This window comes from Dialister histaminiformans, assembly GCF_900103425.1.
GTDB lineage: Bacteria > Bacillota > Negativicutes > Veillonellales > Dialisteraceae > Allisonella > Allisonella histaminiformans.
On sequence record NZ_FMXA01000003.1, the window covers coordinates 1 to 230686 of the forward strand.

Annotated in this window: 206 protein-coding genes, 12 tRNA genes, 2 riboswitches and 2 other annotated features (1 of these 222 cut by a window edge); of the genes, 41 read left to right on the forward strand and 177 right to left on the reverse strand. The window is 47.3% G+C overall.

Going from position 1 to position 230686, the window contains the following annotated elements; translation table 11 throughout:
• The 14 genes from BLQ79_RS08115 to recG form a co-directional block, all read right to left on the reverse strand.
• The coding region (locus tag BLQ79_RS08115) for a transposase-like zinc-binding domain-containing protein (RefSeq protein ID WP_456151357.1) at positions 1-95 on the reverse strand (95 nt) is incomplete at its 3' end.
• A 252-nt stretch (positions 96-347) separates the two neighbouring features.
• On the reverse strand, positions 348-956 hold the full coding sequence (locus BLQ79_RS00015) for an ECF transporter S component (protein WP_091362539.1): 609 nt from the start codon (positions 954-956) through the stop codon (positions 348-350).
• The gene (locus BLQ79_RS08420) at positions 944-1075 is read right to left on the reverse strand and encodes a hypothetical protein (RefSeq protein ID WP_268761810.1); all 132 of its coding nucleotides are present in this window, start codon (positions 1073-1075) and stop codon (positions 944-946) included. Before BLQ79_RS08420 ends, BLQ79_RS00015 begins: the two co-directional genes overlap by 13 nt.
• A gap of 3 nt (positions 1076-1078) precedes the next feature.
• Positions 1079-1981, reverse strand: a complete 903-nt coding sequence (locus BLQ79_RS00020; RefSeq protein ID WP_091362540.1) for a hypothetical protein — start codon at positions 1979-1981, stop codon at positions 1079-1081.
• A gap of 21 nt (positions 1982-2002) precedes the next feature.
• Complete coding sequence (locus BLQ79_RS00025; protein WP_091362542.1) at positions 2003-3286, reverse strand: DEAD/DEAH box helicase; 1284 nt, start codon at positions 3284-3286, stop codon at positions 2003-2005.
• 164 nt (positions 3287-3450) lie between these two features.
• Entirely contained in the window at positions 3451-4698 is a 1248-nt protein-coding gene (locus BLQ79_RS00030) for a M20 metallopeptidase family protein (protein ID WP_091362545.1), read from the reverse strand.
• A 99-nt stretch (positions 4699-4797) separates the two neighbouring features.
• Positions 4798-4995, reverse strand: a complete 198-nt coding sequence (locus BLQ79_RS00035) for a helix-turn-helix domain-containing protein (RefSeq protein WP_091362547.1) — start codon at positions 4993-4995, stop codon at positions 4798-4800.
• Between the two features lie 266 nt (positions 4996-5261).
• A tRNA-Leu gene (locus BLQ79_RS00040) sits at positions 5262-5348 on the reverse strand.
• 38 nt (positions 5349-5386) lie between these two features.
• A complete protein-coding gene (gene surE, locus BLQ79_RS00045; RefSeq protein WP_234944868.1) occupies positions 5387-6166 on the reverse strand; it encodes a 5'/3'-nucleotidase SurE in 780 nt (259 codons plus the stop codon).
• Complete coding sequence (locus BLQ79_RS00050) at positions 6163-7422, reverse strand: glycosyltransferase family 2 protein (RefSeq protein WP_091362549.1); 1260 nt, start codon at positions 7420-7422, stop codon at positions 6163-6165. Before BLQ79_RS00050 ends, surE begins: the two co-directional genes overlap by 4 nt.
• 2 nt (positions 7423-7424) lie before the next feature.
• Positions 7425-8150 (reverse strand): CDP-alcohol phosphatidyltransferase family protein, encoded by a 726-nt coding sequence (locus BLQ79_RS00055; RefSeq protein ID WP_091362551.1) that lies wholly within the window; start codon positions 8148-8150, stop codon positions 7425-7427.
• Positions 8151-8798: a phosphatidylserine decarboxylase gene (locus BLQ79_RS00060; RefSeq protein ID WP_091362554.1), complete on the reverse strand. Its 648-nt coding sequence runs from the start codon at positions 8796-8798 to the stop codon at positions 8151-8153.
• Positions 8799-9551 carry a WecB/TagA/CpsF family glycosyltransferase gene (locus BLQ79_RS00065; RefSeq protein WP_234944869.1) on the reverse strand — a complete coding sequence of 251 codons (753 nt, stop codon included), beginning with the start codon at positions 9549-9551 and terminating at the stop codon, positions 8799-8801.
• A 318-nt stretch (positions 9552-9869) separates the two neighbouring features.
• Positions 9870-11906 carry an ATP-dependent DNA helicase RecG gene (recG, locus tag BLQ79_RS00070; protein WP_091362556.1) on the reverse strand — a complete coding sequence of 679 codons (2037 nt, stop codon included), beginning with the start codon at positions 11904-11906 and terminating at the stop codon, positions 9870-9872.
• A 201-nt stretch (positions 11907-12107) separates the two neighbouring features.
• Here recG and rpmB point away from each other — a divergent pair, with 201 nt between their 5' ends.
• Positions 12108-12299, forward strand: a complete 192-nt coding sequence (gene rpmB / locus BLQ79_RS00075; protein WP_091362558.1) for a 50S ribosomal protein L28 — start codon at positions 12108-12110, stop codon at positions 12297-12299.
• A gap of 97 nt (positions 12300-12396) precedes the next feature.
• Here the strand turns inward: rpmB and BLQ79_RS00080 are convergent, their stop codons facing one another.
• The 36 genes from BLQ79_RS00080 to BLQ79_RS00255 form a co-directional block, all read right to left on the reverse strand.
• Positions 12397-13035, reverse strand: coding sequence for a hypothetical protein (locus BLQ79_RS00080; protein WP_091362561.1), 639 nt, complete (start codon positions 13033-13035; stop codon positions 12397-12399).
• The gene (locus BLQ79_RS00085) at positions 13035-13589 is read right to left on the reverse strand and encodes a hypothetical protein (RefSeq protein ID WP_091362563.1); all 555 of its coding nucleotides are present in this window, start codon (positions 13587-13589) and stop codon (positions 13035-13037) included. The genes BLQ79_RS00080 and BLQ79_RS00085 overlap by 1 nt, the downstream gene beginning before the upstream one ends.
• 3 nt (positions 13590-13592) lie before the next feature.
• Positions 13593-14366 (reverse strand): glutamate racemase, encoded by a 774-nt coding sequence (locus tag BLQ79_RS00090; RefSeq protein WP_091362565.1) that lies wholly within the window; start codon positions 14364-14366, stop codon positions 13593-13595.
• Positions 14366-14782 (reverse strand): acyl-CoA thioesterase, encoded by a 417-nt coding sequence (locus BLQ79_RS00095; RefSeq protein WP_091362567.1) that lies wholly within the window; start codon positions 14780-14782, stop codon positions 14366-14368. Before BLQ79_RS00095 ends, BLQ79_RS00090 begins: the two co-directional genes overlap by 1 nt.
• 148 nt (positions 14783-14930) lie before the next feature.
• Entirely contained in the window at positions 14931-16352 is a 1422-nt protein-coding gene (locus tag BLQ79_RS00100) for a hypothetical protein (protein ID WP_091362570.1), read from the reverse strand.
• Positions 16353-16464: 112 nt separating this feature from the next.
• On the reverse strand, positions 16465-17205 hold the full coding sequence (locus BLQ79_RS00105) for an SDR family NAD(P)-dependent oxidoreductase (RefSeq protein ID WP_234944870.1): 741 nt from the start codon (positions 17203-17205) through the stop codon (positions 16465-16467).
• Between the two features lie 3 nt (positions 17206-17208).
• Positions 17209-18321 carry a divergent polysaccharide deacetylase family protein gene (locus BLQ79_RS00110; protein WP_091362572.1) on the reverse strand — a complete coding sequence of 371 codons (1113 nt, stop codon included), beginning with the start codon at positions 18319-18321 and terminating at the stop codon, positions 17209-17211.
• Positions 18322-18433: 112 nt separating this feature from the next.
• Entirely contained in the window at positions 18434-19639 is a 1206-nt protein-coding gene (locus BLQ79_RS00115; protein ID WP_091362574.1) for an aminotransferase-like domain-containing protein, read from the reverse strand.
• A gap of 438 nt (positions 19640-20077) precedes the next feature.
• The gene (locus BLQ79_RS00120) at positions 20078-20980 is read right to left on the reverse strand and encodes a bifunctional riboflavin kinase/FAD synthetase (protein ID WP_159427803.1); all 903 of its coding nucleotides are present in this window, start codon (positions 20978-20980) and stop codon (positions 20078-20080) included.
• Between the two features lie 29 nt (positions 20981-21009).
• Positions 21010-21867: a tRNA pseudouridine(55) synthase TruB gene (truB, locus tag BLQ79_RS00125; protein WP_091362578.1), complete on the reverse strand. Its 858-nt coding sequence runs from the start codon at positions 21865-21867 to the stop codon at positions 21010-21012.
• The gene (locus BLQ79_RS00130) at positions 21867-22817 is read right to left on the reverse strand and encodes a DHH family phosphoesterase (RefSeq protein ID WP_234944871.1); all 951 of its coding nucleotides are present in this window, start codon (positions 22815-22817) and stop codon (positions 21867-21869) included. Before BLQ79_RS00130 ends, truB begins: the two co-directional genes overlap by 1 nt.
• Positions 22798-23175, reverse strand: coding sequence for a 30S ribosome-binding factor RbfA (rbfA, locus tag BLQ79_RS00135; protein ID WP_091362583.1), 378 nt, complete (start codon positions 23173-23175; stop codon positions 22798-22800). Before rbfA ends, BLQ79_RS00130 begins: the two co-directional genes overlap by 20 nt.
• A gap of 9 nt (positions 23176-23184) precedes the next feature.
• Positions 23185-25725 carry a translation initiation factor IF-2 gene (gene infB, locus BLQ79_RS00140; protein WP_091362585.1) on the reverse strand — a complete coding sequence of 847 codons (2541 nt, stop codon included), beginning with the start codon at positions 25723-25725 and terminating at the stop codon, positions 23185-23187.
• Positions 25726-25747: 22 nt separating this feature from the next.
• Complete coding sequence (locus tag BLQ79_RS00145) at positions 25748-26047, reverse strand: L7Ae/L30e/S12e/Gadd45 family ribosomal protein (RefSeq protein WP_091362587.1); 300 nt, start codon at positions 26045-26047, stop codon at positions 25748-25750.
• The gene (rnpM, locus tag BLQ79_RS00150; protein ID WP_091362589.1) at positions 26040-26306 is read right to left on the reverse strand and encodes an RNase P modulator RnpM; all 267 of its coding nucleotides are present in this window, start codon (positions 26304-26306) and stop codon (positions 26040-26042) included. The genes BLQ79_RS00145 and rnpM overlap by 8 nt, the downstream gene beginning before the upstream one ends.
• A complete protein-coding gene (gene nusA / locus BLQ79_RS00155) occupies positions 26306-27457 on the reverse strand; it encodes a transcription termination factor NusA (RefSeq protein ID WP_091362978.1) in 1152 nt (383 codons plus the stop codon). Before nusA ends, rnpM begins: the two co-directional genes overlap by 1 nt.
• A gap of 33 nt (positions 27458-27490) precedes the next feature.
• Entirely contained in the window at positions 27491-27964 is a 474-nt protein-coding gene (locus tag BLQ79_RS00160; RefSeq protein WP_091362591.1) for a ribosome maturation factor RimP, read from the reverse strand.
• 181 nt (positions 27965-28145) lie between these two features.
• On the reverse strand, positions 28146-28829 hold the full coding sequence (locus BLQ79_RS00165; protein WP_407639612.1) for a hypothetical protein: 684 nt from the start codon (positions 28827-28829) through the stop codon (positions 28146-28148).
• A 5-nt stretch (positions 28830-28834) separates the two neighbouring features.
• Positions 28835-29458, reverse strand: a complete 624-nt coding sequence (locus tag BLQ79_RS00170) for a lytic transglycosylase domain-containing protein (protein ID WP_159427804.1) — start codon at positions 29456-29458, stop codon at positions 28835-28837.
• Positions 29459-29499: 41 nt separating this feature from the next.
• Positions 29500-30108, reverse strand: coding sequence for a dephospho-CoA kinase (coaE, locus tag BLQ79_RS00175; protein ID WP_091362596.1), 609 nt, complete (start codon positions 30106-30108; stop codon positions 29500-29502).
• Positions 30109-30119: 11 nt separating this feature from the next.
• Positions 30120-32696 (reverse strand): DNA polymerase I, encoded by a 2577-nt coding sequence (polA, locus tag BLQ79_RS00180; protein ID WP_091362598.1) that lies wholly within the window; start codon positions 32694-32696, stop codon positions 30120-30122.
• A 29-nt stretch (positions 32697-32725) separates the two neighbouring features.
• Positions 32726-33415: a potassium channel family protein gene (locus tag BLQ79_RS00185; RefSeq protein ID WP_091362600.1), complete on the reverse strand. Its 690-nt coding sequence runs from the start codon at positions 33413-33415 to the stop codon at positions 32726-32728.
• 30 nt (positions 33416-33445) lie between these two features.
• Positions 33446-34744 (reverse strand): TrkH family potassium uptake protein, encoded by a 1299-nt coding sequence (locus BLQ79_RS00190; protein WP_091362602.1) that lies wholly within the window; start codon positions 34742-34744, stop codon positions 33446-33448.
• A gap of 151 nt (positions 34745-34895) precedes the next feature.
• Positions 34896-34981, reverse strand: a tRNA-Leu gene (locus tag BLQ79_RS00195).
• A 37-nt stretch (positions 34982-35018) separates the two neighbouring features.
• A tRNA-Leu gene (locus tag BLQ79_RS00200) sits at positions 35019-35104 on the reverse strand.
• A gap of 7 nt (positions 35105-35111) precedes the next feature.
• Positions 35112-35187 (reverse strand) — tRNA-Phe (locus BLQ79_RS00205).
• A gap of 5 nt (positions 35188-35192) precedes the next feature.
• Positions 35193-35269: transfer RNA gene (locus BLQ79_RS00210), tRNA-Asp, on the reverse strand.
• Between the two features lie 5 nt (positions 35270-35274).
• Positions 35275-35350: transfer RNA gene (locus BLQ79_RS00215), tRNA-Val, on the reverse strand.
• A 4-nt stretch (positions 35351-35354) separates the two neighbouring features.
• A tRNA-Glu gene (locus tag BLQ79_RS00220) sits at positions 35355-35429 on the reverse strand.
• Between the two features lie 4 nt (positions 35430-35433).
• Positions 35434-35509: transfer RNA gene (locus BLQ79_RS00225), tRNA-Lys, on the reverse strand.
• A 5-nt stretch (positions 35510-35514) separates the two neighbouring features.
• Positions 35515-35589: transfer RNA gene (locus BLQ79_RS00230), tRNA-Gln, on the reverse strand.
• A gap of 1 nt (position 35590) precedes the next feature.
• Positions 35591-35665: transfer RNA gene (locus BLQ79_RS00235), tRNA-Asn, on the reverse strand.
• Positions 35666-35669: 4 nt separating this feature from the next.
• A tRNA-Gly gene (locus tag BLQ79_RS00240) sits at positions 35670-35744 on the reverse strand.
• A 393-nt stretch (positions 35745-36137) separates the two neighbouring features.
• Positions 36138-36875 (reverse strand): hypothetical protein, encoded by a 738-nt coding sequence (locus BLQ79_RS00245; RefSeq protein ID WP_091362604.1) that lies wholly within the window; start codon positions 36873-36875, stop codon positions 36138-36140.
• A 2-nt stretch (positions 36876-36877) separates the two neighbouring features.
• On the reverse strand, positions 36878-37771 hold the full coding sequence (locus BLQ79_RS00250) for a nicotinate-nucleotide--dimethylbenzimidazole phosphoribosyltransferase (protein ID WP_091362605.1): 894 nt from the start codon (positions 37769-37771) through the stop codon (positions 36878-36880).
• Positions 37768-38805, reverse strand: a complete 1038-nt coding sequence (locus BLQ79_RS00255; protein ID WP_091362607.1) for a nicotinate-nucleotide--dimethylbenzimidazole phosphoribosyltransferase — start codon at positions 38803-38805, stop codon at positions 37768-37770. The genes BLQ79_RS00250 and BLQ79_RS00255 overlap by 4 nt, the downstream gene beginning before the upstream one ends.
• Positions 38806-38990: 185 nt before the next feature.
• Here BLQ79_RS00255 and BLQ79_RS00260 point away from each other — a divergent pair, with 185 nt between their 5' ends.
• Positions 38991-39572 carry a hypothetical protein gene (locus BLQ79_RS00260; RefSeq protein WP_091362609.1) on the forward strand — a complete coding sequence of 194 codons (582 nt, stop codon included), beginning with the start codon at positions 38991-38993 and terminating at the stop codon, positions 39570-39572.
• A 77-nt stretch (positions 39573-39649) separates the two neighbouring features.
• Here BLQ79_RS00260 and BLQ79_RS00265 read toward each other — a convergent pair whose 3' ends face one another.
• The 7 genes from BLQ79_RS00265 to groES form a co-directional block, all read right to left on the reverse strand.
• Positions 39650-40870 carry a class I SAM-dependent rRNA methyltransferase gene (locus BLQ79_RS00265; protein ID WP_091362610.1) on the reverse strand — a complete coding sequence of 407 codons (1221 nt, stop codon included), beginning with the start codon at positions 40868-40870 and terminating at the stop codon, positions 39650-39652.
• 216 nt (positions 40871-41086) lie between these two features.
• Positions 41087-42220 (reverse strand): alpha/beta hydrolase, encoded by a 1134-nt coding sequence (locus BLQ79_RS00270; protein ID WP_200779792.1) that lies wholly within the window; start codon positions 42218-42220, stop codon positions 41087-41089.
• An 18-nt stretch (positions 42221-42238) separates the two neighbouring features.
• Positions 42239-42778, reverse strand: coding sequence for a flavodoxin family protein (locus BLQ79_RS00275; protein ID WP_091362612.1), 540 nt, complete (start codon positions 42776-42778; stop codon positions 42239-42241).
• A 109-nt stretch (positions 42779-42887) separates the two neighbouring features.
• Positions 42888-43760 (reverse strand): LysR family transcriptional regulator, encoded by an 873-nt coding sequence (locus tag BLQ79_RS00280; RefSeq protein WP_234944872.1) that lies wholly within the window; start codon positions 43758-43760, stop codon positions 42888-42890.
• Positions 43761-43801: 41 nt separating this feature from the next.
• The gene (locus BLQ79_RS00285; protein ID WP_091362616.1) at positions 43802-44161 is read right to left on the reverse strand and encodes a DUF488 domain-containing protein; all 360 of its coding nucleotides are present in this window, start codon (positions 44159-44161) and stop codon (positions 43802-43804) included.
• A 134-nt stretch (positions 44162-44295) separates the two neighbouring features.
• Positions 44296-45918 carry a chaperonin GroEL gene (gene groL / locus BLQ79_RS00290; RefSeq protein ID WP_091362618.1) on the reverse strand — a complete coding sequence of 541 codons (1623 nt, stop codon included), beginning with the start codon at positions 45916-45918 and terminating at the stop codon, positions 44296-44298.
• 53 nt (positions 45919-45971) lie between these two features.
• Positions 45972-46253 (reverse strand): co-chaperone GroES, encoded by a 282-nt coding sequence (gene groES, locus BLQ79_RS00295; protein WP_091362619.1) that lies wholly within the window; start codon positions 46251-46253, stop codon positions 45972-45974.
• Positions 46254-46521: 268 nt separating this feature from the next.
• Between groES and BLQ79_RS00300 the strand changes: the two genes are divergently transcribed.
• Positions 46522-47898 carry an AsmA family protein gene (locus tag BLQ79_RS00300; RefSeq protein WP_091362621.1) on the forward strand — a complete coding sequence of 459 codons (1377 nt, stop codon included), beginning with the start codon at positions 46522-46524 and terminating at the stop codon, positions 47896-47898.
• An 85-nt stretch (positions 47899-47983) separates the two neighbouring features.
• Here the strand turns inward: BLQ79_RS00300 and murB are convergent, their stop codons facing one another.
• The 8 genes from murB to BLQ79_RS00340 all read right to left on the reverse strand — a co-directional run bounded on the left by murB (position 47984) and on the right by BLQ79_RS00340 (position 56784).
• The gene (murB, locus tag BLQ79_RS00305; protein ID WP_091362623.1) at positions 47984-48907 is read right to left on the reverse strand and encodes a UDP-N-acetylmuramate dehydrogenase; all 924 of its coding nucleotides are present in this window, start codon (positions 48905-48907) and stop codon (positions 47984-47986) included.
• A complete protein-coding gene (locus BLQ79_RS00310) occupies positions 48904-49281 on the reverse strand; it encodes a YlbF family regulator (RefSeq protein WP_091362625.1) in 378 nt (125 codons plus the stop codon). The genes murB and BLQ79_RS00310 overlap by 4 nt, the downstream gene beginning before the upstream one ends.
• A gap of 13 nt (positions 49282-49294) precedes the next feature.
• A complete protein-coding gene (locus BLQ79_RS00315) occupies positions 49295-49774 on the reverse strand; it encodes a tRNA (cytidine(34)-2'-O)-methyltransferase (RefSeq protein WP_091362627.1) in 480 nt (159 codons plus the stop codon).
• 12 nt (positions 49775-49786) lie between these two features.
• The gene (locus BLQ79_RS00320) at positions 49787-50188 is read right to left on the reverse strand and encodes a hypothetical protein (protein ID WP_091362628.1); all 402 of its coding nucleotides are present in this window, start codon (positions 50186-50188) and stop codon (positions 49787-49789) included.
• Positions 50189-50389: 201 nt separating this feature from the next.
• Positions 50390-50731 (reverse strand): 50S ribosomal protein L19, encoded by a 342-nt coding sequence (gene rplS, locus BLQ79_RS00325; RefSeq protein ID WP_091362630.1) that lies wholly within the window; start codon positions 50729-50731, stop codon positions 50390-50392.
• Positions 50732-50908: 177 nt separating this feature from the next.
• Positions 50909-52957, reverse strand: coding sequence for a glycine--tRNA ligase subunit beta (glyS, locus tag BLQ79_RS00330; protein WP_234944873.1), 2049 nt, complete (start codon positions 52955-52957; stop codon positions 50909-50911).
• The gene (gene glyQ / locus BLQ79_RS00335; protein ID WP_091362633.1) at positions 52957-53838 is read right to left on the reverse strand and encodes a glycine--tRNA ligase subunit alpha; all 882 of its coding nucleotides are present in this window, start codon (positions 53836-53838) and stop codon (positions 52957-52959) included. Before glyQ ends, glyS begins: the two co-directional genes overlap by 1 nt.
• Positions 53839-54162: 324 nt before the next feature.
• On the reverse strand, positions 54163-56784 hold the full coding sequence (locus tag BLQ79_RS00340) for an ATP-dependent helicase (RefSeq protein WP_091362635.1): 2622 nt from the start codon (positions 56782-56784) through the stop codon (positions 54163-54165).
• A gap of 102 nt (positions 56785-56886) precedes the next feature.
• On the opposite strand from BLQ79_RS00340, the gene BLQ79_RS00345 reads away from it, so the two are divergent.
• Positions 56887-58701, forward strand: a complete 1815-nt coding sequence (locus BLQ79_RS00345; RefSeq protein WP_091362637.1) for a WG repeat-containing protein — start codon at positions 56887-56889, stop codon at positions 58699-58701.
• A gap of 101 nt (positions 58702-58802) precedes the next feature.
• Here BLQ79_RS00345 and BLQ79_RS00350 read toward each other — a convergent pair whose 3' ends face one another.
• Positions 58803-59951, reverse strand: a complete 1149-nt coding sequence (locus BLQ79_RS00350; protein WP_091362638.1) for an HAD family hydrolase — start codon at positions 59949-59951, stop codon at positions 58803-58805.
• Positions 59952-60082: 131 nt separating this feature from the next.
• Between BLQ79_RS00350 and BLQ79_RS00355 the strand changes: the two genes are divergently transcribed.
• From BLQ79_RS00355 to BLQ79_RS00365, 3 genes are all read left to right on the forward strand, one after another.
• On the forward strand, positions 60083-60655 hold the full coding sequence (locus BLQ79_RS00355; protein ID WP_091362640.1) for an LOG family protein: 573 nt from the start codon (positions 60083-60085) through the stop codon (positions 60653-60655).
• A 281-nt stretch (positions 60656-60936) separates the two neighbouring features.
• Positions 60937-65229, forward strand: a complete 4293-nt coding sequence (locus BLQ79_RS00360; protein ID WP_091362641.1) for an acyl-CoA dehydratase activase-related protein — start codon at positions 60937-60939, stop codon at positions 65227-65229.
• Complete coding sequence (locus BLQ79_RS00365; RefSeq protein WP_234944874.1) at positions 65226-65819, forward strand: TetR/AcrR family transcriptional regulator; 594 nt, start codon at positions 65226-65228, stop codon at positions 65817-65819. The genes BLQ79_RS00360 and BLQ79_RS00365 overlap by 4 nt, the downstream gene beginning before the upstream one ends.
• Positions 65820-65880: 61 nt before the next feature.
• Here the strand turns inward: BLQ79_RS00365 and BLQ79_RS00370 are convergent, their stop codons facing one another.
• The 12 genes from BLQ79_RS00370 to BLQ79_RS00425 all read right to left on the reverse strand — a co-directional run bounded on the left by BLQ79_RS00370 (position 65881) and on the right by BLQ79_RS00425 (position 75863).
• Entirely contained in the window at positions 65881-66639 is a 759-nt protein-coding gene (locus BLQ79_RS00370) for an epoxyqueuosine reductase QueH (RefSeq protein WP_091362645.1), read from the reverse strand.
• On the reverse strand, positions 66636-67106 hold the full coding sequence (locus tag BLQ79_RS00375) for a methylated-DNA--[protein]-cysteine S-methyltransferase (RefSeq protein WP_091362648.1): 471 nt from the start codon (positions 67104-67106) through the stop codon (positions 66636-66638). The genes BLQ79_RS00370 and BLQ79_RS00375 overlap by 4 nt, the downstream gene beginning before the upstream one ends.
• 8 nt (positions 67107-67114) lie before the next feature.
• The gene (locus BLQ79_RS00380; RefSeq protein ID WP_091362650.1) at positions 67115-67702 is read right to left on the reverse strand and encodes a 3'-5' exonuclease; all 588 of its coding nucleotides are present in this window, start codon (positions 67700-67702) and stop codon (positions 67115-67117) included.
• 85 nt (positions 67703-67787) lie between these two features.
• Entirely contained in the window at positions 67788-68558 is a 771-nt protein-coding gene (locus tag BLQ79_RS00385) for a DNA/RNA non-specific endonuclease (RefSeq protein ID WP_091362653.1), read from the reverse strand.
• Positions 68555-68959: a hypothetical protein gene (locus BLQ79_RS00390; RefSeq protein WP_091362656.1), complete on the reverse strand. Its 405-nt coding sequence runs from the start codon at positions 68957-68959 to the stop codon at positions 68555-68557. The genes BLQ79_RS00385 and BLQ79_RS00390 overlap by 4 nt, the downstream gene beginning before the upstream one ends.
• A gap of 14 nt (positions 68960-68973) precedes the next feature.
• Positions 68974-69885, reverse strand: a complete 912-nt coding sequence (locus BLQ79_RS00395) for an RluA family pseudouridine synthase (RefSeq protein WP_091362658.1) — start codon at positions 69883-69885, stop codon at positions 68974-68976.
• Positions 69886-69951: 66 nt separating this feature from the next.
• Positions 69952-70398, reverse strand: coding sequence for a Fe-S cluster assembly sulfur transfer protein SufU (gene sufU, locus BLQ79_RS00400; protein ID WP_091362660.1), 447 nt, complete (start codon positions 70396-70398; stop codon positions 69952-69954).
• A complete protein-coding gene (locus BLQ79_RS00405; protein ID WP_091362662.1) occupies positions 70398-71630 on the reverse strand; it encodes a SufS family cysteine desulfurase in 1233 nt (410 codons plus the stop codon). The genes sufU and BLQ79_RS00405 overlap by 1 nt, the downstream gene beginning before the upstream one ends.
• Positions 71627-72673 carry a SufD family Fe-S cluster assembly protein gene (locus BLQ79_RS00410; protein WP_091362665.1) on the reverse strand — a complete coding sequence of 349 codons (1047 nt, stop codon included), beginning with the start codon at positions 72671-72673 and terminating at the stop codon, positions 71627-71629. The genes BLQ79_RS00405 and BLQ79_RS00410 overlap by 4 nt, the downstream gene beginning before the upstream one ends.
• Before the next feature lie 10 nt (positions 72674-72683).
• A complete protein-coding gene (gene sufB, locus BLQ79_RS00415) occupies positions 72684-74096 on the reverse strand; it encodes a Fe-S cluster assembly protein SufB (protein WP_091362667.1) in 1413 nt (470 codons plus the stop codon).
• Positions 74097-74101: 5 nt separating this feature from the next.
• The gene (sufC, locus tag BLQ79_RS00420; protein ID WP_091362669.1) at positions 74102-74845 is read right to left on the reverse strand and encodes a Fe-S cluster assembly ATPase SufC; all 744 of its coding nucleotides are present in this window, start codon (positions 74843-74845) and stop codon (positions 74102-74104) included.
• 226 nt (positions 74846-75071) lie between these two features.
• Positions 75072-75863, reverse strand: a complete 792-nt coding sequence (locus BLQ79_RS00425) for a basic amino acid ABC transporter substrate-binding protein (protein ID WP_407388233.1) — start codon at positions 75861-75863, stop codon at positions 75072-75074.
• Positions 75864-76436: 573 nt separating this feature from the next.
• Between BLQ79_RS00425 and BLQ79_RS00430 the strand changes: the two genes are divergently transcribed.
• The 5 genes from BLQ79_RS00430 (at position 76437) to BLQ79_RS00450 (ending at position 81582) form a co-directional block, all read left to right on the forward strand.
• Complete coding sequence (locus BLQ79_RS00430) at positions 76437-77018, forward strand: DedA family protein (protein ID WP_091362671.1); 582 nt, start codon at positions 76437-76439, stop codon at positions 77016-77018.
• 57 nt (positions 77019-77075) lie between these two features.
• Entirely contained in the window at positions 77076-78638 is a 1563-nt protein-coding gene (locus tag BLQ79_RS00435) for an ArnT family glycosyltransferase (protein ID WP_234944875.1), read from the forward strand.
• On the forward strand, positions 78619-80214 hold the full coding sequence (locus BLQ79_RS00440) for an ArnT family glycosyltransferase (protein ID WP_091362676.1): 1596 nt from the start codon (positions 78619-78621) through the stop codon (positions 80212-80214). Before BLQ79_RS00435 ends, BLQ79_RS00440 begins: the two co-directional genes overlap by 20 nt.
• Positions 80215-80224: 10 nt before the next feature.
• Positions 80225-80950, forward strand: a complete 726-nt coding sequence (locus BLQ79_RS00445; RefSeq protein ID WP_091362678.1) for a uracil-DNA glycosylase — start codon at positions 80225-80227, stop codon at positions 80948-80950.
• A gap of 140 nt (positions 80951-81090) precedes the next feature.
• The gene (locus tag BLQ79_RS00450; protein WP_091362680.1) at positions 81091-81582 is read left to right on the forward strand and encodes a hypothetical protein; all 492 of its coding nucleotides are present in this window, start codon (positions 81091-81093) and stop codon (positions 81580-81582) included.
• Between the two features lie 114 nt (positions 81583-81696).
• Here BLQ79_RS00450 and BLQ79_RS00455 read toward each other — a convergent pair whose 3' ends face one another.
• From BLQ79_RS00455 to BLQ79_RS00515, 13 genes are all read right to left on the reverse strand, one after another.
• Positions 81697-83091, reverse strand: a complete 1395-nt coding sequence (locus tag BLQ79_RS00455; RefSeq protein ID WP_091362683.1) for an NAD-dependent succinate-semialdehyde dehydrogenase — start codon at positions 83089-83091, stop codon at positions 81697-81699.
• Positions 83092-83281: 190 nt separating this feature from the next.
• Positions 83282-84430: a metallophosphoesterase gene (locus BLQ79_RS00460; RefSeq protein WP_091362685.1), complete on the reverse strand. Its 1149-nt coding sequence runs from the start codon at positions 84428-84430 to the stop codon at positions 83282-83284.
• 15 nt (positions 84431-84445) lie between these two features.
• Positions 84446-85495 (reverse strand): A/G-specific adenine glycosylase, encoded by a 1050-nt coding sequence (gene mutY, locus BLQ79_RS00465; protein ID WP_091362687.1) that lies wholly within the window; start codon positions 85493-85495, stop codon positions 84446-84448.
• A gap of 9 nt (positions 85496-85504) precedes the next feature.
• Entirely contained in the window at positions 85505-85975 is a 471-nt protein-coding gene (locus BLQ79_RS00470) for an 8-oxo-dGTP diphosphatase (protein ID WP_091362985.1), read from the reverse strand.
• 119 nt (positions 85976-86094) lie between these two features.
• Positions 86095-86511: an OmpH family outer membrane protein gene (locus BLQ79_RS00475; RefSeq protein WP_091362689.1), complete on the reverse strand. Its 417-nt coding sequence runs from the start codon at positions 86509-86511 to the stop codon at positions 86095-86097.
• 133 nt (positions 86512-86644) lie between these two features.
• Entirely contained in the window at positions 86645-87082 is a 438-nt protein-coding gene (locus BLQ79_RS00480) for a GerW family sporulation protein (RefSeq protein ID WP_091362691.1), read from the reverse strand.
• Positions 87075-87779 carry a hypothetical protein gene (locus tag BLQ79_RS00485; RefSeq protein WP_091362693.1) on the reverse strand — a complete coding sequence of 235 codons (705 nt, stop codon included), beginning with the start codon at positions 87777-87779 and terminating at the stop codon, positions 87075-87077. Before BLQ79_RS00485 ends, BLQ79_RS00480 begins: the two co-directional genes overlap by 8 nt.
• The gene (locus BLQ79_RS00490) at positions 87776-88822 is read right to left on the reverse strand and encodes a helix-turn-helix transcriptional regulator (protein ID WP_143270034.1); all 1047 of its coding nucleotides are present in this window, start codon (positions 88820-88822) and stop codon (positions 87776-87778) included. The genes BLQ79_RS00485 and BLQ79_RS00490 overlap by 4 nt, the downstream gene beginning before the upstream one ends.
• Positions 88823-88827: 5 nt before the next feature.
• The gene (locus tag BLQ79_RS00495) at positions 88828-89424 is read right to left on the reverse strand and encodes a phosphatase PAP2 family protein (protein ID WP_091362698.1); all 597 of its coding nucleotides are present in this window, start codon (positions 89422-89424) and stop codon (positions 88828-88830) included.
• Between the two features lie 212 nt (positions 89425-89636).
• Complete coding sequence (locus tag BLQ79_RS00500) at positions 89637-89855, reverse strand: hypothetical protein (RefSeq protein WP_091362701.1); 219 nt, start codon at positions 89853-89855, stop codon at positions 89637-89639.
• Positions 89856-89899: 44 nt separating this feature from the next.
• Positions 89900-93646: a phosphoribosylformylglycinamidine synthase gene (locus BLQ79_RS00505; protein WP_091362703.1), complete on the reverse strand. Its 3747-nt coding sequence runs from the start codon at positions 93644-93646 to the stop codon at positions 89900-89902.
• A 192-nt stretch (positions 93647-93838) separates the two neighbouring features.
• Positions 93839-94531, reverse strand: a complete 693-nt coding sequence (locus BLQ79_RS00510) for a hypothetical protein (protein WP_091362705.1) — start codon at positions 94529-94531, stop codon at positions 93839-93841.
• The gene (locus tag BLQ79_RS00515; RefSeq protein ID WP_143270035.1) at positions 94528-95319 is read right to left on the reverse strand and encodes a hypothetical protein; all 792 of its coding nucleotides are present in this window, start codon (positions 95317-95319) and stop codon (positions 94528-94530) included. Before BLQ79_RS00515 ends, BLQ79_RS00510 begins: the two co-directional genes overlap by 4 nt.
• 175 nt (positions 95320-95494) lie before the next feature.
• Between BLQ79_RS00515 and BLQ79_RS00520 the strand changes: the two genes are divergently transcribed.
• Entirely contained in the window at positions 95495-96469 is a 975-nt protein-coding gene (locus tag BLQ79_RS00520; RefSeq protein ID WP_091362711.1) for a phosphatase domain-containing putative toxin, read from the forward strand.
• Between the two features lie 44 nt (positions 96470-96513).
• Here the strand turns inward: BLQ79_RS00520 and BLQ79_RS00525 are convergent, their stop codons facing one another.
• The 11 genes from BLQ79_RS00525 to BLQ79_RS00575 all read right to left on the reverse strand — a co-directional run bounded on the left by BLQ79_RS00525 (position 96514) and on the right by BLQ79_RS00575 (position 107215).
• Positions 96514-97278 (reverse strand): hypothetical protein, encoded by a 765-nt coding sequence (locus BLQ79_RS00525; RefSeq protein ID WP_091362712.1) that lies wholly within the window; start codon positions 97276-97278, stop codon positions 96514-96516.
• Positions 97275-98021 carry a hypothetical protein gene (locus BLQ79_RS00530; RefSeq protein WP_091362714.1) on the reverse strand — a complete coding sequence of 249 codons (747 nt, stop codon included), beginning with the start codon at positions 98019-98021 and terminating at the stop codon, positions 97275-97277. The genes BLQ79_RS00525 and BLQ79_RS00530 overlap by 4 nt, the downstream gene beginning before the upstream one ends.
• Positions 98022-98069: 48 nt before the next feature.
• Positions 98070-99527 (reverse strand): nicotinate phosphoribosyltransferase, encoded by a 1458-nt coding sequence (locus BLQ79_RS00535; RefSeq protein ID WP_091362716.1) that lies wholly within the window; start codon positions 99525-99527, stop codon positions 98070-98072.
• Between the two features lie 300 nt (positions 99528-99827).
• Complete coding sequence (locus BLQ79_RS00540; protein WP_091362718.1) at positions 99828-100055, reverse strand: DUF4911 domain-containing protein; 228 nt, start codon at positions 100053-100055, stop codon at positions 99828-99830.
• The gene (locus BLQ79_RS00545) at positions 100048-101280 is read right to left on the reverse strand and encodes a peptidase U32 family protein (protein ID WP_091362721.1); all 1233 of its coding nucleotides are present in this window, start codon (positions 101278-101280) and stop codon (positions 100048-100050) included. Before BLQ79_RS00545 ends, BLQ79_RS00540 begins: the two co-directional genes overlap by 8 nt.
• Before the next feature lie 117 nt (positions 101281-101397).
• Positions 101398-101988, reverse strand: coding sequence for an O-methyltransferase (locus BLQ79_RS00550; RefSeq protein WP_091362723.1), 591 nt, complete (start codon positions 101986-101988; stop codon positions 101398-101400).
• A 6-nt stretch (positions 101989-101994) separates the two neighbouring features.
• Entirely contained in the window at positions 101995-103347 is a 1353-nt protein-coding gene (gene mltG, locus BLQ79_RS00555; protein ID WP_234944876.1) for an endolytic transglycosylase MltG, read from the reverse strand.
• A 114-nt stretch (positions 103348-103461) separates the two neighbouring features.
• The gene (locus BLQ79_RS00560; protein WP_091362725.1) at positions 103462-104379 is read right to left on the reverse strand and encodes a 4Fe-4S cluster-binding domain-containing protein; all 918 of its coding nucleotides are present in this window, start codon (positions 104377-104379) and stop codon (positions 103462-103464) included.
• 156 nt (positions 104380-104535) lie between these two features.
• Entirely contained in the window at positions 104536-105540 is a 1005-nt protein-coding gene (gene bioB / locus BLQ79_RS00565) for a biotin synthase BioB (RefSeq protein ID WP_091362727.1), read from the reverse strand.
• 204 nt (positions 105541-105744) lie between these two features.
• On the reverse strand, positions 105745-106170 hold the full coding sequence (locus tag BLQ79_RS00570) for an Hsp20/alpha crystallin family protein (protein WP_091362729.1): 426 nt from the start codon (positions 106168-106170) through the stop codon (positions 105745-105747).
• A gap of 133 nt (positions 106171-106303) precedes the next feature.
• Complete coding sequence (locus BLQ79_RS00575) at positions 106304-107215, reverse strand: metal ABC transporter solute-binding protein, Zn/Mn family (RefSeq protein ID WP_091362731.1); 912 nt, start codon at positions 107213-107215, stop codon at positions 106304-106306.
• A gap of 151 nt (positions 107216-107366) precedes the next feature.
• Here BLQ79_RS00575 and BLQ79_RS00580 point away from each other — a divergent pair, with 151 nt between their 5' ends.
• Together BLQ79_RS00580 and BLQ79_RS00585 are read left to right on the forward strand one after the other, a co-directional pair.
• Positions 107367-108032 carry a metal ABC transporter ATP-binding protein gene (locus BLQ79_RS00580; RefSeq protein WP_091362733.1) on the forward strand — a complete coding sequence of 222 codons (666 nt, stop codon included), beginning with the start codon at positions 107367-107369 and terminating at the stop codon, positions 108030-108032.
• The gene (locus BLQ79_RS00585; protein WP_091362736.1) at positions 108025-108819 is read left to right on the forward strand and encodes a metal ABC transporter permease; all 795 of its coding nucleotides are present in this window, start codon (positions 108025-108027) and stop codon (positions 108817-108819) included. Before BLQ79_RS00580 ends, BLQ79_RS00585 begins: the two co-directional genes overlap by 8 nt.
• Positions 108820-108946: 127 nt before the next feature.
• On the opposite strand, the gene BLQ79_RS00590 is transcribed toward BLQ79_RS00585, so the two are convergent.
• Complete coding sequence (locus BLQ79_RS00590) at positions 108947-109192, reverse strand: hypothetical protein (RefSeq protein ID WP_091362738.1); 246 nt, start codon at positions 109190-109192, stop codon at positions 108947-108949.
• Positions 109193-109385: 193 nt separating this feature from the next.
• Here BLQ79_RS00590 and lpxC point away from each other — a divergent pair, with 193 nt between their 5' ends.
• The 3 genes from lpxC (at position 109386) to lpxA (ending at position 111688) form a co-directional block, all read left to right on the forward strand.
• Positions 109386-110225 carry a UDP-3-O-acyl-N-acetylglucosamine deacetylase gene (lpxC, locus tag BLQ79_RS00595; protein ID WP_200779793.1) on the forward strand — a complete coding sequence of 280 codons (840 nt, stop codon included), beginning with the start codon at positions 109386-109388 and terminating at the stop codon, positions 110223-110225.
• Positions 110226-110242: 17 nt separating this feature from the next.
• The gene (gene fabZ / locus BLQ79_RS00600; RefSeq protein WP_091362742.1) at positions 110243-110707 is read left to right on the forward strand and encodes a 3-hydroxyacyl-ACP dehydratase FabZ; all 465 of its coding nucleotides are present in this window, start codon (positions 110243-110245) and stop codon (positions 110705-110707) included.
• Positions 110708-110875: 168 nt separating this feature from the next.
• Positions 110876-111688, forward strand: coding sequence for an acyl-ACP--UDP-N-acetylglucosamine O-acyltransferase (gene lpxA, locus BLQ79_RS00605; protein ID WP_091362744.1), 813 nt, complete (start codon positions 110876-110878; stop codon positions 111686-111688).
• A 195-nt stretch (positions 111689-111883) separates the two neighbouring features.
• Here the strand turns inward: lpxA and BLQ79_RS00610 are convergent, their stop codons facing one another.
• The 9 genes from BLQ79_RS00610 to pepD all read right to left on the reverse strand — a co-directional run bounded on the left by BLQ79_RS00610 (position 111884) and on the right by pepD (position 120701).
• A complete protein-coding gene (locus BLQ79_RS00610) occupies positions 111884-112066 on the reverse strand; it encodes a hypothetical protein (RefSeq protein ID WP_091362746.1) in 183 nt (60 codons plus the stop codon).
• Entirely contained in the window at positions 112063-114201 is a 2139-nt protein-coding gene (feoB, locus tag BLQ79_RS00615) for a ferrous iron transport protein B (protein ID WP_091362748.1), read from the reverse strand. The genes BLQ79_RS00610 and feoB overlap by 4 nt, the downstream gene beginning before the upstream one ends.
• A gap of 86 nt (positions 114202-114287) precedes the next feature.
• Positions 114288-114509, reverse strand: coding sequence for a FeoA family protein (locus tag BLQ79_RS00620; protein WP_091362750.1), 222 nt, complete (start codon positions 114507-114509; stop codon positions 114288-114290).
• Positions 114510-114526: 17 nt separating this feature from the next.
• Positions 114527-114739, reverse strand: coding sequence for a FeoA family protein (locus tag BLQ79_RS00625; protein WP_091362751.1), 213 nt, complete (start codon positions 114737-114739; stop codon positions 114527-114529).
• Between the two features lie 221 nt (positions 114740-114960).
• Positions 114961-115434 (reverse strand): dihydrofolate reductase, encoded by a 474-nt coding sequence (locus tag BLQ79_RS00630; RefSeq protein ID WP_091362752.1) that lies wholly within the window; start codon positions 115432-115434, stop codon positions 114961-114963.
• Positions 115431-116225, reverse strand: coding sequence for a thymidylate synthase (locus BLQ79_RS00635; RefSeq protein WP_091362754.1), 795 nt, complete (start codon positions 116223-116225; stop codon positions 115431-115433). The genes BLQ79_RS00630 and BLQ79_RS00635 overlap by 4 nt, the downstream gene beginning before the upstream one ends.
• Positions 116222-118570: a DNA helicase RecQ gene (gene recQ / locus BLQ79_RS00640; RefSeq protein ID WP_091362757.1), complete on the reverse strand. Its 2349-nt coding sequence runs from the start codon at positions 118568-118570 to the stop codon at positions 116222-116224. The genes BLQ79_RS00635 and recQ overlap by 4 nt, the downstream gene beginning before the upstream one ends.
• 122 nt (positions 118571-118692) lie before the next feature.
• Positions 118693-119169 carry a YbaK/EbsC family protein gene (locus tag BLQ79_RS00645; protein ID WP_091362759.1) on the reverse strand — a complete coding sequence of 159 codons (477 nt, stop codon included), beginning with the start codon at positions 119167-119169 and terminating at the stop codon, positions 118693-118695.
• 80 nt (positions 119170-119249) lie between these two features.
• Entirely contained in the window at positions 119250-120701 is a 1452-nt protein-coding gene (gene pepD / locus BLQ79_RS00650) for a beta-Ala-His dipeptidase (protein ID WP_091362760.1), read from the reverse strand.
• Between the two features lie 382 nt (positions 120702-121083).
• Between pepD and BLQ79_RS00655 the strand changes: the two genes are divergently transcribed.
• The 3 genes from BLQ79_RS00655 (at position 121084) to BLQ79_RS00665 (ending at position 124318) form a co-directional block, all read left to right on the forward strand.
• Positions 121084-123186 carry an OPT family oligopeptide transporter gene (locus BLQ79_RS00655; protein ID WP_091362762.1) on the forward strand — a complete coding sequence of 701 codons (2103 nt, stop codon included), beginning with the start codon at positions 121084-121086 and terminating at the stop codon, positions 123184-123186.
• Positions 123187-123331: 145 nt separating this feature from the next.
• Positions 123332-123700 (forward strand): Rid family detoxifying hydrolase, encoded by a 369-nt coding sequence (locus tag BLQ79_RS00660; protein WP_091362764.1) that lies wholly within the window; start codon positions 123332-123334, stop codon positions 123698-123700.
• A gap of 33 nt (positions 123701-123733) precedes the next feature.
• Entirely contained in the window at positions 123734-124318 is a 585-nt protein-coding gene (locus BLQ79_RS00665; RefSeq protein ID WP_091362766.1) for a nitroreductase family protein, read from the forward strand.
• Positions 124319-124398: 80 nt separating this feature from the next.
• Here BLQ79_RS00665 and BLQ79_RS00670 read toward each other — a convergent pair whose 3' ends face one another.
• The 3 genes from BLQ79_RS00670 to BLQ79_RS00680 all read right to left on the reverse strand — a co-directional run bounded on the left by BLQ79_RS00670 (position 124399) and on the right by BLQ79_RS00680 (position 127908).
• On the reverse strand, positions 124399-125784 hold the full coding sequence (locus BLQ79_RS00670) for an aminotransferase class III-fold pyridoxal phosphate-dependent enzyme (RefSeq protein ID WP_234944877.1): 1386 nt from the start codon (positions 125782-125784) through the stop codon (positions 124399-124401).
• Positions 125785-125898: 114 nt separating this feature from the next.
• Positions 125899-126612: an SIMPL domain-containing protein gene (locus BLQ79_RS00675; RefSeq protein WP_159427805.1), complete on the reverse strand. Its 714-nt coding sequence runs from the start codon at positions 126610-126612 to the stop codon at positions 125899-125901.
• Between the two features lie 153 nt (positions 126613-126765).
• Positions 126766-127908, reverse strand: a complete 1143-nt coding sequence (locus BLQ79_RS00680; RefSeq protein WP_091362770.1) for an ABC transporter substrate-binding protein — start codon at positions 127906-127908, stop codon at positions 126766-126768.
• 192 nt (positions 127909-128100) lie between these two features.
• Positions 128101-128299 (reverse strand) — a binding site (T-box leader).
• Positions 128300-128936: 637 nt separating this feature from the next.
• Between BLQ79_RS00680 and BLQ79_RS00685 the strand changes: the two genes are divergently transcribed.
• The 3 genes from BLQ79_RS00685 to BLQ79_RS00695 all read left to right on the forward strand — a co-directional run bounded on the left by BLQ79_RS00685 (position 128937) and on the right by BLQ79_RS00695 (position 132559).
• Positions 128937-130085, forward strand: coding sequence for an ABC transporter substrate-binding protein (locus BLQ79_RS00685; RefSeq protein WP_234944878.1), 1149 nt, complete (start codon positions 128937-128939; stop codon positions 130083-130085).
• Between the two features lie 270 nt (positions 130086-130355).
• A complete protein-coding gene (locus BLQ79_RS00690) occupies positions 130356-131318 on the forward strand; it encodes a glycosyltransferase family 2 protein (protein WP_200779794.1) in 963 nt (320 codons plus the stop codon).
• Between the two features lie 74 nt (positions 131319-131392).
• Positions 131393-132559 (forward strand): RuBisCO large subunit C-terminal-like domain-containing protein, encoded by a 1167-nt coding sequence (locus BLQ79_RS00695; protein WP_091362772.1) that lies wholly within the window; start codon positions 131393-131395, stop codon positions 132557-132559.
• A 62-nt stretch (positions 132560-132621) separates the two neighbouring features.
• On the opposite strand, the gene BLQ79_RS00700 is transcribed toward BLQ79_RS00695, so the two are convergent.
• The gene (locus tag BLQ79_RS00700) at positions 132622-133890 is read right to left on the reverse strand and encodes an L-lactate MFS transporter (protein WP_091362774.1); all 1269 of its coding nucleotides are present in this window, start codon (positions 133888-133890) and stop codon (positions 132622-132624) included.
• A gap of 56 nt (positions 133891-133946) precedes the next feature.
• Positions 133947-134030, reverse strand: a riboswitch (ZMP/ZTP riboswitch).
• A 143-nt stretch (positions 134031-134173) separates the two neighbouring features.
• A complete protein-coding gene (locus tag BLQ79_RS00705) occupies positions 134174-134545 on the reverse strand; it encodes a type II toxin-antitoxin system HicB family antitoxin (RefSeq protein ID WP_091362776.1) in 372 nt (123 codons plus the stop codon).
• Positions 134546-134835: 290 nt separating this feature from the next.
• Between BLQ79_RS00705 and BLQ79_RS00710 the strand changes: the two genes are divergently transcribed.
• The 3 genes from BLQ79_RS00710 to BLQ79_RS00720 all read left to right on the forward strand — a co-directional run bounded on the left by BLQ79_RS00710 (position 134836) and on the right by BLQ79_RS00720 (position 143402).
• Positions 134836-138270, forward strand: a complete 3435-nt coding sequence (locus tag BLQ79_RS00710; RefSeq protein WP_091362779.1) for a PD-(D/E)XK nuclease family protein — start codon at positions 134836-134838, stop codon at positions 138268-138270.
• Positions 138263-142108 (forward strand): helicase-exonuclease AddAB subunit AddA, encoded by a 3846-nt coding sequence (gene addA / locus BLQ79_RS00715; RefSeq protein ID WP_159427806.1) that lies wholly within the window; start codon positions 138263-138265, stop codon positions 142106-142108. The genes BLQ79_RS00710 and addA overlap by 8 nt, the downstream gene beginning before the upstream one ends.
• A 169-nt stretch (positions 142109-142277) precedes the next feature.
• Entirely contained in the window at positions 142278-143402 is a 1125-nt protein-coding gene (locus BLQ79_RS00720) for a 5-methyltetrahydropteroyltriglutamate--homocysteine S-methyltransferase (protein WP_091362783.1), read from the forward strand.
• 217 nt (positions 143403-143619) lie between these two features.
• Here BLQ79_RS00720 and cysK read toward each other — a convergent pair whose 3' ends face one another.
• The 5 genes from cysK to BLQ79_RS00745 form a co-directional block, all read right to left on the reverse strand.
• A complete protein-coding gene (gene cysK, locus BLQ79_RS00725) occupies positions 143620-144558 on the reverse strand; it encodes a cysteine synthase A (protein ID WP_091362785.1) in 939 nt (312 codons plus the stop codon).
• A gap of 194 nt (positions 144559-144752) precedes the next feature.
• The gene (gene cysE / locus BLQ79_RS00730; RefSeq protein WP_091362787.1) at positions 144753-145433 is read right to left on the reverse strand and encodes a serine O-acetyltransferase; all 681 of its coding nucleotides are present in this window, start codon (positions 145431-145433) and stop codon (positions 144753-144755) included.
• Positions 145434-145472: 39 nt separating this feature from the next.
• Positions 145473-145692 (reverse strand) — a binding site (T-box leader).
• A gap of 274 nt (positions 145693-145966) precedes the next feature.
• A complete protein-coding gene (gene speC / locus BLQ79_RS00735; RefSeq protein ID WP_091362789.1) occupies positions 145967-148153 on the reverse strand; it encodes an ornithine decarboxylase in 2187 nt (728 codons plus the stop codon).
• A gap of 675 nt (positions 148154-148828) precedes the next feature.
• Positions 148829-149749: a LysR family transcriptional regulator gene (locus BLQ79_RS00740; protein ID WP_091362791.1), complete on the reverse strand. Its 921-nt coding sequence runs from the start codon at positions 149747-149749 to the stop codon at positions 148829-148831.
• A 181-nt stretch (positions 149750-149930) separates the two neighbouring features.
• Entirely contained in the window at positions 149931-150860 is a 930-nt protein-coding gene (locus BLQ79_RS00745) for a LysR family transcriptional regulator (RefSeq protein WP_091362793.1), read from the reverse strand.
• Between the two features lie 584 nt (positions 150861-151444).
• Between BLQ79_RS00745 and BLQ79_RS00750 the strand changes: the two genes are divergently transcribed.
• Positions 151445-152950: an MATE family efflux transporter gene (locus BLQ79_RS00750; protein ID WP_234944879.1), complete on the forward strand. Its 1506-nt coding sequence runs from the start codon at positions 151445-151447 to the stop codon at positions 152948-152950.
• Between the two features lie 284 nt (positions 152951-153234).
• Here the strand turns inward: BLQ79_RS00750 and BLQ79_RS00755 are convergent, their stop codons facing one another.
• The 3 genes from BLQ79_RS00755 to potE (BLQ79_RS00765) form a co-directional block, all read right to left on the reverse strand.
• Positions 153235-153438 carry a hypothetical protein gene (locus tag BLQ79_RS00755; protein ID WP_091362795.1) on the reverse strand — a complete coding sequence of 68 codons (204 nt, stop codon included), beginning with the start codon at positions 153436-153438 and terminating at the stop codon, positions 153235-153237.
• A gap of 284 nt (positions 153439-153722) precedes the next feature.
• Positions 153723-155048, reverse strand: coding sequence for a putrescine-ornithine antiporter (potE, locus tag BLQ79_RS00760; protein ID WP_091362797.1), 1326 nt, complete (start codon positions 155046-155048; stop codon positions 153723-153725).
• A 400-nt stretch (positions 155049-155448) separates the two neighbouring features.
• Entirely contained in the window at positions 155449-156774 is a 1326-nt protein-coding gene (gene potE / locus BLQ79_RS00765; protein ID WP_091362800.1) for a putrescine-ornithine antiporter, read from the reverse strand.
• A 1497-nt stretch (positions 156775-158271) separates the two neighbouring features.
• On the opposite strand from potE (BLQ79_RS00765), the gene BLQ79_RS08470 reads away from it, so the two are divergent.
• The gene (locus BLQ79_RS08470) at positions 158272-158355 is read left to right on the forward strand and encodes a hypothetical protein (protein ID WP_407639613.1); all 84 of its coding nucleotides are present in this window, start codon (positions 158272-158274) and stop codon (positions 158353-158355) included.
• A complete protein-coding gene (locus tag BLQ79_RS08220; RefSeq protein ID WP_159427807.1) occupies positions 158318-158458 on the forward strand; it encodes a hypothetical protein in 141 nt (46 codons plus the stop codon). The genes BLQ79_RS08470 and BLQ79_RS08220 overlap by 38 nt, the downstream gene beginning before the upstream one ends.
• Before the next feature lie 1061 nt (positions 158459-159519).
• Here the strand turns inward: BLQ79_RS08220 and speC (BLQ79_RS00770) are convergent.
• Positions 159520-161760 carry an ornithine decarboxylase gene (gene speC / locus BLQ79_RS00770; RefSeq protein WP_091362802.1) on the reverse strand — a complete coding sequence of 747 codons (2241 nt, stop codon included), beginning with the start codon at positions 161758-161760 and terminating at the stop codon, positions 159520-159522.
• 669 nt (positions 161761-162429) lie between these two features.
• On the opposite strand from speC (BLQ79_RS00770), the gene BLQ79_RS00775 reads away from it, so the two are divergent.
• The gene (locus BLQ79_RS00775) at positions 162430-163602 is read left to right on the forward strand and encodes an aminotransferase class I/II-fold pyridoxal phosphate-dependent enzyme (protein WP_159427808.1); all 1173 of its coding nucleotides are present in this window, start codon (positions 162430-162432) and stop codon (positions 163600-163602) included.
• 591 nt (positions 163603-164193) lie between these two features.
• Here BLQ79_RS00775 and lysS read toward each other — a convergent pair.
• From lysS to BLQ79_RS00790, 3 genes are all read right to left on the reverse strand, one after another.
• Positions 164194-165690 (reverse strand): lysine--tRNA ligase, encoded by a 1497-nt coding sequence (gene lysS / locus BLQ79_RS00780; RefSeq protein ID WP_091362807.1) that lies wholly within the window; start codon positions 165688-165690, stop codon positions 164194-164196.
• A gap of 144 nt (positions 165691-165834) precedes the next feature.
• Positions 165835-166320, reverse strand: coding sequence for a transcription elongation factor GreA (greA, locus tag BLQ79_RS00785; RefSeq protein WP_091362808.1), 486 nt, complete (start codon positions 166318-166320; stop codon positions 165835-165837).
• A 161-nt stretch (positions 166321-166481) separates the two neighbouring features.
• Positions 166482-166796, reverse strand: coding sequence for a hypothetical protein (locus BLQ79_RS00790; protein ID WP_091362810.1), 315 nt, complete (start codon positions 166794-166796; stop codon positions 166482-166484).
• Between the two features lie 414 nt (positions 166797-167210).
• Here BLQ79_RS00790 and BLQ79_RS08330 point away from each other — a divergent pair, with 414 nt between their 5' ends.
• From BLQ79_RS08330 to BLQ79_RS00800, 3 genes are all read left to right on the forward strand, one after another.
• Positions 167211-167696, forward strand: a complete 486-nt coding sequence (locus BLQ79_RS08330; protein ID WP_234944880.1) for a hypothetical protein — start codon at positions 167211-167213, stop codon at positions 167694-167696.
• Positions 167697-167734: 38 nt separating this feature from the next.
• Positions 167735-168523, forward strand: coding sequence for an amino acid permease (locus BLQ79_RS08335; RefSeq protein WP_234944881.1), 789 nt, complete (start codon positions 167735-167737; stop codon positions 168521-168523).
• 173 nt (positions 168524-168696) lie between these two features.
• Positions 168697-169467: a uroporphyrinogen decarboxylase family protein gene (locus tag BLQ79_RS00800; protein ID WP_091362812.1), complete on the forward strand. Its 771-nt coding sequence runs from the start codon at positions 168697-168699 to the stop codon at positions 169465-169467.
• 241 nt (positions 169468-169708) lie between these two features.
• On the opposite strand, the gene BLQ79_RS00805 is transcribed toward BLQ79_RS00800, so the two are convergent.
• From BLQ79_RS00805 to BLQ79_RS00910, 22 genes are all read right to left on the reverse strand, one after another.
• Complete coding sequence (locus tag BLQ79_RS00805; protein ID WP_091362815.1) at positions 169709-171025, reverse strand: SH3 domain-containing protein; 1317 nt, start codon at positions 171023-171025, stop codon at positions 169709-169711.
• Positions 171026-171370: 345 nt separating this feature from the next.
• Positions 171371-172708: an MATE family efflux transporter gene (locus BLQ79_RS00810; RefSeq protein ID WP_091362817.1), complete on the reverse strand. Its 1338-nt coding sequence runs from the start codon at positions 172706-172708 to the stop codon at positions 171371-171373.
• Between the two features lie 133 nt (positions 172709-172841).
• Complete coding sequence (fsa, locus tag BLQ79_RS00815; protein ID WP_091362819.1) at positions 172842-173492, reverse strand: fructose-6-phosphate aldolase; 651 nt, start codon at positions 173490-173492, stop codon at positions 172842-172844.
• Positions 173493-173598: 106 nt separating this feature from the next.
• Entirely contained in the window at positions 173599-174489 is an 891-nt protein-coding gene (locus BLQ79_RS00820; RefSeq protein WP_091362821.1) for a LysR family transcriptional regulator, read from the reverse strand.
• A 172-nt stretch (positions 174490-174661) separates the two neighbouring features.
• Positions 174662-175348 (reverse strand): class I SAM-dependent methyltransferase, encoded by a 687-nt coding sequence (locus BLQ79_RS00825; RefSeq protein WP_091362824.1) that lies wholly within the window; start codon positions 175346-175348, stop codon positions 174662-174664.
• Between the two features lie 172 nt (positions 175349-175520).
• Positions 175521-176375: a polyamine aminopropyltransferase gene (gene speE, locus BLQ79_RS00830; RefSeq protein ID WP_091362826.1), complete on the reverse strand. Its 855-nt coding sequence runs from the start codon at positions 176373-176375 to the stop codon at positions 175521-175523.
• A complete protein-coding gene (locus BLQ79_RS00835) occupies positions 176368-177015 on the reverse strand; it encodes a DivIVA domain-containing protein (RefSeq protein ID WP_091362828.1) in 648 nt (215 codons plus the stop codon). The genes speE and BLQ79_RS00835 overlap by 8 nt, the downstream gene beginning before the upstream one ends.
• Before the next feature lie 75 nt (positions 177016-177090).
• The gene (locus BLQ79_RS00840) at positions 177091-177882 is read right to left on the reverse strand and encodes a YlmH family RNA-binding protein (protein ID WP_091362830.1); all 792 of its coding nucleotides are present in this window, start codon (positions 177880-177882) and stop codon (positions 177091-177093) included.
• Entirely contained in the window at positions 177879-178676 is a 798-nt protein-coding gene (gene proC, locus BLQ79_RS00845; protein ID WP_091362832.1) for a pyrroline-5-carboxylate reductase, read from the reverse strand. Before proC ends, BLQ79_RS00840 begins: the two co-directional genes overlap by 4 nt.
• Positions 178673-179104: a cell division protein SepF gene (locus BLQ79_RS00850; protein ID WP_091362834.1), complete on the reverse strand. Its 432-nt coding sequence runs from the start codon at positions 179102-179104 to the stop codon at positions 178673-178675. The genes proC and BLQ79_RS00850 overlap by 4 nt, the downstream gene beginning before the upstream one ends.
• Positions 179105-179107: 3 nt before the next feature.
• Positions 179108-179611, reverse strand: a complete 504-nt coding sequence (locus tag BLQ79_RS00855) for a cell division protein SepF (RefSeq protein ID WP_091362837.1) — start codon at positions 179609-179611, stop codon at positions 179108-179110.
• 21 nt (positions 179612-179632) lie between these two features.
• Complete coding sequence (locus BLQ79_RS00860; RefSeq protein WP_091362840.1) at positions 179633-180325, reverse strand: YggS family pyridoxal phosphate-dependent enzyme; 693 nt, start codon at positions 180323-180325, stop codon at positions 179633-179635.
• Between the two features lie 267 nt (positions 180326-180592).
• On the reverse strand, positions 180593-181033 hold the full coding sequence (locus BLQ79_RS00865; protein ID WP_091362842.1) for a cupin domain-containing protein: 441 nt from the start codon (positions 181031-181033) through the stop codon (positions 180593-180595).
• 5 nt (positions 181034-181038) lie between these two features.
• Positions 181039-182412 (reverse strand): aminopeptidase, encoded by a 1374-nt coding sequence (locus BLQ79_RS00870; protein WP_091362845.1) that lies wholly within the window; start codon positions 182410-182412, stop codon positions 181039-181041.
• A 102-nt stretch (positions 182413-182514) separates the two neighbouring features.
• Entirely contained in the window at positions 182515-183222 is a 708-nt protein-coding gene (locus tag BLQ79_RS00875; RefSeq protein ID WP_091362848.1) for a thiamine phosphate synthase, read from the reverse strand.
• Positions 183219-183536 (reverse strand): MTH1187 family thiamine-binding protein, encoded by a 318-nt coding sequence (locus BLQ79_RS00880; protein ID WP_091362850.1) that lies wholly within the window; start codon positions 183534-183536, stop codon positions 183219-183221. Before BLQ79_RS00880 ends, BLQ79_RS00875 begins: the two co-directional genes overlap by 4 nt.
• 10 nt (positions 183537-183546) lie before the next feature.
• A complete protein-coding gene (thiM, locus tag BLQ79_RS00885) occupies positions 183547-184380 on the reverse strand; it encodes a hydroxyethylthiazole kinase (RefSeq protein ID WP_091362852.1) in 834 nt (277 codons plus the stop codon).
• A gap of 73 nt (positions 184381-184453) precedes the next feature.
• Positions 184454-184552: riboswitch (TPP riboswitch) on the reverse strand.
• 96 nt (positions 184553-184648) lie between these two features.
• A tRNA-Gly gene (locus BLQ79_RS00890) sits at positions 184649-184722 on the reverse strand.
• A gap of 110 nt (positions 184723-184832) precedes the next feature.
• Positions 184833-186206 carry a sensor domain-containing diguanylate cyclase gene (locus tag BLQ79_RS00895; protein WP_091362854.1) on the reverse strand — a complete coding sequence of 458 codons (1374 nt, stop codon included), beginning with the start codon at positions 186204-186206 and terminating at the stop codon, positions 184833-184835.
• The gene (locus tag BLQ79_RS00900; RefSeq protein ID WP_143270037.1) at positions 186203-187657 is read right to left on the reverse strand and encodes a PAS domain-containing protein; all 1455 of its coding nucleotides are present in this window, start codon (positions 187655-187657) and stop codon (positions 186203-186205) included. The genes BLQ79_RS00895 and BLQ79_RS00900 overlap by 4 nt, the downstream gene beginning before the upstream one ends.
• Before the next feature lie 11 nt (positions 187658-187668).
• Complete coding sequence (locus tag BLQ79_RS00905) at positions 187669-189549, reverse strand: EAL domain-containing protein (protein WP_091362859.1); 1881 nt, start codon at positions 189547-189549, stop codon at positions 187669-187671.
• A 76-nt stretch (positions 189550-189625) separates the two neighbouring features.
• On the reverse strand, positions 189626-192943 hold the full coding sequence (locus BLQ79_RS00910; RefSeq protein WP_159427809.1) for an EAL domain-containing protein: 3318 nt from the start codon (positions 192941-192943) through the stop codon (positions 189626-189628).
• Between the two features lie 306 nt (positions 192944-193249).
• Between BLQ79_RS00910 and BLQ79_RS00915 the strand changes: the two genes are divergently transcribed.
• Positions 193250-194698, forward strand: coding sequence for a DUF438 domain-containing protein (locus tag BLQ79_RS00915; protein ID WP_091362864.1), 1449 nt, complete (start codon positions 193250-193252; stop codon positions 194696-194698).
• A 362-nt stretch (positions 194699-195060) separates the two neighbouring features.
• Here the strand turns inward: BLQ79_RS00915 and BLQ79_RS00920 are convergent, their stop codons facing one another.
• A complete protein-coding gene (locus tag BLQ79_RS00920; RefSeq protein WP_200779795.1) occupies positions 195061-196563 on the reverse strand; it encodes a C69 family dipeptidase in 1503 nt (500 codons plus the stop codon).
• A 392-nt stretch (positions 196564-196955) separates the two neighbouring features.
• Positions 196956-200156, reverse strand: a complete 3201-nt coding sequence (locus BLQ79_RS00925; RefSeq protein ID WP_091362866.1) for a DUF3427 domain-containing protein — start codon at positions 200154-200156, stop codon at positions 196956-196958.
• Between the two features lie 109 nt (positions 200157-200265).
• Between BLQ79_RS00925 and BLQ79_RS00930 the strand changes: the two genes are divergently transcribed.
• A complete protein-coding gene (locus BLQ79_RS00930; protein WP_159427810.1) occupies positions 200266-200787 on the forward strand; it encodes a nitroreductase family protein in 522 nt (173 codons plus the stop codon).
• Between the two features lie 11 nt (positions 200788-200798).
• The gene (locus tag BLQ79_RS00935; RefSeq protein ID WP_091362871.1) at positions 200799-201242 is read left to right on the forward strand and encodes a DUF523 domain-containing protein; all 444 of its coding nucleotides are present in this window, start codon (positions 200799-200801) and stop codon (positions 201240-201242) included.
• An 82-nt stretch (positions 201243-201324) separates the two neighbouring features.
• On the opposite strand, the gene BLQ79_RS00940 is transcribed toward BLQ79_RS00935, so the two are convergent.
• Both BLQ79_RS00940 and BLQ79_RS00945 read right to left on the reverse strand, forming a co-directional pair.
• Entirely contained in the window at positions 201325-204090 is a 2766-nt protein-coding gene (locus BLQ79_RS00940; protein ID WP_091362873.1) for a heavy metal translocating P-type ATPase, read from the reverse strand.
• Positions 204091-204127: 37 nt separating this feature from the next.
• Positions 204128-204454, reverse strand: a complete 327-nt coding sequence (locus BLQ79_RS00945; protein ID WP_091362874.1) for a metal-sensing transcriptional repressor — start codon at positions 204452-204454, stop codon at positions 204128-204130.
• A 262-nt stretch (positions 204455-204716) separates the two neighbouring features.
• Here BLQ79_RS00945 and BLQ79_RS00950 point away from each other — a divergent pair, with 262 nt between their 5' ends.
• A complete protein-coding gene (locus tag BLQ79_RS00950) occupies positions 204717-206114 on the forward strand; it encodes an aspartate ammonia-lyase (RefSeq protein WP_091362876.1) in 1398 nt (465 codons plus the stop codon).
• A 285-nt stretch (positions 206115-206399) separates the two neighbouring features.
• Here the strand turns inward: BLQ79_RS00950 and BLQ79_RS00955 are convergent, their stop codons facing one another.
• From BLQ79_RS00955 to nrdD, 3 genes are all read right to left on the reverse strand, one after another.
• The gene (locus tag BLQ79_RS00955) at positions 206400-207209 is read right to left on the reverse strand and encodes a DNA-3-methyladenine glycosylase family protein (protein ID WP_091362878.1); all 810 of its coding nucleotides are present in this window, start codon (positions 207207-207209) and stop codon (positions 206400-206402) included.
• A gap of 88 nt (positions 207210-207297) precedes the next feature.
• Positions 207298-207852: an anaerobic ribonucleoside-triphosphate reductase activating protein gene (nrdG, locus tag BLQ79_RS00960; RefSeq protein WP_091362879.1), complete on the reverse strand. Its 555-nt coding sequence runs from the start codon at positions 207850-207852 to the stop codon at positions 207298-207300.
• A 133-nt stretch (positions 207853-207985) separates the two neighbouring features.
• Positions 207986-210193: an anaerobic ribonucleoside-triphosphate reductase gene (gene nrdD, locus BLQ79_RS00965; protein ID WP_091362881.1), complete on the reverse strand. Its 2208-nt coding sequence runs from the start codon at positions 210191-210193 to the stop codon at positions 207986-207988.
• 562 nt (positions 210194-210755) lie between these two features.
• On the opposite strand from nrdD, the gene BLQ79_RS00970 reads away from it, so the two are divergent.
• Both BLQ79_RS00970 and upp read left to right on the forward strand, forming a co-directional pair.
• On the forward strand, positions 210756-211532 hold the full coding sequence (locus BLQ79_RS00970; RefSeq protein WP_091362883.1) for a TatD family hydrolase: 777 nt from the start codon (positions 210756-210758) through the stop codon (positions 211530-211532).
• Positions 211533-211642: 110 nt separating this feature from the next.
• On the forward strand, positions 211643-212266 hold the full coding sequence (gene upp, locus BLQ79_RS00975) for a uracil phosphoribosyltransferase (protein ID WP_091362884.1): 624 nt from the start codon (positions 211643-211645) through the stop codon (positions 212264-212266).
• A gap of 242 nt (positions 212267-212508) precedes the next feature.
• Here the strand turns inward: upp and BLQ79_RS00980 are convergent, their stop codons facing one another.
• From BLQ79_RS00980 to BLQ79_RS01065, 18 genes are all read right to left on the reverse strand, one after another.
• Complete coding sequence (locus BLQ79_RS00980; protein WP_091362886.1) at positions 212509-213240, reverse strand: uracil-DNA glycosylase; 732 nt, start codon at positions 213238-213240, stop codon at positions 212509-212511.
• A 24-nt stretch (positions 213241-213264) separates the two neighbouring features.
• Positions 213265-214626: a replicative DNA helicase gene (dnaB, locus tag BLQ79_RS00985; protein ID WP_091363001.1), complete on the reverse strand. Its 1362-nt coding sequence runs from the start codon at positions 214624-214626 to the stop codon at positions 213265-213267.
• A gap of 71 nt (positions 214627-214697) precedes the next feature.
• Positions 214698-216617: a Lon family ATP-dependent protease gene (gene lonC, locus BLQ79_RS00990; protein WP_234944882.1), complete on the reverse strand. Its 1920-nt coding sequence runs from the start codon at positions 216615-216617 to the stop codon at positions 214698-214700.
• A gap of 295 nt (positions 216618-216912) precedes the next feature.
• Positions 216913-217488 carry a 5'-deoxynucleotidase gene (gene yfbR, locus BLQ79_RS00995; RefSeq protein WP_091362888.1) on the reverse strand — a complete coding sequence of 192 codons (576 nt, stop codon included), beginning with the start codon at positions 217486-217488 and terminating at the stop codon, positions 216913-216915.
• Positions 217485-218297, reverse strand: coding sequence for a bifunctional hydroxymethylpyrimidine kinase/phosphomethylpyrimidine kinase (thiD, locus tag BLQ79_RS01000; protein WP_234944883.1), 813 nt, complete (start codon positions 218295-218297; stop codon positions 217485-217487). The genes yfbR and thiD overlap by 4 nt, the downstream gene beginning before the upstream one ends.
• Positions 218297-218794, reverse strand: coding sequence for a SixA phosphatase family protein (locus tag BLQ79_RS01005; protein ID WP_091362890.1), 498 nt, complete (start codon positions 218792-218794; stop codon positions 218297-218299). The genes thiD and BLQ79_RS01005 overlap by 1 nt, the downstream gene beginning before the upstream one ends.
• A gap of 35 nt (positions 218795-218829) precedes the next feature.
• Complete coding sequence (locus BLQ79_RS01010) at positions 218830-219555, reverse strand: hypothetical protein (protein ID WP_091362891.1); 726 nt, start codon at positions 219553-219555, stop codon at positions 218830-218832.
• Complete coding sequence (locus BLQ79_RS01015) at positions 219539-221071, reverse strand: DUF2157 domain-containing protein (RefSeq protein ID WP_091362893.1); 1533 nt, start codon at positions 221069-221071, stop codon at positions 219539-219541. The genes BLQ79_RS01010 and BLQ79_RS01015 overlap by 17 nt, the downstream gene beginning before the upstream one ends.
• A gap of 57 nt (positions 221072-221128) precedes the next feature.
• Positions 221129-221578 carry a universal stress protein gene (locus tag BLQ79_RS01020; protein WP_091362894.1) on the reverse strand — a complete coding sequence of 150 codons (450 nt, stop codon included), beginning with the start codon at positions 221576-221578 and terminating at the stop codon, positions 221129-221131.
• A 183-nt stretch (positions 221579-221761) separates the two neighbouring features.
• Positions 221762-222835, reverse strand: a complete 1074-nt coding sequence (locus tag BLQ79_RS01025; RefSeq protein WP_091362896.1) for an MBL fold metallo-hydrolase — start codon at positions 222833-222835, stop codon at positions 221762-221764.
• A 91-nt stretch (positions 222836-222926) separates the two neighbouring features.
• Entirely contained in the window at positions 222927-223358 is a 432-nt protein-coding gene (locus BLQ79_RS01030; protein WP_091362898.1) for a hypothetical protein, read from the reverse strand.
• Positions 223359-223367: 9 nt separating this feature from the next.
• The gene (locus BLQ79_RS01035; RefSeq protein ID WP_091362900.1) at positions 223368-223790 is read right to left on the reverse strand and encodes an EamA family transporter; all 423 of its coding nucleotides are present in this window, start codon (positions 223788-223790) and stop codon (positions 223368-223370) included.
• A gap of 283 nt (positions 223791-224073) precedes the next feature.
• Entirely contained in the window at positions 224074-224604 is a 531-nt protein-coding gene (locus BLQ79_RS01040) for a universal stress protein (protein WP_091362902.1), read from the reverse strand.
• Between the two features lie 20 nt (positions 224605-224624).
• Complete coding sequence (locus tag BLQ79_RS01045) at positions 224625-225068, reverse strand: universal stress protein (RefSeq protein WP_159427811.1); 444 nt, start codon at positions 225066-225068, stop codon at positions 224625-224627.
• Between the two features lie 21 nt (positions 225069-225089).
• Positions 225090-225551 (reverse strand): universal stress protein, encoded by a 462-nt coding sequence (locus tag BLQ79_RS01050; RefSeq protein ID WP_091362906.1) that lies wholly within the window; start codon positions 225549-225551, stop codon positions 225090-225092.
• A gap of 60 nt (positions 225552-225611) precedes the next feature.
• Positions 225612-226238: a hypothetical protein gene (locus BLQ79_RS01055; protein WP_091362908.1), complete on the reverse strand. Its 627-nt coding sequence runs from the start codon at positions 226236-226238 to the stop codon at positions 225612-225614.
• A complete protein-coding gene (locus BLQ79_RS01060) occupies positions 226235-226936 on the reverse strand; it encodes a tRNA threonylcarbamoyladenosine dehydratase (protein ID WP_091362910.1) in 702 nt (233 codons plus the stop codon). Before BLQ79_RS01060 ends, BLQ79_RS01055 begins: the two co-directional genes overlap by 4 nt.
• Positions 226936-227307 carry a VOC family protein gene (locus BLQ79_RS01065; protein WP_091362912.1) on the reverse strand — a complete coding sequence of 124 codons (372 nt, stop codon included), beginning with the start codon at positions 227305-227307 and terminating at the stop codon, positions 226936-226938. Before BLQ79_RS01065 ends, BLQ79_RS01060 begins: the two co-directional genes overlap by 1 nt.
• Positions 227308-227550: 243 nt before the next feature.
• Here BLQ79_RS01065 and tyrS point away from each other — a divergent pair, with 243 nt between their 5' ends.
• The gene (gene tyrS, locus BLQ79_RS01070) at positions 227551-228813 is read left to right on the forward strand and encodes a tyrosine--tRNA ligase (protein WP_091362914.1); all 1263 of its coding nucleotides are present in this window, start codon (positions 227551-227553) and stop codon (positions 228811-228813) included.
• Between the two features lie 221 nt (positions 228814-229034).
• Here tyrS and BLQ79_RS01075 read toward each other — a convergent pair whose 3' ends face one another.
• Positions 229035-230686 carry the 3' portion of an AAA family ATPase gene (locus BLQ79_RS01075; protein ID WP_091362916.1) on the reverse strand. 991 nt of this gene lie beyond the right edge of the window, so 1652 of the gene's 2643 nt are visible here — the last part of the coding sequence; its start codon lies beyond the right edge, outside the window — the gene reads right to left on this strand; it ends in the stop codon at positions 229035-229037.

Sequence of the window (230686 nt, forward strand, 5' to 3'; positions counted from 1 at the left end):
TGGCAGTTTTCACAATGCCAACGCTGACTTCCTGCCTTTGTCTTCCCATATTTATGACAGGGAAACCCACAATAGGGACATCTTATTTTTCTCATAAACTCCTCCTAAAACACATTTAAGTCCTGATAAAAAAATAAAAGCCTATTTCTCCAGTATTGGCAAGGGTTTTGAGACTTTTTACCAACACGTTTTGTCCACCCTTATAAATCTTTTCAAAAAAAATAAATGCCAATGAAGCCCGATAAACACTGGCTCCATCGGCATTAAAACCAACACGAAATGTCCTATATCCCAAAAAGGCCTGATGGCCTTTTTTTATTGCACTCTGTTTTTCATTTTATATAACGTTAACGATTTCCTATCCTGTACAGTGCGGAAAGGATAGGTGCTGTAATCACCCCGGCAACTATCGCTTCCGGTATACCATTAGCTCCGGCAATACCTGCCAGCATCTCGGCTACAGCCACAGGAGACACTCCCTGATGCTGCGCAAACGGCACCCCCACCAGGAGGTAAAACAATGACAGAAACATCACGGTATGAAGAAATGTGGTTATTACCGCAGCACCTCCTGCCCTCACAGCCAACTTACCGGGAAGTATCCGGAATAATTTCCAGGCAATCCAGCCTATAGCCACCCGGGGCACTACACATATAATCAATGCATACAATGGATTATATGAAGACGCGAACTGCATCATCACAGCCGGTGAGCGAAAAGCCTGAATAAAAGAGAACATGCCGAAGAAAAATCCGGTCATGGCTCCGACCTTAGGCCCTGCCGCCATAGCGCCAATAATCGTTGGAATATGAAGTATGGTTGCATTTATTGCAAAAAGCGGAATAAAACCATATCCGGATATGCCCAGAAATATAGTAATCCCTACAAGAAGACCTGCTGTAGAAAGCTGTCTTACGCTCATAAAACTTCTGTTTACACTATTTACTTTTCCCATAATGCCTCCGTTCCTGCTCCTTCCGGATGCAGGTCGAACCAGAACAAACGGCTATCCTCATTGTCCGGTTCACCAGGGATACCGGCAGATATGAGTCTTTCGTCTGTCCTAAATATCATATTTTATTTTTTATCCTGCCCGGATATTGACTTATCTCCGTCTTTGGCAGAAAAAATCCATTGTGTTATCTTCTGACCGCTCCAGAGTGCAATGGCCAGGACCCACATATCCGAAATAAATGGGAACATAGAGAAGTAAGCCGGATCCAGATAAGCTCTCCAGTTTCCTTCCCATGGCATGCGGATAGAGATAACAAACGGAATAAACATAAGGATGAGCCATATAGAGGCTGTAAAGATAACCTGTGTGGCCCTGTATGGTTTTGACCCGTTTAATGCAAAGAACAGGTATACGCCCATAACCAGCATGGCAATAAAAATCTTGATATAAAGCACATACCACATGAGTGACATAAGGATATAAGCACCGGATACGGGATCAATTCCGCCGCCTCCCAGGGCATACAGGCCAAAAAAGCTGAGAATGGCCATTCCCGGAATGCTACCTATCAGGAACGTACATGCCATCCAGATGCGCAGGAATTCCCTATGCGCTTCCATAAGACGGGCATATACAGAAACCGCATAATGATCCAGTGCGGTAATGATGGCCAAATAGACCGTCATCAGCAGGACAGCCGGAATCACCAGCCAGTAGCCGACATGCCGCCAAGCCAGTTCCATCTGCGGAAGATAGTACCACAGAACGGCAGTCAGCAGCGGAAGACATGCAATCCACAGGACAACATATACCACTGACCGATAGGCTCTGTATTCCTGTCCAAATCCTTTTTTCTGTGCCATATACCAGAAGAAAGGGAATACCAGGCCGATAATAACAAAGCTCAAATAGGATATGGTAATCGATGCCGGAGTATGAATAATATACCCGATAACCGGAACCGGCAATACGACTGCCAGAAATAATGCTACCAGCTTTGCGAATTCAACATATTTATTTTCCATGAATTCCCAACCCCTTTTCCATTATCCTCTTCTGCCACGACGACCCTGAGGCTGTGTCTTGTCCTTCTTTACACGTTTACGCATATCCCGGCCTCTGTGTCCCAGTGCCTTATGTTCCTTTTTCTTAGTAGGTTTGTACATTCCAGGTACCACTACTTTTTTCTTCGGGCGTGCCTGTCGTACACGTCTTATGCGGCCTTTTTCATCATAACGGGTTATGGTTTCATGAATCGATTTTTCCAGACGTCGGAGAAGGGCTCCGTCTTCCGGGGTAACATAGGTAATAGCGATACCATGTGTACCCGCTCTGCCGGTTCTTCCGATACGGTGAACATAATATTCGAGATTTCTTGGAATCCCAAAATTAAAGACATGGGTAATCCCCTCGACATCCAGACCTCTGGCTGCCACATCAGATGCCACCAGTACCTGGATTTCCATTTTTTCAAAGCGGCGTATTACCTGGTTTCTCTGTCCCTGGCTCATATCCCCATGGAGTTCTTCCACCACAATATCCGTTTCTTCAGCCAGACGTTCAGCCAGACGATGGGCTTCATCCTTTGTATTGCAGAAAACAACACTCATAAACGGATTCATTTCTTTCAGATGTCTGATCAGCAGAGGAAGCTTATGTTCCTTTGTCGTTTCATAAATCCGCTGTTCTACTGTGGACGCCGTTTCCTTTTCTGCCACGTCAATACGCTCCGGATTGGTCATGTATTTCCGCGCCAGCCGGACAGTATCCTCCGTCATGGTAGCGGACAGCAGGATGAACTGGCGCTTTTTAGGAGTCTGATCCACCAGGGCTTCGATATCTTCTCTGAATCCGGCAGCCAGCATCTGATCCGCTTCATCCAGTATAACCATTTTTACGGCGCTCAGATTCAATGTACGGCGACGGATATGATCCAGCAGTCTTCCCGGAGTACCAATGATAACATGTGGATTTCTCTTCAGCTTCTGAATCTGATTTTCGATTGTACGTCCGCCAATGACATCCGCCGCGTCCACCCCACGTACGGAAGCCAGCGATTTCAACACATCAAAGACCTGTTTGGACAATTCACGGGTCGGCGTCAGAATCAGCGCCTGTACTTCGTCCCGTTCCGTCTGAATACGCTGCACGAGAGGAAGAAGATAGGCCAGTGTCTTTCCTGTGCCGGTCTGAGATTTGGCTATTACATCTCTCCCTTTAAATATGGCAGGAATGGCTTTTTCCTGTACAGGAGTAGCAACTTTTATCCCCTGTTTGTTCAGTACTTCGGTAAGTGCAGGAATAACACCAAGAGCTGCAAATGAAGTCATTTATTTTAATCCTCCCAGTTAAATATAAAATCAGGTTTTATCATAATATTGTAACATATATTATCTACACCTTTCGAGTATTCGCCTGGCAAAGGTTCTTAATGTAAAATCCGGATATTCCCTTTTACAGGAATATCCGGATTCTGTTGTTATTTTTATTTTGTTTACATTAGCTGAAGTATGCTCTTCCTGTCTCCAGGGGTGAATCCTTTAAAATCAGGCTTTTCCCGAAGCAGAGCAAGGATATAGGCTAATGCGCATTTAACTCCGGCAGTCAGTCCTTTTTCATCTATATCAAACCGGTCTGTATGATGTGGAGCACCACATCCCTTTTCAAGGTTCTGAATCCCGGTGAAGAAAAATACTCCCGGGTATAAGGATTCTGTTGCAGAAAAGGTTTCGGAGGCCATCCATGGCAAAATCGCATTGTCCATACAGGAATTTCCAAAAGCAGAAGATATGGCTCGCCGCGCCAGTGTTACACAGGGCGTGTAATTAACCGTTACCGGATAATACTGATCGGTAAGAATTTCAGCCGAGCATCCATAAAGGGAACAGAAATCATTTAACCGTTCAAAAAATGCTTTTCTGAACTTCAGACCATCCTCATTATCCAGCACTCTGGCAGTCCCTGCAAAAGTCAGTTCTGACGGGATGACATTGGGTGTATCTCCTGCCTGTACCATCCCCAGAGAAAAAGTAAGATTATGTGCGGGATCCACATGAAGCATCCGATAATTTCTGATTTCCGCAGCAAACGAAATAAAGGCTTCAATAGGACTGCATGCCTGATCCGGTCGTGATCCATGTCCCCCCTGCCCATGAATCTTCACCTTAAAGAAAAAGGCACCTGCCATGGCCGCCCCGTCCAGAATAGCCACTTTCCCTGCAGGAAGGCCCCATAGGACATGTGTACCAAAACAGGTATCCACATGAATATGGTTATCCGCCAGATAGTTCATCAGTGGTACTATTCCGCGTTTCCCCATTTCTTCTGCCTGTTCAAACATAAAGATAATCTTCCCATCCCATTCTTCCTTATGGCTGGCCAATATATGGGCCTCCGTAAGAAGCATGGCCATGTGCCCATCATGACCGCAGGCATGCATGACCCCTTTATTCCGGGATATGCAGCACCTGGCGGTTGAGAGGTTTTCTTTGTTTTCCTCTACAGGCAGGGCATCTACATCAGCCCTCATCAGCACGGTAATCCCCGGCTTCCCGCTATCCAGTACGCCAAAAATTCCCCCCTGGGGAACCTGAGTACAGGAAATTCCCCAGGATTCCAGTTTCTGCTTTATAAAATCCAGTGTATTGAATTCCTGCTGTGATAATTCAGGATATTCATGAAAATGCCTTCTAAGGGCAATTAATTCCGGCTCTGCCTGATTGACTATCTGATCTATATTCATATAATCCCCACTTTCATATTGAAATTATTTTAATTATAGAAACAGATATACGGCAGTGTCAACTCCGATGACCTCCCTGGCGGCCTTTCATCTGCCATATTATTTTCCCCTTATCTCTTTCCCATATACTCGTTCCATCCCTGCCCGTGTAACCAGCCAGACTCTACCTGATTTTCTATACTCTCCTTTCCGGAATCCGTTTTTAACCCGCCCCAGGCAATTCTGCCTCAGGGCATCGGACGTCTTTTTCCATCGCTCAGCAGCTTCTTCCAGAGTCATCACATCATTAAATTCCATGATTACCATTCCTTTCCTGATACGCCTGCCTGTATATGATTCCCTTTTATTTTTATTGTATCAGGTGACATGTCCAGAAAAACTCCCATTGCTCATAGTCAGGTTTCAACAGGCCACTCTCCCCTTTCCCCCGGTAAGGCCTCCCATGGAAAAACAGAATCAAATATTCAGCCTGTAGTCAAAATGGAATGAATATCCCACTGAAATAATGGCAAAACAAAAAGCGCGATGATCTGATTTCTCAGATTCCATCGCGCTTTTAACATTGGTGCCGGAGGTGGGACTTGAACCCACACGATATTGCTATCGGCAGATTTTGAGTCTGCTACGTCTGCCAATTCCGTCACTCCGGCGTATACTGACAGGATTAATTTTACCATTATATCGGTATTCAGTCAACCGAATGGCTGATAATTTTTGATGTTTTATCGAGCAGATTTCTATCTGTCATGTCCCAGGTAATCGGAGTCAGTGTAATTTTCCCCTGACGAATCCAGTATGAATCAGTATCTGCCGGTTCTTCAGCAAAAACTGGTTCCCCGCCAATCCAGTAACCTGGATTCCCCTCATTATCTGTTATCTTCTTTATCACATTTTTATAAATCTGCAGCCCCAGTCGGGTTATCCGGACATTTTTCGCTGAAAATTCTGCATCGGCCGGAATATTCAGATTATAGATACCTCTGGCATGTCCCAGAACAAACAACTTGTAAATCAGTTGGGAAGAAAAAGCTGCTGCTTTGTGGAAAAATGAAAGGTCCTCAGTATGCTCAACTGAAACCGCTATTGATGGAATGGAATTCATGCAACCTTCCATAGCCCCCGCTACCGTACCACTGTATAGACAGTCACTGCCAATATTAAATCCATCGTTGGCTCCGGATACTATCAGATCCGGCATATCATGGGCCAGAATCCCATCCAGTGCCAGTTTACAGCAGTCTGCAGGCATTCCCCCCACAGAAAACACGCGGATATGCTCCCCATAGCCCATTTCTTCACGGCATGAAAGAAACTGCCGGAGTGTGAGCCCGCTGGAGCAGGAGCTGCGCTGACGGTCCGGCGCCACTACCGTCACACGGGCATAATCGGATACAGCAAGCGCCAGGGCCTTAATCCCTGGCGCATCATATCCGTCATCATTGGTCATAAAGATATGTATTCTTTTCACCTGTCTATTTCCTTCTTTCGGGTCAAAGATGCCTGTTCAAAATGCATACTTCTCGTATGAATGGTATGTACCCACCCTTTCTTATGTCTGTCCAGATATCCCAGGAAAGTTACCGGAATCCATGAATACATAAACAGTGGATATAAGAGCCAGTAAAACCAGATTTTGAGTGGTACTTCAATCTGAAGGAGCACAATAAGCGGAAGTATATACTGGATAGTACCAATAACCGTCCAGAACTGTCGGGGAACCAGTACATCGTTATATAAAATCATGGTAAAGCATGGATAGAATATGTTGATATAGGTCATAATCCCCACAGCGGTAGAGAACAGCAGAAAGTAATTCTGCAGAAGCTGCATAATCCCATCGAGAATCATGAAACTCTTTTTTTGAATCGCTGCCTTGAACAGACGGGGAATATATCGTTCCGCACAGTCAAACTGCCCCTGTGCCCAGCGTTTGCGCTGTCTCCATGAAGCCATAAAGGTTAATGGCTTTTCATCATAGACAATCGCGTCATGAGCCCAGCAGGTACGGATTCCATGGGTAAGGCATTTCATGGAAAATTCCATATCTTCTGTCAGACAATCGCATCCCCATCCATATTTCCGGATTACATCAGCGGCAATACACATCCCGGTACCGCCAAGCGCGGTAGAGAGTCCAAGATTGTATTTGCCCAGATGCCACAGATGGTTGATAGTCCAGAAAGCAATGGCAAATGTTCCGGATACCCAGGTATCCGTTGGATTCTTTGCCGACAGGTACCCCTGCATGATTTTCTGCCCCTTTTCCAGACGGTTATTCATAACGGAAAGAAAATCCAGGTGTACCAGATTATCCGCATCAAACACACAAAACGCGTCGTACCCTTTGTTTAATGCGAAAATCTGGGGAAATGCCCAGTCCATGGCATACCCCTTCCCTACTTCCTCTTTGTTAAAGCGAACAAGGACATTCGCCCCATGACTGGCAGCAATCTTAGCCGTATCATCCGTACAGTTATCCGCTATGACATATATGTCATACAGTTCTTTCGGATATTTGAGCAATTTTAAATTATCCAGTAAATCCCCGACAACCATACGTTCATTATGGGCGGGAATGACTATGGCGAATTTATTTTTTGGTGCAGCCAGATTCTTCTCTTTTCTATGCCACATGCCAGCTACAGCGATTATAAAATAATACACTGTAAAGAATGCAATGACCAGCTGAGCGGGAATCATGACTAAATCCAAATAATGAGACATCGTTACTCCTCTTCGTATTTTTCTCTGATCTGTCTTCTGCGCCTGTTTGCACGACGCTGCATCTTTCTCTTATTCATATAGGTATTTAACATACCGAACAGGATATAGCCTGCACAAATAGCTGCTGCCCATGTTGTCCATTCCAGGATAATGCATACGGCTGCCATGGCAAGGCATATGAAGAGTGCCTTCGCATGCAGCTGATCAGCACTGGCCCCTTTATTGTCCGGGTAGTGTACCTCACTGACCATAAGGAATGCCAGCAGTACAACGAATGCACAGGCCAGCCAGTCCCAGATGCGGACACCGCTCATGACGTAAGAAGCAATGATAACTCCCGTGGTCGGGCAGGGAAGTCCTTCAAAATACCCATGTACCACATCGCTCTTTACGTTGAATCTGGCCAGTCGAAATGCACAAAGCGTACCAAGAAGCGCACAGGCCATCATTCCCCAGATTCCCAGGTTGTGAAGCTGATATGCGTAAATAAGCACACCAGCCCCGATGCCAAAGGAGATATCATCGCAAAGGGAATCCAGTTCCACTCCCAGCGGACCTGCTGTCCCCAGGGCTCTGGCTGTCCTTCCATCCAGGGCATCAGCGACAACGGCTGCCACAATGCAGGCAGCGGCCGTATTAAAATCTCCGTTCAGAGAAAACATCATACTTAATCCGCCAAAAAAACCATTAAGAGCGGTTACACCGTTAGCAATCCATGATTTATTCAATTACTTGAGCCTCCCAATCACTGACAATCCACCGCGAAGGACATCGCCTTCTCTGACACAAATATCAACATCCCCAGGAATATATATTTCAGTACAGGATCCAAACTTAATCATCCCATACAGTTCCCCTTTTTTCACCGTGTCCCCCAGATTCTTCCAGGATACCACCCGGCGCGCCAGAATTCCGGCTATAAGAATAACAAGAATTGACCGGTGTTTTCCTTCAATACCAATGGCTCCTCTTTCGTTTTCAAATCCCACGGTATCTTTATACGCTGGAAGAAAACGCCCCTGTGTATAGGACTGATACTGAATCCGGCCTTCCATAGGCGCACGGTTTACATGTACATTGAACAATGACAGAAAGATCGTAATCTTATGACATTTCTGTCCAAGGAACGTATCTTCCTGTACATCCTTCTCTACTGCCATTACGGTACCATCGGAAGGAGAAACCAGAATATCCTCTCCTTCAGGAATACGGTTATTCCGGTCAGGACATCTGAAAAAGAATGTAAAGTAACATGACAGAACAAAAGGGATTACTGCCACATATATATGTCCTGCCCATGCCAGAATAACGGCAATCAACAGAGCTCCGGCAATAAAGGGATATCCCTCATGTAGGATTAACGGTTTTTTCAGCATTTAACCTCTCGTCTCCCTTTTCCATTTTCTGACAGCCACCATAAATTTAGGAATGGCAAGCATACGTCCAATACGACTGGGCTGTAAATACAGACGGTACGCCCATTCCAGCCGATGTTTCTGCATCCACAGAGGCGCACGTTTTAAATTTCCTGCCATGACATCGAAGACGCCGCCAATTCCTACAGCAACCAGATTTCCTAATTCCTGTTTATGGGCATAGATCCACTTTTCCTGCTTGGGAACACCCATGCCTACCAGCAGCAGTCTGGCTCCACTGTCCCGGATCTGTTTTATTATTCTTGCTTCTTCAATGTCATCAAAATATCCGTCATGAATACCTGCCACAGGAAAATCCCCATACTGCGCAGAAAAACGGCGGGCCGCCTTTTCCGCAACACCAGGAGCTCCTCCCAGGAAATATACAGGCCAGTCATGCGCTCCGGACTGCAGTAACAGTTCATGTGCCAGATCGGCTCCTGTTACTCTTTCAGGAAAACGGAATCCCAGTTTTTCCCCTGCCCAGAGTACACCGGCTCCATCAGGAACTACGAGCTCAGCATCCCTGAGCACATGAGCCAGTTCATGATCCTGCTGTGCAAGCATAATCATTTCCGCATTAGCCGTAGCCACGAGATGAACTCCCGGCTCCTGCATAAAGGCGACACATGCCTGAACGGCATCACTCATACGCAAAGCCGCTATGGGAATCCCCATAACTTCATGAATGGAATACAATTGTTTTTTGTTCATAAGTCCTTTTATATCAATATACAGTAATCAGTCTGTATTCAACACTACATATACTATTTTATCGTAAGGTCCGGTGCATCCTTCAAAGATATGAATCCTTCTCTTACTACGATAAAGTCAACCCTGATGTTCTGTGCTGATTTCTGTCTTCTACAGGCAACAAAAATCAGACATTCTGTGTTATTACGTCATAAAATGCCTGTTTATCATTTTAAAACAAAACAGGCAGCATTACAACAGAAATTCCGTTTCACAATTCACTTATTATATCATAACACAGAATCTGAATGCATATGTCGGCCGCCCTCCGGTTAATCATCAATGATAGATCCTTGAAAAGAATTCCCCATGAAAACGACGGGCCAGTTCTTCCTTTACGTCCAGCCCATGGCTGATTTCTTCCCTGGCGGCTTTCCGTGCCTCTTCCAGGATGGGCAGATCTCTGATTACATTCGCTACCTTAAGATCGTCCATACCATGCTGCCTGGTACCAAAGAATTCTCCGCTGCCGCGCAGAAGCAGGTCTTTTTCCGCCAGAGTAAATCCATCCTGTATCTTCGTCATGAGGGACAGACGGAATTCTGCGGCTTCGCTGGTATTGTCAGAATACAGGATACAGTAGGATTTAGCCTTGCCGCGCCCTACCCGTCCACGCAGCTGATGAAGCTGAGAAAGACCAAATCGGTCAGCACCATATATAAACATGATGGTGGCATTCGGTACATTAACCCCTACTTCAATTACACTGGTTGCCACCAGCATCTGAATTTTGCCCTGTACAAAGGCTTCCATTACCTCATCTTTTTCTCTGGCTTTCATCTGTCCATGCACAAGCCCCAGGCAGAATTCCGGAAACTGCTTCGTCCGGAGTTCCTCATACACAGAAACTGCCGCTGCCAGATCCGCCTTTTCACTTTCCTCCACAAGCGGGCAGACCACGTATACCTGGTGCCCCATATTCATTTCCTTTTTCATAAACCGGTAAATACGCGCCAGCATATTTCTCCCAACTGCATATGTCCCCACAGGTTGTCTTCCCGGCGGTAGATGCCGGATGGATGACACATCCAAATCTCCATACACGGATAAGGCCATAGTCCGGGGAATCGGTGTAGCGGTCATGACCAGTATATGTGGATTATCCCCTTTAGTCTCCAGCCGTTCTCTCTGTTTTACGCCAAACCGATGCTGTTCATCTGTCACTACCATCCCCAGATGTGCGAATTCCACCGGATCTTCTATCAGAGAATGCGTACCGACCAGGATATCGATTTTCCCGCTGGCCAGACGGGAAAGGATTTCCTTTTTCTCCGATGCCCGGGTCTGCCCGGTCAGCAGTTCTGTGCATATACCTGTCCCATCATACAGTTCCGACAGGGTCTTATAATGCTGTGCCGCCAGAATTTCTGTCGGCGCCATCAGTGCTCCCTGATATCCGTTTTCAACAATTTTGGCCAGTGCAAGTGCAGCAATGACTGTTTTTCCGCTGCCTACATCCCCCTGTATAAGCCGCTGCATGGGCACAAGCCCTTCCATATCGCTTTCTATATCCACAAGGACCTGTTTCTGATCATCCGTGAGCTCAAAAGGAATATTCTTCATCACTGACAGCATCAGCTTTCCATCCGGCGAGCATTTGATGCCTGTATGTCCCTGTTCCCTTTTCTTCCGGAGGAGCCATATGCCAGCCTGCATAAAGAACAGCTCCTCAAAGGCCAGACGGTACCGGGCCCGCTTCTGTTCTTCCCAGCTTCGCGGGAAATGCATGGCATAAACCGCTTCTTTCCTTTCCATAAGATGGTATTTCATCCTCACCCGGGAAGGAAGATTTTCCTCTATTGTATCCATATGCTGTAAAGCATAGGCTATCATTTTCTGCATCTGCTGCAGCCGTATACCTTCAGTCAGCGGATATACCGGAACCAGTTTTTTCAGGGACTGGATTTCTTCCGGCCTGGCCGATATGGTTTCCGCATTGGACATCTGATATTTTCCGTAGACATACTCCACTTTGCCATAGGCAAGTATTCCCTGTCCCCGGTCAAATGCCTGACGCTTCCATGGCTGATTGAAATAGGTCAGATTAACAGCCCCCCGCCCATCGGTAAGTACCACGGTTATAATGGAGAGCCGCGGTCTGGGTCTCACCTCCCGCACATCCACTATACGCCCGTATACCACGTGTTCATCTTCTGTATCCAGCGCATCCATGGGGGTGATATCCGTCCAGTCCTGATATTTCCTTGGAAAATAAGAAATCAGATCTTCCACTGTATGGATTCCCAGACGGCCCAGCTTTTCTTCCATCTTAGGCCCCACGCCCTTAACCGCTGTCACCTTGTCTTTTAATTCCATAGGATTCTCCTGTTAAGAATACACAGGGCATTATTATATAAAAAAGTCCCCATCCCTGTAGAAAATTAAATATCTTGACTTATCTTCTGATTCTTTATATTATAATTCTACCGATAAAGCAAACACAAACGCTTGCCAGTGCAAGTATTTTATGCTATATTATGAATGTTGCAATCGCGGAAGCGCAAGGAGGTGTAGAACATGGCTAATTATTGTGAAATCTGCGGGAAGAAGACCACAACCGGTATGAACGTATCCCACTCTCATCTGAAGACCAAGAGAACCTGGAAACCGAACATTCAGAGAGTTCGTGCTAAGGTTGATGGCAAGGTAACAAGACTGAATGTCTGCACCCGCTGCCTTCGTTCTGGAAAAGTTGACAGATCTTTATAATCTGCAGATAAAAGACCGGTATTTACCGGTTTTTTTATTGCCTGTCCATTCAAAAACAGGGAATGATGAATCTGATATTTCATCATTCCCTGTTTTTTTATCCCTGTACGTAATTTCTTATGATGGCCATGGGGATATACTGTTTTCCTGAAGAGAACGGGGCTTTCGCCAGGATATGTGCTGCCTTTCTGGCAGAAACCTTCCGGCTGGTCCCCAGAATAGTTACTTTTTTCCATTCTCTGGTTTCCACTATAACCGCGCCATAAGCTCCAACCCGCTCCACAATCTCCTCACATAGTTTCTTCACAGGAAAGGGCCTGTAGATAATACATTTATCGTAAGGCGGGAGAGCCTCAGTCACAGCGCAGGAAAAATCAGCCTTCGGGCAGTGAATAAAAAACACGTCCTCATATCCTGCAAGCGCACAGAGGCGACCTATGATGTGCCATAAAATGGTTTTCCATTTCCCTGCCACCGCCATAGCCGAGGCCATAACGTACAGATTGCTGAATGGATCATCTTCCGGCAGAAGACGGCAGAAAAACCGCTCCAGAAATCCAGGCTGCATTTCCTCTGGACGTATATACCGGTTCTGCATAATCGCTGCCGCTTCTCCGGTAAGGCAGATTACATCCTCTGGATGAACCGTCCCCACACAGGATGAAATGATGGTCTCCCATGTATCCACCGATGTAAGCACAGACGTACTTACCGGTACAACCATCAGTTCTGCCATTACCATCGGTCTCCTCTGTACTCATGCAGCGCATTCCGGATATCCGCGCCAGTCAGATAGACTCTGTCCTTGGCGTAATACCATTCTCCACGGCCCATGGCCTGATAAATGATATCTATCGGAACATCAGGGATTCTTTCACAGTTTCTTATTACATCTCCTGTGACGCTTTTCAGCGTCACTACTATGCGGAGCCCTACCATTCGCCCCTTATGCACCGTTACGGCCTTCCAGTAGCCATCCGTCCGCGGATGTCTCTGATCGGTAACCTGAGCATATACCTGCAGCGCATCATACTGCTCCGCCGGAAGGCAGGCACGGGCTATGACATCCATAAGGATGCCCTTCTGCTTCCCTTCATTGATGACAGGCACCGTAAAGGAAAGGACGGCCTGCGTGTGCGACAGACTCTCTGCCACAGCCCGTGACTGTCTTCGCGTAACGACGCGAAACTCACAGTCCCCCTGAACCCAGCGAAAAATCCAGTAGGCGATAAATCCCAGGCATATGAGGAACAACGACGCCGCTATGGTTTCAAGAATCGTATAGATCATAGGTTATTCTCCAGTGTCCACCGTTTCAGCATGTGCCGCACTGCCAAAAATACTTTTAACAAGGGTATCGGCCGTGCCGCCCGATGCGGTAAAACAGAACTGATCCGGCTGCGGTGTTCCCGCCAGCTGATGGCCCGATTTCAGCAGGTTCATGCCTTCTTCCACAGTGACTTCCGCTGGATCCCAGAACGCCGCATGCGGAAGATATCGGGAAATTAGTTCTTTTTCCAGCGGGTAATGTGTACATGCCAGAAAGGCATATTCCGTATTTTCCGCCCCGGTTTCCTGTACGCCCCTGCGGACAATGGATTCCATGGACTCCCGGCTTTCTCCCATCTCTATGGCATGGGCCAGTCCTGGAAATCCCAGTTCATGTACCTGAATCCATGGATATTTTTCATGAATCAGATGCTTATGGCGATGGGTGGCAATGGTAGCCGGTGTCGCCAGTACAGCCACTTCTTTCACTCCGTCTAATGCTGGCATGTTCAGACTCATGCGTACTACAGGCACTTCACAGTCAAAGAATGAGGGAGCCGCGTTAAAAGAAATCGTATTGCATCCCACAATAATCATCTTGACCTGTTTTTTCAGCAGGTAATCCCGAAGGGACGACGCCAGTGTCGTGATTTCTTCCTTTGTTTTATCTCCATACGGATTATGCGCCGTATCCCCGATAAAGACGATTCCTTCATCTGGGTATTTTTTCTTCAGATACCGGGCTACTGTCAGCCCGCCCACTCCGGAATCCATAATTCCGATTGGTCGATTATCCATTACTTTCTGTCTCCTTCAGATATTTCTGCCAGTCTGGCAATTGTTTCTGCCGGCAATCGGGTCAGATGCCCTGTATCGGCATGGGATACGCCCCCCAGTGTGCGGGCTCTGCATAACAGTTCATTTGTACCTTCCCGATATATTTCATATTCAAATACCATTTTAGCCCGGTTCAGTTCACGGAGCCATGTTTTTACCAGCACCACATCATCATTTCGTGCGGAACTTATATACTTGATATTAACTTCCAGAATCGGACACACAATGCCCGCAGCCGTCAGATCATTGAGCAGAATACCTCCTTCTCTGAGATACTCCACCCGGGCCTCCTCCAGCCAGTGTACATAATTGGCATGGTGTACTACCTGCATTCCATCGTTTTCATAATAATGAACACGTCTTCTATAGGTATACATTCTTATTATTCCTCCATATTTTTTCATTTTACTACACAACATATTCTTTGTGAATGAATCCGCTTTCCACCGGTTTTGTTCATAAATAAAAAAGATACAGTGGAATCCCATTGTATCTTTTTTCGCACCGTTTCACCAGTTCAAAGACTTATTCTTTGTCTTCTCCCTTTTGGTCTTCCGGAGCTGTTGTCTCTTCCGGTTCTGCTTTTCCGGCCCTGGTCTGTTCTGCCTTATCCTGTTCTCTGTAATAAGCAGCCTTCTCTTCTACACGGGAACGGAAATCACTGGCTGCCTGGCGGATGTTTTCTTCTGCTTCACTGGCAGAGTTTTTAATCTTTCCGGAAACTTCTTCCGCCTTAGCCTGTGCGGCATCTGTCCTTCGTTTCACTTCATCACGAAGCCCTTCTGCCTGCTTTCTTGCAGCTTCCATCTGTTCCAGGGCAGCAGCCTTAGCCTGTTTTGCACGAACTCTGGCTTCAATTTCCTTGACCATAGCCTGTGCCTTTAACGCATCAGCTCTGGCTTTCATGAGTTCCACCTTGAGCTCTGCCTGCTCTTTCAGCAGTCTGGCTTTAATAACTGCATCGCGGGAAAGTTCCTTCGCTTTGATTCTGGCTGCAATCTTAACATCCCGGGAGACCTGATTTACAGTTTCTTCCGTTACTTCTCTGGCCGCCATAGCGGTATATTTTGCCGAATCCATCTGTTCATCTGTTACACCGGCACGGCGCAGTGTTTCTTCTGCCTTGTCTGCCACATCACTGACAGCATCTTCCAGATTATCCGTCAATGTATTGAATAATCTATGAGCCTTTACCGGGTAAAATTTCTTGATATTTCTCTTGAGTTCCTGTGTAAAATCCGCTTTTTCATCGCCCAGCGGGATATCCTTATCAGGATTATTCTCCAACGCTTCAGCAGAAGCTTTTCCTTCTGCCTTTTCCATTTCAAAAATATCAATATACGGCTTAATATTATCCGGCTGACCATCCTTAATCCAGCGCTGAGCCGCCTTACCGATACCAAAGGTAACCGATACCGCAATCGGCATCTGCATAAACGGCAGAGGAATCAGCGTTGCTGCCAGGTTTCCAAGAACTGTGCCGCCCAGAGACCCCATAAATGCCAGCACGGACTTATGAGTTACGGTTTCTCCATAAATACTGCCAATGCGGCTGATCATATACACTTCATTGGCTATCAGCGCTGCCGTCCCCAGAACCGGAGTCAGTACAATCACCCCTGCTCTGGCTGCACCCCAGCGAATAAGCTCATCCGCCTGCTTATCCCGGTCATCAACCACTTCTACTTCCACTTCAGCCACCGGGCTTTCTACCGATACTACCGTGTGTTTTGGATTTGCTGTCTCTTCAGACGATGTTTTCGTCTGCGGCTCCGGAGGGCATTCCTGAGTATTCCCCGCATCAGCAGCTGACGCCTCAGAAGCAGTGTCTGCCGCAGGTTTCACTTCCAGTGGAAGGCCTGCCGGTTCCTTCACCACAGCCTCTGCTTTTGGTCTGACTACTGGAGATTTTTCTTCCGGCACCTGTACGTTTTTATTCTCTTCCATAGTGAACCCCTCCCTGGTAATTGTTACTGATATCTATTATTTTTTATATTATACCACACAGATAAATAAACTTATTCGATTCTGCGCGCCTTCTGCCATGGATTATCTGCCACTACCAGTCAGTTAATCCGCCATCAACCATGACTACACTGCCTGTCATAAAGGAAGCTCGGTCTGACAAAAGGAAAGAAATAACCTCTCCCACTTCTTCCGGCCGGCCTATACGCATCAAAGGATACAATTCTGCGGTTTCCTTTTCACTTCCCCCATAGGCAGCAAACTGCCGTTTCAACAAAGGCGTCTTTATATCCCCAGGACAAACCACATTGATCCGCACTTTCTCTACAGCGAGTTCCAACGCAGCGGATCTGGCAAATGCGGTAACCGCTCCTTTCGTTGCACTGTAAAGTCCTCCCTGTATGTTTCCCTGCACAGCTGCATCCGATGAAACAACCACTATACTTCCCCTGCCGTATTTTCTGAACACAGGGATAACGGCTCTCACAGAGGCAATAACGCCAAAGACATTTACCCGGAACAGATTCTCCATGTCCTCATCCCGAATATTTTCAACAAGACCTTCTGCGTATTGTCCAGCTGCAGCCACCAGACCTTCTATCCGCCCCATAGCTTCTGCTTCTTTTACCACCCGATTGATATCCTTCGTACTGGTGACATCGCAGGGAATATACCGGCTTCCCTGAACCTTTCGTTCTGCCTCCCGACCCCGCTCCGGATTCCTCCCAAGCAGAACCGGTGTGTACCCATCTCTGGATACACATGCGGCTGCTGCCAGCCCAATCCCGGAAGTTCCTCCGGTGATAAGTACCAGTCGTTTTATTTTCTCTTTCATTAGTTATTTTCCTGTAAGTGATGATAAATATACAAATTCAATACCTTCTGCCTTCAGCTTAGGCACCATCTTCTTAAATGCAGCGGCCGTATTAGGGCGGCAATGTCCGATAATAATAGCACTCCCGTTTTTCCTTGCCCTTTCGGCTCCCTTCTGTATCATTCGGCATATAGCATCTACATCAGCTGAGTTATCTACAAAAAGATTATTCCGGGCATAAGGAACATGATAAAGTGCTGCGGCCTTATCCGCCTCAGTATAGGTATTAGTGGCACTGTCGAAGAAAAACATGTTTCTGGACGCCAGCTCACTCATCACAATCTTCATAACCCGCTTATCTGTAGTGGCCTTTGACCCCTGATGATTATTCATTCCCGATGCCTGAGGGATCTGCTGTATGGACTGACGGATCAGGCTGCGAATCTGTTCATCTGACATGGAATCCTTAATTACAATCTTTTCCATTCCCTTACCGGAAACGCTTTCCATTGGCTGGTGGATAATCACCGGCATCCCCTTCGATTTCCATTCTGCAGCTGCTTCTGATGTATGCGGCTCGTTAGGCATAACCGCCAGTGTAAGCGGAATCCCCAGTCCTTCATATACTCGCTGGCTGTTGAGATCTCTGCCTGCATCATCAATGCATACCGCCAGGCGAACCTTTCCATCAGCTGGAAGATTCACTCTGTTCTGTGTCTTTTTTTCATCCGGCGTTACGGCTTTAGCCGATGACGAACCTGAACTCGGTGATTTCTTCTCAGAGAAGGCATTTCCTGTGGTTTTCCTGACCTGCTTTTCCGCTGCTTTTACCGTCTGGCTTGTGAATTCTCTGACCTTTTCTTCCAGACTGGTCTTATTCGTATCCGTATCCTTATGTTCTGAATCCACATCTGCCTGACTATCCTGTGCCTTTGACTCTCCATACTGCGGAATATCCTGGCCATTTGGAACACTCTGTATCTCTATCCCTTTTTCTTCTGAATCCGGTGCAGCTTCTCTGTCATCCGGTGAAGGGAAATAGCAGGCTGCCGTCAATGCAGCCCCCGCTAAAAGAATCCCCCAGAAGAATTTATGGGATCCTGTTTTTCTGCTGTTTCTTCGTTTTCTGGTTGGCATATCTGCACCTCCACTAAAGACATTATAACAAACCAGGTAAACTTCCAGCAGATTTTACCAATAAAAAAGGCTATGAAAAATCATAGCCTTTTCATTTTCTCTGTATGTCAGATTATCTGGATGCCAGGTATTCTTTAAGGGCTTCAGCCAGTCTTCTGATGCCTTCTTCTGTTACATCGTCTTCGGTGTAGGAGTAGTTCAGGCGGAAGAAATTTCTCTTTCCGCTTACTGGGAAGAATGCATCCCCTGGTACATAAGCAACCTTCTTTTCAATTGCATACTTGAACAGGTCACGGGAATCACAGCCTTCCGGAAGTTCTACCCACAGAAACAGCCCGCCATGTGGATAAGTGTGCTTAACTTCTGCCGGGAAATACTTATCTATGGCATTGCACATTACATCACGACGATGTGCGTAAAGTCTGCAGTTATCCTGTACATGGCCTTCAAAATCATAGTTGGTCATATACATTGCCACTTCGCGCTGTGTCACAGACGGTGTTGCCAGGTCAGTGGAGCCCTTTACACGGTCCAGCTGCTTCATGATATCGTCTCTGGCTACCAGCCATGCCAGACGCATGCCTGGGCAAAGTGTCTTGGAGAAAGTGCCGGAGTAAATAACCAGATGCTTCGGATCCATAGAGATAAGTGGCGCGATTTCTTCACCTTCAAAGCGAAGATCCCCGTACGGATTATCTTCAAATACCGGGATATCGTAACGGGTTACCACGTCCATAAACTTTTTACGTCTTTCAAGAGACATACAGATTCCGGTTGGATTCTGATAATTCGGAATCAGGTAAATGAACTTTACTTTTGGTTCTTTCTGAAGAATCTTTTCCAGTTCTTCCGGAATCATACCCTGGTCATCAGTTGGAACTTCAATAAATCTGGGTCTGTTCAATGAAAAAGCATCAATAGCTCCCATATAGGATGGACTTTCAATAAGAACTACATCATCCTTATCCAGGAAGATACGTCCTGTCATATCCAGCCCCTGCTGAGAACCGGTAACCACCATGATATTCTTTGGGTCTACAGCTTCCATACCCATAGGTACATACATTCTGTTCATACGGTCAGCAATGGCTTTACGCAGTCCCATATATCCCAGGGAAGGACCATACTGCATGGCACCTGCACCATCTTGTTCTCTTACCTTAACTGCTACTTCTGTCAGTTCCTTAAGTGGAAAGGTCTGTGGAGCCGGAAGTCCGCCTGCAAAGGAAATAATGTCTGGCTGCGCGATAATTGCGAGTAATGGACCGATATCAGACGGCTTTAAAGATAACATGGTGTTAGAAAAACGAACTGCCATAATACATCTCTCCTTTACAATAATATATACAGCAAATATGTGGAAAAAACATCACTGTCTGCCAGCGATCATATACCAACTTCTGCGCACTTCCTACCGGAGTCGCTTACAGATGCCCCAATTTTTACATATTGCAAACGGTTCAGGCTCTGCCTGCTATAACTCTGATTATTTAATGATACACATAAAAGTTGATTTCACATATTTTAATTCTTATTCTTAAATATGTCAATGTTTGAAAATATTATATTTCCATTTTTTATGATTCAAAAATGATAATGTCCTAATAGACCACAAATGAAAATGTCCCAGCATGTTATTATCCATCTTTCCGTTCTAAGGCGATATATATCCTGTTGGCCTCATCATTCTTCCGGAAGAAATTAAAAGACAGGAAGCCATATCCGCCCGTTCAGGCCCATATAGCTTCCTGTCCTCTTATTTATTCAGCAGTTTTTCTGCCATTTCTACATCCCGTTGAATCTGCGTTGTCAGTGCCTCCACAGAAGGAAATTTGATTTCTCCCCGTATACGTTCTACAAAGGAAAGCATAACCTCTTTTTCATAAATTTCCTGATGGAAATCCAGTATAAAGGTTTCAATAGTCCTCTCCTGGTTACCAAAAGTCGGATTAGTCCCTATATTGGTTATAGAGGCATGGGTCACGCCTTTTATAAGGATTCTGGACGCATATACCCCATCCGATGGAATCACGCAGTTCCCATCCGTCTCCAGATTGACCGTAGGCACACCGGTAACATCGTGACCGCGTCGAAATCCATGAGCTACTGTGCCTGTTATGGTGTATTCTTCCCCAAGAAGCTGATTAGCCACCCCGATACGTCCCTGTCCAATCAGTTTCCTTATCACTGTACTGGAAACTTCCCGGCCTCCAAGAAGCGGACTTGTCGTCAGCGGTACAATCTTCACTTTGATTCCCCTGCCGGAGAAAAAGGCAGAAAGCATGGAGGGACTTCCTGCTGCATGTCTTCCAAAAGTAAAATTGCTTCCGCAGACAATACCATACAACCCGGATATGCCTGCCAGTGATTGCATAAAATCCTCCGCCGTTTCGGAAAGCACCTCCACGGTAGGATGTATAAACACCACTGTATCAACCCCCATTTTTTCCAGCTTTCTGATCTTTTCCTGACGTGTTTCCAGAAGCTGTACAGGGTGTTCCGGCCGAAGAACAGCCCGGGGCGGTATATCAAAAGTTATGACACACATGCGGGCATTCCCCTCATGTGCCAGTTGCAGCGCCTGCTGAATAACTGTCTGATGGCCTATGTGCAGACCATCAAAAAAGCCAAGAGCCAGCACTACAGGCCCCATGCTCATTATGCTCTGCACTGAGGAATATACGGATATCATAAATCACCAAATACTTTCCGTGGATGTAAAATTCCGTGTTTAATCTCCCCTATTCCCAGAAATCTGTTTTTTCCATATACCGCGGCCACCGGTATATCTTCTCTGTGCACGCGGAGCCGTTTACCGGTAAGGAAACCATCACTCATGTCCTCATCCAGGGTAATATCCTTCATTTCCCGGAACAGTGGACGTATATCCGCCATTATGGCACTTTCAGGGGATGCTTCTATTTCTTCCAGTGTTCTGGCCTCTTCCACAGTAAATGGTCCCATTTCCGTCCTCAGCAGGAACGACATGGACAGCGGACACCCTGCCGCTTTTCCAATATCGCGCCCCAGCGCCCGTATATAGGTGCCGGACGAGCAGATTACCTTCATCCGCACATACGGAGGACAGACTTCCAGCAGTTCAATGGAGTAAATGTGAACCGGTCGTGCAGGGAGCTCCACCTTCTCCCCGTTTCTGGCCAGATCATATGCTCTTTTGCCTTTCACCTTGATGGCGGAGAAGGCTGACGGAACCTGTTGAATATCCCCCTCAAACCGGGCACATGCCTCTCTCCATACCTTTTCATCGGCAATGGGGCGGCCTTCTTCCACAATGCTTCCCATAACATCTTCCGTATCTGTGGCAAATCCCATAATGAATTCTGCCACATAGTTTTTTTTATGTATTGGTGCATATTCAATCAGCCGGGTAGCCTTCCCCATAAAAACAGGAAGCACTCCTGCCGCCATTGGGTCAAGAGTGCCTCCATGACCGATTTTCTTCTGATGATAAATCCGGCGAAGCAGGGAAATCACATCAAAGGATGTCATTCCCGCCGGCTTTAAAACATTAAGAATACCGTCCATTACAAAATCTTCTCCGCTTCTTTTACTAACTCAGCCTCAGCTTCCTCCATAGGGAGACTGATGGTACAGCCTGCGGCACGTACGTGACCGCCGCCGCCAAAATGGGCTGCCAGCTGGGAAACGTCTGCATATTCTCTGGAGCGGAGGGAAACACGGGTCACATTTTCTTCCTGATACTTCAGAAGAAAGGCGATTTCCACACCGGCTACTTTCCGCGGGATGCTGACATAGTAGTCGGAATTGATTCCATCCATCTCCATAGACTGCTTATCCATATAAGCGATACCTATTTTGCCGTCTGCGGCAAAGTGAAGCGTATCCAGTACTCTCTTATAGGTTTTCATGCTTTCTGCGGTGGTCACATCCAGATGATTGGATATAAATGCGGGATCCGCCCCCATTTCCACCAGTTTGCTGGCCATCAGCAGCGTATGGGAGCTGGTACAGCTGAATTTAAAGAATCCGCTGTCAGTCCCCAGCGCCAGGTACAACGCGTTACAGGTATCCCGGCTCAGCTTAAGTCCATGGTCAAAAAACATTTCTGCCAGCAGTTCTGCCGTAGCCGCGTAGTTTTCCCGAAGATACAGATAATCCGTATATCCCTCATTGGAAACATGATGATCTATGCAGAGACTTTCCACATTTTCCGGAATATGGATTTCCCCTGCCCTCTCCCGGTTTGCCAAATCGGTAAACACGACAGCATCATATGTCCTGCCTTCCGGGATATCCCGGTTAATGAGCCGGGTGGTCTCTATGAAATTAAAGCGGTCCGGAAGTTCATCGTTGATAACCATATCCGCTTCTTTTCCCATGGATTCCAGCGCATTATGCAAAGCACATATAGAGCCAATATCATCGCCATCCGGGCGGATATGTCCTACCAGCAGAAACCGGGTATGCTTTTCCAGAAACTGAAAAGCTTCCTCCTTACTGATTTTCTGTGCCATGTTTTTTCGCCTCGTCATCCTTATGGATTTTCTTTATCAGCCCTTCAATGTGCATACCATAGTCCAAAGACGTATCCACATCAAAATCAATGGTCGGTGTGTAATAGATTTTCAGCCGCTTCCCCAGTTCTCTGCGAATAAAGCCTCTGGCATTATTCAGTGCTTCCAGAGATTCAGCCTTTTCCCGGTCGCTGCCGAAAAGGCTGACATACACAGTAGCTTCCCGAAGATCACCGGTAAGATGAACGCCGGTCACTGTTACAAAACCAAGCCGCGGGTCTTTAATTTCCTTAAGCAGCATAGAACTTACTTCCTGCTTAATAAATTCCTGAATCTTGCGTACTCTCAGTTCTGACATAAAATCACCTTATTTCAGTTCATCGGCTGTCTTAGCCGTTTCTTCCAGTTTGAACGATTCTATCTGATCCCCTTCCTTGATATCGCGATAATCTTCGAGGGAAAGGCCGCATTCAAATCCTTCTGTAACTTCCTTCACATCATCCTTGAATCGACGGAGAGATCCAATCTTGCCTTCATGAACTACGATGCCATCACGGATAAGACGGATCTGGCAGTTATTGGTTACCTTGCCTTCCGTTACATATACTCCGGCTACAATAACCTTCGGTGTATGGATAACCTGTCTGATTTCGCCGCGGCCCAGAATAACTTCTCTGATCTTCGGCGCCAGCATACCGGCCATAGCATCCTTCACATCATCGATAGCGTCATAAATTACGCGATAGAGACGGATATCTACCTTGTTCTGTTCTGCCAGCTTACGCGCGTTAGCATCCGGACGGACATTAAAGCCGATAATCAATGCGTTGGAAGCTTCTGCCAGCATAACATCGGATTCGGTAATGGCACCAACTGCCGCATGAACAATGGAGATACGGACTTCTTCACTCTTAATACCCATAAGGGACTGAGACAGTGCTTCTACAGAACCCTGGACATCGGCCTTGATAATGACATCCAGTTCCTTCATTTCGCCTTCCTTAATCTTTTCAAAGATATTGTCCAGCGTTACCTTCTGTACCTGAGCCTGTGCTTCTTCCTTCGCACGGGTTGCACGGAGTTCAGCGATTTCTCTTGCCTTCTTTTCATCCATTACATAGAAATGATCCCCTGCTTCCGGCACAGAATCCATCCCCAGAATTTCTACCGGCATAGATGGTTCCGCATTCTTCATACGGCGTCCCTTTTCATTGGTCATGGCACGAACACGGCCCCAGCACTTCCCTGCCAGAATACCGTCACCTACGTGAAGTGTACCATTGTTTACCAGGACATTCATGACCGGACCTCTGCCCTTATCCAGCTGAGCTTCGATAACTACGCCGTAGGCTTCACGGTTCGGGTTGGCTTTCAGTTCTTCCATTTCTGCTACCAGCAGGATGTTTTCCAGCAGGTCATCGAGCCCGATTCTCTTCTTAGCGGAAATCGGAACCATAATGACATCGCCGCCCCAGTCTTCGGCAATAAGGCCTTCGCGGGACAGTTCTTCCTTAATGTGTTCCGGGTTGGCGCCTGGCTTATCAATCTTGTTAATAGCTACCATAATCGGAACCTTTGCCGCCTTCGCATGGTGGATAGCTTCCACAGTCTGCGGCATAACGCCATCATCAGCCGCTACAATGATGACCGCGATATCGGTAACCTGCGCACCGCGGGTTCGCATAGCGGTAAACGCTTCGTGGCCCGGGGTATCCAGGAAGGTAATCTTCTGGTTCTTATAGCGAATCTGATAAGCACCGATTCTCTGAGTAATGCCGCCTGCTTCATGAAGGGCTACATCGGTAGAACGCAGTGCATCCAGCAGTGTGGTCTTACCATGGTCTACATGGCCCATGATGGTAACTACCGGCGGACGCGGCTTAAGGAATCTCGGATCATCCGGTTCCGGAATGTATTCGGTAAGATCTTTTTCCTCTTCCGGTTCCAGAAGGGTAACACCAAATTCATCAGCCAGAATTTCCACAGTATCTCTGTCCAGGTTCTGGTTGATTGTGGCCATAACGCCATCCGCCATAAGGTGCTTGATGACTTCGCTTACTTCACGCTTCAGCAGATCCGCAAATTCCTTGACAGTAACTGTCATAGGAACGCTGACTTCGGTCGGATAAACTACCGGCTTCTTTTCCTGCGGATGTTTCTTCTTATGCTGCTTCAGGGAACGGGCCATGAGAGATCCGCCTTCACGTTCTCTGCGGCTCTTTTCATAATCTTTCTTTGTCTTCTTACGAGGCGTTCTGAAACGCTTCTGCTGTTCCGGCTGTTCTGGAATAGCCATTTCCACCGGGGCCGGAGAACGCTTTCTCATCGTGCCATTTCGATTGCCGCCGCGCTGGTCTCTGTCCTGACGGCCTTCGCCGCGGTAATTTCTGTCGCTGCTGCGGTTTCCATTTCTATGATCATGGGAATCGTTGCGGAAATCAGAATTTCTGCGTTCCCGGTTATCATGGTTTCTGTCTCCGGATCTGTGACTGAATCGGTTGTGGTCACGATCTTTATAGCTGCGATGTTCCGAACTGGTTCTGCGTTCTTCCCCTCTATGAGAAGAAACATGTCTGTCTTCTGTCTTCACTGTATCTCTGTTGCTCTCTTTCTTTACTTCTTGCGGCTGTTCTACCTTGTAGGAAGAGTAGGAACTGTGATGAGATTCATCTGCCTTTCTCCCTGCCGGTCTTCCCTGTCGGTCAAAACGAACGGTCCGGATGGTTCGATGGGTATTTTTTCTCGGTTCTTTCCCACTGAATGCCTTTTCCAGAAGGTCTTTTTCCTTCTCACCAACGCTGTTGAAGTTGGTTTTTACATTAACATTGTTTTTCTGAAGTGTCCTAATGACCTCTTCATTCGTTTTCCCAAACATTTTTGCCAACTCATATACTCTATATTTCTGCATAGATTTCCTCCATCCTATGAGACTACTCCAGTTTGGTCAGCATCGCTCTGGCAAATCCCCGGTCGGTGATCAGTACAGCTGTACGAACGCCTTTGCCCAATGCCTGTCCTAACATTTCTTTCGTTCCAAATATACGATATGGAAGATGATGTCTTTCTGCAGCCAGCACATAATCTTTTTTCGTCTGTTCTGAACTGTCAGCGGCCAGAATCAGAAGATACCCCTTTCCCTTTCTGATTCCCTTTTCCACCTGTTCATTACCTGACAGTACTTTTCCTGCTTTCATGCAGAGCCCAATCAATCCATATATCCTGTTATTCATTTTCTATAGAAACTCTTATCTGTTCATACACATCTCTGGATACCGGACGCTTCAGCGATCTTTCCAGTCCATGAGACTTATAGGCCTTTTCAAAACATTCCAGGTTATCACAGATATATACTCCGCGCCCTGATTTCTTTCCTGTTCTGTCCAGCTCAATCATACCGGAGGGAAGTGCTACGATACGGATCAGTTCCTTTTTCGTTTTAGATTCACCGCATCCCACACATCTTCTCATCGGAATCTTCTTTGTCTTCATTATTCGTTATCCTCTGTATTGCCTTCTGCTTCAATATCCCCCAGGATATCGTCTGTATCATCAAAAGCACCTTCCGATTCACCTTCCGGTGTCAGAACACCTTCCTGAACCGCCTGGGATTCACTCTTAATATCAATCTTCCATCCGGTCAGCTTGGCCGCCAGACGCGCATTCTGTCCGGACTTGCCAATAGCCAGAGACAGCTGATAATCCGGAACAATGACATAAGAGGACTTATCATCTTCCCATACGGAAACGGAGATGACCTTGGCCGGTGAAAGCGCATTGGCTATGTACACAGCCGGATCTTCATCCCATCTTACGATATCAATCTTTTCATCATGCAGTTCATTGACAATATCCTGTACACGCTGTCCCTTAGGTCCTACGCATGCGCCTACCGGATCAATGGTTGGGTCCATGGCATATACAGCAATCTTAGAACGGGAACCGGCTTCCCGGACAACGGACTTGATTTCCACAGTGCCGCTGTAAATTTCAGGTACTTCCAGTTCAAACAGACGCTTCAGCAGACCAGGATGGGTGCGGGAAAGGATGATTTCCGGTCCCTTGGTTGTCTTACGTACTTCCAGTACGTAGCACTTAATCTTCTGATTCGGTTCAAAGGTTTCACCGGCGATCTGTTCATTATAAGGAAGAATCCCTTCTACACGTCCAAGATCCACAAATATGGTTCTGGATTCGCTGGATTTTACAGTTCCTGTGATGATATCCCCTTCACGACCGGAAAATTCCGCATAGATGGAGCCTCGTTCCGCTTCACGCAGTTTCTGAATCATCACCTGCTTAGCTGTCTGTGCAGCTGTGCGGCCAAAATCCTTCGGTGTCACATCAATACGGATATAGTCGCCTTCCTCATAAGCCGGATTCAGCAGTTTGGCATCCTTTACAGTAATCTTGTTGATGCCTTCTTCATCGTCCGGATCAATTTCCGATACCACTACCTTATCAGCGTAAATATGATATTTGCCTGTGGTGTGATCCATATCAATAGATGCCTTTACCGCATTGCCGTGTTCCTTCTTATAGGCAGTAAGCAGCACCATTTCCAGTGCTTCAAATACTACGGATTCCGGAACCTTTTTAATCTTTACCAGCGCATGAACCGCATCCATTAATTCTTCATTGATTTTTTCCTGTGCCACGATTTTTATTCCTCCGAATTAAAATGAAAAATGCAATCTCATCTGAGACATTTTATCCTTATCAATAATCAGTTCTTCTGTGTCGTTATAGGTAAGACGAATCTTTCCATCTTCTGTCAGTCCATCCAGACGGGCTGTAAAATTTTTAAGTTCTTTGCGTCCGTTCAGAGGGGCATACAGTTTAACGTCCACATCGCTTCCTGCAAAACGCCTGAAATCCTTATCCTTTTTCAGGATACGATCAATTCCCGGGGAAGATACTTCCAGCAGATAATTACCGGCAATCAGATCTTTTTCATCCAGCAGAGCCCCGGCCTCTTCGCTGATATGCTGACAGTCATTTAAATCTACACCGCCCTCTTTGTCGATGAAGATGCGGAGAATCCAATCCCGCTCTCTCACATATTCAACATCTACCAGTTCGATACCTTCTTTTTCCAGGCATGGTTCTAATAATGTTTCTACCGCCTTTTCAATTTCTTTTCTTCCCATAGCCGCTCCTATTGCTCCGTCTCCTTATCCCACGTAACTTTTTCATGTTAAATATAAGAAAAAGTGAGCTGAAAGCTCACTCTACCTGAAAACATATATGACGGATAAATACTTACCTTTGTCAGTATACCATAGAACAGGGATAATTACAAAGAAAATGAGCGTTTCCTGCTGGTTTTCATCAACGTTCCAATGGACCTGTCCCCAGTTTATCCAGATCCTTTTTCAGATGGAGACGTATTTTTTTCTCCAGCTCCTCCACTGTGCGGGCATCATACTCATGAACAATGCCCGGAATCCCCCGGTCACGAAGTTCTCCATAATATTCATCACGGTACATATTATAGAAAAAGAGAATCCCTGTATTCTTTTCCCTGTTTTCATACTCTGCGATGATATAGGACCCATTGAGTCCCAGCAGAGGTCTGTCAGGGGATATCAGCAGCCGGTATCCATCATAGGAAGGCGGAAGTACCTCTGCGTAATCCCACTGGGTAAAAGCCCTGCCCTTTACCAGTACGGACACCCTGTCCCTTTGCAGGAACTCGCGGGTGATGGCGGTGGGAAGCAGACGTTCCACGTCGCGCCGGAATCCATCGAAGTCCCCATGAATCAGTTCAATTTCAGTGATTGTATACATTCTGAGATAGAACTTGACCATATAATCCATGGTCTCTTCATCAAAAAGCACCCTGGCCTCCCAGCCGGTTTCTTCATCCTCATACCCGAACGCATAGTAAATCCGTCCCTCCTGCCGGTCAATCCGTTTTCTGTGAAATGTCCCTATCGTTTCAGGCAGTCCGGATAAATCCCAGTCGAGAAAGGCCTGTCGCCTTTCTTTCTGTTTCTCTGTAAGCTCTGCCAATTCCTTCACCCCACTTTCGTGTTCTTATCTGTATGCCCCGTCTGTGCGACGGATGCCTGCTGTGCCTTTAGCTTCTGGATTTCATGTTTTTCCTTCAGTTCTTCTTTAATGCGTATGACCTGTGTCACAAATCCCTGGGTTTCAGGGAACGGAATGGCATCTATATCATTAAAATCATCCGGCCAGTTCTTTTCCCGTATCCAGGTATCCACATTGCCACGGCCGGCATTGTAGGCTGCCAGCGCCAGCTCCAGATTACCATGATATTTATTAATCAGATATCGAAGATACCACGCCCCCAGCGGAATATTGATAGCCGGATCTTTCAGATCCCCGTAAGGGTTTCCGCTCTCCTGGGCAATCCACCGGGCCGTTGTGGGAACCAGCTGCATCGCTCCTACCGCCCCCACATGGGAGACTGCCTTTTCATCATATTTGCTTTCCACTTCAATGACTGCCTGCAGAAGTTCCGGCTGAAGTTTATACCGTTCCGCGTTAATCAGAATAAGCTGTGCCACCTGTGCGCTGGGATGATAATCTGATGCCCGCAGCAGGATAAAGCATACCAGACACAGGGCCGCCAGAAAAACCGTAAATATCTTCTTACTTCTGCTTTTCCTCCGCGGCACGTGCCGGTTATGCCTTCTATATTGATTTGCCCGTCTGTTCCTTATTTCTGCCATGTAAACTCCGAAATTTTACTCAGTTCCTGAAGTACCTGCCTTCTGGTATTTTCCTCTGACCCCTCGTTATTTATGATTACGTCCGCATAACTCAGCTTTTCTTCCACAGGTATCTGATTCTGCATTATCGCCATAACCTGGCTGCGCTTAAGACCATCCCGTTTCATAACTCTGGAAATCTGTACTTCCGTGGATACATAGACCACCCATACGGAATCCACCCGGGATTGCCACCCCGCCTCTATCAGTAACGGCATATCCAGGACAGCCAGTTTTTCTCCGGCGTCCTTACAGGCCTTAATGCGGCTTTCCACCAGATGCCAGATAGCCGGATGCATAATCTGATTCAGACGGCTGAGCTTTGCCTTATCCTGAAACACTATCTGCCCCAGCTGCCGGCGTTTAAGGGTCCCCTCTTCAGAGAGGATTTCCTTCCCAAACGCATCGGCCAGTATGGAAAGTACCGGACTCCCCGGATTCACTGCCTCCCGGGCCAGCTTATCCCCATCAATCACAGGAATATGCCAGTCTCTGAACCATGAGGCGATGGTACTCTTCCCGCTGCCGATTCCGCCTGTCAGTCCGATAATAAACATAGCATCCGTCCTTACTTTGTCTCGGCCCAGTTAGTGCCTGTATGTACATCAGCAACCAGGGGAACACGCAGTTTAACCGCCTGTTCCATGGTTTCCTTCAGCAGTTTCTCCAGCATTTCCTTTTCGGAATTAACTGCCTCTACAATCAGTTCATCGTGTACCTGTAACAGAATCCGGCTCCTGCATCCCATAGCCTGCATCTTTTTATATACATTACGCATGGCTATCTTCATAATATCCGCTGCCGTCCCCTGAATCGGAGTATTCATCGCCGTTCTTTCGGCAAAGGAGCGCCGGTTGAAATTCTTAGAATGAATATCCGGTAATTCCCTGTATCTGCCGAACATGGTCACCGCCCGGCCCGTGTTACGCGCCTGTTCAATCATGGTCTGCATATATTCATGGATATGCGGATATCTTTCAAAATAGGATTTCATATACCTGGCAGCTGCTTCACGGCTGATATTGAGCTGTCGTGCCAGTCCATAGTCACTGATACCGTAAATGATACCAAAATTTACTGCCTTGGCATGCGATCTCTGTTCCGGAGTTACCTCTTCAAAAGGAATCCCCATGATTTCCGCAGCCGTACGCCGGTGAATATCTTCCTTATTATTAAATGCCGCAATCAGTCCCGGATCTCCGGACATGTGCGCCAGTACGCGAAGCTCTACCTGAGAATAATCGGATGAGATAAAACAGTCATATCCTTCTCCCGGAACAAACAGGGAGCGGATTTTCCTCCCCTCTTCTGTACGTACCGGTATATTCTGCAGATTTGGATTTGAGCTGGAGAGCCGCCCGGTAGCCGTAACCGTCTGGTTAAACGAGGTATGGATACGTCCCGTTTCCGGTCGGATCAGTTCCGGCAGCGCCAGCAGGTATGTGGATATAAGCTTGGACAACGTACGGTATTCCAGGATTTTCTTTACAAAAGGATAAGTTTCCGCCAGCTTATCCAGTACAGACGCGGCGGTAGAGTACCCCGTCTTGGTCTTTTTCCCTGCCGGCATATGCATCTTATCAAAAAGTATATACGAGAGCTGCCGGGGAGAATTCACATTAAAAGATTCTCCCGCTTCGGTATAGATTTCCCGAAGGATATGCCTTTCTCTCTGCTGCATATCTTCCAGAACTTCTTTCCATCGTTTCTGATCAGTAGCAATCCCCGCCTTTTCCATAGCGGCCAGAACTTCCACCAGCGGAAGCTCAATATTCCTGTACAGTGCGTCTACTCCGTTCTTTTCCATTTCCGGCACAAGATGCGCATATACAGAGAGCAGGAATGTCCCGGTAACCGCGCCGCTTTCCTCCGGCGTTTCCATCTGTTCCGGATATACCGGATCAATGCCGCAGAATTCCGCCAGGTAACTGAGCGGATAATCCGTGCGTCCCGGGTTCAGGACATAAGCAGAAAGGGAAATATCTTCCAGTGCAAGTCCATGCAGAGGGAAATCCGATTCCCACAGTTTCTTGCTGTCCGTCACCACCACATGAGCCGCCTTTGACAGGACTTTCTGTACCTGCGGAAACTGTTCCCTTTCCGCTCTCCATACATGGTCATGAGAAACAATCATGACAAAAGGAGCCTGCAGAAAAGGGGCCGTACCGGTGAAGGGAATAACCAGTGCCAGTGTCTCCCCTTCCACGGAGATATCTTCACTCCATGGCTCCGCTTCTTTAATCTGTGTCGCTGTCTGCTCTTTCTTTTCTCTGGCCAGCGCCTCAAATCGTGGCAGCCGGCTGAATTCACTGACCATGGTATCCATGCCCAGACGACGGAACAGAGCGTTCATTTCATCCAGGTGCACAGGCAGTTTCATCTCATCCAGAGTGGATTCCAGCGGAATATCCCGGCGGATGGTTGCCAGGTCATATGACAGATAAGCGGCTTCCTTATCTGCTTCCAGCTTCTTATGGAGCGCTCCTTTGATTTCATCCAGATGGTCATAAATCCCGTCCAGTGTCTTATACCGGGTGATCAGCTTGAGCGCTGTTTTTTCGCCTACGCCCCGCACCCCGGGGATATTGTCCGAAGCATCGCCCATGAGGGCCTTCATGTCAATAACCTGCGAAGGAGTAATCTGATATTTTTCCATTACCGCCTCAGGCGTCATGGCATCCATCTGAGAAATGCCCTTCCGGGTAAGAAGCACGGTGACATGCTCATCAGAAAGCTGGAGAGCATCTCTGTCCCCGGTGACAATATAAACCGGAAGGCTGTCCTCATACCGTCTGGACAGTGTCCCAAGGACATCATCCCCTTCATATCCTTCCGGCTCATATACAGCAACCCCCATGACCCGCAGTACTTCCTTAATCAGCGCAAACTGAGGTACCAGTTCGTCAGGTGCCGGCTTTCTCGTAGCCTTATACTCACTGTACATCTTTGTGCGGAACGTTTCTCTGCTCTTATCAAAAGATACAGCCATGTATTCCGGATCCAGTGTACGGTAAATGCTGAGAAGCATCCGCAGAAACCCAAATACCGCATTGGTGTAAACGCCATTTTTAGACAGCGGCGGAAGCGCATAAAATGCCCGGTAAAGGAGGCTGCTCCCATCAATGATTACTAATTTATTTTCCATAACCTTCTCCTGTTAATTTCTGTTCCCTGTTATTTTTTCTGACTGTCTGCCCAGCGAATAAAGCGGCTGAAGTCTTCTTTCCTTCCCGATAGAAACAGTACATCCCCCTGTTGAAACGTCATATCCGGGCGGATTCGTTCTATGAGTTTTCCGTTCTGAACTACTGCAATAATATTCAGATCAAATGACCTGCGAAGGCTTGCCTCCAGCACAGTCTTTCCTGCCAGCACATCCGGAATCTGAGCCTTAAATATACTGAGCACTTCATTAAGCTGTACAAAGTCCAGAATAAGGTTGGATTTAAACCGGCTGGCCAGTCTTACCGCCATATCCCTTTCCGGATAGATAACCTCCGCCCCCAGTTTCTCCAGAATTTCCCCGTGTTCTGTAGAGCTGGCCCGTGAAATAATTTTCTTTACCCCCATATTCCCCAGATTAAGCGTAGCCAGTATCGAGTCCGTCATATCTTCCAGACAGACAATAACCACATCACAGTTTTTAAATCCGGCATCCTTAAGTGCTGTTTTGCTGTAGTCCCGGATAATCTGTGCATTTTCCGTAACATTGCGCAGCTCCCTTATATCTGCTGATTTCTTCCCTGCAACCAGCAAGTCCACTCCTGACTCTGCCAGTTCTTCCACCAGCGTATATCCAAAGCGATCTGTTCCAAGAATACCATACGAGACATTCTGCTTTGCCTCACTATGAAAGTTAAACATAATTCAATTCCTCCCGGTATAGGTTGCCTATTACCCAATGGAAATATAATCAGCCGGATATCTGGCCTTTGCATCATCCTCATAATACCAAAGTGTGGCTACAGTCAGAGGCCCCAGCCTGCCAATATACATAACAATGATGGTAAGTAATTTACCAGCCGTATTCAACGATGAGGTAATCCCTGTAGAAAGGCCAACGGTAGCATAGGCACTGGTCATTTCAACCAGCGCATCCAGAAAATGCAGTGAAGGATTAGTATACATCAACAGGAATGTACTTATGTATACTGTAAATCCTCCCATAAAAAACACCATGGCTGCTTTTTTAAAAGCACCTTCCGGTATAGAATAGTGAAACATTTCCTCCGGTTTATTCGTAACTGCAAGGCGAAGCCTGATAACCAGGGTAAAAAAAGTAGTCGTCTTGATACCGCCTCCAGTAGAACCAGGAGCACACCCAATGAACATAAGTGCCATAAGTGTCATCAGCCCAGGCGCCGTGAACGAATTAAGCGGTATAGTGGAAAATCCTGCTGTACGGGCCGACATACTGTAAAAAATGGCCTCGCCCCAGTTAAAGGATTCCGTACACTTGAACAGCAGCGCGCCTCCAAATAGAAGGATTATGGACATAGACAATGAAACGCAGGTATTCAGTGACCATTTTCTGTAATGAAACCCTTCACGGTAAATTTCATTTATCGTAACGAATCCGATACCTCCCAGAAAAATAAGTATGATTGTTACCAACGTAAGCCATACATTATTGCGATATATATACATACTGCTGCCGGTTCCCAAAATATCAAAACCAGCATTATTGAATGAGGCTATGGAATGAAAACAGCTGATTCCCACCGCTGTCCAGAAATCGTAGGATTTAATAAACACGGTAAACGCAGCGACGGCTCCCAGCAGCTCAATAACTAGAGTGGCCACCAGAAGAGATTTAAGGAATCGGATAATACCGCCCATGGTATTCAGATTGAAACTATCCCGTATAAGGTAGCGACTTTTAAAATTAAGTTTCTGGTTAAAGGCGGCCATAACCCCTGTCCCCACGGCAGCAACCCCCAGCCCGCCAATCTGGATAAGCAGGGCAATTAACGCCTCTCCTATCGGTGAAAAAGTAGAACCGGTATCTGTGACCACCAGGCCGGTAACACAGACTGCACTGGTAGCTGTATATAATGAATCGATAAAAGAAAGGGTGACTCCCGGTTTCAGACAGAATGGAAGACGCAGCAAAACCGCCCCCAGAATAATCACCAGGGCAAATCCTGCAGCTATAGTCCTTGCCGGTGTGATTTCCAGTTTAAATACATGCATGATTGTACCTCAAAACTACCTGATAATACCTATCCATTATACCATGACCACAGATATCTGAAAGAAAGCCGCAGGGGCAGGATAATTCAGCCAATTAAGCTGTCAGACAATAAAAAAAGCTCTACCATAGATAGAGCTTTTGTCTTTGAATTGGTGCGGTCGGAGAGACTTGAACTCTCACGGACGATGTCCACTACCGCCTGAAGATAGCGCGTCTGCCAATTCCGCCACGACCGCATATTAAGTTGTGTTGCACAATTTCAAAGAAAAGAAATGGTGCGGCTGGTGAGACTTGAACTCACACGATCGAAAGATCACTACCCCCTCAAAGTAGCGCGTCTGCCATTCCGCCACAGCCGCAAAAGTATGGTGCCTCAGAGCGGAATCGAACCGCTGACACAAGGATTTTCAGTCCTTTGCTCTACCAACTGAGCTACCGAGGCAAAAGTGGCGACCCGGATCAGATTTGAACTGACGATCTTCGCCGTGACAGGGCGACATGTTAGACCACTACACCACCGGGCCGTACTTGGTGGGCGATGACAGGTTCGAACTGCCGACATTCTGCTTGTAAGGCAGACGCTCTCCCAGCTGAGCTAATCGCCCACATTGGTGACCCGTGCGAGATTCGAACTCGCGAACCCGCCGTGAAAGGGCGGTGTCTTAACCACTTGACGAACGGGCCATCGTGGTGATCCAACCTAGACTCGAACTAGGGACACCCTGATTAAAAGTCAGGTGCTCTACCGACTGAGCTATTGGATCATAATTGGCAGGGGTAGTAGGGATCGAACCTACGCATGACGGAGTCAGAGTCCGTTGCCTTACCGCTTGGCGATACCCCTATGGCTCCTGAAGTAGGGCTCGAACCTACGACCGATCGGTTAACAGCCGATTGCTCTACCACTGAGCTATTCAGGAAAACTGGAGCGGAAAACGGGGCTCGAACCCGCGACCCCGACCTTGGCAAGGTCGTGCTCTACCACTGAGCTACTTCCGCATTTCAGCAACGATATTATTATATCACTGCAACGTTGTTTGTCAAGTCCTTGTTTCAAGAAACTTTTCTTTCAACGTTTGACGCTGCAGTCTTTGCATCTCTCGATGCCGCTCAATCGCAACGTCATGTTCAATACTTTACCAGACACGTCATCATATGTCAACAACTTTTTACAGAAATATTTTAAACCCGCATCGGACTCCAGTTTTGTAGGTCCATCTTCTCCGATAAAATCTGGTTTTTTTCATGCTTTATCTTCTTTTCTTATAGTTTCTGTTTTTTCATAAAAAACAGTAAAACCACCGGACAGTATTAAAATCTCTTATACTGTCCGGTGGTTTTATCTGTACTTTATGCGTTGGAAATCCTGTTAACTTTTTTACTTTTTCCAGATTACCGGCCGAAAATCTGCAGTCTTCTGTTAAAAATAGAATTATTCTTTTCCGTATAATACCCAAGATACAGAGTTACCGTATTCTCACCGGCCGGATTTTCTATCTGGCTTGTACCATAGGACGTAGCATCCACTATAAAACGCCCGTCCATTGACTGGAATTCTTCGGATAATCCTTCCAGAATGGCCGCTGCAAATGTCGAAATCCCCTCCACAGGTATGGGAAGACCTGCCGTGGCCCCCTTGCGCTTTAAAATGGCCGATACGGCCTTTCCCTGTTCTGTTTTCCCTGCCGTAATATCCAGAGGGCATGTGAAGATAGCGTCTGCTTCCAGGTAGGATATTCCCAGCAGAATATAGTAAAGGGATATCAGATTTTCAGGCGCCACGTGAAGGTCCTGCAAGGAATCCCCGGTTTCATTCAGGCCGGCCTGCAGCGCATCCATAACCTTATTCCCCGGCATCAGAAATTCCTGGCATCCTTTTTCACAAAGGTCCATCCACTCTGCCTTCAATCCTTCCATGGTCAGGTTTTCCTCGCCCATTACCGGTGGCTGATAAAAATAAGTAGCCCCAATCTGAGCGTATGGATTATTCCTGATTATCGGCCGGGTATACAGTCCCGCCTTTTTCCCTTCGGCCTGCAGATATATTTCCGGAACCCCCATATTAACCAGTGCCCCTGCCAGCATATCCGGAGTGAGTTCCCCATTACATTTGATAAATAATGCTTTCATAGTTACTCTGCCTTTCCATAATTCATCATTATCCGGTCAAGAAGGGAAAGTCCTGCTGCCGCTCCAAGCCCCGCGCCGCCGGTAATACCATAATGCAGCATCGGTTCCATATGAAGTGCCTGCATCTGCATCTTATGCACCGGTTCATCATAAGCCAGGGAAGGGAATATTCCCGACAGGACTTCCGGGTACACAATCGTTGCTGCCAGTGCTGCCGCCCCGGACACCGCATCATCAAACACAACCGCTACACCGTTTTTGGCGCATACGGTAATAAATCCGAACATCGCCACAATTTCCGTGGAACCTGTCGCGGCCAGTACTTCCAGTGGATTTTCAGCCAAATTTCCGACTTCTTTAAGGTGAAGACGATATCCATTCTTTCTGGTCGCATTTTCCAGCCGCTGATGAAGAGCCGCCGTTGTCACAGCAAGAGCCGACAGCATATATCTTTCTCCCACATGGCCAAGGCCGACCGCCTCGATTCCCTGCCTGATTACCGCCTGGGCCACAGCCATACCGGCGGAAACCGCACGTTCTGCCGTTTCCTTATCCATAGCCGGGTACCCATGATGCGTACCATGAATAACCTTCTGATGGAGTATGCCGGAAATTGCCGTGGTATCTTTCTGTAAACCTATATCAATCAGATACACTGGCGCATTGATTCTGCGCGCCGCCGCATTAACCGGCCCATATCCCTGTGAAATCACAGCCGCCTCATTAAAGCTCAGGCGCCCCTGTGTCTTATTGACTCCATCCACTGCCGTATCCCCGCAGAAAACAACCAGGGCTTTCCTGAGTGGTTCCTGTCCCCTGTCCTTATACAGAGAAAAAACCTTGTCCTGCATTACATCCCATCCGCTTTTATGGCTTTCCTTACGGTCAAATTTCATGCCTCTACCCCCAGTTCTTCCTTAGTCGCACATTCCTTATATATGTGAAGCACCGTTTCCAGCATATCGCCGGCCATAACGGCAGCCATACCGGTTTCCCACACAGGGTTCAGGGTAGATACCCCGGTAAGGGAAAGTCCCTGCAGTAAATCTTTCTGTCTCCTGTTTCCGCTGAAGCATTCAGAAGCCATCACTGACTGCAGTGAACTTTCAGACAGCGCAAAAGCCAGATAGGCTGCGGCCACGCCGGACAGGCCGTCCAGAATAACCGCGCCGCGCCGGGACGCCGCCCCCAGAATCACCCCGGTGAGGAATCCTATATCTACACCACCTGTTTTCATTAATACATCGAGCGGACTGTGGTTATCCGGCTGATTGGCATCCAGTGCCTGCTGCACCTTTTCTATGGCATCCACCACCTGTTCCTTACTCATCCAGGATTCGGGGCGATATACTTCCGCCGCATTCCACTCTTTCAGCCCGGCAATGACTCCGCACGCCGCCATAGAAGATCCCAGACTCAGGTTCCCCAGGTAAAATAGTTTCTTCCCTTTTTCAATCCATTCTCCGGCCATTTCAATCCCCGACTCAATGGCCTGAATGGCCTGCTGTCGGGTCATTGCCGCCCCCTTGGTAAAATCAGCGGTTCCCTCTGCCACACGCTGTCTGCTTATATGCGGATTGCTCAGCCCCTCACCGGAAAGTCCCGTATCCACAAGGGAAAGCTCAGCCCCTGCAAATGCCGCATTTTTCTCCGCCTCTTTTATCATCTGAGCATACGCCGGATTATCCGGAGTTTCCCTGTTTATAAAAGATCGGGCCGCACCATGCTCAGATAGCGGCGCAATAAGAACCTTTTCCGGATCCTCCGGCATGGTTTCTCCAACCGACAGCGCGTAATGCACCACCATATCCACCGCATTCCCCATATAGGTCAATCCTAAATACAGCCGGTTCCACCGGGTGCGGATTTCTTCTTCTGTCTCAGAGGACAGAGGGACAATTCGATTTAATGTATCCTCTAATAATCCCATATTTATCCTTTCTTATAAAAAAGGGGAATGGCATGGCCGCCCCTCCCCGTGTCTTTTCCTGAATATTATTTACTGTTTAATTATATCATAACCTGTATGGTCCGCTTGAATAACCTGGGCTCCTCCATGTACAATACCATATAGGAAACTCATGTAAATACATATAGTTATACAGGGAGAATATTATGTCTAAACTGAAAAAAGCCGGCATCCTTTTCGCCATACTCATTGCCGGTGCTGCTTCCTGGTTTTATTTTTACTGGATGAACACGCCTGCCTATGCAGCCGGAGAAATCCAGAAGGCAGTACAGAGCCATGATTATGACCTGCTTGCCTACCGGGTGGATTTAAACAAAGTCTATTCAGCCGCCATTGATGATTCTGCGGATGTACTTTCCAAAGATGGAAAAAAGGACCATAGAACCGCCGCTTCACTCCTCCGCAGTTTGAAAAGCCCTATTGCTGACGAACTGGTTCATCAGACACAGCTACGTTTCCAGGGCAAGAAGAAAGAATCATCCTTGTTCGATGAACCTGTAAATGCCATTACTTCCTATCTTGGATTTACTACCTTAACCATCACTCAATGCCTTTCCATTGAAGAAAAAGGTGACCAGGCTATTGTAAGTGTACGTGTTCATGACCGGAAATTAAAACACGATTTCACCTGGAAAGTACTTATGGAAAAAGATGTAAACGGGACCTGGTGCGCTACCCGCATCCTTAATCTGAAAGACTATATCAGAGAAAGAGAAGCTCTGCTGTAATACGCAGGCAGAATGACAAAGAGGCCGGCATCCAAAATGGATGCCGGCCTCTTTGTCATTTTAATTTCTGATTATACTTATACAATCTGGAACAGGAAAAACTTAAGATAATAGGTTTCCGGAACCGACATCAAAATCGGATGATCCGGCGCCTGCTGCCGGGATTCAATCTGCTTTAATGTCACTCCCGCGTCCCTGGCTGCTTCTTTCAGCATCTTGATGAACAGTTCCTCCCCCATAAAATGAGAACAGGAACAAGTAGCCAGATACCCTCCGCGTGGCAGAATCTTCATAGCCCGATAATTGATTTCCTTATAGCCCCGGAACGCTTCATGCACAGTCTGTCTTGATTTGGTAAAGGCAGGCGGATCCAGAATAATGTAATCATACGTATGGTTATGTGTCCGGTCGAGTTCCGTAAGATATTCAAATACATCCGCTTCCACCGCCTCTATTTCCAAATGGTTGCATTCTGCATTATGTTTAACCATAGCCACCGCCTCGGCTGAGATATCCACCGCCGTTACAGAAGCAGCTCCACCCCGGGCCGCATTGAGCGCAAAGGCCCCGGTATGGGTAAAGCAGTCGAGAACATGCCTTCCCCGGGCAATGCTCCCCGCTGCCAGACGATTGAATTTCTGATCCAGGAAAAATCCTGTTTTCTGCCCATTTTCCACATCCACATCATAATGAATTCCATTCTCCACAATATGCGTTATGGTCTTTCTGTCTTCCGGATTAAGAAGCGGAGAGTCAAAGAACCCCTTATACTGCGTGAGTCCTTCCAGTTCGCGTATCTTCACATCATTTCTTTCATATACACAGCTGACCGGAAGCCCATGCTGCCGGAGCACTTCAATCAGGCTGTTAAGGATGATATCTTTGTTCTTTTCTATTCCCAGCGACAGGACCTGCACAGACAGCACATCTCCAAATCTGTCCACGGTAAGCCCCGGAAGCTGATCCGCCTCACCAAAGATGATTCGCATATTATCATAATCTTCCGGCCGCATAACCTGGAGACGGTAATCCAGCGCATAGGAAACTCTGCGTTTCCAGAAGGCATCGTCAAATCTGTCATTGGCATTTGTGGATATAATACGAACCGTGATCTTGGAGTGTTCATTATAAAAGCCGCTGCCTATGAATTTTCCCTTTCCAGACAGCACCCGGACAATCTCACCTGGTTCAATCCCCTCGTCCTTCCCCTTAATTTCAGACCCGTAAATCCAGGGATGTCCCCCTTTGGCTGCCAACTCTGCCCGCTTACTGATTGTTACCGTTTTTAATGCTTCCATACAATTCTCCTGTCAGTAAAATATAGATCTCACATTCCTGCTATTTTACCACAGGTTACATAGATTGATAAGAAATATACCTTTCTCCTGCCTTTTCGTCAGACGCAAAAACACCTGACAGTCTCTTTCACAGAGCTGCCAGGTGTTTTTATGCATGCTGCCTCATAATGGTGAAAATAACAAATCCTGTTCCTATTTCCTTTTTACGAAAGCCACTCAGCCCAGGTATTTATGGAAGAACGCAGCAATCTTATCAAAAGGTATCTTATTCATATTGTCATACAGATCAGTATGGTTTGCCCCCGGAACAATCAGAAGCTCCTTATTATTTCCCTTAAGTTTCCTGAATGCATCTTCAGAGAAGTAACGGGAATGTGCCTTTTCCCCGTGGATAATCAACACCGGATTTTCAATTTCATCTGCATAGGAAAGAAGAGGCATGTTGGTAAATGAAAGTGCACTGGTTGTGTTCCATCCATCGTTAGAATTTAGAGATCTTGGATGGTATGCTCTTCCCTTATAATAAGCATGATAATCCTTAACGAACTGCGGTGCATCTTCCGGAAGCGGATCTACCACACCGCCGGCCCGCTGATATGTTCCATTCCTGTAGTCTTCCGTACGCTGCTGATTGAGGGCTTTACGGCGTTCCATTCGCTCTTTCTTCAGTGTATCACTGTCTTTTTCATAGTCGAAATAACCATTAGCAGTTACACGGCTCATATCATACATGGTGGAAGTAACCGTGGCCTTAATCCGGGTATCGATGGCTGCCGCATTTAACGCCATACCGCCGAAGCCGCAGATACCCAGGATGCCAATCTTATCCGGGTTAACATCACTGCGATTGGACAGATAATCCACTGCCGCGCAGAAATCTTCCGTGTTAATATCCGGGCTTGCCACGTTTCTGACATTTCCACCGCTTTCCCCGATAAAGGAAGGATCAAAAGCCATGGTAATAAATCCCATTTCTGCCAGTTTCTGCGCGTAAATTCCCGCAGCCTGCTCTTTCACTGCGCCAAATGGGCCGGCTACTGCCAGAGCCGGCATTCTGCCCTGTCTGTTCTTTGGCATGTACAGATCAGCAGCCAGTGTAATCCCATACCGGTTATGAAATGTTACCTTGGTATGGTCAACCTTATCGCTCTCTGGAAATGTCTTATCCCATGCGCTTGTCAGCTTGAGATGTTCTTCTCCTTCCCATGGGGTAGAAGAAATCTGATGCACGGCACCGGCTTTTCCGGACTTGCTGCTTACATCCGCCGCATCTACCGGCATTACCAGCCCCGCCAGAGTAAGCCCCGCCAGAACAAAGGAAAACCATTTCACTTTCTTCAGATTTTTCATTTTAACCCCTCTTTGTACCTAAATATGCATTCCTGCATCAAAAGCTTCTTTGAGCGCCATATGATTCTTAATATCCCCCGGTGCTGTCACTCCACCAGCAAAAACGGTTCCTGCCAACCTGCACCTGGGAAAACACTCGACCCAACCAGCCAGACTGCTGATAACCTTATCCGTAGTGTGGGGATTATCATCTGCTGCCGCCATAAGAAGATATACATCCCTGAACCTGTATTCCTGTGGGAATATGGGATTGCACCGGTCCAACAAAGTTTTCAACTGACCGCTTATCCCGTAATAGTAAATCGGCGTAGCAAATACCACCACATCTGCATTTTTTATCTTTTCGGCAATGACTGCCGCATCGTCCTGCATATAGCAACGGAACGTTTTCTGACAGGACAGACACCCGGTACAGAATCCCATTTTTTTCCCGGAAAGAGATATGAATTCTATCTCATTTTCAGCCCTTTCCGCCCCTTGTGCAAAGGCTTTTGCCAGCTGTTCTGAATTGCTGTCCTTTCGTAGACTGGCGGATATGATAACCACTTTTTTATCCACAAAAATACCTCCTGCCCTATAATGAAACCTCTGTCTTTCTGATGATTTCATTATAGGGCAGGAGGTAAAATAATAGCCAATACCCACTATCTTTCTATTATCATGCCTTTCAGGCATTTTTAAAACATTCTTCCATTCGTTTCTTCAGTATTTCTGCCGCCCGGGAAAGGGTATGTTCCTTTTTCCAGACAAAAAAATTACCACTGTGAAGTGCCGGTATAAAAGGACGGAATACCAGGTCCGGCCTGAGATCGGTGCCACAGGGAACCAGTCGATCATAGATAATCATACTTCCCATCCCCTGCTCCACAAGAAAGGCCGCATTATAAGCCAGATTATAGGTAGCTGTAACATGAAGCGACGTATACTCTCCCATCCATCGCTGTATCTCATTTCGAGATGCCAACTGTGACGATACAATGACGGGTTCTTTCCTGAGATCCACAGCACGGATTCCCGGTTTATCCGCCAGAGGATTGTCCTTTCTCATTAGAAGTCCCCATGTATCACGGTAGGGCAGCTGAATATAATGATAATTTTCCGGTGGAATACTGCGGCACAGGAGAGCAAAATCAAGAAGTCCCTTCTCCATATAGTCCAGAGATTGCCTGGTATTTCCGCTCAGAAGATGAAGATGTACATCGGTATACTGGCGAAGCACAGGTGCCAGTGCCTTGATTACATCACGCATGGCTTCTGTTTCCCCGCAGCCTATATATACATCCCCGGCTACCGCTTCCCCCAGATGGGCAAACTCATTCCTGGTCCTCTCTTCCAAAGACATAATTTCTTCCGCTCTTGTCTTAAAAAGAATTCCTGCCTCTGTCAGTGTGGTTCGTCTTTTTCCACGTACAAAGAGGTCTGTGCCCAGCTCCTCTTCTAGTTCCTTTAATTGTCTGGATAATGTGGGCTGTGTCAGATGCAGTTTCTCTGCTGCCTTTGTTATATTTTCCTCTCTGGCCACCGCCAGAAAATACCTCATAACCCGAAGCTCCATACACCCTCCACTTATTTTTCTGCAAACTAAATATTTTCTTCAAGAAACTCCCTGAGCACCACAGCCTGATTATGTTCCCTGTCTTTAGCACCAAATAACAGGGTAACTGGTCCCTCATCCATGTGCTGCCTTATCAAAGTTATAAACGACTCTGTTTCCGGATTATCTTCCAGTTCTTTCCAATATCGCTTCCTGAATTCTTCGTATCTGGACGGATCATGACCAAACCATTTCCTGAGCTCCGATGATGGAGCAATCATTTTATCCCATTCCTTTAATGCTGCCTTTTCCCTGGAAACACCCCGTGGCCAGACCCGATCTACAAGGATACGAAATCCATCTGTCGCATCAGGGGCATCATAGATACGCTTTATCTGTATGTTCATTTTTATCCTCCTGTCATATTTCTATTGTAGCATACGCTTTCTTTTCCTCTTTGCCTGTAATTTTCCAACAAAAAACTGTGAACCCATTGGATTCACAGTTTTTTGTTAACTCTGTAATCTGATAATGATTCAGATTACATCATTCCACCCATGCCACCTGCCGGCATCTGTGGAACTGCTGGCTTTTCTTCCGGGATATCCCCAACTACAGCTTCCGTGGTGAGTACCAGGGCAGCAATACTTGCTGCATTCTGCAGTGCGCTGCGGGTTACCTTGGCCGGATCCACAATACCAGCTGCCATCATATCTTCATACTTATCTTCAGCTGCATTGTAGCCAATGCCTTCCTTGGCTTCCTTAATCTTTTCTACAACGATTGCGCCTTCTACGCCTGCGTTATCAGCAATCTGGCGTACCGGAGCTTCAATGGCATGGCGAACCAGATTGATACCCGTCTGTACATCCCCTTCAGCCTTCAGGCTGTCAAGGCTCTTCTGGATGTTAACCAGGGTTGTGCCGCCGCCGGCAACGATACCTTCTTCTACTGCTGCGCGGGTTGCATTGAGTGCATCTTCCAGACGAAGCTTCTTATCCTTCATTTCTACTTCGGTTGCTGCGCCTACTTCAATGACAGCTACGCCGCCAGACAGCTTAGCCAGACGTTCCTGAAGCTTATCCTTGTCGAACTGAGATGTGGTGTTGGCCATCTGTTCACGAATCTGAGATACTCTCTGAGCGATCAGAGCCTTATCTCCTGCACCGCCGACAATAACAGTGTTGTCCTTGGTAATGCGAACCTGATGAGCGCTGCCCAAATCAGCCGGGGTTGCGCTGGAGAGCTTACGCCCCATATCTTCGCTGATAACGGTTGCGCCGGTGAGGCATGCAATATCCTGAAGCATAGCCTTACGGCGATCGCCGAAGCCTGGTGCCTTAACAGCTGCACACTTCAGTGCGCCACGGAGTCTATTAACTACCAGGGTTGCCAGAGCTTCACCTTCTACATCTTCAGCGATGATAAGGAGTTCCTTGCCGGACTGAACAACCTTTTCCAGAAGTGGAAGAATGTCCTGAAGTACATTAATCTTCTTATCGGTGATGAGGATCAGCGGATCATCCATGACGCATTCCATCTTATCTGCATCAGAAATCATATATGGGCTGATATACCCGCGGTCAAACTGCATACCTTCTACTACGCGGAGGTTGGTTCCCATTCCCTTGGAATCTTCTACAGTGATAACGCCGTCATTGCCAACCTTTTCCATGGCATCAGCAATAAGCTGACCAACTGTCTTATCTGCAGCAGAAATGGATGCAACCTGAGCAATGGCTTCCTTAGTCTTAACCGGAACAGACTTCTTCTTGATTTCTTCAACCAGTCTGTTAACTGCCATTTCAATACCCTTCTTGAGTACCATCGGGTTAGCGCCGGCAGCAACGTTTCTCATCCCTTCATGAATCATGGACTGTGCAAGCAGGGTTGCCGTTGTGGTACCATCGCCAGCTACATCATTGGTCTTGGTTGCAACTTCCTTTACCAGCTGAGCCCCCATATTTTCAATCGGATCCGGAAGTTCAATTTCACGGGCAATAGAAACACCATCATTGACAATGTTTGGTGCACCATACTTCTTATCCAGTACTACATTGCGGCCCTTTGGTCCCAATGTAATCTTAACTGCATTTGCCAGCTGATCTACACCTCTGAGCAGGGCTGCGCGAGCTTCTTCATTATAAAGTACTTTCTTTGCCATAATATCTATGCTCCTCTTTCTATCTCACAAAATAAACCTGATTCACATCTGTATTAAAGAATAGCTAAAATGTCTCTTTCAGACAGAAGCAGATACTTTTCGCCCTTGTCTTCAATTTCAGTGCCGGAGTACTTAGCAAAGAGTACTTCGTCGCCTTCCTTAACTTCCAGAGGAAGACGCTTGCCTTCTTCAGTCATTTTGCCGGAACCTACAGCAACAACTACGCCCTTCTGGGACTTCTTCTGTGCTGTATCTGGCAGCAGAATACCACCCATAGTCTTTGTTTCTTCTTCTTCAACTTTAACCAATACGCGATCTGCTAATGGCTTCAACATTTCTATTCCTCCTTTTATTTCATTGCGATTTCTTTCATTTATTAGCACTCACATCGACTGAGTGCTAACTTACATTACTTATCATACCACCTTTTTCTGTAAATGCAAGTTTTTTTCAAAATTTCATCTGGAGAATATTTTTCCATGGCACACAGAAAATGATGCTTCCGGTACACCGTCACACCATGTACAGGCATATAACCGTATAAGGCGTATAATATGTATATAGTTTATATGTTCAATTACTCCTAGGGAGGAATACGCAACCATGCGGTCATTTATATCCGTAATCCCAAAAAAAATAAAATATTTGTGTACAAAAATCAGACATCTCTATAAAACGCATGGGCGTACTGCCTACGGCATTACCATTATGCTTTCCATTGCCGGCTGCCTCATTATAGGATTCTGGTATTTTCTGACTTCACAGGCTGCCAGTATATTTAATTACACGGTAAACCACCGTCAACTGTTTCCAGGAACTATTACCGTATCCAGATTATCAGCCAATATGCTTGGCCAGGTCAGTTTTGAAAATCTGGAATGGAGGGATACTTCCGGCAGACGACTGGCTACCATCCCGGAAGGTCAATTCCGTGTCAGCATCTGGGATATGCTTACCGGTAGAATTGGGACAACCACACTGAAATCTGCAACACTGAATGGCGGGTATGTCCATCTGTACTTCAATGATCATATGCAGCTGCTTGGAATCACTCCGGATACGAAAGAAACCTCATCCTCCTCTGATGAAAAAGAGGATCTGAGCATTACGGGACTGAAAGGTAATCATAAGTTTATCTGCCAGCTGAATCTGAACAATTTCATTGTAGAAACCACATCTCCTGACCGTCATCTGGTCATCACTAATTTCAACGCAGCCATGGATATAAATACCGGAAAAGTGTCTTCCATTCAGTGTTCTACCGGCCATTTTGAAGGAACAGTCTCTGCCGCCGGCTTTACCCTGGATGGAACCATTGATTTTGCTCCGTCGGTTCCCCGGTATAATCTTGCCCTCTTTATAAAGGACTGCAATCCAAAATCCCTGAACGTGGGCATCGATATTGATGATCCGGCTTCCGTCCGTGCCCGGATAGATGGCGATTTGCCAGATCCTATCATTTCCGGAAAGCTCATGCTGTCGCGCATGACACTGCCAGGACTTCCATTTGAAAACGTAAATGGCCACTTCATTTATCATAACGGCCGCCTGGATGCTGATAACGTAACCGCCAGCGTATTCGATGGCCAGGTCAGTGCCCATGGCAATTTCGACATTGACCACAAAACCTATAAAGCATTCATCCGGGGTGTCAATCTAAAAGCCAGCCAGGCTGCAAAAGGCAGTCATATCCGCTGCCTGGTAACCCTGGACATGTGGATGAGTTCTGATCCTATACGTCATCAGGAAATAGGAGGTACATTTTTCTCCGGCCCAGGGAAATACATTATTCTTCCCTTTAACCGGATTTCCGGGCGTTTTGATAAGAAAAACGGCGTCCTTGCTTTTCATGATGTAGTTATCAGTCTTGCGCTGGGCGATGTAACCACGGATGGGTTCCACTTTACCCCATCCGGTGTGAGACTGGACCCCATTTATCTGGATAACCGTCTCACCGGCGCCCGGGAACGTGTTTACTGATTTCTCTTTCCCAAAATGACAAAAAAGCTCAATATGGATTCAGTAATTTCCGAATCCATATTGAGCTTTTTATTACGGTATCCGCTTATTCCTGGGGAAAATCTTCACCCATCATTCGTACATCCAGCGGAAGGTGTACATGGTATTTTTCCTGTACACGGCGCTGTACTTCATGAAGCACAGCCAGGATGTCCGCTGCGCTGGCCTTGCCATTATTAACCACAAAATCAGGATGCTTAGTGGACACCTGAGCATCTCCGATTGCAAACCCCATAAGGTCGCATCCCTTAATCATAGGGCCTACATAATGTCCCGGCGGGCGGAGGAACATGGTGCCGGCACTTCTCTTTTCCAGTGGCTGCTTAGCCCGTCTGGAGGCCTGGTATTCATCCATAACCGCCTTAATTTCTTCCGGATTGCCTTCCTTCAGATCAAATACCACTTCAAGGACAATATCCCCATTATGCATGAAAACAGAATCACTGTCCCCATACTGAATTTCTTCCAGTGTGTAGTGTTTTTCCTGTCTGCCATCCCGGGTAACCGTCCTTACCGAATGAACCACATTGGCAAACTTGCTTCCATAGCCATTGGCATTCATAAATACCGCACCGAGAAGGGTTCCCGGAATACCTGCTGCAAATTCCAGCCCGGACAGGCCTTCTTTCATAGCGAAGCGGGAAACTGCACCGGTACCCGCCCCTCCGGTAACGATGATCTGATTTCCTTTTCTTACGGTAGATGATTTCATACGGGCCGTACAAAGGGTTATCCCTCGTATTCCTCTGTCACTGATGAGCGAATTGGAACCGCCGCCAATCACTGTTACCGGTATATGCAGTTCATCTGCCCGGCGTAATACCTGCTTCAGCTGGTCTTCTGTCTGTGGCATGACAAATACGTCAGCCGGACCGCCAATGCCATATGTATTATGGCGATTCATGGGTTCATTCACCTTAAACTGACGTTCTGTCAGAATGCCATCAAACACGCTGTTCCAATCTGTCATTTACCTTTTTCCTCCTCAAGGGCTTCTTTCACTATATCCATACCTTCACCGGTCATGGCATCCACTACAATCTTATTAATATCCGATGTCATCTGATTCCAGCGGATAAAGGCCTGTACATAGGCGGCGGCCAGTTCATTGTTGCTGACAAGTACAGCCATGTCCTGCAGTTTCTTATATTCTTTTTCCGCCTTATCCTTTTCATGCATCATCTGCAGATAGCTGACTTTCTGCTGCAGAACCAGATATTCCGCAGTCATCTTCTTTGCATCCGGATTTGTCTTTAATGCCTTTTCCGCTTCCACAAGGCGTTTCTGTTCATCACTTTCCTTTAATGCTTTGGCCAGTGCGTAAGCTTCATCATAGATATTCATTCTATATACCTCCTTAAAACAACCGGTGATCTTTCTGTTTAAGTCCCTTAAATCCTGTCTGACGCAGCGCTTCCATCGTCACAATGGCTACTGCGTTGGAAAGGTTCAACGAGCGAGCCTCATCAATCATGGGAATGCGGATGCAGTCCCCCGGATGTTTTTTCAGCAAATCTTCCGGCAGTCCGCAGGATTCCCTGCCAAAGACCAGAACATCCTCATCGGTAAATCGAATATCGGTATAACAGGTGTCTGCCTTGGTCGTATTGAAATAAAAATGGTGTCCCGCCAGTTTTTCAACCGCTTCTTCATAATTTTCATAAATCTGAACATCAAGAAGGTCCCAGTAATCCAAGCCGGCACGCTTCAGATGCCTGTCATCCAGGGAAAACCCCAGCGGCTTTACCAGGTGCAGCTGCACATGTTCCGCTGCACAGAGTCTGGCAATATTTCCTGTATTACCTGGGATTTCGGGATTAACCAGTAATATATGCATATGTCTTCTCCATCAGAAATAATCGCCGTACCGGTTCTTATACCGGTCACTCATTTCTTTTTCTGTCTCATAGGTCTTAAATGTCTTCTTCTTTTCCCCACGATAGGAAACGGTATAAATGGTATCCTCGTCCAGACCATTTACCGGAATGCGATACGTGTTGTCATAACCGCGCACATCTTCCTTCACCGGCATACCGGTCATTTTTACTCCGCCGCTGAAGACGAATGGCGGATCTTTCAGCCATTCCTGAGAATCTGGAGTCAGCTCTTCCTGCGGAAGCGCCTCCTTCATGACCACCTCTACATGAAGAAAATCGACAGCAATCACGCTTTTTATCTGATTGGCCGACACCGTCCCTGCCAGAGCCAGCGCGGCCAGAAACAGAGCAGCAGTTACTTTGGTGATTTTCATTGTCTGTCCTTTCCTAAATACACTGAACTTTCTTCCAGATTATATTATAAAGGATACACTTTATATGTACAAATGAGAACCTTTCCGGCAGGCTGTGCAGTCCATTGACCGAAAAGGGTCCCGGACTGTTCCTTTCAAGAAAAAAGAGGATGTGATGCAAACGCCTCCGCGTTCCTCACATCCCCGTTTTCCAGGTTTTGATTATCTCTTTTCCTTAATTCTTGCAGCCTTGCCCTGCAGGTTACGCAGATAGAAGAGCTTAGCACGACGTACTACACCGTGATGCTTAACTTCAATCTTGTCAAGACGCGGGGAATGCAGCAGGAATGTTCTTTCAACGCCCACACCATAAGAAACACGGCGGACAGTAAATGTTTCTCTCAGTCCATGGTTTCTCTTAGCGATAACAACGCCTTCAAACATCTGAATTCTTTCTGTCTTTCCTTCGACAACCTTTACGTGTACGCGAACGGTATCACCGGCGCGGAACTCAGGAATGTCTTTACGAAGCTGTTCGTTTTCCAATGTTTCGATAATATTCACGATCTTTTCCTCCTTCTCACTGGACATTCATGCCGATCGCATATGGCAGCGGACTGTCCGGACATACGAATAGATTCTATCATGGCCTGTTCAAATAAGCAAGTATTATTCGATATTTCCGCCATTTTATCCATTCATTTTCTGCATATCCGCAGAGGAAATATTCCCCTGCCGCCTTTATACCAGTTTGCTGAAATCTCCCCAGCCATCAAAGAGGGCCAGTACGGTCTTCAGCATAGCCAGACGGTTATTTCTGACTTTCTCGTCCTTGTCCATAACCATGACGTCATCCAGATAGTGGTTAACCGGCTGTGTAAGTGTGTCCAGTAATGGCATGGCTGCCGCATAATCATGAGCTGCATACAAGGAGTGTACCTTGCCTTCCACCTTCTGATAAGCATCCCAGAGGGCCTTTTCTGCGTCTTCTCTGAACAGGTCGGCAGATACCGGTCCTTCTTCTGCATTCTTTGTAATATTGTGCAGTCTGGTTACCGCCTGACGAAGTTCTGTATTTTCCTTGAGCTTGCTTTCTGTCATGCTCTGCGCTTTCAGGAATGCGTCATAAATATCGGTAAGTTCTCCGGCCAGAACCGCATCAATAATATCATAGGCAATGCCGTCGCTTAACAGAATCTGACGGATTCTGTCGCGGAAGAAGCTGAGAATAGCGGTTTCTGCCGTCTGCTTCTGTTCTTCCGTTCCAGGAAGCAGGGCAAGCGCTCCTGCAATACCGCGGCGGATATCCCAGTGAATCTTTCCTGCATTAAGGATGTGTACTGCGCCAATGGTCTGGCGGCGAAGGGCAAATGGATCCTGAGACCCGGTTGGAATCATTCCGCGCAGGAATGTGGCTGCCAGATTGTCCAGCTTGTCCGCTACAGACAGGGCACGTCCTGCGGCTGTTCCAGGCAGTATATCTCCGGCAAATCTCGGCATATACTGTTCAAAAATAGCATCGGCAACGGTCTGCTTCTCTCCATCCAGCATAGCATACTCTCTTCCCATTTCCCCCTGAAGTTCGGTAAATTCCTTTACCAGTTCAGTGGACAGATCCGCCTTGGACAGGAAAGCGGCTCTCCGGGTATCTGCCTTTTCCTCATCGGTAAATCCCCAGTCTTCTGCCAGAGCGCCGGACAGCTTCATCAGGCGGTCGGACTTATCCAGCATGTTGCCCATGCCTTCCTGATAATTGATGCGTACCAAATCGGCCCGATGTTCTTCCAGAGATTTCTTGCGGTCGTTGTTGAAGAAGAATTTAGCGTCATCCAGACGGGCACGAAGAACACGTTCATTCCCCACTCTGACGTTGTCAAGAGCCTTTGTTCCCCCGTTTCTTACGGTCAGGAAATAAGGAAGCAGGCTTCCATCTTCTTTGTGCAGCGGATAATAGCGCTGATGATCACGCATAGGGGTAACTACGGCCGGTACCGGAAGCTTAAGGAATTCTTCATCAATCTTTCCATACAGTGCGGTTGGATATTCGACGATGAAATTAATTTCTTCGAGAAGTCCCGCGTTGTGCCAGAGTTTGCCTCCCAGTTTGTCCGCCAGGTCCTGCAGCTGCTTTTTAATCATTTCACGGCGTTCATCAATATCTACAATGACGAAGGCCTTGCGCATAGCTTCTACATAGTCCTTCGGTTCATTGATTACGACATCCCCATGAGAAAGTACGCGATGACCGCGGGATACATGGCTGCTCTTTACATGAGCGATTTCCATTGGCACAACTTCATTGCCAATGAGGGCGACAATCCAGCGAATCGGGCGCAGGAACTTGAATTCTTCATTGCCCCAGCGCATTCCCTTCGGATAATTCAGTCCGGACACCATAGCAGTAAATACTTCCGGAAGTACTTCGATAGCCGGACGACCTTCATTTACCACATGGGCATAAACATAATTGTCCTTCACTTCCACGGAAGATACATCCACATGCTGTCCACGGGCAAACCCCTGCAGCGCTCTGGTCGGATTGCCATCCTTATCATAAGCTGCCTGCACAGAAGGACCTCTCTTATCAAGAACTTCATCCGACTGCTTTTCTGCTGCGCCGGCAACATAAGCCGTCAGTCTGCGCGGTGTTGCGTAAATCTTTATATTTTCAAAAGAAAGGCGGGCTTCTGCCAGTTTCTGTTCTGCCAGGGTCTTAAACTGACTTACCAGAGAAGGCATGATATTGGCCGGCATTTCCTCGGTTCCAATTTCCAACAGTAAATCCTTCATTATTTGCTCTCCTTTCCTTTAAGCATTGGGAATCCCAGATCTTTTCTCATCTTAAGATAAGCCTTGGCACACATGCGGGACAGCTTTCTTACACGGGCAATATATTCTGTACGTTCAGAAAGGGAAATAGCCCCGGCTGCATCCAGCAGATTGAAGGTATGGGAAGACTTCAGCACATAATCATAGGCCGGAAGTACATAGCCCAGTTTGATAATCCGGGTCGCTTCGGCTTCATACATATCAAAAAGCTTGAAAAGCATGTCATGATCGGAGAGTTCATAGCTGTATACGGACTGTTCATATTCATTTTCGTGCCAGATATCCCCATAGGTAACCCCATCGGTCCATACCAGATCATACACATTGTCCTTCTGCTGAATGTACATGGCAATTCGTTCCAGACCATAGGTGATTTCTACAGATACCGGATGTGTATCAATGCCGCCGATCTGCTGGAAGTAGGTAAACTGTGTGATTTCCATGCCGTCGAGCCATACTTCCCAGCCAATCCCCCAGGCCCCAAGAGTCGGGGATTCCCAGTTATCTTCTACGAAACGGATATCATGTTCTTCCGGATTGATTCCCAGTTCCTTCAGACTTTCCAGATAAGTTTCCTGAATATTATCTGGAGATGGTTTCATAATGACCTGGAACTGATGATGCTGGAATAAGCGGTTAGGATTGTCACCGTAACGACCATCATCCGGACGGCGGGATGGTTCTACATAGGCTACATTCCACGGTTCCGGTCCGATAGTACGCAAAAAGGTTGCCGGATTCATGGTACCTGCCCCTTTTTCTACATCATAGGGCTGTTCAAGTACACAGCCGCGTGACGACCAGAATTTCTGGAGCGTCAAAATAATCTGCTGAAATGTCATAATCCTTTCCTCCTGTTAAACACCTGAGGCGCTTATTTTTTCATACCGTCTGCCGGTACAATAAAAAACGCCCCGTAACGCCAAAGCAGTTACAGGGACGAGAATAACCCGCGGTTCCACCCTTATTGGCCATAAGGCCCACCTTAATTGTCGGTTTATGCCTGAACTCCAAAATGCCTTCAGCGCCTTTCAGGCTTCCACCATCCCCGAATCGCTTGTACGCCTACTTGTTTTCTTCGCCGTTCATGGCAAAAATACTTGTGTATATTCTAGCAAGACCATAAGGAAAGTGCAACACAATGTATAAAAGATTCCTCCTTCCTGTTAAGTTCTTCCCTGCGGTGCCTGTAGCACAATTACGGTATCCTTCGGAAGATTCGCTATGAACCGGGACGCACCGGCATCCCCGAACCGGGATGACTGTATGTTCCAGCTGATGAATAGTCTCTTCCTTGCCCTGGTAATTGCTACATAGAACAATCTCTTTTCTTCCATCAGCATTCCTGCCTTTAATGCACCGAAGGAAGGAAAATTTTCATCAGCCATTCCCGCCATAAAGACAAAATCAAACTCCATCCCCTTGGCCTGATGCACGGTAGCAATCGGTATACCGGCCTGTCCTGACTGCCATAAGATTTCATCTCCAGCATCCAGAGCCGTCATAGCCAGATATTCCTGCAGCACATCCTGCGGCGGCCTTCCATAATCAGGATATGCTTCCGCGCACCTCTTCAGCTCTTCCAGATGCTGCCGTTCCCGCGTTTTTCCATGCTGTGTAAAATATTCATCCATATTGAGCTGTGAAATGACCTGCCCGATAAGCGCATTCGGATTCTGTTTCCAGGACATCCTGGATATATCCTGCACAATCCGGGCCATGGGCATAAATAAGGAAACATAAGGACTTATGCATGCCCGGCGCGCATCCCTTTCCGGCCGCAGATGATGATTCACCGCATACATAAGGATTTCTGCCGTAGCCAGAATATCATCATATGCGTTGTGAGATGACTTATGGTGAACTTTAAATACCTCTCCCAGATATTCCAGCTTATGATTTTTCAACTCCGGATAATATCTCCTGAAAATCTCCAGTGTATCCACCCAGGCCGGAATTTCCACCGGATCCATCCCCAGCCGCCTCATCTGACTCATCAGGATATGGATGTCATAAGAGACATTATGTCCTGCCAGAATATGGTTACTGGTAAACGCAAGAAAATCAGCGAATACCTTTTCCGGAGGTTCTCCCTCCGCTTTCAGCCGCTCATCAGATATATGATGTATTTTTTCTGATTCTCCTACCGGGCCTGACGGTTTCACCATCCGGTTAAACCGGGCCGTTACCTGTCCGTCCCGGTTCAGCGTAACCGCTGCCAGCTGCACAATCTCATCCGTTGACGTGCTTGTCCCTGTAGACTCCACATCAAATACGGTCAGACGGCCTTCATCCAGTGCCTGAAGCAGTGTTCCATAAGTATCCGCATAACGCAGTACATCCGGACGCAGAAAATCACTGAGAGCAATCCCCAGCTTCCGGTAATCTGATGACAGAATCTTTTTTACCGTGGCTTCCCCGATACCTTTTCCCCAGTTAAGGCAGAGACGCCTTGCGCTGTTATTATCAAAGGGATTCACTGCCAGATGCAATGCCGCCAGTACATCCTTAACTTCCCTTTTCCTGTACAGTTTTTCTTCCCCTATGCGCAGAAACCGTATAAAGTCCCATCGCCCGCTCCCATCAGCCTTCAGCTGATTCAGCTGAAGGGTGAAAGCCTCCTCCAGCCGTTCGTTATATGCATTATTGCGGCACAGGATGCATATTTTTCCCTGCTCCGCCTCCTGCAATTTCTTCTGTTTATGTACAAGAAATTCAATACACTGGATAATCCATCTGGCCTCTCCGTCCAGCGTTTCAAAGGCCGGATGAATGACTACCGGCTCTCCCTGCCCTTCTCTTACAGAAGAAACGGATGACCGTTCATCCGGTATGTCCTTACTAAAGGCATTCCGCAGATAGCCTTCCGCCGCTTTCAGCAGAAGAGGGGTCGCCCTGTAATTTTCAGTAAAGGTATATACTTCCGGATGAAATTCACGGGTGAACCGCTGAATCAGCTGAATCGGATCCGAACCGCGCCATTCATAAATAGTCTGAAAATAATCTCCGGCCAGAAGTACCCTGGCTTGCGATGCCAGCTGGAGAACAATGCCATATTCCAGCATACTCATATCCTGCATTTCATCCACATGGAGATAGCGGAACCGGGATGACCACCGGCGCCTGCACCCGTCATCCGACAGCAGATGCAATGCCCCGATAAGTATGTCATTAAAGTCCATACCGCCCAGGGAATGGAGCTGTCTATCATAGCTGGCGGCCATCTCCGCCCTGGCCCTGTTTTTGTCCACGTTAAACGGGTTCGGCGATATGGCATTCATGGCCGCAAGATAATCCGCAGCCTCTCCGGTATACCGGTTCCTTTCCAGCAGCCACCTTTTCGCCTTATCCACATCATAGAAAAAGTATCGGCTATTCCGTATCATCTGCCGTTCATTTCCCGGCCGGGTATTCCATTTTTCCAGTATATCGTCCATCAGTTCCCGGCAATCCTCTTCATCCCATACCGACAGGTTCACATACCGGTTTTCCGGATTGTCCGCCTCAGCCTGGATAAGCTCATAACAGAAACCATGTATGGTCTTTACAGAAACCCCCTGGCCTTTTTCTCCCATATATTCCTGTATCCGATGCTCCATTTCCCTGCATGCCTTATTGGTGAATGTAAGGCAGAGAATTTCCTCCGGAGCGGCCATTCCCTTCTCCACCAGCCTGGCTATACGTCTCGCCAGAGTCCCGGTTTTCCCTGTTCCTGCCGGTGCGGTAAGCAGAATATGATGTGTCCCGTCCTCTGCCACCATCCGCTGTGCATCATTCAGAATATCCATATGTCCCCTCCTTCCCCTTCATCATAGCATACCCACCCTCCCGCCAATCCGTGCTAAAATGGTACATATAAATAAAACTGATTTTTTGCAAGAGGTGATTTCATGCAATCGTTATGGAAAAAAGCGGTATTCTGCGCGCTTATACTGACATCATGCCTGCCTGTATCTGCTATGAATACCACCGGTAAACAACCTCAGGAAGATCCTCAGAATCCTGTTCCTTTCGCCGCTGCCGTAAAGAAAGATGGAAAATGGGGCGTCATCAACGACCAAGCGGAAGTGGTTATTCCCATGCAATATGATAAGGCAGCCATTACCCTGGCTCCCAACAATCTGCAGACCCGGGAATTATCCGCCGCTTCCCCTTCCCGCTGGAATCTTATTGAAGTGCAGCAGGGGAAAAAACGCGGGTTCTATTCCCGGGAAGGTCAGGTCATCGTCCCGGTGTCCTATACTTCGCGCTCAGCCTGGATGGAAGATACCGTGGTCGTTCAGACAGCCAGCAACCGGAATGCCCTGTATGACATAAACGGCACTGAGCTGGCCCCGGCAGAATATTCATATATCTCCCCGGCCAGTGACGGCATGGCCGCCATGAAAAAAGACGGGAAATATGGCTTTCTGTCCATTTCAGGAAATACTATTCTTCCACAATATGAAGAAGTGCAGTCATTTGCAGATGGCCTGGCCCCGGTAAAGAAACATGGAAAATGGGGTGTCATCGACAAGGCCGGCAGGACGGTCGTCCCTTCCATCTATCAGGAAACCGGACCGGCCTATGCCGAAGGGCTCCTTGCGGTAAAGAAAGACAATCGATGGGGATTTATCGATAAATCAGGGAAGGAAATCATTGCCCCCTCGTATAAGAAAGTACAGCTGGCCTTCCAGAACGGAATGGCTGCGGTGCAGGATAACCAGAACCTCTGGGGTTTTGTGAACAGCAAGGGCGTCCAGGTCATCGCCCCTCAGTATAAGGCCGTATACACCCCATTCAGCGAAGGACTGGCCGGTGTCAGCACCGTTGACGGCAAAGGCTATATCCATCCCGATGGCCGCCTGGCCTTCATGGCTGACTATGCGCAGCTTTTCCCTTTCCATGATGGCATCGCGGAATACAGAACAGGAAAAATAACGCCTTCCGGCTATTACGCCTCCCCGTCTGTATCCATAGGCATAGGTATTGGTATTGGCCATGGCCACCACAGACATCATCCTTATGATCCATTCGACTGGTGGCCGGGTATCGGTATCGGCTGGCCCTATTACCCATGGGGTATATATGAACCTCAGCTCAGTGTGGAAATGCACCGGGGCTATATAGATAATACAGGGCGTGTTATCGTTTCCGCTGCCAATGACCATGTATTCCCCATGACAGAGACCGGTTCCCTGGTTCTCAATGACAACCGGTTTGGATATGTCAACCGGAAAGGGGAAATCATTGCCCATCTGGTATACAGGGAACTTATACCAGATCAGACAGCGGGGCTTCTCCTTGCAAAAAATGAAGATAAAAAATGGGGAGCCCTGTCCCTGACTGACGGGACAGAAATCATCCCCTTCCAGTACAGCGAACTCTCCGCCACACATTCCCCGAGTATCGTGTATAAACAAAACGGTCGGTATGGTCTCATGACCAATAAGGGACTACACCTTACAGCGGCCGTATATGATTCCATTGCGGACAGCGATTCCGGACTGTTCCCTGCGGAAAAGGACGGTCAGTGGCTGTATCTGTCCACTTCAGGCAAGGAAGTCATCCACCTTCCGGATTCCATTACTGACGCCAGACCGTTCGTCCAGAATGCTGCCGCAGTCAAGGAAAACGGAAAATGGGGCCTTATCAACCATTCCGGTCAGTGGATCGCCTCCCCGGAATTTGATGATATCCAGATTCTTCCTTCCCATAGGGAATAAAAATCACTGCCGGTTACCGTAAGATGGGTTTCCGCATTCAGCAACAATAAAGGACCGCAAACCAGAACAGTCTGCGGTCCTTTTCCTATGTCCGTAATTTTTTATTTCAGTATCAGAGACAGGGCATTCGTCACCTTATCGATGCAGGGAACCTTTTCCTTTTCAAACAGATTCACAGTGGAGCCCTCACTGTCAAATCCCGTTCTCACTCCGATAAACTTGGCCCCCATGGCCCGGGCTCCGTACAGATCCACATCGGAATCCCCGATGACCCATACCACATCCCCGGCTCCCGGTCTGGCCGTTCCCCGGGAATATGCGCCATACCGTGCCGGATTCCTGCCAAAGGCGGCACAGGAAATCAGAAACGGGTTCGGCTTATACAGTCTCATTCCGCCCAGCGCGGCCGATGCTTCCTCTGCATCCGTGGCTGTCGCTATATGCTGCGGTGAAAATTCATCGTACCAGCCCAGGGCACGGAATGGAATCTCCGTCTCTATACGGGACCTTCCGGTGGCCACTCCAATCTGAAAGCCGTTTTGCTTCAGCCGTTCCATCATCTCCCGGATTTCCTGCGCGGGAACCAGTGAGTTTTCCCGGTATAAAAGCCCGCTTTTTCCACCGCTGTATGGAAGTTTGTGCATCTGCCGCACATAAAGGGTATCTCCAAGATACCAGTTTTCAAACGCTTCAATCTGCAATCGGTAAAAATCAGAAAATCGGTCAATAAATGAACTGTCACCGGTAATATCCTTTTCCATTTCCTTCTTTAACAAGTCAAAAATATCATTCCCCATCACCTGTTCCGGAATCACCGTCTTAAAAAGCTGCACTATCTGTTCTGCCAATGGCACATGGAGCCCCATAACCTGCATCCCCAGTGCACGGAAATCTTCCGGTTTATGAATAGAAAAAGACAGCCTGTCGGCGCCGCCGGTGCGCTGTTTATATTCCCTGGCCATGCTCCACAGGATGCCGAGCATGCACAAGTGCGACATATCCCACATCGATTCCGCATTGTGACGATACAGCCAGCGCAGCAGGCCATCCTCTCCCCATACCCGATTCCGGATATAGGCAATCTGTCCTGCCGAAACCCTGGACGGCACAAAATCATCCTGTTCCACAGGAAGTCCCATATAGTCCCGACTGTAAAGTATTTCCCACACAGCCAGTGCCGACGCATTGAAGTATTGTTCTTCTCCCAGAAGCACCCCGTCCACATCAAATACCACGCATTTCATACTCATTACCTCCGGTGCATTTTTATCCTTTCCTAATCATATCATGTTTATTCCACTTACAGAATCCATCTTCAGCAGATGAATATGGACAAATATGGTATAGTTAATCAGGATAAATAAAATTTTCGGAGGCAAATATGACACAACCAAAGACAATCACGGTATACTGCGGATCCAGGCCGGGAAAAAGGAAAGAATACGCGCAGTTCGCGGCTGAATTCGGCTCCCGTCTGGGCAGAGAAGGCTACGCCATGCTGTTTGGCGGAGGCCGCCTGGGCCTTATGGGAGTCACGGCAGATGCCGCCCTGGCAGCAGGTGCTACGGTGACCGGTATAATTCCGGAAGTATTCGTTGATAAAGAACAGGCCCATACGGGAGTGTCTCATCTGGAAGTCGTTAAGGATATGAACGTCCGGAAAAAGAAACTTATTCAGCTGGGTGATGCCTTTGTCATACTTCCCGGAGGATTTGGCACACTGGAAGAATTCGCGGATACGGCGGACTGGATTCACATTTATCAGCAAAGCAACCGCCCGGTTATCGTAGCCAACATCTGCGGCCTTTATGACCCGCTTAAAACCCTTATACGTACCTATATGGAAGAAGGATTTATGGACAGAGACGAATGGTCCAACCTGCATTTCTGTACTACCTCCGATCAGATTTTTTCCATTCTCAGAGAATCGCTGACTGACGGGGATGTAAAGTAAACGATATTTTGAATTCTGTTTATTTCTCCACTTTTAATTCATATAAATTAATCAGATTTCATCGAAATCTCCAGCTGATTTTTATTAATTGCTACATGATTCAAAAAGTGCTATCATACTGATAATATTCATTATATTTTATTAACCTTATATCCAATAGGATTCTCCTGGGAATAAACCATTGTTTCAACATAACTCCGTCAGGCAGAATCTTTTTTCTTCTCTATATCATTTATCAATTTTAATTGTTTTAATTGTTCTGTATTCAGTAAGGAGACATTATGAACCCAGTACTTCATGTGGGTATAGATATCGGATCTACCACAATCAAAGCAGCAGTGCTTTCTCCATGCAAAGAGCTGCTCTGGGGCACGTATGTGCGGCATATGTCTGAAATAAAGAAAGCCGTACTTTCCACACTGGACGAAATCCAGAAACGATTCCCCGGTCACAGGATCACCGCTGCCATCTCCGGTAGCGGCGGTATGGGACTTGCCTCCCGCTTTCAGATTCCTTTTTATCAGGAAATCCTTGCGGAGACCAAAGCGGTCCGCACATTTATTCCTGACGCCGATGTCATCATTGAACTGGGCGGTGAAGACGAAAAAATCACTTACCTGAGAAATGGTGTCGATCAGCGGATGAACGGTGCCTGTGCCGGCGGTACAGGGGCCTTTATCGACCGCATGGCCTCTCTGCTTTCTACCGATGCTGCAGGTCTGGAGAAACTGGCCCAGCAGTCGGAGCACATATATCCTATCGCTTCACGCTGCGGCGTATTCGCCAAAACGGATGTACAGGCCCTGCTTAATGACGGGGCAACCAGTTACGATATTGCCGCCTCCGTTTTCCAGGCAGTAGTCAACCAGACAATTTCCGGACTTACCTGCGGACGCCCTATCAAGGGAAAAGTCGTATTCCTTGGCGGTCCGCTTACATTCCAGCCATTCCTCAGAGCCTGCTTTACCAACACGCTGAATCTCTCTCCGGAAAACGCAGTCCTTCCGGAACACAGCGAACTGTATGTAGCCATAGGCAGTGCGCTGGCCGGTATGCATAATAAGCCTTTCGCGCTGGATCCATGGCTGGAATCCATACATAAGTCCGACCTTTCGGAAAACTCCAAAGTAAAGACCCTCCCTCCGCTGTTCCGCTCCGAAGAAGACTATGAGGCATTCCGGAAGCGCCACGCGGCCCATCATGTTCCCTGCGACTCGCTGGCGGATGCCAGAGGGGCTGCCTGGCTGGGCATTGATGCCGGTTCTACCACAATCAAGGCTGCCCTCATCAATGAGAAAGGCCATCTGCTGTATCAGTGGTACAGCAGTAATCACGGCACCCCGCTGGAAGGGGCTAAGAAAATCCTTTCCCAGCTGTATGAACTGATGCCTTCCGGCCTGCACATTGCCGGAACCGGAGTAACAGGATATGGGGAAGACCTCATAAAATCAGCTCTGAACCTGGATATGGGCGAAGTGGAAACCATTGCCCACTACCGTGCCGCAGTTCATTTCTGCCCGGATGTGACTACCATTCTGGATATTGGCGGACAGGATATGAAGTGCAGCCGCATTAAGAATCATTCTATTGACAGCATTATGCTGAATGAAGCCTGCTCTTCCGGCTGCGGCTCTTTTCTGGATACCTTCGCCCACTCCCTGGGTATGGATATCCAGGAATTCTCAAAGATTGCCCTGTTTGCGGAGCATCCTGTCGATTTAGGTTCCCGCTGCACCGTTTTCATGAACTCCCGTGTAAGAGAAGCGCAGAAGAATGCTGTTTCCGTTGCTGATATTTCTGCGGGCCTGTCTTACTCTGTTATCAAAAATGCGCTGTATAAGGTAATCCGCCTTCACGATGCGTCGGAACTGGGAAATAAGGTTGTCGTACAGGGAGGAACCTTCTATAACGACGCCGTACTGAGAGCACTGGAAAATCTGCTGGGCTGCCAGGTAATACGTCCGGATATTTCCGGGCTTATGGGCGCTTATGGAATGGCTCTTCTGGCGCAGGATCGTTTCGCATCTGATCATCACTCCTCCCTGGCCGGGCCGGAAATCATCCGTACCCTCACCATGGATAACCACATTCAGCGCTGCCCTGGCTGCGGTAATCACTGCATGCTTACGGTCACACGCTTTTCTGATGGCAGGGCATTTGTAACCGGTAACCGCTGTGAACGAGGGGCCTCTCTGGCGCTGACAGGGAAATCAGTTCCTCACTCCAGTCTCCCCAATATGTACCGCTGGAAGATGCGCCGCCTGTTTTCTTATCGGCCGCTTGCCCACCCTTCCAGGGGTACGGTAGGTATCCCCAGAGTGCTTAACATGTATGAGGATTACCCATTCTGGCACACATTCTTTACCAGACTGGGTCTTCGAGTCATTCTTTCGCCCTATGATATGCGGGATATGCCAATGGAAGCGATGGAAACCATCCCTTCCTACTCTGAATGTTATCCGGCCAAACTGGTACATGGCCATATCTACCGGCTGCTGGAACGCCATCCGGACTTCATCTGGTACCCCTGTGTGGATAAGGGACCAGACGAAGGCAGTGAAAACACATTCATGTGTCCAATGGTCACTTCCTACCCGGAAACCATTGCCGCCAATATGGATGGCATTCTCTCTGAGAAAAATATACCATTCCTTCATCCATTCCTGCCTATGCAGAACGAAAAGGTACTGGCCCGCCGTCTGTATGAAGCCCTGCGTTTCCTTTCGGTTTCCCATTCAGAAATCAGAAACGCCATCCAGGCTGCACGTAAAGAACAGGAGTCGTATCGTCAGGACCTGAAGGAAAAGACGCTGTCGATCCTCCATGAGATACAGGAAAAGAACCTCACCGGAATTGTACTGGCTGGCAGACCCTATCATCTGGATCCTACCGTACATCACGGCATCCCTGACCTGATTAACCAGCTGGGAATGGCCGTCCTCTCCGAAGATGGGATTTCCATGCTGAACAGGGAAATTCCAAACCTCAGAGTGCTAAATCAGTGGTCATATCATAACCGCCTTTATAAGGCAGCCGACTTTGTAACCCGGCATAAGAATCTGGAGCTGGTGGAACTTAATTCGTTCGGTTGCGGCCTCGATGCCATCGTAACGGATCAGGTACAGGAAATCATGTCCCAGAGGAACCGGCTGTACACAGCCCTTAAGATTGACCAGGGGCTGAACCTTGGCGCTGTGCGCATCCGTCTCCGTTCTCTGAAGGCCGCTATTTCCAACCGGACTTACGGGGACGGGAAGGTCGCCCCTATTATGTATTCCCATCCTATCTATACGCCGGAAATGAACGCAGAATATACCATCCTCGTTCCGGAGATGTCACCCGTACATTTCCCACTTCTGGAAGCGGCAGGCCGTGCCTCCGGGTATAAGCTTAAAGTCATTCCGCCAGTGCGTAAGGATATTGATGTAGGGCTGGCTTCAGTAAATAATGATGCCTGCTATCCGGCCATCATTACCATCGGCTCACTGCTTCGCTCGCTCCAGTCCGGAGAATATGATTTATCCAGAACCGCCGTTATGCTTTCTCAGACAGGAGGCGCCTGCAGAGCATCCAATTATATCGGCATGCTCAAACGCGCCCTTGCACGTTCCGGATTTTCTCAGATTCCGGTTATTTCCCTTAATATGCAGGGGCTGGACAGACAACCGGGGTTTGAACTTACGCCCGCTTTCATGCGGCGTATCATCCGGGCTCTGATTTTCGGGGATGCGCTGATGCAATGTCTCCTCCGGGTACGTCCATATGAAGCGCTTCCGGGAGCAGCCGACCGGCTGGTTAAGGCTTGGCAGAAGAAATTCATTGACTGCAGCTCCCACGGCAAGTTCACTTACCGCACATACAGTCAGCTTCTGAAGCATATGATTTCTGAGTTCGATCATCTGCCGCTGACTGCAGAACAGTCAGTAAAGCCCAAGGTCGGAGTGGTTGGTGAAATTTATGTTAAATTCAGCCCTATTGCTTCCAATGATATTTTCCACGCCATTGAACAGAATGGAGGAGAAGTCGAGGCCGGCGGCCTGATTGACTTCCTTCTTTATGGCCTTCTGGACAGCCGTTTCCAGCATAAATATATGGGCGGAAGCGCGCTGAAGGATCTGAAGGACACATTCCTCCGTGAACTTATCGAATGGTATCGCCGCCCTTATGAAAAGGCAATTAAGCAATCCCGCCGGTTCCATGCGCTGACCCCTATCGGCACCATGTATAAAAAGGCATCTCATTACTTATCTCTGGGACACCGTGCCGGAGAAGGCTGGTTCCTTACCGCAGAGATGATTGACCTGCTTGCTCATGGCGCAAGAGGTATTGTATGCCTCCAGCCATTTGCCTGCCTGCCTAACCACATAACCGGCGAAGGGATGATTCACAAGCTCCATCAGTCGTATCCGGAAGCTGTATTCCTTTCTCTGGACTGCGATTCCAGCGCCAGTCAGGTCAATCAGCTGAACCGTCTGAAACTGATGCTTAATTCCTTTACAGAGGAAACTCCGGAATCAGATGAAAGCGCTATTCTCCACGAAGTCATTGCCACCACGAAAGGATCTGCATTATGAGTAAAAACCTTACAGGAAAAGGAGAAAGAATCCGTCAGCGGATGATTGAAACCACCGCCAGAATCTTAAGAGAAAAGGGATTCAAGGCCGCCACTGTACGGGTTATTGCCCAGGAAGCCGGGGTTAATATTGCTTCGATAAAATATTATTTTGGATCCAAGGAAGAGCTTATCGGATATGCTCTGGATTATATGATGGGCAATTTCGAAAACATCGTTGCTTATCTGGATGATCCACGGCTTACGCCCAAAGAACGTCTTACCAAGTATATTCTGGCCTATTTCCAGCTGGCGAGAAAACACCCGGCTCTCTTTCATTCCATTTCCCATCCTTCCTCTGCGGAGAGCAAGGATACCTATTTCATTTACCTTACGCTCCTGCACAATCAGTGCTGGGACAAGGTCATTCGAAATGTAGCGGAAATGACCCATCTTAAAAACCGGAGGGACCTGGAACTTAAGAGTATGCAGATTTTCTCTGCCATAGAGTTCCCTATCATCCTGGAAGCCAATGAGACAGATTCCTTTATCACTCAGTATACTGACATGACTACACTTAAGCGGTATGTGGAACTGCTCCTTGATTTCTGACAACATAAAAGCGCATATACAGAACATCAGATTCTGTATATGCGCTTTTTACTTGCCCGGCTCAGAGTTCATCCGGCTTCCGAAGTTCCGGAAAATCCCTGGACGCGTCATGCGTCTCCATAAACTGTCTGGCTTCTTCGTTAACCGGTGTAAGGTCAATTCCCTGATCCCTGGCTCCGAAGATACATCCGCAGTAGTGCTGTCTGTACAGCTCAAATTCATCAGAAAGTTCTGTGGATCGAAGATAGCCATTGTGCTTCTTAAAATCACTGGGCAGGTAGGCAATCCGGGTTTCCTCTTCTATGTCCATCCCTACGGCATTGATGACCTGCGAATTCTTATATGAACTTACGGTCAGTGTCGTCGCAAAATAATCAAACCCCAGTTCTTTCATCTTTCTGGCCGTAGCCAGCATGCGCAGGTGGAAACAGCTTCGGCATCTTGCTCCGCCTTCCGGCTCATTCTCCTGTCCCTTTACCGCCTCAAAATACGAAGAGGGGTCATACGGCGCGGCCAGAAAATGGACATCGGTTCCGCGCGCCGCATTGAACTTATGTATAAGTTTCTGCTGCACATATTCCCGCCTCCGGTATTCCGCTTCCGGATGAATATTCGGATTCATGTAATATACCGTGACGTCCGCTGTCTTTACCAGTCTTTCCAGTACAGCGGAACTGCAGGGGCCGCAGCAGGAATGGAGAAGTATTCTGGGCCGAACGCCTTCCTGCTGCCAGCTTTTTTCCATCTGCTGAAACACCTTATCATAGTTAATCCGCTGGTTGGTATTCATATGTGCAAGTACTTCATGAAAATCGATCATTCTTTTCTTCCCTTCCTTCTCCTGTCTATATGCTCTGTTTTCCATAAGGCATATTTATATTTCATTCCTCCGGTATACCCGCCATCCCCATGTCTGGCAACTACCCTGTGACAGGGAATAATAATCACACAGGGATTGCGCCCGCAAGCCCTTCCTGCAGCACGGGCCGCTCCGGGGTGTCCTGCCTTTTCCGCGATTTCTCCATACGTAGCCACTCTACCGTAAGGGATTTCCGCGATACATGTCCATATCTTTTTCTCGAAATCAGTCCCCTGCGGCCGGCAGGGCACTGTGAATTCAGTACGTATTCCCAGAAAATAGTCCCTGATCTGATCCGCCATTTCCCGGATCAGGGGATCTTCTGATTCCCTGAGCGCCTCTTCTGTCCATCCGCAGCGGATTATACATCCATTCTCTGCGCAGATTTTAAGCCGCCCGCGGGGCACCTGTATGATTCCGTATGACATGGCTCCTCCTAAAATAACGATACCGGTTTATGTGTCCTTTTTATGGAAAATGGATGCAGAGTAAGTCCCACGGATTCCATCATTTCTGACAGCGATGCGGCCTTTGTCTCTTCCAGCGCTTTCTTCACTATAAAGGCACAGGCTTCCGCATCAGCCAGTGCCTGATGATGGTGGAAAGAGAAGCCAAGGATTCCGGCCACCGTATTCAGTCTGTGATTTGGCATATCTTTCCACAGACGTCTGGATAAAGTAACCGTGTCTCCCCAGTAGAAGTGGATATCCGGCAGATCATAATAATCAATGGTCCCTGCCAGTACTCCCATATCAAAAGGAGCATTATGAGCAAACACTACCTGTCCTTCCAGCAATCTGGCAATTTCTTCCCAGTAGGAAGGAAACTCCGGTTTATCTTTCACATCTTCCGGATGTATCTGATGAATCCGGATACATCCATCATCAAAATCCATAACCGGTGGGCGAATCAGCTCATACCATTTGTCCTGTATCCCTTCATCCCCACCAGATACAATGCCAAGCGAGCAGGCACTTACCTGTTCACGCGACGCAGTTTCAAAATCTATTGCAAAATATTTCATGTTCTCTGTCCTGTCTTATATCTATCTGTATGGCAATCCCCAGGCATTTTCCTGAATCCGTGCACCATACACTCCCCGGTCCTTCCTATCGGGCCGCCTGGCTCTCGCCGGTAGCATAATCAATATCTACCCCTGGCTGATTGTTATAACAATATACATTGAACATGATACCTTCTCCGTGGTCTTCCACCGATTCCGCTTCCATAAGTACGCCCCGCGCTACCAGTTCATTGCCCTTAAATACAGGGGTTACGCGGTATAACACATGGTTTCCGGTTTCCTTAACATAGTCGGCTACCATATTTTCAAAAGGAAGCATTCCATCGACGTTGAGATATCTTGTTCCGGTAATTAAGTTCTTAGGATTTGCGTTTTCTCCGGTCAGCTGATAACCAATGAGGTGACATCGGTTATACAGATACCGGCCATTGATAAAGCTGTAACGGATGGTATGCCATCCGGTTGGCTTAATGTTTCCTATTCTGCCCCGTTTCTCTTCCGGCATCGTATCCTGACTGACGCTGGCCTTGGCGGCGGTGCATCGTCCCAGGTTATCCAGATTGCCATAGGATTCAAACGACTGGGCCGTTAATTCATCGGTCTTAAAGAACGGCTTGTTCCCATTGATTACCACATAGGGCTTTCCACTGAATTCAGGAATCTGAGATAAATCCACACTCCCTGTTTCATCCGGTACCGAATCGGCAGCTTCCACCTGCTGTTTCTTCTGTGATACCTCTTCCCTTACCTGACTGGCAATATTGCCGGCAATGGCATCCGCATTCCCACAGGCGGTAAGCAGCATGGATACAGCCAGCATAAACGACGCAAGCAGTGCATATATCTTCTTTTTCATCTGCAGTATACTTCCTCCGTTATCTTGTCATGAGAAAATCCAGGAAACTCTTCCGTCCGCGTAATCTTCCAGTCTGTCAGATCCAGGTCAAAATAGGTATCCGCCGGATAATCCCTGTTCCAATGGTATAAAATCACTTTCTCAATCTCTTTTTCGCAGGCTCCGGGCGGAATGGTCTCTGCCAGAACAAATTCACCTGAGGCCGCCCGCTCATAAAACCGCTCGTCCACGTGGATTCCCGGTGAAAGCGGCTCAAACAAAGACGCCGTATAGGCATTCATCCAGAGCGCATGCCCCCTGGTAATTTCAAGGATTCTCTGAACAAGCACGCGGTCACGACTCTGTCTTCTGTGATTGAACAGCATACCCATAGAATTATCCACAATGGAAATCCAGATCATATATCCCCCTTATCTCATAAACATCCGGGAAAATATCTGTTCACAAACGCAATATCCTTTATCTGAAAGGTCTTCCCCTGCAAACAGGAAAGTTCCGGATCATGGATTACGTCCGGGAAAGCTATTCTGCAGGAGCAGAGCAGCTGCCGGTTCTCATGGTATTCCTTATTCAGATTCTTTTTCCCATATTTATTATCCCCAAGCAGCGGATGTCCTGTAAAGGCCATCTGGCAGCGTATCTGATGCGTGCGCCCTGTTTCCAGCCGGCACTCTACCAGAGACAGCTTCCCGTTGCTTGCCAAAACGCGATACTCCATACTGGCGGTTTTAGCCGACGCGGAAGGCCGTTCGCTGACATGAACAAGACTTTCCCTGGCATTTTTTGTCAGATAATGTTCCAGCCGCCCTTCTTTCTTTTCCGGGCATCCGGAAACTATACATACATAGGTCTTTTTCACCCGGCGTTCCTTAAACATCCGGTTGAGAACATCCAGACTGTGCCGGTTCTTAGCCAGTACCACAAGCCCGGAGGTATTGTAGTCAATGCGATGACACAGCCGGGCACGTTCTCCCCGTTCCTTCAGCCAGTCATTCACTTCATTTTCCAGTGTACTGTCCGTTTTTCCCGTCAGATCTTCTGACAGGATTCCGGCCTCTTTATTGACAATAATCACATACTTATCTTCATATACAACGGAAAAATGACAGGTCCTTTCCTTTTTCCTCCCTTCATTGAGAATATAGGAAACCACCTTGTCCCCGCTGTGCACACGGTCATCTTTCTTAGGATGTTTTCCATTGACCCGGATTTTCTTTGTCTTTATCGCCTTAAGAAGGAACATCTTAGAATGTTCCGGCATCCTGTTCATAAGAAACCGGTCAACGCGAAGACCATCATCCTTTTTCCCTACGGTAAATTCTTTCAATTTCAGCTCCTGTAAAGGTCACTCTGACAGCAAAAGCCCATCTGCCGTTGAGATGAGCTTTTCTGATTACTTCTTTTTATCCTTTCCCAGCCTGTCCAGAATCATATCCAGGGTATGCCAGGCCAGCACAGCACATTTTACACGTACAGGCATTTTGGAAATATCCTTAAGTGTGCATGCCGCTTCCAGCTCTTCCAGCTGACTGTCATCAGTAACATCACCGCGGATCATCCCAAGGAACAGATTTACCAGATGTCTGGCCTCTTCCAGTGTACGTCCCTTTACCAGTTCCATCATCATAGCTGTCGAGGCCTGACTGATAGCGCATCCGCTTCCTGTATACGCAATATCCTTAATTACCCCATTCTCCACGACCATGGAAATATCAATATCATCCCCACAATTAGGATTATGTCCATGTTCATGTACTGTAGGGTTCTCAATTGTTCTGCGATTGGTCGCATCCTGATTATATTCCAGAATCAGATCCGTATATAACTGCTTGATATCCATTAATCTCTGTACCCCATAACCTTACGTACCTGTGCTAATTTATCCAGGAAATAATCTACTTCATCTTCTGTATTGTAGAAATAAAAACTTGCCCGGCAGGTCGAATTAATTCCGAGATAAGTATGGAGAGGTTCTGCGCAATGATGCCCTGTACGGATACAGATTCCATCGGCAGAAAGAATCTGTGCCACATCTTCCGGATGGACCCCGTCCACGGTAAAGGCGATAAGCCCTTCCTTTTCTTCCGGATTATCCGGTCCGACAATATGCACAAACGAAATCTGTTTCATTCCTTCCAGCGCGCGGGCTGTCAGTTTTCTTTCCTGCTCTCTTATGAAATCAAAGCCGATGTGCTGGAGATAGTTGATTGCCGCCGCAAGGGATACCGCCCCTTCCGTATACTGCGTTCCCGCTTCAAAACGGGCCGGCAGCGGTGCAAAGGTCGTTTCCTGTTCCTTCACCTGTTCAATCATATCCCCGCCGCGCAGAAACGGCTCCATTTCTTCCAACAGTGCCTTCTTTCCGTAAAGGACCCCGATACCTGTCAATGCACACATCTTATGTCCGGAAAAAGTGTAGAAATCACAGTCCAGAGCCTGTACATCCGTGTGCTTATGCGGTGCCCCCTGAGCCCCGTCCATGATGACTATGGCCCCATGGCGATGCGCCCTTTCTATCAGAGGCACGGGATCAAAATCAATTCCCAGTACATTGCTTACCTGAGCAAAGGAAAAGATTTTTACCCTGGGATCATCAATCTTTGCCAGATCTTCTTCCCTGAAGTGCCCTGTTTCCTTATCCACATAGATATAGTCGAGCTCCGCTCCGGTCTTTTCGCAGGCACGCTGCCATGGCACCAGATTGGAATGATGCTCCGCAATTGTAATAAGTATGCGGTCCCCCTTTTTCAGATGCGTTTCCGCATAGGACCTCTCAATAAGATTCAGGCTTTCTGTAGCATTTCGGGTGTATATAATTTCTTCCACACTGGCTGCGTGGATAAAATCCCTTACCGTTTCCTTAGAGCCATCATACGCCTGAGAGGCGGAAATGGCCAGTACATGGGCCCCGCGATGCGGGTTTCCATTTCCGGTAATATCGTAGTTATAAACGGCACGAAGTACCGGTTCCGGTCTCTGGGTAGTTGCCGCATTGTCAAAATAAACAATCGGATGCCCGTTAACTTCCTGCTTCAGAATCGGAAAGTCCTTTCTGATTATTTCTGTATTCATAAACTCTCCTTTGCATCCAATGCATGGTTTACCGCTTCCAGCACCTCATCCTGCAGGCTGCTGTCCATGCGGTCAATCAGTGGGCGCAGCATAGACTCAATGACCATACGCTGAGCCTCTTCTCTGGAAAACCCACGGCTCATTAAATAGTAAATAATCTGTTCATCCAGCTGGCCGGCACTGGAGGCATGGTTCCCCATAACATCATCTTCCCGGCAAAGCAGAAGAGGGAGGGATATGTTTCTGGCCTTAGGACTAAGCTGTATAGCGTAATCGCCTTCATCCCCCTGTGAACCGCTGCATCCATGCTTAAAGTCCAATGTTCCACGGAACACCTTTTTAGCATGGTCATCCAGGGCGCCCTTCACATCAATATGGCTTTTCGTCTCTTTCCCCACATGTTCCAGGTGATAGAATAAATCTTCATGCTGCGTGCCGCTGGCGGCATAAACAGCGGTTTCTGTCATATCTGACTTACGGCCTTCCAGCCGGCCTGTGCTGTGAACGATAACCTTTTCCCCTCCCAGAAGGGCCGACGCGAAATCACAGACCGCCCCCTCGTGAAGGATTACGTGTCTCTGATCAGCAAGCACCGCCCCGGGAAGGTTTCTTTCCAGGATGGATACTTTCAGCTTCCCTCCATCCTGTACTTCATAACAGGCGGCAGAGATAATCTGCCCTCCCGCTTCCTTCCCATCCCATATCCAGATGAGATTCAGTTCCGATCCCTGACCAACAGAGACAGAGAATGTACCGCAGAAATCTTCTGTTCCATGCTCAAGATTGAGCCGGACAGACAGTGCAGTCTTCACTCCGTCCGGAATGTTTATCTGAAAATGTTTTCCCGCTGCCGCTGTCTGTACCAGCTCCTCCGCTGCTCCCTTGAAGGAATCCGGAAGAGAACCTCCTTCAGAGACATAGGTCATATCGGAAAATTCAGGTTCCGCTTTGTTTCTGCTTCCCGCAAAATCAAGCACCGTTTCATTGGTATGTGTATATCGGTACGTCAGTCTGGGGAGTGTATTTACTTTTATCTTATCCATTATTTCCTCCTCAGCCTATAGCCCCTTCAAATTCCAGATTAATCAGACGGTTCATTTCCACCGCATATTCCAGTGGAAGTTCCTTGGAAATCGGTTCAGCGAATCCACGGACCAACATGGCCTTGGCGTCTTCCTCTGACAGTCCGCGGCTCATGAGATAATAAATATCCTCATCCGGAATACGTCCGATTGTCGCTTCATGTCCCAGATCAATATCATCGTTTTCAATGATAATGTCCGGAATCGTATCTGAGCGGGATTCATCATCCAGCATCAGGGATTCGCAGCTGATGGCGCCCTTGGCCCCTTCTGCATGCGGTCCGATATGTACTACACTCCGGTAAACCGCTTCCCCGCCGCCTTTGGAAATGGACTTGGAATTGATATTTATGCTGGTGTTCTTACCGTAAGCTTCCACCTTAGCTCCGGTATCCAGGCACTGCCCTTTACCGGCAAAGGTAATCCCTGTAAATTCACAGGTGGAATTATCCCCGCGCAAAACCGTATCCGGATACAGGCAGGATACATGGGACCCAAAGGACCCGCTTACCCAGATCATATGTCCGCCCTCTCCAACAACCGCTTTCTTTGTGTTGAGGTTATACATATTCTTGGACCAGTTTTCAATAGTGGAATAGCGCAGGGTGGCTCCCTTTTTTACAAACAGTTCCACCGCACCGGCATGAAGATTGGCTACATTGTACCGTGGAGCGGAACAGCCTTCGATGAAATGGCAGTCTGCCCCTTCTTCCACAATGATAAGCGTATGTTCAAACTGCCCTGCCCCCGGTGCATTAAGCCGGAAATAACTCTGAAGCGGCATATTCACATGAACACCCTTTGGCACATAGACAAAGGAACCGCCTGACCACACGGCATAGTGAAGCGCCGCAAACTTATGATAGGATGGCGTAATCAATGTTCCAAAATAAGGACGGACCAGATGCTCATACTTTTTTACCGCCGTCTCAAAATCGACGTAGATAACTCCCTGTTCTTCCAGTTCCTTCTGAATGTTGTGATATACCACTTCGGAATCATACTGAGCCCCGACTCCGGCCAGAGATTTTTTCTCCGCTTCCGGTATCCCCAGACGATCGAATGTATCCCGGATATTTTCCGGCAGATCTTCCCAGCGGGCCTTCATATCTGTCTTCGGACGGACATACGTATCAATGTGCCCCATATCCAGTTCGGAAATATCGGGCATCCATGGCGGAATATCCAGCTCGTTATAGATTTTCAGTGCCTGAAGGCGCTTCTTCAGCATCCATTCCGGTTCTTCCTTCTTAGCCGATATCTCCCGGATTATCTCTTCCGTCAGTCCGGTATCCGCCTTATAGGAATAGCTGACCTCATCCTTTATATCATATATGCTGCGGTTGATATCGCTGACTTCGCTTCTTTTCTTTGTATCCGCCATATCACTTACACCTCGGATTTAAAGGCATCAAACCCATGGTCTTCAATTTCATCCACCAGTTCAGCGCCGCCCTCTTTCACAATACGTCCGCCAATTAGCACATGGACCTTATCCGGAGGAACAAACTTAAGCAGCTGATTCAGATGCGTAATCATAATCAGCGCGTTATTTTCAGTATGATATTTACGAATGTTATCCGCTACAATGCGTACAGCATCCACATCCAGCCCGGAATCGGTTTCATCCAGCATAGCCAGAGCCGGATCCAGAATCCTCATCTGAAGGATTTCATTTTTCTTTCGTTCTCCGCCGGAAAATCCATCATTCAGATAGCGTCCGGCATAGGATTCATCCATAGCCAGTTCTGTCATTCTTTGCTTCATCAGACGCTTGAAAGGAAACAATCTCTGCTGTTTTCCGCTGATAATGGATTTAGCCGTGCGTATAAAATTCTCTGTAGTAATCCCTGCCACTGACACGGGGGACTGGAAAGAAAGGAATATGCCCTTTCTTGCCCTCTTATCTGTGGTCAGGTCGGTAATATCTTCCCCTCTGAAAAAAATATGCCCCTCAGTAACCGTATAGGCTGGATTTCCCATAATGGTGTGTAGCAGCGTCGACTTTCCGGCACCGTTCACCCCCATGATGGCATGAACTTCTCCAGAATTCACGGTGAGGTTAATGCCGTGAAGGAGCTCTTTTTCTCCAACGGAAACATGCAAATTTTCTATGCGAAGCAGTTCGCTCATATGATCACCTCATTGATCGGTTAAATAATATATATACTTTAGCTTAAAGTCGCTTAAATCCTCTGACTGTACGGTACTATTCTAAACTATTTTAGTCTATAAGTAAAACCGCCGCCCACTAAAAAATGCCGGTATTTTCTATATCCCTTTCTGATATCCCCGCTTACCGGAAAATTTTCCGCCAATAAAAAAAGCAACGGCATAACCCGTTGCTTTTTTACTGGTATTACTTGCTGGAAGCGCCAAACCACTTAGCATGAATCTTGTCATATGTGCCGTTGTCCTTCAGTTCCTTCAGTGCGGCATTGACATCCTTCTGCAGCTGTTCATTATCCTTGCTCATAGCAAATACCATCGGAGCACCGTCTTTTGGAGTGCCGACAATCTTGACGTCCTTATCAGCTCCCTTGTTCAGATAGTACATGCTTACCGGACGGTCAAGAATTACCGCATCTACCGTTCCTGCCTTCAGTTCCATGAATGCCTGAGCATTGGAGTCGAGCTGCTTAACCTGGCTTGCTCCATTTTCCTGAGCCAGTTTTACGGATTCAGTACCTACCTGGGCACCAACCACCTTGCCCTTCAGGTCGCCCCAGTCATTAACATTGCTGTTGTCCTTCTTAACCAGGATGACATATCCGTTTTCAGTGAAGTACGGATCGCTGAACAGAACCTGCTTAGCACGTTCCGGAGTTGCGTCCATACCGGAAGCAATCAGATCAATCTGGTTACTCTGAATAGCCGGAATCAGTGCGTCGAAGCCCATGCTCTTAAATTCCATCTTAGCACCCATCTGCTTGACGACTGCATCTGCCAGATCGAGATCGAAGCCTACATACTTTTCATTTTCAACAAATTCAAATGGCGGGAATGTGGTTTCTGCCCCTACACGGATAACCTTGCCCTGTTCAGATGCTGCACTGCTATCTGAAGAGCTTCCACAACCTGCAAGACCAATTGCTGCTGCCGCTACAAGACCAGCGGCTACCATCCACTTACCAGTTTTTCCCATTTTCATATGATTCATCTCCACAAATGACTATTTCCTTGCTGAACAGTAAGGCGAATTAATTTGATGACACAATACTAACAGAGCCACTACCCTATGTCAAGTATTTTTATGAGCGTTTATGAATAATTTTCAATTTTATTTTCCGTTTATTTATTCATATTTTCCCTGATTTTCCTTTCTTTCTGTAAAGGTTGTACCCGTTACAACCTTCGATGTTTATTGATTAGTTTGCGTAGTTTTCACTAAACTTCCCTGTACCTGTTTTCACGCAGTCCGCATATTTCTGTAATTATTTTTATGCACAAATATGTAATTTTTATGCACACGTATACACTTATCCCATTCTTTATTTTACTTTCCCCTCTGCCCCATTTCCCATTTCCATAGATTTTTGTCATGAATCATTGTATAGTATATAGGTATATAGCATAGCCATGAGCAGATTGTGATGCTTTTTTCACTGTTAATCACTGCTTTAACATTTATTTAACTCTGTTATTTATACTGGAGCTGTTGTAGTTTTAAGCACCAACCGCTGAATCTGCATTGGTGGCTGTTATAATCTAATGAAGGGATTTTATGGATTTCATTACATCACTTTTAACGGAATGGGGTTATCTTGCCTTATTCATTATCATGGCTCTGGAAAATATGAACATCCCTATCCCCAGTGAAATCGTACTGGGATTTGCCGGATTTCTGGTATTTAAAGGCGTGTTTGCCTTCTGGCCTACTATCCTTGTCGGCACAGCTGCCGGATTGACCGGCTCTCTGCTCTCCTACTGGATGGGCTATAAGGGCGGACGCAAAATCCTTCTGAAGTTCAGTACCAAAGGCGGGTTAACCACAAAAAAGCTGATTGCCGCCGACTCCTGGTTTCAGAATTTTGGCGGACTGGCTGTATTCACCGGCCGTCTTCTTCCGGGAATCCGTACGTTTATTTCACTTCCCGCAGGTATTGCCCAATACAATCTCAGAAAATTCATCTTATTTTCCATTGCAGGTACTGTTCCCTGGACCATGCTGCTGGTCTATATCGGTTCTGCCCTGGGGGAAAACTGGGAAACTCTGTTATTATATAAGGTAGAAATTGCCGCTGGAGCATTTCTGTTCGTAGGCATGATGATCATCATCTACCTGTTTTTTAGAAAGCAAAAATAAAATAATATGTCTAATAAAAGAAAGACCTGTTTACTGTTACTTTGTTTCGGGGTACTTTTGTACGGAACGTATCTGGGGCTGATTCCATTGCTGGACCCGGATGAGCCGGTGTACGGGGAAACTGCCAAAGAAATGCTGCTGACCGGCGACTGGCTCTCTCCCCGCATTTACGGAGAATTCTGGTACGATAAGCCACCTCTTTTTTATTGGCTGGAAGCCATATCCTTTAAGCTGTTCGGTCTGTCCACCTGGTCAGCCCGTCTGCCTTCTGTACTGGCCACCCTTATAACATCCATCTATCTGTACTGTTCCTCCATTTCCCTGATTGGGGAAAAGAGGGCCCGGTATGGTGCCTTTATATTTACATCCGCCCTGGAAATCATTATTCTGGCCCGCAGTGCTGTAACAGATGCCACCTTAATGCTGAGCCTTACCATTGCACTGGTGTCATTCCTGAAGAAGCAGTATAAGACTGCCTACATTGCCTGTGGTCTGGCACTGCTCGCCAAAGGTCCCATAGGCTTTGCCTTTCCGGCCCTTATCGTCGCCTTGTGGATGATACTTTCACGAAAATTCACCTGGAAAAACATCATGTCCCTTCACTGGACATGGGGCATCCCCTTAGCCTGTCTTATCGGTCTTCCATGGTTTATCTATATGGGAATCATTCATGGCGCCCCTTTTATTGATACGTTTCTGGGATATCACAATATCACCCGGTTTGTAGCACCTGAACATGCAGGAAAAGATCATATCTGGATGTATCTGGTAGTTCTGGCCGCCGGCTTCTTTCCCTGGGTGGCTGCCATCCCTGCCATTTTCGCTTCTATCCGGAAATGGATGCATAAGGAAGTCATGCTGTATCTTATGGTATGGGCCGGCTTCATATTTATGTTCTTTTCCCTGTCATCTACACAGCTGTTTTCCTATATCCTTCCCATGTACCCCGCATTATCCCTTCTTGCCGGATGTGCGGTTGCAGATATGGAGGAATCGGGTGCTGTACCGTTGTATGTAAAGATTTCTCATGCCTTCTTCTTCCTTCTGGTTGTGGCCGCCCTCGGTCTGGCTCCGATTATGCCGGACGGAGGTCCTGCCGTTAAGATAGGAATCCTCATCATGATGACCGGTCTGGGAACCATCTCCGTCCTTGCGCTGGCAAGACGGCGATTCTTCCTGTTCAGGACAGCGCAGTACCTGTCAGCCGCTGCCCTTATCCTTTCCGTATGGATACTGTTCGCATCCAGTGTCTCTCACAGTTTTACATCGTATGCCATAGGAAGCCGGCTGCACCGTGAACTGCCTTCCGGAAGTTCCGTATACATTGATTCATTCTACCGGCCCTCTATTGCTTTTTATCAGAATATATATGGCCATCCGCTTCCAGAATATTCAGCCGATAAACAACAGAATGCGCGGACGAATGCCAGTGAAGGGGTCTATCTCCCTGGGGATAGCACCAACCTGCGTATCCCTTCCGGCTCCTATATTCTGGTTCAGAAAAAATCATTCGCCCGCTGGCCGGAAGAACAGAAAAAAGATCTTCATCTGCTCTGGCAGGAAGATACCGCCTGTTTTTTTATAAAAGGAGGAAAACCCATTGAAGTTAACGAAAAATAATCGGTTATGGATTATCATTTTCCTGGTAAGCTTTCTGTTTCTCCTCTGGGGAAATCAATATCTTCCCATCACCGACCCGGTAGAATCCAATTATGCGCTTACTGCCAAAGAAATGGCAGAATCAGGAAACTGGCTCTCCCCTACTATTTACGGACATTACTGGTATGATAAGCCCATTATGATTTACTGGCTTACCGCCGCCTCTTACCGTCTGTTCGGCTTTACCAGCCTGGCTTCCCGCCTGCCTTCCGTGCTGGCCGGAGCCCTGTCCGCCGCCTTACTGGGTGCCTATACCCAGCGTCTTCTCCATAACCAGAAAGCGGCCGTCTGCGCCAGTCTTTTCCTGGTCACTTCGCTGGAATTCTGGATTGTCTCCCATGCTATCATTACCGATCAGCTTCTTTTCCTTTTTACCATTCCCACCATGCTGTCCGCTTTCATAGGGCTGAATGAGAACAGCCGGAAACATATGGTGATTGCCTATGCCGCGGCCGCTCTGGCCTGCCTTACCAAAGGACCGGTCGGCCTGGTACTCCCCGGGTTGCTGCTGCTTCTCTGGTGCGCCTCCATGCGCTCATGGAAAATGGTCAGGCGATGCTTCCCCTGGCAGGGAATCCTCTGTTTTCTCCTTATCGCCACACCATGGTATGGTGCCATGATTTATTATCACGGAACTGATTTTATCAGTCAGTTCCTGGGACTGCACAATGTAGTCCGTGCTACCTCCTCAGAACATCCGGAAGACAATCACTGGTATTATTATCTGATCCTCCTTCCGGTATCCCTTCTCCCATGGACCGGGCTTTCCTTCCTGCAGATGAAAACATTCCGCCGGCAGACTCTGTACCAGCCACTATACCGATTTCTCATGATATGGTGCTGGGGTACCATTGGTTTCTATACCCTGATGGCCACTAAATACGTAACCTACACCTATATCGCTGTCATTCCTGCCATACTTCTGGCCGCAACCGCCATTCCGCAGTTGTCAGAAACGCGTAAATTCCACTGTCTGCTCTTATTACCTGCCCTGTTCATGGTTATAGCCTTAAGCGGTGGAACCCTGGCCTTAAAAGGCACCAGCTGGACTCCTTTTTACATTCTGGCACTGCTGTCCATCAGTCTTTGCGTATACAGTTTCAGAAATACGAAAAAGCTGATCTTATCCATCAGCCTCAGTATATCCGCACTGTATATCTGTCTGGTTTCCACCGGCCTCGGCCCTTATCTTTCCACCCGCTCAGGTATCCTGATGGCTCAGTCATTCCACAGCCTGCCTGGCTATCACCTGTTTTTCTCCTCCTATAGTGCTTCCTATACGTACTATACGGGAGAGACGGCCATCCGCCTGGTACCTTCTGTGGCGGATGCGGAGAAACGAAATCCTCTGTGGAATGAAAAATATACCATGCCTTCCCTTCCGGATACCCATCTGGAGTCACTGACCGGAGACAAACCGGTTTACCTTTATGTTTCCAGAAGCAATTTGAAGCTGTTTGACCGCTGGAACATGCGCAGGGATTTTATCCCTGTGGAAACCTTCCCTTCCGGTTCAATTTATCAGTATAAAAAATGAGTGAGAACCTATGAACTATTTTCGTGAAATGCATAAAGTAAAATTATTTATTGAAAAACTAGCTGATTACCATCACCCGGACGTATTTAATCCCTGGGCAGATTATGACCCGGATTATGATGTGGCTTCTGCTCGTTCTATCCGCCGGAAACAGCTGGCCCGGTATCTGATTCACCGCATTGAAAACGCGCGTATCCTTCTGATTGCCGAGGCCTGCGGATATCAGGGCGGCCGTTTTACCGGTATCGCCATGACCTGCGAACGAATGATTCTTAATGAGCATCCCTATGTAGACTCCCAGATGGTCCTTGGCTGTCAGGGGAAACGTACAAGCCGCAGAGACAGCCCGTTTATTCCCAGAGAAACGCAGCGTACCAGGGGATTTAATGAACCTACTGACACCGTAGTATGGAATGCGGCCCTTTCTGCGGGGCTGGGGCCTAATGATTTTCTGCTCTGGAATATTTTCCCATTTCACCCGCATAAGGAAGACCATGCGCTGAGCAACCGTACCCCCACAGAATCAGAACTCCAGGACGGTCTCTTTTTTACCGAAGAACTGTTAAAACTGACCGGTCCGCTTCCCGTCTACGCCATTGGACGGAAGAGTGAACAGACACTTACCGGTGCAGGCTATCAGGTAACCGGACTCCGCCACCCTGCCAATGGCGGTGCCACCCTGTTCCGTGAAGGATTGCGTGACTCTCTTATCCAGACCGGACTGTATAATGGCTGACAGATGAAGGAAAAAGGACTGTGAAAACACGATGTTTCTCATGTTTTCACAGTCCTTTTCTGCTTATATTTTTTGCCTTATAATGGATGTATACACGCAGGCATTATACTTGCCCTATCAAAAGTAAAGGAGTGATTGCCATGTTACGTTTTTCCAGCATAGCCCGTATAAGTTTCCTTCTGCTGCCCCTGATGGTCTGCACTCCGGCCCTGGCAGCTCTCAGCAGCCCCTCTGCCCAGGTTAATCAGAACATTATCCAGGCCCGGGAAAAACAGAGCCGTTTCCTGATTAACCAGAGCCGGCTGACCTCCCGTATCTCCGGGACAGATACCCATCCCTCTCCGCTGCAGTCCATGTCCCTGCAGCAGGCTGAGGCCCGGCAGATCCGGTTAAATGCGAAAAACCAGCTTCAGCGCATGCGAAGTTCTTTCCCCTCCCTGTCGGTGTCCACCCCCGCTCCTCAGACATCGCCTGCCGCCGCTTCCCCCACAGCTTTCCCTGCCCCGGCCGGATCATCCGATTCTTCCCAGGATGACAGCCTTCAGGAGATTCATACTCTGCAATCTCTGTACAATCAGGAACAGATTGCCTACTATACGGCTCTGGCAGAACAGGAAAATAAAAACTCCTGAACCATATATCCAAAATAAAAAGGTAAATGAGACCCGGATAGGTCTCATTTACCTTTTTTGTATTCCCGGTATCATCCCCGGAAATATATGTCTGAATCTGACATGTACTCTCTGTTATGCCTTATGCTTTTCAACAACAGCTTTTGGTGTAAATACCAGGTGTTCATTAATGAATGTTGTGAAACCAAGTTCGCTCAGTTCACGACCATAACCGGAATTCTTGATTCCGCCGAATGGGAGTTCCGGCAGAGATGTCCATCCGGAGTTAATAAAGGACATACCGGTTTCAATCTGAGCAGCCACTTCACGGGCATGGTCCAGATTGCTGGAGAATACGGTTCCGCCAAGGCCATAAGAGGAATCATTAGCCAGAGCAATGGCTTCTGCCTCATCCTTTACCTTATATACTTCGCCTACCGGTCCGAATACTTCCTTGTTGTAAAGCGGATTATTCTTATCAATACCAGTAATGACGGTCGGCATTACGAAATTGCCTGGATGGTCAATCGGCTTGTTGCCATATTCAACAACGGCGCCGTTAGCTACTGCCACATCAATAGCCTTGAGCACATCTTTCTTCGCCTGTGCAGAAGACAGCGGTGCCAGCGTGGTGGATGGATCCATTGGATCGCCCCACTTAGCCTGGGAGAATACTTCTACCAGATCGCGTACGAAACGGTCATAATTCTTTTCAGTCACGATGAAACGCTTGGAAGAAGTGCATACCTGACCTGCGTTGAAAAGACGGGCAAAATTCATAACCGCCTTAACTTCATCCATGTCCGCATCATCAAGAACGATGAATGCGTCATTACCGCCCAGTTCCAGGGAAGACTTCTTGAGGTTTCTGCCAGCTTCTTCTGCAATGGAAGCACCGCCACGTTCAGAACCTGTCAGGCAGGCTCCGGCAATGCGCTTATCGGAAATGGCCTTGGATACCTGTTCATAGGAAATGAAGAGGTTCTTGAATGCGCCTTCTTCTACACCGGCTTCGCGTACCAGATCTTCAAAGGCAACTGCGGAACCCGGGCAGCAGGAAGCATGCTTGAGCAGCATCGGATTGCCGGCAATGAAGTTCGGTGCAAATACACGCATAACCTGATAGAATGGGAAATTCCATGGTTCTACTGCAAAAATTACACCGATAGACTGCTTGATATAGTAAGCTTCGCCAGCTGCGGTTTCCAGTACCTGCGGCTTGAGGAATTCATCCGCCTTATCTGCATAATAATCAGCAATGTCCGCACAAAGAAGAACTTCGCCCTTTGCTTCGCCAATCAGCTTACCCATATCTTTGGTAATTGTTTCTGCATATTTGTCTGCATCACGACGAAGCAGATCAGCTACCTTGTGCAACTGAGCCTTGCGTTCTTCCAGATTGTTTTCACGACGCCATTTTTTGTACAGTGCATGACCGGAAGCAATTGCCTGTTCCAGTTCTGCATCGGTATGATTTGCATATTCCTTAAGTGTTTCATTAGTAAATGGATAAATTGTCTTGTAAGCCATGTTTACCTCTCCTTTACTCAACATCATATAATAACCATTTGTTCTGTCCGAATATGGACAGAAATAATTCGGATTTAAACCTGTACTTATCATATACCACTATATCGAAAAATGCAAATGTAGTTCCATTAAATTCTATATTAAATTTGTATTCCCCAGTATAGAATTATTCTTTGACGCATGCCCGGCCCTATCCTTTCCGCCGCAGCGTAATTATGGTAATTTCGCGGCTGCATCCCCACCGGAACGGGAACCATCCTCCCGTGCCGCGGGATACATATCCATACCAAGGGCCCGCCCGATACAGTCCACGGGTATATACATAAGGAGTAAGGATTGGCTGTCCCATAAATCCGGTCTGCATCCCATGGGTATGCCCGGTGAGTGTGATTATGGCCTTATGACGGATCCCTTCCCGTATAAAATCGGAATGATGCGCCAGAAGAATTACCGGAGCTCCCTCCGGTATACCGGAAAACGCCTTATCTGCCATATTCCGTTCTTTAGTTATCCGCATCCGTTCATCGGCAGCAAAAGGATAATCCGTGCCGGCTATATATAATGCCTTTCCGCCCCTGGTAAGCACTACATGATTATTCTGCAGAAGAGTTACCGGCGTCGTCTTCAGTTCATCCGCTATATATTTCTTATTGCGGTAATATTCGTGATTTCCCCATACAAAAATAATCCCGTATGGAAAGTTTCCGTTTTCCCCTGTCAGTATGCGGGCTGTTTCCGGCATCACTCGGACATCATCAATCAGATCACCGGTAAACGCAATCATCTGAGCCCCTTCCCGCCGCGCAATCAGAAAATCCTCCGGAAGATTCCGGTTGGTATAGTACGGACCGACATGGGTATCTGAAATCTCCGCAATTTTAAATCCATCCCAGGCCGCAGGTAATTCAGGTGATGAAATCTCCACATGCTCGGTTACTTCCTGCCTATTTCCCCTAATGGCGCCAGTTGTACCGAAAAGTACGGCTAGACAGGTAATACCCCAGGCCAGCCGTCCTATAATCCTCCTGCCTTTCCCGAACGCGCGAAAAACCGCCAGCAGGAAGAAAAATGGAGCAATCAGCAGAGAGGCTATCATTATACCTACCGCCAGATAGGCAACCCAGAGCATCCACTGCCCGTAGTGGATATAGGCAAAAGTATACCAGTTGAAAAATGCCGTTCCTGCGGCTGCCGTAAGACAGAACCCCATTCCCTGCCAGACAGAGCGTCTGGTTCGAATGGAAGCCATAAACAGCAGCCCATTGGCCAGCCCCAGCAAAGAAAATATGGCAATAAGCCGGTAAAAGAAATTCATACTGGGCATATAATTCGGTGCCATCCTGTACTCACCCCTTTATTCCAAAACCAGCTTTTCCGCCCAGGCTGCCAGCCGGGCATGCGGACCGGCAAGCGGTATATTCCTGTATTCTTCCGGTGTAAAAAATGCATAGTCTTTCCCCATTGGCTCCTGGACCGCCGGGGCTGCCACATAGGCATTCATATTCCATATCCGATGGGAAAATACATGCCGGTGTTTCCATACCGGACCTTCGAGCCGGCAGTTCCAGCGCCTGCCAAGCTCCCTTTCCGCCTCCTCCGGTGTGTGTGCCAGAACCATAGGGAATTCCCACATAGAGGCCAGCATTCCCTTTTCAGGTCTTTTATGCATCAGAAATGCACCATGGCGCAAAATCAATGCGGCAGCCAGATAAAGAGTTTCCTGCCTTTTCTTTTTTGTCCTCACCGGCAGTTCCTTTTCTTTTCCCTCCCTGTGCGCTCTGCACCAGGAAGCTATCGGACATTCGCTGCACCGGGGAAACCGGGGAATACATACTTCCTGTCCCAGGTCCATAAGGGCTTCATTAAATGAACCGGCATCTTCTGGCAGGGTCTGTTCCACACAGTTCATCACCTGCCGTCTCCCCTTAGCCTTCAGTATGTCCTCTTCAATTCCGTAAAGTCTGGCATATATACGAAGTACATTCCCATCCACGGCACTGGTTCGCTTGCCATAGGCAATGGACAGGATGGCCCCTGCGGTATAGCTTCCGATTCCAGGCAGCGATTCCACCACCTTTAATTCATCTGGAACCCGGCCTCCATAATGGCTGTCCATCTCCCTGGCCGCCGCATGAATATTTCGTGCCCGGCTGTAATAGCCCAGTCCCTGCCAGGCATGCAGGACCTCTGCCTCTGAAGCTTCCGCCAGTGCGTGCACTGTGGGAAACTTTTCCATCCATGTATTAAAGTATGGTTTTACCGCCTCAGTCCTTGTCTGCTGCAGCATAATCTCTGAAATCCATACCCTGTATGGATCTCGGGGAGATTTTTCCCGCCAGGGAAGCTCCCTTTCCAGCTGCGCTGACCAATCCATCAGCACCTTTACCCATGTAGTATCTGTCATCTGTCTCCTTCACTTCATTTCTGAAAATTCATAACCGGTTACGGTATCTCCATCTTCCGCAAAATGAATGACTCCCCGGATTTTCTTTCCCTTCAGAATCAGGGGAAGCCACTGACAGTCCGCCTGCCACATTCTGTCAAAAGGCAGAGCGTCAGGAGAAAACCAACGCGGCTCCATTTCATCGGATACAGCAGGAGCTCCGCTCCATATCCGCACCAGATAAACTATTCCCGCATGTGACCACTCCGGATCCTCTGTATTCTGAAAATACAGCTCTGCCGCCAGTTCCAGATCCTGCGTCCTGGCAATCAGTCCGCATTCTTCTCTCAGTTCCCTTACCGCACACTGACGCATGGTTTCTCCTTTTTCAATCTTTCCTCCGAAACCATTCCATTTTCCAAATCCCATTCCCCGTTTTTTACGGCCCAGAAGTACTCTCCCCCGGCTGTCCACCGGATAAACCAATGATGTGTCCCGCATATATATCCTTTCCCGGTTCTTTTCCCTGCGGCTTCTGCATAACCGCATATCTAAAAAATAAAAGGCTGTGAAAAATGAAAAATCATTCTTCACAGCCTCCCTGCTGAGTACAGCGCTACTTATTTGCCAAGCTTAGCTGCCACATCAGAAGTAACATCAACACCGCCGTCAACAACTGCGCCGGATTCAAGTACTACGTCCAGATTCTTTTCCTTGCGAACCTGCTGAATGGCCTTCATGATGTCAGACATAATCGGAGTCATTTCATCTCTTTCTTTCTGAGCCAGTTCACGCTGCAGGTTGTTTGCCAACTGCTGCTTTTCTGCATCAGACTTGCCTGCAGACTGCTTCTGGAACTGCTGCTGAGCTTTCTGTGCTGCCTGCTTCATGTCCAGCTGTGCCTTTTCCATCTTCGGATGTGCCTGAAGAAGAGCGTTAGTGTGAACATAGCCAATGCCTGCTGCAGAAACGCTGAATGCAGATGCTGCCATCATAGCTGCTGCCATAACTGCTGTAATTTTTTTATTGAGTCTCATAATTAAATCCTCCATTACAAACATCTTCAGGGATGTAGGTTTCTTTGTTCAGTCAACAATACGCTATCCATAAAAGTATCCTTTCATGGTATAGTTTATATCCTGTATTATATCATATTTTATCAGTATGCGGTTAATCCTTTTCTTCGGTGCCGGATTCTTCTCTTACGGTCTTCTGCACAGTTTCTTCCGCCGCCTGAACGGTTGCCGCTGTATCATTCCCAGCTGTCTTTTCTTCATCTTTCTCATGATGACGGCGGAAATGGGCAATGACTTCCGGCACCATATTGATAACCTTATCTATCGTATTATTGGCCGTCGCATTCTTAATGGAAAACAGTTCAATCCGTTCCCCTTTCATTATAAGCACAGCCGTAGGGGTCATCTTTCCACCGCCAGCACCGCCTTCCCGGGTGCCGTTGCTGCAGTGTCCGCTACCAAAGCCAAAGCTTATGTCCACAAACGGAACAATGGTGGCATCCCCCAGATAAATAGGCTGTCCCACTACCGATTCCGTAGTAATCATATGTTTAAAATCCTCAAAAATCTTTGCTCTGATAGCATCATCCATGATTTATTCCCTCCCTGAAATGCCAGAACGCACGTGTTTCACCGCACATCATCCACCGAACCGCAATCCAGAGAATGACCAGCGGATTAATAAATCCTCCACATCGCCCTTCCAGCGTATTTACCTTTTCTGTAAAATCATATTCTATATACCGTGTTTCCCGGTACATCACCGCATCAGCAACGCCTGCGATAATCCCCGTCTGCATAGGATCTCCGGTACCAAACCGTCCGGTTATATAAAAATATCCGGGCCAACTGTGAGCCAGAATCCGTTTCACATCCTGGAATGTGCGGCGCATAAATCCATGAGTCCAGGCAAATTCTATCTGCTGCCAGACAGAAGGCCCGTTATCCCCGTCTGGAGGCATATCCTCCGAAACGTCCGGTTTCATCTCTTCCATTATCTCTGTTTCCGCCGACGGATTCTCCACTGTCTCTTCCGGAGACGGCGATGATTCCGTCACTACATCATCCATTTTGCTCTTTTCCACTTCAGGCGGAGGAGCCATTTCTTCCTGCGCCTCTTCAGATTCACCGGAAAAATCAAATTCCCTGCGCAGCGGCACGCACAAAAACAGACGTACCGTCACGGCAAGTTTCCTGTCATTCAGCCGGACCGTATACAGAATGGGACACAGAAGTACAAACAGCAGAACCGCCCCGATGCCCTTAAGACCCATCATCAGCATACTCATCGTTGATACATCCTCTGCAAAGAGGACAGCTTATCCCGTATGCGCTTAACCAGTGACTCCGGCGCGGTTACCCGGACATGCGGCGCATGGCATAATGCCCAGCATTCCACATAATCCGCCGGCGCGTTTACCTCCACTTCCACTTCCGTAGGCAGGGCTGAACAGATTGTCACCCCTTTACCAAACTGCTCCAGCAGTTCGGTAATCAGTGTATTGTCTACCCTGAACCGGCACACTTCCGCGGTGTGGACTTTTGATGGGGCAACCGGTTTCACATACTTCATCATCCGGTACTTTTCCGCATCAGGGACCGATTTCATGGGAACCGCCGGCTGGTCCGTAATGATGATTCCTTCCATCAGTTCTATGCGCAGCACTTCCGCTTCTTTATGCCCTTCCACAAAACACAGCAGGCTGTACCGTTCATCGCCGGAAAAGATAATATACGGACTGGCGGTATACTGAATGATTTTCCCGTCCTTATCCGTATTGGCATGAGGTTTTAAATCCACCTCATAATGCATGTACTGAAACTGTATTTTCTTTTTCCCTTTTATGGCTTCTGTAAGTACCGACAGTATATCCTTCATATCGTTGCGCCGTATGGCCGGATCGCCGAAGGGCAGGTTACGGATACAGGTACGGTCATCACTGAACTGGGAACTGCCAATCCGCTTAACCTTTTCGGCCAGGTTTTTCACCATACTCTGCTTCATATGGGAAAAGTACAGTGTGTCCAGAAGCAGGGTCTCTTCTTCTTCGCTGAGCAGATGGTTCCACTGCCAGTCCAGAGTGAGCGCGTTATTGCGTCCCTTTACCTCCCGGGAAACTTCTCTGGAGGTAATAGGAAATCCTGCATCCTTCAGTTTCTCCAGATCTCTTTTTACAGATTTCCGGTTAATAGCCTGTCCGTACTTACTATCCAGAAGCTCTATAATCTGCTTCTGCGAAAGAGGATGCTTTTCATCCGAAAATTCCTTCAGTATCCTCAGAATATAAAGGATGGATATCTTCTTTCCCTTTTCCTCTTTTGCACTTTTCATAAGAATCACCGCGCTTTTCTGATTATGGCAACGATTTTATCCAGCAGCAGAGAAATCCATACGGTAACATGCGCAATCCCTCTTGCCACAAAACTACGGTTTACCGCCGCGTTCACCAATCCTGCAATACCGATTCCCCCAAGAAGATCCGTCGGGTAATGGAGTCCTGCAAACATACGTGAAAACGCAAGCAGTGAAGCCATAACCGCCATGATATGCCTTCCCGGCATCTTATCCCGGTACAACTGCATGACAATAACAAAACTGTTCATTGTATGGTTACTGGGAAAGGAGGCATTAGCCTTATGTCCTGTAAAATTCCAGATTTTCCAGTCTCTTACAAAGGGCCGCTTTCTGCTCCAGATTTTTCCAATCAGCATGGATACACAGGAAGCCAGTCCCACAGAAAAAAGCGCCATCATCGCACTTCTTCTGCGCCGGCTTTTATCCCATGCCTTCCCCGGACCAAACCACATCCACAATCCATAAAGCACAAAAGTCAGATGTCCCGTCCGGGTGAATGCATCCAGCGCCAGATCCATAGTCCGGTGCTTGCCTGCCACGCCATTAATAGCCCTGACCACCTTTAAATCAGCATTCATATGGCCTGTCGCCCCCTATCTGTCATTTCCGTTAACATAGCTAGCTATAGTCAAGATAATTTTAGCATACATAAAAACACCCCTGCAAGGAAACTACCTCCAGAAGAGCAGGTCCTGGCGCCTGATATTTTCCTTTCCTGCATTTTCTTCCATACCGAAGAAACAAAAGAGGCAGAAAGCCTTTCGGCCTTCCTGCCTCTTTTCAATTCCTGTTATGGCTGTTTATCCTGTTCTTTTCCTTCTTCCTTACGCTGCTCTTCCTCCCTGGCCTTTTTCAGCTTTCCGGTAAAATCCAGAACGGACATAACCAGAGCCAGCAGCGAACAAATTAACAGAAATATATTAATCCCGGTCCACCCATCTACCCAGCCAATCTGGTAAATAGCATAACCTGCAACAACAACCAACAGAAAATCTTTCATCTTAAGCATATCTGTTCTCCATCCGGCAGAAAGCCGGGCGCTTCTGCCTTATTCTACTTACCGGTAAAATATCTTACCCCTGCAGCAAAGAGCGGCTGATATTTTTCTCCGGAAATATTTTTGGCTATATTGTCTCCCCGGCGTTCCGAATGACCCATCTTGCCCAGCACTCTGCCATCCGGACTGGTAATGCCTTCCACAGCCCAGACGGATTCATTAGGATTAAATGTGCTGTCATAGGATGCATGACCGAGTTCATCCGTATACTGAGTAGCTATCTGTCCATTAGCCGCCCATGCTCTGATCTGTTCAGGAGAGGCAATAAACCGGCCTTCCCCATGGCTGATGGCAATGCTATGCAGGTCTCCCGGCTTAGTCAGTGCCAGCCACGGCGATTTAACGGATACCACTTTGGTTGTCACATAGCGGGACAGATGTCTGCCAATCGTATTGAATGTCAGCGTCGGAGCGTCTCCGGTCAGCGGCTTGAATTCGCCGTACGGAACCAGTCCCAGCTTAATCAGAGCCTGGAATCCATTGCATATACCAAGTACGAGACCATCTCTTCTATGCAGCAGCGCTTCCATCGCTTCTTCCAGCTTGCGGTTTCTGAACAGTGCGGCGATAAACTTGCCGGATCCATCCGGTTCATCACCAGCTGAGAATCCCCCTGGAATCATAACGATCTGCGCTTCATTAATGCGTCTTACCATTTCATCCACTGATTCCGCCAGTTCGGCCTGATCTCTGTTGCGTACGATGAAGATATCGGTGTCGGCACCGGCTCTTTCAAAAGCACGGGCGCTGTCCACTTCGCAGTTATTACCCGGAACTACCGGAATGAACACCTTCGGTCTTGCTGCCTGCACTCTGGCAAAGCTTCTTACCGCCGGTGTAAAGTATGGGATTTCCGGAATTTCACGGGTGCTGCTTTCCGCCTGAATCGGGAATATATCATTCAGCGGTGCTTCATACGCTTTCAGCAGTTCATCCAGAGAAACGGTTTCCCCAAAGAGCTTCATATCTTCTCCGCCGGTTACGCCAATAATGCGTACACATGGCTGCTTAGCCCATTCCTGTGCCGATGCTTCATCGGTTTCTACCAGAATGGCTCCATAGAAATTACCAAAATATCTGCTCTTCGGAATCGCCTCATTGAATACGGCGCCGATACGGTTGCCGAACGCAGCTTCTGCCGCCGCAACGGCCAGACCGCCATGTCCTACCGCCTTCATGGAACGTACATGCCCGGCCTGTACTTCTCTGTACAGGAAATCAGCATGTGCCTTGAATATATCCATATCCGGCATATCATTGGCATCCTTAGGCTGTCCAAACAGTACCAGGGTGCTTCCGCTTTCTTTCCATTCCTGACTTACTGCTTCGGAGGCCTTCCCAGGCGCAATGGCAAAGGAAACCAGTGTGGGTGGAACATGAAGATTTTCAAATGTACCACTCATGGAGTCCTTGCCGCCGATAGCTCCCAGTCCGAGGACCTTCTGCATGTAATAAGCGCCGAGGAGGGCAGCTGCCGGTTTACCCCAGCTGGATGCATCGGTCAGTTTTTCGAAATATTCCTGCAGTGTCAGATAAGCCTTTCTCCAGTCAGCCCCCATGGACACCAGACGAGTTACGGACAGAAGTACCGCATACGCCGCGCCATGGAACGGACTCCATACAGCCAGGTCCGGATCATATCCATGTGCCATGAAGCTTGCTGTATCGGTTTCCCCATGACGAAGCGGAATCTTAGCCACCATGCCGTCTGCCGGGGTCTTCTGATATTTGCCGCCAAACGGCATCAGTACGGTACCCGCGCCGATGGTGCTGTCAAAACGTTCGGCCAGCCCCTGTTCTGAAGCATTATTCAATTCTCCCATACGGGAAACCCAGAGGTCATGTACAGATTCAACCGGATCTTCATGGAAATATCCATGGGCATCCGGTGCTGTGATATGTGCTGTCCGTGTCTGTCTTGCCCCATTGGTATTCAGGAATTCACGGCTGATATCCACTATGGTCTGGCCTCTCCACTTCATAACCAGACGCGGATTTTCAGTTACTCTGGCAATGATGGTTGCTTCCAGATTTTCTTCTGCCGCATAAGCGATGAAACGGTCCGCATCTTCTGCGCGTACTACCACCGCCATACGTTCCTGGGATTCAGAAATTGCAAGTTCAGTACCACCCAGACCTTCATATTTCTTAGGTACGCGGTCCAAATTGATATCTACCCCGTCGGTCAGTTCGCCTACAGCGACAGAGACACCACCGGCGCCAAAATCATTAGACCGCTTGATCAGACGGGTTACTTCTCCGCGTCGGAACAGGCACTGAATCTTTCTTTCCGTAATCGGATTACCCTTCTGTACTTCAGCTCCGCAGGTTTCGATAGAGTCCACATCCAGTTCCTTGGAAGAGCCGGTAGCACCGCCCATACCATCACGACCTGTACGTCCGCCAACCAGGATGACCACATCCCCCGGTGCCGGCCGTTCACGTACCACATGGCTGGCCGGAGCCGCTGCCACAACGGCACCGATTTCCATGCGCTTGGCAACAAAGCCTGGATGATAGTATTCTCTTACTTCCCCGGTAGCCAGACCAATCTGGTTGCCATAGGAGCTGTATCCTGCAGCTGCTTCCGTTGTAATCTTCTTCTGCGGAAGCTTGCCTTCCAGCGTTTCAGACAACGGAGTTCTTGGATCCCCGGATCCGGTTACGCGCATAGCCTGATATACATAGGCACGTCCGGAGAGCGGATCACGGATACATCCGCCAAGGCAGGTAGCGGCCCCGCCAAACGGTTCAATTTCCGTTGGATGATTGTGTGTTTCATTCTTAAACAGAAGAAGCCAGTCTTCATCCCCATGGTCGGTATCCACAGTAATCTTAATGGTGCATGCATTGATTTCTTCGGACTCATCCATTCCGGTGAGTTTTCCCTCACGGCGAAGGGCTTTAACCGCTGCCGTAGCCATATCCATCAGGGTAACTGGACGTTCGGTGTTCTCCCCATAGAGTCTGATTCGGGTGGTTTCGTAATCTTTCAGCGCATTCCGCACCGGTTCTGTAAATTTTCCTTCTTCACAGGTAATATCTTCCAGTGCTGTGGAAAAGGTGGTATGGCGGCAATGATCCGACCAGTACGTATCAAGCACCCGGATTTCCGTTTCGGTAGGATCTCTTTTTTCCACGTCCCGGAAATAATCCCGCACCATAACCATATCGGCATGACTCATCGCCAGTCCCATGCGGGCGATAACTTCGTCAAGCCCCTGGTCATCCATACCGGTAACTCCGGTAATGACCGGAACATCGCCCGGTTCTTCTATCGGAAGATCGAGGGTCTGTGCCGGCGCCGTGGAAGCTTCTCTGGATTCCACCGGATTGACCAGGAATTTCAGGACTCTGGCCCTGTCTTCGTCTTCAAAATGCCCGGTAAGTACATAATGCAGTGCGCAGCGCACGCGGATGCCATCCTTCCCTGTGAGAATGGCCAGGCACTGTTCTGCTGAATCTGCCCTCTGATCATACTGACCTGGTAAAAATTCTACGGCCAGAACCATATCGCCGTCCGGCATGCTGTCGGTCAGCGCATCGACCGGCGGTTCTGAAAACACGGTAACTTTTGCCTGTTCATAATCAGCATCATTGATACCTTCTACATCGTATCGATGATAAATGGCCACTCCTTCAATGCGATTCCCAAGAACTTCTCTGAGCGCATTGCACAGGCGTGTTTCTGCCTGTCTGAATCCTTCTTTTTTCCTTACATAAAGACGTCTGATTGATGCCAAATTGAACACTCCTTTCGCTTATATGCGAAGAAAGACTTAAAGAGAATACGAAAACACACCAGATTAGTAAATTCTGACAATTTTATATTAACACAATTTTATATTAACACATATTAAAAAAGAATATCCATGAAAAAGCACGGCTCCCGGCTATTCTTTTTTTACCAGACTTTCCCGTATGGCCAGCGCCCTCTACAGACTGCCCAGCCTCTTTGTATACATGGCTTTGGCCGCATCATCAATGGCAAAAACCAGTGGCTGCTTTCCTTCATCCGGGGTCAGCAGCATAAGCATATCAATATCATTCCCGTTTCGCATAAAATACATACGGCTGTACATAGGATAAATCAGACCATCGGAATCAAAAATAATCTTTCCGCCTGCCGTATACAGCAAACTCTGCAGTGTCACCTTTCTCAGCGGCTCCATTTCAGTAAAATGTATTTTCAAATTAGCCCGGCCTTCCGTACCAATAACCCGTTCTGCCCAGGACCCCATGGTTTTCCGTATTTCACGCATAAGGGGAGAATCTTCATTCAGAATCTGTTTGTTCATATATAAAAGGCCTGTCCATTCACTGCTGCTCAAATTCAATTTGAAATATGGCAGAAGATAAGCGGATACCTGCGACGGAAGGGTGCCGGCAATAAGATAGCCGGAAGAAAAGTTCTCTGTCTTCGGATCAACAAATGATACCTGTCCCATGTGATACTTCATAGGCTGCCCTAAAAACTGAATGGAATAATCACTGGCTATGTCCGTATAGGAAAACTCCTTCGGAAGTGCAGATGACATATCTTCCTTAAAACTTTCCGCCTGAACAGAAGATATGGAAAGGCATACTGCACCCAGCAGAATCAGTAATCTTTTTTTCCACGCATTCATACCCCGTCCCCCCTCTTAAGCTGGTAAAGTGAAGCCAGCCACGGCTCATCCAGTTCTGCTCCTGCCATATGGCTTCCTTCCAGATAAATCAGAAAGTACTGATCACCTTCTCTGAAAAAAGCAGAATAAATCCATACCGGGAAAGACAGTCCCCGATAATCTGTCACCACCGCCTTTGCCTCCTGTTGCCAGCGATATGTTCCATCCGCATTCTTATAAGCATGCCAGGGTGCAAAGGACATAACCTTAATCTTCATCTTATTCCCCTTACGCGATGCCAGAAAGCGATCGAATATACTCTGATACTCTGACAGCTGAATCTTGGGAAGGCCAAATAAGGACGTAGGGCGGTCACTGCCCTCACTGAATGCCTTATCCCAGAATGCACGCACCCGGGAATCCGGGAACAGCTCTTTCCCATTGCCGGACACAACAAATACACCCGCCGTATACTGTCCCTGCGGTTTCTTCATCTGCAGCTGATACAGGTGGGCCCGGTTAAATGGATGTGTTCCCTTTTCAGCAAACAGATCCATTCCCGGAGGAATCGCCACTATTTCCATAAATGCAGCCTGTGAGGATTCACCAAAATCAGGACGCTGCGTGTTCTCAATAAACATTTTTTCCACCGAACTGCCTTTTCCATCCACCAGGTGCATATCATGTGGAAGCGGTATAGTTCCCAGTCCGGGTACAGACAATACATTCTGCGCCATGGCCAGCGCCGAAACAGAGATAAATCCGGCTGCCAGAATGCCTGTCCTTATTTTTTTCAGAATACGATTCATAATTCCCTCCACGGTCATTACAATGCTTCCTTTATTTTAGTTTAAAAAGAGAAAGGATGCTATAGCCTTTTCCGTTTATCCTCCGCATAATGGAACCCCGGGCAAATTCCTGTGCTACAATGAAACTGATATATGCATCATAGCTCCAACTATTAATTTCCTGAGGTTTTTATCAATGAAACTACAATGGATGACCACCCTTCTCCTGACTTCCTGTATTTCCCTTGCCGGATATTGCGGCTCCGGCGCGGCGGAAATGCATTCGCCCATACCGCTCCAGCAGGAAATTCCTCCGGCCCCCGGGTACTTTAATGGACGCCTGTGGAGGCTGGACGCTTCCGCTTCTTCCCCCTTCCCTTCCCATTTCCGGACATCGGCATCCGCCTTTGATTTATCTCTGCCTCATAAGCTGCCCCTGCCTTCCCGCAAAGGACTTGACAGACTCCGTATATCCGGCAGCGCACAGCCTTCCGGTATGGCCATCCCCGCCCTTGCGCGCCATCTGAAATATCTGGCTTCAGGCGGCCCGGTTTTCCTGATTGATCTCCGCCAGGAATCCCACGGGTTCTTTAACGGAAATGCGGTAAGCTGGTATGGCAACCGCAACTGGGCCAACCGGAATAAGACAACGGAAGCGGTCTGTCAGGACGAAAAAGAACGGATTCAATCCGCCTGTGGCACTCAGGTCACGGTATATTCACTGAATGAAGAGAAAGAACCGGCCGATGCAGAAAAAATCACTGTACAGTCTGCCAGTACAGAGGAGGCCTTAGCCGCCCGGGCCGGGCTCCATTATGTCCGCTTTCCCATAACCGACCATACGACCCCATCCGAAGCCACCATACGTCAGTTCATTTCCTTTATGCGTAGCCTGCCGCCGGATGCATGGGTTCATTTTCACTGTGAAGCTGGCATGGGCCGTACTACCACAATGATGATTCTGTGGGATATTTACAATAATCCGGAACTGCCGCTGGAAACCATAGTGGAGCGACAGCACCTTATCGGAGGAGCGCAGATCAGCCTGTATCCGCAGGAAGAACGCAAAGGCCCATGGAAATTCAATGAATCCCAAAGCCGGGCCCGGATAATACATATGTTTTATGACACTATGCATTCCCAATCAGCTTCCCATGCTGACAGGGCATAAAAAAACAGGGGTTGCGAAAGAAATTACTTTCGCAACCCCTGTTTTTACTGTGCCATTTTCCTGACCAGTTCATCTGATTTTTCTTTGATCAGCTTAAATTCACTATCCCGGCAGATTACCGTCATAAAATGAATATGTGCCTGAGAACGGAACAGATACTGACGTATGTGCAGAGGAAAGAGTATTCCGTCAATCGATGCCACCATGCGCATATCCGCCACATAGATTCTTGGTCTCTGTGACAGAAGGGTTGGCCCGTGAATCTGATTTACATCCACAGCGGCAAAATCATATGGCAGTGGAAAATCCTCATCCCTTACGGCCTCTACTCCATGCAGCAGACTGGCATTAATGATATCTCCGGCTGCCATCTGCATACGACCATAAAACGTAAGAATATTCTGTGAAGCTTCCGGCATGGTATCTGCAGCAAAGAATCCTCCCAGAACCGGATCATCAGCCAGTGAATCCATCATGAAGACCAATGCTGCTGTCTGCCTCCCCTTCTGGGAAATCAGCAGTGTTCCTTGAGAAGACTCTGCCCTTCCCACAGGATAAAAAGAAACATGACGTGGAAAAGAAGCTTTCTGCATCACCCCATCAGCCAGCTTTACAGAACGCTTAAAATAATTCTGCAACGCTATCTTTGCCTGCATCTGCTGATTTACCGTATCCTTCACCGTATCTATGGTTTCCGCTGCCTCATAAGGCATATGAAGTTCTGCTCCCGCTGTAGCAGGTTCTTCAGCCAGAGCCACTGCATTGCCTGCAATCAGCAGTGTAGCTATTCCTGCAATCAGGCGTTTCATCGGCTGGCTCTCCTGAGTGCTTCCTGCAGAATAGGTTCAAAATAATTTCCTGCCGTTTCATCCGTGAGAATCAGATTATAGGTTGTACCTTCCTTGTTCTCTAAGGAAAAACCGCCTGCATAAACCGGAAGCAGTAAGCCGCTCTGATTAATCAATACGTGAGCATGTACTTCCTTATAATCAATTCCCTTTTGAGATTTTCCTTCCCTGACTTTAGAAACATCGCTGACACTGACTGCCTGATTTTCCTTATTCAGCGCTCTTCCCAATGCTTCCCCCAGAATATCCTGCACAGGCTTTTTGCTATCCTGTACCCCTTTTTCACTCAGTACACTCTCATCAATCAGCCGTTCCAGAGCTGCCTTATCCTTATCCGATACAGGCATGGAAACCACAAATCCGGTATAGAAGGTATTGTTTACTTCACTTCGAACCTGATACATACGGCTATTCTTCAGAAGAGAAGCTGTCAGTTTCGCCAGCTCTTCTGCATTCTGTTTGTGCTTTTCGTTAAATATGCCAGCTTTGGTAAACTCCTTCTCCAGTGTCTTTACCAGATTGTCTGATTCCAGAAACTCAGACACGTATGTCCCCAGAAAAGAACTTTGACCGTTCCAGACGGTCACTTTATCAGTAAGCGGCAAAACTTCTCCCTGTGGAAGCACCAGATTATCCGCAAAGACACCAGTCATACTCAATGCACAAAATCCTGCAGTTGCTGCTGCACATAACCACTTTTTCATAAATTCTCCTTTCACGGAAAAATATCATAGCCCTCTCCCTGACTACTATCAGGTAAGATGATGTTTGTCTGCCAGTTCTCTGGCAATAATTTCCTTCTTGAGCTCCTGCAGTCTGCAGGACAGATTAACTTCCATAATATCCGGATTGACCAGCCGGGTATATTCAGGCCACAACGTAGCCATTTCCTGATTTGCATAATCAATGATTTCTGAAATCTCCGGTAATTTTACCGCCTTTCCCTTCTGAATCAGAGGCTTAAGAAGAGGTCTTACAGTAAACGATCCAGCCCGGAGGTGTTTCTTTCTCCAGGGAGCTGCCTCCGTAACGAAAACCACATCCCTATCTTCCCGGATTTCCTCTCCCTGAAGGCATACCAGATCGGTAATCATCTTTCCATTATCCTTCCGATAGAAGCGGTATACTTCCTTAATGCCCGGATTGGTAATCTTATGCACATCTTCAGAAATCTTCATTACCGGCTGAACTTTGCCATCTTCCCATCTTGCACTCATCTTGAAGACTCCACCCAGAGCTGAAGAGCCATCTGCAGTAATGCATTTGGTTCCTACACCCCAGGAAGTTATGGTAGCGCCCTGGTGTTTCAGTGACTGAATCAGATATTCATCCAGATCATTGGATCCACTGATGATGGCATCCGGCAATCCGGCCTCTGTAAACATTCGCTTTGCCTCTTTGGACAGATAGGCCAGATCCCCGCTGTCAATGCGGATACCATATACTTTTGGCAGTTTTCCCTGTGCCTTTAACTCATGGAAAACCGTGATCGCGTCCGGTACACCTATTTCCAGCACATTGTAGGTATCTGCCAGAAGAATCAGGTTCTCATGATAACATTTTACATATTCACGGAAAGCATCAATTTCATGGTCAAAACTCATTACCCAGCTGTGAGCCATGGTCCCCAGTACAGGAATATGGAATCGCTGACCAGCTTCCACATTACTGGTCCCATTAAACCCGCCAATCATGGCTGAGCGGGCTCCCCAGAGTCCGGCCGACTGCCCCTGCGCTCTGCGCAGTCCAAATTCCATAAGTGCATCACTGCCCACTACCGTACGAATGCGCCTGGCTTTAGTCGCTATGAGACTTTCATGATTCATAATCATAGAAAGTCCTGTTTCCATCAGCATGGCTTCTGCTGTAGTTCCATGGAAACGAAGCAACAGTTCTCCAGGGAAAACAACCGTCCCTTCCGGAACGGCATAAATATCCCCATGAAAGCGGAACCCGGCCAGATAAGACAGGAATTCTTCGCTGAAAATTCCAAGACTTCTTAAATAAGCTATATCTTCTTCATCATACCGAAAATTATTGACAAACTCTGTCAGATGAGAGAGCCCTGCCACTACAGTATATCCGCCGCCAAAAGGATTCTGCCGGTAAAACCGATCAAAGACTACCTGATTTTTATGCCGCCCCAGCCGAAACAGCGCATACGTCATCGATATCTGATAAAAATCTGTCACTAACCCTGTAGATTTCATTCTGAGCCTCTCCTCGTAATAAATGGTTTACACATGAATCTCGGATTAAACACCAGTCAAAATCTGACTTCTTATTAGTATACCACCTCGGATGGTTCTTCTCATCTGTCAGTTTCATCCCGGCTTTCGTCTGATAAAAAATTAAGAATCTGAAGAAGTGCTGACTCGAAGTGGCATATAGATTAATACCCCAACATTTAAGGGCTGTGTGAACATGAGATGGTTCACACAGCCCTTAAAACTGTAATCTGAGAAATGCAAGGTTTCTAATCTGATATCTGCAACCTTACTGCCTGCCGTCTATTCTGCCTCCTCACGGTTTCTCAGTATCTTCACCGGTACGTCATCAATACTCTTCAGAACTTCTATGGCAAGCGGCCGGGTATCCTTTGTCGTATGCACCACACAGGTAGCCCTTTTGGCATTAATGGTTGTAAGGATTCCCAGATATTCATACCCTTCCAGAATCCGGTTTACATAATTCACTGCAGAAGCAGGTACCTCTATATATAATTGTTCATCATCCATTATGATTTGGCCTCCTCAGAATCGTATAATCCGGAAGAGTCTGTTCCGTTTCCATTGTCAGAATTTCCAGCGGATGCGGTGCCTTATCCACCTCTTCTCCCTCCTGGTTAAACAGTCTGCCCACGGTAATATTAAACACATCGCCCGCCGGAGTCAGACATTCCAGTGTTTCCCCGGTGGTAAAGTGATTCCGCTGCTGCACGGTCACGCGGCCTGATTCCCCCTGTCCCGGCTGCACAAGCCCTACAAAATCATAGGACTGTACCGGCTGGGACTTTTCATATTCCTGTGCTGTATAGTCCGGATTCTGGAAAGCGAATGCCGTCGTGTATGGACGATGGGATACCTTTTCCAGTTCCGCACGCCATCTCCAGTCCGGCTTATAGTCTGCTCCCTGTTCATAGTAGGCATCAATAGCCTTTCGATAGGCTGCCACCACGGCGGCCACGTAATATACACTCTTCATGCGTCCTTCAATTTTCAGGCTGGCTGCCCCGGCTTCAATCAGATCCTTTACATGGTCAATCATGCACAGGTCCTTGCTATTGAAAATGTAGGTTCCGTGTTCATCTTCTTCCACCGGCCAGTACTGTCCAGGACGTGTTTCTTCCACAACGGAATATTTAAACCGGCATACCTGAACACATTCCCCTTTGTTGGACTGTCTACGACCATTAGTAAAAAAGTTGGACAGAAGGCAGCGACCGGACCAGGAAATGCACATAGCCCCGTGGCCAAAGACTTCCAGATCCACATCCACCTTCCGGTGAATTTCCGCCAGCTCTTTAAGAGAGACTTCCCGGGCCATAACCACACGTTCCGCGCCCATATCCTTCCATGCCTTTACCGTACGCCAATTAGCCGCGCTGGCCTGTGTACTTACATGGATAGGAAGGCCAGGTGCCACTTCCCTGCACAGATGGAATACCCCTAGATCAGATATTAATACGGCATCCACATGAATAGATTCCAGGAATCGGAGATAATCATCCAATCCGCGAAGATCATCATTTCTCGGAATAATATTAACCGTTACATATACCTTGCGACCTCTTGCATGGGCAAAATTCACAGCTTCTTCCAGTTCTTCATTATCAAAATTTCCACCATATGCGCGAAGACCAAACCCTTTTCCGGCCAAGTATACAGCATCTGCACCATACAGAATGGCCATCTTCATTTTTCCCATATTTCCGGCTGGTGCCAGCAATTCGATTTTCTTCATTTATCCTCCTGAATCAGAGAAATCATCAATATTGTATATAATCATAAAAATCGCTGTGAAGGAAATGATTTCTCATCTTTCACAGCGTGGATTGCTTTCTGAATCATTTATGCTATTTTAACGCTTAACAGAAACAGCCAGCCCATCCCCTTCTTCATCAATTATTGTATCATAGGCTGAGTTCACATAGCGGATATAATCCCTCAGGCGCATAACCAGTGTCCTGTATCGATGAGGAACCTGTCCCTCTGCCATCACCAGTCCTCTGAACAGCACATTATCCGCTGCAATGACAGCATGAGCTGTCAGAAGTGGTTCCAGCATTTTTAGCTCCCGGAGATACTGCCCTTTGGGGCCATCCAGAAATACAAAATCATACGGACCCTCCAGAGTGGGAATCACCCTGGCCGCATCTCCCAGATGACCATGCCAGCGATGACTGACTCCTGCCTTTTCCACGGCTTCCTCAGCAATCCGGTAGCGCTGTTCATCCACCTCAATGGTATCAATATGCGCTTCCGGAAATTCATGGAGAAGGAGCAGAGAGGAATAGCCAATAGCTGTCCCTACTTCCAATATCCGTGCCGGTGATGCCTTTCTGGCCGCTTCAATCAGTGCCTTTCGCTCCGATTTCCGGATAATCGGCACACTATGCTCTTCTGCATAGGCTTCCAGGGAAGCAAGAACTGCCTGTATTGTATGCGTCATCTCCTGTTACCCCTTAACTGAAGCCACAGCGACCTCATGTTCATCCAGAGTCCGCGTAAATATATGATGTCCATCCGGTTTTGCTACATAATAAAGATATTCTCCAGGTTTTGCAGCCAGAACCGCCTTAATGGCATTCATCCCCGGTGCCCCAATAGGTCCTGGCGGCAGTCCGGTCCGACGATAGGTGTTATACGGGGAATTAATCCGCGTATCAGCGATCGACAAATGTTCTTTCGGCTTTCCCAGGGCATACTGGATAGTTGCGTCAATCTGCAGCGGCATATTGATTTCCAGCCGTTTCAGAATAACCGAAGCAATCGGCACCTGATCTTCTCTGAACTTAGCTTCCTTTTCAACCATGGAGGCAATAGTCATCAGATCATGCAGACTCATTTTCTTTTCTGCAGCTTCTCTTCTTATCTCGGGCGAAAGCATCTTATCGGTGTGATCATACATCAGATCACAAAGCTGTTTCGCCGTATAGTCTTTTGGGATATCATAGGTATCCGCAAACAAAAACCCTTCTCCTTTTACCTGTGCGGGTTCAGGACCATACATATAGGTGAGCGGACCATAGGAGGCAGCTTCCGCTGCAAAGTCATCCGCCCCTTTTATATCTGCCTTTTTTAATGCTTCAGCAATCTGGGATACCGTATAGCCTTCCGGAATGGTGACCGTAGCAAAGTCATTACCGCCCTTATGGAGCTCAATAATGGCTTCCTTAACTGTAATTCCCTGATCAAACTTATAATGACCAGCCTGCAGTTTCTTGCTATCCCCCTTAACCGCAAGGGCTGTACGGAATACGAATGCATTGGAAATAACATGCTTTTCTTCCAGCATATTCCCGATTTCCGCCCCGGTGGCATTAGCTGGAATATCAACAGTCACTGTACCATGTGCTTCCGGTTTCTGAATCTGATAGAAATATTGTCCAGCCCAGATAAACAGCATAACCACGGTTACAGCAATCATGACATAACCAATCCAGAGTGTGATTTTGTTCCCCCGGCGGCGGGATTCATAATATTTCCTTCTGGCTTCTTCATACTTTTGCTGCTTTGCCAGCTTCTTCTGATTCCGCTTTTCCTGCATCTGGCGTTCGAACTTACGTTCTTTTTTCTCTTCTTTTCGTTCCTTCGCCTTTTCCGAAGCCCTTCTGAGGCTTTTTTTCAGGCGGTGCGTATGTTCCTGCGGTGCTGCTACATCCTGATCCGGCGTATCATCCTGCGTTTTTGCAGCAGCGGTTTCAGAATCCTCATGCACTGCTTCGTTGTGAGATTCCTCGCCATCATTTCCGACAATAGACTCCCATACTGACGCAGGCACTGACATTTTATTTTCCTTATTCTTCATGCCTTTTATTCCTTTTTAACCCCGGGTATATGGTATTATCCCCGGAAAAACAATAATGACATCTTATTATACCATAGGTCCCATATTCTGAAAAAACGTCCCCCTGCCGGACCATCAGAACTCCTCTTTGGATGGTTCCCGTACCCCTGCCCCATTAAAGGCCGGAATATACACCGCATCGGACGAGTCAGCTTCCTGCGTGTATCCATCTACGATTCCCAGTTCTTCCATACAGGCTTCCGCCTCATTATATTCCTCTTCTGTGAGGCGGCGGTTGATTTCAGGAAATTCAGCGGCCCGTCCCCACGGCACATATTGCCGCATAAGAGAAAACAATACCTGCCCCGGCGCAAATGTTTCCGCCACATACCTGAGCACTCCCTTTGTATTTTCCAGATTTCCCGGAAGTATCAGATGCCGGATGAGCACCCCTTTTTTCAGTATGCCGTCACTTCCTATTTCATAAGGTCCGGTCTGCCGGTACATCTGCTCAATCGCCGCTGTGGCCTTTTCAAAATAATCCGGCGCGTCACTGTACCGCGCTGCCGGTTCCCGAAGGGAATATTTCAGATCCGGCAACCAGCACTGTATCTTTTTACGCAGAAAGGCCACGGTATGAACACTTTCATACCCTCCGCAGTTATACACCACTGGCACAGGAAGCGGCTCCCTCAGACTTTGAAATATAGCATGGGTAAAATGAGTGGGCGTCACCAGATCAATATTATGGGCCCCCTGGGCAATCAGTTCAAAGTATATCTGTCTGAGCCTTTCCACACTGATTTCCTCTCCATGCATCAATTCAGATATCTCATAATTCTGGCAATATACACAGGACAGGTTACACCCGGCAAAGAATACTGTACCAGCTCCACGGGTTCCACTGATACAGGGCTCTTCCCAGTGGTGAAGGGCCGCCCGTGAAACTATGGGCAGCATACCGGAGCGGCAATACCCGGCCCGTCCTTTTTCATGAATGGATTGTTTTCTGTCCACCTTACAGCTTCTGGGACAAACATTACAGAAACTCATAATTCCTCCTGAGGGACTTTCCCTGCATGATAAAAACGTATCCTTATTTTATACCATACATTCCGGCTTATCCATAAAAAATAAGGAAGCAACCTTTCCATCAGGAAAGGTCACTCCCTGTATATACCGCATGTGACAATATGCAATCATGAATATTCAGATTCCCCGTTCCGAACCAGTAACGCACCGGCCCAGATCTCTCGTCATCTGCTTATCCAGTGCCGGATTTCTTCCGCCGGTAGTCAGATATCCGCCTACCATAATGCCATCCAGTCCGCCGCTCATAGCCAGTGCCTGCAGACTTCGCAGATTGACCTCCCGCCCTCCGGCCGTACGGATTAATGCATGTGGAAGAACAAAACGGAAGACCGCAAATGCACGGAGAATTTCCAGCGGAGGAACCGGTCGGTTATGAGCAAACGGCGTCCCCCTGACCGGATTCAGAATATTGAGCGGCACAGAATCAATATGCATTTCTTTCAGCTTAAATGCCATTTCCACCCGCTGCTCCAATGTCTCTCCCAATCCCAGAATACCTCCTGAGCAGACACGTATCCCCACATCCTGTATTCTGCGTATGAGCCTTTCCTTATCTTCCATAGTATGGGTTGAACAGATAGACGGAAAGTAAGATGGCGCTGTTTCTATGTTGCAATGAAACCGTGTGATACCGGCCTCTTTAAGCCGTAAGGCCTGCTCGCGTGTAATCAACCCCAGAGAGCAGCACACTTCCATATGCAGTTCATTGCGGATTCTTTTCACCACGTGAATGATTTCTTCAAATTCTCCTGCATTATCCTGGTTCCGTCCACTGGTTACAAGAGAAAAACGAACAGCACCAGCATCTCTGGCCTTCCTGGCCATATCCATAATCTGTTCTTCCGGAAGCAGGCGGTATACCCTGGCTCCGGTATTCCAGAAACCGGACTGTGCACAGAACCGGCAGTTTTCCGGACAATGGCCACTTCGTGCATTGACAATGGCACAGAAGTCAATCCCATTCCCCTTAAATTTCTGCCGGATCTTATCCGCCATAGCCAGAAGGACCATCGTATCTGCATCTGAGGTATGAATCAGTTCCATCGCTTCTGTTCTGGTAATTTCCTGTCCATCCATCACCTTACCTGCCAGTTCTATAATGCGTCTGCAGGATAACTCCATTCTGGTATCCTCCTTTTTATAACCCTTATTACCTTATTCATCTTATGCTGATGCATTAAGGATACCCCGTAAGATATCATTAGTCAACTTTTTATTTTATATGAGGTTGACTAATGGCGCACAAAAAAACAGGTGATTCCTGGTTCACCTGTTTTTCAGTATACTTGCTTTTCAGATTATCAGTTATCCACTGCCATACTCCGCTTATTCAATGGCAATATGTGTCGGTCCCTTATCAATTTCCGGTTCAGCCTTCGGCAGGGTAATGGTCAGTACGCCATCATGGAGAGCAGCCTTAATCCCATTTTCCTTGATTCCCTTTACTGCGAACTGGCGACGGAAATCGCTGGCATATCTTTCTTTACGAATAAAGTTCTTATCCTTGTCATTAGTTTCCTTGCTGTTATCCTTGTGGGCTTCCAGAGTGAGCACACCATGTTCATACGACACATGAATCTGATCCTTGGTAAACCCCGGGAAATCAGCAACCACTTCGTAATGATCTTTCTTATCTTCAATGTCCACTCTCGGTACACTGATACGATTCCTCATAGCCGGAGCATTATCAAAGAAAGAATCCCAACCATCATCCATAAAGAAATCATCAAACATTGGAAGCAAACTACGCATACAAAAGACCCCTTTTCTTAAATTACAATCTGTAATTTTTTCTCAGGTAAGGTAATCAGCTTATTCGGTTTGTCTTGCCTTACATCTTGATTATATCACTATTAGCACTCATGTCAAGAGAGTGCTAATAATTTTATTGCATGGCTTTCAAAATTTTTTCCAGATTCCTTCTCATCCGTTCTACATACGAGCTCTTATCATCCGATGACTCCAACGTATCAATGGATTCAGTCGAAGCTCCCGCTGATTCTGCCAGTGTCTGGGATACGGCAGGACTTACCAGCTCTTCCGTAAACACGACCTTCACATGATGCGCCTTGCAGAAATCCGCCAGTTCCACCAGCCGCTTTGCTGAAGGTTCCCCAGAGGCAAATGCATCTTCCACGCTTACCTGCGTCAACCCAAAGTCACGGCACAGATAGGCGAATGCCGCATGTCCGGTAACCAGTTCTTTCCTGGGCGCATGACTGAATTTCTGCTGATATTCCTTTTTCAGCGCATCCGTCTCAGCAGCAAACTGCCTGTAGTTATGTTCAAAATATTCCCTGTTTTCCGGCGAAACACTCTGCAATTCATTTTTAACAGCCAGAGCCTCAGCCTTAGCCTCACTGAGCCCCATCCACACATGCGGATCATAAGCACCATGTTCCTTCCGCTCCTCCGGATCTACAAGCGGAATCGGAGTAATGTGCCTGGATAAGTTCACCGTTTTCAGTTTCGAATTATCTGCCGCCTGGATAGCCTGGTCTGCCCATGGCTCCATTCCCAGCCCGTTGTACACAAACAATCTGGCTTCCTGCAGTTTCTGAATGTCGCCCGTTTTTAATTCAAACTCATGTGGTTCTGTCCCCTCGGGAATTACCGTAAGTACCTCAACCTTATTTCCTCCTATGGCTTCCGTTATTTCCTTTGTCGCTTCGAAGGAAGCAACAACAGGAATCCGTCCATCATGAGAAAATCCGGTTTCTACCGTTCCACACCCGGCCATTATAGCGGTCATGAGCACTCCCATCACCATGACCCCTGCCTTCTTTATATAGTTCATTTAGATCTCCTTCTCTTAATTTAAGAATGATTCTTAAATCTTATCTCCTTTATTTAGTGTATCAGAGGTGTCAATAGACACAGTTTTTCAGGTTGCTATCTGACTCAAATGATAGTAAGATGTAAGGATAATTCAACCATATGAGGTGTCTATGATTACAATAACTGATTTAAATTTTTCATACACTGGGAAAAAGCCTTATCTCCTGTCAGAAATCAACCTGAATGTTCCCCAAGGAGCCTATATCTCCATTGTAGGCAACAACGGATGTGGCAAGTCTACACTTTTGCGTCTGATTCTCAAATTCATGCTGCCCACCCACGGTTCCATCCGTATCAACGCTTCACGCATCGGCTACGTTCCGCAGAAAAAAGATACAGATTCTGCATTCCCCATCACTGTAAAAGAAGTCATCCATTCCTATGGTCGTATACTTCACCTGCACTCAATTGATGTCCGTTCCATCCTGTCAGTAACCGGTATGGAGTCTCAGGCTGAAGAACTGGTTGGTAACCTGTCCGGCGGCCAGTATCAGAGAATGCTTATTGCCAGAGCACTTATGGGCAATCCAGATCTGCTGATTCTTGATGAACCATCCACCGGCGTGGACGTGAGCAGCCAGAAGGAAATCTACGCTGTTCTTCACCGGTTAAACACTGAGCAAAGGCTCACCATTCTTGCAGTAGAGCATAATCTGTACGCTGCCGCCAGATATTCCAGTATGCTGTATCATATTGCCAATGGGCATGGCCACCTGTGCACGCCTCAGCATTATCTGGATGAATATATGACCAGGGAGGGATCATTCCATGCTTGATTACACCTTTATGCAGCACGCGCTGCTGATTTCCATCTGTATTGCCATCCTCTGCCCATGCATCGGTATCTTCCTTGTACTGAAACGGTATTCCATGATTGGTGATACACTGGCTCACGCTTCACTGGCCGGCGTAACCCTGGGCCTGTTTTTCGGGGCAAGTCCAATTGTTTCTGCTTTTATTTTTACCTCTGTTGCTGGTGTCTCTATTGAATTTCTCCGTCAGTATTTCCGAAAATATACGGATCTGATTCTGGCTATTGTACTGTCTGTTTCCGTAGGCATTGCCATCACCTTGATAACCTCCGGGGTGCTTCATGCCAACGCCAGTGCCTATCTGTTCGGAAGTATACTCACCGTAAGCAACGTGGACCTGGCTGTAACCGCCGCCCTCAGCCTCGCTGCTGTAGCCACTTTTATTATTTTTTATCACCAGCTTATTTACCTGGCATATGATGAAACGGCAGCCCGCATCGCCGGAGTCCATGTAAAGACCATAAATTATATTTTCTCCATTCTGGTTGCCGCTGCCATCGCTATTTCCATCCGTTCTGTAGGAATGCTGGTCATCTCCTCTCTCATTGCCCTGCCAGTAGCCTCAGCCCTACAGCTTCGCAAAGGATTTAAAGCCACATTTATAGCCTCTGTAGGTTACAGTTTTTTTGCCATCCTGTCCGGACTGGTCATCTCTTACTATGCCGGAGCCGCCCCAGGTGGCATCACAGCTCTGGTTGCTGCCGGTGCCCTTCTCGTAACCATGCTTTTCACCCATAGCAGAAATCGCTGACCCCATTTCAGAGAAAGTATACAGGCATCCTTTCTGAATAAAAATAAAAAAAGGGGTTGTAACGAAACCCATGGCCACAGGCCTTACTTCGTTACAACCCTCTTTTTGCTACGCACAGGGCTGGTTGTCAGTTCTTCCGCCGGGTCATCATTGCCTGCCGGAGAGATTCCCGTCTCTTCTGTGCCTCTCTCCTGTCCAGAATGACCGGATGCCCATTAACAGTCGCATACGCAGACGCCCCCTTCTTATGACGCCTCAGGGAAGAAATACCACACCGAGCACCCCCGGCAGCTCCCTGTATGACTTTTCGCAGGGAAAATACAAACCACGCAGCCAGGCCCAGAATAATCAGGGCAGTTATCAGCTGATTCATTATGACTCCTTTATATGAACGTGAATGAGAATGTAAATCATTTGCATTTCAATTATACAGGATTTTCCCTGTTTTTACAAAGGATAATCTTATATCTTACTTCTTAATTTATAGCTTCCCGCATTGCATGAGATGTCAGAACATAGTAGAATTAAATGATGTGTTTTTTCACCTGTATGAAGGGAGTTTCATTGTGGAACATTTACAACATACTATAAAAAAAGCCGTTTCCTATCGTGGGAATGGGCTTCACTCCGGAATACCGGTAACGCTTACCATGCTGCCTGCTGAACCGGACACGGGTATTCGATTCCGGAGAGTGGATCTTCCCGGTCATCCTGAAGTCCCGGCCCATATTGAATATGTGACCAACACCATGCGTGCCACCACCCTGGAAAACGGCAATGCCAAAGTCTTTACAGTAGAACATCTTTTATCCGGACTATATGCATTATCCATCAACAACTGTATCATTGAAATGGATTCTCCGGAACCGCCGGTCGGCGATGGCAGCGCCAGAACGTTTGTAGACCTGATCCGTGAAGCGGGTATAGAAACCCAGGACAAGCCGGTATCGGTTTTCAATCTTCCGGAAAGTGTTTCGGTATACGAAAAGAACAAGTTCATTGCTGCTCTCCCCTATGATGGTCTGAGAGTGACATTCACTTCCATCAATCCGCACCCTATGCTGGGAACACAGATGTTTGATCTGGTCATTACACCGGAATCTTATCTTAAGGAAATTGCCTCCGCCCGTACCATTGGATTCACCTGGGAACTGGAAGCCATGAAAAAACTGGGCCTTGGCAAGGGCGGTACACTGGAAAACGCCGTAATCTATTCCGAAGATGCCTGCCTGTCTCAGCCACGGTGGCCTGATGAACTGGTTCGTCATAAGATTCTCGATATCCTCGGTGATATCTCTCTGATTGGACCGATGCATGCCCACATCATAGCTGTATTGGGCAGCCACAAGCTGAACGCAGAATTATCTGCCAAGCTGATAAAGATACGCAATGAATTGCATGTATAATCAGGAGGTTTCGTATCATGGAAATAAATATTGAAGAAATCATGTCCATCCTTCCGCACCGTTATCCGATGCTTCTGGTAGACCGTATCACAGAACTGGTTCCGATGAAGTACGCTATCGGCATTAAATGTGTAACCATCAATGAACCTTTCTTCCAGGGACATTTCCCGGGAAAACCGGTTATGCCAGGCGCATTAATCTGTGAAGCCATGGCTCAGGTAGGCGGTGTAGCCCTCATGTATCCTCAGGAAAACAGAGGTCTTATCCCTATGTTCACCGGCATGGACAAGGTACGTTTCCGTACTCCGGTACGTCCTGGCGATGTACTGACCACCAAAGCCACCATCCTTAAGATTGTGGGCCGTATGGGCAAAGTCCACTGCGAAGGCACCGTTGACGGAGTTCACTGTGCCGAAGCGAATTTCCTCTTTTACCTGGCGGATAAGGAACCGGCAGGCGCACATGAAAAATCATGTGATTAAAAGAGAAAATCAGCTAAATTATGTAGCATAGCCAAGCATTTTTGTGAAATTGAAGAATTTTGCTTATTTGTTTCTTCTTTTGGCTGTTTCTAAAAACAAAAGAAATTCTGACTATGTTATAAAGAAAGCAATAATAAAGCAAAATCAATTTACGAAGGAAGCAGGACAATGGAACTTAAAGTTATAAAAAATGTGGACCCACAGATCCACCCGACAGCCATCATAGATCCTACCGCCGTTCTTCACAAAAATGTTGTTATCGGTCCATATGCAGTAATCGGACCTGACTGTGAAATCGGTGAAGGTTCTCGCATCGACGCACATGTCGTTATCGGTGCCCATACCCGCATGGGAAAGAATAATCATATTTTCCCTCATGCCGTAATCGGGGAAGAACCTCAGGACCTGAAATATCATGGAGAATACAGCACCGTAGTCATAGGTGACTCCAACAGTATCCGCGAATACTGCACCATCCACCGCGCAACCGGTGAAAATCAGGAAACCCATATTGGCTCGCACAATATGCTTCAGGCCTATGTACATATAGCTCATAACTGCAATCTGGGAGATTATATTGTCATTTCCAGCTTCTCCGGGCTGGCAGGCCACGTAACGGTGGAAGACCATGCTGTTATCGGCGGAATGTCCGGAATCCATCAGTTCGTCAAGATTGGTTCCGTAGCCATGGTAGGTGGTATGTCCAAGATTGTTCAGGACGTATGTCCTTTTGTCATTGTGGACGGAAATCCATCTCGCGTAGTGGGCCTTAACAGTGTAGGCCTTTCCAGAAATCATATTAACCAGGATATTAAGAAGGAACTAAAACGCGCTTATCGCCTGATTTTCCGTTCTGGTCTCCGCCTGGACGATGCAATCAACCAGATGGAACAGGAGCTCTCCTCTACACCGGAAATTGAACATCTGCTGTCTTTCCTCAGAAACTGCGACCGTGGTCTCTGCCGTACGAGAGAACGATAATATTCACTGTATAATTTAAGGCCGCTGTGTGATATATATTTTCACACAGCGGTTTTTTGCTGTCCCGAATTCCTGAATCCTTTGTTACCGGGAACAGTCCCCGTGAGAATTATCGATATCTTCGTTTTTACCTTTTTTCATAATCCATAGCAAAAAAAGGATGTAATCCCTTTTCGGATTACATCCTTTTTAGACTTATATGAAATTACTGACAACACGGTGTTTTTTATTATCCGTATGTTTCTTTTGCCTGCAGCAGTCCCCACCGCCACCATGACAACCGCATCCGCCGCCAAATATGGTTCGGCAGGCTTTTCGAAGCGCCAGTACAAACAGGATAATAAGTACCCCAACTACTACATACGAGGGACCATTCATGCCGCTGCCCCCTCTCGGGTTTCATTTGATGCCTTATCATGCGGTGCTGGGCGAAGGATAAAGTACAGCGCTGCAAGACAGAGTACAATCGCCACTCCCTGCCCTAAGCCAAATGGCATACCATAGAACAGCCAGCCTCCCAGCTGATAGGTTACCAGGGCCATGGAATAACCAATGGCAACCTGGAACAGAATAGCAACAGCTGCCCATTTTCTGTCACCCATTTCACGAGCAATAGTCGCCATAGCCACTACACATGGCGGATCAAACAGGTTGAGAATCATATAGGACATAGCCGCAAGAGGAGTAAACATACCGGCAATGCCAGCCATGACCGCTTCATCCGCGTCTGAAGTAATACCATTCAGTACAGCCAGTGTACCGATAGCGTTTTCCTTAGCCATTTCTGCAGAAATAACTGCAACGGCTCCCTTCCAGCTGCCCAGTCCCAGCGGGGCAAAAACCCAGCTGATAGCATTTCCGAAAAAGGCCATCATACTGTTTTCAATATCCACCATTTCCAGATGGGCATTGAATGTGGAGAAAAACCAGATGATTACGCAGGCGGTAAAGATAATGGTCCCCGCCTTGATGATAAAGCCACGGGCTCTTTCCCACATATGAATCAGTACACCCTTCATGGACGGGATATGGTATGCCGGAAGCTCCATAACAAAGGGAGCCGGATCCCCTGAAAACAGGTGCGTCTTCTTAAGGGCTATACCTGAAAGTACGATAACCGCAATCCCCAGGAAATACATGGCCGGAGCCAGGAATATGGAATCCGGGAAGAATGTGGACGTAATCATACTGATGATGACCGCCTTGGCTGAGCAGGGAATAAATGTGCAGAGCATAATGGTCATGCGGCGATCGCGTTCATTTTCAATCGTACGGGTAGCCATAACCGCAGGAACACCGCATCCCATTCCTACCAGAATTGGAATGAAGGACTTTCCTGAAAGTCCGAAACGGCGGAAAATCCTGTCCATGATAAAGGCAACACGAGCCATATATCCTGAGTCTTCCAGAAGGGACATAAAGAAGAAAATAAGGAGGATCTGCGGCACAAATCCCAGAACCGTACCAACGCCTCCGATAATACCGTCTACAATAAGGCCGGAAAGCCAATCCGGTGCCTGAATGGATGCCAGGAATGAAGTAGCAGCATCATTCACTATCTCCCCAAAGAACACATCGTTAGTCCAGTCTGTGGCCCATCCGCCAATCGTAGTTACTGAAATGTAATAGACCAGCGTCATAATTATGAAAAATATAGGGAGTGCAAGGACACGGTTGGTTACCACGGAATCGATCTTATCAGAAAGAGTCATGCTGTGAAGCTGTTTTCCTCTTGTCAGAATCTGATCGATAATCCGGGTAATATATTCATACCGCTGATTGATGATAATGCTTTCTGCATCATCATCCATCTCTTTTTCGCAGTCTTTAATATGTGCTTCCAGATGATCGTGCAGCTGCTGAGAAAGGTGAACCTGGGATGCCATTTCTTCATCCCTTTCAAAAATCTTGATAGCATACCAACGCAGCAATTCTGGTTTCACCATATTATAAACAGACTCTTCTATGTGAGCCAGCGCATGTTCTACACTTCCGGTAAATACATGCGCATGTTCATCTACTGTCCTGCCGGCCTGCGCTATAGCAAGCTCTGCCGCCTTACGGCAATTGGTTCCATGCAGTGCACTGATTTCCACCACTTCACAATGAAGGAGTTCAGAAAGCTTCTGTAAATTGATATGATCCCCTGATTTCTTTACGAGGTCCATCATGTTTACTGCCAGCACCATAGGGATGCCCAGCTCTGCCAGCTGAGTGGTCAAATACAGGTTTCGTTCCAGGTTTGTCCCATCGATAATATTCAGAATAACATCCGGGCGATCATTCACCAGATAATTTCTGGCCACCTTTTCTTCCAGAGTATAGGGAGAAAGAGAATAAATTCCCGGAAGATCCTGTATGATAACATCCTTGTGCCCCTTAAGAAGACCATCCTTTTTTTCTACAGTAACCCCTGGCCAGTTTCCCACATACTGAGAACTCCCGGTCAGTTCATTGAACAATGTGGTCTTACCACAGTTAGGGTTACCTGCTAAAGCAATTTTTATTGACATTGTATTCTGCTCCTTCCGGAGACCATGTCCGTCTCCTGGTCTTTTACCTTTTTCATTCGAAACGACCGTATTCGAATTCGGTTTTATTATTCTACCTCGATTGAAACAGCTTCATCCTTACGTATAGAAAGTTCATAGCCACGAACGTTCAATTCTATCGGATCGCCTAAGGGCGCCACCTTTCTTACCAGAATAGAAACCCCTTTGGTTATCCCCATATCCATAATTCGGCGGCGTGTCCGTCCCTCTCCGTGGATTTTCTTAACCACCACGGTATCGCCTACCGGCACCTGATCTAATGTATACATTTCTCTCCATCCTTCTTTCAGATAAAAATACGCCGTGCCATAGACTTATCCAGGGCTACCCGGCTTCCTTTAACTTCTACAATAAGATTTCCTGCCATCTGACTTACTACCAGAATCATAGTATCCACTACAAAACCAAGCGTAGCCAGATGCCTGCGGATATCATCGTTACCGGAAATCTTCCGTATGATAACTTTTTCTCCCGTCCGTGCCATGGTAAGGGGCATCATATGCTGTTCCTCCTAATTGAAAAAAAATCTCAATACCAACTATAAGAATAAGAGTCATTATCAATTTTGTCAAATAAAAACCTGCTTTTACATATTTTACCCTTTTATTTCTCCTCTTCCATTCCCAGTGTCTATACATGACTTATTTTGTGCATATTTGTATCTAACCAGCAAAAAGGGGCTGTGAAAATGAAAAATCATTTTCACGCCCCCTGTAACTATTATTTTCTGCGATAGATTACGAACGTATGTGGTATGTCCCCTTCGCCCGGGAATTCTTTCTCCTTTATCCATTCCTTTTCATCAAATGGTGGAAAAAAGGCATCTCCATCATATGCTTTTCCTACTCTGGTCATATACACTTTATCTGCCTTTGACAGAAGAAGGCTATAGATATGTTCTCCGCCAATAACAAAATTTTCTCCTTCCGGAAGATTTTCCATAAGTGTCTCCACATCGTGAAAAAGTCTCACTCCATCTGGCACCTGGTAATCTTTTCGTCTGGACAGAACAAAGTGTGTCCTGCCCGGTAAAAGCCTTGGAAGACTTTCAAATGTTTTTCTTCCCATAATGATAGGTTTTCCCATAGTGCATTTTTTAAACCATTTCAGGTCATCTGATAAATGCCAGATCAGCTGATTATCTTTTCCAATCACGCCGTTGGCCGCTACAGCCACTATAATAGATAAACTCATACAGACACCTTCATTGGCAGCTTCCCTAAATGCTGATAATTTTCGAGAACAATATCTTCCGGTTTAAAATCATAAAAGTCCTTAATTTCCGGATTCAGATGCAGGCGGGGAGCCGGATAGGCTTCGTTCCTTCTGGCCAGCTGTGTTTTCAATGCCTCTACATGATTTTCATAAATATGTGCATTGTTGATTACATGGGTAAACAGCCCCGGACGAAGACCGGACACCTGGGCAATCATGCATACAAGCGCTGCATACTGTGCCATATTAAAAGGAATTCCCAGCCCCATGTCCCCGCTTCTCTGTACCAGCATACAGTTTAACCGGTTATCTGCCGATACATCCCACATGGTAAGGAACGCGCATGGCTGTAAAGCCATTTCCGGCAGGTCTTCCACATTCCACATAGAAACCACCATGCGGCGGCTCTGAGGATTTTCCTTTAATGTCTTAAGCAGTGTGTCTACCTGGTGATATTTTGCCAGCTGATAACCATAGGCTTTCCCAATAGTGCCATCTTCCTGCATCCATTCATCCCAGACATGGCAATTCCACTGCTGCAGTACGCGTACATCATTGGACTGCTTCTGCCAAATCCATAGAATTTCCTTTACTGACGTCTTAAAAGCTACAAATTTAGTGGTCAGAATTGGAAATTCCTTTTCCAGATCAAACTGCATAATCTGGTGTGGCAGTTTATAGGCCGGCATACCGGTGCGATTCTGCCCCAACGCCCCATTATCCAGAATATTCTGTACTATGTCCAGATATTTTGTATCTGCTAAACTCATATATCCTCCATTGATGTTTCCATAAACTGTCTGTAAATCTTCATTATTTTAGTAAGCTCTTTCCGGTATGAACTGCCAAGCCCTGCTGGCCAGTCACCAGTCGTCTTACGCATTTCAGCAGCCTTTCTCAGTTGGTCCGCTGTCACATCATCCAACTGCCCGCTGTCTTTCAGCCGCCGGATACATTGTTCCACATATATATGGAATCCGGAATCCTGTGATTCCACATCCACGGTGCATTCAATCTGTTCCAGTCGATGCTTTGCTTCCTGCACAGCGTTTAAGAACAACAATCCAAATTTTTCAAATTTGGCCGGACCGATACCGTAAACCGCCTTAATCTCCGATTCCTGTGACGGCCGGCGGAACGACATATCCATCAATGTGCGGTTGGAAAGTATCTGAAATGGCTTTATTCCCTGATCATCTGCCATGCGGTTCCTTACCGACACCAGATAATCATAAATACAGGCCGCTTCTCCCCGTTCCCGTTCTCCAGCCAGATTTTTATTTTCTTCCCGAGGAGTCTCTGTCTCCTCATTGCCCTCATCACGTATAAGCTTCAGGAACCGTTCGCCATATTTTTCCAGTTTAAATACCCCTACGCCGCTGATTTGTCTCAGTTCATCCCTTGTCACAGGGCGGACTGCCGCCATCTGTTCCAGCGTAGCATCGGAAAAGATAACAAAAGGCGGTACCTGTTCCTCTTTAGCCATTTGTGTTCGAAGTCTCCGAAGCTGCTCGAAAAGGGCACCCCTGTCTCCGGTGAATTTCAGATTGTCAATAACCTGTTCGGCCGCCATCCGTTCCATACCAACAGCAGGACCCATCACCCGGCCATCGCCTGACAGGACGCGCATCGCCATCGGCGTAAGGTACAGGGAAGGATAGGGCTCTCCTTTCTGCAGAAGATATCCATCGGCCATCAGTGTATGAATCGTATCCCGGATATGTTCAGTCTTCTCAAAAGACAGCTTTCCATACGTCATCTGCTGATCCAGGTGCCTGTCCCTGATATTCCTGGAACGGCTCCCTTTCAGAATATCGGCAATAACATTGACGCCAAAGGACTCATTGACATTGCGTATGGTCCGGAATATAAGCACGGCCACATCAGTAATATCCACCCGTGCCCTTGCATTTTCACACGACGAACAGTGCCCGCACGTATCTTCCGGTGTTTCCCCGAAATACGTAAGGATGGTATTTCTAAGACAGGCCGACGTACTGCAGTAATTAATCATCTGGTTCAGACGGCGATATTCAATATCCAGCTGCTCTGCCGGCAAATCGCTCTGCGCCAGCAGGTACTTCTGAATCCCTGCGTCCCGGGCACTGTACAACAGGATGCATTCGGCTCTGGCTCCATCCCGTCCGGCCCTTCCGGCTTCCTGATAATAGGCTTCCAGGCTTTTAGGCATCTGATAATGAATTACATACCGTACATTGCTCTTATCGATACCCATACCAAACGCATTGGTGGCCACCATAACCTGCAGACGGTCAAAAGAGAAATCATCCTGTGCTTGTTTTCTTTCCTGCTCACTGAGGCCGGCATGATACCTCCCCGCCTGTATTTTATGGGTTCGGAGAAGGGTATAAACGGAATCTACCGCCTTCCGGGTTGCACAATAAATAACACCGCTTTCCTGTTTATGGGTCTTTACATACCTTAAAAGCAGCTGTTCCTTTTCTTCCCTCCCCAGTCCGCGGAGCACACGGAAAGAAAGATTGGGTCTGTCCAGACCGGTTCGATAGATATCAGCATGTACCAGTCCCAGATTTTCCTTTATATCTTTTTCTACCAGCGGTGTAGCCGTGGCGGTAAAGGCCGCCATAACCGGTTTATGGGGCAGCAAATCTACAAATGTTCTGATTTTTCCATAACTGGGACGAAAATCATGTCCCCACTGCGATACACAGTGTGCTTCATCCACAACCACCATGGACAGCGGCACCTGTCTGAGACAATCGGTAAAATAAGATGGTTCCAGTTTTTCCGGTGCCAGATACAGAATCTTTATCTTTCCCCGGTACAAATCCCGCAGTCGTTCAATTGACTCCCCAAAAGGAACCGTACTGTTGACATAGGAAGCAGCAATCCCCTGGCGTATCAGTGATTCCACCTGATCTTTCATAAGAGAAATCAGCGGAGAAACCACAACCACCCCATGCGGCATCATCAACGCCGGCACCTGAAAACAAATCGATTTTCCCGCGCCGGTGGGCATAATGGCCAGCACATCATGGCCTGACAGAAGGGAATTGACCACTTCTGCCTGCCCTGTACGGAAACTGTCATAACCAAAGTATTCCTTTAGCACCGCTTCTGGTGATTCAGTCATAAAATCCCCCCTTCTGTCTGAACAGCATATCCTATTTATTTTATCATAAAAAAGAGGCTGCAAAAAATCATTTTCGCAACCTCTTTTTACTTCTCTCTGCTGACTTACCAGTGAGAGACCATTTATTTCATTTCCCAGCCTTTGCAGATATCTACATATCCACGGGAATGAGCACACTTTTCAAGTTCCTTAAGACTCAGCCTGACGGCACTATGATCTGTTCCTGCCGCCGGATATACTTCACTAAACCGCATGAGGGACACATCCAGATATACCGGAGTCCCTTCCGGGAGACAGAACGGACATACTCCGCCAGGTTTGTGCCCGATAAATTCTTCGCATTTAGCTCCGGGGATCATACTCGGTTTCTTATGGAAAACTGTCTTATACTTATGGTTGTCAACCCTGGCATCTCCGGCAACTACCACAATAAGCGGTTTTCCATCCAGAAGAAATGACATGGTTTTCGCAATACGGCCTTCTTCCACTCCAAGTACAGCAGCCGCTTCTGCAACTGTAGCCGTGGGTTCAGTAAAACTGATACAGCGGTCTTCCATTCCTAATGTTGCAAAATAACTTTTTACCTTTTCAAATGACATAGATTCCCTTCCTTTCAAGTACATACAGATTTAAATATTTCTATTATATGCTTTTCCTGGGATAATGTCACTTTCACCGATTATTTTAAAGCTTTCAGTGTTTCTGCAATGACCTGAATCATTATGGCAATAGAATCCAGTTCTACAGATTCATCGGCACTGTGAATGGCATGGGTATTCGGACCTACAGAAATAATATCGGCCGATGGATTCAGATGATAGAACCGTCCGGTTTCCAGCCCACCATGGATAGCTTCTGTACGGGGCTTACGACCGGTTATCTTTTCAAAAGCTTTCTCATAAATTGGAGCCAGTTTGCTTTCTGTATTCACCGTCCATGCCGGTTCTGCATTTCCCTGCTCATAGGCAAATCCGGTCAGCTTGGCAAAAAGTGGCAGCTTCTGGAGTAATTCCTGCAGCCGGTCATCTTCTCCGGATCTTGGCAGATATTCAAAGGATACCGCCTCTTCCGTAGTCTGAATGGTACCAATATTAGCTGAAAGTTCCGGAAGGTTTGCATAAGTCTGATTCATCACATAGATGCCGCTATGCAACATGCAGAGCAAATCAACCAGCATTTCTGTATCCGAAGCAGAGAACACACGCTGCGGAACTTCATCAGGCTGAATCAGCAATTCGGCCTGATCTTCAATGCCATGGAACATTCTGTGGAATTTTTCAGACCATGCATGCAGTACTTCTCTGACCTTTCCTTCATTATCCGGGCTGATGACAATAATTGCATCACAGTCAGCCGGGATTGCGTTAGATGCATCACCGCCATTAATGCTGGACAGACGATAGTCTATTCCTGCATTCCTAAGGTCAAGCAATGCTTCTGCCATAGCCTGAATAGCATTTCCCTTGCCCTGATGGATGGTTGCGCCGGAGTGACCACCACGGAACCCATGAGTTTGCAGGTGAAGCGCCATAGTATCAGCAGTTTCCCCCCAGTTGATAATCCGTGTAAACCGGGTATGGCAACTGCCGGCAGACCCCATACAGATAACATCCAGTTCTTCAGAATCTACATTAATAATATAATCCAGATCCTGGATATACCGGGAATCCAGATGGGTAGCCCCGGTCATTGAGGTTTCTTCATCGGTAGTAAATATAATACGCAGCGGGCCATGTTCTACCCCGAGCTGAAGCAGAATCAGTGCAGATGCCACGCCGGCTCCATCATCAGCTCCCAGGCTTGTATGATCAGCATGAAGAATATTCCCTTCACGGATCAATTTAATCTCACTGGTCAGCGGATCAAAAGGATATCCCGGCTTGGCCACACACACCATATCCATGTGCCCCTGAATCAAAGTAAGCGGAGCCTTCTCATAACCTGCTGTAGCCGGCACATTGGCAATTACGTTATATACATCATCCTGGATTACATCGGTAACCCCCAGAGCATGAAGGCGGTTTACCAGATAATCACTGACTGCCTTTTCATGGTGAGAAGGTCTTGGATGTCTGGCCAATCCTTTAAACTCATCCATAATCATCTCAATAAGTCTGTCCTGATCTGTCATTGTTATCCTCCTGAAGGTTGTTTTGGAACTATCTTATCGGATAATCCTCTCCCAGCTCCCTGGACTTCGATTATCCATATTTGAATTATATCCATTATAGCATTAATGGATAGTATATTCTTCCCTTCTTCTCTGTCCCATAAATTTCAAGTCAGGAATTATTCCTTTCGGCTATCATTTCACCGATTACATTTAGTTATAGAATATTGTGAATGTATTTCGCTATGTATATCACTTATCTAACTAATCTATATATAGCCTTATTTATACACTTTACAGATAATTCATTTACTAACCCGGCAAATCGTATATAATATAGTAATATATTAACTGCATCTTATTCCTCTTTATAAGATACAGGATTAAGATAGGAGGGCTCACAATGCCAGACAAAAAGTCTTCACCTGATTCACAGGTGAAATATCCGAGTCTGCCCGAACTTACATTGCGCGGCATGCTGCTGGGTATATTGATTACTGCAATTTTTACTGCATCCAATGTATATCTTGGATTAAAAGTAGGTCTTACTTTCTCATCCTCCATTCCGGCTGCAGTAATTTCTATGGCAGTACTTCGTTTCTTTAAAGATTCCAATGTTCTTGAAAACAACATGGTTCAGACACAGGCCTCTGCAGCAGGTACTCTTTCTGCTATCATTTTTATCCTTCCAGGCCTGCTCATGCTGGGTTACTGGCAGGGATTCCCGTTCTGGGAAACACTGCTGCTCTGTGCCTGTGGCGGTTCTATGGGTGTCTTATTTACCATTCCACTCCGCCGTGCCATGGTCGTAAACAGCGACCTCCCTTATCCGGAGGGCCGTGCAGCTGCAGAAATTCTCAAAGTAGGCAGCCAGATGCGCAAGGACAAGGCTGAGGGAAAGGGTAAATCCGGAAAGTCCAGTGGTATGAAGGATATTGTAGGCGGTACATTCGTAGCCGCTCTCTTTTCCCTTCTTTCCAACGGCTTCCATGTAGCCTCTTCTGAAGTAAGCCACTGGGTTTCCCTTGGCAGGACTTCCGCCACTCAGCTCCCGATGGGATTTTCCATGGCATTGCTTGGTGCCGGTTACCTCATCGGTATTGCCAGCGGCATCGCCATTTTCGTAGGTACTCTTCTTTCCTGGGGTGTATTTGTTCCATACCTGACCAGTGTAATGACTCCGGAAGCCGGCCAGGCCGCTTCTGAATTTGCTCATTCCATCTGGGCTTCCAAAGTCCGCTTTATTGGTGCAGGCTGTATCGGTACCGCGGCGGTATGGACCTTGATTACCTTGATTAAACCGGTCATTGATGGGGTAAAAATGTCCATTGCTGCACTTCGCGATAACAAAACGGCTGAAGCCAGAGCACTCCATCATACCGATATTGACCTGGATCCAAAGACCACCGGTATTATCTTCCTGGTGATCCTGGTTGGTCTGTTTGTTGCCTTTTATTCTTTTGTAAGCGGATTCAATCTGCCGTTATCTATTTCTTTAACCTATGTATTCACCGGGATTCTGGTTGCGCTGCTCATGGGCTTCTTTGTAGCTGCTGCCTGCGGATACATGGCCGGCCTGATTGGTACTTCCGCCAGCCCGATTTCCGGCATAGGCATCCTGGGTATTATTGTTTCATCCCTGGTTGTTCTTGGTCTCAGCAAGACCTTTGAAGTATTCGATATGCCAGGCGGCGCTATGTTCTCCACCGCATTTGCTATTTTTATTACCAGTGTTATTGTCAGCATTGCCGCTATCTCCAATGATAATCTGCAGGACCTGAAAACCGGCCAACTGGTAGGTGCTACGCCCTGGAAACAGCAGGTTGCCCTCATTATCGGCTCTGTTGTAGGTGCATTCGCCATCGCTCCGGTTCTGAACCTGCTTTATCAGGCCTATGGTTTTACCGGTGCACTTCCCCGTCCCGGCATGGATCCAACCCAGGCACTGGGTGCCCCGCAGGCGACCCTGATGACTACCATCGCAGAAGGTATATTCAGTTCCACTCTGGACTGGAATTATATTATCTTTGGTATTTTTGTCGGTATCGCAGCCATTATTACAGACCGTCTGCTTAAACATTTCTCTCACGGGAAACTGGCACTTCCTCCGCTGGCCATCGGTATGGGTATCTACCTGCCGCCAACACTGGAACTTCCTCTGGTCATCGGTTCCGTTATGGGATATATCATTCATAAGAAACTGGCTGCACGTGCCGCGGTACGAAGCCCTGGCCATGAACAGGAAGATATTGATGAATGTAACCATCATGGCGTCCTGTTTGCTTCCGGCCTCATCGTAGGCGAAAGCCTTATGGGCGTTCTCATCGCCATGCTCATCGTTCTTTCTGTTACCTCCGGTGGAAGTGAAAATCCGCTGGCACTGGTAGGACCTGACTTCCAGCCGGTTGCTGACTGGATTGGTGCTCTCTGCTTCATCGGCACTATCATTTATTTTATCCATCACATTTTTAAGACTCCGTTCACTCCGGAAGATAATGATAAATAAGCACCACTATAAAAGATGCAGAACGACATATGTTGTTCTGCATCTTTTTATTTGCCAGTTCTGCCCTCTCTGCGTTTGGGACATTCTCTGAAATGCGTTATAATATATCCATGTTATAATATTTTGTCATTTTTAGGAGGATGTTATGAAAATTATTCACTCTGACAATGCTCCGGCAGCCCTTGGACCCTATTCCCAGGCATATGAAGCCAACGGATTCGTATTCACTGCTGGTGAGCTCGGAATCGATCCCCAGACAGGAAAACTCCCGGAAGGCATTGCCGCTCAGGCAGAACAGGCCTGCAAAAATATTGAAGCCATTCTGGAAGCTTCCGGACTGTCCATGATGAATGTCATCAAAACAACCTGCTTCCTCGCCGACATGGCTGATTTCAAAGTCTTTAATGAAATCTATGGAAAGCATTTCGTAAGCAAACCGGCCAGAAGCTGCTTTGCTGCCAAGACCCTTCCTGGCGGCGGGCTCTGTGTTATCGAAGCTGTCGCAGCCAGATAACATCACCTGATCTGCTTATATAAGGAGGTAGCAATGAACTCATTGTTTTCAAAATACTGTGCAGAATGTCGTACGTTTCGCCGTTTCAAACAGATTCCTGTTCCTGAAACACTTCTGCAGAATCTTATAGAAGATGTACGCGTTGCTCCTTCCGGCAGAAACGCTCAGGTTCTTCGGTATATCGTAGTAAATGACAAGGATACCGTGGCCCGCATACAGCCATTCTTCCATTTTGCCGCTGCACTTCCACCGGAGATTGGACAGCCGGCAGAGGGAGAACAGCCAACCGCTTTTATTATCATCTGCACCGAAGGGATGAGCCCACGCACAGCCGGCATTGATATAGGTATCGCTGCCCGGACTCTGCAGCTTGGAGCCTGGGAGAAGCAGGTAGGCAGCTGTATCCTTTTAAATGTTGAATTTCCAAAGATTCTTCCTGCCATCGGCAATGTGCCGACAACCTGGCAGCCGGCACTGGCACTTGCGCTGGGGTATCCGGATCATACCAGTACCATAGTCGACATGCCTGCCGATGGTTCCACTGCCTACACCGTAGATGAACAACGCAATTATTATGTTCCTAAGAGAAAAAAAGAAGATATTCTTCTCTGGAAATAAGAACTTGAAAAGGATGCTTTCTGTACCACATATGAGTACAGAAAGCATCCTTTTTCATTTCCAGAAACGGAAGATTATGCTTACCAGCCATGCCGATAGCTCAGCACTTCGTCTGGAATATTTCCCTCTTCAAGGTCTGTAATCGCCTCATCAAGAATAACAAATCCTTCATGCAGCTTTTCCGGCCGGATATTGAGCGGCGGCTGAATCCTCAGTACATTTAGCCCCAGCGTAATCAGTATGAGCCCTTTTTCATAAGCTCTGAAAATAATTTTAAATACCCCATCCACATCCGGTACCTTACATCCCTCAGAGTCCTTTTTCACAATCAGAATCCCCTGGGACATTCCCAACCCGCGGAAAGAATCCACTGTCTCCGGATGTTTTCTCTTTAATTCCTTCATTTCGTCTACAATCTGGCAGGAATTATTTTTCAGGATATTTTGGAACTCATCCGTCTCATAATAATCAAAGGCTGCCCTTCCAGCTGCACAGGCCAGAGCATTGCCACTCAGAGTAAAGACATGTGCCGGCGCCGGAAGAGAATTCATAATTTCCTCCCGTGCCATAAAGGCCCCCAGTGTCAGACTTCCACCTATGGATTTTCCCATGATGATACCATCTGGAATAATTCCCTGATAATGTTCAATGCCAAAAAACTTTCCGGTTCTCCAGAATCCCTGCTGCACTTCTTCTGAAATAAACAGAATTCCATTCTTTTTGCATAAGTCATAAAGCTTTCTCATAAATATGGGATGAGCCGGCAGAATCCCCGCATCCCCCTGAATTGGTTCGATAATAACCGCTGCCACTTCATCAGCCGGCATATAGAGCTGAAAAGCTTCTTCTATCGCTCTGGTACCTTCTCTCTCTGCGATTTCATCGCTTACATCCGTACCGAAAAACGGAAAATGATAAATTTCCGGCATAAATGGCCCCATCTTCGCATGCATACGTGGAGTGCATGTCGTCATTGTGCTGGCACAGTAGGTATTTCCATGATATCCGTTAATAAAAGTAATAATCTTCGTACGGCCAGTATAGGCACGGGCAAACTTCACCGCCGCGTCATTACAGTCTGACCCGCAGTTTCCATAGCAGATTTTAGCCTTTACACCGCCCGGATATCTGGAAACCAGCCGTTCGGCATAGGATATCATCGGTTCATTATACGAATATCCGCCATTATACTGCGTACATTTCTCCAGCTGTTCCCTAATCGCCTGATTAATATGTACATTAGCACTCCCCAGATTCAGTGAAGAGGCGCTGGAAAGAAAATCTATATATTCATTTCCATCTACATCAGTCAGCATTTCTCCCCGTGCCCGGTCAATGACAAAGGGATAGGATGATAAGTGCTGACATGTGGCAATAACTTTCCTGTCCCGTTCCACCAGCGCTTCACTTTCAGGTATGTGTTTCTTAATCTTATAGACCATAATCCTTCCCTTCTTTCTCTGCATTCCGCAGTCTGTCCTCTTCATATCATACCGCTCACTGTATATAAAACAAAGCAGGGAAAATGTTCTTTCATTTTCCCTGCCCTGTTTTCATTTACTGAACCGGTTTTCCTGATTTCAGTTAATTTGGAAGGTAGCCCCTACAGAAGCTGTAATGTCCTGTTCTGTCGGTTCCAGTGAGGTTTCCTGACGCACAGCCGCATTGTCTGCAGCGGCCAGCTTCATAGTTCTGTACTGAACTGTCGGCTCTTCGTTGTTGCTCTGATCATAGAGAGAAACGGTGGAAATAACCCGCTTTCCTACGGCCTGTGCCATAACAGTGGCCTTGCGCAGTGCCGATTTGGTAGCAATGGCCAGTGCACGATCCTGATACATCGCCGGATCTTTCAGCCCAAACGATACCGAATCAACGTAACTTGCTCCGGCATCTACTGCAGCATCCATCACTTTCCCTGTAATCCGTACATTATCCACCTGTACTTTCAGGACATTATGCGCCCTGTATCCGGTAAGCACCGATTTTCCGTTCTTTTCATACCGATATTCCGGACTTACACTGTAACCAGTGGTTTCCAGACGGGACACGTTGGCTCCTGCCGCAATTACTGCTCGTCTGACTTTAGCCATAGTCATCGCATTAGCCGAAGAGGCTGCACTGGCATTGTCCGCACGGGAATCCACCGTAACCTGGAAAGTAGCCATATCCGCAGGAATAGTGATTTTGGCAGTCCCGGTAGTATAAATAGTATGCATGGTATCTTCTGCATGTACTGTTACAGCAGAAGCCATCAATAACCCTGTCGCACACAGTGCAATTAATTTCTTATTCATTTTACATTCCCCTTTCAAAATAGAAAGCATGCTATCTATTTTCTGTATTAAGAACATTATATAGATTTTACCCATTACAGTCAATGTCATCCATTGAATTCTGCCAATACAAAAAGGAGCCCCTATGGACTCCTTTTTCTTTTTTATTGTTAATCAGTTAGCTGCCTGGAAAACTCCATCATTCATCTTCAGCAATACCAGATCAACTACCGGATCACGCTTTTCATTAAAGCTGAAAGTGCCGCAAACCCCGTTGAAATTTTTCATCTGGGCCATAGCATCGCGAATCTTAGCCTTGTCGGTTGTTGTGCCGGCCCTCTTCATAGCGTCTACTACCATGTATACTCCATCATAGGCCCCGGCTGCAAACTGATCCGGTGCATGACCATACTTCTTAGTGTAGTTGGCCACAAATGCCTTGGTCTTTTCATCATTGCGATTTGGAGACCACATAGAGGAAACATACACATTGTCAGCTGCCTTTCCGGCCAGTTTTCCCAGTTCAGGGGAAACGAATCCATTGTCACCCAGTACTGGCTGATTCATACCCATTTCACGCATCTTCTTCAGAATCAATGCCCCTTCCTGGTACAGAGAGCAAATGACTACTGCATCCGGATTCTTCCCCTGAATATTGGTCAGCTGAGCAGAGAAATCACTATCCTTACTTGCAAAAGTCTCTTTAGCTACAATGTTGACTCCTTCTGCCTTCAGCGCCTGTTCGAAGTATTTTTCCGCCGTTACATGTTGTTCATTATCATTAGCATAGAGAATGGCTACATTCTTATATCCCAGCATAGCATGCGTTTTCTTTACCGTCTGTGGTATGTTCATCGATTCCGGTACGGAGTTTCTGAACAGATAATTGCCTCCATCCGTCATACCTTCCGCAGTAATGGAAATCCCCAGTGTAGGTATACCTGCCTGCTGTGTCATCGGCCATACCGCCTTAGCTTCATTGGAAGTCATTGGTCCAATGATAACCGAAACATGATTTCCCATCATTTTCTGTGCTGCATTGATAGCATCCTGCGGAGCGCCTTTGGAATCCTCGGTCTGAATATTTACCTTAAATCCGCTCTTATTGATTTCTTCAGCAGCCATATTGATTCCTTCCTGCTGAGAAATCCCATAGGCTGATGCACTGCCACTCAGTGCAGCGATAAATCCTATCTGTGCTGTATCATTGCTGCCAGAAGCAGCTCCCTCTTTGTTTCCACAGCCTGTCATGCCTGCTGCCACTGCTGCAATAATCATAGCGGCACCGATTGTTTTCACTGTCTTTGAAAATTTCATAATTATTCCTCCCGGTAATATGCAAAAAGCAGAAATCCTGCCCTTTATAACATGCCAGGGGCGCTTCTGCGCGGTACCACCCTGATTTATTTCTCATGGATATTTCAGAATCGCAGATATTTGCCTGGGTACGACCGGCCATATATTCCTGTAAAACGAATACAAAAAAGCCCCTGTCTGCCATCTCTGGCAGACAGGGGCGACATATCGCGGTACCACCCTGCATTATACTCTGAAAAAATCCTATCCGTAACGGGGATTGCCGCCCTCTCTACTACAGGTTCGATTGGGAGCTCTCAGGAGAGTTCGTCATATGCTTAATACCGGTTTGCACCATCCACCGGCTCTCTGTAATCTCCACATATCACTTTGCCCTGATCATCGCTTATCTCGTTTGAGATTGTTTGTATTATACCGTTGCCCTCTTACCCTGTCAACGATAAATTTAAATATTTATTTTTGTGAAATATATCTGGGAATATTCCTTTTGTTTGTTCAACCAAAAGGCTGTAGATTCACAGTATTTTTTTACATCTTCCCAAGTTTCCTATATCATAAAATAACATTTCTATAAATTTCAATGTTTTTATGTTGACAGGACATCAGGCTGCCTGTATACTTAGTACAACTTTTACATGAAACAAACGATGAACGAGACGTTATGGGTCCAGAAGCTTCAGAGAGCCGGTGGGCGGTGAAAACCGGTGCTTTCTCCCATATAAATCACTCGAGAGTTTCCAGGCTGAAATTAATCAGGTCTGGCGGCCTTCCCCGTTATGGAACAGTGCTGGATAGCCAAAGTACAATGCAAGGTGGTAACGCGCGAGTCGCCCTTGTCCGATTCAGGACAAGGGCGTTTATATTATTCCACCACATAACGGAGGCCAGTCTTAGCCAGAGTGAAAAATCAGAGTGGTAACGCGCACAGGCGCCTCTGGAAAGAGAAATCTTTCCAGAGGCTTTTTTCATGAAAAGTCAATATCCATAAACTATTCTGACAATTAAAACGAAAGAAGAGGGGTTCAACAATGAGCATGGGAAAAAAATGGATGAAGCGTGTAGCTGTAAGTATGATGGTGGCCTGCGCCATTGCTGGGCTCTCCGGCTGTGGTAACAAGGAAGATTCTTCCTCCGCATCTGGCAGCAATGTAGCTAAAGTAGGATTTATCAATGGCACCACCGGTGCAGTAGCAGGATATGGCCTGTCTGAACAACAGGGGCTCAACCTGGCAGTTGAAGAAATAAATAAAGAAGGAAAGATTCATTTAGAGGTAGAAGAACAGGATACCCAGGGACAGGTTTCCCAGGCAGTTAATGTGGTTCAAAAAATGATTGGTGACCATAAGTCTGTACTTATCGGACCGCTCATTTCCTCTGAATACAAGGCAGTAAGCCCTCTGGTTGAACAGGCTAAAATTCCTCTGGTCGGGGTAGCCATCACCGCTGAAGGCGCTACCGATAATTCCAATTATCTGTTCCGCGTCTGTGTTCCGGAATCTGAAAACATTCCGCAGACAGTAAATAAGACCCACGAAAAGCTGGGATATAAGACCGCAGCTATTCTTTATTCTTCCAATAATGAACATCAGGTTTCTGCCTACAAGGTATTCAAACGTTCTCTGGAAGCTGCCGGTGTAAAGATTGTAGACACAGAAACCTTTGCTGATAAGGACAGCGATTTCTCCGCACAGCTCACCAAGATTGAAGCGGCTAAGCCGGATGTAGTCGTAGTTGCCGCTTATTATCAGGAAGGCGCACTCATTCTGAAGAAGATGCGCGAAATGGGAATGAATCAGCCGGTACTGGGCGACAATGGATTTATGTCCCCTGAGCTGACCAAGATGGCCGGTGCTGCCGCCAATAACGTTTATGTTTCTTCTATGTGGACTCCGGAAAGAAATAATCCGGAAACCAAAAACTTCGTTGAAAAGTTCAAGGCTAAGTATGGACAGGAACCTGATAATTTCGCAGCCTGCGCTTATGTAGCCATGAAGTATGTGGCTAAAGCTATGGAAACTGCAGGTACTACCACCGATACTGCAAAGATTCGTGATGCCATGGCCAATATCAAGAACTTTAATTCGGCTACCGGTCCGCTTTCTTTCAACAATAAGGGAACCCCGGACGTTGACCTGGTACTCCTGAAGATTGAAAACGGCCAGTATAAGGCTCAGTAAGCATACGGGAACTCTATCCCGGAATCACAGAAAAGGGCACAGCCAGCGCTGTGCCCTTTTTGATTGCGTGAAAACACTCAGCCGATACCCGGTTTTCTGCTGGAAAGGTGTTCTTAAATTGTTCTTTAAGATTTCTTTAATTCTCCCTGTTACTATAACTATGCGAATATAATCAGTCAGCCGGAAATTTCCGTCCCTCTATTTTTATTTAGACCGGGAAATCAGTAAATGGTATACTAAAGAGTAACAAACGAAGGAAGGATTAATGCCATGATATCTATCGTCACACCTGTTTATAACGAAGAAGATAATATCGTCTTTTTTTACAATGCCGTAACCCAGGTCATGAAAAACACATCGTATGACTACGAACTCCTCTTTGTCAATGATGGTTCACGCGACAAGACCGAAATGCTTATCAACCAGCTGGCCCAGAAGGATTCTCATGTCCGTGCCCTCACATTTGCACGCAATTTTGGACATCAGATTGCCATCACCTGCGGTATGGATATGGCATGCGGCGATGCGGTAATCACTATGGACGGAGACATGCAGCATCCACCGGAACTTATCCCGGTCCTTCTGGAAAAATGGCGAGAAGGATTTGATATTGTGCAAACCGTCCGAACTGCCACAGAAGATGCTGGCTTCATAAAGAGAATGACTTCATCCGGTTATTATGCATTTATCAACTCTATTTCAAAAACCCCCATCGTTCCCGGTGGTTCTGATTTCCGGCTTATGGATAAAAAAGCCATACAGGTATTCCGCCGTTTCAGAGAACACAGCCGTTTTATCCGGGGAATTGTAGGCGGCATGGGCTTTAAACAGACAACCATCGAATTTGAAGCACCTAAACGTCATGCGGGAGTCTCTAAATTTTCCATGAAGAAAATGCTGCATTTCGCTATGGATGGTGTAATCACCAATTCCACTATTCCCCTTCATCTGGCTTTCTATATAGGCATCCTTGCAGCACTGGCTGGCGGGCTCCTGATCCTTCATGTCATTTACTGCTATATTACCGGATCCGCCGTTCCAGGCTGGTCCACCATGACTATCCTGATTTCCCTTTTTGGAAGTATCAACCTTATGGGGCTGGGTATTCTGGGGGAATACGTAGGGAAAATCCTGGAAGAAACCAGAAACCGCCCTCTTTACTGGCTGTCCAACGATACGGCCATGGATAAATCCACCCCTTATTACAAGGCACATAATCATTCCGGTACCTGACCTGATTTCCCGGTCATACCCTGTTATCATCCAAAGACTGTGAACCCTCACAGTCTTTTTTGAAAGGAGTCAGAATGGATTCACTTGATTTCGCAAAGCTGCATGCCGACTGTGAAACTTCTCATCGCTTTATGGTAATTTATCGTATATACAGCCGTTCCTGGGATGAAGCAAAAGCCACCGCATGGAATATTGCCATTGAACAGTCCGTGGAATGTCCCTACTGCATGGTGGAAGGTACGACAATCGCGGATACGATTGTCGGTAAAATAGAACAGCTCTCTCCCGATGGTCCGGAGCATTATCTGGCTGTCATTTCCTACACCCCGGAAGCTGTCGGTGCCGAATTTACGGAATTTATAAACATGCTCTTCGGAAACTCCAGCCTTCAGAAAGGCGTACGGCTCATAGCCTTCTGCCTCCCCGATGAAATGAACCATACATTCCCGGGCCCGCGTTTCGGACAGGATGGAATCCGACAGCTTACCGGAATCCACCAGGGACCGATTCTTATGTCTGCCATTAAGCCGCTGGGAACCCCGGTCAGCCGGCTGGCCCGCATGGTATACGATCTGGCCTGCGGAGGCTGCTCTATCATTAAGGATGACCACAACCTGTTTAATCAGACCTATGCTCCATTTGAAGAAAGGGTGCGGGCCTGTGTAGAAGCGGTAAATGCCGCCTATGAAGATTCCGGCAACAGGGCCCTGTATGTGGCCAACTGCAATGGGGATGGCGAAGAATCCATACAACGTGCCTGGAAAGCCAGAGAACTTGGCGCCGATGGCGTGATGATTTCCCCGGGGCTCTGTGGATTCGGTCCGCTTTTCCGACTGTCTTCCAACCCGGATTTTTCCCTTCCTCTGTTTCTCCATCCAAGCTTTGCCGGCCCGCTTACCGCTTCGGATGAGGCAGGCATCACTCCTTTCTGTTATTTCGGGCAGCTGGCGCGCCTGTCCGGTGCGGATGCTTCTGTATTTACCAGTTTTTCCGGACGTTTCTCCTATACCCGGGAAGAATGCCAGTCCATCGCCAGGGCCGCCGGCATGGATATGAACGGAAGAAAATCCATGTTCCCAGTTCCCGCCGGCGGAATGAAATGGCAGCTATTCCCAGTCATGCATGAGGTCTATGGTGCCAATACCATATTCCTCGTAGGCGGAAATCTGCTGACACACAGTGATTCCCTGAAAAACAGCGCCAGATTTTTCAGAGCGGAAATCGATAAGCTGAATTCATAACGTCAAAACGGATGGTACGTACCCCTCTTCGGTACGTACCATCCGTTTTTAATTACTTCCTGTTATTCTGCCGGTGTTTGTTCCTGCAGGACATATTTTTTCTTCATCCGCATATTGCTGATTTGAATGACCGCCGACACGAGGAACGCCAGAGCGAGAAGACAGGCAAACAGCTGCAAAGTGGCCGTATAGCCACCGGTGTTTTCCTTCATCGCCGCTAGAATGACCGGACCAGCCACACCGGCAATCCCCCATGCGGTGAGAATGCTGCCGTGAATGGATGCCAGCTGCCGTACCCCGAAAATATCAGACAGGAAGGCAGGCATACAGGAAAATCCACCGCCATAGCAGCTGATAATCAAAAGCACCAGTGCCTGGAATATCAGGCCTTCTGTAGTGACTGACAGCGCGTAAAAGGCTGCTACTTCCAACGCAAAGAACACCAGATAAGTCACCCCACGGCCAATCCAATCAGAGACAGTGGACCATACGATACGTCCGCCGCCATTGACTACCCCGATAATCCCTACCAGGGACGCGGCCTGCGCCGGAGTCATACCAATTACTTCCTGAGCCATAGGCGAAGCTACCGCCAGAAGCCCGATACCGCAGGTAATATTGGTAAAGAAAATCCACCACAGCGCATAAAATTTCCACGTATGAAGCGCTTCACGGCGTGTCATCTGCGGTCCCAGCATGGTCCGCTTATTCCCCCGGGCCGCTTCTTCCTTCAGTACATCTTCCAGGGACTGCTCGATTTCCCCCTTGCGCGGAGGACGAAGATACGATGCGGACGCGCACATAATCACAAAATATACACATCCCATAATCAGAAAATTATTGACCAGTCCATAGGCGGCCGTAAGATGCTGCATAACCGGTCCGGCAATCAGTGCGGCAAATCCAAATCCCATGATGGCCATACCAGTGGCAAATCCTCTGTGCCTTGGAAACCACTTGACCAGAGTGGATACCGGAGTAATATATCCGGTTCCCAGACCAATCCCTCCGATAAATCCGTAAAACAGATACAGCAGAGGCGTGCTCTTCACTGATATGGCATAACCGGTTCCCAGCATCCCCAGGGCAAAGAAACATGCCGAAAGCAGGCCAGAGCGGGAAGGCCCCATGCGCTCCACAAAACCACCAAGGAACCCTGCCGACAGCCCCAGGAAAAGAATGGCAATAGAAAATGCCCATGTTGTCTGTCCCAGAGATAATCCCATAGCTGCCATAACCGGCTTGGTAAGTACACTCCAGGCATATACGCTGCCAATGCAGATATGTATGCCCACTGCTGATAAAGCGATCAGCCATCTGTTTCGTTTCATTCCGCTACCTCCTGAAAGTCCTTGAAGAGGCACCGGCCAATAAAAAACGCCTGAGCCTCTTCAGCCCAGACGGTCGGCAATACCAGATTCTGCAGTCCACGTGGTTGATTCCACTGTATCCGTCAGTCCTGCAGTTCCTTTAAATTATGCCATCATCATATCATTCCCTACCAAATATGTCAATTCGATTTTACAGCATACACAACATATGGTAGTTTCATTAATAAAGATAAAATAAAAAAGATCATGAACACATGTCCATGGTCTTTCCTTTTTACTCATATCAGCCTTTGAATTCAAAAAGATGCTGCAGGCGGCTTCCGTGGGATACCGCATGTTTTTTCTGATTCCAACTAGCTGCTTCTTTCATTCTCAGTTCTCGGTCCAGACGAATATGACGGGTATCGGCCACCACTACACAGATGGTGCATCCGCGATTCTGCAGTCTGAGCAGCGTGGAGTCTGAGGGCGGCGGAAAAAATTCACTCCGTTCTTCCAATTCCAACAAAGTGCGGCATAAGGCCACACGTGCGCTTTCCATCGCTTCTTCCATGGTATGCCCATAAGCCCGGCATCCGGCTATATCTGGAAAATCCGCCACAATCATATGTTTATCCCGTTTACAAGTAAAAATAGCAGGATACATATATCTCATACTATTTTACCCCCTTCGCCCATTTCTTCTATATCACAGATGTTATCTGCCAATCACTCATACACTTTTATTTTAAACCATAATTGATAATTCTGACAATAGGCAAATTGATATTTTTCCCTCTGCTGCCTGAAATTAACCATAATATTTTCCGATATGACGGCACTTTCAGGAAGTCCCCATCACTGCATACAAATGTTCTATCATGTATAATAGCATATATGACAGATAGAAACATAACGTGATTATAAAACTGATTAGAATTCTCTATTCCCGTACAGGAGGTTGCTATGGGACTTCGTTTTATTTTTGGACCTGCCGGCAGTGGAAAAACCAACACCTGCTGCAATGAAATAAAGGACTATCTGATGCAGTCCCCGGAACATCAGGCCATTTTTCTTGTTCCTGACCAGGGAACATACCGCGCCGAATCCATGCTGGCTGCCCATATGCCCGCGCATGGATTTACCCGGGCCTCAGTTTCCGGTTTTTCCCGGCTTGGCTACCGTATATTTCAGGAAATGCATTCCAGCGTAAGTGAAACATTGCCTCCGCTGGGCCAGCAGCTGGTACTGTCCCGTATACTTTCTGAACACCGGTCGGAATTCCACGTCATTGCCCGAGCTTCTGAAAAACGTCATTTTGCTGAATCCATGACGGCTTTTTTCCATGAACTGGACACGTACCTTATTACAGAGGACCGGCTGGCTTCTATGGCAGAAGCGGAAGGAAACACGCCGCTTGGCCTTAAACTGAAAGATACCTGTCATCTGTACTCCCTGTATCATCAGTACCTTGCCAGTCATTTTAATTATCAGGGTTCTCCCTATGACCTGCTGATTCACGAAATTCCCAGATCATCGCTTATCGCATCCTCTGAAATCTGGATTGACGGATTTAACGGAATGACCCCGCAGGAAGTGCAGATTGTGTACGCACTCATTGAACATGCCCGTCAGGTTACGCTCACCCTGTCCATGGACAGCCCGGAAACAGCGGCTTCCCTTCCGGTATGGAACAGACCCTATCACTTGTATTCCATGCTGATGGAAAGATATCCGGGGTCATATGGTACCACGCTGTCCCAGGCTCCCCGTTTCCATTCGCCGGGCATGCGTCAGTTTACCCGTGACTGTCTGACATCCCCTTATGCCACAGCCAGACCGGTTCCTTCTCAGGATATCCATATACTGACCGCTGCCGATACCACCAGAGAAGCGGATGAAATCGCGCGGTGGATTGTATTTGCCGTAAAATCTCAGAAACTGCGTTATCGGGACATACTGGTGCTTCTGCGCAATCCGGAAGATTATATGGATGTACTCATCAGAAAATTCCACCAGTATAAGATTCCTGCCTTCTTTGATTACAGAGAATCCATGAACAACCACCCGCTCATCCTTCTTCTTTCCGCCCTGCTTCAGTTCCTTACGGCTGAATCCACGCATGCCGGACGCGGTTGGAGCAGAAACCGTCTGTTCCGGCTTCTGAAAAACGATCTGTTTACCGCGCTCTCTGCCAGTGAAGTGGACATGTTGGAATCCTTTGTACTGAAAAACGGAATCCGGCCCGGGCAATGGAAAAAGGAATGGCAGTTTCACACTGCCTATTCTGTAGATTCGGATACAGAAACCATAACTGAAAAAGAAAAAGCAGAGCAGGCCGTTATGAATGAGCTCCGGTCACGTCTTCTGTCTGTCCTGAATCCTCTCGCTGAATCCTGGAAGGCCAGTGTTTCGGTAAAGGATAAGTGCACCCTTCTTTACCAATGGCTTATCCATATGAAAATTCCTGAAGCACTCAGCGCCTGGGATGACGAAGAATTTAAAATATCCCGTCAGCGCCCGAGTGTACAGGTGTGGAAAAAAACAATAGCACTGCTTGATGAAATAGTCCATGTCACAGGAAATGATGCCATCACTCCGGAAGATTTCCTTGCCATGGCAGAAGACGGTTTGTCCTCTTTAACCTATTCCATGATTCCTCCTACGCTGGATCATGTCACGGTCACTACGATTGAACGTGGATATGCCTCGGAAGGGAAAATGGTATTTGTCCCAGGTATCAATGAAGGAAAATTCCCATGCCGCATTGATGACACAGGATTTATCACGGAAAGGGAAAAACAGCATATTCAGAATGAAATGGGAATTTCCCTGGGGCCTGACATGATGCGCCAGATTTACCAGGAACAGTTTTATGTCTATCTGGCCCTGACCCGTGCTTCTGACAGCCTTGTGTTGTCATGCAGCCTCACCGGCAGTGATGGCAAGGAGCTTGCGCCTTCCTATCTTCTGAAAAACATACTGCGCCGTGGATACGTGCAGACCATCGAGTCAGCTGCCGCCCCCGACAGCTATACCGAAGACCACTCCTTTATTTCCAATCCGGACCAGGCCCTTTCTCTTTTCCCTGAAATCCTCCGACAGGGAATTGCCCATCAGCCATATACCGTACCGTCAGAAACATCCGTATGGACGGCTCTGCGCAACTGGGTGCACAGCCATCCTTCCCACCAGGGACAACTGCAGGACAGGCTGCGCGCATTTTCCTATTCTAACCATGCCTCTGCCCTTGGACAGCCTCTGGCCTCCCGCCTGTTCATGAAAAATGGTCACTTTACCGGATCCATCTCTCAGTTTGAATCCTATCGGAAATGCCCCTATCGTTATTATCTGGAAAAGGGGCTGCATCTGAAACCGGTCGATCAGTCGGATCTGGACGCCCGGGATTTCGGAAATTATCTTCATGCAGGACTTCACAATTTTGGCGACAGACTGAAGCAGAGCGCACAGCAGTGGCGTGATGTATCCGACAAGGATATCCAGTCCCTGTCTACGCAGATAGCCGGAGAAATCGCACCTCGCATCAAGCACGGAATCCTCCGGTCGGATGCTGCGCAGGCCTATACAGAACATGCATTAAATGATGCGTTCTCCCGTACACTGAAGCGACTGCGTAACTGGAGCCGTCAGAGTTCATTTAATACGCAGATGCTTGAAAAACAATTCTCACTGCATCTGCAGGATGATCTGGGCAGACTTTTCACACTGCGAGGTACCATCGATCGTATGGACACCTGTGATAATGCTGCCGTAATTGCTGATTATAAAACCGGCAGCACCACAGCCAATTTGTATTCTATGCTGATTGGATATCACCTTCAGCTTATCGTATACCTCCTGGCTGTACTCAGAGAATCGAAAAACGCCCTGCTTCCGGCGGCCATTCTTTATATTTATATTTCCGGCGATACCGCGCTGTCTGCCTCTGTTCCTTCTTCCCCTGATGAACTTGATGAAATGCCCGACAAGGCGGCTCATTTTATGAGCGGTTATTTTAATCAGGACGAAGAAATCATTCAGAATCTGGATCACGCTTTTTTTCCTGATTCTGAGGATGCCCCTTTTATTCCAGTCAAGCGAACTAAGACCGGCAAGATTGCAAAAAGTGGAAAGCTGCTCACCCGGGAGGAATTTTCCATTCTGGAAGAAAAAGTTACCCAGATAATGGGAAAACTTCATGAACATATTGCCAGCGGAGATATCCCTATCAGGCCTGCCCGTCTGGACAAGCGTAACCCATGTGATTACTGTCCTTATAAGAGCATATGCCGTTTCGACCGTAAACTGGGTGACAAACCGGAATGGATAACCTCAATGAGTGACCGCGACGTAAAGCAACAACTGGATGAGGAAATTGAAAGGAGAAAGAATAATGAGTAATGTCAGATGGACAGAAGAACAGGAATCAGCCATCACTTCCCGTGACCGGAATCTTCTGCTTTCTGCTGCTGCAGGGAGCGGGAAAACAGCGGTACTGGTCGAACGTATTATCCGCATGGTCTGCGATGTGGAACACCCGGTAAACATTACCAGTCTGCTTGTCCTTACTTTTACCAAAGCAGCTGCTTCCGAGATGCGCACCCGCATTACTGACGCACTGACCAGAGTACTGGAAAATGCAGAAAAAGAGGGAAAGGAGGCTCTTTCTTCCCATGTGAGCCATCAGCTGGCCCTGATGGGCAGTGCCCATATTTCCACTATTGATTCATTCTGTCAGACTCTGATTAAGCAGTATTTTTACCGCATCCCGCTGGACCCCCGATACAGGATTGAAAGTGATTCCGAAGTACTGTATCTGATGAAGCAGGATGTCCTTTCTGATGTTCTGCTCCGGTGGTACGAAAAAAAGGAACCAGATTTTATAAAGCTTTCCGATATGCTTGCCAGCCGGTATCAGGATGGGCAGTTGCGTCAGATTATCATGAAGCTGGATTCCTTTTCCCAGTCTATGGCTTTTCCGGAAATCTGGCTTTCCCATCTGGCAGATGCCTATGAGCTGGCTCCGGACACAACCTTGTCTGACCTGGACTGGACAGATATTCTCCTGCAGGATGCCCGCATTCAGGTCACCTCCTGGTGTGATAATTACCGCCTCCTGTTCGATGCTCTGCAGCCATATGCCTCCCAGCTCCAGAAATACATTGAGCCACTAACGCAGGAATACACTCAGCTGAATCTGCTGGCCGAATCCTCCACCTGGCATGACTGGCAGACCAGAATCCAGTCTGTTTCCTTCACTCCCCGTCTGCCGGCCATCCGCCTGGGAAATATGGATAACCCGGATGAAATAAAAAATATAAAGGATGCTGTAAGTGATGCCCGGACAAAAATAAAAAAGGCTTTTGCCTCACTTCAGTCTTTCTTCTCTATCCCGGAAAAGGCCTGGATTTCGCAGATGCGGGAAACCGCTCCTCTTATCCGTGTCCTTGCCAGGCTGACACAGGATTTTCACGACGCTTACATGCAGAAGAAGCAGGAGGAAGGTATTCTGGAATTCAGTGACACAGAGCACTATGCCCTGACCCTTCTGGTTGATCAGAAAGCCAGTGGCTTTACACCATCCAGAGCTCAGCTATTTCCTTCCATAACTGCCCTGGAACTTCGAAAGAATTATACAGAAGTGATGATTGACGAATACCAGGATACAAATAATGTACAGGAAACCATTACCGCCCTGCTGAGCTCCGGTCATAATCGGTTTATGGTCGGCGATATCAAACAGAGTATCTATCGGTTCCGCTTAGCTGATCCTACGATTTTCTATGATAAATATAAGGACTATGTTGCAGAAACCGGATCCCAGAATCTTCGGATCGATCTGAACCGCAATTTCAGAAGTGACCCATCCATCCTTTATGGTATTAACTTTATTTTCCGCCAGATCATGTTTGAAGACAGTCTGGAACTGAACTATGGTAAGTCAGAAGCTCTGTATCCAGGAAGAAGCACCTGCACCGATAAAACGTACGTGGGTGGCACTATAGACATTGATATCCTGGAAAAGCCGGCCACAAAGGATATGGATGAGTCAGAGGCCGATGAGATGCAGGATGTACAGCGCATAGAACTGGAAGGTGTGCACATTGCCCACCGCATAAAGGATATGCTCACCAGAGGGCTGACTATACGCAATAAAGCCGGGGAAATACAACCGGTTTCCTATAAGGATATAGTCATTCTTATGCGTTCCATCAGCACCAAAGCCGGTTATCTGGTCCGCACACTGCAGAATGCAGGGATTCCTGCCATCTGTGATCAGAGTGATGATTTTCTGGAAACCGTGGAAGTGCGTCATCTCTGGTCACTTCTGCAGATTCTGAACAACCCGCGCTGGGATATCCCCATGACGGCAATCCTCCGTTCTTCCCTGGTCGGACTGGATGAACAGGATTTAGCCCATCTTGCCCTGACCAGAGACAGTATGCAATCCCCGGTTTCCCCCTGCCTTTTTGACGTTCTCATAAAAGCAGAATCCCCACTGCCGTCGGTAAAACAGGAAAAGGTAGCGGCCTTCCTGAAATTATTTAATAAATGGCGTTCCCTTTCCAGGCGAAACGGAGTGGCTCCGCTACTCCGCACCATTCTGGATGACACAGAATATCTGCCTTACATTGCCGCCCTGCCGGAAGGCAACTTCCGGGCTGCCCACGTTGAAGCATTCTATCAAAAGGCCCTCGCCTGGGATAACAGCAGGAATAATGGCCTGTATGGATTCTTGGACACGCTTCATCGTCTGTCAAAAGATCGCAAAAAACTATCCGCTTCTTCTGTACAGACAGAGACCGATGCGGTGCAGATTATGACAATCCATAAGAGTAAGGGATTGGAATTTCCTGTGGTATTTCTTGCCGACGCCGCCTGTCAGTTCAACACGGATGACCTGCATCAGTCAGCTCTGCTGCACAAGACAGAGGGAATAGGATTCCAGTATTTTGATGAAGAACATAAACTGCGCTGGCCTACGCTCTACTGGTACCTGTTAAAACACACCATGCAGCGAGAAAATCTATCGGAAGAAGCGCGCCTCCTCTACGTAGCCATGACACGGGCCAGAGATAAGCTGATTATCACCGGCACCGTAAAAGACGTGAAGACTACGATGAAAAAATGGAGCATACCGCTGCATGCGCGCACCACGGTTCCTAATGCCGGCTACCACAGAATGCCTCTGCATACTATAACTTCAGCTACCTGTTATATGGACTGGATTGTACCGGCTGCAGCAGTAAGCCGCTCCATGGCTACCTTCTGGGACATAATATCCTCCATACCGATATATGAAGACGAATCCGACACGCCTCCGCAGTTTGCCATTCATATCATTTCTCCTGAAGATCTCCTCCCGGAGCTGATATCTGACGACAGCCATGAGAAAGATGACGCAAAGGATATAGATGCCATGCTAAAGGACTATCTGTCACGCTCTGGTCCGGTTCCACCGTGGACAGAAAACACCTTATCCTGGAAGTATCCTCACCCCGGCTCTATCAGCACACCGGCAAAAATTACGGCCACTGCAGCCGCCCGTATGTTATTTGATCAAAATGAAGAGGAACCGCAGTCAGTGGTACTTACAGAAGAACTTACCGAAGAAGAGACATACCTCCCTTCCGGTTTTACGGAGGAACCGGCCTTTCTTGCCAAAGACCGCCTGGGCACCCACGGGGCGGCTTATGGTACCCTCATGCATAAGGTTATGCAATACCTGGATTTTAAGACGGACTATCCGTCGTCTGACTCTCTCCGTGAGGAAATTCACACGCTGCATGAACGTAATATCCTCACCGATGACGAAGAAAAAGCCATCCTTTCCCGTTCCGGATTCCATTCCCCGGTTCAGGATATCCTTGCCTTTCTTCATGGCCCGCTGGGAAAAATGGCCAGAACCTCTCTTGTTCGAAAGGAACTGCCATTCTCCATTCTTCTTCCTGCGCAACTGTTTTATGAGTCCTGCGAACCAGAGGAAAACATTTTCCTTCAGGGTGTTATTGACTGCCTGTTGGAACAGGACGATAAGCTGATTATCATCGATTACAAGACCGATTTTGCCAGAACCGAAGAAGAGCTAATTGCTCATTACGCAGTTCAGCTGAACCTGTATGCTTATGCCATACAACGCATTTATGCTATGCCGGTATCTCATATGTATCTCTGGTCTTTCCGACTGAAAAAAGCTATCCCGATTCCCTTTCATCGCCGCAATCTCCGAACCATATAAAGGATTTAGCCCATGTCTTAATGGATAAAATCATTAAGACATGGGCTTTATATATTCGTTAAAACTATATATATTCATTGAGTATTCGTATTTTTATATATTCAATAAACTTGTTATACTGAATCCATAAATTTTTGATTCTTGTTTTAATTAGTATGGAGATGTTGATATGACCAGATTAAAAGAACCACCGTTTACTCATGATATAGTAGGCTCCTTCCTTCGCCCTGCCCGTTTAAAACAGGCTCGTGCCAATGCAGAATCCGGCACCATTACCAGGGATGAACTTACCCGCATTGAAAATGAATGCATTACTGAACTGATTCATAAGGAAAAGGAAAATGGATTGTACGCATTTACTGATGGAGAATTCCGTCGTGCCTTCTGGCATCTGGATTTCATGGCCGCCCTTACCGGATGCACTACTGCAGCAGCAGAACACTGGTCCGTAGCTTTTAAAGGCCGCCAGCCTAAGGCTACCAACCTGAAAATCATTGGACGCCTTGATTTTCCTGAAGACCATCCATTCCTCAACCATTTCCGTTTTATTCATCAGTTTGAAGATACATCTCATATTGCAAAACAAACCATCCCTTCCCCATCCATGGTTCACCTTATGACCTGTGTCCGTGTCAACCCCGATTTACCGGAAGTCTATCAGAATAACGAAGATCTCTTTTTTGAAGACCTTATCAGCACATACCGCAAAGCACTCCGTGCCTTCTATGATGCCGGATGCCACTACCTTCAGCTGGATGATACCTCCTGGGGTGAATTCTGTTCCAGCGAAAAGACAGAAGCCTATCGCAAACGCGGATATGATATTCCATCCATTCAGAAAAAATATGTTCATGTAATCAATGAAATTCTGAAGGATAAGCCAGAAGACCTTACAGTAACCATGCATATCTGCCGTGGCAATTTCAGATCCACCTGGTTCTCCTCTGGCGGCTATGAACCGGTAGCTCCCACCTTATTTGCCAACTGCCATGTTGATGGATTTTTCCTGGAATATGATTCAGACCGAGCCGGCGGATTTGAACCGCTCCGCTATATTGACAACCAGATAGTTGTCCTCGGCCTGGTAACTTCTAAGACCCCAGAGCTGGAAGATGAAGACGCAATTAAGGAAAGAATCAGAGAAGCTTCCCATTATGTTCCTCTGGAACAGCTCCGTCTGTCCCCTCAGTGTGGATTTGCTTCCACCGAGGAAGGCAATATTCTGACTGAAGATGATCAGTGGAGAAAAATAAGACTTATCCGGCAGATTGCTGAAGATGTATGGAAGAAATAATCATAAAACAAATAGAAGACAGATTTCCACCAAAGGAAATCTGTCTTCTTGATGTAGAGTACAGCATACTCCTCATCATGCAGTTATCGGGCATATCCATTCAGTAAAAAAACTGAAAAACTCTCTTTCTCTATACGCCCCTCATATGTTCAGCTGGATAAAAAGGCCCTGCAGCTTGATTTTCAACCTGCAGGGCCTTTTTAATTATCACTATCTGTTATTCTGCCTTAATAAAACCAGGTGTAGAAAGATATCTATCGCCATTATCCGGAAGGATGGCTACCACGGTCTTCCCTTTGTTTTCCGGCCTTGCTGCCACCTGAAGCGCTGCGTGCAGTGCTGCACCTCCGGAAATTCCAACAAGGAATCCTTCTTTTCTTATAAATTCTCTGGCAGTGGAATAAGCTTCCTCTGTGGTAGCATTGAGAATTTCATCATAAATATTTCTGTCCAAAGTATTAGGCATAAAATTGGTCCCAATCCCCTGAATCTTATGTGGACCAGGCTTACCTTCTGCAAGAAGTGGAGAGTCTGCCGGTTCTACTGCAATCACCTTAATTTCCGGCTTCTGACTCTTAAGATAACGACCGGTTCCGGAAAGTGTCCCACCGGTACCTACACCGGCAACCAGGAAATCTACTTCTCCATCTGTATCCCGATAAATTTCTGGTCCAGTTGTCTTTTCATGGATAGCGGGGTTAGCCGGATTGTCAAACTGTTCAGGAATGAAGCTTCCTGGAATGGATGCTGCCAGTTCTTTAGCCTTTTCTACTGATCCTGCAATTCCCAGTTTAGCCGGTGTTAATACTACTTCTGCACCATAGGCAGCAATCAGCGTACGGCGTTCTACTGACATAGATTCCGGCATAACCATAATCGCACGATAGCCCTTAACAGCCGCTACAGCTGCCAGGCCAATGCCTGTGTTACCGCTGGTCGGTTCAATAATAACGCCACCTTTTTTCAGAACACCTCTCGCTTCAGCATCTTCAATCATAGAAAGGGCAATTCGATCCTTTATGGATCCCGCCGGATTAAAACTTTCCAGCTTAACCAGAAGGCGGGCTGGCAGATTTTTATCTGCTGTAAAATGTACTGGTTCCATAATCGGTGTATTCCCAATGAGTTCGAGTATGCTTCTGTAAATCTTAGACATAATAGTTTCTCCTTTTACTTCTTTACATTTTTCTGTGTTATATATTTATTACATGCCTTACCACTGTTATCCGTTCAATCTGCAGGATCGACATCGTGTATCCTTAAAAACCATAATATTTTTAATTTTCATTATATCAATCCTCCTTTTTTATAGCTGGCCGGTTCCCCACAGGATTCCGGCCTGACATGATATCAAACAGGCCCCAAATTTCCTTTCGATTCCGTCTTCAACAAAAGAATTTCCTTGCGGAGAGTATCTACCTCATGCTGAAGCTTTCCAATCTGTTCTTCAATAGGATCCGGTAGTTTATTGTGGTTAAGATCCACATCCGATTCATCATGATGATGAACCCGTTTTCCACGTTCGGCCACCACATGCCCGGGAATACCAACCACTGTCGCATATGGAGGAACTTCTTTAAGTACTACGGAACCTGCCCCGATTTTTGCTCCTTCCCCAACAGTAAAGGATCCCAGAACCTTAGCTCCGCAAGCCACCACAACATAGTCTTTCAAAGTCGGGTGTCTTTTTCCCTTCTCTTTTCCTGTCCCCCCAAGAGTAACCCCCTGATACAGTGTTACATTATCTCCTATGACTGTAGTTTCACCAATGACAATCCCCATTCCATGGTCAATAAACAATCCTTTCCCTATTCTTGCCCCCGGATGAATTTCAATTCCGGTAAGCATTCGGGCAATATGAGAAATAAGTCTGGCCAATACAAACCATTCGTGCCTGTAAAAAAAATGCCCGATGCGATAAGCCCATATGGCATGAAGCCCGGGATAACAAAGAAAGATTTCCATCCAGGATTTAGCAGCTGGATCTCTTTCCCTGACAACCCGCATGTCATTACGCAACGTATCAAACATGGTCATTCTTCCTTTCCTGCAATAAAAAAAGACCGTCTCTACAGAGACGATCTGACGCGGTTCCACTCTGATTGCAGTCATTATTAAATAACTGCCACTCAATCCGGTAACGGCGGTTCCCGGAAGCATTTACTTATTTTCAATGCCTCAGCTATCCAGATGCATTCCATCCAGGTCTGTTTCGGTGCCGACTTTCAGCCGATGATCAGCACTCTCTGAACCACATTGCCGGTGTACTTGTTCTGGTCGTTGCTTTTATTTGTTGATGTAATCATAATCGTTCTCAATCGCAATGTCAAGTAATAGATTAATATTTTTCAATTTTTCTGCGACTATCAGAATAATAAGGTTTTTCATTGCCACAAACAGCACAGCATCAACAATAGAACGGGTTACCATAACGCATCATGACAACATACCTGATCAAACAAGAACCGCTCCGCTAAATTTGATATTTTATTGCACAAAAAAGAGATGGTGAAAATCACCATCTCTTTTTAATCAGACGTCAAGTTCTAATTAACAAAAGTTAATTATTTCTTGAATGCCGGGTCATATTCCTTCTTCAGAACATAGCCGAATGCATGCTTCTTGCCATCTTCGCCTTCTTCAATGTATACGCCCTGAATTTCTGGTTCGAATCCTGGCATCTTGTTGATACCATCGAGCAGAATCTGGAAGTACTTGGTTACGGTTGGAGCCCAACGTTCACCTGGCTGGATGCAGAGCAGTCCTGGCGGGTATGGAAGAGCACCTTCGAGAGCTACGCGGCCTTCGATTTCTTCGAGGTCAACGAGTTCACCGTGACGGCCAATGAGTTCCATGTTAGCGTCATGTGGATTCATTACGAATTCTGGCATGTACTTCTTCAGGAACAGCTTCTTCATAATGGTAGAAGTTGCATGTCCCTTGTAGAAGTCGTGCATGTACTGGCACAGCTGACGAATTGTCCAGCCTGCATATACGTCTTCATGAGCGTAGTAAATGTTCGGCAGTACCTGTTCCAGCGGAGCATCTTCATCAACCAGTTTTTCGAACTTGATGAACTTAGCAACAAGGTCATCATACATGGTCATGTCGCAGCCCGGGGTCGGGAGGAACAGAATATCATTCAGGTCGCACTTTTCCGGAATAATTCCGTTATCGCGGAGGAAGTTAGCGAGAATGTTGCCTGGAATACCGAAATCATCATAGGAACCATCTTCCTTGATGCCGCAGGTTACGAACTGAAGCTTCATCGGATCGATGAAGTACTGGCCTTCTGCATAGCCATCGAATCCGTGCCACTTAGCACCTGGTTCGAATGCCCAGTAAGCCATATCGTTGCCCATCTTTTCGGTGTCCCCTTCTTCCCACTTCTTGCCATGAACTACCGGCGGAACGAGTGGACGGAGGTAATGGCAGGTACGCATTACAGTCTTACGTACTTCGATTACGTCGTGGAGGCACTGCTTCCAGAGGTAACGGCCAGCTTCACCTTCCTGCATCTTAGCGTTTACGTCGAGGCAGGCAAACAGTGGATAGTATGGGGAAGTGGATGCATGCATCATGAAGGAGTTGTTAACTACCTTGTGGTGTACATAACGATCCTGGCCCTTGATGTGGCTATCCTTCTTATGAACCTGGGATACCATGGAGAAACCTGCCTGCTGCTTATGAACAGACTGGGTAACAAAGATACCCGGGTCTTCCGGTCCGAGATCGAGGAGCAGCGGGCTGCAGTCCTTCATCATCGGAATGAACTGCTCGTAACCAACCCATGCGGAGTCGAAGAAAATGTAGTCGCAGAGGTGACCAATCTTATCAACTACCTGACGTGCATTGTAAATGCAGCCATCATAGGTGCCGAGCTGAATAACTGCCAGACGAATTGGTCTTTCAGCCTTAGCTCTTTCCGGATCACGTTCAGCTACGAGGCCACGAATGTAGTCTTCATCGAAGCAGTGAGCCAGAATACCACCGATGGAGCCGTAGGAGTTACGGGAAGTTTCGAGGTATACCGGGATACCACCCTGTTCTACGAGAGCGCCATGGGAAATGGACTTATGATTGTTACGGTCGTAAAGAACGATGTCGCCTGGTGCAACTACTGCGTTCAGAACTACCTTGTTAGAAGTAGAAGTACCATTCAGTACAAAGTATGTCTTATCAGCGTTGTAAACCTTAGCAGCATGCTGCTGAGCAGCCAGTGCCGGGCCCTGATGAATCAGAAGGTCGCCCATTGCAACGTCGGCGTTGCAGAGGTCGGCTCTGAACATGTTTTCGCCGAAGAAATCATAGAATGCATGACCAGCTGGATGCTTGGTGAAGTATGCACCACCATGATGACCTGGGCAGTCAAACTGAGCATAGCCCTGTTCTACGTACTTAACGAGTCCCTTGAAGAATGGCGGGAGCATGTTGTCTTCGTACTTAGCTGCTGCAGATTCAATCTGGCGTTCATAGAGTCCGCGGTTAACTTCTCTAAGATCCATTACACGGAATACCTTCTTGAGAACGTCATCGCTAGCAACGGTATTTTCTACCAGTACCAGGAATACTGGAATACCAAATGCTGCAATCTTTGGTTCTTCATCAAGAATAGCGGTATCAGCATCAGTAATTACGATGGCTGCAACGTCGGTGAAATCAGTATCGTTAATACCAACGATTTCACGTTCAGTTACCGGGTTAAGAACGGAATAAGCTTTGTCTGAATAAGCAAGTTTAAAATGCTTCATCAATAAAGACCTCCTACTAAAATAGTGGACATATCTCACGTTTGTGTGCACCCAAACGTAAAATATTTTATTTCATGAGGTATCCCTGAAGGGAACCTCACGTTTACAAGACCATTTTAATATAATCCAAGACATTAAACCAATATCATTTACGACTTAATCATATTTTTGGTATTCTTTAATACTATATTAGAGATTATATTGACTTATTATTCCTAATTAGATATCTTAATTGTTATTTCACCAATTCGAAATGTTGATTTTGTTATTCCATAAGATTTTTTTGTTAATGTTTAATTTATTTATTACTTTATCTTGCTAAAGATATTCGATGTTATCTTACTTTATTGTACATTTTTTCTTCTCATCAACTTCATTCAACTTTTTGTTTTTGTGTAAATTTTTCCTTTTTTCTCCCCTGTTATCCTGGTTTTTTATCGCATTTATGTTATATGTGTTTTATTGATACTTCTTTTGTTGTTTTTATTTTATTTATTAGTTTATATTCTATTTATTAATTGGCCACTCTTTTCCTCCATCGAAAAATCCGGGGAGTTCTTCACTCTTACCGGATTTCCTCATTCTGACCCAATGCATCCTGCCCGATGCACATGTCATCATACTCTATTTATTTATACTATATTATAGTACCTTTATTTCTGTATTTTTCCTGATTTAATTTCTCATTGCTTCGGCAGCTTTTGCCCTTGCATATCCTACGAAATAATTGATTATATAATCTTTCAGTAGTATCGCCGGCTTGGACAGAGGTACACTGCCATCCCAGGTAAGCGTTATATATTGATAACAGCGTGGATAGGATACCGGTACCAGAACTATATGTTCACTGTTTATATTGCTCCATGTAATCTGAGGAACCATGGCTATCCCCAAACCGGCACATATGAACTCTCTCACTGTCATTAAACTGTCACTTTCCAGATCCACGCGAGGGGTAAAACCAGCCATCTCGCAGTAATAATCAGTAATTTTCCGCATATTCTGTCCTTTATGAAGACATATGAACCCATCATCTATAAAATCACTGAGCCGCACAGACGGATGTTGCGCCCGGGGATCATGTTCCGGAAGTGCCATAAGCAGTTCTTCCCGAAAAAGTGTCACTGAATGTTCATTTGTCACCGGTTTAATTCCACTGGTTAGTCTCAGATTGCTGTTCGCTCCGGAAATGGCACTTGTTCGCTGTTCTGTTCCACGCAGAAGTAATTCAAAATTAATGTCCGGATACGACTTCCTGAACTCTGCCAGAAACCCCGGCAATATCTGAGATGCCGCATCAACAATCAGTCGCACGGTTAGATTTTCCTTCGCCTTCGCTTCGGCTATCTCCTCAAGTGCCTTATTAAACTCATCCAGAACCCTGTTCACATGACGCAATAAATCCTCTCCGGATCTCGTCAGTGTTATATTTCGACCACGACGCCGAAATAGTGCTATATTGAAATCTTTTTCCATTGCGGAAATTGTCCGGCTCACGGCCGGCTGTGCCAGCTGCAACGCTTCTGCAGCCCTGGTTACGTGCTCAAGTTCGGCGACTTTCTGAAAACACTGCAGTACATCTATTGTGAGTTTCATAATCGCTCCTCCTTTGCACAAACCAGGGATTGCCTGCTATCCAATCCGTTCCCTGATACCCTGTCTGATAAAAATACGGAAAAAGAGGTTGTGAAAAATAACTTCTTGTTTTTGCACAACCCCTTTTATGTAATGATCGGTCAGGAACCATAATATCCATTCTGGCAATCCCCTGCCTGAATCAGATTCTTCCAATGGTACTGAATTGCTTTGCTGCATAGCTTTTAGCAAAATCAGCAAAATGATCAATAATATATTTTTTGAGCTCCATGGCTGGAGCAGAGAGCTCCTTATCCTTGTCCCAGGTAAGGCTTATATATCGATAGCATCGAGGTGAAGCAATAGGTACCAGTACCACATGCTCTCCTCCCACTCCGCCCCAGGTTATCTGCGGAACAAAGGATATTCCCAGTCCGGTTCTGATAAATTCCTGTACTGTTTCCGGGCTGTCGCTTTCCAGGGCCACCTTAGGCATAAAACCAGCCTTACGGCAGTAAAAATCAGTTACCGTGCGCAGACTCTGTCCTGTGTGAAGGCAGATAAAGCTGGCCTCTGAAAAATCACTCAGATTAACAGACGGCATATTGGCATGCGGATCCGTATCCGGTACAGCCAGCATAATTTCCTCTTTAAAGAGTGTAACTGAATGGCCATCATCAAGCGGCTTGATATTGGACCGCAGGGCCAGATCAATTCCCTTCTGCATAACCTCCGCATCCTGCTGCAACGACTGAAGAAGAATTTCAAGGCGTATATCCGGATGCTTCTGACGGAACTCCATAAGGAAAGACGGTACCATTTTAGATGCTGCATAAAGAGACAGCTTAACCGTCTTATGTTCTGCCTCTTCTGCTTCCCGCAATTCCTTCTTAGCCAGTTCCATCTCCTTCATTATAAGGTTGACATGGGCAAGAAGAATCTCTCCGTACTTAGTCAGTACTATATTGCGTCCCCGATGATCGAACAAAGGAACATCCAGTTCTTCTTCCAGTGACTTTATAGTACGGCTTAAGGATGGCTGTGCCACGTGGAGAGCTGCTGCTGCCTTTGTCATATGCTGCAATTCTGCAATTTTCTGAAAATACGATAATGAGGTGAATGTAATCTTCATAATACCTCCACTAAAAACAACCCTCCATATAATAAGAAAAATGAATAAAATCAAGCACTTCTCGCTGACAAGCTGAAAGTACAGTCATGATTTTCCATTTTTCTGAATTGTCATTCTAATCTTAAATTATATTCTTGCATTAATACATTGTATAACAATTATATCATGAACCCTCATTTTTAAAAAGTCAGTCGACCATATATTCTTATAGAAAAACATTAATTTATTGGATAATTCTCAAAGATCCCACGTCTTCTGCAAAAGGCACCGCTACATTTTGCAAACTATAGAAAAATATGATATTATATATATAGATAATTTCAATATACTTTTATTGTATATATCTATTACAAAATGACAGAAAAATAAATTAATTCTTGGCAGAAAGGAGCGAGAACTATGTGGAATGCAAAGAGTACGTTTATTTCTCTGGTTGCCAGCATTTCGTCCAAAGTTCCTGCTCTTCACAGGAGAACCATCCAGCCACCTGATGTACGGAACCTCTTCTACGAATAAATGCGGTAACTTCGCATTTATTATTTTTTTGCTTTAATTATATATTCCATATACAGGTGAATTTAATCATGTTTAACTCCATCCATCGCCATATGACTCAGCTTATGAAGGTGATGATTCCGATTCTGATCGCTCAGACTTCCGTTGTGGGAATGAATTTTATCAACACAGCCATGAGTGGTCACGCCGGTGCTGACGATCTTGCCGGTGTATCCGTAGGAGCCGGTCTCTGCTACCCGCCATTAGCTGCCAGCGTAGGTCTCCTCATGGCAGGAACACCGATGCTTGCCCAGCTGAAAGGCCGCAAAGACAGAGGCGGAAATATCCCTATGGTTGTCCGCACGGGACTGCAGCTTGGTCTTATCGTCGGCCTTACCTTCATCTGCAGCTATTTTCTGTTTATCAATTCTCTTATGGCCTCATTGAACCTGACGCCATCGGTTGAGCATGTTGCCAGGGGGTATCTCCTGTTCATGATGGGCGCAGTCTTTTTTGAAGCACTGGTCATTCCACTTCGCGCCCTTACGGATACTATCGGCAATACAGCAATTTCCATGAAACTGTTTCTGCTGGCACCACCTATCAATGCCTGCTTCAATTACCTCCTTATTTATGGACATTTTGGACTTCCAAGATTAGGCGGTATCGGCTCAGGTATTGCCAGCATGCTTACCTACCTGGTACTGTTTCTGCTGTTCTTCCGCATTGTGTGGACCGATTCCCGTTTTCAGGGCAGAAAGATTTTCTCCGGATTTCATACTAAAAAGAAAATCTGGAAAGAATATCTTTCCCTGGGCCTCCCCAATGGACTGGGAATTTTCATGGAAACATCCCTCTTCGGCTTAATTATTATTTTCATAGCTAAATTCGGGACCACGGTACTGGCTGCTTACCAGGTAGCCAATAATTTTTCTTCCCTGGCCTATATGTTCCCACTGTCCTGCTCCATGGCTTTAACGATTTTGGTCGGGACTTCAGTCGGTGCGGAAGAATATGCAAGAGCCCGCAAATTCCGTTTTGCCGGATTACTGCTCTCTCTTACGGGTTCCACACTTACATTCCTTATTACTATTTTCCTGCGCAAACAGATTGCCTCCATTTATTCCGGAGACATTGACGTTATCACCACGGCAGGACATTTCCTGATTTATGCCGCTATATGGCAGATTTTTGATGCAGTGGCTGCTCCAATCCAGGGAATTCTCCGTGGATATAAGGACGCACAGGTCCCATTCCTGCTCATGCTGATTGCATACTGGGGCATTTGCTTCCCTTCCAGCTTATTCCTGGATAAAGTATTCGGAAATGGTGCTTTCTCCTACTGGCAGGGGATGGATTTCGGCGTATTCTGTTCAGCTGTACTGGTTACTCTTCGACTGATTTATATTGAAAAGAAATTCAGACGTATCGAACAGGAAACACTGAACGATCCGGATAATGAATCGACATGGCCACGGAATAATCTCCAGGCTGCACCGGTTCAGGATGTTTTAGCATCACATAAGAATGCTCCACTTCATAAAATCTCTCGGCACGGAACCAATAAACCACCAGAGTGTCATGAAGTTCCTTAGCAGCATTTCATAAATAAAACAGAGGAAATACTCTATAAGTATCTCCTCTGTTTTTTATTTTGCTTACATAATATTCAATAATTGTTGCCCTAAACATGCTGATGATTCAGTTTAGTCATATAGCTGCAGACCATCAGAAGGTTCAGATAATCAGACAATAGATGAGCCGCAGCTCTTTAGCATATTTCCTTCGCTCAACCATAGAGAAATCTACTTTCCATCATCCGCCAGAGCGGATGATTCCCTTCTCTCTTCAGAGAGGGAAACGTGCTGCATTCTTCCCGTTAATAAGCTTTCGCATTTTTAATGTACGATTTGGAAAAGGTAATACTGCCTTGTAATTTATATTCCTGTTTATCAGCAAGCTTATGAAAAAGTACAGGCAAGCACATCAAACTGCTTCTTTCTGGAGAGAACGGGAAAATAACGGCAATGGCTTGTTGGCATTGGCTGTAAATCCATAGCATTATGAAATCATTGATTTCCATAAAATTCTGCTGAATTCTGACTCTTATTAACCCTTAAAAGCTGACCTGGTTGTCTTTTAAGAAAATTCTCCAAATTTATCAAATGGAAGATCTTCATCCCGCAACAACGATCCTTTATTATTGCGCCAATGAAGTCTTCATTGGCATAAAAAACACACAAAATGTCCTATACCCCCCCCAAAAATTTTACCTGCAGACTGCTGCACGTAAAAGGGCGGTGGGAATAAACTCCCACCGCCCTTTTTCATCATCAGGTCTTTAGCGGATAAATTAAGTTTTTACACTTAAGCAGCTTTGTGTGCTTCCATGTTACGTTCATAGTCGTAACGTGGAGAGATGTAGCCGTAGAACTGCCAGCCAGCGAAGGTAACGAGTGCACCGTAGGTGCAGGCATCAAATCCGCATGCATAGCAAGCGTACAAGCTGTAAATTGTGCCAAGGGTTGCTGCGATCATTGGCATTCCCAGTTCATCCCCCTTGCCTGCACAGACCATAATGATCTTAACTGCAGACATGCAGAGGATGTATGGAACCAGGTTAGTAATAGTTGCAAGGTTTACCAGTACTTCGAACTGTTCATTCAGGGATGGGCTGATGGTGGAGAATGCCAGCAGTGTCTGAATAACACCGAGAATGAACATTCCCTTGTATGGAGCACCAGCGCCATTGGTAGCTGCAAAAACCTTCGGAATAAAGTCTTCATCAGCCATTGCCTTGAAAATGTTTGGAACAGTGAACTGCCAGCCGAGCAGAGAGCCGAGGCAAGCCAGAGTCATGAGACCCATGATGAGCTTACCAACTGCCGGTCCGAACATATGAGCATAAGCCAGTCCGAATGGAGCGGAGCTTTCAACGATTTCCTGAGCTGGGAGCATACCAAACATTACGTTGGTGGATGCAATGTAAACTACTGCGCAAAGAGCGGTAGCGAACATAACAGCCTTCGGAACAGCCTGTTCCGGGTTTTCTACTGCATCTGCGTTAGCGCAGGCAGATTCCAAACCGAGGAAGGACCACAGGGTCATGGTAATAGAGTTGGTTGCAGCTTCGCCGAATGGCATGTTGTGTACGTTCCAGTTAGCAGCGTACATATCGCCGGAGAAGAAGAACCAGCCTACAGTAGAAATTACGAGTACTGGAATAATTACGCCCCAAACGGTAATAGAACCGATCTTACCGGTGATGCTTGGACCACCGAAGTTCGGAAGGGTTGTAACCCAGATGACAGCAATGGTAGCCACAGCAGTCATAACCGGGGACAGTTCCATTCCAAAGAACTGAGAACCATAACCTACAGCAGAAATAGCAATAGCAACATTCGCAATAACAAGAGATACGCCGTAAGTATAGCCGCAAAGGAAGTTACCGCCCTTGCCAAATGGATATTCAGCATAGCCGCTCATACCGCCCGGATTCTTGCTGTACATACCGCACTTAGCGAATGCATAAGCCAGAAGCATAGAACCTACTGCAGTAACCAGCCAGGATACAATGGAGAGGCCGCCTACCTGAGCAAGCTTGGACGGGAGCATAATGATACCAGAACCCATCATGTTAACAGCTGTGATAATAATCAGCTGTGTAACACTCATCTTCTTAGAGTTTTCCATTTTACACTCCTCAAGATATTCTTTTGTAAGAATATCTGTCTTTCATAAAAAATCCTGAAATATCAGGATTAGGATTGTTTGTAAACATTCAGGAGTACATTTCCGTGACAAATCACAAAATTCCTTCTGAATGCTCCGCTAGAGACCCTATTCAGATGAGCACGTTTCTACGTACGACTAGATTATACACTACTATCCTCTTATATACCATAGCGCTATCTATACCAAATTTGCTCCCACCAGTCAGTTTTGGTTTATTCATTTTTTAAAAGAATAAAATATCCTTATTTGTCATATTATATAAAAAAAGCGCATGAAAAGGACACATCCAAACGGATGTGTCCTTAAGCAATCTGATAGATTGTAAACGGAATTTTAACAAAGAGAAGTTAACTCTCTGTTATGCAGCTTTGTGTGCTTCCATGTTGCGATCATAATCGTAACGTGGGGAAATGTAGCCATACAGCTGCCAGCCAGCGAAGGTAACGAGTGCACCATAGGTGCAGGCATCAAATCCGCATGCATAGCAAGCGTACAAGCTGTAAATTGTGCCAAGGGTTGCTGCGATCATTGGCATTCCCAGTTCATCACCCTTGCCTGCGCAGACCATAATGATCTTAACTGCAGACATGCAGAGGATGTATGGAACCAGGTTGGTAATGGTTGCAAGGTTTACCAGTACTTCGAACTGTTCGTTCAGGGATGGGCTGATTGCGGAAAGTCCGAGCAGAGTCTGAACAACGCCCAGGATCAGCATACCTTTAACAGGTGCGCCCATGGAGTTGGTATCAGAGAATACCTTCGGAATGAAGCCTTCATCAGCCATTGCCTTGAAGATGTTCGGAACAGTAAACTGCCAGCCGAGCAGGGAGCCCAGGCAAGCCAGAGTCATGAGACCCATAACCAGTTTGCCTACTGCCGGTCCGAACATGTGAGCATAAGCCAGTCCGAACGGAGCGGAGCTTTCAACGATTTCCTGAGCTGGGAGCATACCAAACATTACGTTGGTGGATGCAATGTATACTACTGCGCAAAGAGCGGTAGCGAACATAACAGCCTTCGGAACAGCCTGTTCCGGGTTTTCTACTGCATCTGCGTTAGCGCAGGCAGATTCCAAACCGAGGAAGGACCACAGGGTCATGGTAATTGCATTGGTTGCAGCTTCGCCGAATGGCATGTTGTGTACGTTCCAGTTAGCAGCGTACATATCGCCGGAGAAGAAGAACCAGCCTACTGTGGAAATTACGAGAATCGGAACAATTACGCCCCAAACGGTTACAGAACCAATCTTACCGGTGATGCTTGGACCACCAAAGTTTGGAAGGGTTGTGAGCCAGAGAACAGCGATGGTAGCTGCGCAGGACATAATCGGGCTAAGCTGAGCATCAAAGAATACGGAACCATAACCTACAGCAGATGTAGCAATAGCAACATTCGCAATAACAAGAGATACGCCGTAAGTATAGCCGCAAAGGAAGTTACCGCCCTTGCCGAAAGGATATTCTGCATAACCACTCATGCCACCCGGGTTCTTGCTGTACATACCGCACTTAGCGAATGCATAAGCCAGGAGCATGGAACCTACTGCTGTTACCAGCCAGGAAACGATGGAAAGACCACCTACCTGAGCGAGTTTAGCAGGGAGCATAATAATGCCGGAACCCATCATGTTAACAGCTGTAATAATAATCAGCTGTGTAACACTCATCTTTTTACTTTCACTCATGTTAACACTCCTTTAACCACACCTGTTTCCAGTTGTGATCAAATATACACATAAATAGATCTGATTTAGTAAAAATCTTTAACTTTCGCTCAAAAGAGCATTCCGTTTGTTAACCCATCAGATTTACTCTGTATATAAATGTTTACCCCTGATTCTGCGGATAAGAGAAATTTACTACAAGCTATCCAACAGTGAATAACTATGTAATCAACTTCTGCATATTATTCCACTATTTCACGGGGAAACACCAGAGTACTTGAGTCACATGGCTCGAAAAATAATTACGAGCATGCTGTCAAAGTAAGTAACTCTTCAAGTTACGAACATAGTATAACATTTTTATAAACTACAGTCAACATGCAATATAACTAGTTATTTATCACATTAAAGCCTACAAATACTCATTTTTTAGATTTTTAATGTGACTTTTTCTTCTCATCATCTCCTGGTTTAATACTTTTTTATAACAAACAGCTTTATTTTTTTTACCATCAATTTATTTCCATGTAAGTAAATTTCGCTGCGTTTGTCCTTAATTTCCTATCTCCTTTTATCCACTCCTTCGATTCAATTATGCATATTTTATGCATAATTGAATCCATATTTTTTCTTATTTTATAAGATTGTAAACCCATTATTTATCATAATACAGTAATTGTTATAGCCAATTATCTACTTTCTCTGTTTTCATTCAGTTTCCTCTCCTTTCCTTTACGATGCTCTGTTGTTAATCCTTTCATGGATAATATCCTGCCTTCTGCCCCAGACAAAGTAATCCTCTTTTTTAACAGGCAGCCGATTTCTTTTCCTCCCCACCAGACTACCTGTTCATGCTATATCACAGATACCAGCGCTATACCCATACTATCTTCTTACCGCCCTTTGATATGCCCCTTACCGGTCGACTGGCCAAAGAGAATTCTGCACGATGGTCTGTCGACGGTGCAGAAGAGCGTAGGTCCGAGGTTTACAGGTACTGCTGCCCAAAAAGGAAACAGAGTCTGTACTACGGAAGAACGGTTCGAATTAATTAACCACATTTGATCCGAGGACCCCTTTACCTCTATCGCCACTTCCGCAGGAATATCCCCTGGAAGATTATGTACCTGGGTTCACAAATACAAAGAAACGGGATATATTGGCCTTATAGATTGCAGGAAAAAGTGAAAGCCAAAGGAGTCCCATATGAATAAACACAAGCATAATCAGCCAGGAAAGCACAAGGAATCAGAGCATGAGGAACTTATCCGTCTGAGAACGGAGAATAAATTATTCAAAGCAGAGAATGCGGCAAAAAAGAAATAGCCTGAGAGAAGAAAAAGAAACTGTGCGTCTCAACGCGAAAAAGCATCCATCGTCCAGGAACTCAGATCCGGAGGATATCGACTGACATATCTCCTCAAAGCCACAGAACTGTCCCGTTCCACGTATTATTTTGAAACAGGATAAAATCTTGTTGCACTCCGAAATGAAGGCCTGTTAAAGGCGATCGTATCTATCTTTAATCAGAGTAAGGGACAATATGGGGTACGGAGAGTGTATAATGAACTCATTCATCTGGGATATAAGGGGGAATCATGAACAGGTATATCATCTGATGCGTATGGCAAACCTTATGGGCAAGCGTCCAGGGAAAAAGGGAAAGCCCAAGTCCTACAGGGGATGCGTGGAAAAAGTGGAATAACGACAAGGAATTATCGTCATTCCACTTTTCCTTTATACTGGGAATTCGTAAGAATTTTCTATAAAAAGCAGAACGGCGCCACAACAGCAGCTTGTCGTCATTTGCTGTAGCTCCATAGGGCCAGAAATCTTTGATTTCTATAAAAGAGACAGCCTGGTCTGCTTTAAAGCCAGACAAAGTAATAACCGTTTGATACTAATCTTAGCGAACCTGAAAGCATCTTCGATAAAACTGTATAAAAATCAAACGTACAACAGCATGTTTTCCTATGCTCTAATATATAGCAATCAACTATCTCCCATCCGTTCAGCGGATGGGCCACCCTTTCTCTCCAGAAAGGAATTTCATATAGTATTCTTTCCTATATAAAATTCCCCCGCTTACTGTACGATGTGGAAGCAGGAACATCGTCTTGTAATCCCCCCTGCAGTGCATTAGCAAACTTATAAGCAGATTCAGGTAAGCTCATCAAACTGCGCCTTTCGGGATAGAAAAAGGGAATGAGAACAATAGCTTATTGTAATTGGCTGTAAATCTATAGCATTATGAAATTATTGATTTCCATAAAATTGTCAGCCCGGTCTACATTGTACGTCGGTGGATAGTTGATTCCTGGTTGTAAAATCAGGGGAGGAAAGCCTGCTCATAAGCGTTATTCATACAAAACGCGATTTCCAGCTTTAGAGCAAACCGACCCACCACTTATAGAAAATTCTGATGAATTTACGAATTTTCGGAATTGTGGGCAATGATGAGAATGTCTTTTCATCATTCCACTCTCAAAAATTATCTCAATCTTTAAAGCAGACCTGGTTGCCTTTAATAAGGAAATTCTTCAAATTTCTGAAATAAAAGATTTGCAACCCGCAACAACAATCCCTTGTTGTCGCGCCAATGAAGCTCGATAAACACTAGCTCCATTGGCATTAAAAAACACAAAAAATGTCCTATCCCCCAAATAATCTATACGCCCCAGCGCAACCAATGCTTAACACACAAAAAAAGTGTTGTGAGAAAATTCTCACAACACTTTTTATTTACAGGTAATCAGAATTCACTGATTATCTTGCATCCTTTTCAAGCAGTGCCTTACGTTCAGCAGCTGTCTTCTTGTAGTTTTCTTCAGCTTCCTTGGTCAGGCAGTATGCGAATGCACGAACGGAGCCATCTTCAACCTTGTTGAAGTATACACCCTGAATTTCCGGTGCAAATCCTGGCAGTACGTTGATGCCTTCTTCCAGTGCGCTGAAGTACTTAATGTTGCTTTCGCTCCAACGTTCACCTGGCTGCATGGTCAGAATTCCTGGCGGGTATGGAAGAGCGCCTTCCAGTGCTACACGGCCTTCAGCTTCGGACAGTCTTACCAGTTCGCAGTGACCACGAACGAGTTCGAAGTTAGCTTCCTGTGGAGTCATGAAATATTCTGGCAGGTATTCACGGAGGAACAGACGCTGCTGATATACATTAACCTTGCGGGAAGAATAGAAGTCCTGCATCTTCTGGCACAGCTGTTTCAGAGTCATGCCCTTGTAGGTATCTTCATTTGCCTGGTAAATTTCCGGCAGAACATCAGCCATGAGAGCATCTTCGTCAACGAGTCTTTCGAATTCAACGAGTTTAGCTACCAGGTCAGATGCCTTAGCCATATCGGTACCTGGGGTGAGCAGGAACAGAATAGCGTTCAGGTCGTTCTTTTCCGGAACCAGATTGTTTCTCTGGAGGAACTTGGAAATGATGGAGCCATGGATACCGAACTTGGTGTATTCACCGGTCTTCATATCGATACCTGGGGTCATCAGCTGGAGGTGAACCGGGTCCATCAGGAACTGGTTTTCGCCATAGCCTTCGAATCCGTGCCACTTAGCACCTGGAGTCATTGTCCAGTAAGCGGTATCGTCAATCATCTTTTCAGTGTCCCCTTCAATCCACGGTTTGCCATGAACGGTTTCCGGAACCATTGGATGGAAGTAGTGGCAGTTACGGAGAATTGCCTTACGCAGTTCAATGCCTGTACGCATTACTTTTCTCCACATGTACTTACCAGCTTTGCCTTCCAGCATACGAGCGTTAACGTCGAGGGATGCGAAAATCTGATACAGTGGGGAAGTAGATTCATGGAGCATGAATGCGTTGTTCAGTCTTTCATGGTTTACATAGCGTTCCTGGCCAGCAATGTGGCTATCCTTCTTGAGGATCTGGGATGCCTGAGAGAAACCAGACTGGAGCTTATGTACAGAGTGAGTTACGAAAATGCCCGGGTCTTCCGGTCCGAGGTTATCGATAAGCAGCGGGCTGCAGTCTCTCATCATCGGAATGAACTGTTCATAACCAACCCATGCAGAGTCGAACAGGATGTAGTCGCACAGATGGCCAATCTTTCTGATTACTTCACGTGCATTGTAAATGCAGCCATCATAGGTGCCGAGCTGAATAACTGCCAGACGAACTGGTCTCTTAGCCTTAGCCTTAACCGGGTCACGTTCAGCAATCAGCTTACGGATATATTCTTCATTGAAGCAGTGATCCTTAATGCCGCCGATGGAGCCGAATGCGTTACGAGCATCTTCCAGATATACCGGAACAGCGCCAGCCTGAACCAGAGCGCCCTGAGAAATGGACTTGTGGTTGTTGCGGTCATAAAGAACGATATCGCCTGGTGCGAGTACTGCGTTCAGAACAATCTTGTTGGATGTGGAGGTACCATTCAGTACGAAGTATGCTCTATCGCAATTGAATACTCTTGCTGCATGAGCTTCTGCTTCGCCCGGAGCGCCATCATGGAGCAGGAGGTCGCCCATAGCTGCATCAGAGCAGGAGCAGTCTGCACGGAATACGTTCGGTCCGAAGAAATCATAGAATATACGTCCAGCCGGATGCTGCTGATAGGATTCACCAATGTGGTGACCTGGTGTTGTCCAGGAGTTACGGCAGCTGTCTGCGTATCCTTCCAGAGCCTTGAAGAATGGCGGGAGCAGCTTGTCTTCATATTCATTAGCAGCTTTCTTAATCTGGAAAACATAAGCGTCATGCTTTACCTTATCAAGGCTCAGAGCGCCTCTTACTTTGCCTTCCAGAGCATCCGGAATCATAGCGCCCTTGGTGAGGACTGCAAATACCGGAATGCCGAATGCTTCAACAGCTTCAGCTTTTGCCAGAGCCTGAATGTCTTCGTCCAGATCAGTAATGATTACAGCAGATACATCGGTGAAATCGGTGTCGCAAATGCAAACCTGGTCACGGTCAGCTACTACGCCGAATAATTCCATTGCTTTTGGAGAATATGCATACTTAAGATGTTTCAAAAGAATAACCCCCTTAAAACAAATAGTAAATGAATAGTATATATCACGTGCGCACTTTGGAAACCTTCATCTCAGGCTTCACTATAAACAGTTTAGCATGAAGTTCTATCGTGTACCAATACTTCATAACGTAAAAATAAATTTTTGTAAACAATTTATATAATAAATCATCATAAAATAATTATCTATTGATTAACATAACTAAAATGATTATAGTTTTTGTTTTCTTTGATTTTTATATAGCTTTTGTATTATCAATAGTCTTTTGAAAGAATATTACACTTTTATTATAATTATTAGTTATTCTAATAATCCAGTATTTTTCCCTTTGGGTATGCCTTTTCACTGGAAAGCCATTCAAAGAAACAACTTTTACTACAGTCAGGCCACCTGCTTTTCTCCTGGTATATTTATTTATCTATAATGGCAGCCTTTACCCGTATATGTTTTCCTGATTGTTTACCTGTCTTTCCAGCCGTATAAAGATATATTTTTTAATATTTTCATTTCGTTTTTTATCGCAGTGCTATATAATATATTATATATACTCTTTATATACTTTTTATTTTTGAAAATCAGATGGCTTCTTTTCTATCTGTCGTTTGTCAACATAGCCATCTTTATATGCACCAGGATATACACCTGACAAGCAGTATGAGGTACATAGGTATGGATATCGAAACATTTAAGCTGGAAGAATGGCTGAAAAAGAGAGAATCTAAAACCCGTTTCAATCTTGCAGAAAATTGCGTATATGCGGTAACACTGGATGATTTTTTCCATATTGCCCGCATTGATAAAAAATCATTCCTTAACGATTTCTGCAGTATCAAGATGGATTATGGCAATATAGACGGAGGCACACCGGAGCTGAAAAGTGCTATAGCCGAACAGTATAAGAATGTAAAACCTGAAGACATTCTGGCCGTTCACGGAGCAACCTTTGCCAATACCCATCTGGTATGGTCGCTGGTAAAACCACAGGATAACATTATCGCGATTTATCCGGACTACCAGCAGTTTATTTCTATTCCTAAATCTTTTGGAGCCGAAGTACGCATGCTTCATCGCTCCCCTGAAGATGGATATGCTATCCATAAGGACGAACTTGACAGAATCTGTGATGAAAACACCAAACTTATCACCCTTTCCAACCCCAATAATCCAACCGGTGCACTCCTGTCTATGGATGAATTAAATGAACTCATTTCCATTGCCAGGAAATATAATGCTTATATTATCTGTGATGAAGTATACAGCCATATTCTGCAGGATGATCAGGTCTGCCCATCTATAGCGGATCTCTATGAAAAAGGCATCTCTGTTGGTTCCCTTTCAAAAACCTGTTCCATGGCCGGGCTCCGCCTTGGCTGGATTGCCACCCGGGATAAGGAAGCACTTCATATCCTGAAGCAGCACTCAGCATATAATATGAGCAGCATTGGCGGCCTGAAGGAATATATTGCCATATCTGCCCTTAAACATCAGAAGGCTCTCATCGACAGAAACATGAGTCTGCTCCGTGTAAACCTGATTACGCTGGATGGGTGGCTTCGCCAGAACAAAAAGCATCTGTCCTATGTATATCCTAAAGCTGGTTCCACGGTCCTGGTATTTTATCATCAGAAGAATGTATCTTCTATTAAATTCTGCAACTATCTGTTTGATACCACCGGTACATTGATTACTCCAGGCGATGTTTTCAGTGTCCCAAACAGTTTCCGTATCAGTTATGCCTGTGACCACCGCCAGCTGGTAGCAGGGCTTATGTGCTTAAGTGAAGCATGCAAAAAACTAAATGAAAATCCGCACTTCCTCGATGATGAATCCGATGAAGTCTGAAGAATGATGGAATATGAAATTACAAAACACAGCAGGGTGAATGTTCAACCTGCTGTGTTTTTATGTTCCCTTCCAGTAAGAAGAGAATTGCAGGGATACAGGCCCAAAAGTGTTATTCCATAATTCTATACCAATATTCAATCAAAGTTCCCAAACCATCGACTCGAGGCAGCAAATCCCTACGGGATTCGAGCGGGCACCTCAGCATCAAAAGGCGGGCCAGCAAAAACTTCTAATGGGTGTTGTTGTGTGATAGATGTTGCACATAGAATGACGAGAATCCCTTCTCGTCATCCTTCCCCAAAAATCATATCAATCTTTAAAGCAGACCTGGTTGCCTTTAATAAGGAAATTCTTCAAATTTCTGAAATAAAAGATTTGCAACCCGCAACAACAATCCCTTGTTGTCGCGCCAATGAAGCTCGATAAACACTAGCTCCATTGGCATTAAAACACACACAAAATGCCCTATAACCCCAAAATGTCCTATAACCCTAACCCGAATTGCAGAACAAAAAAGAGGTGAAATTAATTCACCTCTTTTTTATATGACTTTATATGACTTTATATGACTTTCAGACTAAACCAGAATTAGTCATCTTCGCCTTCCGGAGCCGGCTTCATCATCGGGAAGAGAATTACATCACGGATGGAGCGGGAACCTGTCATGAGCATGAACAGACGGTCAAGACCGATGCCCAGGCCTGCTGTTGGCGGCATGCCGTATTCCAAAGCCTTCATGAAGTCTTCATCTACTGGATGAGCTTCATCATCACCATGTTCTCTTTCTTCCTGCTGAAGTTCAAATCTCTTGCGTTGATCCAGCGGATCGTTCAATTCGGAGAACCCGTTAGCCAGTTCGCGTGTGAAGATGTAAGATTCGAAACGGTCAGTGAGACGTGGATTTTCTGCGTTAAGCTTGGACAGCGGGGATACTTCGATTGGATGCATGGTAATGTGGCATGGCTGAACGAGCTTATCTTCAACATAGTCATCAAATACGTTAGCAAGAATCTTGCCTGCACCATCGAATTCGCCGTATTCTACGTTGAGCTTGTCAGCAATAGCACGTGCATGTTCCAGGTCGGAGAGATCACCGAAGTCTTCACCGGTGAACTTCTTTACTGCTTCAACCATGGTCATACGCGGCCACGGCGGGGTAACGTCGAGTTCAACGCCTTCATATACGAAGCGGGTATTGCCATATGCTGCCTGAGCGCACAGAGCAACAACTTCTTCTGTCTGTCTGATAGCGTCTTCGATATCACCATAAGCCTGGTAGGTTTCAATTGCGGTAAATTCCGGGTTATGCTTTGTATCCATACCTTCGTTTCTGAAGTTACGGGTAATTTCAAAGTTACGGTCAATGCCGCCAACCAGCAGTCTCTTCAGATACAGTTCCGGAGCGATACGCAGGTACATAGTCATGTCCAGAGCGTTCAGATGAGTAATGAATGGACGGGCATTTGCGCCGCCATACAGTGGCTGAAGAACCGGGGTTTCTACTTCGAGGAATCCATGTTCAGTGTAATACTTTCTGATAGCTGCGAGCATTCTTGTACGGGTTTCGAATGTTCTTCTTACTTCCGGATTCATAATCAGGTCAACGTATCTCATACGATAACGCTGTTCCTTATCAGTAAGGCCATGCCACTTATCCGGGAGTGGGCGCAGAGCCTTGGTAAGAATAGTGTAGCTTTCTACGCGAACGGTGATTTCGCCGGTGTGGGTACGGAATACAATGCCGTCAACACCAATGATATCGCCTCTGTCCAGAAGGTGGAACAGCTGCCATTCTCTGTCTGTCAGGGTATCCTGACGGAAGTAAAGCTGAATGTCGCCTCTTGCATCACGAAGAGTTGCAAATGCTGTCTTACCATGATCACGGATGATCATCAGACGGCCAGCAATTCTTACGTGTTCACCGGACTGTTCCAGTGCATCCGCATTTTCAATAATCTGAGTGCTGGAGTGATCCCAATTAAATGCCTGGCCAAATGGTTCATATCCGAGTGCACGAATCTGATCAAGCTTGCCAATTCTGATTTCTCTCTGTTCGTTAGTGTGCGGTCTGGTCTGTTCTGTCATAATAGTTATCTCGCTTTCGATTAATAAAAGTGTATAAAAGTAATAAATACGCTTCCCACAGGAAGTAAAATTTCCAACAAAATAAATCAGGATTATTTCTTATTATATTGCCGAGGTATTACTTTAGTATGAGCCTGTGGGGGCTCATTTATTTGTACTGCCGCTGATTTCAAGCACCTTGTACTTGATTACGCCAGCAGGGGTATCCACTTCTACTTCATCGCCAGCCTTGGTTCCGAGCAATGCTCTGCCAACCGGGGAATCATTAGAAATCTTTCCTTCGAAAGGATCAGCTTCCGTGCTGCCCACGATAGTTACAGTTTCTTCTTCATTCGTCTTCTCATCGCGAATGCGAACGGTGGAAGCCATAGCTACATGATTACTCTTTGTAGTCTGAATGACTACCGCAGTACGAATCTGCGCTTCCAGCTCGAGGATTCTGCCTTCAACGAAGGACTGCTCATTCTTAGCATCATCATATTCGGAGTTTTCCGAAAGATCGCCCATGGCAATCGCTTCCTTCAGACGCTGTGCAACTTCAGCACGCTTCCTGGTCTTCAGCTGTGTAAGCTCTTCCTTCATCTTCTCAAGGAATTCCTGGGTGACGTACGTGCGCTGTGGTTCTGCCATATGTCTGCTCCTTTCCTCATAAGATACTATTTTAAAGTTGTCTTTTGAAATAGTTCGTGACCTTAGTATAATCGTATTCATAAAATATGTCAAACGAAATTTTCTAATTAAATTATTACTTTTTTAGTATCTTTTTTCTTAATAATTATCTCTTATCAGTATTATGCATATATTTTGCACTTATTCACGATTTTGCGGATATGGACTATGCATCCCACAACTGCGCCGTATGCACTCCATAATGCGAATACATCCGCTTTATCGCTTATCCACCAACCTGGTCCGCCACGGTCTGCGAATGCATGAATTATACAATGGTCAATGGAAATAAACATTTCTCTTAAATTTTCGCAAATTAAACCATATTTCCCCAAAATCTGTCTGTTTGGGGCTTCAGGATCGATACGAAGATTTTTACTATTTCTTTTAATTCTCCATTTTTCTCTCCCCTGTCCTCTGCCACCCGGCCTTCCCATGAAAAAACCCCCTGTTTTCCGGCATTTATCATCGGTTGCTCTCATTAATGAACATTATAAAAACATCACATTTTATAATGTTTTATCGAAGTAAAGTATGGCAATTCATTAAAAACATGCAGTTATCTTTCGATTTCTCCATTTTTCATTTTTTGCCTTTAAAATGCATTAAAATTCATTGGCTTAAGGTCTTGTACTTGCTGCCTTTTCATTATGTTATATTGTGTACGTTTTTAAGAGCAAATCCTTACAGATTCACAGGCCTTATCTATTTTCTTTTTCTCTGTGTGTCTGTTCACACAGGACATGGCCCTCTCTGTGCGGTATGTTTTCCGACGGTATCGCCGGCAGGTATGGCTGAATCCAGTCCAGCCTTTAACCGCACCTGCTTTCCATAGAAAGAAGGGATCTGTTATGCAGAAAAGTAAAAAGATGGGAGTTATTCAGCTCACCCCACTGACCGCCATCAACATGATGGGCTCCGGTATCATTCTTTTTCCGGCCAATCTGGCTTCCATTGGAACCATTTCCATTTTCGGATGGATACTGGCCGCTCTGGGGGCTACGCTTCTGGCCTATGCCTTTTCCATCTGCGGCATGTTCAGCCGCAAGGGCGGCGGTATGGGCGGATATGCGGAATATCGCTTCGGTATCCGTGGGAATTTCGTAGCTAATTTTACCTATGCCATTTCACTGGTTATTGCCAACATTGCCATCGCCACCGGTGTAGTAAGTTACATGACCTACGTCTTCAACTGGACACTGTCTCCTGCAGGTACCTGTCTGGTCACCCTCCTTGTGCTCATGTCCGCTGCCTCCATCAGCTTCTTCGGATCTAAGGCAGCCGGCAAGTTTTCCCCCCTGGAATCAGCTGCATACTCACCTCTATCGGTGGACTAATCCTGTTTGGATGGTATTTCTTCAGCCCATCCAACTATATGGCTGCATGGAATCCATCCCATCTGCCGTTTACCGCGGCGCTCCGGGACTCTATCGCTGTCATTCTCTGGGCATTCCTCGGGCTGGAAACCGCCTGTGCTAATTCCAGCGCCGTAGAGAACCCAGAAAAGAATGTTCCGATCGCCGTTCTAGGTGGTACTCTTCTGGCGGGAATCACCTACGCAATCTCCGCCGCAATCATCGGCGGACTGGTTCCCTATCAGGAACTCATGGTAAGCCATGCACCGTTTGGAATCGCCTACAGCAAGATGTTTGGACCTGTAGCCGGCACAGTGGTCTCCCTCCTTCTGGTTTGTTCCTGCTACGTATCTCTCACCGCATGGCAGTTTACCATTTCAGAAGTAGTCCGTTCCTCCGCCGTTATCGGTCATTTTCTTTCGTTCCTGAAAAAGGTAAACCGTTTCCGTGCACCTTATGTGGCCATCCTGCTGCTTCTTCTGATCCAGTCCGTTCTGGCCCTTTCCACCATGAGCCCTACCCTGCTCAAACAGTTCAATGTACTGATTAACCTGGCCGTGGTCATCAATCTGGTTCCCTATGTACTGTCCATGACCAGTATCCGTTCCCTCCTCCGTGAAGAAGGCATTACCGGAAACCGGGCCCAGACCGCGTACATTGCCGCTTTTGCAGGAACTATCTATTCCCTCTATGCCATTTACGGATGCGGCTGGACCATTATCAGTTATGGAGTGCTCTGCACCATCCTGGGATATGTTATCTCCGTAGTTAAGTACAGACATCCCAAAGTACAGCTGGCTCACAAGTAATACACGTCCATGCTGACACATCATTGTGCCGTCATCCCGGACGAAAAGTCAGAAAAGCAGAAAGAATCTTTGTTCCATTGATTCTTTCTGCTTTTTTATGTCCACACAGGCATCCGGGCTCCCCTTTGTGTATAATGAAGGTAACTTAATAAACTACCGGAAAGGAGTGCATCATGATAAAAAGAGAACTGATTGAATCGGTTATTGCCGGTGAGCCGGTAACCCGAATTCCCTGCATGTTCTGGCAGGCCCCATCCATGTATACCAGCCCGGAAGAACAGGCGGAAAAGACCTCCGAGTTTTATGAACGCCATGACTCTGACATCATAAAGATAAATAATATCCCTCCCATACCTGTTTCCTCCACCGGCCGCCATGTGCCGGATGGAAAAACGAATCTGTCAATGGGCTCGGTAAATCACGGCCCGCTCCATCAACAGCTCCAGGTTCTGAAATCCTTCATCCCTATGAAAAAAGATTCAGCCCCTGTCCTGTTCACCGTACTCAGCCCTCTTTCCAGCGCTGCGGCCATGTATCCCCACCTGCTGACTGATGCATCCGTATCCCCGTCGCAGAAAGAAGAGCTACTCACCGATATTTCAGAACGGACATGCTCTCTGGTCAGAACCGCGGTAGAAGCGGGAGCGGATGGTATATTCTTTATTACCCTCCTGGCCTCGTATGACGCCCTCTCCCCATCCCTGTACAGAAAATATGGTTTTCCCTATGATATCGCCGTGTTATCCTCTTCTCCGGGATGGTGCAATATTCTCCATGCCGAAGGAAAAGAAACCATGTTTCCTCTGCTCCGCAAATATCCGGTTCAGTTCATAACGAGAAATGCCCCGGACTCCCTGCAGGGGCTTAAGGAAATGGCTGCCGTGCGCAGATGGTTCGGCGTACATTCTTTTCCTGCTCCGATGCCCGCCAAGACGACATGCTGAAAGGTTTTTCCGTTTTTAACCAGCAGCGACGTAATCTTTCCTGTTTCCGTAAAGGCATACTTCTGTTTCTGCACTTCAAAGGCAATCACATCAAACAGTTCCTCCGGCAACGAAAGATGACGGATGTGATCCACGCACTCTTTACACAAAAATAAAACGATTGCTTCCGCGTTTTTATACAGCGCGTTTTTTTCTTTGCTGCTCTTTAAACAAATATTCTTTTCCCTCGCGTAAGTTTTTATTATCTGTAAGCAACCGCGTTGATCGCGCTGTCCAGAAAACTCTGTCCCGATTTGCGACCCAGCTGCAGGTCGCTGACCAGTACCCGGCGCACGTAAATCTTCCGGTCATTTACATAGTAGCTGCTGCTGGAATGGATCACGTACGGCTCTCCGTTTTCCATCCCCAGATAGATCATGATGTGTCCTTTCAGCGACACGGCAGAACCGGGCGCCAGCGATTTAAAGGCCGCCATCCGTTCGTCATGGTTCAGGTTTGTAAAATCAGTCACCTGTCCCGGCACTTTCACCAGTTTGGAGGTGTTACGGGGAAGGTCCAGTCCCATGGTGCGATACACAGAACCGACCAAAGAGGAGCAGTCCACGCTCTGCATGACGCCGCCCCAGCCGTAAACAGAGCCGTAGAACTTAAACGCCTGCCGGATCGCCTGATTGGCTGTGTAAGGCAGATACCCGCGGTGCAGGTCTTCCCCTTTGTTCAGCCAGACATGTTTTTCTTTTAACTGTCCGGTCTTATCATCTTTATAAGGCAGCGCCACCTGCCAGCGTTTTTTGTTTTCCTGCAGCAGCAACAGTTTCGCCCCCATTAAATGAAAGACGTCTTCCCCTGCTGTCCGCGTGGTGAAGTCGCGACCCGTCACCACCAGAAAATCGTCCGGGTCCGCATAGCGTTCCCACTGCTCCCGGGAGCAAAGGGCCACATCATTGCGTGCGATCCATCCAAACAGATTGTACAGACGTACATAATAGTACTTTTCATCTTTGGACAGGTGCAGTATTGCCACCGGTTCCCCCGCTTCCAGCACAGAGTCCTGCACGTTGTCGTAATACACATCGTCCGGTTCGTCAAAAAGGCCGTCGGCTAACGGCAGGTTGCGAATCATAGCGTGACGTACGGTTACACCGTATAACACCGGCACGCTTTCCTCTTCTCCAGGCAGCGCATCCAGATTCATATTATCCCTGATTGTTTCCTTCTCTGCTTCCGTCACTTCTTTTCCGTTACGGTACACCGCGCCTTTCATCGCCCACGTGTCGGATATCCATGGCAGGAACTCCCGCACCGGCATAGAGGACGGCAGCGATTTCATCTCCGTCACATCCAGATCCGCCTGATACAGTTTCCGGTTGAACGCCGCAATCTGTTCCGGATTCAAAATGACCTGGTCGCCTTCACTGTTTTTTCGTATCCAATACGACGCTTCTGTCAGCTCGCCGGATTCTACAATACCGGCCAGCGCAGAAGACGAAACGCAAAAGACAAGCATGCACGCAAATAAAAACGATTTGATTGAAATGCGCTGGTAAAAGTTATCCATATTCCACTCCGCTAGTTTTAATCTTGTCCGGTTCCTTATTTGCTTTGTTTCTTCTTTTTCCAATTTTAATCATTTCAACTTTTCTAAACTATGTATCTTTCTTACATTATTATAACCGATAAAAAAAACGTATTCAATGACCTTGCGGTTAAAGAATACGCTTAATTTAATCTGATCCCGGCACCTGCCTTCCTGACAGCATAACTCAGGAAACCACCACATGGCTGAAACATATGCTTGCCGAATTTGAGCACAAGCTTCTCCGGTAAATAAAACGCCCCTGGCATTGAACAAAAAGACGGAGGTAAGAACCTGTAATGATTCTTACCTCCGTCTTTTATATACTTATTCTTTCCATTTTCTCTCTTCTATGAGAAGGCGGCAGACCATAAGGCATGCCGACGTCCCCACACCGGAATCAAGCCCCCTCCAGTAGGCAATAACGCCCTGTCCCATCACATGGTCAAGGAAAAGTCCCACAGGAAGAGCCACACACCAGTAAGCAATAAGCATCAACAGAAAAGGCACTCGGGTATCCTTATATCCACGCAGAATACCCTGAATCGGAGCCGCTATGGCATCAAATAACTGCCACGCGGCACCATAGAGAAGGAATCGACCGGCCATACGGATAACCTGCGGATCTTCAGAATACAGAGCCGCTATGGCATTCCTTCCAAGGACGGTCCCCGCTGCCGTCAGGAATGCACAGCAAAGTGTCAGCTTCAACCCCATGCGGCTCAGTTTTCTTGCTCGGGCGTAATTTTCTGCCCCCACTTCATAGCCAATCAAAATTGTCATCGCCATGGAACAGCTCATAGGCAGCACATAAATCAGATTACAGAAGCTGAGTGCCGATTGATGCGCACCAATAGCCACCGTGCCAAACGGAGCTATAAATATGATGATAAAACCAAACAGCCCCGCTTCCATAAGGATGGACAGCCCATTAGGAATCCCTACGGTAAAATATTCTTTCCAGTCACTCCATGGAGTAGTCAGGTCACTGAAAATTTCACGGGCCATATATTTACTGTTGTGGAAGATTACCCAGAGGAACATGCCGAACAAAATCGCCGCCGTACATACGGTAGCCACTCCGGCACCGATACCACCCAGACGAGGAGCTCCCAGCCGACCAAAGATAAACATATAGTTAAGCAACCCATTGACAGGAAGGGCTGACAGCATAAGTTTCATTGAAGTGGCTGTTGATCCCGATGTATCAATCAATGCGCGCAGCGGGAACATAATCGTCTGGAAGAACAGGTTTCCAATCATAAGCATAAGATATACGGTAGCAATGTGAGCCACCCCGCTGTCCAGTGAAAGAAAGGACATAACCCGGTCTATAGCAAGGAAATAGATCAGGGCAAACAGCGCCGTCAGGAGCATTCCCAGAGCCATACCGGTTCTCACTACATGTGGAATATCCTGTTTCCTCCTGCGTCCCAGGAGCTGTGCGATCATCGGTGTAGATGCTGCAAGAATACCTGTAAAGGATGCAGTAACCGGCATGAACAGACTGGCCCCCATGGAGACCCCTGCAAGATCCACTGGCCCGGCGTGGCCGCTCATGGTGGCATCCATGACATTCATTCCCATAAGTGAAAGCTGTGCCAGCACCAGGGGAAGCATGGTATGGAGTAAACGTTTGAAATCATTTTTATTTTCAGAATTCATTTGGTTTCCTCAACTTATAAAAACAGATGCCTGCCAGACTGTAAATCCGCATTTCCTTCCGGGGCCTTCTGTACGAAAAAAGGATGTGAAAAGCATCCTGCATCTTTCCACATCCCTGAAGGGTCATTATTCCTTATTCTTTAAGTCCGGACTTTTCCCAGTCTGCCTTGAAGCGGGCAATTCCTGCATCGGTCAGCGGATGATGAAGTGCTGCTTCCAGTACCTTGAATGGGCAGGTTGCAATATCTGCACCAGCCAGCGCACACTGCATGATGTGTTGTGGCTTTCTGATAGATGCAGCTATAATCTTAGTTTCAATTCCATGAATGCGGAACATATCAGAAATAGTTTCAATTAAAGCAATGCCATCCCAGCCAATATCCTCAACACGGCCTACGAACGGGCTTACAAAAGATGCACCGGCTCTTGCTGCCAGGAGAGCCTGATTGGCAGAGAATACCAGGGTGACATTGGTTCTGATTCCCAGCTTGTGAAGTGCGGCAACAGCCTTCATCCCTTCTCCGGTCATAGGAATCTTAACTACAACATGCGGATCCAGCGCAGCCAGAACCTTACCCTGTTCAACCATGCCTTCAGCGTCATCAGCCAGAACTTCCGCGCTGATTGGGCCGTCCACAATGGATGCGATTTCCTTAATGGTTGCGTGGAAGTCTTTTCCTTCTTTGGCAATCAGGGATGGATTGGTGGTAACACCGGAAATAAATCCCATGGCATTGGCTTTCTTAATTGCTTCAATATCTGCGGTATCGATAAATAACTGCATAATTCCTCCTTGGTTATTCCATCATGGACACATGACAGATTTTCTGTTCAGATAACATACAGTTAATTATGGTACACTTTTTCCAAAAAGTCAATTTCCCTGATGCTCAATCGGTAAGCAGTTCATCGTTATCCATAAGTTCCTTTACGCATTCCAGGAAATGAAGGGTAGCCGGTGACGCTTCCTGCAGGGAAGGAACGGCCAATCCCAGAACAATATACTGCGGTGGATCAAAAGGAACCTCCACCACATCCCCGTTCCACTCTCTGGAAATAAGGCGCTGATTGAAGCTTACCCCCAGGCCGGCAGATACCATGTTATATGTGGAAAAAGCATCTCGTGTGGTAAACCGCACATCCGGCTGGAGGTGATTGCTGCGAATCAGGCGGTCCAGGTCGGTATCCTTGTTCGGCGAGGTCTGGATAAACGGTTCCTTTTCCAGATCGGCCAGTGGGAAGGATTTCCATTCTGCCTTCTTATGTGTTTCCGGCAGCCATACCACCAGCTCATCTGTGGATATAGGAATCCAGTCACATACAGTCGATCGGTCCGGCTTGGCACAGAAACAGCAGTCAACGGATTTTTCATTAATCCATTTGGCCATATCCTGATTGCCACCTTCCTGAATCCGTATACTTACCTTTGGATATTTCTTTTCAAATGCAGAAAGAATCTTGGGCAGCCAGAGTGCGGAAATACTGAAATAACTCCCAATGGTAATGACACCGGTGGCCACATGCTGCACTTCTGCCGCCAGCTGATTGACCAATTCTGCTGCATTCACCATTTTTCGTATAGCCGGAATCATCAGCCTTCCGTTTTCCGTCAGTTTAACTCCTGCCTTGCCTCGGCTGAGCAGCGGAAACCCGATTTCCTCTTCCAGAGAAGAAATCATACGGGTAATACCTGACTGGGTATATCCCAGCGCTTCCGCCGCCGCGGTCATACTGCCCAGGTCTGCCGCCATGAGCAGTGCTTTTCCTTTTATTGTTTCCATCGTATCACCTGTTGTATAAAATTAATCGTCTGTTTTATTATATCATTTCGCTGCCCACCTCTCAGCAGCCGGAAGTCCTTCCTGCTGACAAAATAAATGGAACCCATATGTAATACATACAGGTTCCATGGTCTCCGGTCTGTTTTGTCCGTTCCGGCAGACTTTTTGTTTCTTATTTCCGTTTCCACCAGGTAAACAGAATGGCACCTACGCCGATAATCACCCCCACAGCAGCGGCCAGCAGGCGGATATTCTCCGTGATAAATCCGGAAATATAGAGCAGCTTTGCACTGTATCCACTCCGAATCGGCTTTCTGCCGGTGACACAGAGCCATTCCCGGTGACAGCGTACGGTAACATCAGTAAATCCGGCATCTTCCAGAATTCCCGATGCCGGTACCACCGGTTCCGTTTCCTCATCCGGTGCAACCTTTTCCATGGCCAGGATAGTACCATCTTCATCCAGTACGCGATAGGCTTCTTTTACAATCTGCGGATTCCGGATATCCGCCTTTTCAGAGGCCAGGGTCACCAGATCAAAGGAATCGCTGGCAAACGGAAGTTTTTCCAGACTTCCCATGATAATGCGGCATCGTCCATCCACGACCGCCTTTTTGTTATTTTCAATGGCCTTGAGTACGCAGCTCGGGTTGTCATCGATTCCGGTGACAACCCCGCGGCGCATGCGGCTCAGCAGGTGTCCCACATGGGTTCCCTCTCCGCAGCCCACATCCAGTATGCGGTCCATGCGGCTGTTCCACACTTTACGTACGTTCTGTGTAAATGGGCTGAACCATCTGTCCATTATTTCTTCGCCGCCTGATTTAATTCCAGACATCCATTTATTTTGCAAAGACATAGGTTTCCTCCCTTTCTTCCTTACAACCTGTATTTATGACCATATGATGATTATATTTACGGACCGCCGCGGCGCCGCTTCAGGAGTGCGTTGGGTCATCCTGTGAAAAAATCCTTCCTCATACATTGAAGAAGGATTTTTATTTCATAACGGTCTGACCGTCATGAAATCATTAAAAGGAATAATTACCCCTTAAACATTCTTTAACAAATTCAGGCAGAACAAAGGCGCTCTTCTGAATGTCCCGGTTGTAATATTTCATCGGCTGCGGGCAATCTGTCCGCGCTTCATCTTTCAGTGGATCATACTTTTTCGATGCCATCATGAAAGAATGCATACATGCCGGATAAATCGGAACATGAGAATAATACATGCGTACCAGCGGGAACACATCCCCCATGGCCTCATACACGGCATGAACCAGAGGCTGCTGAACGATGGGTGATTCACTCTGCTGCACCAGAATACCATCTTTCTTCAGCGCGCGGAATGCGCTGCGATAGAAATCTCTGGTAAACAGTCCCTCGCCGGGTCCCACCGGATCAGAACAGTCAATGATGATAACATCATAATAATCCTCAAACTGCTTCGCAAAGGCAATCCCGTCACCGGTATGCACGTGCAGTTTTTCCGGAGGATTCAGCAGGGCGCTGGCAATGGAGGGGAAATATTCCTTCGACAGGTCATACACCCGCTGATCGATATCACACAGGTCAATGGAGGTAACGCATGCATGCCGGCAGACTTCCCGGGCACAGCCACCATCGCCCCCGCCGATAATCAGTACGCGCTGCGGGTTCGGGTGAAGCATGAGCGGAACATGGGCAATCATTTCATGATACATCCATTCATCCTTTACTGAAGTCTGGAATACCCCATCAAGAATCATCATCCGTCCATACTGCAGCGTATCCACTATCTGAATATGCTGATAAGGCGTCTGTTCTTCATGTAATACACCGGTAATCTTTAGCGTCAGACCGGTGGCCGGGTTCCCCCATTCCGTTACGGTTTTTTCTTCAGTCATTCTTTTCTTCTTCTGCTTCCTTTTCTTCCGGTTCGTCCTGGGCTGCTTCTGCCCCTTCAGCTGCCTGGGCAGTTTCTTCCGCTTCAGTTGCTTCTGCTGCCGGTTCTTCAGCTATGGTATCTTCCTGTGCTTCCACAGCGGCTTCAGTCGGTGCTACAGAAGCTTCTGCCGCATCATGGATGGTCTGTGGAGCTCTGGCAGCCTTAGCGGCCTTGACGATATTCAGCGCGGAGGTGAAATTAGCCAGAAGCTTTTCAATGTACAGGTTCAGATCCCCTTCGATCTTAACCACATCCGCATTCATCTTGCGGCGTGCCGCTTCAGCACCAGCCACAATCTGTGCTGCCTTGTTCTGGGCTTCCCTTACAATGACATCCGCTTCTTTTTTAGCGGTTGTCTTTACATTTTCAGCAGTTTCCTGAGCCATTACCAGGGTGGAAGACATGGTTGCTTCCATCTTTTCATAATGAGCGAGTCTGGATTTAAGAGAATCCATCTGTTCTTCCATTTCACGATGTTCACGATAAATCCGTTCATAATCGCTTGCTACTTCTTCGAGAAAGCTGTTTACTTCGTCATCAGCATATCCACGAAGTTTTTTAGAAAACGTTTTGTTATGAATATCCATCGGTGTAATCATTGTGTGTCCTCCTTAATATGTCCTGACATCTGACAGCCTGAGCTGCCATGCATGGCCTGGACTGCTCTGTTCAAATTATTTATATCGGTTAATCCGTACGCCGGTGCGTCCCTTGCGGCTTTTTCCCGTAAGTTCCACAATCTCGATACGTCCACGGCCCCGGAAGCTTATGATGTCCCCCGGTTTCACCGTCTGGGACGTGCCTTTGGCCGGAGCCCAGTTAACCTGCACTTTATCGCCAGAAATGGCAGATACCATTTTCGAGCGAGAAACGCCAAATCCAGCGGCCCCTACCGCATCCAGACGAAGGGATGCCACGGTGGCACGGATTCCCTTTGCTTTCTTTTCAGGAAGGACCAGTTCATCGAACGGAATCTCTTCCACTTTCATCGGAACCATGGCTACTTTCACAAAATTCTGCTGTATCCAGTCCGCCATGCGGCTGTCTACTATCAGCTGTGCCCCGGAGCCCTGCATGAGGATATCTCCCAGTACATCGCGTTCAATCCCCAGTCCCATCAGGGCGCCCAGTACATCGCGATGTCCGATCAGGCGATAGCGGTCATCCCAGGTAGCCCGGAGAAGTTTCATTCCAAAATCCACGGTACCGCCAAAATCCTCATTCACAAAGGCAATCTTCACGCGTTCAGCTTCGTGATAACCACCCCAGGCCCTGGCAGATACTGTCTTCATATGTGCAGCAATTGTGGAGGCCACCTGCACAGCATAAGGAGACATGAACGGCCCTACGGCAAAAGGTCTTCCCTTTTCTGTGGATTCCGCTAAATCTGTCAGACGGATGGCTATTTCTTCGGCTTCCTGTCCGGACGCCTTAAAGAAATCTATAATTTTCTGTCTGTCTTTCATTTCTTTCGACTCATTTCATCTGATTTATCAAGACATGCCTTTACTCCATCGATAAGCGCTGCCCGAAGTCCCCGCTTTTCCATGGCATAAATTCCGGCAATGGTCGTTCCCCCGGGACTTGTCACCTCATCACGGAGCTGGGCCGGATGACGTCCGGTTTCCAGAACCATCCGGGCTGCCCCATACAGTGTCTGTGCAGCAGCCTCAATGGCCATCTTCCGTGGCAGACCGATGAGTACTCCGGCATCTGCCAGGGCATCAATAATGACAAAAGCATATCCCGGGCCGGCACCGGAGAGTGCCCCCAGTTCATCCAGTTGTCTTTCATTAACTACCACTTCTTTACCCAGAGCATCGAATATAATCTGCGCATCATGGATAAATTCAGAAGATGCCCTTGTCCCCGGAGCAATGGCTGTCATTCCTTCTCCTACGGAAGCCGGAGTATTGGGCATAACCCGAATGACTTCTGTTCCTTCAGGTAATGCCTCTTCCAGCGAGGAGATCGCAACGGCTGCTGCAATGGATAGTACACGCCGGGGATGATACGGTGCTATTTCTTTCAACACCTGAGGTACAACCCCTGGTTTCACTGCCACAATGACCATATCCACCTCACCGGCTTCATGACCATCTTCCGACCAGGAAACGCCATACGCCGCCGCATCTCCGCGGGATGATTCTGCCGTACGTCCCTTAATCAGTACGTCTTCTTTTTTCCATACCTGGTGGTCAAGGCAGCCACGCAATATGGCCCCACCCATCGCACCGGCTCCAATCAGAAGTACTTTCATAATTTAGCCCTCCACTGTGGAAATGCATCCGATGGTGCCAGTGGATCTGTAGTAATGCTTACTGACTCAGGAGTCAGTAGAAGCGTATCCTCATTCATCAACTGGATAGAAGCATGGAGAAGATACACCGCACCGCCTACAAAATCTACAATGCGGGCCGCTATGGTACTGTCCAGATTGCCGAGGCATACAAAGACTACCAGTCCCTGCTGCAGGGCATTCACAATGGCCTTGGCATCATGATAGGAACCAGGAGTAATGATAACCAGTTCCTGAGGGCGAACGGACCGGGCTGGCAGCGCGCCTGCCTGCTTTGTCGGCTCTTCCTCCTCATACAGGTCATCATAGGATTCGTCTATCAGATCATCCTCATCCGGAGCCGTAAACTGATCACGAATCCATTGCATAGATCCTTTAAACAAGGACATGCATTAAGCCTGCGGAGCCTGCCAACGTGGTTCTTCTGCCTGCGGAGCTTCCTGATTTGTCTTTACATCCGCATAGTTTTCACGTGACACGCTCATATTATTTGGCGCGCAGAGATAAATGCTCTCACTGATCCGGTCAATCTTTCCATCCAGTGCATACATAACCCCCTGAACATAGTCAACGATACGCTGTGCAATGCTATCATCGGTCTGTTCCATGTTCATCACTACCGGGCGGGAAGACTTCAGATGATCTGCAATCTTTTCACAGTCATTGAACACCTTCGGGTTAACTACCACCATAGTATACGGTTTAGCCTGGCGGCCTGGAACCGTAGCTCTTCCTACATTCCTTGCGGCTACAGATCTGGGAACCGCAGGAGCTGCACTGCGAACCGGACGCTGTGGTTCTTCCTCTTCTTCCATCATTTCTTCATCTTCATAGCCTTCATCTTCGTATTCATCATGATCGATGAACTGATCTTTCAGCTTACTGAACATTCCCATACCTTTATCCTCCTCGGTTTATCAGCGGTACACTCTTGCTCCAAAAATAGCGGTACCAATGCGCACCATATTGGCGCCTTCCTCAATTGCAATTTCAAAATCATGGCTCATTCCCATGGACAGGATATGAATCTGTCCTTCTGGGAATTTTTTCTGTAATTTCTTATAAAGCTCATGGCCTTCTCTGAAGACCGGTCTTGTCTTTTCCAGATCTCCGAAATCAGGAGCCATGCACATCAGTCCACATACGCGGATGTTCGGAAGTGCCTTAGCGGCTTCCACCGCTTCTTCAAAGGCATCCGGCTCGATACCTGTCTTGGTCTCCTCACCGGAAATATTGAATTCCAGCAGCACATCCTGCACCTTCCCAATCTGGCCGGCCCTCTTATCGATTTCCTGAAGAATGGAAATGGAATCACCGGACTGAATGAGGTCCGCCATAGCCACTGCCTTCTTCACCTTGTTCTTCTGCAGATGACCCTGCAGATTCCAGGTAATCGGTTCCTGCGACAGGAATTCATACTTTTCTTCCATTTCCTGAACACGGTTTTCCCCCACCTGGGTAACGCCCTGGGCAATCACTTCTTTCATTTCCGAAACCGGATGAAATTTAGTTACTGCCACCAGTGTCACATCCTGCTGATAAGGGGAGCGCATGCGGGCTGCTTCAATTCTATTCTGTACTTCCTTCAACCTTGTAGTTACTTCTGACATAAGTAAAGCCTCTTTATTTTCAAGTCATAAAAAACACATTTAATCTATCATATTGCCCTTTAGTTCTAAGAAAAAGGTAAAAGACCATACTTATACTTTATTATAACACAATTGCTTCTTTCAACAATCAGAAGTCAGCGGAAAAACTGAGAAAAATTCTTAAAATTTTCCGATTTTTTACTTCGTTTTCCCTGTCATCTTTCTCCAGCGCCTCAGACAGAAAAAATTCAGCCATTATAGATGACTGAATTTTCTTTCCCTGTCCTGTTATTCTTTTAAAAAGGCCGCTATATCCGGATGGGACCTGAGCTCTGCCAGCTCTTCCTCCGAAGGATATACAGGGATATCCCTCTTTGTATTTACCATACAGAAAAAGCCAAGCGGCTCACCGCAATCCGCGCGGAACTGGTGAAACTGCCATGGCGGAATGGTGATAAAATCCCCTTCTTCCACTTCCACCACATCATGCCCCAGCAGGGCGTGCCCGCGTCCACGGAAAATAATGACCATATGCATATGTTCATGATGCTCCAGTGAAGAGAAGCCATCCTTTTCCACCTGGAAATACCGAAACTGCACCGGGAGATCCTCTTCATTATCAAAAAGAACCTGTTTGGTCACATCGCGAAAAACTCCGGGATTTTTCTTGTAAATATGCGGTTCAATCCCATCCCAGCGAAAATTTTCCTTATGAAACTTTCGTATCATAACGTTTATCTGCTTTCAAAGAATGCCTTATAGGCCAGATAGGTTTCATAGGCATCCGCCTTGGACAGCAGATCATAAGGAGAATGCATGGACAGCATAGCGGTGCCGCAGTCCACAACTTCGCATCCCCAGTCAGCCATCATGAACGCAATGGTTCCGCCGCCGCCCTGATCGACCTTGCCAAGTTCACCAATCTGCCATGCTACGCCGGCTTCATTGAAAATGGTTCTGACCTTGTGCATAAATTCCGCATTGGCGTCATTGCTTCCTGCCTTGCCGCGCGCACCGGTGTACTTGGTGAGGGCAATACCATATCCCAGGAGAGAAGAGTTATCCTTTTCGGTAACTTCCGGGAACATAGGATCCATGCAGCTGTTAACATCGGCAGAGAGCATTTCACTGTTTTCCATGGTTTCATAGAATTCCAGCAAAGAGCCGTTGCCCTGCAGAGCCAGCATCTTCATAACCACCTTGACGAAATAGGAGGATTCCATCCCTGTATTACCGTAGGAACCGATTTCTTCCTTGTCAGTCAGCAGAGCCGCCTGGGTATATTCACCAGGTTCTGCATGAAGGATGGCTTCCAGGTTGGCGTAAGAGCATACTCTGTCATCCTGACCATAGGAGGCGATGAGAGAACGGTCAAATCCCACATCGCGGCTCTTAGTGGCCGGAACCAGTTCCAGTTCTGCGGTGGCAAAATCTTCTTCTTCAATGCCATAAGTATCCTTGAAGAATTTCATCAGCGCATCCTTAGCAGCCAGATTTTCTTCGCTGTGAGTTGCGCAGATGGCCTGAAGCTGTTCTCCGGTAATACCCTGAGCCAATGTCTTCTTCATCTGGTCCTGTGCCATGTGGATAAGCAGGTCAGAAATATAGAATACCGGGTCATCATCCTTCATCCCTACATTGATTTCCACCTTTTTCCCGCTGCGGGTATATACTACCCCGATGAGTGCCATAGGAATGCAGGTCCACTGATACTTCTTGATTCCACCATAATAATGGGTCCGGAAATAAACCACTCCATCGCTTTCATGTACCGGATTCCCCTTAAGATCCAGACGCGGTGTGTCCAGATGAGATCCTACAATCTTGAGCCCATCATGAACCGGCTTTTTGCCGATTACCGCCAGCACCACAGATTTCCCCTTCTGATTCCAGAACACCTTATCTCCCGGCTTAAGTTCCTTCATGTCATAGAGCGGCTTAAATCCTGCTTCTTCCGCCTGGCGGAGAATTTCTGTCACAGCCAGTCTTTCTGTGCGGGCGGTATCCAGAAACTTCTTATATCTTTCCCCATATTCCATAGTGGCCTTGCGTTCTTCTTCATTCATTCGAGCCCATACGGGTTTTGTTCTGCTATAGGTTTCTTTCATATATGCCTCCTGTTTAAATGAGTATCATTTGCAATAGCTACAGAAATATTATATATGAAGGGGCTAAAAAAATCACCCTTCCCGCTTTCCATGGACATAGATTCAGTCAGCAGATTTACGCCCCTTCCACAATCCGGTCATTTCCCGGGCCGCTGCCAGAGGATCAGTTGCCCCGGCCACAGCACTGATGACAAAGAAGCCATCTACTCCGGTGGCTTTCAGCGCCTTCAGGTCCCTGGCTTTCACACCGCCGCCTACCACTACAGGTACCGGGCTGATTTCATGCAACGTTTTCAGTTCTTCCAGACTTCGGGTTACCACCGTTCCATCAGGAAGCCTCCCACAATCTTTCTTTGAAGGCGTCTCATGAAGCGGACCTGCTCCAAAATAATCGATATACCGGGTATCATAATGAGCTACATAATCCAGCAACTCCTCTGTTCTGGCAGAAAGACCGACAACCGAATCCTTCCCCAGATATTTACGGCACACTTCCACTGGAATGTCGCTCTGTCCCACATGGATTCCATCCACCTTTATTCCTGCTTCTCTGGCTGCCAGTACCACATCGAGGCGGTCATCTACCAGAAGCACTACCGAATCTGACTTCCCGCTTTCCGCAATCACCTGGGCCGTCTCTTTACAGAGGGAAATCATTCCCCGGGCGGATGCCACCTTCGACCGGAGCTGAACACAGGTAAATCCGCCATCCAGTGCTGCCTTTACTATATCTCTGACCGACCGGCCCTTTGTATTTTCCGGGCCCACCACCAGATAGGCTGAAATGTCCAGTACGCTGCGCATATTCATAAGACCTTTCCTTCTTTCTTCTGAATCTGTTCTTCCATCCGTTTTATCTTTCCATGCATCATATCCGTATATCCAGGACGGATATCTGCTTTAAGTACCACTTCCGTACGTATTCCTCTTTCCGCCAGGACCATAGTGGCCCGCTTCACTATGGCCATGACCTCATCCCATTCCCCTTCTATCTCTGTAAACATGGAATAAGTCTGACATGGCAGACCGGAATCCCGTATCACCTTCACCACTTCCCCCACATAGGAAGACATCTCATCTCCGGTCCCACAGGGAGCAATGGCTACCGCAATCAGTGCATTCATCGTCTTCTCCTTATGCTTTACATGCATCCATGGCATTGGATGCCACATCATCAGCTGACAGATTGTACATAGTGTCCAGGAATATCTTTTCAAATGAACCCGGCCCCCGGGCCTCCTTTTCAGCCCGCTTTCCTGCTGCATTGTACATGTTTACTGCCGTAATCGCCGCAGCAAACGGATCCGTTACTGCCGCATAGACCGCACATACCCCGCCAAGTGAGCATCCGGATCCGGTCACCTTCGTAAAAAGAGGACTTCCTCCATAGCTCCTGACAACCACATCCCCATCCGTGACTACATCCACCGCTCCGGACACAGCGACTGCGCCATGAATGAACCTGGCCAGTGCCCTGGCTGCCATTACCGCAGAATCCACTGAATCGGTAGCATCTACACCGCGCACACCATCTTTAGCTACGCCTGTATCGAGTCCCCAGAGATTGGCCAGAGCGATAATTTCCGAAGCATTTCCCCGGACAATGGCCGGAGGCATAGCCTTCATCTGACGCAGAAGTTCTGTACGCAGGCTTCCCAGACCAATTCCTACCGGATCCAATACCCATGGCTTACCCGCGTCAGCCAATGCCCTTATAGTCCGAGGCAGGGTTTCTGCATACACAGGAAACAGCGTCCCCATGTTGATATAAAAAGCCTGGCATATGCTGCTGATTGCCTCCCCCTCATCAGGAAGATATACCATGGCAGCCGAACCTCCACAGGCCAGCTGCGCATTGGCTACCAGATTGATGGTTACTGTATTGGTAATGGACGGAACCAGCGGACACTCCTTCCTTGCCGCTTCCACGGCCTGCCTTATCTTTTTTCTCAGTTCCCTTTCTGTCATTATGTGCTCCTTTCTATGCAGCGGACATTAAAAAAGCCCGCTGCCGCGAGCCTGGTTCTGCATGGTATTGTCCCATGAGCTTTTTATTGCTCCCTGCGTAAGTCTTAACTCAATCAGGTGCCAAGGGTTTAGACCAGGTCATTCTCAACATATAGTTCCCCTGCAATAAGCTGATTTAATTTTATCACAGTTATGAGCCAAAGGCTCCTCTGTTTTTTCACACAAAAAACCCACCGTCCTGTTTCTGAACGGTGGTTTTTTCTATCTGTGGAGCGGATGAAGGGAGTCGAACCCTCCTGTCCAGCTTGGGAAGCTGGCGTTCTACCGATGAACTACACCCGCATGAATACAGGTATAGTATATCACACATAAAAGAATTACGGAATGTCAAAATCGATTTTTATTTTCTTCATGCACAATACATCCATCCAATATCCATATAGCGTTGTATTTCATCGATATCTGGGATGATTCTGATAATATTCCCGTTTATCCTGATACATTCTCTGATCCGCCCGAATTGCAGCCTGCTGAATCCCCCGATGATCACTGACGGCATAACCAATGGCAAAAGAAAAAGATTCCTTCTGCATCGCGTCCTTTATCTCTCTGGTTTTACCTCTCATTTTCTCTTCCGTAGTACCAGGGGTAACGATGACAAACTCATCACCGCCAGACCGATATATATTGTCCCTGGGAAAATAATTGCACAGGAACTCTGCCAGATTTTGCAGCAGCCTATCCCCTTCTGCATGCCCCTGGGTATCATTAACATACTTCAATCCATTCACATCGATAAACAGCACGCCCAGCTGAGACTCTCCGGCATGCTGGTTAAAATAAATATCCATGGCATTCCGGTTTTTAACGCCAGTCAGGCTGTCCTTTCCAGATGCAAATTCCAGCTGTTCAAGAAGACGCCGATTGGCCACATACATAGCCATGAAGGCTCCCACCGTTTCCAGCAGGTACCGGGTATTCATCATTTCATTTTCTTCGTAATTGTCCGCCACCAGAAACCCTATGAGCTTCCCCTGGTAATACAGAGGCGTACTCATCAAGTTTCTGATATTCTGCCTTTTTAAAATATTGTATCCGTCAATATCCCCCTGCTTCCGCAGCTCTTCAATATCCGGAATTACCACACTGGTATCTGTTTCCAGACACTTTTCCCAGCTTAGCATGTACTCATCATAGGAAAGATTCTGCAATGACTCTATTTCTGATTTCACTCCGGGAGCGCACCACTCATAGGTATTGCTTATAGTTTTCCGGTCTGTTTCCAACACATACAGCCGATCCGGGTGAATCGCTTCTGATAAATCCGACAGAATCCCCTGCATGGCCCGGGAAAAACATGGTTCAGACACAAGACGGCGTATAACCCGGATAACCGTTTCATTGGTTGTATTGGCTCTGCGCAGCCGTCTTCGTCTGGCCTCTTCCTCCGAGATATCCACGCAGGACACTATACATTCATGAGCCATATGCACAGGGGAAACGGAAAAACGAATCCATTTTCCAAGGATATCGGCATACAACTTGCCTTTCATTACCCTTTCCCCCTCTATCACTGCTTCCATAGCAGATATCCAGCCCGACTCTTTTTCTGTAATTCCCGCCTGAATGAAAGATTTTCCTATAAGGAAGTCTCTGTGCTTTCCCGTAAGCTGGCAAAATGCAGAATTGACATAGCGGATTCTATATATTCTCCCGGACCGGCTGTCTGCCATTTCCACAATGCAGGAGGGTACCTGCAGCAGGTCCATAGCCTCATCTATCCATCCCCCGGTGATTCTCTTATCTATCTTCTTATCTGTACTCATTCCGCGTACCTCGTTTCCAGCAAAGTTTCCAGACCTATCCCCAGATTTTTAATGAGTCCCTTCATTCCGTCGTCACTGAATAAGAGGCATTGTACTTTCATCTGCACCGTAACTGGATACCCATCGATTTCCTGGATGGCATACACTCCCTGCTGAATCGTCCGTCCAACCTCTTCTGCTTCGGCCCTGCTCTGTACCTGCATGAGCGCAAGGAAGCGTTTCCTTTCCACGCGCCCCAGCACCCCATGAATCCCCAATATTCTGCGAATCCGGTCGCTGATAGCTCGCACCAGTTTCCGTTCGATTTCCACACCATAGGACTGCAGCGTGTTTTCAAGAGAAAGAATCTCGATGTCCATCATAGTAAAATTCTGCTTGTTCCGTGCATACGTTTCATAGTATCGGCTGAGCCTGTCCATGATTCCTATCAGGTTAAGCGCCCCGCTATCAATATCCGAATACAACAACCGGGGAAACAGCTGCTGTCGTTCTGCCTCCTCCTGAAGGTCGGTAAAATAGCCTATCAGTCCCTGAATCTCCCCCTGCCGGTACAGCGGCACCTTCGTGGCCATGATGGCATGTTCTATACCATTCACTATACAGTGCCCCGGCATGTTGATAACCAGTCTGCCCCGATGAATACAATTTTCTTCGGCTTCCTGGAATCCGTGATCATTCACATGCCATCCCATATCTTCATCGGTCTTGCCGATCAGATCCCTGCGCTGGATGCCATAATAGTCCAGGAAGGCGCGGCTGGCTCCCAGGAATCTCCGTTCGCTGTCTTTCCAAAACAATTTAATCGGGGAAAAACTAAGTACACTTTCCCATATATCCCGGGCCAGCGCATTCTTCTCACTTCCATCCGTCGCCAGATGCAGACTTTCTATAATCGCTTCGGTAATTTTCCGGTTATCCATACGGGTTTCTGCCGTCGCATATATCAGATGATTCTTTTCTGCCAGCGCAAAGAGAAAATGAATACTCCAGGAATAACTGCCATCTGCATTCTTTGTCCTGAACAAATCTTGCAAATATCCACTCTGCTGCAATCGCTCTGACAGACTCTTCCTGTCAATCCATACCGCATAACGATCCCAATCCTCCGGATGCACATACTTCCGGTATCTTCCTGCCGTCCAGGCCGAAGGTTTTCCAACACTCCCTAAAGGAACAGAAGTACGGTTTATCAGCATATGATTGTAATCCTTCTCCAGATTCCAGAACATGGCTACCCGGTAAAAGGAATTAAGAATCACCGACATGGAATGTTCAGATGCATCCCATTCCCCGATTTCCCGATTCAACATCTGAATCCTGCAGGAGTATACCCGCCGCCATCCAGTCTTCCCCAGAAGTTGAACCCTCATACGCAGATAGATATGCCCATAATTATATTCCTGTTCATTACTATCCCCTTCTTCATTCACCGAGAACAACAGGTCACGCATTCGTTCCCATTTTATTCCTTCCAGCGAATGCAAAATACGATGCGCGACTTCTTCCTCAGTGCCCCCCCCAGCATTTTCAAAATGCTCAGATATTCCGGATTAATGTACAGATACCGTACCGATTCTCCATCCGTTTCCACTACACAGAATGGTCCTGGTGTCAGGAAATCTGCCCGCCCTGCCTTTTCATAAAGCCCCTTATCCTTCCGCATCTCTACAGGCAGTTTTCTTTTCTGCATTGCTTCCAGAATCCGGTCATAAGAATCCGGCCGTGCCAGCACATATCCCTGCACCTTTTCACAGCCTATGCTCTTCAGAAATCTATACTCTTCTTCCGTCTCAATTCCTTCTGCCAGCGTATGGGTATGCAGCCGTTTCGCCATAGACACGACAGACTTAACGATTTTTCTTGATTTATCAGAGAAGGTAGAAAAGAAATCCATATCTAGCTTGATTTCATCAAAGTCATAGTCTTTCAGCAGATTCAGCGATGAATACTGACTTCCAAAATCATCCATCCACACCGCATATCCCAGCTGATGAAATTTTTCAATGGTTTCATATATCACATCCCGGTCATCCATCAGTACAGATTCTGTGATTTCCACATAAAGCATATCTTTGGGCACGCGATACTTTTTCGCCTGCTCATCGACAAAATCCACCATATCTTCTACCAGTAAATCATAACGAGACAGGTTAAAGGAAACCGGGAGAACCGTCTTCCCCTGATTTATCCGGCTTTCATATTCCTGGCAGATGCTCTGCACCATATATTTGTCCAGTTTGATAATCTGCTTTGTCTTTTCCAGTACCGGAATAAACTCTGCCGGGCGAAGCATACCATGCTGCGGATCAATCCAGCGGGCCAGCGCTTCCATACTACAGATAGAATCAGTGACTGTACGTATCACCGGTTGGTAGAAAACATGAATCCACCCCTTCTCTACTGCCTCATCAATATGTGCTGCCACATATCGCTCCATGGCCTGCTGCCTCGCCATACGACTGTCATACCAGGCCGTGTCCCGTTCCATATCCCGATAAACGCTACGGCAGGCCTCTTCCGCACAGCTCATGCAGACACTGGCCTGAATCTCTCCAGCAGGCACCTCATAAATCCCTGCATCCAGGATAAGATGCCACTCCGGATGATGTTTCTGAACCATACTGCGTATCCCGGAAATTTCGGTTTCCACATTCTTTTTACTGGTGAGAAGGCAGAAATGATCAACGGAATACCGTACTACCGGATCCCCGGGGAAAGCATGCACGAGCAGCTCGGCCAGCAGACGAATACAGTCATCTCCTGCCTCCATACCAAATCGTTCATTGAGCAAACGGAATCCCTCTACATTGAGAAATATAAATACCCGGGGCTCCCGATCCGGCAAATCCTGATCCATTTCCAGAATATCCTGGACCCGTCTTATAAACTGCGTATGTCCGGAAAAGCCAGTAAGCCGGTCGATATTAGACCGGGCCAGCTGTTTTTTATACACGCTGGCATATATCAGCTTCCCCAGCCGTTCATCTTCTTCCACTCGTCCGAAGATTTCCACTTCCTGAATCTGTCCATCCCGGGAACGGGTACGAAATTCCACATTGCCCACGCCGCCCTGCACCTGCCTGAACTGCTGTATCATTTCCATTTCTGCACGCTTTACATCAGCTGGCAAGGCCGCCTTCAGCATCGATGCCCCCAGGAAGTCCATCAGTTCCTTTCCACTGGTGCAACCCCAGATCTCTGCGGCCTTGCGGTTCGCATAGAGAATTTCATAGGATTCACTCACCCGATAAATGATAATTCCTCCGGGAAGCCTTTCCAGGTCCTGATGAATTGGCATCATGCCGGCTTCCTGCTCATCGTCTCCATGCCATTTTTCCTTCATAACTTACACCTCATCTACACTGATATCTGCTACGGGTATGATCACAATCCGGATGTCTCTGATTTCCAGAGTTATTTCACGGCCGTAATGTCTGTTCTGCCCTGTCAGCAGAAAATCGTTTTATTCCTTCCATGATAGCCTGCCACATGATTTCCACGCCCTGCTCACTGAAAGGTGCTCCCCGGCATTCTGCCTGTACAGTAATGGATATATTGTCCACCTCATGGATATTCCATACTGCCTCTTTAATCTTTTCCATCCATTCCGTAATTTCATCCCGTTTACGAAAATGGATAATCGCCAGGAACTGGTCTTCTGACAGCCGGGCCAGCTCCCCATGATTTCCCAGCACCTGCTGCAGAGTTCCGGTAATATGCTTCACCACAAGCTGTGTAAACCTTTCCCCATAGGAGGACCAGATTTCATCCATCCCCCGAATGTGAATGTCCGCCAGTGCAAAATCAACCCCCAGCTGATGATACGACCGGGCAAAACGGTACACCTCTCCGGCCAACCCATTATGATTCATCACTCCGGTCAGCGAGTCCACGGTAAGCAACCGCTGACGCTGTGCCTCTACCGCCTTCATTTCCTCCTCGCTGAAAAAATAGCCAATCAGCCCGATAACCTCTCCATTGGTGAATACAGGAATCTTAGAGGAATAAATATGCCGGGACATGCCACCCACCGTAACCTGCCCCTCTGTATTCATAATAGCTTTTCCTTCCTGCATACACTGGTCTTCATCATCTATATACAGCCGGCGGTCAATAACCCAGTTTCCAATTTCTTCTTCTTTCTTACCCACAATATCTTTCAAAGACACTCCATAGTAAGTAAGGAAGCTGTGACTTGCCCCCAGGAACCGGTGCTCTCTGTCTTTCCAGAAGAATTTGAATGGCATGAAATCCACCAGGGAATCCCATAGTTCTGCCCGGAGCAGTACCGCATCTCGTGGATTGGATGCCTGTCCCTTGCTGCTGTTTTCATACATCGCCGCCACCACATCCTGCGAATCAAAGGTAATGGCCGATGTAAGGTAGAGCAGCTGTCTGTCCGGGTCTGAGAATCTGGCAATAATATGGATTCGCCATGGATAACTTCCATCATCAGCCCGGGTACGGAAAAGCCCGGCCACATACTGTCTTCCCTGCAGTGCTTTCTTCAGTTTTTCCCGATCAACAAATGCAGCATACCGATCCTGATCCATAGGATGAATCAGCCGGCGATATCCCCTCTGCGTCCATTCTGACAGATTGGTCCCTGCCAGCAGTCCCTCGGGTACCCCGGTGTAATTGAAAACAACCTGTATTTTATTCTCCGGCACCGACACAATTGACGCATATCGGAAAATCTGACTGATATTTCTAGCCACCGCTTCCCCCATCTGCGAATACCGGTTTCCCCTGCTTTTCACCATGGTAAGACTGCAGGCATACAGACGGCGGTCTTCCCCTTTAAGAACCGATACAACCCGTGCTTCCAGCCGGATATAGATATATCCATGAGCCATATAAGTGACGCCTTCACTGCCTTCCTGTTTCAAGGTCTGCAGGAAATCAATGGTCTGTCCCCATGGTGCAGATGGTTCTTCCACCCTGAGTTTTCTACCGGTAATTTTACAAAGCTCATCCAGCAGCTTCTTATAGTCCTGTCGGATATACAGCGGTGTCAGCGTCTGTCCATTAAGTTCGGCAAGAGCCAATGGGGTATCCTGCTGAAAATCCACCTTTATCGCCTTATCTATGAACCGGCGGATGCGCCTTGGCTCAATCTGCACGCCCAGTTTCTTTACCTGTTCCAGTGTCGCATCATATGGTGCCGGTTTTCCAATGTAATATCCCTGCGCACGTTCACAGCCAATCCGCTTCAGAAACTCAAATTCCTCCGCTGTCTCTACCCCTTCTGCCAGGGTCTGACTGTGGAGCTCCTTGATCATCCGCACCATGGTCATAACGATGTGCTTCGATTTCTGTGTGAAGGTGGAGAAGAACTTCATATCCAGCTTAATCTTGTCAAAGTCATAATCCTTCAGCAGATTCAACGACGAATACCCGCTGCCAAAATCGTCCATCCACACCTGATAGCCCGCTTCATGAAGCCTCCTGACCGCTGATGCAATTACTTCCACTTCGCTGACCATCATCGATTCCGTGATTTCCACATGAATCATATCTTTGGGCACATGATGCGTCCGCACTTCATCTTCAATAAACGACACAATGTCCCCGGTAAGGAAATCATATCGCGACAAATTAAAAGAAACAGGAACTACCTCTTTCCCCTGGCTTACCCGCTTTTCATATTCCCGGCAGACAAGGGATATCATAGCCCGGTCCAGTTTATGAATCTGCTTCTTTTCTTCCAATATGGGAATGAATTGTCCCGGAACAAGGAACCCGAAATTCGGATCCTCCCAGCGAGCCAGCGCTTCCATGCTGCAGAGTGCCATATTGACCGGCCTCACTACCGGCTGATAATATACCTTAATCCATCCCCGGGAAACCGCCTCTTCCAGATGTCCTTCAATATACCGCGCAAAGGCAATCTCCTTTTCCAGTGCCCTGTCATAATAAGCAATCCGTTTCCCGTTCGTTCCGGTCAGGCTGCGGCAGGCCTGCATAGCGTGACTCATACATACACCTACAGGAAGTTCCCTGGACGGCATGAGAAACACCCCGATGTTCACCACACATTTCCATTCCGGAGACATCTGCTTTTTCAACAGTTCCCTGTATATTTCCAATGCGTCATCCATATGTGCGGTTTGCGTAAACACATAAAATGTATCCACCGCATAACGGCATACAATCCCACCGGAAAAAACCCGGGTAAGAATGCCGGCCAGACGCTTCAGGCAAAGATCGCCCTCCCTGAGTCCAAATCGTTCATTAATCAGTCGGAATCGTTCAATATTAAAGGCCAGAACCGCATATTTCCCTGCCTCAGTACCATTTCGGCACAGTGCCTCCACATGGCTGGAGAACTGCATAGGTCCCGGCAATCCGGTCAGCATGTCCACATCGGATTCTTCCGCATTGTGCACCGTTACACAGGCATAAATGAGCCCATCCTGCACCTCTCTCCGTCCGGACATGTGGACAAAGCGCATGGCCCCCTTGCGGGTAAGAATACGGAACGTGATCTGAAACTCATTCTTTTCTCCGTCAGACACCTGCGATATATCCTGAAATACCCGATCCATATCTCCCGGATATATACCATGAGAAAGCCCTGCATTCCAGTATGCCAGAAGCTCCTCTTCATCCTGGCAGTCCCACACCTGTGCTGCCCGTCGGCTGGCAAACAGAATATGATTATAATCTCTGCTATCAAACACCAGAACCCCAAAGGGAATTTTTTCCAATGCCTGGTTATCTATGTGCGTCCCCATGCAGAACTCCTTCCTGCCCATCTGATTTATTTTTATACCAGATAGTGTCTCTTTTAAGGAAGAAGCACCATCTGCTGCTAGTTTCCACGTCCGATTCGTACTCTGACTGCTCTGATTTCACAAATGTAAACTTTATCGATTTTATTGTATGCCCCTACCGCTCTGCACGTCAAGAAATCCCCTGCCCCTTTCCCCTGACCTGAGCCGAGATAGTATAAAGTGGATAAGTATTGTGTACATTGCCATATTCCCTTATACTAAAAGGGAGATATTTCCATCATATTCATATAAGAAAAGGATAAATCTATGGATAAAATTGTAGATCTGAATAAAACCGTATATGACCTGGTTCAGGAATTCCCGGAAGTAAAAGATGTACTGGCTTCCCTTGGTTTTTCAAAAATCACCAGCCCGATGGCTCTCAAGGTTATGGGCCGCGTCATGACCATCCCCAAGGGTGCTGCCATGATGGGTATTCCCATGGAAACCATCATCAGAGCCTTTGCTTCCCGCGGTCTTACCGTAAAAGATGCGCCACCTGCCACAGAGTCAGAACAGCAGGCGGAAATACAGAGCCATGCAGAAAAAATCAAACAGCTTCTCAAACGGCTCGGTGCCGGTGAAGATTTTGAATCGGTGCGAAAAGACTTTGTCACAGACTTCGGCCAGGTATCCGCTCACGACATCATGAAAGCCGAACAGAGCCTTATCGCCGAAGGAGAAGATCCAGCCCGTATCCGCAAGCTCTGCGACCTTCACTCCACCTTATTCCACGGCCGCACAGAAATGGAAATCCTGTCTGAAGAAAAAAGAAAGCAGAAAGCCGGGCTGTCCCAGATTCCATCCGGTCATCCGGTAGACTATTTCTTCCATGAAAATACAGCACTGACCAAAGAGCTGGACCTCCTGTCTGTCCTTCTGTTCAAAGGCGACAAAGTGCGTATCATAGAATCTCTGAAAACACTGAAAAAAGTGCGTGTTCTCTACAGTAAAAAAGAGGAGCTTCTCATGACGGTACTGGTGCGTTACGGCGTAACCGGCCCCTCGGAAGTCATGTGGGGTGTAGATGATGAAATCCGCATGGACCTTTCCCGCATTCTCCACCGACTGACAAGAGAAGAGGTATCTGCTCTCAAAGAGACCATAAAGGCAGTAATTACCCGGATGAAAGAAATGATTTACAAGGAAGAACATATCCTCTTTCCACTCTGCCTGTCCCATTTTACCGATGAAGAATGGGTGGATGTATACCGGGATCTCCATGAAATGGGGCCTGCCTTTATTCAGGAAATACCCAGCTGGCCACACGGGGACGAAGTACTTTCCCGCCGGAAGGCTTCCCAGAATGAAACAGAAGCTATTCAGGACGGAACCCTGTCATTCTCCGGCGATGGCGTAAAAAGCCCGGCCGGGACCCTGACCATGGCGCAGATGAAATCCATACTTTCTCTGCTTCCCCTGGATATTACAGTTATCGATGAACAGGAAATCAACCGATTCTATAAGAATACCGACCGGGTATTCTCCCGTCCTCTGTCTACCCTGAACCGCCCCACCTATGACTGTCATCCGCCATATATCAAGCCCATGGTGGAACGCATGATCCGTCAGTTTAAAGAAGGATCCAGCGACAAGCAGGTCCGTACCTTCCCCAAAGACGGCAAAATGGTCACTGTAACCTATGCCGCCATGCGGGATGAAAAAGGCAACTATCTTGGAACCGTGGAGTTCATTCAGGAAAGCGAGCAAAAATGAGCGGCGCTCATCTACTCGAAACGGCAAGCCTTCGGCTCGAGGTCGCAAGAGTCCTTCAGAATTCTCAGAATGGTATAAAACATCCTGCTTTGCAGGATAAAACAGGATAATCCATTTACAGAATGACAAAAAGCAGAAAGAATCTGGAAATCAGTCAGATTCTTTCTGCTTTTTTACCATGTGACCATTCGTAAAATCCATTCCAGGAAAAAGTTTTTACTTTCTCACAGTTCCGGCCTTTGGACGTTAAGTCACAACCCTGAGCTGAAGGTTACAGCCCATGAGCATCAGCTCATCCTCACTTGATTAACTGAATCCATCAAGCCTTCCCCTCAAATCTCGTCACTCATCCCTGTCTTTTTTCAGAATCCTTCAAAATGATAAGCACTTTCTGTATCCTTCAGAATCTGTGCCATCAGGGTATGTGTCAGTTCTTCTGCCACCTGGAGACCGCCGGTGAGGGTCTTATCTTCAAAATTCTGAAGAATAGCCTGCGCCTGAATCGGATTATCCTTATACACCGCCAGATACTGTTTCTCCATTTCGGCCTGTTCTTTAGCTACTTTGGCTTCATAGTCTGCGTAGGTCTTCTTTACTATAGGTGCATACTTGTTGTAATTGGTCATAGCCAGTACCTGCGGTTTTCTGTAAATCCAGCTGGCTGCCTTTTCATTCAGAGGGGTTTCTCCCGCATGATAGGCATCCGGTACACTGGTGAGGCCCTGATAGAACGGCAGGAACAATCCCAGGTCGGCCATGCCGTATTCCATATAGTTGACTGATCCGATAGCTGCCGGCAGGTCCGGACGTACCGTCAGGATATGCACTTCTTCGCAGCGCATAACGGAAATCGGGCGATACGGTTCATTAGGATTTGCGTTAGCATACGGATCATGTTCAGTGCCGTTGTAGTGATCTCTTTCCAGAGCCTTCAAATCTTCCACTGACAGTTTTCTGGATGGAGTAATCAGCACCGGAGCTGCCGTAGTACCACTGTCAGCAACTGTCGTAGTCATGGACGGATTAATCAGATGCTGCAGGCGCCATACTCTCGGGTAGTTATACGTTTCATCATTCTTTCGTTCTTCAAAGTAAGCCTTATGGAAATCAAATGCCCCGTCTTTCGGATTATACAGGCCATTCTTTTCCGCAAAGGAAATTACGGTAGGAGAAGCCATGTAATTTTCCTTATCCGCAGGATCATAAGTTCTGAGCCGGCCTTCGTTGGCAGAAACAAATACCTTGTCAGACGGCAACTTCATAGCCATCCACTGGTGTCCCCCTGCATTTTCCAGATACCAGATGCCTTCCGTATCAATAAAGGCAGCGCCAAAACCTTCTCCGGAACCCATGGTTTCAATCATATGTCCTAACCGGGTTACCCCATCTTTAGCCGACTTCGCATAGGGAAGAACAGCGTCCAGCATTTCATTTTCTGTAATTCCTGTATCTTCCAGATAAGGGTCCACTTTCAGCATATTGTCGCTGGAATAAATGGTTTCCGTAGCACTTTCGCCAACCCCCAGTTCATTGAAACCGGCTTCACTGTACCCATACCCATCCTTTTCATTGCCAAGGTCCGGATTTCCCGTATAAGCCATAGCGGTCTGCGGCAGTGCCATCTTAAAAGTATCCCTGTCATAGGCTTTGAAATTTCCTGTCTGATTTGTCTTCTTCGGATGTACGATAAATTCCATATTTTCCGTACCATTGGAAGAATCCACCGCACGGGCTACCATCCAGGAACCATCCACACTGGCATCCTTACCTACCAGAATCGTAGTGCAGGCCATGGATACAGCCGGAATACAGAACATCATCGCTGAGAGCACGCAGGCTTTTAACATTTTCTTACGGATAGACATAACAATCTCCTTATCAGGGATAACCGAAAAGGGCATGGGTTAATCGGCAGGGAACGCCGGAGCCTTCTCCGTTAACTTTCTGAAATCTGACAGTACACTTTCCTGTATAACAGCAGGTATCGTACACATGCCTCACATCAGTTTCCCACATAGAACGCCATTCCTGCCGGGTCAATTACAGGACTCACATTCTTCTTACTTCAAACAACCTTACCTCCACCCCTCCTTCTCCGGGAAAATTATAACTCTTTTAATACAAATAGTATAATAATATAAAATCTATATATCGTTTTTGTAAACCAATAATTAAAAAGAAGCCACTGCCAGATGTATATCATTCTGGTGTGGTTTCTTTTTATTGATACACTATATTATAAATTATAAGAACTGGTTCAGATAACTCCGCTAGCCGCTGTTTCCCTAAGGTACTTAGCCGGAATTGGATGTCTGAGCTTATATATGATGCTCATAGGCTGACTCCCCTGCCAGCTGGCGATATCCGCTGCCCCAAGGAAAGTATATGGCATAGATCGTTTATACGCATCTACTTTGGCACTCCGCACAAAGAGCAATACAATATTTCCCTTTTCCCGCTGATGTATATATCTCTGTCCAGTGGCTGACTCAGGCCGTATCTTATTCTGACTCTGCCAATGGAAAAGATTTTTATCTATCGCATAATCCTCATATAAAGTGGTCTGTGAAAATTCCTTCTCCGTCTTGTTTAATGTGATTAAAAGCACATCTGTCCCTGCGGTAACTACGTCGCTGTTCCCACTGGTCAGGTACCTTACTCCTTCTCTGACACTTCCCGGCTTGCCATATCCAAGTGCAGCTAAAATCTGATTTCGTGTATACGTGGAATATACATCCAGCGCACAAGTATATGGTAGATTTTCCTGCATAGGAATAACATCTACTCTACCGTACTGCATCTCCAGCACCTCATTCACTTCTTCTGCCAGAGGCTTGATTTCAGAGAGGCGTGTCAAGGCATCCCAGGGGGATTTCATTCCTGCCTGGTCGTAATCCTGCATCCAAAGGGTGTATTGCCACATCCTTATATATTGCTTTTGTACTGCGGATATAGGAACGGGTCCATGTACCAGACTCTGCTGTATGAATCGTATCCACTTAGGTGAATCCATGGAAATAATCTTAGGCATCGCTTTGGCCACTATTTTTTCCATGCCCTCCTCATCGGAAAAAGGAGGGATAATCCCTGCATCTATGCAAAGGCGGGTAAATGTCCGTTTTCCATTATAGAAAACTTCCGGTTCAATCCCAGCCGCTTTAAAAAACTCCTGTACATGCGGTACCCGCCGGTCTGATGCACAATATAATTCCTGTACAAGTTCCTTATAGAAATCACTGTTCCTCAATCGTTTCCGGATATTATCCAGTATGTTTTTTTCCGCAATTTCTTCCAACTGTATTGAACAGCCTTTAGGAACGTGCGGGAATTTATTTTTTATTTCCTTAGAAATCTGCACGTGCCTTTTACCAAGAAGTGAAGAAAAACGGGATGCAAAATCATATTTGGTATTAGCCTGCGCCACAAAATCCAGAACGGTAAGACAGTCTTTCCCTTTAGATAATCGGAGACCTCTCCCCAACTGCTGAAGGAATACAGTCATACTGTTGGTTGGTCGCAAAAACAGGACCGTATTCACTTCTGGAATATCCACGCCTTCATTGAATAAATCCACTACAAAAAGACATTTTAACTCCCCACTGGCCAGCTGGGTGCAAGCAGAATCTCGTTCTTCCTTTTTAGAATCCGCATCCAACGCCATGGACGGGATATTATGCTTCTCGAAATACTCGGCCATAAAATGAGCATGTTTCTTAGATACGCAGAAGCCTAAGGCCTTCACATCACGGATATCGGCTGTATATCTGTCTAATGCACCGAGTATCTGCCCGGCTCGTTTATCTGCCGTATAGTGATCCAACGCATAAATTCTGGTCAACTCTTCGTTATCATAGTGACCATTAGTCCATTTCACATGGGTTAAGTCAATAGCATCAGTCACTCCAAAGTAATGAAATGGGCAAAGAAGCCGCTTTTCAATCGCATCAGGCAGTCGAATCTCTGCTGCCAGGTGGCCATCAAAATATTTCAAGATACTCTTTCCATCCATACGTTCCGGTGTAGCGGTGAGTCCAAGTAAAATCTTAGGCTTAAAATACGACAGAAGTTTCTGGTAAGAAGCTGCTGCCGCATGATGGAATTCGTCCACAATAACCATGTCATAATAGGCTGGATTCATCTTTTCCCAAAGTTTAAGACTGTTCAATGTCTGCACAGAAATAAAGAGATGTTCTGTCCGCTTTGCCTTATATTCACCTACTGCCAGATTCCCAAACTGAGGGTTCTTTAGTGCCTGACGAAAACACTGTATGCTCTGTTCCAAGATTTCCTTTCGGTGGGCAACAAAAAGAAGCCTGGCTGTCTTTCCCTCCTTTTTCTGCCGTTCACAGAACGACCGATAATCAAAGGCAGAAATTGCAGTTTTTCCTGTACCGGTAGCTGCTACTACCAGATTTTTCCAATGGTTCCTGTCAATCCGTTCCGCCCATAAAGCATCCAAAATTGCCTGCTGATATGTATAAGGTTTGATTTCGAAATAATAGCGCCCCTGACTTCCCGTCTTGCCACGATTTCTTACCGCATCAATTTCTGCTTCCAGAGCCTCTATATCCTCTGTATGAACCGTATTAAACCCAGGAGAATGCCAGTATCCTTCAAAGGAGGCTTCCATTTTCCGCATAACTTCCGGCATATCCTGTTTGGCAATTTTCATATTCCATTCCAATCCATCCGCAATGGCTGCATGAGACAAATTAGACGACCCCACATAGGCCGTAGAAAATCCACTATTCCGATGGAACATATAGGCTTTAGCATGAAGCCGGGTCCGATCCGTATCATGAGACATACGGACTTCGGTATTAGGCAATTCAGTCAACACCTTTACAGCCTTGGCATCGGTAGCCCCCATATAAGTGGTAGTGATGACACGGAGCTGGCCCCCTCGTTCCGTAAAGCGCCGCAAATCAGGAAGTATCATAGTGAGCCCGGAAAACTTAATGAACGAGACAAGGAAATCTATTCGGTCAGAAGATAATATTTCCCGACTCAGTTCCGATGCCATAGAAGCTTCCGCCTTATCATTGGTAAAAAGGAATGACCTGGTCAACGGAGTCTCTGGGCGTACCCATTCCTGTTCCTTAATCTTATTCCGTCGATGTTCCAATGAGGTAAGCAGAAAGTTCTCTTTTACCACTTCTTCTTTCCCTTGCAGAACATCGGCCTGTTGGACCAATTCCTGAATCAGCCGGTTGATAACCGATACTTCTCTCTGCTTGGACTCTTTTCCCGTTCTGTCCTCATCTGCAATATCCTTCAATGTCAGTCTGACCAGTTTTTCTAAATATTTTGCTAAATAGGGTACTGCCTCATGACTGTCCAAATCTTCAAAATTCGCCCATATGGTTTTATCGGCCAGTGCCTTTTTTATCTTTTCCTCTAAGGATTGAGAGACTACTTCCTCATAAATCCCATCCGGTAAATGCTGTATATCCGACATAATCGTGATTCCTCCTGCATATTATATCCATTATAGCAGCCCCATGGGGAGAAAAATTAAACACTGTGTTCTCCATGCTATACTGAATATATATTTCAGGAGGTGGCTTATGGATTTTGAACAGGTTCTGTCTTTGCGGCGTTCTGTTCGCCAGTTTCAGAATAAGGAGATTCCGGAGACTCTGATTAATAAGATGGTGCGTGCCGGAGAGTGTTCGCCTGTCGGCAAGGCGGATTTCTCGCATTATGCCATAGCGGTTATCACGGATTCTGACATTCTTTCTTCGCTGGCTGCAGAAGATGAGAAAATCACCGGGCGGGGAAATCCTGTATTTGATGCGCCTCTGGTATTCCTGATTATGTCCAGAGATGGCGCATTAGATGATTCGATAAAGCTTAATGCAGGAATTATTGCGGAAAATATTCATCTGGAGGCTACCAATCTGGGACTGGCTTCGGTCTGTGTATACAGTTTTATCCGCAACCTGAAAAACCGGAAAGAAGATAGTTCATGGTTACCCCGCATGGATCTTCCGAAAGGATATCATCCAGAATTTGCTGTAGCCGTGGGGTATCCGGCAACAGAAATTAAAGAGCGTCCATGCCGCGCCCGGATACCGGTTTTCCGCTGAAGGAGGAGCTCATGAAACCATGTACTGTACTGGTCAGCGCCTGTCTCCTGGGACACAACGTAAAATATAATGGCGGAAACAACGACAATTCCGCCGTCCACGCTTTTCTTCGGGATAAACAGGTCATCCCCGTATGCCCGGAAGTCCTTTCCGGCATGCCGGTTCCCCGACCTCCGGTGGAACTCTGTAAAGGGCGGGTCATCAACGAAAAGGGGATGGATCTTACCGCCATTTATCAGAAGGGCGTGGACCGGGTGATTCAGCAGCTTAGGGGAAAATCTGTAGACCTGGCTGTACTCAAGGCTAAAAGTCCCACCTGCGGAAACCGGGAAATCTACGATGGAACCTTTTCCCATCACCTCGTTCCCGGGCAGGGACTCCTGGCCGCAGCCCTCACGAAACTTGGCATCCCGGTGCTGAACGAAAAGGATGTAGAGTCTCTCATGAATCGCTGATATATCTGACATGACAAAAGCTCCATTTTTCCGAATTTTCCGGAAAAATGGAGTTTTTTGTCATGCTTATATTCCGTTCTTCTTATTTTTCAATGCCAAGGAATTTATAATCTTTTCCTTCTACTGCCGCCTGAATGTCCTTATCGGCTACGGCGTGGGAGAGAGTCAGCACCGCTTCTCCTTTTTCGTGAGATACTTCAGCCTGTTCCACTCCGTCCAGTGCTTCCAGTGCTTTCTTTACTGTGGCTTCACAATGACCACACATCATTCCTTCAATTTTTACTGTTTCTTTCATTTTGTTTTCCTCCTTATCAGGGATTGTCCCTTTATAAACATATCCAGCCTGGGTAATGGCTTCTTCTATTGATTTTTCCTCCACATTTCTGTGGCAGATAATCTGCACTTCTCCCCGGGCATGATCGGCATGCGCCTCCTTAATCCCGGAAATCTTTTCCAATGCCCCCTTCACCCGGTTTTCACAATGACCGCACATCATACCATCCACCTGGATGGTCATTCGCCTTTCTTCCGGCGTTTCGACTGTCTTTTCCCGGGCTGCCCGATGACGCAACGGTTTATCATGCCTGGAATTATGAACATCCGTCCAGTTCAGCCGCAGCGCATTCAGGCACACGGTGACGCTGGAAATGGACATAGCCGCTGCTCCCCACATAGGATTCATGTGGATTCCCGGATACAGCCCAGCCGCCATGGGGATAAGCAGTACATTGTACGCAAAAGCCCAGAAAAGATTTTCGTAGATATTTTTCAGCGTCTTCCGGCTGAGGCGTACGGCGGCTGACACATCAGTGAGCCGGGAATTCATAAGAACGATATCCGCCGAATCTACTGCCACATCAGTACCGGTACCGATGGCAATACCTGTATCTGCCCGGACCAGTGCCGGCGCATCATTGATACCATCGCCCACCATGGCCGTGCGTCCTCGTTTCTGCAGATTCCGGATTGTCGCTTCTTTCCCATCGGGAAGTACTCCGGCAATGACGGAATCCACACCGGCCATTTTTGCAATGGCACGAGCGGTCTTCTCGTTGTCGCCAGTGAGCATGATGGTTTCAATTCCCATGTTCCGAAGTTCCTGAATCGCCTGAGCGGAATCGGACTTGATTACGTCAGCCGCCCCGAGCATGCCCAGATATTCATCATCCCTTACAAAGAGAAGGGGTGTCTTTCCTTCCTCTGCCAGTCGTTCTGCCTCTTTCCGAACGGTGTCAGAAATAGAGATGCGGGAAGAAATGAAAGACAGGGACCCACCCATAAGAGCATGACCTTCCACGGTGCCGGAAATCCCATGTCCCGGAAGATTTCTGAATCCGGTAATTTCCCGTTTCAAAAGGCCCAGGGCTTCCGCCTTCTCCGTCACCGCTCTGGCCAACGGATGTTCCGACGGGCTTTCCAGAGCATACGCCAGGGAAAGAAATTCTTTCTCTGACAGACCGGCGGCCGGAAGGATATCCGTAATCTGCGGTTTTCCCTCGGTAATGGTACCGGTCTTATCCAATGCCACAATCTGTATTTTCCCCGCATTTTCCAGTGCTTCGCTGGTTTTGAAGAGAATGCCGTTTCTGGCTCCCACCCCATTGCCCACCATGATGGCCACTGGAGTAGCTAGCCCCAGGGCACATGGACAGGAAATAACCAGAACGCTGATGCCATAAGTCAGAGCTTCTGCCAGACTGGCGCCCAGCATGAGCCACACGATGGTAACTACGACAGCGATGCCAATGACCGCCGGCACAAATACAGCAGATACCTTATCGGCAATGCGGGCAATCGGCGCTTTGGTAGCCGCCGCATCGCTGACCATGCGGATAATCTGGGCGAATCCGGTGTCTTCCCCTACTCTGAGGGCTTTTACCCGGATAAATCCGGAGGTATTGTGGGTAGCTGCACTGACCTTATCCCCTTCGCCTTTATCTACCGGTACGGATTCTCCGGTAAGTGCCGATTCATCCACCGAGGTTTCTCCGGAAAGGATAATGCCATCCGCAGGGATGGATTCCCCGGGGCGTACGGCCAGAATATCCCCCGGCTGCACTTCGTCGGCGGCAATGGTGACTTCTTTACCGTCTCTTTCCACCACCGCGGTTTTCGGTGCAATTTTCATGAGCTGTTTCAGCGCATCGGTAGTCCTTCCTTTGGACATGGATTCCAGCATCTTCCCCACCGTAATCAGGGCCGGAATCATGGCAGCCGATTCAAAATACAGCTGATTCCTATACAGGTCCTCCACCAGGGAAACCGGAGCGCCCTGCGAAACCGCCACAGTTATTTTAAATAATACTGTCAGCGACCAGAGAAAGGATATACCGGATCCCAACGCCACCAGAGTGTCCATATTAGGCGCTCCCATAAGAAAGGAACGGGTTCCGGAGGCAAAGAATGCATGATTAATCTGCATCACTATGAGGGCCAGCAGCATCTGCAGAACCGCAAGCCCCGCATAATTTCCATCAAGGAAATCAGGAAGCGGCATGCCCAGCATATTATGTCCCATGGTTATGGACATAAGGAGCAGAAGAAAAATAATGGACAGCAACAGCCGGCGTTTCAGTTTCGGAGTTTCCCTGTCCTTTAATGCCTCTTCTCCGGCGCGAAGCTGAGCTGCCGCTCCGCTTTTTTTCTCTGCCTCCAGCGGGCGGGCCCCATACCCTGCTTTTTCCACCGCCTCCTCTATAGCTTCATCTGACGCATTTCCCTCCACTCCCATGGAATTGGTGAGAAGGGATACCGCTACCGATTTTACTCCCGGTACCGCCGATACCGCCTTTTCCACATGCGCCTGGCAGGCAGAGCAGGTCATGCCCGTTACTATATATTTTTTCAAATAAATCACCTTCTTATCATTACTGCAACTGCTTCGGTTATTTCATCAGCTTCTGCAGCATATTACAGAGTTCGTCCACCTTACCTTCGCCGCCTTCACGGATTTCCTCGGTCACGCAGCCCCGGATATGGGCTTCCAGAAGCTGTCGGTTAAAGCTGTGAATAGCGCAGGCAGCCGCTGAAGACTGCATAAGGATATCCGGGCAGTATGCATCATTCTCTACCATTTTTTCCAATCCTCTTATCTGGCCTTCTATGCGGCGAAGCCGGGAAAGAAGCCGTTTCTTTTCTTCGTCGTTCCGCCAGGTATGCCGCTTACAGCAATTTTCATCCGTATGATTTATATTTTCCTTCTTTTTGTCCATAAAGCATCCTCCTGTGCATAATATACCCCCATAGGGTATATTATGTCAATAATCCCCATCTGATACTGCCAGGCTGTCTTCTGTTCCTTACATTTTTGTGTATTCACTTATTTGATCAAATTTGCACTTCTTAAAAGAGTGTATCCTTAAAACATATGCATTGACGTTGATAGTTATACTTAAATGTGGTATTATACCTACAAGATTAATTGATTAAGCATACATTTATTAAATTATATGTATTTTCACAAAGGAGATTACAATGCGTATTGAACACGATTTTCTCGGCGAACTGCAGGTTCCGGATGATGCTTACTATGGTGTACAGACCATGCGTGCCATCCAAAATTTCCAGATTACCGGACAGCATCTGGATCCGGATTTCATTAAAGCTATCGCCACAGTAAAGAAGGCTGCCTGCCTGACCAACATGGAAACAGGCCGTATGCCAAAGGAAATCGGAAAAGCCATTGTACAGGCTGCCGATGAGATTATTGCCGGCAAAATGTTGGATCAGTTCCCATTGGACCCGATTCAGGGTGGTGCCGGAACATCCATCAACATGAACATGAACGAAGTTTTGTGCAACCGCGCACTGGAAATTCTCGGCTATGAACGTGGCCGCTATGATATCATCTCCCCAAACAACCATGCCAACATGGCACAGTCCACTAACGATGCCTTCCCAACCAGTATCAAGGTCTGCATTCTGAGAAAGGCCGAAATTCTGAACGATGCCCTTATCAATATGGCACGGGAATTTGAAAAGAAGGGCGTGGAATTTGAAGACGTAATCAAGATGGGACGTACCCACCTGCAGGATGCGGTTCCGATCACTCTTGGCGAAGAAATGACTTCTTACGGCTCGGTAGTCCGCCGCTGCATCTGGAGAATTACCCGCTCCCTTGGCGCACTGCAGAACATTAACATGGGCGGCACCGCAGTAGGTACCGGCCTCAATGCGGAAGTGGAATATATCAAAAAGTTCCCGCCGATTCTGTCCGACCTGGTTGGTTTCCAGTTTGAATCCGCTCCCAACCTGATTGATACCACCAACAGTACTGACTGCTTCGCTGAAGTTTCCTCTGCACTGAAGGTATCTGCCCTGTCCCTCATCAAGATTGCCAACGATATGCGTCTCATGGCCTCCGGCCCACGCTGCGGCCTCAATGAAATCAAACTGCCACCACGTCAGCCAGGTTCTTCCATCATGCCAGGCAAGGTAAACCCGGTTATCGCCGAAGTACTTGACCAGACCTGCTATCATGTAATCGGCAACGATCTGGCCGTTACCATGGCTGTAGAAAATGGTCAGCTGGAACTGAACGTTATGGAACCAGTACTGGCATTCAATCTGTTCAATTCCTTCCGTTATCTCACCAATGCCATCAACACATTCACCAACCTGCTCCTCAAGGACCTGAAGGCTAACAAGGAACAGTGCCAGAAGTGGGTTGATAACAGTGTAGGTATCATCACCGCCCTGCTTCCGCATCTGGGATATGAAAAGTGCTCTGCTATTGCCAAGGAAGCATATAACCAGGGTACGCCGGTCAAGGAAATCATCATGCGTGAAAAACTCATGACCAGAGAAAGAATGGAAGAAATCCTTTCCCCATTTGAAATGACCCATCCGGGGATTGCCGGCGGAAAGAAGTAAAAAACAGACGTCAGACAGGGAGCGTTTCCCTCCCTGACTTCAGACAAAACTGAAAAGCAGAAAGAATCAATTTTCGTTTGATTCTTTCTGCTTTTCTATTACCCAGACCACACGGGGTTACAGAACCATTTAGTCTGATAATCTGATTTGCCAGAATGAGGATGGCCAGTTAAGCAGTGTCTATACTTATAGGTATGGCACAACCGCCTGCCGATGCGCAAAGCAAATCTGCCTCCCCCCTGTCTTTTCCCCTCTTACCTCAATTCGCGTACCTTTCTTTTCTGCTCATCTTTCATTTCTGATGTAGTAAAACATGTACTGCTGCATAATCCCCGCAGTTTCCGGATAGAGTACAAATGGATTTCGGCCTCCATAATGTTCCCGGATTACCCGTTCAATCCATACATCTATCGGTGCACGGGATATGCGATGAAATCCGAAGAGGGCTGTGCAGTTGGCCACTTTGATACCCACCCCGGGAAATTCCAGAAGTTTTTCCATAAGTGTCTCATCAGGAAGACTATTCCATTGGGAAAGATGTATCTTTTCTCTGCATACCCGTTTCACTGTCTGGTAAATGTAGGGAGCCCTGTACCCCAGAGAGCATTCCCGGAGGTCCTCCTCTGACAGACGGGCCAGCTCCCCTGGCCGTGGAAAAGTATAAAAGTTTTCCCCGCCTTCTTCACAAAGGGTTCCTGCCTTTTCACACAACATCTCCACCGCACTTCGGATGGCCGGAATGGATTTCCTCTGAGAAATTATAAACGTTATGAGCATTTCCCATGGATCCTGCCTGAGAATGCGTATCCCCTGGCTGTACTCTGCTGCCCAGGTAAGATAAGTATCCGAGTCGGGAATGGAACGGCGTATAGCGGCATAGGAGGCATTTAAATCAAAGTACGGTTTCCAGGTATGCTTCCAGTTCCACCGGGAGCAGTCCACCTCATACCGCCCGTCTCCCAGTTCCTGTATGTGCAGGAGATGTTTCCCGGTAATGAAACGATAGCGTCCATCCGGAATCTTCACCGGCCGGAAACACTGGCCGCTGTCAATGATGCGCTGCAGATTAAAATCATCGTGTATAGTAATTATCATAAATTTTCCTGTAAATCAGTAAATCAAAAGCGGGCTGGAGAAAACCGGAATGTCCTATTTTCCCTATGCCCGTCTTTTTTGTCATATTTTAAAGATGCGTCTTTGGATTCATTGTCGTAATGCCCGGTTTCCAGAGCACAATCTTTCCTTCCTTCCGGGAGCGCTGTACATCAATAGTACGCTGATTGGATGACCCCTTAAACAGCAAGGTAATATCTTTCTTAGCCAGTATGAATTCTCCATCTACCAATACATCAATGCGTTTAAGTAACTCTTCCGTTTCCGGCATCACTTTGCAGAAATGCCCGAGCAGGTCTTCATCATACAGGTATCCGGTGTAGCACCAGAGGTCTTTTTCCGGATAAGTCTCCTTAAACCGCTTAACCAGCGGAAGCAGTCCCTTCTGATTCACCGGTTCCATCGGTTCACCGCCCAGCAGAGTGATTCCCTGATAACAGTCCTGTGCCATCTGTTTCATAATATAGTCTATGGTTTCCTCTGTAAAAGGCTGTCCATAGTCAAAATCCCAGGTCATCTGGTTGAAGCATCCCTTGCAGTGGTGAGTGCATCCGGACACAAACAGGGAAAGCCGGATTCCCGGACCATTGGCGATGTCATACGTCTTAATATTTGAGTAGTTCAAAGGAACCTCCTGTGAAAAATCCATGATTCAGAAATGATAAAAGGTGATGTAAAAACGATGTAACGCTTTTGACACCACCTTTTACTGTATATATGCCTGTTATAAGCGCTGTATCAGGTCATACAGGAGCATATCAGAGGTGTAGTACTCTGTCCTTGATTTCCTGTGTACGGCCCTGGTTCCAGAACTGTGTGCCGATATAACCGCAGGTACGGCGGGCAACGGACATCTGATGCTGATCGGTGTTGCCGCATTTCGGGCACTTCCAGATTAACTTGCCATCTTCATCTTCAACGATCTGAATTTCGCCATCATATCCGCACTTCATGCAGTAATCGCTCTTGGTATTCAGTTCTGCATACATAATGTTGTCATAAATATACTTCATTACCGTGAGAACTGCCGGAATATTGTTCTGCATGTTCGGCACTTCAATGTAGCTGATAGCGCCGCCTGGAGAAAGTCTCTGGAAATCAGATTCGAACTTGAGCTTATGGAATGCATCAATCTGTTCATGTACATGAACATGATAGCTGTTGGTAATATAGTTCTTGTCGGTTACACCTGGAATGATGCCAAAGCGCTTCTGCAGGCACTTGGCAAACTTATAGGTTGTGGATTCCATCGGGGTTCCATATACGGAATAGCTGATGTTTTCAGCCTTCTTCCATTCTGCGCACTTGTCATTCAGTCTCTGCATAACCTTGAGAGCAAATTCCCGTCCTTCCGGAGTGGTATGGGACTTGCCAAGCATACGTACGCACATTTCGTACAGTCCGGCATATCCCAGGGAGATGGTGGAATAGCCATTGTAGAGGAGCTTATCAATGGTTTCACCCTTCTTGAGTCTTGCCAGAGCGCCATACTGCCAGAGGATTGGTGCTACATCGGACACGGTCCCCAGCAGACGTTCATGACGGCAACGGAGTGCTCTGTGGCAGAGTTCCAGACGTTCATCCAGAATCTTCCAGAATGCATCCATATCCCCGTAGGAAGAGCATGCCACATCCACCAGATTGATGGTCACTACGCCCTGATTGAAACGGCCATAGAACTTGTGGCTTCCATCCGGATTTCTCTGGCGGTCTTCCACAGTGAGGAAAGAACGGCATCCCATGCAGGTGTATACATTGCCCTGCTTGAGCTGCTTCATGATCTTAGCAGAAATGTAGTCCGGTACCATACGCTTAGCCGTGCACTGTGCAGCCAGTTCGGTAAGGTAGTAATATGGAGAATCTTCGTGAATGTTGTCTTCATCCAGTACGTAAATAAGCTTCGGGAACGCCGGGGTAATCCATACACCCTTTTCATTCTTTACGCCCTGCATACGCTGGCGGAGTACTTCTTCAATAATCATAGCCAGGTCTTCCCGTGTCTGGCCTTCCGGTACTTCATCCAGGTACATGAACATGGTTACAAACGGAGCCTGTCCATTACAGGTCATCAGAGTAATCAGCTGGTACTGAATGGTCTGAATACCGCTCTTTACTTCTTCTGCCAGACGATGCTTTACAATCTTGGCAATCACTGCATCATCCAGGGATTCACCGCATTCTTTCCGTTCTTCTATAACCTGCTTCCTGATCTTCTGGCGGCTTACATCTACAAAGGGTGCCAGATGGGACAGGGTGAAGGACTGTCCGCCGTACTGATTGGATGCTACCTGCGCAACAATCTGGGTAGTTACGTTGCAGGCAGTGAAGAAGCTGTGCGGCTTTTCAATCATAGTCTGGCTGATAACGGTTCCGTTCTGCAACATATCTTCCAGATTGATAAGGTCGCAGTTATGTTCACGCTGAGCAAAGTAGTCAGAATCATGGAAATGAATAATGCCTTCCTTGTGTGCCTTCACAATCTCTTCCGGCAGGAGAAGACGTTCTGTCAGGTCCTTGGATACTTCACCGGCCATGTAATCGCGCTGTGTGGAGTTAATTACCGGGTTCTTATTGGAATTTTCCTGCTTTACTTCTTCATTGGACAGGTCAATCAAAGAAAGGATTCCATTATCCGTAGTATTGGACTTACGGGAGATTTCTCTCTTATAACGATAACGGACATACTTCTGGGCTACTTCGTAGGCGCGCATTTCCATGATGCCGCGTTCCACCATATCCTGAATATCTTCTACGTTTACCGCATGAAGCATATTATTTACCGTCTTGGCTATGGTATCTGCTACAGCACGGATCTGAAAATCATTCATCTGGTGAAGTTCACTGACTTCCCTGTTGGCTGCAGCAATCGCATTGATAATCTTATGTCCATCAAATGCTACTTCCTGACCATTTCTCTTTATAACTCTTGTCTTTACTTCAATCAGATCACTCTTCAGCGGTGCCATATCCATAACCTCCATAAACATTCATAAAACTTCAGTATTTAAAGGCTTTTTGCCTTTTTTGTTTAGTTTACTCTATATACAATATGCTGTTCTTATTATTTTTTCAGCACTACATATTGTATGTCGTCCTTGACTATAATACTCCCCTGCCATCATATTTTCAACTCCAAAACATGTCCGCTTTTCTACCCATTTCACTTTTGACCATTCTCAATATCTCTGAAAAGTCAATGATAAGTGTACTTTTGCGCCTTTTGTTTTTTTCTGCAGCATCCGGAAAATTGAATCATATCTTTTTTGCATACAGGTTATTACTCTCAGGTATACTTCAGACACATTCGGCGTTTACTGCCTGTTCGTAATCTGTAAACCACTTTTATCCTTCTCTGTATATAACCATTATCTTTACTTCGATTCTGGTTGGTCTCCAGTTCCCCTTTGCGATAAAATAAAAGGACAGAAGGTTTCATTCCTTCTGTTTCCACTGAAAATATTCATTTACAATATATAGTATACCCGCCCCTGCCCGTGGGCAGGAAAGCGTCCATTGCAAGGAGGAACTATGCGTACTTATTATGATATTGGATTAAATCTGTTTGTCCGTTCATTTCATGACCCTGAAAAAATCATAGCCGATGCCGAAGCGGCCGGTGTATGCTGCATACTCACCGGTGCTCAGCCGGACGATAATGAAAAAGTGGATACCTTTGTCCGCACCCACGATGTATACGGTACTGCAGGTATCCATCCCCATGTAGCTCAGCACGCCACACCGGCCGACGTACTCCGCATAAGGGAAATCGTATCCTCCAACCCCCGCATTGTCGCCGTAGGAGAATGCGGCCTGGACTATGACCGCATGTATTCTCCCAGAGAAAAACAGCTCTCCGTATTCCGGTCCCTCATCCAGGCTGCGGAAGATCTCAACAAGCCGCTGTTCCTTCATGAACGGGAAGCAGAAAAAGACTTTATTTCCTGCTTTTCCGGCCACGAAGATATCTGCCACAGGTCAGTAGTCCATTGTTTCACCGGAAACCGTCAGATGGCCGAAAAACTCATTTCCATGGGATTTTACATCGGCATCACCGGGTGGATTTGTGATGAACGCCGTGCCGACGACCTCCGGGGGGCGGTAACAGCCATCCCACTGGACCGCATCATGATTGAAACGGATGCACCATATCTCACCCCCAGAGGATTCAACCTGCCGCGCACCAATGTACCGCAGAACATAACCTATGTAGCCGAAACCCTGGCTTCCTACATGGGCGTCCCCACGGAGGAACTGGTAAAGCATGCCAGAGAAAACACCGAGCGCTTCTTCGGAATCGGAAAATAAGCCATCCATTTGGCCCTTCTTTTACCCCGGCCTTTCAGCACCGGGGTATTTGTGTTATCATGTTATAGGCAAAATTACGATATGTTAACAAATTTGAAAGGGGAACCACTATGCAGGTAAATATTATTGACCACCCGTTAATCCAGCATAAGCTGACCATTATGCGCAAAAAGGAAACCAGTTCTGCTGATTTCAGAAAGCTTCTGGAAGAAATAACCATGCTGATGGGCTATGAAGCCACCCGTGACCTTCCTCTGGAAGATGTGGAAATTGAAACCCCGATACAGAAGACAGTGGGCAAGAGACTCACCGGAAAGAAAATCGCCATTGTCCCGGTACTCCGCGCCGGCTTTGGCATGGTCCAGGGGCTTCTTGACCTGATTCCATCTGCACGTATCGGCGTTATCGGTCTGTACAGAGATCCGGAAACCTTAAAACCGGTAGAATACTACTGCAAGCTGCCAAATATTGAAAACAGAAGCTTCATCATTGTCGATCCGATGCTGGCCACCGGCGGAAGCTCCGTAGCCGCTATCCAGATGCTCAAGGACAGAGGCGTAAAGGATATCCGCCTCATGTGCCTGGTTGCCGCACCGGAAGGCGTAGATACTGTAAACAAAGCTCATCCAGATGTAAAGATTTACACCGCCGCTGTAGATGAATGCCTGAACGAACACGGATATATCGTTCCAGGCCTCGGTGACGCCGGCGACAGAATCTTCGGAACCAAGTAAAAAACAGGTTAATTCTTTCAGAATTCAAAGGGGTTAGTAAGTGAATCCCGCCTGTAACTGCGAATACCAAATAAAAGAGGCTGTGCAAAAATGAAAAATCATTTTTGCACAGCCTCTTTTGCATTCTCGATTTTTATCAGGGAGGCTATTCACAAAATCCGCCTCATTAAAGTTTCGGAGATGTTTTTAGCGTCCAGAGCCGAAGTTTGCAATCCATGTGCCGCCGGCTCATCTCTGTCAGTTCATTTGGATTCTGCAAGCTCTTTACGCATCAGAATCCGCTGAGCATACATCTCTGTCAGGTCAGGCACATTCCCGCTCTTCCAGACCCAGTCCGGAGCCAGAGCTGCCGCTTTATCCCTTGCCGCCATGAGATCGTAATATACGGCCCATTTGGCCTCCACCTGGGCATGTCCCTCCTGCCGGAGAAGATAGGCCGGATGAAATGTGGGCATCACCGGAATGCCATGCCAGGATATCCAGTGTCCCCGGTTTCGGATAATTCCGGCTTCCCGGCCAAGGAAGAACCGGAGTGCCGGTTTGCCAAGTGCGACGATAACTTTCGGTTTCACCAGACCGATTTCCCTTACCAGCCAGCGGGATGCACAGAAATATCCTTCCTGCTGCGTCGGTGTACGGTTTCCTCTGGGGCGGCATTTTACAATATTGGTTACATATACATGGTCGCGGGTAATCCCTACAGACAGCAGGGCCCGGTCAAGAAGCTGTCCGGACGGCCCGATAAGCGGCAGTCCGTGTTCATCTTCCACACTGCCAGGGCCCTCCCCGACCAGCATAAGCGGTGCCGGGCATGGGCCTGTAGAAAGGACAGGACCATGCCCGCCTTCCCGGCGGAGCGGACAGGCCCGACAGTGATAAAACTCCCTTTCCATGCCTTCATAATCCGTTTCCTCCGGAGGTTTCTTCTCTTCCGCCTCCCGGTCCCACCAGTCTTCATTTCCCCATAAATCCATACGCTCAGCCCTTTCCTGACGTGCTTACATACCTTCCGGTTCTTCCTGGTTCGTCAGTTCATAGAACAGTGTGAACTGACCTGCAAAGTACATCTCAATGGTCCCTACCGGGCCATTACGGTTCTTAGCCAGGATGACTTCTGTCGCATTGTTCTTTTCATCATCATCCTGCATTTCCTTGTTATAGTAAGCTTCACGATACAGAAAACCTACCATATCCGCATCCTGTTCCAGAGAGCCGGATTCACGCAGGTCAGACAGCATCGGGCGATGGTCCTGACGGGATTCCACGCTTCGGGACAGCTGGGACAGAGCGATAACCGGTACGTTGAGTTCACGGGCCAGACTCTTTAAGGAGCGGGAAATCTCAGAAATTTCCTGCTGCCTGTTTTCACTGGCACGGCTGGAGTTTCCCCGCATAAGCTGGAGATAGTCAATCATGATAATATCCAGGCCCCGTTCCGCCTTCAGCCTTCTGGCCTTGGAACGGACTTCGGATACGGAAATCCCCGGAGTGTCATCAATATAAAGCGGAGCATTAATCAGATGACCTGCTGCCGCTGCCAGGTTCCTCCATTCTTCCTGGCTGGTAATGCGCCCGGTTCTCAGTTTCTGGCTGTCAATCAGTGCTGTGGAGCAAAGCAGACGCTGTACCAGCTGTTCTCTCGACATTTCCAGAGAAAAGAATGCTACCGTCTTATGATCACTGGAAAGCGACATATTCTTGGCAATATTAAGTACGAAAGCGGTCTTACCCATGGATGGACGGGCAGCAATGATTATGAAATCGCCTTTCTGAAATCCGCTGGTAAATGCATCCAGCTTGGCAAACCCGGTAGAAAGCCCGGTAACGCCCTGCTTGTTCTGAAATTTTTCATTGATTTCTTCCAGTGCATGCTGCACCGCTTCCCCGATAGGGATGAAATCACTCTTTCGTTCATCCTTGGCTACTTCCAGAATGCGCCGTTCTGCATCATCGACAATATCCTGCACGGATTCGCGTTCGCTGTACGCATTGTCAGCAATGGTACCAGCCGCATCAATCAGATGACGGAGTTTTGATTTTTCCTGCACAATCTTAGCATGTTCCCCTACCGATTTGGTGGAAAACACCTTCTCTGCCAGGCTGTTGATATAGATGACTCCTCCTACATCATCCAGTCGTCCCATACGGCGAAGTTCTTCTGTGACGGTAAGAATATCCGCTTCCTTATTGTTTCTTGCCAGATTTAAAATAGCTTCAAAAATAATACCGTCCGCATCCCGGTAAAAGTCATCAGACCGGAGCATATCTTCTGCGGTGACGATGGCCTCCTTATCCAGAAGCATGGCCCCCAGTACGGCCTGCTCTGCATCCAGATTCTGTGGCGGCACACGGCTCACCAGCATATTATCAGTGGAAGTATTTCTTCTGCCGTCATCTCGTCGGTTCCATTTCTTTGTTTCTTCCTGTGGCATTATTTACTCCCCTTCATTTTCTGTTTTTTTCTTACCAGCATATGTTCCAGTATATCCTGTATGGTATCTACCGGGATAACCTTCATATGCATATATTCACTGCCCATATCCAGGGCATTCTGCTTCGGTATGAGGATGGCCTTCATACCTCCCTGATGGGCACCAAACGCCTTTTCTGCAATGCCACCCACAGGCTTTATCCTTCCTGACAGGGAAATCTCCCCGGTCACCGCAATATCCTGACGCAGCGGTTTTCCTGTAAGTGCCGAAATGATGGCACAGGTAATGGCTGCTCCGGCAGAGGGACCATCAATATTTCCTCCCCCTACCACATTGACATGCACATCGTAATCAGAAAGGTTCTTTCCTGTAATCATGCGCACCACCGAGCTGGCATTGGTTACTGAATCTCTGGCCATGGACCCTGCGGTGTCATTAAAATGGATGGTACCTTTTTCTCTGTTTCCCAGTGGGTGTACCACCGCTTCTATTTCAATAGTGCTCCCCCAGTAACCGGCGACCCCCAGTCCGTAAATATGTCCCACCTGAGGCACCGGGGATGCCACGCGAAATTGCCACGGAGTCAGATGGGCCGACCGGGCTGCTTCTTTCAGTGTATCCCTGGTTACAGTGACCTGCCTGCATCCATCCGCCTCATAAACAGACAGGCTATAAGCATCAGTAAGCAGGCTTACCGCCTTTCGTCCTTCCATGGTATATTCACTCACCATATCCGGCACCCCATCTTCCAGCTTTACATGAAGACGTGTGGCCGCCTCTCTGACAATGCGGGATATATCTTCCGGCTGCAGGGGATTAAAAAACACCTCAGCACACCGGGAGCGGATAGCCGGACAGATTTCATCCGGCTGACGGGTTGTCGCCCCGATAAGAATGAAATCTGCAGGTGCTCCGTCACGGAAAAGCTTCCGGATGTAGGAAGGAATGGCCTTGTTATCTTCATCATAGTAGGCCGATTCAAAAAATACCCGCTTATCTTCCAGCACTTTCAGCAGCTTATTGAGCAGCAGCGGATCCAGTTCTCCGATTTCATCGATGAACAGTATGCCCCCATGAGCCCTGGTAACCAGGCCCGGTTTAGGTTCAGGGATTCCGGAATCTGCCAGATTTCTTCTGGCTCCCTGATAAATAGGGTCATGTACTGAACCAATCAGCGGATTGGTCATATCCCGGTTGTCCCAGCGCAGGGTGGTACCATCACATTCCACAAACGGCGCATCCGGCCCGAACACCGAACTATCCCGTTTTTTAGCTTCTTCCAGTACCAGTCTCGCCGTGGTCGTTTTGCCCACACCTGGCGGACCATACAGAATCAGGTGCTGCGGATAAGGAGAAGCAATGCGGGCTGCTGTGGCTTTAACTGCGTCATCCTGCCCCACAATATCGGAAAGCTTCTGCGGGCGCACCTGAGCAAGAGCTGCGTCGGTAAGATGTATTTCATCCAGGGCTTTCAGCTTTTCCAGTTTATTCCTTTCCTGCTCGGTTTCCCCTGCTCCCTCTTCTTTCAGAATTTCCTTCCGGATTTCATTGACATAGTCCTGCTGCCGTTCTTCCAGCCTGGCAGCAATCTTCCGTTCCAGCCGCTCTTCCACTGCGCGCCGGGCCAGCAGTTCAGACAGCCGGTTTTCCAGCTTGTCCATCACTACCGGCATATCTTCCGGCGATGGAGGAATATGATAATCCCTGCTTTCCAGAATCAGTCGCTGCAGACCAAGCAGTCGTTTCCCTGGATTTTCATCATGTATATATTTCAGTGCATCATACTTTCCGGCGTTTATAATCAGCTGTTCAGGTCCTACTGTCCCTGCATAGATCCGGTAAATGGCGTCTATCTGTTTTTTCAGTTCATCCTGCCTGATTTCCTCCTCATCTCCCCGATGAAGAAGTCGATTCAGCATATTACTAAGCTCTTCCATACCCGCCTCGAAATTTCTGTGTTTCATTAATCTGTAAAAATCCGTCTCCTGCAAAAGATTATTTCTCTATGTCCCCTTATTTTAGCATAAATGCGTCTTCCTTTATAACGCCGGGATTATAGCATTGAAAAAGGGAAAATTCCATATTCTCTCTGCTGAAAGAATATGAAATCTTCCCGTAATTCAGTTAAATACCATTTACCGCCCTGTTTTATCAGGCAAAATCACTGTCTCCACTCAATTTCCGTACCTTCCATTTCCCCAGAAGACACTGTACTTATTCCATCTCATCCAACGTGAGAGTAAAGCTTTGGGCAAAATGATTGAGAAACCAGTCGGCTTCTCTGCAGTGCATATCCTCTATTTTCTTCTTTATTTCGTCATGTGCCTTTTTGAACTCATGATTGCCTGCCCGAAGCTCTTCCACACACTTCAGATAGGCTGACAGCGTATCCGCCGCCTTGGCCAGCGGCCAGAGTTCATCTTTTTCCATATCTACCACATAAGGTTTATATCCTGGCCGCATTTCTTCCGGCAATGTGCGAAGCAAACGTTCTCTGGCCATCATTTCAATCTTTTCATATTCCCCGTGCAGTGCCGGATTAAAATATTTTACCGGTGTAGGCAGATCCCCGGTAAACACTTCACTGGCATCATGATAAACCGCCAGCATGGCGCAGCGCTCCACATTGCATGGCACATGAAATACATCCCGGCGTATAACCGCCAGCGCATGAGCTATGGTGACTGTCTGCAGTGTATGTTCTGCATCATTTTCAGGCCACACGCTCTGCATAAGTCCCCATCGGCGAATCAGTTTAAGTCGTGCCAGATAAGCAAAGAAAGAATTCATTTCATCTTACCCCAGTCATTTCCATAAAACCAGAAATGGGATACCGGTCCATGCCCATGTCCCACTTTTTCCACAGCGGCTTTCCGAATAGCTCCGGTAAGATATTTTTTTGCCAGAGCTGCAGCCCTGACCACAGAATAGCCCTGGGCCAGATATACCGCCAGCGCACTGGATAAGGTGCATCCGGTGCCATGAGTATTTTCCGTATCTATTTTTTCTCCTCTGAACACGTGAAACGTCTCTCCATCATACAGGAAATCCGTTGCATCATGAACTTTATGTCCCCCTTTGATGAGTACTGCCTTCGGACCCAAGCCCATTATCTTTTCTGCAGCCTGCTTCATATCCTCTTCCGTATGGATGGCCATCCCGGAAAGCACTTCCGCTTCCGGAATATTTGGCGTTACCAGCGTAGCCAGCGGAATGAGCCGCTCCTTATAAGAAATGATGGCTTCCTCATCGAGAAGACGCGCGCCGGTAGTAGCTACCATCACTGGATCTACAACCAGAGGCGCCTGATTATGACTCTCCAGAAAGCCGGCCACCGTTTCCACGGTTTCCCGGCATGACAGCATCCCAGTCTTAACTGCATCAGGAACAATGTCGCTGTAAATGGCGGCAAGCTGTCCACGTATCATTGCCTGTGATACATTTTCCACCTTATCCACCCCCTGTGTGTTCTGTGCAGTTAAGGCAGAGATACAGCTCATTCCATAGGTCCCCAGCGCAGAAAAAGTCTTCAGATCGGCCTGCACACCTGCGCCGCCGGAAGAATCCGATCCGGCAATCGTAAGACATTTCTTTATCATTATTCCTCCTCAGATTCCCGATAGGAATCCTCTATCATCCTGCAAAGCCCAGGGGTAAGAAATGCCAGCAGCTTTCCTTCCCGCCAGGCCACATCATACCGTATAACGGCCATGGATGCCGGTGCAAATTTCAGTCCGGCTGAAGCGATGGACAGCAGATAGGACTGAAGGATCGGCTGATGACTCACCAGAATCAGCGGCCTTCCTTCCCGGATAAGCTGAGACGAAGTAAGTACCCAGGATGTCTGAATCAGTTTATCTGTCACCTGCACACCTTCTGCCCCGGCCAGTTCAGAAACCAGTACTTCTGCAGTTTCCCTGGTCCGCCGGTAAGGGCTGGCCCAGACGGTAAGGGGCTGATTACCAAGCAGCCTCTTCAGCAGTTCCGCTGACTTCTTTACCTGCCGGCGGCCTTTATCGGTGAGCCTTCTGCTCCGGTTCGAAACCTTATCTGTTTCCGGCTCCGCTTCCCCATGTCGTACCAGAATAATATACATAAGTTCCTCCTCAGAAACTAACGGAAATCATGTTATCACAGCAGCTTATCCAGCCAGGATGCCCTGTCTCCGGAAATTTCCGGTTTGGATACACTGTCCATATCCATACCTTCAGTAGTCACCACATCCTTGTCAGTCTGTCCGTTGGAATAGGTAATGTGCGTATTAGTTCCCACCGTGGTATAGGCCAGCTCCACCGGTGCCCCATTGCACAGAAGACGTTCAATCACCGCATGCCCGTCATAAATACGAATGATGGCAGTAATCCGGTTTTTAAGCTGTGTTCTGGTCTTATCCTCCTTATCTGTCCCCTCTTTTACCTGCACCCGTTCCGTAAGTTCCAGTACAGACAGTTTTTTCATCTGTCCGGAAGTCATATATACACGACTGGCAGGGAAATCGAAGGATACGCGGCCATACAGGTAATCTTTAGCCATAACGGTCAGATATTCTCCGGATGGTTTTACATCACTGGCCCGTCGGATAAACAACATGCCATCCACATTTTTCCCCGGAATCAGATAAATTTCCTTTCCTTTTTCCGGTGCATTCTTCCCTACCCATACCGCGCTGGTGACGGGAATGTACACACTGAGATAGTTTCTCTCCGCAAAATCCGGCTTAAAGTCCACCGATGCCGGCGATTCATACACCGTACCGCTGGAAAGGACGGTCATATACCGGTTTCTGCACCAGAACAGGAGCACACATTCCAGCGCCAGCAGTATCAGAAGAAGGATGATCTTATTTCGTCTGGTCATGGTCATTTTCTCCTTTATCTGTACCCGGGCGATGGAACACCGGAACTGGCGGTGCCTCCCACGTTTCCTGTATATCCGGAGCCGGAACTTCCTGGCTCTTCTTCTGTACAGCCATCGGCTGTTCGCTCCGGCGGCTGCTATGTGTCACCGGTTTACGCTTTCCTTTTCTCCGGTTCTTCCTCCGCGGCCAGTAGACGGCCAGGCATACCAGCGCCATAACCAGTCCGGCAGCAAGGAAATAGATGCCCCGCTGCGCCAGTGTCAGTGTGGAATCCACCATACGGAGGGCACTCATGACAAAAAGCAGGATAAATCCAAGCATCCCCTGCCAGCTCCGTCCGGTCTGAATCCCACGCAGTATGACACCCAGTGAAAGAACCACTGCAGTAAGAGTGATAACCAGGCCGGAGGCCGCCCCGGATGTATCCCACAGGGAAAGGAGCGCCGCACTCAGCATGGATACCGGCACCATACCGGAAGCCGCTGCCAGCCATTCTCTCTTCTGCAGCGCCTTCATAAGGACATACAGATTCAGAAGGAGAAGAAGCCCGAAGGCGCCCCAGAGGAGCCATCCGCTTTCCTGACTCAGCGGAGCTATCCAGAGCTGTCCAAACGAACTGATTCCCAGCACGCCGAACATGGCGGTGGAACCAAGGAAACGCACCGCCATCCCTGCCGCTGTGTAAGAACGCATCATGGATCCGATAATCCAGGTGAAGGCGGCCGCTTCGGAAAAGAACATCATTTCCCAGAGCATATTGGTCGTCCGGGAAATAAGGAACAACACTCCGGCGGTCCAGCACCAGGAAAGGACGATGAGACTGTATTGTCTGTCATTCTTCAGAAGAGTAAGAAGGAAAGGAACGAGGGCCGCCATGAGTCCCCAGGAGGCGGTGACTATCCAGTCATGACCGCCTGTCACAGCCGCCGCAGTGGCAGCCAGCACACAGGCCACACTGAGGGACAGGGAATCCATAAGAAACGTGAGAATCAGAAGAATCACACCGGCTCCCAGAAGCAGCAGCGGCAATGTGCCGGGGATAAAGAAAGTATCCTCCAGGAGATAGCATGCCAGGAGCAGGGCCCCTCCGTGGAATGCACAGAGAATTTCCCGGGCATAGTCCGGAACGCGGTAACGCGTCACCGTTTCCTCCTCCCGGTCACTTTCATCCATATAGGCAGTTTCCATACGCCGTCTTACTACATTTTTCCAGTGCCCTGTCACCGGAACCTTTCGGTCCAGTGCCACCAGGGCCAGCATAAGCAGTGCCGACAGAAGAAGCGGAATCATAGCGGTGACAAAACGCTGTCCCTGAGTGAGTCCATTCCAGAATGAGGCTCCAAGGGAAAGCAGGCCTCCCCCTATGGACAACGAAGCCATAATGAAAAATATACCCTGATAGGAATGAGATTCTTCCCCATACTGTGCCAGAATGGCATTCCCTTCAGAAGGTGTAATCAGGTCATTCTGCACCCACTTTCTGATTTCGGCTTTGAGCCATCGCTTACTGCTCATACATTTTCCCTCCAACGTAAAAGAAGAACCGCATATAGCGGCTCTTCTTCTGCATGTTTACTTAATAACCAGAACCGGGCATTTAGCACGGCTGACCAGATAGCTGGAAACAGAGCCCATGAAAATTCCCTTGATTGGCCCAAGTCCCCGGCTGCCCATAACAATCAGATCGATGTGATGGTCATCAGCAAATTCAAGAAGAGCCGGTCCTGGAGAACCAATTTCAAAAACTTCTTCGTGCTTTATACCTTCCGGAACCATTTTCTTAGCTTCTTCCAAATCTGCTTTGCACTGGTTTTCCAGATCCTGAGCCAGTTTGGTTGTGAGGCAGCCTTCAGCAATAGATACCTGATCGAAATTGCTCATAGCAGCTACCATATTACAAATCGAGGCAATATATACTTTAGTGCCATCACCGGCCTGTGCCAGTGCGCAAGCCTGCGCCAGTGCGCTTTTTGCATGTTCGGATCCGTCATAGGGGACCATAATATTTTTGTACTTTAGCATATTACCCACCTTCCAATTCTCAAATATTCCATCGGATAAAACACAGTTATTTCACATATCTGTTATTTTTATTCGACTTTACTGTATTGATTATATCACAAAATAAAGGCAGTCTATGCGATAAAGCATAAACTGCACCTATTTATTTATTTCTATGTATCATCCATTTTGTCATTTTACAAATCAGAATTCTACCATTTCCTCATGCCAGGGCATATGTTCATTATGGAATGGAATCACCTTTCCAAAAGTGTTTTTCCTGACAATCTCCTCCATCTCTGAGAGCGAGGTATGGTTAGGCCATACGGCCAGATGGATGCGCCCGCTTTCCACATACTCCCGGGCCTGACCATATCCATGCAGAGGTCCGGTAAGCAGCACCGGCATGTCCGGATTCCGATCCACAAGCTGCCGGTTTTCCGCCTTGCCCAGCTGGGAATCGGTGAGGAAATAGATGCCGTTTCCTTCCAGTGTCTTCCCATCCCAGCAGCGGAACCTGTCCAGAGGAATGTTAAATATTTCCTCATTTACGAAATAGTGCCGTCTCGCCAGGGACTGCCACTGATTCCACAGGTTTTCCGACATGAATATCGGGCGGTCAAATCCCGGAGTCAGCGCCAGCGCGGAAGCGATTGACAGTCCCCGGCCATGCAGGGATACCGGAAGAAGGACAGACTTTCCACCTTCCATAAGGGAAAACAGGGTATCCATCACCTGCCGGCGCATAGGCTGCGCATACAGTCCCCTGTCCAGATGAGCTTCCATAATGGCCAGATCCGCGGTTATGTCCCGTATGGGCTGGCAGCGGTAGAACACATCGCCTTCCCGGTAATCCCCGGAATAAAAGACACGCTTGCTGCCCACCTGAATCAGATACCATACCGAGCCGGCACAGTGCCCCGTAAGTCCCCACTTAATCCGCACATCCGGCAGCAGTTCCAGTTCCGGTGCCGTGGAATCAAGAATCATAGTGTTCTTCGGCTTGTATGACAGCTGCTGATACGTCCGGTTGGACATGAGCACCGGCCCGGTATACCCCATGTCTTCCACATATTCAATGGCTCCGGAGTGATCTTTATGGGAATGGGAAAGGAACAGGAATTCCGCTTTCTCCAGCTGTTCCGCCGTAAAGTCAGGGATGCGGTTGAGTCCGTCCGTGGATACGCCGCAGTCCAGAATAAACGCATGCCCGTTTCCTGCTATATAAAATGCGTTACGGCCGCAATCCCCGCAGCCGCCTGCTATAACCAGTTTCAAAAGAAGCCTCCATTGTGAATCAGATCGCAGATATTATACCATTTCCGCTTCGTTTTACACTAATTCATAACATATCGCCTATACTGCGTACTTACAAGGCTACCATGATCACGCCGGCAAAGCAGAGCAATATGCCCACCCAGTTGATTCCTGCCAGCCGGTCATGAAACAGGGCCACCCCCACCACCGCAAGCAGGGTGGATGTCAGAATGTCCGCAACCAGCGCCCCCTGACTGACCTGCCAGCCGTTGTGGTACATGAGGATGAATCCTGCCTCCAGTCCGGGAACGAACAGCCCGAACAGCAGATAATGAAGCGGTGTTTCCTTCCATTCTTTCAGCAGCGGTCCCTTCCGGGTAAGCACGCCGGCCAAAAAGCAGAGTACACTGGCCAGCAGATAGGCACCGGCGATTCCCAGGAACTGATTGCCTCCCACAGGAATGCTCCGGCTTACCAGATGATATCCCAGGTTGGCAGCTAACACAATGGCCAGAGAGCCGTAATAAAGACCTGTCTTATGCATATGCCGCGCCTACCTTTCCAGCAGAATCACACCAGCAAAGCAGCACAGCACGCCGGCCAGATTGATAAGGGACAGATGTTCCCCGAAAACAAGCATACCGATGAGGACGAGAAGGCTCGTTACCAACACATCCGCGGTAAGCGCTGCCTTGCTGACCTGCCATCCGCTGTGATACATGGCGATAAATCCCACTTCTACGCCCGGGACCATGATACCGATAAGGAAATAGTGCCAGGAAATCGCCTGCCATTCCTGAGCCAGACTCCCCTGTTTTGTGAAAAGGAAGCAAATTATGCAGATGATAAAGCCTACCACATACGCCATGCCCACTCCGATAAACCGGTTTCCACCATCCGGAACACCACGGCTTACCATGTGGTATCCCAGTCCGGCCGCCAACACCAGCGCCAGCGCGAAATAATGCATAAACATGGTTTTCTCTCCTTCCCTGCGGCACAGCCCCTGCTTTCGCCGTAAGCCAACGAATCATCCTATCTCCATTCCGTACTTTTCTTCTGGAAATCACTGAAAAGGCACCCCTTTCAGAACATGCGCTGTATTTCACGGCACAGGCGCAGCCTGCATGCTCTCAGGGATGCCACGATGGTAATCCGTCAATACTCAATATGAAATCAGTGTATCACGGTTTAAAAAATACTGTCAATGCAGGCAAAACGGCCCGGCCATCCTGCCTGGATGACCGGACCGCTGATGGTCACTGATTCTTTTTTCCGTTTCTCTCCGCGAGACGGCTGGGATAGAACTGTTCTTCCCATTCTTCCTTCTCTTTTTTCTTCTTCATCGCTTCCGGATTTTTAACGATCATGACCGGGCAAAACGCGTTTTCCAGTACATACTGGCTTACACTGCCTGTCATAAACCGCTTCATTCCGCCGCTTCCCCGGTTACCCATAACCACGAGCTGCACATCCAGCTTATGGGCCAGCGCGGTAATGGTAAGGGAAGGCGCTCCGGCCGCCGCAACGCACCGGATCCGGCTGCCTGCCCCGGCTTTCTTTCGGAACGGAGCCAATACCGGGCGTGCCTCTTCTTCCACTTCGTCCTGGGTACAGGCTTCTTTTTCTCCGGTCAGTTTTTCAAAGGTGGACATCTTTTTCCGGATATCCATCACATAGGCTACAATCACTTCTGCATCGGCCAGTCTGGCGATTTCCATTGCTTTCTCAAAGGCCGCCGACGCTTCCACGGAGCCATCAACGGGAACCAAAATCCGCTGTATAGCCATATCACACCCCCTGGATAAAATCAGGCCTGTGCGTCCGCTTTAACGGTAAGCACCGGACAGGACGCCCTATGAAGTACATATGTGGACACCGATCCCAGCGCCCAGCGGGCAACCCGGCCCATGCCGCGGCTTCCCATAACTACCAGATTAATGTCATGTTTGTCCACCAGACGTACAATATCCGGTCCCGGATCCCCATAGACGGTCACCGTATGTACGGATATGCCTTCAGGTGCCTTCTCACAAAGCGTCTGCAGAATTTTCTTTCCCTGCTCATGATCAAAATATTCCGGCTTTTCCGGTCCGCCAGGAAGGCCCAGACTTCCCAGCTTGGTGGTATCCACAATATAAAGCAAAGTAATTTCTGCGTCATAATACCTGGCCAGGTCACATGCCCAGGCAAAGGCCGCTTCCGATTCAGCAGAACCATCTGCCGGTACAAGAATACGTTCAACGTGCATCATAATCATCCCTCTTTTACCAGTTTATGAAATAACCCCTGTCCTTACCTGCTTCTCCCGGGTAACCAGCACCGGGCACTCTGCATGATGAAGCACATAGGTAGATACTGAGCCAAAGGCCAGACGGCGAACCGCCCCCAGACCACGGTTTCCCATAACGATAAGGTCCACATCCATAGTGGAGGCCAGTCTGACAATACCCTCTGCCGGAGGTCCTACGGCAATAATCTTTTCCACAGTAATTCCAGGAGGGGCATGTTTCGAAAACTCCTCTACCACCCGTACCCCTTCTTTACGGGCTTCCTTTTCTCCGCTCTCTATCCCAATCGGCACCCGGCCGGCTCCTGCCACCTGTTTCCGCGCATCCACCATATACACCATGTGCACCTGCGCCTGGAAACGGGAGGCCAGTTCACAGGCCCACATAAACGCTTCAAACGATGCAGTCGAACCATCTACCGGTACCAGAATTTTCTGAATATTCATTATGTTTCCTCCCTTTCAGATTACCGGAAACAGCCTTTCTGTAATGAAGGATGACTCCGGTCAGTCCATTTCCCACTCTGTCCCCATTACACGGACAAAGCCGCCACCGAATTTTGTGGTCGCCAGCCAGTTCTCCAGGTTAAAGCGCAGCGGTTTGCCTTCATCCCACAACGTAACCATGTGCCCCTGCCCGATATCTTCCAGTTTGACCAGCACCATCCAGTGCCAGTGATACGGAATAGGTTCCGTTCCGCTATGAAGATTCAGGAAACCAACCGGGCAGTCTGCCCGCAGTCCTTCTTCAATAAATCTGGCCACTTTAGAAGCCCGGGGTGCCACCAGGTGAAGTGCCGGTATGGACATGGACTCCGCCTTGCCCCGCAAACCATGATCTGCCATATACTGGTTAAGTCCGTCGCGCAGCCAGTGCGTCTTATACAGACCATGCATGTGCGGCGTCGCATACTTCCACACCTCCAGCATCTTCCTTACCGCTTCATCCCTGGTGACCGCCGGAACCTTCCATTCCTTCATTTCCACATAAGTCATCATATCCGACCCCACGGTAGGACCACAGCCGGCCATCCGCTGCCGTCCCTGAGGGTACCATTCCTGATCAAATCCATAGAACGGCTGTCCGTCAATCTGCAGTGTCAGCCATTCCGGATGCCGGATTACCGCTGTCATTGTATCCCCTTCTTCTTTAAAATTTCACGGATAACATATCCTGCCATCAGCATACCGGATACCGGCGGAACAAAGGAAATCGATCCGGGCTGATACCCTTCCCCGATAATCTTATGTGCCGGTTCTCTGGAATACACCACAGGAAGACGTCTGACCCGTGCTTCCTTCAGAGCCTTTCTCATTTTTCTTGCCAGGTGGCATACGCTGGTCTTATATATATCCGAAATTTCCAGCAGTTCCGGATGCAGCCGGTTGCCGGTTCCCATAGAGGAAATTTCCGGAACCTTATGCTTCCAGCAGCAGATAGCCATGGCCACCTTAGCCGGTACATCATCAATAGCATCGATTACAAAATCTGCATGAAGAGATGGGATGAACTCTTCGTCTGTCGGATCATACAGTTTTACAATACTCTTTACATCACAGGACGGATTTACCCTTCTGGCACGCTCTGCCATAACCTCCGCCTTGTTTCTTCCCAGTGTGGTCAGGTCGGCTACCAGCTGACGGTTCATATTGGTTTCATCCACTACATCCTTGTCAATGAAAATCAAATGCCCCACTCCGGCGCGAGCCAGTGCTTCGCAGGCATACGATCCTACTCCACCGGTGCCAAATACTGCCACAGTGGCATCCTTAAGAGCCCTTACCCCTTCTTCCCCGATAATGCGGGCTGTTCTCTGATACAGTAAATCCATTATTTTCCTCCCGGGATGATTTCCACCCAGTAATTATCCGGATCATGGATGAAATAAATGCCCATGGCCTTGTTTTCAAAACAGATGCATCCCATTTTTTCATGCTTTTCATGGGCTGCTTCCATATCATCTACTGCCATAGCCAGATGGAATTCATTTTCTCCCAGATTATATGGTTCTTTTCTGTCTCGAAGCCAGGTCAGTTCCAGCTGATGTGGTGTCACTCCATCCCCCAGATACGCCAGGATGAATGAACCGTCCGGAGCTTCATATTTTCTTACCACTTTAAGTCCCAGTGCCTCTTCATAAAAAGCGATGGATTTCTGTAAATCCAGCACATTGAAGTTATTATGGTTAAACGTGAATTTCATGGAATCCCTCTTTTCTGTTACTGTTATATAAACTTAAATATATAGAATTTTATTTTTCTGACTGTAGTATATCACAAAAAGGGTCCCCGGAAATGGCTTTACATTTCTATATTTCATCGGATATGTTACACTAGTAAGAACAATAAAATCGGATGGTGCGCCTCCGGACGGTCAAAATACCGGCTGTCTGTGACGGCGCCTTCAGCCGATGGAAAAAAGGAAAACAGAAAGGTGTGTAATTTTATGAACATTATTGATGAACTCAAATGGCGTGGTGCGGTAAACCAGCAGACAGATGAACAGGGCCTGTATGACCTGGTGGGAAAGCAGTCCATCTCTGTCTATTGCGGCGTTGACCCAACCGGCGACAGCATGCATGTAGGCCATTTGATTCCTTTCATGATTCTCAAACGTTTCCAGCTGGCAGGACATCATCCATATATGCTCATCGGCGGCGGCACAGGTTCCATCGGTGATCCGAGCGGACGCAAGACTGAACGTGTCCTTCAGACCATGGACAAGGTACAGCATAACGTAGAATGCCTGACCGCTCAGCTGACCCGTCTGTTCGGCGGCGAAGAAAATATTACCTTCGTAAACAACTATGACTGGCTGTCCAAGCTGTCCCTGCTGGACTTCCTGCGCGATTACGGCAAAGTGTTCAACATCAACAAGATGCTGGCCAAGGAAGTCGTAGCCAGCCGTCTGGAAACCGGTATTTCCTTCACTGAATTCACTTACCAGATTCTCCAGTCCATTGACTTCAAGCATCTCCATGACACCTACGGCGTACAGCTCCAGATCGGCGGCGCCGATCAGTGGGGCAACATCACCGCAGGTATCGATATGATTCACAGCATGGAAGGGGCTGACGTTCCGGTATACGGCCTCACCATTCCGCTCATGCTCAAGGCTGACGGCACCAAGTTCGGCAAGTCCGCTGGCGGCGCTGTATGGCTGGATCCGAAGAAGACCTCTCCCTATGAATTCTATCAGTTCTGGTTCAACCAGGACGACCAGGATGTAGTGAAGTATCTCAAGTACTTCACCTTCCTCTCTCACGAAGAAATCGACGCACTGGCGGAAGAAGTAGCTCAGCATCCGGAAAAGAGAGAGGCACAGAGACGCCTGGCGGAAGAAGTTACCCGTTTCGTACACGGGGAAGAAGGCCTTGCGGAAGCACAGCGCGTAACCCAGGCTCTCTTCAGCGGTAACGTACAGGAACTCAGCGGCGCAGAAATTGAAGGCGCATTCCGCAACACCAAGGGGGAAACCCTGGCAGTGGTTCCGATGAACATTGTCGAAGCCCTGGTAGAAGGCGGCGTGGAAAAGTCCAAGCGCCAGGCCAGAGAAGATGTCCAGAATGGTGCTATCCGCATCAACGGTGAAAAGATTACCGATATTGAAGCTCAGGTTTCCGCTCATCCAAATACCGATGGCAAGTATGTCATTGTAAGAAAAGGCAAGAGAAACTACTTCCTGTTAAAGGTAGCTCAGGCACAGTAACAGTAAATAGCGAAAAAGAGGAGAATCTCCTGAATAAAGGAGGTCCTCCTCTTTTTTATTGTTCAGATCCACCTCAGGGAAATTAAACAGATATTAAACGGGCCTTAAATAAAAAGTATCTCTGAGATAACCACTTATAAATGACCATTCCAGGCCCGCCGATAGAAAAATGGACAGCGAAAGATAATTTTTCACTGTCCATTTTATTGCCTGCGTACAGGCTATTCCACCTCAAATACAGCCACGCTTCCCTTTTTCGTGCGATCTACACGAAGGCGGGTGGTAATTCGTTCTTCCAGTTCTGACACGTGGGAAATAATACCTATAAGCCGGTTCTGTCCCTGCAGTCCGGCCAGTGTCTTCAGTGCCAGATCCAGGGTTTCCTGATCCAGGCTGCCAAATCCTTCATCGATGAACATGGAATCCAGACGGACACCGCCTGCATATTCCTGTACCACATCAGCCAGTCCCAATGCCAGGGAGAGGGAAGCCAGGAATGTTTCGCCGCCGGAAAGTGTAGAGGCCGGCCGAGCTTTTCCGGTGTAGCTGTCCATAACTTCCAGATCCAGGCCTGCCTTCTTTCTGGCATCGGCCCGTTCCCCTAAGGCGCGCTGCAGCTGATAACGTCCGCCGCTCATAACAGACAGGCGGATGTTGGCTTTTCTTGTCACATCATCCAGAAGGGCCCCCAATACAAAGCGCTCCAGATTAATTCCTGTTTCCTGTCCCCTTATGACATCATAGAGGCCTCCCACCACGCGATATGTCCTGTCCAGCTCCGCGCCGGAAGCGGTGAGCGCATCAATCTGTGCTGCCGCTTCTTTCTGCGCCTTTTCCTGTTCTTCCAGTGTCCCCTTCTGGCTGGCCAGGGCCTTGATTTCTTCTGTAATCTTCCGGTTCCGGCTGTTCCACTGTTCCATATCCGGCTTGCTGCGGCCCCCTATAAACGTCTTTTCTTTATTTTCCGTTTCCGCCTGCATTTTCCGGTCCGCACCGTAGGACTCCAGTTCCTGTGTCAGACTGTCCTTTTCCCCAATGCGGTCATGATACCGTTTCTGTTCTTCCAGACTCTGGAACCCCTGTGCCGTAACCTTCTCAGTAAAGGTCTGAAGCCCCTGCTGATAATCCCGGCTGAGGCTTTCCAGATTTTTCCTGATTTCCAGCACGGTGGTATTCTGTTTTTCCAGCTGGATTTTCTGTTCCTGTCTGGCAGCATCCGCTGTCCTGCTCCGGTTATCAAAATCGGTTATAGCTTTACTCAGTTTCCCGATTTCCAGATTCAATACCCCCGGTGTCCGGTAGGCTTTATCTACCTTGCGTCCCAGTTCTTCCAGAAGGTTCTTCGCCTTATTGGCCTTGTCACGAAGAGGCATGTACTCCTTTTCCTTAAATTCCTGAAGATGTTTCCGCCCATCACCTGCTGTCTTCTCCGCCTGTTCCGCTGCCGTCCTGGCTTTGTCCACATCCTCCCGGGTCACCTGGTTTTCCGCGGATATGGCCGGTTCCGGATGATGCAGGGAACCGCATACAGGACAGGGCATCCCATCCTGCAGCCCTTCCGCCAGGAAAGACGCCTGTCCCCGGATAAAGCTTTCTGTCAGGGCATGTTCCACCTTGCGGGCTGTGACCGCGGTCTTTTCCACTTCCTCCTGCGTATCGGTCCTCTCTTTCAGTGTCTTTTCCAGATTCGTCAGCTGACCGGATACCTTCTCATAGGACTGACTGGCGGAAATAAAAGAATCCACATCCGGCTTTAATGCCTCCAGGGCAGCCAGACGGTTAATCCGTGCCTGTTGCTGCGGGCGTTCCCGTTCCAGCTGTTCAAACTGCTTTTCCGCGTTTTCCCAGCCGTCTCTGGCTTCCTTCTGTTCTT

What these genes read in the sequence shown, in the direction of transcription:
- BLQ79_RS00015 (WP_091362539.1), bottom strand. Translation starts at nt 956, where the DNA reads ATGGGAAAAGTAAATAGTGTAAACAGAAGTTTTATGAGCGTAAGACAG.
- BLQ79_RS08420 (WP_268761810.1), bottom strand. Translation starts at nt 1,075, where the DNA reads ATGATATTTAGGACAGACGAAAGACTCATATCTGCCGGTATCCCTGGT.
- BLQ79_RS00020 (WP_091362540.1), bottom strand. Translation starts at nt 1,981, where the DNA reads ATGGAAAATAAATATGTTGAATTCGCAAAGCTGGTAGCATTATTTCTG.
- BLQ79_RS00025 (WP_091362542.1), bottom strand. Translation starts at nt 3,286, where the DNA reads ATGACTTCATTTGCAGCTCTTGGTGTTATTCCTGCACTTACCGAAGTA.
- BLQ79_RS00030 (WP_091362545.1), bottom strand. Translation starts at nt 4,698, where the DNA reads ATGAATATAGATCAGATAGTCAATCAGGCAGAGCCGGAATTAATTGCC.
- BLQ79_RS00035 (WP_091362547.1), bottom strand. Translation starts at nt 4,995, where the DNA reads ATGGAATTTAATGATGTGATGACTCTGGAAGAAGCTGCTGAGCGATGG.
- BLQ79_RS00050 (WP_091362549.1), bottom strand. Translation starts at nt 7,422, where the DNA reads ATGTCTCATTATTTGGATTTAGTCATGATTCCCGCTCAGCTGGTCATT.
- BLQ79_RS00060 (WP_091362554.1), bottom strand. Translation starts at nt 8,798, where the DNA reads ATGCTGAAAAAACCGTTAATCCTACATGAGGGATATCCCTTTATTGCC.
- BLQ79_RS00065 (WP_234944869.1), bottom strand. Translation starts at nt 9,551, where the DNA reads ATGAACAAAAAACAATTGTATTCCATTCATGAAGTTATGGGGATTCCC.
- recG (WP_091362556.1), bottom strand. Translation starts at nt 11,906, where the DNA reads ATGGAATTAAAAGACAAGGTGACAGCGGTTAAGGGCGTGGGGCCTAAG.
- rpmB (WP_091362558.1), top strand. Translation starts at nt 12,108, where the DNA reads ATGGCTAATTATTGTGAAATCTGCGGGAAGAAGACCACAACCGGTATG.
- BLQ79_RS00080 (WP_091362561.1), bottom strand. Translation starts at nt 13,035, where the DNA reads ATGGCAGAACTGATGGTTGTACCGGTAAGTACGTCTGTGCTTACATCG.
- BLQ79_RS00085 (WP_091362563.1), bottom strand. Translation starts at nt 13,589, where the DNA reads ATGATCTATACGATTCTTGAAACCATAGCGGCGTCGTTGTTCCTCATA.
- BLQ79_RS00090 (WP_091362565.1), bottom strand. Translation starts at nt 14,366, where the DNA reads ATGGATAATCGACCAATCGGAATTATGGATTCCGGAGTGGGCGGGCTG.
- BLQ79_RS00095 (WP_091362567.1), bottom strand. Translation starts at nt 14,782, where the DNA reads ATGTATACCTATAGAAGACGTGTTCATTATTATGAAAACGATGGAATG.
- BLQ79_RS00100 (WP_091362570.1), bottom strand. Translation starts at nt 16,352, where the DNA reads ATGGAAGAGAATAAAAACGTACAGGTGCCGGAAGAAAAATCTCCAGTA.
- BLQ79_RS00105 (WP_234944870.1), bottom strand. Translation starts at nt 17,205, where the DNA reads ATGAAAGAGAAAATAAAACGACTGGTACTTATCACCGGAGGAACTTCC.
- BLQ79_RS00110 (WP_091362572.1), bottom strand. Translation starts at nt 18,321, where the DNA reads ATGCCAACCAGAAAACGAAGAAACAGCAGAAAAACAGGATCCCATAAA.
- BLQ79_RS00115 (WP_091362574.1), bottom strand. Translation starts at nt 19,639, where the DNA reads ATGGCAGTTCGTTTTTCTAACACCATGTTATCTTTAAAGCCGTCTGAT.
- BLQ79_RS00120 (WP_159427803.1), bottom strand. Translation starts at nt 20,980, where the DNA reads ATGAGCATGGGGCCTGTAGTGCTGGCTCTTGGCTTTTTTGATGGTCTG.
- truB (WP_091362578.1), bottom strand. Translation starts at nt 21,867, where the DNA reads ATGGACGGTATTCTTAATGTTTTAAAGCCGGCGGGAATGACATCCTTT.
- BLQ79_RS00130 (WP_234944871.1), bottom strand. Translation starts at nt 22,817, where the DNA reads ATGGCACAGAAAATCAGTAAGGAGGAAGCTTTTCAGTTTCTGGAAAAG.
- rbfA (WP_091362583.1), bottom strand. Translation starts at nt 23,175, where the DNA reads ATGTCAGAACTGAGAGTACGCAAGATTCAGGAATTTATTAAGCAGGAA.
- infB (WP_091362585.1), bottom strand. Translation starts at nt 25,725, where the DNA reads ATGCAGAAATATAGAGTATATGAGTTGGCAAAAATGTTTGGGAAAACG.
- BLQ79_RS00145 (WP_091362587.1), bottom strand. Translation starts at nt 26,047, where the DNA reads ATGAATAACAGGATATATGGATTGATTGGGCTCTGCATGAAAGCAGGA.
- rnpM (WP_091362589.1), bottom strand. Translation starts at nt 26,306, where the DNA reads ATGAAGACAAAGAAGATTCCGATGAGAAGATGTGTGGGATGCGGTGAA.
- BLQ79_RS00160 (WP_091362591.1), bottom strand. Translation starts at nt 27,964, where the DNA reads ATGGGAAGAAAAGAAATTGAAAAGGCGGTAGAAACATTATTAGAACCA.
- coaE (WP_091362596.1), bottom strand. Translation starts at nt 30,108, where the DNA reads ATGTTTATTATCGGACTGACAGGCGGAATCGGCAGCGGGAAGAGTACC.
- polA (WP_091362598.1), bottom strand. Translation starts at nt 32,696, where the DNA reads ATGGAAAATAAATTAGTAATCATTGATGGGAGCAGCCTCCTTTACCGG.
- BLQ79_RS00185 (WP_091362600.1), bottom strand. Translation starts at nt 33,415, where the DNA reads ATGTTTAACTTTCATAGTGAGGCAAAGCAGAATGTCTCGTATGGTATT.
- BLQ79_RS00190 (WP_091362602.1), bottom strand. Translation starts at nt 34,744, where the DNA reads ATGCATGTATTTAAACTGGAAATCACACCGGCAAGGACTATAGCTGCA.
- BLQ79_RS00245 (WP_091362604.1), bottom strand. Translation starts at nt 36,875, where the DNA reads ATGAAAGCATTATTTATCAAATGTAATGGGGAACTCACTCCGGATATG.
- BLQ79_RS00250 (WP_091362605.1), bottom strand. Translation starts at nt 37,771, where the DNA reads ATGAAATTTGACCGTAAGGAAAGCCATAAAAGCGGATGGGATGTAATG.
- BLQ79_RS00255 (WP_091362607.1), bottom strand. Translation starts at nt 38,805, where the DNA reads ATGGGATTATTAGAGGATACATTAAATCGAATTGTCCCTCTGTCCTCT.
- BLQ79_RS00260 (WP_091362609.1), top strand. Translation starts at nt 38,991, where the DNA reads ATGTCTAAACTGAAAAAAGCCGGCATCCTTTTCGCCATACTCATTGCC.
- BLQ79_RS00265 (WP_091362610.1), bottom strand. Translation starts at nt 40,870, where the DNA reads ATGGAAGCATTAAAAACGGTAACAATCAGTAAGCGGGCAGAGTTGGCA.
- BLQ79_RS00270 (WP_200779792.1), bottom strand. Translation starts at nt 42,220, where the DNA reads ATGAAAAATCTGAAGAAAGTGAAATGGTTTTCCTTTGTTCTGGCGGGG.
- BLQ79_RS00280 (WP_234944872.1), bottom strand. Translation starts at nt 43,760, where the DNA reads ATGAGGTATTTTCTGGCGGTGGCCAGAGAGGAAAATATAACAAAGGCA.
- BLQ79_RS00285 (WP_091362616.1), bottom strand. Translation starts at nt 44,161, where the DNA reads ATGAACATACAGATAAAGCGTATCTATGATGCCCCTGATGCGACAGAT.
- groL (WP_091362618.1), bottom strand. Translation starts at nt 45,918, where the DNA reads ATGGCAAAGAAAGTACTTTATAATGAAGAAGCTCGCGCAGCCCTGCTC.
- groES (WP_091362619.1), bottom strand. Translation starts at nt 46,253, where the DNA reads ATGTTGAAGCCATTAGCAGATCGCGTATTGGTTAAAGTTGAAGAAGAA.
- BLQ79_RS00300 (WP_091362621.1), top strand. Translation starts at nt 46,522, where the DNA reads ATGCGGTCATTTATATCCGTAATCCCAAAAAAAATAAAATATTTGTGT.
- murB (WP_091362623.1), bottom strand. Translation starts at nt 48,907, where the DNA reads ATGACAGATTGGAACAGCGTGTTTGATGGCATTCTGACAGAACGTCAG.
- BLQ79_RS00310 (WP_091362625.1), bottom strand. Translation starts at nt 49,281, where the DNA reads ATGAATATCTATGATGAAGCTTACGCACTGGCCAAAGCATTAAAGGAA.
- BLQ79_RS00315 (WP_091362627.1), bottom strand. Translation starts at nt 49,774, where the DNA reads ATGCATATATTACTGGTTAATCCCGAAATCCCAGGTAATACAGGAAAT.
- BLQ79_RS00320 (WP_091362628.1), bottom strand. Translation starts at nt 50,188, where the DNA reads ATGAAAATCACCAAAGTAACTGCTGCTCTGTTTCTGGCCGCGCTGGCT.
- glyS (WP_234944873.1), bottom strand. Translation starts at nt 52,957, where the DNA reads ATGAAGGATTTACTGTTGGAAATTGGAACCGAGGAAATGCCGGCCAAT.
- glyQ (WP_091362633.1), bottom strand. Translation starts at nt 53,838, where the DNA reads ATGACATTTCAGCAGATTATTTTGACGCTCCAGAAATTCTGGTCGTCA.
- BLQ79_RS00340 (WP_091362635.1), bottom strand. Translation starts at nt 56,784, where the DNA reads ATGGATATTCTGAATGATGCACAGCGGATGGTGGCAGAGGACGGGACA.
- BLQ79_RS00345 (WP_091362637.1), top strand. Translation starts at nt 56,887, where the DNA reads ATGCAATCGTTATGGAAAAAAGCGGTATTCTGCGCGCTTATACTGACA.
- BLQ79_RS00350 (WP_091362638.1), bottom strand. Translation starts at nt 59,951, where the DNA reads ATGAGTATGAAATGCGTGGTATTTGATGTGGACGGGGTGCTTCTGGGA.
- BLQ79_RS00355 (WP_091362640.1), top strand. Translation starts at nt 60,083, where the DNA reads ATGACACAACCAAAGACAATCACGGTATACTGCGGATCCAGGCCGGGA.
- BLQ79_RS00360 (WP_091362641.1), top strand. Translation starts at nt 60,937, where the DNA reads ATGAACCCAGTACTTCATGTGGGTATAGATATCGGATCTACCACAATC.
- BLQ79_RS00365 (WP_234944874.1), top strand. Translation starts at nt 65,226, where the DNA reads ATGAGTAAAAACCTTACAGGAAAAGGAGAAAGAATCCGTCAGCGGATG.
- BLQ79_RS00370 (WP_091362645.1), bottom strand. Translation starts at nt 66,639, where the DNA reads ATGATCGATTTTCATGAAGTACTTGCACATATGAATACCAACCAGCGG.
- BLQ79_RS00375 (WP_091362648.1), bottom strand. Translation starts at nt 67,106, where the DNA reads ATGTCATACGGAATCATACAGGTGCCCCGCGGGCGGCTTAAAATCTGC.
- BLQ79_RS00380 (WP_091362650.1), bottom strand. Translation starts at nt 67,702, where the DNA reads ATGAAATATTTTGCAATAGATTTTGAAACTGCGTCGCGTGAACAGGTA.
- BLQ79_RS00385 (WP_091362653.1), bottom strand. Translation starts at nt 68,558, where the DNA reads ATGAAAAAGAAGATATATGCACTGCTTGCGTCGTTTATGCTGGCTGTA.
- BLQ79_RS00390 (WP_091362656.1), bottom strand. Translation starts at nt 68,959, where the DNA reads ATGATCTGGATTTCCATTGTGGATAATTCTATGGGTATGCTGTTCAAT.
- sufU (WP_091362660.1), bottom strand. Translation starts at nt 70,398, where the DNA reads ATGGATATCAAGCAGTTATATACGGATCTGATTCTGGAATATAATCAG.
- BLQ79_RS00405 (WP_091362662.1), bottom strand. Translation starts at nt 71,630, where the DNA reads ATGAATACAGAAATAATCAGAAAGGACTTTCCGATTCTGAAGCAGGAA.
- BLQ79_RS00410 (WP_091362665.1), bottom strand. Translation starts at nt 72,673, where the DNA reads ATGGATAAGATAAAAGTAAATACACTCCCCAGACTGACGTACCGATAT.
- sufB (WP_091362667.1), bottom strand. Translation starts at nt 74,096, where the DNA reads ATGGCGGATACAAAGAAAAGAAGCGAAGTCAGCGATATCAACCGCAGC.
- sufC (WP_091362669.1), bottom strand. Translation starts at nt 74,845, where the DNA reads ATGAGCGAACTGCTTCGCATAGAAAATTTGCATGTTTCCGTTGGAGAA.
- BLQ79_RS00425 (WP_407388233.1), bottom strand. Translation starts at nt 75,863, where the DNA reads ATGAAAATGGGAAAAACTGGTAAGTGGATGGTAGCCGCTGGTCTTGTA.
- BLQ79_RS00430 (WP_091362671.1), top strand. Translation starts at nt 76,437, where the DNA reads ATGGATTTCATTACATCACTTTTAACGGAATGGGGTTATCTTGCCTTA.
- BLQ79_RS00445 (WP_091362678.1), top strand. Translation starts at nt 80,225, where the DNA reads ATGAACTATTTTCGTGAAATGCATAAAGTAAAATTATTTATTGAAAAA.
- BLQ79_RS00450 (WP_091362680.1), top strand. Translation starts at nt 81,091, where the DNA reads ATGTTACGTTTTTCCAGCATAGCCCGTATAAGTTTCCTTCTGCTGCCC.
- BLQ79_RS00455 (WP_091362683.1), bottom strand. Translation starts at nt 83,091, where the DNA reads ATGGCTTACAAGACAATTTATCCATTTACTAATGAAACACTTAAGGAA.
- BLQ79_RS00460 (WP_091362685.1), bottom strand. Translation starts at nt 84,430, where the DNA reads ATGGCACCGAATTATATGCCCAGTATGAATTTCTTTTACCGGCTTATT.
- mutY (WP_091362687.1), bottom strand. Translation starts at nt 85,495, where the DNA reads ATGACAGATACTACATGGGTAAAGGTGCTGATGGATTGGTCAGCGCAG.
- BLQ79_RS00470 (WP_091362985.1), bottom strand. Translation starts at nt 85,975, where the DNA reads ATGCGGGACACATCATTGGTTTATCCGGTGGACAGCCGGGGGAGAGTA.
- BLQ79_RS00475 (WP_091362689.1), bottom strand. Translation starts at nt 86,511, where the DNA reads ATGAGACTCAATAAAAAAATTACAGCAGTTATGGCAGCAGCTATGATG.
- BLQ79_RS00480 (WP_091362691.1), bottom strand. Translation starts at nt 87,082, where the DNA reads ATGGATGATGCTATCAGAGCAAAGATTTTTGAGGATTTTAAACATATG.
- BLQ79_RS00485 (WP_091362693.1), bottom strand. Translation starts at nt 87,779, where the DNA reads ATGAGTATGCTGATGATGGGTCTTAAGGGCATCGGGGCGGTTCTGCTG.
- BLQ79_RS00490 (WP_143270034.1), bottom strand. Translation starts at nt 88,822, where the DNA reads ATGAAAAGTGCAAAAGAGGAAAAGGGAAAGAAGATATCCATCCTTTAT.
- BLQ79_RS00495 (WP_091362698.1), bottom strand. Translation starts at nt 89,424, where the DNA reads ATGAATGCTGATTTAAAGGTGGTCAGGGCTATTAATGGCGTGGCAGGC.
- BLQ79_RS00500 (WP_091362701.1), bottom strand. Translation starts at nt 89,855, where the DNA reads ATGCTTAAGATGAAAGATTTTCTGTTGGTTGTTGTTGCAGGTTATGCT.
- BLQ79_RS00510 (WP_091362705.1), bottom strand. Translation starts at nt 94,531, where the DNA reads ATGAATGCGTGGAAAAAAAGATTACTGATTCTGCTGGGTGCAGTATGC.
- BLQ79_RS00515 (WP_143270035.1), bottom strand. Translation starts at nt 95,319, where the DNA reads ATGAATCGTATTCTGAAAAAAATAAGGACAGGCATTCTGGCAGCCGGA.
- BLQ79_RS00520 (WP_091362711.1), top strand. Translation starts at nt 95,495, where the DNA reads ATGAAACTACAATGGATGACCACCCTTCTCCTGACTTCCTGTATTTCC.
- BLQ79_RS00525 (WP_091362712.1), bottom strand. Translation starts at nt 97,278, where the DNA reads ATGAAACGCCTGATTGCAGGAATAGCTACACTGCTGATTGCAGGCAAT.
- BLQ79_RS00530 (WP_091362714.1), bottom strand. Translation starts at nt 98,021, where the DNA reads ATGAAAAAGTGGTTATGTGCAGCAGCAACTGCAGGATTTTGTGCATTG.
- BLQ79_RS00535 (WP_091362716.1), bottom strand. Translation starts at nt 99,527, where the DNA reads ATGAAATCTACAGGGTTAGTGACAGATTTTTATCAGATATCGATGACG.
- BLQ79_RS00540 (WP_091362718.1), bottom strand. Translation starts at nt 100,055, where the DNA reads ATGGATGATGAACAATTATATATAGAGGTACCTGCTTCTGCAGTGAAT.
- BLQ79_RS00545 (WP_091362721.1), bottom strand. Translation starts at nt 101,280, where the DNA reads ATGAAGAAAATCGAATTGCTGGCACCAGCCGGAAATATGGGAAAAATG.
- BLQ79_RS00550 (WP_091362723.1), bottom strand. Translation starts at nt 101,988, where the DNA reads ATGACGCATACAATACAGGCAGTTCTTGCTTCCCTGGAAGCCTATGCA.
- mltG (WP_234944876.1), bottom strand. Translation starts at nt 103,347, where the DNA reads ATGAAGAATAAGGAAAATAAAATGTCAGTGCCTGCGTCAGTATGGGAG.
- BLQ79_RS00560 (WP_091362725.1), bottom strand. Translation starts at nt 104,379, where the DNA reads ATGAGTTTCTGTAATGTTTGTCCCAGAAGCTGTAAGGTGGACAGAAAA.
- bioB (WP_091362727.1), bottom strand. Translation starts at nt 105,540, where the DNA reads ATGGAGTTATCCTGCAGACGCATTATAGAACTGGCAGGTAAGGTGATG.
- BLQ79_RS00570 (WP_091362729.1), bottom strand. Translation starts at nt 106,170, where the DNA reads ATGCGTAGTTTGCTTCCAATGTTTGATGATTTCTTTATGGATGATGGT.
- BLQ79_RS00575 (WP_091362731.1), bottom strand. Translation starts at nt 107,215, where the DNA reads ATGAACTATATAAAGAAGGCAGGGGTCATGGTGATGGGAGTGCTCATG.
- BLQ79_RS00580 (WP_091362733.1), top strand. Translation starts at nt 107,367, where the DNA reads ATGATTACAATAACTGATTTAAATTTTTCATACACTGGGAAAAAGCCT.
- BLQ79_RS00585 (WP_091362736.1), top strand. Translation starts at nt 108,025, where the DNA reads ATGCTTGATTACACCTTTATGCAGCACGCGCTGCTGATTTCCATCTGT.
- BLQ79_RS00590 (WP_091362738.1), bottom strand. Translation starts at nt 109,192, where the DNA reads ATGAATCAGCTGATAACTGCCCTGATTATTCTGGGCCTGGCTGCGTGG.
- fabZ (WP_091362742.1), top strand. Translation starts at nt 110,243, where the DNA reads ATGGAAATAAATATTGAAGAAATCATGTCCATCCTTCCGCACCGTTAT.
- lpxA (WP_091362744.1), top strand. Translation starts at nt 110,876, where the DNA reads ATGGAACTTAAAGTTATAAAAAATGTGGACCCACAGATCCACCCGACA.
- BLQ79_RS00610 (WP_091362746.1), bottom strand. Translation starts at nt 112,066, where the DNA reads ATGAATGGTCCCTCGTATGTAGTAGTTGGGGTACTTATTATCCTGTTT.
- feoB (WP_091362748.1), bottom strand. Translation starts at nt 114,201, where the DNA reads ATGTCAATAAAAATTGCTTTAGCAGGTAACCCTAACTGTGGTAAGACC.
- BLQ79_RS00620 (WP_091362750.1), bottom strand. Translation starts at nt 114,509, where the DNA reads ATGTATACATTAGATCAGGTGCCGGTAGGCGATACCGTGGTGGTTAAG.
- BLQ79_RS00625 (WP_091362751.1), bottom strand. Translation starts at nt 114,739, where the DNA reads ATGATGCCCCTTACCATGGCACGGACGGGAGAAAAAGTTATCATACGG.
- BLQ79_RS00630 (WP_091362752.1), bottom strand. Translation starts at nt 115,434, where the DNA reads ATGAGTTTATCTATTATAGTGGCTGTAGCGGCCAACGGCGTGATTGGA.
- BLQ79_RS00635 (WP_091362754.1), bottom strand. Translation starts at nt 116,225, where the DNA reads ATGAGTTTAGCAGATACAAAATATCTGGACATAGTACAGAATATTCTG.
- recQ (WP_091362757.1), bottom strand. Translation starts at nt 118,570, where the DNA reads ATGACTGAATCACCAGAAGCGGTGCTAAAGGAATACTTTGGTTATGAC.
- BLQ79_RS00645 (WP_091362759.1), bottom strand. Translation starts at nt 119,169, where the DNA reads ATGTCATTTGAAAAGGTAAAAAGTTATTTTGCAACATTAGGAATGGAA.
- pepD (WP_091362760.1), bottom strand. Translation starts at nt 120,701, where the DNA reads ATGACAGATCAGGACAGACTTATTGAGATGATTATGGATGAGTTTAAA.
- BLQ79_RS00655 (WP_091362762.1), top strand. Translation starts at nt 121,084, where the DNA reads ATGCCAGACAAAAAGTCTTCACCTGATTCACAGGTGAAATATCCGAGT.
- BLQ79_RS00660 (WP_091362764.1), top strand. Translation starts at nt 123,332, where the DNA reads ATGAAAATTATTCACTCTGACAATGCTCCGGCAGCCCTTGGACCCTAT.
- BLQ79_RS00665 (WP_091362766.1), top strand. Translation starts at nt 123,734, where the DNA reads ATGAACTCATTGTTTTCAAAATACTGTGCAGAATGTCGTACGTTTCGC.
- BLQ79_RS00670 (WP_234944877.1), bottom strand. Translation starts at nt 125,784, where the DNA reads ATGCAGAGAAAGAAGGGAAGGATTATGGTCTATAAGATTAAGAAACAC.
- BLQ79_RS00675 (WP_159427805.1), bottom strand. Translation starts at nt 126,612, where the DNA reads ATGAATAAGAAATTAATTGCACTGTGTGCGACAGGGTTATTGATGGCT.
- BLQ79_RS00680 (WP_091362770.1), bottom strand. Translation starts at nt 127,908, where the DNA reads ATGAAATTTTCAAAGACAGTGAAAACAATCGGTGCCGCTATGATTATT.
- BLQ79_RS00685 (WP_234944878.1), top strand. Translation starts at nt 128,937, where the DNA reads ATGAGCATGGGAAAAAAATGGATGAAGCGTGTAGCTGTAAGTATGATG.
- BLQ79_RS00690 (WP_200779794.1), top strand. Translation starts at nt 130,356, where the DNA reads ATGATATCTATCGTCACACCTGTTTATAACGAAGAAGATAATATCGTC.
- BLQ79_RS00695 (WP_091362772.1), top strand. Translation starts at nt 131,393, where the DNA reads ATGGATTCACTTGATTTCGCAAAGCTGCATGCCGACTGTGAAACTTCT.
- BLQ79_RS00700 (WP_091362774.1), bottom strand. Translation starts at nt 133,890, where the DNA reads ATGAAACGAAACAGATGGCTGATCGCTTTATCAGCAGTGGGCATACAT.
- BLQ79_RS00705 (WP_091362776.1), bottom strand. Translation starts at nt 134,545, where the DNA reads ATGAGATATATGTATCCTGCTATTTTTACTTGTAAACGGGATAAACAT.
- BLQ79_RS00710 (WP_091362779.1), top strand. Translation starts at nt 134,836, where the DNA reads ATGGGACTTCGTTTTATTTTTGGACCTGCCGGCAGTGGAAAAACCAAC.
- addA (WP_159427806.1), top strand. Translation starts at nt 138,263, where the DNA reads ATGAGTAATGTCAGATGGACAGAAGAACAGGAATCAGCCATCACTTCC.
- BLQ79_RS00720 (WP_091362783.1), top strand. Translation starts at nt 142,278, where the DNA reads ATGACCAGATTAAAAGAACCACCGTTTACTCATGATATAGTAGGCTCC.
- cysK (WP_091362785.1), bottom strand. Translation starts at nt 144,558, where the DNA reads ATGTCTAAGATTTACAGAAGCATACTCGAACTCATTGGGAATACACCG.
- cysE (WP_091362787.1), bottom strand. Translation starts at nt 145,433, where the DNA reads ATGTTTGATACGTTGCGTAATGACATGCGGGTTGTCAGGGAAAGAGAT.
- speC (WP_091362789.1), bottom strand. Translation starts at nt 148,153, where the DNA reads ATGAAGCATTTTAAACTTGCTTATTCAGACAAAGCTTATTCCGTTCTT.
- BLQ79_RS00740 (WP_091362791.1), bottom strand. Translation starts at nt 149,749, where the DNA reads ATGAAACTCACAATAGATGTACTGCAGTGTTTTCAGAAAGTCGCCGAA.
- BLQ79_RS00745 (WP_091362793.1), bottom strand. Translation starts at nt 150,860, where the DNA reads ATGAAGATTACATTCACCTCATTATCGTATTTTCAGAAAATTGCAGAA.
- BLQ79_RS00750 (WP_234944879.1), top strand. Translation starts at nt 151,445, where the DNA reads ATGTTTAACTCCATCCATCGCCATATGACTCAGCTTATGAAGGTGATG.
- BLQ79_RS00755 (WP_091362795.1), bottom strand. Translation starts at nt 153,438, where the DNA reads ATGGAAATCAATGATTTCATAATGCTATGGATTTACAGCCAATGCCAA.
- potE (WP_091362797.1), bottom strand. Translation starts at nt 155,048, where the DNA reads ATGGAAAACTCTAAGAAGATGAGTGTTACACAGCTGATTATTATCACA.
- potE (WP_091362800.1), bottom strand. Translation starts at nt 156,774, where the DNA reads ATGAGTGAAAGTAAAAAGATGAGTGTTACACAGCTGATTATTATTACA.
- BLQ79_RS08220 (WP_159427807.1), top strand. Translation starts at nt 158,318, where the DNA reads ATGAACTCATTCATCTGGGATATAAGGGGGAATCATGAACAGGTATAT.
- BLQ79_RS00775 (WP_159427808.1), top strand. Translation starts at nt 162,430, where the DNA reads ATGGATATCGAAACATTTAAGCTGGAAGAATGGCTGAAAAAGAGAGAA.
- lysS (WP_091362807.1), bottom strand. Translation starts at nt 165,690, where the DNA reads ATGACAGAACAGACCAGACCGCACACTAACGAACAGAGAGAAATCAGA.
- greA (WP_091362808.1), bottom strand. Translation starts at nt 166,320, where the DNA reads ATGGCAGAACCACAGCGCACGTACGTCACCCAGGAATTCCTTGAGAAG.
- BLQ79_RS00790 (WP_091362810.1), bottom strand. Translation starts at nt 166,796, where the DNA reads ATGGGAAGGCCGGGTGGCAGAGGACAGGGGAGAGAAAAATGGAGAATT.
- BLQ79_RS08330 (WP_234944880.1), top strand. Translation starts at nt 167,211, where the DNA reads ATGCAGAAAAGTAAAAAGATGGGAGTTATTCAGCTCACCCCACTGACC.
- BLQ79_RS08335 (WP_234944881.1), top strand. Translation starts at nt 167,735, where the DNA reads ATGGCTGCATGGAATCCATCCCATCTGCCGTTTACCGCGGCGCTCCGG.
- BLQ79_RS00800 (WP_091362812.1), top strand. Translation starts at nt 168,697, where the DNA reads ATGATAAAAAGAGAACTGATTGAATCGGTTATTGCCGGTGAGCCGGTA.
- BLQ79_RS00805 (WP_091362815.1), bottom strand. Translation starts at nt 171,025, where the DNA reads ATGGATAACTTTTACCAGCGCATTTCAATCAAATCGTTTTTATTTGCG.
- BLQ79_RS00810 (WP_091362817.1), bottom strand. Translation starts at nt 172,708, where the DNA reads ATGAATTCTGAAAATAAAAATGATTTCAAACGTTTACTCCATACCATG.
- fsa (WP_091362819.1), bottom strand. Translation starts at nt 173,492, where the DNA reads ATGCAGTTATTTATCGATACCGCAGATATTGAAGCAATTAAGAAAGCC.
- BLQ79_RS00820 (WP_091362821.1), bottom strand. Translation starts at nt 174,489, where the DNA reads ATGGAAACAATAAAAGGAAAAGCACTGCTCATGGCGGCAGACCTGGGC.
- BLQ79_RS00825 (WP_091362824.1), bottom strand. Translation starts at nt 175,348, where the DNA reads ATGTCTTTGCAAAATAAATGGATGTCTGGAATTAAATCAGGCGGCGAA.
- speE (WP_091362826.1), bottom strand. Translation starts at nt 176,375, where the DNA reads ATGACTGAAGAAAAAACCGTAACGGAATGGGGGAACCCGGCCACCGGT.
- BLQ79_RS00835 (WP_091362828.1), bottom strand. Translation starts at nt 177,015, where the DNA reads ATGATTACACCGATGGATATTCATAACAAAACGTTTTCTAAAAAACTT.
- BLQ79_RS00840 (WP_091362830.1), bottom strand. Translation starts at nt 177,882, where the DNA reads ATGAAAGACAGACAGAAAATTATAGATTTCTTTAAGGCGTCCGGACAG.
- proC (WP_091362832.1), bottom strand. Translation starts at nt 178,676, where the DNA reads ATGAAAGTACTTCTGATTGGAGCCGGTGCGATGGGTGGGGCCATATTG.
- BLQ79_RS00850 (WP_091362834.1), bottom strand. Translation starts at nt 179,104, where the DNA reads ATGTCCTTGTTTAAAGGATCTATGCAATGGATTCGTGATCAGTTTACG.
- BLQ79_RS00855 (WP_091362837.1), bottom strand. Translation starts at nt 179,611, where the DNA reads ATGGGAATGTTCAGTAAGCTGAAAGATCAGTTCATCGATCATGATGAA.
- BLQ79_RS00860 (WP_091362840.1), bottom strand. Translation starts at nt 180,325, where the DNA reads ATGTCAGAAGTAACTACAAGGTTGAAGGAAGTACAGAATAGAATTGAA.
- BLQ79_RS00865 (WP_091362842.1), bottom strand. Translation starts at nt 181,033, where the DNA reads ATGATACGAAAGTTTCATAAGGAAAATTTTCGCTGGGATGGGATTGAA.
- BLQ79_RS00870 (WP_091362845.1), bottom strand. Translation starts at nt 182,412, where the DNA reads ATGAAAGAAACCTATAGCAGAACAAAACCCGTATGGGCTCGAATGAAT.
- BLQ79_RS00875 (WP_091362848.1), bottom strand. Translation starts at nt 183,222, where the DNA reads ATGAATATGCGCAGCGTACTGGACATTTCAGCCTATCTGGTGGTGGGC.
- BLQ79_RS00880 (WP_091362850.1), bottom strand. Translation starts at nt 183,536, where the DNA reads ATGAATGCACTGATTGCGGTAGCCATTGCTCCCTGTGGGACCGGAGAT.
- thiM (WP_091362852.1), bottom strand. Translation starts at nt 184,380, where the DNA reads ATGACAGAAAGGGAACTGAGAAAAAAGATAAGGCAGGCCGTGGAAGCG.
- BLQ79_RS00895 (WP_091362854.1), bottom strand. Translation starts at nt 186,206, where the DNA reads ATGAGTACAGATAAGAAGATAGATAAGAGAATCACCGGGGGATGGATA.
- BLQ79_RS00900 (WP_143270037.1), bottom strand. Translation starts at nt 187,657, where the DNA reads ATGCGTGACCTGTTGTTCTCGGTGAATGAAGAAGGGGATAGTAATGAA.
- BLQ79_RS00905 (WP_091362859.1), bottom strand. Translation starts at nt 189,549, where the DNA reads ATGAAGGAAAAATGGCATGGAGACGATGAGCAGGAAGCCGGCATGATG.
- BLQ79_RS00910 (WP_159427809.1), bottom strand. Translation starts at nt 192,943, where the DNA reads ATGGGGACGCACATAGATAACCAGGCATTGGAAAAAATTCCCTTTGGG.
- BLQ79_RS00915 (WP_091362864.1), top strand. Translation starts at nt 193,250, where the DNA reads ATGGATAAAATTGTAGATCTGAATAAAACCGTATATGACCTGGTTCAG.
- BLQ79_RS00920 (WP_200779795.1), bottom strand. Translation starts at nt 196,563, where the DNA reads ATGTCTATCCGTAAGAAAATGTTAAAAGCCTGCGTGCTCTCAGCGATG.
- BLQ79_RS00925 (WP_091362866.1), bottom strand. Translation starts at nt 200,156, where the DNA reads ATGTCGGATATACAGCATTTACCGGATGGGATTTATGAGGAAGTAGTC.
- BLQ79_RS00930 (WP_159427810.1), top strand. Translation starts at nt 200,266, where the DNA reads ATGGATTTTGAACAGGTTCTGTCTTTGCGGCGTTCTGTTCGCCAGTTT.
- BLQ79_RS00935 (WP_091362871.1), top strand. Translation starts at nt 200,799, where the DNA reads ATGAAACCATGTACTGTACTGGTCAGCGCCTGTCTCCTGGGACACAAC.
- BLQ79_RS00945 (WP_091362874.1), bottom strand. Translation starts at nt 204,454, where the DNA reads ATGGACAAAAAGAAGGAAAATATAAATCATACGGATGAAAATTGCTGT.
- BLQ79_RS00950 (WP_091362876.1), top strand. Translation starts at nt 204,717, where the DNA reads ATGCGTATTGAACACGATTTTCTCGGCGAACTGCAGGTTCCGGATGAT.
- BLQ79_RS00955 (WP_091362878.1), bottom strand. Translation starts at nt 207,209, where the DNA reads ATGATAATTACTATACACGATGATTTTAATCTGCAGCGCATCATTGAC.
- nrdD (WP_091362881.1), bottom strand. Translation starts at nt 210,193, where the DNA reads ATGGCACCGCTGAAGAGTGATCTGATTGAAGTAAAGACAAGAGTTATA.
- BLQ79_RS00970 (WP_091362883.1), top strand. Translation starts at nt 210,756, where the DNA reads ATGCGTACTTATTATGATATTGGATTAAATCTGTTTGTCCGTTCATTT.
- upp (WP_091362884.1), top strand. Translation starts at nt 211,643, where the DNA reads ATGCAGGTAAATATTATTGACCACCCGTTAATCCAGCATAAGCTGACC.
- BLQ79_RS00980 (WP_091362886.1), bottom strand. Translation starts at nt 213,240, where the DNA reads ATGGATTTATGGGGAAATGAAGACTGGTGGGACCGGGAGGCGGAAGAG.
- lonC (WP_234944882.1), bottom strand. Translation starts at nt 216,617, where the DNA reads ATGCTGAATCGACTTCTTCATCGGGGAGATGAGGAGGAAATCAGGCAG.
- yfbR (WP_091362888.1), bottom strand. Translation starts at nt 217,488, where the DNA reads ATGAATTCTTTCTTTGCTTATCTGGCACGACTTAAACTGATTCGCCGA.
- thiD (WP_234944883.1), bottom strand. Translation starts at nt 218,297, where the DNA reads ATGATAAAGAAATGTCTTACGATTGCCGGATCGGATTCTTCCGGCGGC.
- BLQ79_RS01005 (WP_091362890.1), bottom strand. Translation starts at nt 218,794, where the DNA reads ATGTATATTATTCTGGTACGACATGGGGAAGCGGAGCCGGAAACAGAT.
- BLQ79_RS01010 (WP_091362891.1), bottom strand. Translation starts at nt 219,555, where the DNA reads ATGACCAGACGAAATAAGATCATCCTTCTTCTGATACTGCTGGCGCTG.
- BLQ79_RS01015 (WP_091362893.1), bottom strand. Translation starts at nt 221,071, where the DNA reads ATGAGCAGTAAGCGATGGCTCAAAGCCGAAATCAGAAAGTGGGTGCAG.
- BLQ79_RS01020 (WP_091362894.1), bottom strand. Translation starts at nt 221,578, where the DNA reads ATGCTAAAGTACAAAAATATTATGGTCCCCTATGACGGATCCGAACAT.
- BLQ79_RS01030 (WP_091362898.1), bottom strand. Translation starts at nt 223,358, where the DNA reads ATGCATAAGACAGGTCTTTATTACGGCTCTCTGGCCATTGTGTTAGCT.
- BLQ79_RS01035 (WP_091362900.1), bottom strand. Translation starts at nt 223,790, where the DNA reads ATGTTTATGCATTATTTCGCGCTGGCGCTGGTGTTGGCGGCCGGACTG.
- BLQ79_RS01040 (WP_091362902.1), bottom strand. Translation starts at nt 224,604, where the DNA reads ATGGCTATACAGCGGATTTTGGTTCCCGTTGATGGCTCCGTGGAAGCG.
- BLQ79_RS01045 (WP_159427811.1), bottom strand. Translation starts at nt 225,068, where the DNA reads ATGATGCACGTTGAACGTATTCTTGTACCGGCAGATGGTTCTGCTGAA.
- BLQ79_RS01050 (WP_091362906.1), bottom strand. Translation starts at nt 225,551, where the DNA reads ATGAATATTCAGAAAATTCTGGTACCGGTAGATGGTTCGACTGCATCG.
- BLQ79_RS01055 (WP_091362908.1), bottom strand. Translation starts at nt 226,238, where the DNA reads ATGACAGCGGTAATCCGGCATCCGGAATGGCTGACACTGCAGATTGAC.
- BLQ79_RS01060 (WP_091362910.1), bottom strand. Translation starts at nt 226,936, where the DNA reads ATGGATTTACTGTATCAGAGAACAGCCCGCATTATCGGGGAAGAAGGG.
- BLQ79_RS01065 (WP_091362912.1), bottom strand. Translation starts at nt 227,307, where the DNA reads ATGAAATTCACGTTTAACCATAATAACTTCAATGTGCTGGATTTACAG.
- tyrS (WP_091362914.1), top strand. Translation starts at nt 227,551, where the DNA reads ATGAACATTATTGATGAACTCAAATGGCGTGGTGCGGTAAACCAGCAG.